The organism is Jiangella mangrovi (genome assembly GCF_014204975.1).
Taxonomy (GTDB): domain Bacteria; phylum Actinomycetota; class Actinomycetes; order Jiangellales; family Jiangellaceae; genus Jiangella; species Jiangella mangrovi.
Genome location: NZ_JACHMM010000001.1, coordinates 6955017 through 7162500, shown reverse-complemented (window position 1 = coordinate 7162500; position 207484 = coordinate 6955017). Strand labels below are relative to the sequence as shown.

Here is a 207484-nt window from a genome sequence, read left to right as displayed (position 1 = left end):
CTGGTCGTTGTTTGAGAACTGTATAGTGGACGCGAGCATCTTCATCTTTGTGGTCAAGTTAGTAAGGGCACATGGTGGATGCCTTGGCACCAGGAGCCGATGAAGGACGTGGGAGCCTGCGATAATCCCTGGCGAGCTGGCAACCGAGCTATGACCCGGGGGTGTCCGAATGGGGAAACCCGGCGGCAGTCATGTGCCGTCACCGTCACCTGAACACATAGGGTGGTCGGAGGGAACGTGGGGAAGTGAAACATCTCAGTACCCACAGGAAGAGAAAACAACATGTGATTCCGTGAGTAGTGGCGAGCGAAAGCGGATGAGGCTAAACCGTGCGCGTGTGATAGCCGGCAGGCGTTGCGTGTGCGGGGTTGTGGGGTTGCGTTGACTAGTGGCTGCCGCTGCTGGTCTGGAGTGATCAATCGCTTGTGAAGTCGAAGGACTTGAGAGGTCCGGCGTAGAGGGTGTTACCCCCGTAGACGTAAGTGAGCGACTCCAGTGGCGTGATTCCCGAGTAGCACGGGGCCCGAGAAATCCCGTGTGAATCTGGCGGGACCACCCGTTAAGCCTAAATACTCCCTGGTGACCGATAGCGGACAAGTACCGTGAGGGAATGGTGAAAAGTACCCCGGGAGGGGAGTGAAATAGTACCTGAAACCATGTGCCTACAAGCCGTCAGAGCCGTGTGCCCTTCGGGGTTGGTGATGGCGTGCCTTTTGAAGAATGAGCCTGCGAGTTAGTGGTATGTGGCGAGGTTAACCCGTGTGGGGGAGCCGTAGCGAAAGCGAGTCCGAATAGGGCGTATCAGTCGCATGCTCTAGACCCGAAGCGGAGTGATCTACCCATGGGCAGGGTGAAGCGGAGGTAAGACTTCGTGGAGGCCCGAACCGACCTACGTTGAAAAGTGGGCGGATGACCTGTGGGTAGGGGTGAAAGGCCAATCAAACTCCGTGATAGCTGGTTCTCCCCGAAATGCATTTAGGTGCAGCGTCGCGTGTTTCTTGCCGGAGGTAGAGCACTGGATGGCTGATGGGCCCTACAAGGTTACTGACGTCAGCCAAACTCCGAATGCCGGTAAGTGAGAGCGCGGCAGTGAGACTGCGGGCGATAAGGTTCGTAGTCGAGAGGGAAACAGCCCAGATCACCAGCTAAGGCCCCTAAGCGTGTGCTAAGTGGAAAAGGATGTGGAGTTGCGAAGACAACCAGGAGGTTGGCTTAGAAGCAGCCACCCTTGAAAGAGTGCGTAATAGCTCACTGGTCAAGTGATTCTGCGCCGACAATGTAGCGGGGCTCAAGCACACCGCCGAAGCTGTGGCAATCACACGTGTACTAAGCCTTTGTGGTTCAGGTGTGTGGTTGGGTAGGGGAGCGTCGTGTGGCGGTTGAAGCGGCGGGGTGACCCAGTCGTGGACGCTACACGAGTGAGAATGCAGGCATGAGTAGCGAAAGACGGGTGAGAAACCCGTCCGCCGAATGACCAAGGGTTCCAGGGCCAGGTTAATCCGCCCTGGGTAAGTCGGGACCTAAGGCGAGGCCGACAGGCGTAGTCGATGGACAACGGGTTGATATTCCCGTACCGGTTGTGGCGCGACCATGCTGAGCCCGGTGATGCTAACCACCCGAACTCATCTCTGCTCCTTCGGGAGTGTTGGTGGGGGAGCGTGGGACCCGAGCCGGTAGTAGGCAAGCGATGGGGTGACGCAGGAAGGTAGCCCAACCCGGGCGATGGTTGTCCCGGGGTAACAGTGCAGGGCCGTGGTAGGTAAATCCGCCACAGTAGCGCCCGAGGCTGGATGCCGAGCCGATTGCGGCGAAGTGGGTGATCCTATGCTGTCGAGAAAAGCCTCTAGCGAGTTCCATAGCCGCCCGTACCCCAAACCGACACAGGTGGTCAGGTAGAGAATACCAAGGCGATCGAGTGAACCGTGGTTAAGGAACTCGGCAAAATGCCCCCGTAACTTCGGGAGAAGGGGGGCCGGATGCGTGAACGGACTTGCTCCGGGAGCGTTGAAGGCCGCAGAGACCAGGGGAAAGCGACTGTTTATTAAAAACACAGGTCCGTGCGAAGTCGCAAGACGATGTATACGGACTGACGCCTGCCCGGTGCTGGAACGTTAAGGGGACGAGTTAGCCTCACGGCGAAGCTCAGAACTTAAGCGCCAGTAAACGGCGGTGGTAACTATAACCATCCTAAGGTAGCGAAATTCCTTGTCGGGTAAGTTCCGACCTGCACGAATGGCGTAACGACTTTCCCACTGTCTCAACCACGGACTCGGCGAAATTGCACTACGAGTAAAGATGCTCGTTACCCGCAGCAGGACGGAAAGACCCCGGGACCTTTACTATAGCTTGGTATTGGTGTTCGGTTCGGCTTGTGTAGGATAGGTGGGAGACTGTGAAGCCGGCACGCCAGTGTCGGTGGAGTCAACGTTGAAATACCACTCTGGTCGTACTGGATATCTAACCTCGGTCCGTGATCCGGATCAGGGACAGTGCCTGGTGGGTAGTTTAACTGGGGCGGTTGCCTCCCAAAAGGTAACGGAGGCGCCCAAAGGTTCCCTCAGCCTGGTTGGCAATCAGGTGTCGAGTGCAAGTGCACAAGGGAGCTTGACTGTGAGACCGACAGGTCGAGCAGGTGCGAAAGCAGGGACTAGTGATCCGGCAGTGGCTTGTGGAAGCGCTGTCGCTCAACGGATAAAAGGTACCCCGGGGATAACAGGCTGATCCTGCCCAAGAGTCCATATCGACGGCATGGTTTGGCACCTCGATGTCGGCTCGTCGCATCCTGGGGCCGTAGCAGGTCCCAAGGGTTGGGCTGTTCGCCCATTAAAGCGGTACGCGAGCTGGGTTTAGAACGTCGTGAGACAGTTCGGTCCCTATCCGCTGCGGGCGCAGGAGACTTGAGAAGGGCTGTCCCTAGTACGAGAGGACCGGGACGGACGAACCTCTGGTGTGCCAGTTGTTCCGCCAGGAGCACCGCTGGTTGGCTACGTTCGGAAGGGATAACCGCTGAAAGCATCTAAGCGGGAAGCCTGCTTCAAGATGAGGTCTCCCACACGGTTGACGTGGTAAGGCCCCCAGCTAGACGACTGGGTTGATAGGCCGGACGTGGAAGCCCAGCAATGGGTGAAGCTGACCGGTACTAATAGGCCGAGGACTTGACCACACACACACTCTTTCCCCACCACCCACACTCCGGTGTGCCTGGTGGGGGCTGCGAAGACAAAACGCGTCCACTATACGGTTCCCGACCAACGAACGGGCACCACCCCCACCGCACCCACCCCCACGCACCATCCCCGGGGCGTGTCGAGTGCGAACGGGCTGGTGACACAACTCCATAGATGTGCCGGCGGTCATAGCGGCGGGGAAACGCCCGGACCCATTCCGAACCCGGAAGCTAAGCCCACCAGCGCCGATGGTACTGCCCCCGAGAGGGGGTGGGAGAGTAGGACACCGCCGGACACTTACCCACCGTGAGGCCCCGACCCCTAGTGCGTCGGGGCCTCACGCATGTCCACACCCCGCCCCGCCGGCCGGAAATGATCACGTTCAGCACGAGAACTCGTGTCGCACTACGCCTGTAGGCGTGTCGAGGCTCGGGTAACCCTCATGACGTGCCGCGTCGCCGCGGATTCGGCCGCGGATCCGGGAACCGGGCGCACCTGCGGCGGCGTTCACCAGATGAAGGGCTTCCCCGCCGGGGGCAAGCCCTTCGCCACGTTCTGGGGCGCCACGGGCGAGCACCTCGGCGGTCGCACACGCTCGGACCATCAGGTCGAGGCCTATCTCCGGACTCGTGTTCTAGTTGGTCGGACCCAGCGCCTAGGCTGTACACATCGACGCCGAACCCGACACCCTCGTCGCCTGGCCCGGCGAGGACGACCAGTTCGCCCGGGCGCTGCCGGGCGGGCCGCTGCTGCATGTCGACGCCGACGCGTTCTTCGCCTCCGTCGAGCAGCGCGACGAGCCGTCGCTGCGCGGCATCCCCATGGCGGCCGGCGACGTCGTCATCGCGTGTGCCAGCTATGAGGCGCGCGAGTGGGGCGTCCAGGCCGGCATGCCGGTCGGCACCGCGCTCGCCGTCTGCCCGCAGCTGCGCGTCGTGCCGCTGCGCTCCGACGCCTACACCGAGGCCAGCGCCGCGCTGTTCGGCGTCTTCGGCCGGTTCGCCGCCCGTGTCGAGGCCGGCTCCATGGAAGAGGCGTTCCTCGACACCCGCGCCACCAGCTGGGCCAGCATCGACCAGCTTGCCACCACCATCCAGCGGGCGGTGCGGCACGAGACCGGCCTGCCCGTCACCCTCGGCGCCGGGCGGACCAAGCTCATGGCCAAGCTCGCCTCGCGGTCGGTGAAGCCGCGCGGCCTCCGCGTCATCCTGCCGGCCGAGGAACGCTACCTGCGCCCCGCCCTGCGCATCGACGAGCTCTGGGGCGTCGGCGACGTCACCCACCAGCGGCTGCGCCAGCACAACGTCCGCACGGTCGCCGACCTCGCGCTCGTCCATCCCGACCTGCTGCGAGACATCGCCGGCACGCTCATGGCCCGCCGGCTCACCGAGATCGCGGCCGGCACCGACGACGCCACCGTCCGGGCGCCGCGGCCGCGCAAGTCGTTCAGCGTGCAGCGCGTCGTCCCGCGGGGCAGCACCGTCGACGCCGCCGCCATCAGCGACGAGCTCAGTGGCCGCCTGCGCACGGCCGGCCTCACCGCCACCGTCGTCGCCCTGAAGGTGCTGTACGCCGGCCGCCTCGAGCACGGCGACCGCGCCCGGCTGCTCGAGCCCACCGACGACGCCGGCACACTGACGGCCGCGCTTCGCCCCATGCTCGGCGCCGCCACGGCCCGGCGCATCGAACGCGTCGGCGTCACCGTCACCGGCCTCCAGCCCGCCGACGCCGCGGTGCAGCTCACCCTCGACACCGGCTTCTGACCCGCGACCGGCACCGAACTACTTGAGCAGCGCCGCCACCACGATCAGCACCGGCAGCGACAGCGCCGTCGTCACCAGCACCGCCTCACGCACCAGCGTCTGCGCGTACCCGTAGCGCATCGCGAACGTCAGCGCGTTCTGCGCCGTCGGCAGCGCCGACAGCACGACCACGGCGAGCAGCTCCGGCGCCGACAGCCCCAGCGCCAGCCCGAGCAGGTACGCCACGGCCGGGTGCACGAACGTCTTCAGCGTGACGGCGAGCGCCAGCGGCCGCCGGTCCGGGCCGCGGCCGGGCCACGTGCTGCCGCGCAGCGAGATGCCGAACACCATGAGCACCGACGGGATCGAGATCGCGCCCACCAGGACGAACGGCTCCATGACCGGCGCCGGGACGGTGACCCCGGTCGCCGCGATGACCACCCCCGCGAGCGAGGCCACCGTGATGGGGCTCTGCAGCGGGGTGAGGAACCGCCGCCAGACCGGCGTCGACGCGCCCTGGCCGGCGAGGTCGAGCACCGTCAGCGCCACCGGCACGATCACCACCGTCTGCATGAGCAGGATCGGCGCCACCAGGGTCGCGTCGCCCAGCACGTACGCCGCGATCGGGATGCCCAGGTTGCCGGCGTTGACCAGGCACGAGCACAGCACGCCCAGCGTCGTGTACGACACCAGCCACCGTCGCCACAGCCCGGCCAGGGCGAACACCGCCGCCACGATGACGACGCTGCCGCCGGTCGCGATCAGCGGCTCGGCGACGATGACCCCGAGGTCGGCCTCGGCGACAGTGTGGAACATCAGCGCCGGGCTGGCCACCCAGAACGCGAGCCGGGTGAGCACCATGGGGCCGGCCGGGCCGAGCAGCTCGGTGCGGCCCAGGAGGTAGCCGACGGCGATGATGACGACGATGACGGCGAACCCCGTGACCACACTCGTCATGCCGTCCGCAGCTCCTCTCCCGGGCGCCGCGCGGGAACGTCGCCGCGCGCTCGAGGGGTGAGACGCCGTCGTCGAATGGTGAGAACCCCACGGTGAAGACTGCCAGCCGCACCCTGAACCGGTCCAATCGAACGGCTATCCGGGTGGATACGGACGTAACGGAACGAACTCGTGAGCTGCGGCCCCTTCTGCAAAACCGCGCGGCCGTCTAGTGTCTCGCTCATCGATCTTCCGGCCGTTCGCCGGAAGTACCGGAAACCTGTGTGCAGGAGGTTGCCCGAGATGACGAGTCGACACCGCCGTGCCGCGGCCGTCGCCGGAGCCGGCGTACTGGCCGCGACCTGTCTGATGACGGTCCCCGCGGAGGCCGCCAACGACACGGTCACGATCCGCCAGATGAACAAGCTCATCACGCTCGAGGCCGTCATGGGCCACCTGGAGGCGCTGCAGGAGATCAGCGACGACAACGGCGGCAACCGCGCCTCCGGGCTCCCCGGCTACGAGGCCTCCGTCGACTACGTCGTCGAGCAGCTCGAGGACGCCGGCTACACGCCGGAGGTCCAGGCGTTCGAGTTCGACTACTTCGACGAGCGGTCCGAGCTCGAGCGCATCTCGCCCGACCCCGTCACGTTCGACGAGGGCACCGAGTTCATCCGCAACCAGTTCGACACCGGCTCGCCCGAGGGCGAGGCCGTCGGCCCGCTGTTCCCGGCCGACGTCCGGCTCGACACGCCCGGCCCGCCGCCGCTGCCCGACAACACGTCCACCAGCGGCTGCGAGATGGCCGACTTCACCGGCATGGCCCCCGGCAGCATCGCGCTCGTCCAGCGCGGCACCTGCGGCTTCGCCGTCAAGGTGCTGAACGCGCAGGCGGCCGGCGCGGCCGGCGTCATCGTCATGAACGAGGGCCAGCCCGGCCGCGACACCGGCCTCGTCGGCATGATCGGCGACGCCACCGGCCTCACCATCCCGGCGGTCTTCGCGCAGTTCGGCGTCGGCGCGACCCTGGCTGAGACGCCGGGCGCCTCGGTCCGGGTGAAGGTCGACTTCGACGCCGACGTCCGCACCACGTGGAACGTCTTCGCCGAGACCCGCAAGGGCAACCCGGACAACGTCGTCATGGCCGGCGCGCACCTGGACGGCGTCATCGAGGGCGCCGGCATCAACGACAACGGCAGCGGCAGCGCGGCGCTGCTCGAGACCGCCATCCAGATCAACCGCCAGAACCTGAAGAACCAGGTCCGGTTCGCCTGGTGGGGTGCTGAGGAGTCCGGCCTGCTCGGCTCCAACCACTACGTCGAGACCCTCCCGCAGGCGGAGCAGGACAGGATCGCGCTGTACCTGAACTTCGACATGGTCGCCTCTCCCAACTACATGTTCGGCATCTACGACGGCGACAACTCCGGCGGCACCGCGCCGCCCGACTTCATCCCCGAGGGTTCGGCGCAGATCGAGGACGTCTTCGAGCGCATCTACACCCGTCGCAACCAGCCGTTCAACGACAGTGAGTTCTCCGGACGGTCCGACTACGGCGCGTTCATCGCCGTGGGCATCCCGGCGGGCGGCCTGTTCACCGGCGCAGAGGGCGCGAAGTCCGAGGCGCAGGCGGAGATGTACGGCGGCCTGGCCGGCGTCGCGTTCGACCCCTGCTACCACTCGTTCTGCGACAACCTCACCGGCGAGGGCCAGGACGAGGCCACCTACGACGCGCTCGCCGCGGAGTACGACCTCGTCGGCAACGTCAACACGAAGGCGATGGACATCAACGCCGACGTCATCGGCTCGGCCGTGCTGACCTTCGCCTACGACACCTCGACCGTCAACGGCGTCAAGCCGCGCCGCTGACCCGAGCCGGCGTCACCAGCGCAAGCAGGGCTGACCAGGTGGAGGGGCGGGAGGACGCGGAGCCGGCGTCAAGAGCGCACGCGGCATGCTTCACCGCCGCGAAGCGGAGCCGGCGCAGCGTCCTCCCGCCCCTCCACCGAACCCACCCTCACGCGTGAGGGGACTCGCGCCGGCTCCCGCGACCCACCAACCCACCAGAGCGTGAGCGCCAGCGTGACCACCACGAGCAGCAGCGTCACCGGCAGCAGGCCGTGGTGCCAGCGGGTGAGCGGGTCGGGCAGCGCGGTGAAGCACAGCCCCACGCTCAGCGCGATGAGCCAGCGGTGCCCGACGACGCCGGCGCACGCCGCCAGCAGCGCCAGTCCCCACGACAGGTACCAGGCGTGGATCACGGGCGCGGCCAGGGCCAGCACGACCAGCGCGCTGCCCACCAGCGTCCCGGCCCGGCGCACGGGCGTGTGCGGCTCGCTGCCGCGGAGGATCAGCCAGCCGATGACGACCGCTCCGGCCAGCGCACAGACCACGCGCGACCAGTCGAGCAGCTCGCGGAACGTCACGCCGCCCACCGTCAGGCTGATGAACCCGTACGCCACGCCCGCGATGGCCGCCGGGATCGTGTAGAGGATGTCCACCTTGCCCGGGGTGTCGAGGGTCGCGATCCAGCCCCATCCGTCGGGGACGGCGGCAGCTGCGGCCAGCGTGACGGCGGCCGTCACCGCCAGCACCGTGACCGTGCCGGCCCAGCGCGCCTCGCGGTCCCGGAACCTCGCCCACAGCACGTAGCCGACCAGGACGACGCCGGGCAGCTTGACAGCGAACGAGACCGCCGCCAGCAGCGCGGCCAGCCACCACCAGCGCTTGCGCACGGCCAGCAGCACCACGGGCGCGAGCGTGCCGACCAGCACGTCCAGGTGCACGCCGCCGACCAGGTGCAGCACGACGATCGGGTTGGCGGCGACCAGCGCCACCGCGGCGGCCTGCGTGCCGGGCCGGGCCAGCCGGGCCACCGCGACGGCGCCGGCCACCACCGTGCCGATCGTCAGCAGCCGCAGCAGCAGCACGAACGGCACGTGCGAGGCGCCGGTGAGGTCGGAGGACCAGCCCAGCAGGCTCAGCGACAGCGGCCCGTACGGCGCCGGCGTCATCCGCCAGACCGGCGCCACGGGGTCGAGCAGCGGACCGGCGCCGAACACGATGGGTCCGGTCAGGTAGGGGTCGATGCCGACGTTGAGCAGCTGCCCCTGCGCGACGTAGGAGTAGGCGTCGAGGCTGAGGATCGGCTGCGCCAGCAGCATCGGCAGTGTCCAGACGACCGCCGTGCGGACCACCCACCGCACGTCGACGACGTGGTCGCGGGCCAGTAGGTACAGCCGGACGAAGATCAGCGACAGCGCCGTGATGCCGACGACCGCCAGCATGCTCCACGCCGGGCGGCCGTGGTCGGCGGCCCGCCACAGTCCCAGCGGGCCGTCGGGCAGGATCACGCCGGGGATCGGGCCGGCCAGGGTGACGGTGACCGCGATGGCCGTCGACGCCACCGCCCCGCCCACCAGCGTGGCGCGGGGCGAGTCGCGCAGCCGTTCCGCGGCTGACGTGAGGGACATCGGGCTCCTGCCGGGTCACGAGAGAGACGTCACTCGACACGAAGCCAGATGCCGGCGTGGAGCGCGCTGCGGATCGATGAACGGCGCGGGGCCGTCGGATGAATGCTCGCGCGAGCCCGGCCGAACCGCTCGATCCGGACGCCTCAGCGCTCGCTGTCGAGGTGCGCGTACGCGTAGGCGGCGTACCGGTCGCCGGCGGCGGCGCCGGCCGGGACGGCCTGCTCGATGCGGGCGAGGTCGCCCTGGTCGAGCACCAGGCCGGCGGCGCCGAGCGACTCGGCCAGCCGCTCGCGGGTGCGCGCGCCGACCAGCGGGACGACGTCGGCCCCCTGAGCGGCGACCCAGGCGATGGCCACCTGCGCCACCGTCGCGCCCCGCTGCTCCGCCACGCCGCGCAGCGCCTCGACCAGCGCGAGGTTGCGCTCGAGGTTGCCGTCCTGGAACCGCGGGCTGGTGCTGCGGAAGTCGCCGGCGGTCAGCTCGCGGTCCGGCCGCCAGTGGCCGCTGAGCAGCCCGCGCGACAGGACGCCGTACGCCGTCACGCCGATGCCGAGCTCGCGAGCCGTGGGCAGGATCGTCTGCTCGATGCCGCGGGAGAGCAGCGAGTACTCGATCTGCAGGTCCGAGATCGGGTGGACGGCGGCGGCGCGGCGCAGGGTGTCGGCGCCGACCTCGGAGAGCCCGATGTGGCGCACGTAGCCGGCCTGCACGAGCTCGGCGATGGCGCCCACGGTGTCCTCGATCGGCACGTCCGGGTCGACGCGCGACGGCCGGTAGACGTCGATGTGGTCGGTGCCCAGCCGGCGCAGGCTGTAGGCGGCGAAGGTCTTGACCGCTGCCGGGCGGGCGTCGAAGCCGATCCACGCGCCGTCCGGGCCGCGCAGGCCGCCGAACTTCACACTGATGACGACGTCGTCGCGGTTGCGTCCGCGCAGCGCGTCGTTGAGCAGCAGCTCGTTGTCGCCCATGCCGTAGAAGTCGCCGGTGTCGAGCAGGGTGATGCCCGCGTCGAGGGCGGCGTGGACGGTGGCGACGGACTCGGCGCGGTCGGCCGGCCCGTAGAGGTCGGACATGCCCATGAGGCCGAGGCCGAGCGCGGAGACGGCGGGGCCGGTGCTGCCGAGGGTGGTGGTGCGCATGGAGTGCTCCTTCGTCGAGCGTGTTTTCAGTGCTAACGCTTGGACGTTAACACTGATTTGATAACGACGCTAACGACGAAGTGTTAGCATCGATTCCCATGAGCCCGGCCGACAGCGGCGACACCCGCGACCGCATCCTGCGCGCCGCCGCGGACCTGCTCGATCGCGAGGGCCGCGAGGCGGTGTCCACGCGCGCGGTGAGCGCCGCGGCCGGGGTGCAGGCGCCCACGCTGTACCGGCTCTTCGGCGACATGACCGGCCTGCTCGACGCCGTCACCGCGTACGCGTTCGAGGAGTACCTGAAGGACAAGCGCGCGCTCGCCGAGACCGACGACCCCGTCGCCGACCTGCGCCGCGGCTGGGACCAGCACGTCGAGTTCGGCCTCGCGCGGCCGGCGTTCTACGTGCTCATGTACGGCAACGGCCGGCCCGCGGGCGAGTCGCCGGCCGGTCGCGAGGCGGCCGCGAACCTGCGCCGGCTGCTCGGCCGGGTCGCCGCCACCGGCCGGCTCACCATGAGCGTCGAGCGGGCCGCCGAGCTCGCCCACGCCACCGGTGTCGGCGTCGTGCTCATGCTCATCGCGGCCCCTGAGGCCGAGCGCGACCTCGCGCTGTCGGAGCTGGCCCGCGACAGCGTGCTGCGCACCCTGGTCGCCGGCGCCGAGCCCGCCGCCGCACCGGCATCCGCCGATCCGGTGGCCGCCCGGGCGGCGGCACTGCGCGAGGCCCTGCGCACGACGAGCGACGGCACGGACGCCGAGGCCGGTGACGGGCTCACCAGCGCCGAGCGCGCCCTGCTCGAGCAGTGGCTGGACCGCCTCGCCGCCCGCTAAGCGAGCCGGGCGAGCCGGCCGAGCCAGTGGCCGACGAGGTCGCGGAAGACGCTCGGCTGCTCGAACGGCAGGTAGTGCCCGGCGTCCGGGACCACCGCGTACGCGCCGTCCGGGTAGCGCTCGAGCGCGGCGAACTGGTCGGCGTACCCGGCGACGAGGTCGGCCCGCCCGCACAGGAACGCCATCGGCCCGCCGTAGGTCGTCGGCGAGTCCTCGTCGGAGAGCCGGAAGCCGCCTGGGCGGAGCCGGTCGAGGAAGTCGTCGTCGCCGGTCAGCGCCGCGGCGACGACGGCGTCGACCTGCGCCGCCACCGCCGCGGTCCGGTGACCGAGTGCCGTCGCCAAGTGGTCGGCGAGGTCGGGGCGGACACCGTCGAGCCAGCCGGCCGGGGGCGGACCGGGCGGCGACGGCGGCAGCGTGCGGTCCTCCGGCGCTATCCGCACGCCCGAGCAAACCAGCAGCAGCCCGGCGACCCGGTCCGGCGCCCGGCGCGCCACCCCCGAGGCGATGTAGCCGCCGTACGAGCAGCCGGCCAGGGCGACCGGCGCACCGCCGGGCTCGGCCGATGCGATCAGGCGCAGCACCGCGTCGCACACCGCGTCGGACGTCGGCTCACCGCCGGGAGACTCGCCGGTCCCCGGCAGGTCGGCGTAGATGCGCCGCCACCCGGCTCGGCGGGTGAGCGTCGGCTCGAAGACCGGCTCGAACGCGGCGATCATCGCGCTGCGGTCCAGGCCGAACCACGGCAGCAGGACGAGCGGCCGGCCCGCCCCGTAGGTCTCGTACGCCAGCACCATGATGGCCGAGCCTACGGGGCGGAGGGGAGGGGCGGAGGCGCCGGCGCGGCCACCTCCGCCCCACCGCCTCAGCCGACCGGTTCGGCCAGGGCCAGGGTGCCGCCGTCGGTGACGAACGCGACCAGCGCGGTCAGCTCACCGCCGGACCCGTCGGTCACCGGCACGTCGACCGTCGTCCGGCCGGCCTCGACGTCGGCCGACACCGAGCCGGCCACGCTGTCGCCGTCCCACAGGAAGACGTTGGCCCGGCCGTCGGTGCGGGCACGCAGCCGCACTTCGACCTCGTCGCCCGAGCCCGACAGCCGTGCCGACGTGACCGACGCCGTCCGTGCGGGCAGCTCCGGCCCGCCACCGAGCCCGACGCCGTCCTCGGCGGACTGCGCGATGCTCTGCGGCGAGTCGATGCTCAGCGCGGCGGTGTCGGGCATGATCGGCGCGACCGGTGCCGGTGCGCTGTCCGGGTATCCGCCCAGCCGCAACCGCGCCCACCGGAACGGGTCGGCCTGAACGCCGTTGAACGTGGACCAGCCGATGCGCGTCTGGCCGGTCTTGTCCTGCGTGTCGGAGTCGTAGACCAGCACGTTGAAGCCCACGCGCTCCGGGTCGATGGTGTCGGGCAGCACGTCGAACGGGATCTTCGCCTCGATGGTGTACCCGTCGTACGGCTCGTTCACCACCGACGCGACCTCCATGCCGGGCGCCGTCTCGGCCCCCGGGCCCTGGTGGTTGTCGGCGTCGCGCTGGAAGCACGGCTCGCCCTCGACGGTCGTCGGGAAGATGCCGGTCTTGAACGTCGTCGACGTGTTCGACGACTGCCCGCGCGGGTCGATGGTGATCTCGACGGAGTCGGTGCGCCAGTGCCGCTTGCAGTCCTCGAGCGGCAGCACCGTGCCCAGCGCCTCGTCGGTGACCTCGACCAGCACGTACAGCGCGTCCTCGGTGAAGGCCAGCCGCGTCGTGGCCGACGCGTCGGCCGGCGGCACCGCCTGGCCCTCCCACATGGTCGAGGTGTCGATCGGGTCACCCGGGTACTCGCCCTCGCCGGCCACGCCGTCGAGCACCGGCGCCTCGGTCTGGATCTCGAGGTCGGCCGACGGCACCAGCTCGAGGGTCGCGTTCTGGGTGTCGGTGCCGGAGCCGAAGTCGGTGACGATCCGGAACGGGTAGCCGCCGCCCGGCGCCCGGTTCGACGTCGGCAGCGACGGGTCGGTGTTGGTGACGGAGAACGTGACCGTCGTGGTGGCTCCGGGCGCCAGGTCCGCGTACGGCAGTGTGGCGGACTGCGCCGAGAACCCGGCGGGGAGCTCCAGCGTCACCGACCCCGAGGCCGCGGTGTCGCCGTCGTTGGTGACCTCGACGACGACCGCCGTGCCGGCACCGGACGGGAGCGAGGCGATCGGCGCGATCAGGCTCTCGAGCTTCGGCAGGTCGACCTCGGCGGTCCAGTCGGCGAAGACCTCGGCCTCGGGCCGCTGCGCCAGCTCGCCGCGCACGTCGGTGGTGGTCTCGACGGCGGCCTCGTTGGAGCCGCTGCCGGTGCGGGTCGTCAGCGTCGCCGCCAGCGCCACCCGCTCGCCCGCGGCGGCGTCGGCCGGCGGGGTGACGACGACGTCGACGCTCACCTCGCGGCCGGGGCGCAGCGTCCGCGGCAGCGCTCCGTCCGGCACCTCGGCCGTCCACCCGGCCGGGCCGGACACCGTCAGCGACGGCGACACCAGCGGCTTGCGGGCCGGCGCGCGCACCGTCACCGTCGCCGCGAACGACTCACCCGGCAGCACGAGGAACGGCTCCGGGTCGATGGTCAGCTCGGTGCCCAGCGGCAGCCCGCCGTCCATCGGCAGCAGCGCGCCCTGCAGCGCCGCCGTCTGTCCGGTGCCGGGCATCGGGTACGGCGTCCGACTCGCGATCAGCGTGAAGAAGTCGCAGCCGTTCTGCTCGGGGTCGGTGGGCGGCGGCGGGAAGACCGCCCAGCCCTGGCTCACGTACTCCCATTGCGCCTTCCGCTCGCGCAGCGCCCACAGCTCGCCGGTCTCGGTCGAGGCCCGGCCCTGCCAGGCACCGAAGACGCGGTCGGTGGGGTCGGCCGGGGTGTACGGCGTGGTCTCGCAGGCCGAGCCGGCGGCCCCGGTGCCGGTGGCGCCGCTGCGCAGGATGCGCGAGACCCGCCAGGTCGACAGGCCCTCGTCGGACAGCTGCTCCGGGAACGCCTCGGGGTCGGCCGCGGCCTCGTAGGCCTCGACGGCCAGCCGCGCGGCCTGCTGGTGATGGCCGTGGTTGCCGGGGGTCGGCGACGGGTTCATCGTGACGATGACCTCGGGGCGGGTCGAGCGGACCACCCGCACGACCCGCTCGAGCGCGTCGTCGCCCCACACCTGGTCGGTCAGCGGCGCGCTGGCGTTGTAGAAGAAGTCGAGCTCGTCGAGGTTGTAGACGTTCTCGATGCTCGCGTTGGCGACCGCGCTGCGCTCCTCGGCCTCGCGCAGCATGCCGAGCTCCGGACCCTCCTCGAGCCCGACGGCGTTGCCGCCGCCCTCGCCCCGGGTGACGGTGATGACGCCGGCTTGCACATCGGCCGCCTCGTGCCACTGGCCCAGTGCGGCCAGTGCGCCGGCCTCGTCGTCGGGGTGGGCGCCGATGAACAGCACGTCCAGGTCGACGGCGTCGGCTCGCGGTGGCGCGCCCGAGGCGGCCGGTGCGGCGGCCACGGTTGGTGTCGCGGTGAGCGTCGCCGCGAGGAGGGCTGCGGTGGCGGCTGCAGCAGCGGATCTCACTGCTCGCATGGTGACTCCTCTCGAGTGGTGCATTACGGGCGCTACTTGACGGCGCCCTCGACCATCCCCCGGATGAAGTGACGCTGCAGGAACAGGTAGAGCACGACCACCGGCAGCGCGACCAGCGTCGCGCCGGCGGCCAGCAGGGCGGTGCCGGACGTGTACTGGCCCTGGAAGAAGGCCAGGCCCAGCGGCGCCGTGCGCAGGGACTCGTCGGTGGCCATGATCAGCGGGATGAGGAACTCGTTCCACGTCCACATGAAGACCAGCACGATCATGGTGGTGAGCGCGGGCCGGCCCATCGGCACGAGGATGCGCCAGAGCGTGGCCCAGTGCCCGGCGCCGTCGATGCGCGCGGCCTCGATCACCTCGCGCGAGCTGCCGCGGAAGTAGGCGCGCATCCAGAACGTGCCGAACGCCGTCGACTGCGCGACCTGTGGCATGACGATGGCGACCAGCGTGTTCGTCAGGCCGAGCTCGCGCAGGTCGAAGTAGAGCGCGATGACCAGCGCCTCGGCCGGCACCATGATGCCGAGCAGGATGAGGTAGAAGATCACCTCGGAGCCGCGGAAGCGCATGGTGCCGAACGCGTAGCCGGCCAGGATCGACAGCAGCGTCGACAGCCCGACCACCAGGACCGCCACGATGACGCTGGTGCGCAGGTAGGAGCCGAAGTGGCCCTGGTCCCAGGCGTCGGCGAAGTTCTCCCAGTGGAACGACCCGCCGCCGCCGATCTGGTCGTTCGACAGCGCCGTCTGCAGGATCAGCAGCACCGGGTACACCGCGATGACGGCGAACAGCGCCAGCACGGCGTAGTTGCCCAGCCGCTCGCCGCGCGAGATCATCGCTGCCCCCGCTCGCCGACGCGGTTGATGAGCACCGTCGCCACGAACACCACCAGCGTCAGCACGATGGCCAGCGCGGTCGCGGTGCCGACGCGGCCGAGCAGGAACGCGTTGTTGTAGACCTGGTACGACGGGACGGTGGTCTCGGTGCCCGGCCCGCCGCTGGTCATGACGTAGACGAGGTCGAAGGTCTTCAGCGCGGCGATGACCGTCAATGTCAGGGCGACCGCGAGCTCGCCGCGCAGCGACGGCAGCGTGATGGCCCGGAACTCGCGGAACGGGCCGGCGCCGTCGAGCCGCGCCGCCTCGTACAGCTCACGCGGGATGCGCGACATGCCGGCCAGGAACAGCACGAGACACAGGCCGGTGCCGACCCAGGTGCCGACGATGCCGACCGACGGCAGCGCCCACGTGTAGTCGCCCAGCCACGGCCGCGCCAGCGCGCCCAGCCCGACCGAGCGGAGCAGGTCGTTGAGCGGCCCGTTCGGCTCGTAGATCTGCCGCCAGGCGATGGCGACCACGACCATGGGGATCACCTGCGGCAGGAACAGCACCACTCGGAAGAAGCCGAGCCCGCGCAGGACCGCCCGGCTCATGGTCGCCGCGAGCAGCAGCCCCAGCAGCACCGGGACGACCGCGTAGAACACGACCAGCACCAGCGCGTGCACGAACGCCCCGCGCAGCTGCGGCTCGGTGAAGACGTCGCGGTAGTTCTGGAACCCCGCCCATGAGCTGGCCCCCAGCCCGTTCCACTCGTAGAGCGAGAACTGCGCCGTCCTGATCAGCGGAAAGAGGATGAACAGGCCGAAGACCAGGACGGCGGGCAGGATGTAGAGGTAGGCGACCCGGCGCGGCTCGCCGGGCCGCCTGCCGATGGCAGCGGCCATCAGCTGCCGGTGGCCGCGGCGTAGTCGGCCTCGAGGGTGTCGAGGAACTGCTGCGGGTCGCTCTGGCCGCCCATCAGGTTCTGCACGGCGACGGTGATGGTGTCGAAGAACGTCTCGGTCGCGTAGTCGAGGTACGGCACGATGAGGTCGTCCTGGCCGGCCTGCGCCCACGCCGCGAACACCTCGGACTGCAGGCCCGTGGTGGTCTGCTGCTCGGCCTCGATGACCGGCAGGTTGCCCGCCTCGGTGACGGCGGTCATGGCGTCGGAGCTGGTGATGAAGTCGATGTAGGCGGCCGCGGCCTCCTTGGCGTCGCTGTTGGCCGGGATCGCCCACGGGATGCTGATGCCGCCGGTGACGAGGTGCTCGCCGCTGGCGCCGGCCGGCGGGAGGACGAAGCCGACGTCGTCGCCCATGGCCGAGGTGAGGTCGGCGACCAGCCAGGTGCCGCCGACGAAGAACACGCCGGTGCCCTGGGCGAACGCCTGCCAGGCGGTGTCGTAGTCGACGCCGTTGAAGCCGTCGGCGAAGTAGCCGGCGTCGACCCAGTCGCTCATCGCCTGCGCCGCGGCGACGTTGTCGTCGGAGGTCCAGGACGAGCCGGGCCGGCCGAAGCCGAGGTTGCGGATGGTCTCGGCGTCGGAGAACTGGTTCTGGACGAACCCGAACTCGTGGATGCCGGCGAACGGGTCGGAGTTGCCGAACTGGATCGGCACCTCGCCGGCCGCCTGTGCCGCCTGCAGCGCCGCCACGAAGTCATCGGTGGTCTGCGGCGGCTCGAGGCCCAGCGCGGCCAGCTTCGACTTGCTGTAATACAGGCCGACGATCTCGCCCATCTGCGGCAGGCCGTACAGGTCGCCCTCGCCGTAGGTGGCGCCGTCCTCGCTGTAGGAGGCCAGCGCACGCACCGACTCCGGGAACCGGTCGAACCAGCCGTAGCCGTCGGCGTAGTCGTCGAGCGGGGTGAGCAGGCCGGCCGCGACGTACTGGCCCATTTCGGGGCGGCCGTTGTTGGCCTGGACGACGTCGGGCGCGTCGTCGCCGGACAGCGCCAGGCGCAGCGTGGTGCGCAGGTCGTCGGTGGAGCGCGACACCCGCTCGATGGTGATGTTGGGGTAGGCCTCTTGGAACGCGGTGTTGAGCGCCTCGATCTGCTCGGTCTGCCCCTCGCGGACCTCCTGGTCCCACACCGTCAGCGTGACGTCGCCCAACTCGGACGGATCGGTGGCGACATCACCCGCGGTGGGCTCGCCGCTGGCGCCGTCGCCGCCGTCGTCTCCGTCGTCGCCCGGTGCGCACGCCCCGATGAGCAGCGCGACGGCGGCAGCGGCGCACAGCCCGGTGGTCCTGCTGATCGACAACCTCATGACTTCGGCCCTTTCGGTTTCAGCGGCGCGGTGCGTGCCGCGGGAGAGCAGTGCCCTAACGTCCGGCGCGGAAACCCAGCGTCGCGATGGCCCGCGACACCTCCGGCACGGCCTCGTCGGGGAGGATGGTCTCGAGGAACTCGTAGTCGCCGGCCAGGCCCGGGTCCTTCGAGCCGGTCTCGCGGTACCACAGTGCGACGTCGCCCCAGCCGGGCGAGGCGAGCGCGCCGCCGAAGTGCCGCACCGACAGCGCGGCGCCCAGGTTGGCCAGCCGCAGCGTGTGCAGGAGCGGCCAGCCGGCCAGCGTGCCCACCAACAGCCCGGCCACGAACACGTCGCCGGCGCCGGTGGGGTCGAGGGCGTCGACGGGGACGGCGGCGGCCTTGACCGGGCGGCCGGTCGTCCTGTCGAACGCGACCGCGCCGTCGGCGCCGTTGGTGACGACGGCGAGCGGCACGAGTTCGGCCAGCTTCTCCGCCGCCGCCTCGGGGCTGTCGGTGCGGGTGTAGCTCATGGCCTCGACGGCGTTGGGCGAGAAAGCGTGGCAGCCGGCCAGGCCGTCGCGCAGCCGGCCGAGGTCCCAGCGGTCGTCGGGGTCCCAGCCGAGGTCGGCGAAGACCAGCCCGCCGGACTCGGCGACGGAGTCGACCCACGGCTGCCGCTCGGCGCCGAGGTCGACGAAGCAGGACCGTGCCTGGGGCGGGTGGCTGACCAGCCGGTCCAGCGCCTCGGGCCGGTGGCCGTGGGTGACCATGGCGCGGTCGCGCTGGTAGACCATGGACACGGTGACGGGGGAGTGCCAGCCCGTCACGTAGCGCGAGTAGGTGAGGTCGACGCCCTCTTGGACGCCGAGCGTCTGCCGGCAGTAGTCGCCGTAGAGGTCCTCGCCGAAGGTGGCGGCCAGGCCGGTGCGCAGGCCGAGGCGGGCGGCGGCGACGGCGAGGTTGGCCACGCCGCCGGGGCTGGAGCCCATGCCGCCGGCCCACACCTCGGTGCCCTGCTTCGGAGGGCCGTCCATGCCGATGAAGATGATGTCGAAGAAGACGGTGCCGGTGAGGAAGACGTCGAGCTCGGGACCGCCGCCGGCGCGCACGCCGGCCAGGGGGTCGTGCCGCGACGGCGCGCGGAACGGGTCGCGAGCGATGTTGGACACAGCCGTTCCCTCCCAGCCCTTGTGTTCAGGGTTGGGTGGAACCCTAGTTCCGCTGCGCGCAAATGACAAGATATGAGCGGTTCTGCGTCGAAGGCGCATGGCATCTGAGCGAAAATGACTGATATGGTTCAGCCGTGCTTGCACAGCGCCGGTATGAGCTCATCATGCAGACCCTCCGCTCCGAGGGTCCGGTGGCCGTCACCACGCTGGGCGCCAAGCTGGGGGTCAGCCAGGCCACCATCCGGCGCGACCTCGCCTGGCTCGAGGACCAGGGCCTGCTCACGCGGGTGCGCGGCGGCGCCGCGACCAGCCCGTCGCTCGAGCCGTCGTTCGCCGCCGTCGCCACCGAGGCGCACGAGGCCAAGGACGCCATCGCCCGCCGCGCGGCCGACATGGTCGAGGACGGAGACGTGCTGCTGCTCGACATCGGCACGACGGTGCACCGGCTGGCCATGCACCTGCACGGCCGCAAGATCACCGTCATGACCGCCAACATGGCCGTCTACGAGGAGCTGGTGCCCGACCCCGACATCGAGCTGATCCTGCTCGGCGGCGTGGTGCGGCGCAACTACAAGTCCCTGGTCGGCTTCCTCACCGAGGACGCCGTCCGCCAACTGCGGGCCGGCACGCTGTTCATGGGGACCAGCGGGGTGCGCGCCGACGGCACCGTCGTCGACACCACGGTGGTCGAGGTCCCGGTACGCCGCGCCATGATCGCGGCGGCCGACCGCGTCGTGCTGCTCGCCGACGCTGAGAAGTTCCCGGGGACGGGGTTCGCCACCGTGTGCGGACCCGACGCCCTGGACGTCGTGGTGACCAACGCCGTCGAGGGCACCGACGCCCTCGGCGCGCTGCGGGAGAACGGTGTGAAGGTGGTTCTCGTATGAGGTTGACGATCCTCGGGGGCGGCGGTTTCCGCGTCCCGCTGGTCTTCCGTGCCCTGGCCGGCGCCGACTCCGGCGTCGACACCGTCGTGCTGCACGACACCGACGCCGCACGGGTGCGGGCGGTGCGGGCGGTGCTCGACGAACGGGCCCGCTCCGGGCCGGGTGGGCGCGTCGGGCCCGAGCTGATCGTCGAGGAGGACCTCGCGTCCGCCGTGCGCGGCACCGACTTCGTGTTCTCGGCCATCCGGGTCGGCGGGCTGGCCGGGCGGTCCTGCGACGAGCGGACGGCGCTCGGCCAGGGCGTGCTGGGCCAGGAGACGACGGGCGCCGGCGGCGTCCTGTACGGGCTGCGGACGGTGCCGGTGGCCCTGCGGCTGGCCGAGGTCGTCGCCGCCGAGGCGCCCGACGCCTGGGTCATCAACTTCACCAACCCGGCCGGCATGGTCACTGAGGCCATGAGCTCGGTCCTCGGCGACCGCGTCATCGGCATCTGCGACTCCCCGGTCGGGCTGTTCCGGCGGGTCGCCCGGGCGCTGGGCGTGTCGATGGGCGATGCCTGGTTCGACTACGCGGGACTCAACCACCTGGGCTGGCTGCGCCGCGTGCTCGTCGGCGGGCGCGACGTGCTGCCGGAGCTGCTGTCGGCCGACGACGCGCTGGGCTCGTTCGAGGAGGGAAAGCTCTTCGGGGCACCCTGGCTGCGCACACTCGGCACCATCCCGAACGAGTACCTGTACTACTACTACTTCACCCGCGACGCCATCGCCTCCGCGCAGGCGGCGCCGGCCACCCGCGGCGAGTTCCTGCTCGAGCAGCAGTCGGCGTTCTACACGCCGTCGCCCGGTGACGAGGACGGGGGAGCGGCCTCGCGGTGGGACGCGGTCCGGCGCGAGCGCGAGGCGACCTACATGGCCGAGAGCCGCGAGGCCGCCGGGGTCGGCGACCGCGAGGCGGTGGACCTCGACGGCGGCGGCTACGACCGCGTGGCGCTCGCTCTCATGCGCGCCATCGCCGCCGACGAGCGGGCCACCCTGGTGCTCAACGTCCGCAACCGCTCCGCCCTGCCCGGGCTCGACGCCGACGCCGTCGTCGAGGTGCCGTGCATCGTCGGCCGCAACGGCGCGCACCCGCTGGCCGCCGGAGCGCTCGACCCCGCGGCGGCCGCCCTGGTGGCGTCGGTGAAGGCGACCGAGCGGGCCACGATCGCGGCGGCCCGGTCCGGCTCGCGACGGGCCGCGGTGGCCGCGCTGGCGAGCCACCCGCTGGTCGACTCCGTCACCACGGCCGAGCGGCTCGTCGAGGCCGAGCTCGCGGCTCTGCCCGAGCTGCGGTCGGTCGTTGTTCGCGACTGAGGGTTCTGCGGGTTTCTAGGTTCTGCGGTGGGGTGCTGACGTGGGTCGGGCCCACTGCTGTCTCGATTGTCGAGGGCGCGGCGGCGCGCCTCAAGTCTGCGCGCGTTGGGGTCGTTTGCCGCTGTGGTGGGGGCGCTGGACTTGACCCGCGCCGCCGCGCCCTCGCCTTTCACAGCACCAGGGCCCCCTCCCCGGAATGGACCCGGCCCTCAGACCCGCTGTTCTTTCTCTGCGCTGGCCGCTGACGGTTGCGCTGTGGTGTTCGGCCATTGGTCTCGGAGTGGTCCAGTTCCGCCGGCCGCTCACTGTTGATCATGGAGAAGGTCGGCTTCCGATCGCGTTTTGAGCCGCCCTTCTCCATGATCAACATGGTTGGGGCTGCTTAGGCGCGCACAGCAGCGCCGCCCCACCGGCGCTCGGGGGATCGCCGGTGGAGCGACGCTGGTCGGTGCCGGCCGTCTTGGATCAGCCGGCGGCCGCCGGGCGGATCAGGCCGCCGCGGCCGCGTTGTAGACCGACTGCGCGGTGCTGCCGAAGTACGGGCCGTACATGGTGTTGTTGTCGTTGGTGTACTTGTAGCTGTTCACCGAGTTCAGGCGCCCGCCGGTGATCCAGCCGCCGCCGGAGGAGCCGCCGGTCATGTCGCAGGTGATGCCCTGGGTGGTCTGCCCGGCGGGGTCGGGGCGGGCGTTGCCGGTGCAGGAGTAGAGCCGCTGGCCGTTGAAGGGCGGGCCGGCGGGGTAGCCGTAGGACGTGTAGTTCAGGCCGCGGGCCTGGTTGAACGCGATGGGGTAGGAGCCGACGACGCTCGTGAGGCTCTGGCCCGAGGAGTTCTCGTTCATGACCGCGAAGCCGACGTCGACGTTGAAGTCGCCGCTGTTGGCCCAGCCGCTGGACGTGAACAGGTCCGACGCCGACCACTGGCCGTAGGGCGCGGAGCCGTTGTTGTAGGCCGGGACGAAGGTGAACTGCGAGGCGAACGAGCCGCCGCCGCCCTCGTGCAGGCAGTGCCCGGCGGTGGTGACGACGTCGCCGTTGCCGCTGTTGGTGGCGGTGCCCGAACAGACGTAGTTGACGCCGCCGATGGTGAAGAAGACCTTGCCGAGCTGCGAACGCGGGTCCTCCGGAACCGCGGCACGCTCCATGCCCGGTGCCGCCGCCGTGCTGGCGTCGCCCTTGATCGTGGCGTCGGCCGGGATGGCCGAACGCATGCGCTCGGGGGTCCAGTACGTCTCGGCGGCGCGCTGCTGTGCCCGTGTCGTGGCCAGTTGCTGGTGCACGACCTCGGACGCCCGGACGCCGTCGGCGGTGGCCGGCGTGCTGTCCGTTCCGGCCACGGCCGGGGCGGCAGCGATGCCGGACACCACGAGCGCGGCGCCGGCAAGGAGAGATCGGATGACGGGTCTCCTCATTGCCCATTCCTCCCAGGATGAGACGGTTCGTCGGGTTCGACGAGATGCCTCAACATACAGTCATCATCCTGTCATGTACAGGTATGTCGGAATTGACTTTCTGAGAGTTCACTTAGGACAGATGAGAGGACCATCAGTCATGACGCGGTCAACGTATCGGCACGCGGACTCGTGAGACTCAGAGTGCGCTGAAGAACAGCACCGCCATGCCGGCACTTAGCACGACCTCGCTGGCGCAGGTGCCGGCCGGCGAGGCCAGCAGCCGGGCTACCGGCGCGCTGCGCGACGACGTGCGTGCGCGCGGGTGGGCCGTCGGGTGCGCCGACGGCGTCAGCGGTGCCGTCACGTGGTGCGTCACCCGGACCGCCGACTCGCCGACCCGGAAGCCCAGCGACGTCGCGGCGACCAGGAAGTACAGCCCGAACAGCCAGCACAGCGCGGCCAGCGCCGGCACGGCGGCGTGCGCGCCCAGGGCGGCGTGGCCGGCGTCCAGGCCGGTCGGCGCGGCCGCCTCGAGCCCGGGCGCCCCCGCATCCGTCGAGCCCGCCGAACCCGCAGCGCTCGCCGTCGGCCTGCCCGGGGCCAGGGCGCCGTGCCCCGTCACGTACATGAGCACCATCGCGGCGCAGCCGACGAGATGGTGCAGGTGGTAGCCGCCGTGACCGCTCCCGCCGTCTCGTTCCGCGAGAGCGCCGAGACGGCTCGGGCCGGCGGTGCGGCCCAGCAGGCCGTCGCGGCGGAGCCGGGCGGCGAACCAGGCCCCCAGGAGGACGAACACGGCGATGCCGAGCAGCTCCGGGACCTCCGGGCCGGCGGGGCCGACCATCAGGGCCATCGCGACGCCCATGAGTGCGTGCGAGAGGTCCGGAACACCGGCCGTCGTGCGGCCGGTCCGCGAGTGCGGCCGTCCGGGCCGTGTCACCGTCCACGTGAATCGGAGCGCGGAATACCCGGCCACCGCCAGGAACGCGACCGCCGCGGCGGTGCGAGCCATTTCGATCGGGGACACCGGCATCACATCCCGCTCGATTCTTCGCGGCGCCCGGTGTGTTCGGGAACGGGCGCGGCGGCGGTCCGGGCCGTGCTCCGGCGCAGGCAGCGCCGTGACTTCACGGTAATGGACGAATCCGTGGCGGAACAGTCTTGATCTTGGCGCAGACAACAGGTAATTGACGAGTCACCGCACCCGGTCCTGTGTTAGGGGTGCCAGTGCGATGTCTTTTCACCCGCAACGAATACCTTCCCGGCGACCCTTGTGGCGTTACGAAAATGAAATCATCAATTCCCCTTGAAACTCTGTGACAGCCGATGTCATAGTGGAGTCACAACAGAACACTGGAGTCCCGCTCGGGACGACCGGCTTCACACTGGTCTCCGAGCGGCTGTGTCAACGCTTCTCGGGGGTCATTCCAACCGACAAGGGAGGAACGATGAAGGGCAGGCACAGGCGGCGGCGTCCCACCAGGGTCGCGCAAGAGCTGGCCGCTCAGCTGGTTGAAGAGCGCCTCGCGCGGGCGTGGGGATGATCCGGATGCGGTGGTGGTCGCCAGGTGACGCCGCAACACTCCAGCGTCCTGGGGTGACTCGTCCCGTGACGGGGGTGGACGAGTAGCCACAGGACACGAAGGATCCGGCTCGATGCGAGCCGGATCCTTCGTGTTGTGGCGGGCTTCAGCCCTCTTGCAGGACGGAGAGCACGTTGCCCGCGGGGTCGGTGAACCAGGCGATCGGCGGGCCGTCGTTGCGGTGGACGCCTTTCTCGTCGGCCTGCATGCCCGGGTAGCGCTCGAACTCGACGCCACGGCCGGCCAGTTCGTCGACCGCCGCGTCGATGTCGTCGACGGGGAAGTTGAGGATGGTGAACGACGCCGGCGTGTGCGCGTCGCCCTTGGGGTAGACCAGCACCCCGTTGGTGCCGGCGATGTGCAGCGTCAGCATGCCGTTGGCCTCGCTGACCTCGAGGCCGAGCGTGTCGGCGTAGAACCGCTTGGCCGCCGGGATGTCGTCGACGGAGAAGCCGCTGTAGGCCTGAGTCTTCTCGAACATGGGGTTCCCCTCTCTCTTCACGTGTGACGTTACCCACGCCCGCCGACATTCGACGATGATGTCGAGACGCGGGCGGCGGCTCCGACGTCTCGCACGAGTGGCGCCCACCCGGGGCGCCGGACACCGAGGGATCCGACGTGAAGTACATGCTGCTCATCCACAACAACCCTGCGGCGATCGAGGCGCTGCCCGACGACGAGAAGGCGGCACTGTTCGGGCAGGTCGACGAGCTGATGAAGGAGCTCCAGGCGTCCGGCGAATGGGTCGGCGGACAGGCGCTCGTCGACGCGGCGCGGACGAAGACGGTGAAGGTGCGCGACGGCGGGACGATCGTCACCGATGGGCCGTACCTGGAGGCCAAGGAGCAGTTCGCCGGCTACCTCACCGTCGACGTGGCGTCGGAGGAGCGGGCGGTCGAGATCGCCGCCCGCTGGCCCGACGCCTGCCGCTGGGCCATGGAGGTCCGCCAGGTCATCGAGGGCTGACGCTACATCGCGCCGACCGGCTCCGCACGCAGGTCCGCGAGCAGCCGCTCGACCTCGGCCAGCTCGGCCGGGGTCAGCGGCCCGTGGTCGAGGGCGCCGGCGTTCTCCTCGATCTGGGCGACGGTGCGGCAGCCCGGGATCGGGACCGTCGCGCCGCTGCGGGCCCAGATCCAGGCCAGCGACCCCTGGGCCAACGTGCGCCCGCCGCTGCGCAGCACCTCGCGGACGGCGGCGACCCGGTCCAGCCACTCCGGCGCCGGCCGGCCGTCGCGGAAGTAGTGCAGCCAGTCCGGCGCGATGCCGCGCACGTCGTCGGGCCCGAGGGTCGACGACGGCGTGAACTTGCCGGTGAGCAGGCCCATGGCCAGCGGCGACCGGTTCAGGCTGGCCAGCCCGTGCGACTCGCACGCCGTCAGCACCTCGGCGGCGTCGTGCAGCACGTTGAACGCGTGCTGGACGGCGGTGCAGTGCGCGCCCGCCTCACCCCACGCGAAGGCGCGGTCGGCGTGGTCGGTGCTCCAGCCGTACCAGCGGATCTTGCCCTCGCCCACCAGCTCCTCCAGCGTCCCGAGCAGTTCGTTCGCCACCGCGATCGGGAGGTCGTTGAGATGCAGCTGGTAGAGGTCGAGGTGGTCCGTGCCCAGCCGCGCCAGCGACCCCTCGACGGCCCGGCGCAGGTACGCCGGCGACGGGTCTGTGCCCGTGAGCTGGCGGGTCGCCGGGTCGATGGTGTTGCCCCATTTGGTGGCGATGACGACGTCGTCCCGGCGCCCGGCCAGCGCGCGGCCCAGGATCGTCTCGCTGTGCCCCGTGCCGTACGCGTCGGAGGTGTCGAACAGGGTCACTCCCAGCTCGACCGCGCGGCGGACCGTCGCCACGGACTCGTCGTCGTCGACCTCGCCCCAGCCGCAGGGCTGGTCGCCGGCCCAGAACGGACCGCCGATGGCCCAGCAGCCCATGCCCAGGGCGCTGACCTCGAGCCCGCTCCTGCCCAGTGTGCGCGTCGTCGCAGTCATGCCCGACACGCTGCCAGTTCGAGCGCGCTCGAAGTCAAGACCTGGCGTAGCGGCCGGGGCTGACACCGAGGTAGCGGGTGAAGTGCCGGGTCAGGTGCGCCTGGTCGTAGAAGCCGGCGGCCGTCGCGACCTCAGCCGGCCGCTGCCCCGCCAGCAGCAGCCGCCGGGCCAGCTCCACGCGCCGGCCGGTGAGGTAACGGTGCGGCGGCAGCCCGAACGCCGCGGTGAACGAGCGGACCAGGTGCGTCGGGTGGGCGTGCAGCCGGGCCGCCGCGGACCGCAGGCTGACGCCGTCGGCGATCCGCTCGTCCAGCAGGTCCCGCAGCCGCCCGGCCAGCTCGGGTGACGACGGCGGCACCTGCGGTCCCGCGGTGGTTCCGCGCGCGGTCAGCCGGGCCACGATCCGGTCGCGGACGAACGCCAGCCGGCTCTCCGCCTCCAGCGCGTCGGCGGGGTGGTCCAGCGCCCGGTGCAGCTGGTGCACGCGCAGCCGCAGCTGCCGGTCGAGCAGTGTGGGGTGGTCGACCGCGGCGCCGATCAGCTCCTCGCCGAGGACGCCGGGCTCGAGGTAGAGCACCCGCTTGCGGAATCCGTCCGGCGTCGCGGCCCGGCCGTCGTGCGGCACGTGCGGCGGCAGCAGCGTGACGGCGGACCCGGCGGCGCCGTGGTGGTGCCGGTCGAGGTCGAACCGGATGGCGCCGTCGTCGACGATGAGCAGCGTCCAGGCCGTGTGGGTGTGCGCCGGGTAGGCGTGGTGGGTGAACCGGGCGTGGAAGACCTCGACCAGCCCGGGTACCTCGGGGCGCCAGGCGCGGACCCGCTCGCCCGCGGTGTGCGGCGGCACGCTAACACCGTACAAGACGAGTGGCCGCCGCCCGGCCCACGCTGGACCGGTGACCGACGAGATCCGCTTCGCCACCAAGATCGCCGTGCTGCTGGACGACGAGCTCGCCGTCTGGCAACGGCTGAACGTGACGGCGTTCCTGGTCAGCGGCCTGGCCGCGACCGACCCGGAGCTGACCGGCGAGCCGTACGAGGACGCCGAGGGGACGCTCTACCTGCCGATGTTCCGCCAGCCGGTGCTGGTCTTCGCCGGCGACGGCGCCACGTTGAAGGTCGCGCACGAACGGGCGCTGGGCCGCGGGCTGCGACCGGCCGTGTTCACGCGCGAGCTGTTCGGCACCGGCAACGACCGCGACAACCGGGCCGCCGTCCGCGCCGTGAAGCGGGCCGACCTCGACCTCGTGGGGCTGGCGCTGCACGGCCCGAGGAACGCCGTCGACAAGATCGTCAAGGGCGCGCGGCTGCACCCGTGAGCACGTCGACGCCGAGGCCGCCCTCGATGCGCGCCTCGGTGCCGGTGAACTCGCCGGTCAGCATCGGCATGGCCGCGGCGATGGCCGCCTTCGTCTCCGGCAGTCGCAGCGACGCGTCGTGGTGCTCCTTCGACGCCCACACCTCGCTGACGACGACGAGGTCGGGATCGGTCTCGGAGACGCCGACGGCGTAGAGGTGGCAGCCGGCCGCGCGCAGCCCGTCGGTGCCGGTCAGCAGGAGGGCGACGACCTCGTCGCGATGGCCCGGCCTGGTGCGCATGGTGCCCTGGTATGCGTACGTCACGTGGTCATCGTGTCAGCGGCGGTCGAGTCGCCGCTTGTACGGATCGGACCTACTCGACGGCGGCCAGGCCGGCGGCGAGCAGGATGGCCGAGGCGAGGCTGGCGACCGCCCGGATGTGGTTCCACGACGTCCACTCGGCGTCGTAGCGCTCCCAGCGCTCCTTCGCCTCGGGCGTGTCGGGGTCGACCAGCGCCAGCGCGTTGTTGCGCGGGATGTGGTAGCCGCCGGTCAGGACGAGGGAGCCGAAGATCAGCAGCAGGCCGCCGATGAGCAGGTAGATCGCCTCTTCCTCGCCCCAGCGGGCGAACGAGTAGACGACCGACACCAGCGACAGCAGCGCCGAGCCGACGAACGCGGTGAGGAACCACGGGTTGATGACGGCGACATTGATGGCGTTCATGGACCGCACGGCCTCGCCCGGCTGCAGGCGGCGCAGCCCCGGCATGACCATGCTCGAGAAGGCGAAGTAGACGCCGGCCATGAGCCCGGCGGAGACCGCCGAGGCGAGCGTCAGGGCGAAGAACACGCTGTCGGGCATCGCGGAGCCTCCAGACGACGGTTGGGTCGAGATCCTAGGGGCTCCCGCCGACAGCCGGCCGTTCCCGCGCCGGTGGGTCAACTGGTGCCCACCGGCGCGGGCCGCGACTACAGGCCGCTCGCCGTCATGACCGCCCGCTTGGTGAGGACGGAGGCCAGGTGGGTGCGGTACTCCGCCGACGCGACGCCGTCGGTGAGCGGCGACGCGCCCTCCATGGCCCGCGCCGCCGCGGCCTCGACCGCTTCCGCCGTCGCCGGGGCGCCCAGGAGGGCATCCTCGACGCCGCGGGCGCGGACGGGGGTGACGCCCATGTTGGTCAGGGCGACGCGGGCCTCGGCGATGCTGCCGTTGGACCGGCGCACCGCCGCCGCCACCGCGACGATCGACCACGACTGCGCCATGTGGTGGAACTTCTCGTAGTGCGTGCTCCACCCCGTCAGCTTCGGCACCCGCACCGACACCAGCACGTCGCCGGGGCCGAGCGCCGTCGTGAAGTAGTCGACGAAGAAGTCCGCCGCCGCGACGTCCCGCTGACCCGAGGGGCCGGCGATCGAGAACACCGCGTCCATGGCCATCGCGACGCCGGGCAGGTCGCCGGCCGGGTCGGCGTGCGCGAGCGATCCGCCGAACGTGCCGAGGTGGCGGACCTGCCGGTCGGCGACGGTCGCGGCCGCCTGCGCGACCAGCGGCACGTGCTCGCGCACCAGCGGGCTGGCCATGACCTCGTCGTGCGTGGTCATGGCCCCGATGACGAGCGCGTCGCCGTCGTCGCGGATGCCGCGCAGCTCGTCGATGCCGCCGAGGTCGACGAGCATCGCCGGCGCCGCCAGCCGCAGTCGCAGCATCGGGATCAGGCTCTGCCCGCCGGCCAGCACCTTGCCGTCGTCGCCGGCGCCGGTCAGCGCGGTGACGGCGTCCTCGACGGAGGCCGCCCTGGTGTAGTCGAACGCCGCGGGGATCATCGCGACTCACCTCCGTTCGCGACGGGGCCGTTCGCGGCGGCGCGGGCCGCCTGGATCGTCGACCACACCCGTTCCGGCGTGCACGGCATGCGCACGTCGTCGATACCCATCGGCCGCAGCGCGTCGACCACGGCGTTCACGACGGCGGGCGTCGAGGCGATGGTGCCGGCCTCGCCGACGCCCTTGGCCCCGAGCGGGTGGCCGGGCGCCGGCGTCTCGGTACGGTCGAGGACGAGCTCCGGCAGGTCCACCGCGCTCGGGATCGTGTACTCGACGAACGTGCCGCTCGTGAGGTTGCCGTCCTCGTCGTAGACGGCCTCCTCGAACAGCGCCTGCGCGATGCCCTGGGCGATGCCGCCGTGCACCTGCCCGTCCACGATCATCGGGTTGATGACCCGGCCGATGTCGTCGACGGCGACGTAGGAGCGGATCGTCACTCGGCCCGTCTCGGTGTCGACCTCGACGGCGCACAGGTGCGTGCCGTGCGGGTAGGAGAAGTTCTCCGGGTCGTAAGTGGCGTCGGCGTCCAGGTTCGACTCCACGCCGTCGGGCAGGTCGTGCGACTGGAACACCGCGAACGCACAGTCCGCCAGCGTCTTCGTCGCCGAGCCCGGCGAGCCTTTCACCCGGAACGCGCCCTCGACGAACTCGAGGTCGGCGGGGTCGGCCTCGAGCAGGTGCGCCGCCACTGGCATCGCCTTCTCGACCACCCGCCGGCAGGCGTTGACCAGCGCGATGCCGCCGACGGCCAGCGAGCGCGACCCGTAGGTGTCCATGCCCTTGTGGGACGTGCGGGTGTCGCCGTGCAGCACCTCGACGTCGTCGAACCCGACGCCGAGCTGGTCGGCGACGATCTGGCTCCACGCCGTCTCGTGCCCCTGGCCGTGCGGCGACGTGCCGGTGACGACCTCGACCTTGCCGGTGGGCAGCATCCGCACGGACGCCGACTCCCACCCGCCGGCCGCGTAGCGCAGCTGGCCCAGCACCCGCGACGGCGCCAGGCCGCACATCTCGGTGTAGGTGGAGACGCCGATGCCCAGCTGCACGGAGTCGGCCCGGTCGCGCCGTTCGCGCTGCTCCTGCCGCAGCGCGTCGTAGCCGAACAGCTCCAGCGCCCGGTCAGTGGCCTTCGCGTAGTCGCCGGAGTCGTAGGTGAGCCCGGCCGACGTCGTGAACGGGAACTCGTCGCTGTTGATCCAGTTGCGCCGGCGCAGCTCCAGCGGGTCCATGTCCAGCTCGACGGCGAGCTCGTCCATGATCCGCTCGAGCGCGAACGTCGCCTCGGGCCGGCCGGCGCCGCGGTAGGCGTCGGTCTTCGTGGTGTTCGTGAAGACACCCGTGCACTCGAACCGGTAGGCGGGGAACTTGTAGATGCCGCCGAACATGAACGCGCCGAGGATCGGGATGCCCGGCGTGATGATGCCGAGGTAGGCGCCCATGTTGGCGATCAGGTGCGCCGACATGCCGGTGACGGTGCCATCGCGGCGGGCGGTGACGGTGATGTCCTGGATCTGGTCGCGGCCGTGGTGCGCCGAGAGCATCGCCTCGGACCGCGACTCGGTGAACTTCACCGGCTTGTTCAGCCGCCGGGCCGCCGCGAACGCGATGAACTCCTCGGGCGTGACCTCGAGCTTGCCGCCGAAGCCGCCGCCGACGTCCGGCGCGATGACGCGGATCTTGTGCTCCGGCGTGCCGGTGCCCAGCGACAGCAGGATCCGCAGGATGTGCGGCACCTGGGTCGACGACCACATCGTGATCTGGTCGCCGGTGGGGTCGACGACGGTGCTGCGCGGCTCCATGAACGCGGGGATCAGCCGCTGCTGGATGAACCGCCGCTTGACGACGACCTCGGCCTCCGCCTCCATCTGCGCGACGTCGGCTCCGGTGCCGGCGGCCGCGGAGTCGAGGATCCACGTGTAGCACTTGTTGGTGCCGCTGGCCTCGTGCACCAGGGTGGCGCCGTCGGCCAGCGCCTCCTCCATGTCGAGCACGACCGGCAGTGGCTCGTAGTCGACCTCGATCAGCTCGAGCGCGTCGAGTGCGCTCTCGCGGCTGCGGGCGGCGACGACGGCGACCGGCTCGCCCGCGTGCCGGACCTCGTCCAGCGCCAGCGGGGGATAGGCCGGCAGCACCGTGTCCTCGGTGACCGGCCAGACGCACGGCATGCTGCCCTGCAGGTCGGCGACGTCCGGCCCGGTGAACACGTCGACCACCCCGGGAGCGCCACGGGCCGCCGTCGCGTCGATGCCGGTGATGCGCGCGTGCGCCATGGGGCTGCGCAGGATGGCCAGGTGCAGCATGCCGGGGAGGGTGAGATTCTCGGTCCAGGCGGTGCGGCCGGTGATCAGCCGGGCGTCCTCCTTGCGGCGGCGGTCGCGGCCGACCTCGCCGGACGGGCGCTGCTCGGTGACCGTCACGACGTCACCCCCTCGGTCGTGGCGGCGGTCTCCGGCGTGGTCGGCACGCTGGTGCGCATCGCGTCGGCGGCCGCGCGGACGGACTTGACGATGTTCTGGTAGCCCGTGCACCGGCACAGGTTGCCCTCGAGGCCGTGGCGGATCTCGTCGTCCGTGGGGTCGGCGTTCTCGGTGAGCAGGTCGACCGCGGCCATGATCATGCCGGGGGTGCAGTAGCCGCACTGGAGGCCGTGCTGCTCGTGGAACGCGGTCTGGACGGGGTGCAGCGTGCCGTCGGCGCCGGCCAGGCCCTCGACGGTGGTGACGTCGGCGCCGTCGGCCTGCACGGCGAGGACGGAGCAGCTCTTGACGCTCCGGCCGGACAGCAGGACGGTGCAGCTGCCGCAGTTGCTGGTGTCGCACCCGACGACGGTGCCGACCTTGCCGAGGTTGTCGCGCAGATGCTGGACGAGAAGAGTGCGTGGCTCGACGTCGTCGTCGTACCGGACGCCATCGACGGTCATGGTGATTCTGGTCATGCGGGCTCCCGCCTACGCCAGGGACCGGCGCGCAGGCTCCACCGGCCCGACCCGAGCGCAACGGGGACGACCGCGGGCGCGCTCACCTCCTCGTGCCGTGACCGGGTGCGCCGACGGCGTCCGGTCCCGATGCGCGCTTGCTGGGTCCAGCAAAGTCGGCGGAAGCTGACACCGCAAGGGTTTCCGCGGAACCCGTGTGACCGAGCGCACATGTGACCGCGCTCACGAGGATCTGGCGATCAAGCTGGGCGTTTGGGCAGGATTGCCTTACCTAAAGGCTCGCGGCGAGGACGGCGCGATCGCACGTCTCCTCGTCAGGAGTGGCCCCCGATGCTCGACGACACGCTGTACGACTGCCCCGAATGCGACCTGCCCGCGACCGTCAGCCCGCGCGGCACGCTGTCCGGCACCTCCGGCCCCGTCGAGCACGTCGCCGTTCTCTGCGTCGCCGGCCACCGCTTCCTCGGCCCGGCCGACACCCTGCGGGTGCTGCTGCCCCAGCGGTGAGAATGGGGGAGTGAGCGACCTCTACAGCGCCGCCGAGGCGCGCGCCGTGCTGGAACGGCTGCGGCCCGCCCTCGACGAGCTGATCGAGGTCCGTGCCGACCTCGCCGAGTTGGGCGCCGCCGTCCAGGGCGGCGTCCCGAGCCGGCTCGGCGGGCTGCCGGAGCTCAAGGCCGCCCAGGCCCGGCTGGACGAGCTGCTGTCGTCCCTCGTGGGCGCCGGCGTCGAGGTCAAGGGCATCGCGCCGCTCCTGCTCGACTTCCCCTCCGTGCTCGACGGCGAGCAGGTGCTGCTCTGCTGGCTCGAAGGCGACGCCGAGCTGGCCTGGTACCACCGCGCCGACCTCGGCTTCGCCGGCCGCCGCCCGCTCCCGTCCTGACGCCGCGCGCCGCCACGGGCGGTCCGGACCGGCACCTTCACAAGATCGCCTTCGCCCTGTACGGTCCCGAGCGGGCGGGCCCGGGGGGCGCCTGATCCGCAGTCAGCCCCGGCTCTCGAGTTCGTTCGGCACCCGTCGCCCGGCGGACGAAGGAGTCCACCATGCCCGCACGCCGTCATCCCTCCCGCCGTCTCCTCGCCGCCGCCGCAGCCCTCGGGCTCGGCGTCTCTCTGCTGGTCACCAGCGGTGCCGGCGCCCAGGACGGCAACGAGCTGGAGCAGTACACCGCCGACGTCACGGCCCAGGAGGCGGCCGAGATCAGCGCCGACGGCCTCGACGTCACCGTCGCGGAGCCGACGGCCGAAGGCGTCAGCCTGGACCTCGTCCTCAGCGACGAGGAGGCGCAGGCGCTGCGCGGCCGCGGCATCGACGTGCGGGTGAAGCGGAACGCCGACGGCCTCAGCGCGCGCGAGTCGGCCGCTCGCCAGGCGGCCGGCGGGTACACCGTCTGGCGGTCGTGGGACGAGGAGGGCGGCCTGAGCGACGAGCTCTACGCCATCGCCAGGGCCAACCCGCAGATCGCGAAGCTCGTCGTCCTCGGCGAGACGTACAACGGGCGCGAGATCATCGCGCTCAAGCTCACCCAGGGCGCGCGCGGCATCGCCGACGGCACCCGGCCGGCGGTGCTCTACAGCTCGACCCAGCACGCCCGCGAGTGGATCTCGACCGAGGTCAACCGCCGGCTGATGAACCACCTGGTCGACCGCTGGCGGGCCAACGACCGCGAGGTCCGCAGCATGCTCCGTCGCAACGAGTACTGGTTCCTGCTGGTCGCGAACCCGGACGGCTACCAGTACACGTTCGACACCGAGCGGCTGTGGCGGAAGAACCTGCGCGACAACGACGGCGACGGCGTCACCACGGCGCTCGACGGGGTCGACCCGAACCGCAACTATCCCGAGCACTTCGGCTACGACGAGGAGGGCTCGTCGTCGCTGATCTCCAGCGACACGTACCGCGGACCGGAGCCCGCGTCGGAGCCCGAGACGCAGGCCATGCTCGAGCTCTACGACCGCGTGAACTTCGCCTTCCACGTCAACTGGCACTCCGCCGGCGAGTGGCTGATCTATCCCGAGGGCTGGCAGATCGGCACGCCCAGCGCCGACGACCCCATCTACTTCGCGCTCTCCGGCAACTGGGACACCCCGGCGATCCCCGGCTGGGAGCCCGGCCTGTCCTCGGACGTGCTGTACGTGACCAACGGCGAGACCACCGACTTCGCGCACGCCCAGCGCGGCACGCTGGCCTGGACGCCGGAGCTCGGCGAGGGCGTCCCCGGCAGCGGGTTCGTCTTCCCCGACGACGAGGCGCTGATCGAGGCGGAGTTCCAGAAGGTGCTGCCGTTCGCCCTCGACGTGGCGAAGTCGGCGGCCGACCCGGACGACCCGGTGTCGCACCTCGGCCTCACGACGAAGCCGTTCTACCTGCAGAGCGACGACACCTACAAGGCCGGCCTGCCGCAGGCGGACTTCACCTTCGACTACTCCTACGGCGACCCGCAGGAGGTGCGGGTGCTCGCCAAGCGCGACCTCGGCGAGGTGTCCGTGAAGTACCGGATCGACGGCGGCCCCGTCGTCACGGCGCCCACGCAGGAATGGAAGGGCGGCGACCGCTACGGCGGCACGACGGCGGTGCACTACCGCGTGATGAGCGGCATGGTCACGGGCACCGACCCCGGCGACTCCGTCGAGGTCTGGTTCGAGGGCGGCGGCGAGACCAGCGACTCCTTCACCTACCAGGCGGTCGAGGAGTCGGCGAACGACGTGCTGATCCTGGCGGCCGAGGACTACACCGGCGCCTCGCCGGTCCAGCCGGCCGGCGGGCCGCACCACCTCGCCGCCTACGAGGAAGCGCTGGCGGCGAACGGCGTCGGCTACGACCTGTACGACGTCGACGCGCGCGGCCGGGTCGCCCCCGACGCCCTGGGCGTGCTGTCGCACTACGACGCCGTCGTCTGGTACACCGGCGACGACGTCGTGACCCGCGAGCCGGGCTGGGCGGCCGGCAACGCGTCGCGGCTGGCCATGGACCAGCTGCTCGAGGTCCGCGACTTCCTCAACGAGGGCGGCCGCGTCCTCTGGACCGGCAAGAACGCCGGCAGCCAGTACACCCAGAACGTCGGCAACCAGCTCTACGACCCCACGGCCGCGAACGCCCAGTGCACGTCGTCGCCGGCGGTCCAGAGCCGGTGCCGGCCGCTCGGCGGCTCCGGCGACCTCACCAACGACGTGCTGCAGTACTGGCTCGGCGCCTACCTCGTGGTCGACAACGGCGGCACCGGCGACGACGGCGAGCTGCTGGACGTCCTGGGCACCGACGACGGCCCGTTCAACGGTCTGACCTGGGGCTTCGACCCGGACGGCAACCAGGATCACAGCAACTCGCTGATCACCACCAGCGGCATCCTGCCCGCGGACCGGTACCCGCAGTTCGACAGCTGGGTGGCCGGCCGCTGGGATCGCGAGGGCGGGCCGTTCGAGCCGCACACCGGCGACTTCTACGTCTACTCACAGATCGGCGACGTCTCGTTCAAGCGGCTGGCCAACACGATCAGCGTGCCGGCCGGGGGCGCCACGCTCTCGTTCTGGACGTCGTACGACACTGAGCCCGACTGGGACCACCTGTTCGTCGAGGCGAGGCCGGTCGGCACGGACGACTGGACGACGCTGCCCGACCTCAACGGGCACACAACGCAGGACATCGCGGCCGAAGGCAGCTGCACGGCCGGCTGGAACGTCCTGCACCCGCAGCTCGAGCACTACCAGACGGTCGTCGACGGCGACACCTGCGAGCCGACCGGCACGACCGGCGAGTGGAACGCCGCGTCCGGCAACTCCGGCGGCTGGCAGCAGTGGGAGATCGACCTGTCCGCCTACGCCGGCGGCGACGTCGAGGTCTCGATCAGCTACGCCAGCGACTGGGCGGTCCAAGGGCTCGGCGTGTTCGTCGACGACGTCACCGTCAGCACCGGCGACGGCAGCACGTCCTTCGAGACCGACCTCGGCGGCTGGGAGGTGCCCGGCGCGCCCGACGGCAGCGCGCCGAACGCGAACGACTTCCTGCGGTCGACGGCGGCCGGTTTCCCGGAGGCGGCCGTCACGGCGACCCGGGGCTCGCTCTACGCCGGGTTCGGCCTCGAGGGCATCGAGACCGCGGCCGAGCGGGCCGCCGTCATGGACCGGGCGCTGGAGCACCTGCTGGACTGACCCGTTGCGCGGACCCCTGCCGCACGGGTCCCGGTCGCGGGTACTCCAGCGCCCACCCCGGCGCCGCCTACGCCCGCAACGCGCGGGCGTCGGCGGCGATCAGCTCCGCCAGCTCGGCCGGCAGCTGCTGGCCGCCGACGCCGTCCTCGGCGATGGCGGCGACGCGGATCCAGTCGGACCGGTCGATGGCGCGCAGCAGCTGGTCGCGCAGGCTCCGGACCACGTCGGGGCTCGTGGCCAGCCGCACCAGGCCCGCGGCCGACGGCGTGACCGTGACGGTCACCGACGCGGTCGCCGTCCCGTTCACCCCGGTCGCGGTCACCTCGAGCGTGTGCTCGCCGGCGGCCAGGGTGTCGACGGCGACGGCGGCACCCTCGGTGACCTCCTCGCCGTCGAGCGTGATGGCCAGTGACTCGGCCCGCTCCGACGTCACCGCGGGCACCAGAACGTCGCCGCGGGTGAGCTCGGCACCGTCGGCCGGCGCCGCGAACGCCACCGTGGGCTCGTCCGGCACCGTCTGCACGTGCCGCGCGTTCCAGCCGACCAGCTCGCCCGGCTTGTTGGTGATGACGCCGTCGACGCCGAGGTCGCGCAGGATCTGCCACTGGGCGGGGTCGTCGATGGTGTACGGCATGACGGCGATCTCGGCGGCGTGCAGGTCCTCGACGACGTCGGTGCGGCTCTGCAGCGCCGTCCACGCCGGGTTGTAGGCGACGACGCCGAGGTCCCGGGCGACGGCGACCGGGTCGGCGTCGAGGCTGGAGCGCAGCAGGCCGAGGCGCAGCTCCGGCTCGATGGCCCGGACGTCGCGCAGCACGTTGACGTCGAAGCTCTGCAGCAGGGTCTGCTCGACCAGCCCCTCGTCGCGCAGCTGCTGGACGATGAGCTCGAGCTCCGCGCGCGTCTCGGGGCCCTTGACCTCGAGCAGCAGCACCGGCGCGCGGCCCTTCATCAGCGCGAGCACGTCGAGCAGCGTCGGCACCGGCTGGCCCGCGAACGCCGTCGAGAACCAGGAGCCGGCGTCGAGCCCCTCGATGTAGTCCGACGTCACGGACGGCAGCGCGCCGGTGCCGTCGGTCGTCCGGTCCAGCGTGTTGTCGTGCAGGATGATCGGGACGCCGTCGGCGCTGCTGGCGACGTCGATCTCGACGTAGTCGGCGCCGGTGCGCAGCGCGGACTCCACGGCCGCCAGGGTGTTCTCGGGCGCGACGGACGAGTAGCCGCGGTGCGCGACGACGGCGGGCGTCGAGGCCGGGCCGACCGGACGGATCACCGGCTCCTCCTCGAGCTCCGTGACGACGACGTCGTCGAAGGATACGGTGCCGCCGTTCGCGAGCAGCCCCAGCACGCCCTGCTCGGAGCGCTGCAGCGCGCTGGTGCGCATGACCTCCTCGCCGTCGAAGATCCAGGTGGCCCGGCTGCCCCGCACCTCGACGGCGACGCGGACGTCGCGGCCGGTGCCGGCGGCGTGCGGCGCGGCGGCGGTGTTCGTGACGTTCCACGCGTCCGACGTCGTCCGCTGGGCGAACTCGAGGCCGTTGGACGCCGTCGAGCCGCTGCGCATGGTGGCGATCCACCACGGCGTGGCCCCGTTCGGCGCGATGTCGAGGCCGACGGCGGTCCAGCGGGCGGCGTTGATGACCTGCTCGAACCGGGCCGTCACCTCGACGCGGTAGTTGCGCAGGTGCGGGCCGAACGTGATGCGCGAGAGCTGGTTGGCCGACGTGCTGACGCCGACCAGGCGGCCGTTCGACACCGACCACTGGCCCTCGACGGCGTTCCAGCCGGCCGGGACCGCGCCGCCGGAGAAGTCCTCGGTGAGGACGACCTCGGGCTCATCGGCCGCGGGTTCGGCTTCGGCTGGTACGGCGAGGGCCGCGGTGAGCGCCGCCGCGGGCAGCGCCGCGGCGAGGAGCACGGACAGGCGGGGGAGTCGCACGGATCCTCCTGGGATGGTGGGGGGTTTCCGAGATGCTACGGATCGTCACTGAATGCCGGTTGAACTCCGGGTGAGAGAATCGGCGCTCGTGACGCGAGTACTCATCACCGGGGCCGCCGGCCTGATCGGCCGGACCACCTGCCGGCACTTCGCCGAAGCGGGGTACGCGACGACGGCGCTGGTGCTCGACGACCCAGGCGACCTCGCGGCCGACCGCGTCGTCGTGGGCAGTGCTGCCGACCGCGACACCGTCGTCGCCGCGCTCGAGGGAGCCGACGCCGTCGTGCACATGGCCGCGATCCCCGCGCCCGAGCTCGGCACGCCCGACGCCGTCTTCGCCGGCAACACCGCCGCCACGTTCGCCGTCCTCGACGCCGCGGGCGAGCGGGGCGTGCGCCACGCCGTCGTCGCCAGCAGCATCAACGCGCTCGGGTACCGCTACGGCCCACAGCAGCCGGCGCACCCCGAGTACCTGCCGCTGGACGAGAAGCTGCCCACCCGCGCCGCCGACCCGTACTCGCTGTCCAAGGTGGTCGACGAGCTGACGGCGCAGGCCATGCACCGCCGGCACGGCATGGACGTCGTGGCGCTGCGCTTCCCGATGGTCGGCGGCTTCGGCGACTCGGCCGTGGGAGACGACCGGCTGGTCGGGTACCTCGAGAAGATCGCCGCCGACCCCGGCCACGCCGCGCCCGACCTCTGGCTCTACCTCGAGACCCGCGACGCCGCTCGGGCCGCCGAGCTGGCGCTGCGGCCCAGCCGGCCCGGCGCGCACGCCGTCTTCGTCGCCGCGCCGGAGAACTCGACGCCGTACCCGACGGAGCAGCTGCTGGCCGCGTTCCACCCGGACGTGCCGCGGACGCAGACCTTCGCCGGGCGCGAGGCGCCGGTCGACCTCACGGCCGCCCGCGACCTGATCGGCTTCACCGCGACCCGGCTGGCCGAGGTGGTTCCGCGGGATCTTCCGCTTCACTGAGGGTTCCGTTTGGGTGCGTGTGGTTGCGCTGGGTTCCCCCGTCCCCCTGCTGCCCATTCTCTTGGCCGCGGGGACCCGCCTCAAGTCGGCGCCCTCTGTGGTCGGGTCGCTGCTGTGATTGGGGGGCTTCGACTTGACCCGGGTCCCCGCGGCCAAGAACGGGCAGCTATCAGGGGGGACGGGCCGCGATGTGGGATTTGCCGGCGATTCTTGGGCGGCCCACTACGTTTACCCGTGCATCACGAGGCCTGTAATCGTGTTGAGGCTCGGGTAATCCTGGTGATGTACGCGATCCTTGATGATCATCGCTGTCCACAGCCCGACGAAACGGGCAGGGAGCGGCGAGGCGTGCCCAGGGTCTCCCCGTCCCCCTGATAGGTGCCAGGTTCTTGGCCGCGGGACCGCGGGTCAAGTCCGCCCTCCGCGCGAAGCGCCAATCGTCGGACTTGAGGCGCGGTTACGCGGCTAAGAGACTGGGCACCAGGGGGACGGGGAGCCCACCGCACCACCCGGCGGAACCTCACAGCGCGGCGACGTCCCAGGTGCGCAGGCGCCCGCACATGCCGTACCGGTAGGTCTGCTCGCGCCGCTCGCCGACGTGCACCGACGCGGCGGCCAGGTGCGACGCGTCGCCGCGAGCCAGCGCCGTCAGCGACCGGTCGGTCTCCTCGACCCCCGCCCGGACGGCCTGCTCCCACGTCGCCCGCCAGCCCGCGGCCTTCGCGGCCACCAGCACGCCGGCACGTTGGTGCAGCCGCTCCAGCCCCGCCGGACCCTCGGCGCGCAGCTCGGCGTACCCCTCGAGTGCGAGGTCGCGACGGCGCCGGGCGGCGGTGGCGACGGCGTCCTCGTCGCCGTCGGGGAGGGCGGACGCGACGGCGTAGTGCCGCGGGTCGGCCAGGACCTCGTCGGGGAAGGTGAAGACGGCGTCGCCGGCCTCGGGCAGCCCGGCGTTCTGCATGACGACGACGATCTCGAGGCCGCCGTCGTTCACCAGCCGGTGCACCGTGCCCGGCGTGAACCACAGGACGGTGCCCGGCGCGAGCGGGTGCTCGCCCACGCCGGCGGCGCTGAGGGTCTGCAGCCGGCCCTGCCCGCCGACGACGACGTAGCCCTCGCCCGACGCCGTGTGCAGGTGCGGCGAGCCGCCGGCCAGTCCGTCGGGCGTCGGCCAGTCGTAGACGGTGAGGTGGCTGACCGCCGTCCCGCCGGGGAATCCCGGCCGCCCAGCACGCATCCGCAAGCTCCCGCCGTCGTCGATGGAAAGCGTTATCCCAGCCTACCCAGCCCGCCGGGAACGCGAAAGGGCCCCGGTGCCTGGCTGGCACCGGGACCCCCTCGCCTGCGGATGGTTCCTGCGGATCAGGTCGTGCTGGTGAGCGTCAGTCGCCGATGAACGGGCCGTTGCCCGGGCTCTTGCGCCAGACGGTGACGACCGACGGCCGCGGCTGGTCGCCGTAGGGGAACGTCGAGATCGGGTTCTCCGGCGAGGCGGTGCCGCCCTCGCCCGGGTGCTGCACCGCGATGGTGGCGGTGCGGCCGTCGGGCGTGATGAACGGGCCGCAGCACTCGGCGTTGCGCGGCACCGAGGCGAACCGGCGGACGTGGCCCTTGTCGGGGCCCTCGACCGGCACGACGAACAGGCCGTCGGCGATGCCGCTGGCGCTGGGCATGCCGTCGGTCGAGATCCACAGCCGGCCGGCCGGGTCGAAGGCCACGTTGTCCGGGCAGGACAGGTGGCTGACCTGGGTCTTGTCGAAGCCGCCGTAGTAGGTCGACGCGTCGTTGGGGTCACCCGCGAGCATGATGATGTTCCAGGTGAACGTCATCGCCGCCGCGTCGTTGCCGGTCTCGTCGATGCCGACGACGTGGCCCCACTTGTTGGCGAAGCGCGGGTTGGTCTCGTCCGCACCGGTCGTCGCGTTGCGCGAGGTGTTGTTCGTCAGCGCGATCACGATGGTGCCGGTGACGGGGTTGCGCTCGACGTCCTCGGGACGGTCCATCTTCGTGGCGCCGACGCGGTCGCCCGCGAGACGCGTGAAGGTGAGGACCTCGGCGACCGTCATGCCCTGGACCTTGCTCTGGCCGTTCACCACGAGCGGGATCCACTGGCCGGTGCCGTCGAAGGCGCCGTCCGACGGGACCTTGCCGGTGCCGTCGATCTCGGCGGCCGGGCTGTCACCGGTGAACTTGGCGACGTAGAGGTCGCCCTCCTCGAGCAGGCGCAGGTTCGAGTCGCGGTCGCGCTTGCTGTCGCCCGGGCGGAACTTGTTCTTCGAGATGAACTTGTACACGTAGTCGAAGCGCTCGTCGTCGCCCATGTAGGCCACGGCGCGGCCGTCCTCGGCGATCGAGATGGTGGCGCCCTCGTGCTTCATGCGGCCCAGCGCGGTGTGCTTGCGCGGGGTCGACTCCGGGTCGAACGGGTCGATCTCGACGATCCAGCCGAAGCGGTTCGGCTCGTTCGGCTCCTGCGCGAGGTCGAAGCGCTTGTCGCCCTTCTCCCAGTTGCGCTCGGTGCCGGCCGTGGTGCGCAGGCCGTAACGGGCATAGCGCGCCGCGACCGTGGGGTCGGTGATGGCCGCCGAGGAGCCGAAGTACTGGTTGAAGTTCTCCTCGCCCGAGAGGATGGTGCCCCACGGGGTGGTGCCGCCGGCGCAGTTGTTCAGCATGCCGAGGATCTTCTTGCCGGTCTTGTCGGCGCTGGTCTTCAGCAGGTCGCTGCCGGCCACCGGGCCCGTCACCAGGAACTCGGTCTTGGTGTGGATGCGGCGGTTGTAGCGGCGACGGCCGCCGACCGGCAGCCACTCGCCGGTCTCGGCGACGCGCTCGAGCTCGACGACCGAGCCACCGTGCGCGGCCTGGACGACCTTCAGCTGCTCCAGGGTGATACCGGCGGCGCCGGTCCAGCCGCGGAACATGAGCTCCTCGTTGGTGTACTCGTGGTTCACCCAGAGCAGGCCCTTGGTGAAGTCGCGGTCCAGCGGGAGGATCGCCACGAAGTCGCAGTTGTAGCCGAACTGGCCCAGCTGCGCGGCCTCGGTCTGGTTGTCGAAGTCGAACTCCGGCGCGCCCGGCAGGATCGGGTCGCCCCAGGCCACCGTCACCGACCAGTCGTAGCCGTTCGGCACCACGATGGTGTCGAGCGTGTTGTCGCCGACCGAGCGGAAGCCGACGGGACGGCCGCGCTCCGGCAGGTCCGGGAAGCTCGGGTTCGGCGGCTTCGGGCCCGAGGCGGTGACGTCCGGGCGAGCCGGCGCGGCCGCGGCGGCAAGGGCGCTGCCACCGACGCCCGAGCCCACGACCAGCGCGGCGACCGCGCCACTGCGCAGCAGACCACGACGCGACATCGCCTTCTCGACCATGTCGCCGAAGTACTCGTTGTCGCTCTCGTTCGGCACCGGGTGGAAGCAGGCGTCGGCGCAGCGGTACTTACACGTCATGGCGCTGCGGCCGCCGTGCACGCCGCCCAGCATGGGCAGCAGGCGGCGGCGCTGGCCACCTTCGGTTTCGGGCATGGGAGTCCCTTCGTCACTCTCCGGCACGTTCTCAGTAGGAACCTAGGAACCGGTGTCGGCGGGAGCCACCACCTGAGAACGAACAGAAGGTAAAGGGCGTATGAGTTAGGCAAGCCTTTGCTAAGCCTCTGACCAGCACGTTTGCCGAGAGTGATCGTCCATGACCGGCGCGTCGCGGCGTGCCCGCTTCGCGGGTTGATGGTTACCGCTGGGGCTGGGTTGGGGGACGGGGGGAGTCTGGCGACGGGTGGGCGGTCGGCGGGCCCGCACCATCCCACGATGTGAGATTTCGGGGTCGTTTTCTGGGCCGCCCACCACGCTTACCCGAGCCTCAACACGCCTGCAATCGTGTTGGGGCTCGGGTAATCGTGGTGATGTAGCGGATCGTTGATGATCATCGCTGTCCGCAACCTGCCAAAGCGGGACGAAACGGGCACAGAAGGAGGGCGAGGCGTGCCCAGGGTCTCCCCGTCCCCCTGATAGCGGCCAAGACACTGGGCAGCAGGGGGACGGGGAGCCTCTCCACCCCCCGGCGAACGGGACGGGCGGGACAGGGCCGGCGCCGCGGACGAGGGACGCCGGCCCCGCCCCTCCCACCCCGGGGCTCAGGTGGACGGATCAGTCGCCGATGAACGGTCCCCCTGTGGGACTCGTCCGCCAGATCGTGACGACGGACGGCCGCGGCTGGTCGCCGTAGGGGAAGGTCGAGGCGGGCGCGTCGGGGGAGGCGCCGTCCTCCTCGCCGGGGTGCTGGACGGCGATCAGTGCGGTCCGCCCGTCCTCCGTGATGCAGGGGCCGCAGCACTCGGCGCCCACCGGGACCGACGCGAAGCGGCGCAGGTGGCCGGCGTCGTCGCCGTCGAGGGGCAGGACGAACATGCCGTCGTTGACGCCGACGGAACCGGGCATGCCGTCGGTGGCGAGCCAGAGCCGGCCGGACGGGTCGAACGCGACGTTGTCGGGGCAGCTGATCATGCTGACCTGCGACTTGTCGAAGCCGGCGTAGTAGGTCGACGGGTCGTCGGGGTCGCCGGCGACCAGCACGAGCGACCAGGTGAACGTCACAGCCGCCGCGTCGCCGCCGGCCTCGTCCAGGGCGAGGACGTGGCCCCACCGGTTGGTGGCGCGGGGGTTGGCCTCCTCGGCCTGGGCGGGGGTGCGGCGGTCGTTGTTGGTCAGGGCCATGTACACGGTGCCGGTGACGGGGTGCGGCTCGACGTCCTCGGGGCGGTCCATCTTGGTGGCACCGGCGCGGTCGGCGGCCAGCCGGGTGAGCACCAGCACCTCCTCGACCGTCATGCCGTCGACCGCGCTCTCGCCGTCGACGACCAGCGGCAGCCACTGGCCGGTGCCGTCGAACAGGCCGTCCGACGGCAGCCGGCCGGAGCCGTCGATCTCAGCGGCCGGGCTGTCGCCGGTGAACCGCGCGACGTAGAGGTCGCCGTCCTCGAGCAGGGCCAGGTTGTGCCGCCGGTCGCGATCACCCCGGCCGGAGCGGAACCGCCCCGACGACACGAACTTGTACACGTACTCGAACCGCTCGTCGTCGCCCATGTAGACGGCGACCCGGCCGTCCGCCGTCAGCGCCGTCGTCGCGCCCTCGTGCTTGAACCGGCCGAGGGCTGTGAGCTTCTGCGGTGTCGAGCGCGGGTCGTACGGGTCGATCTGGCAGACCCAGCCGAAGCGGTTCGGCTCGTTCGGCTCGCGCGCGACGTCGAAGCGCGCGTCGGCCCGCTCCCAGGCGCGCTCGGTGCCGGCGGTGGTGCGGATGCCGTAGCGGGCGTAGCGGGCCGCGACGACCGGGTCGGTGACGTCGGCGGACGCGCCGAAGTACTGGTTGACGTTCTCCTCGCCGGTCAGGACGGTGCCCCACGGCGTGGTGCCGCCGGCGCAGTTGTTCAGCATGCCGAGCACCTCGGTGCCGGACGGGTCGGCCCCGGTGCGCAGCAGCGCACTGCCCGCCGCCGGGCCGGTGACCCGGAACCGGGTGCCGGCGTGAATGCGCCGGTTGTGCCGCCGCCCGCCGCCGGCCGGCCGCCACTCGCCGGTGTCGCCGACCCGCTCGATCTCGACGATCGACCCGCCGTGCGCGGCCATCGCGATGCGCAGCTGCTCGACGGTGGCGCCGGCCGCGCCGGTCCAGCCGCGGAACATCAGCTCCTCGTTGGTGTACTCGTGGTTCACCCAGAGCAGGGCGCGGCCGGACCGGCGGTCCAGCGGGTAGACGGCCACGAAGTCGCAGTTGTAGCCGAACTGCTCGCGCTGGGCGGCCGCGGTCTGGCCGTCGAAGTCGAACTCCGGCGCGCCGCGCAGCACCGGCTCGCCCCACGCGATGGTCACCGACCAGTCGTAGCCGTTGGGGACGACGACGGCGTCGATCGTGTTGTCGCCGACGGGGCGGAAGCCGACCGGGCGGCCGTACTCGGGGCCGTCCGGGTGGTCCGGCCTGGGCCCACTGGGCGGCCGGGCGCCGTCCTCGGACGCGGCGGCGAACGTGCCACCGGTCAGGGTGCTCGCGGCACCGCCTCCGACGACGACGGCGGCAGCCGCGGCCCCGCCGCGGAGCAGGCCCCGGCGGCTGACGGCGGCCTCGACCACGTCGCCGAAGTAGGCGTTGTCGCTGGTGTTGGGCGGCTCGTGGGCGCAGGCGTCGGCGCAGCGGTACCGGCACGTCATGGCGCTGCGACCGCCGCGATTCCCGTCGAGCAGCGGGAGCAGCCTCCGCCGGGCGGGGCCCTCGTCGTGGTCGGGCATCGGTGACTCCCTCCGCCGGAGGCGCGAACGTGGTGTCACAGCGTAGGTAAACATTCACCCGTTGGCTACCAAAAAGTCACGAAACGTGTGTCAAGGCTTTCTCGGGTGCCAGGCGGGGTCCCGAGGGTGCATGCTGGACCGACGGGGAGAGGGGGACCTGATGGTCGCGACGTCGCTGATCGAGCGGATCCGCAGCGGCATCATCGGCGAGGGCGAGGTCCTGCACGGGCCGTACGGCGCCCGCCGCATGACCTACGCCGACTACACCGCGTCGGGGCGGTCGCTGGACTTCATCGAGGACTTCGTCCGCGAGCAGGTGCTGCCGCTCTACGCCAACACCCACACCGAGAGCTCCGGCACCGGGCTGCAGACGACGCTGCTGCGCGAGGACGCCCGGCGCACCATCCGGTCGTCGGTGGGCGGCACCGACGACCACCTCGTCGTGTTCACCGGCTCCGGCGCCACGTCCGCCGTCAACAAGCTCATCGGCATCCTCGAGCTGCGCCTGCCCGCCGGTGCGGCCAAGCGGCACGGCGTCGTGTACGACGTCCCCGCCAACCGGCCGGTGGTGTTCGTCGGGCCGTACGAGCACCACTCCAATGAGTTGCCCTGGCGCGAGACCATCGCCGACGTCGTCGCCGTCGACACCGACGCCGACGGCCACATCGACCTCGCGCAGCTGGACCAGCTGCTGCGCGCCTACGCCGACCGGCCGGTGCGCATCGGCAGCTTCTCCGCCGCGTCCAACGTCACCGGCGTGCTGACCAACACCGACCGCATCGCGGCGCTGTTGCACGAGCACGGCGCGCTGTCGTTCTGGGACTACGCCGCCGCCGCGCCCTACGTCCCGATCCGCATGGCCGAGAGCGCGTCCGGCGCCGGTGACCACAAGGACGCGATCTTCGTGTCGCCGCACAAGTTCGTGGGCGGCCCGCAGACCCCCGGCGTCCTGGTCGTCGACCGCGCGCTGGTGCAGAACCAGGTCCCGACGGTTCCCGGCGGCGGCACCGTCGAGTTCGTCAGCCCCGACGAGCACCGCTACCTCGACGACCCCGTCGCCCGCGAAGAGGGCGGCACCCCGGCCATCGTCGAGTCGATCCGCGCCGGCCTGGTGTTCGGCCTCAAGGACGCCGTCGGCACCGACCTCATCCAGGAGCGCGAGGAGGCGCTCTGGCGGCACGCGCTGCAGCGGTGGAGCGAGGTCCCGCAGGTCGACGTGCTCGGCAACCCCGACGTCGCGCGGCTGTCCATCGTGTCGTTCCGCATCCGCCACGGCGACCGGTTCCTGCACCACAACTTCGTCGTCGCGCTGCTCAACGACCTCTTCGGCATCCAGGCCCGCGGCGGCTGCTCCTGCGCCGGCCCGTACGGCCACCGGCTGCTGTCCGTCGGCCCGGTCGAGTCCCGCGGTTTCCGCGACGTGGTGGGCGTCGGCTGCGAGGGCATCAAGCCCGGTTGGACCCGGCTGAACTTCAACTACTTCATCTCCGACACCGTCCGCGACTACCTGGTCGACGCGGTCTCGCTCATCGCCCGCGACGGGTACCGCCTGCTGCCCGACTACGGGTTCGACCCGCACACCGGGCTGTGGCGGCACCGCGAGGGCACGTCGCGCCCGCCGGTCCGGCTGACCGGGCTGCGTTACGACGACGCCGGCTCCCTTGTGGAGGCGGAGCGGCACGAGCGGATGGGCGAGGACGCGCTGGCGGCGCACCTGTCCGACGCGCGGGCCGTCCTGTCCGCCCGGCCGGACGTCGTCGAGGACGGCCCGACGGGGTTGTCGGCCGACTTCGAGGCGCTGCGCTGGTTCACCCTGCCGCCGTCCTGCGTCGTCGCCGCCGACCCGTCGGTCGAGGTCCTCGTCGACGACCGCTGCGCCCGCCCCTGACGGCCCAACCCAGACCGCTCAGGTGAGGGCCCAGGCGAGCAGGACGACCAGCTGACCGGCCGCCTGGGCGAGGATGAACCGTTCCAGCGATGGCCGTAGCGCGCCCCGTTCGACCGGCGCCCCGGCGGGCACGACGGCGGCCAAAGCGGCGGTGACGTGGGTGGCGTGCGCGCCCAGCACGGCGAGGCTCAGCCAGCCGGTGATCGCGCCGTCGGCGGCCAGGCCGCACAGCCCGCAGAGCGCCAGGAACGCCGTCGCCATGTGCGAGACCGGCAGCGCCACCGCCACGCCGCCGACGAGGACGGCCAGCGCCAGCGCGAACGGCGACACCGAGGTCCAGCCCGCCACGGCCAGCACGGTCACCAGCACCGACGCGCCCAGCGCCACCCGCAGCGTCCACCCGGGCAGCACCGCGCCCATGGCTCCGGCCGGCGCCGTCATCGGCGGACTCCGCGGGCGTGGCGGCGCAGCCGGGCGAGGCTGAGCGCCAGTGCTGCCGGGTCGGCCGCGCTGACCGGAACGCCGGCCGCCTCGAGGGCGCGGATCCGCTCCTGCCGCTCCGCCAGCACCAGCCGGGCGGCCAGCGCCGTCGCGGCGTCGACGCCGTCGACCGACAGCGGGGACGGCAGCACGTCCACCACGAGCACCGGGTGCCCGCGCCGCCGCCAGGTGACGGCGAGCGTGCCGGGCGCGTCGTCGAGGAAGACCGAGGTGACCACCACGATCGCGCCGGGCGGCAGCGGCGGCGCGTGCCGTGGCGCCGGCAGCGCGTCGCCGGAGCCGGGCCGCCGGGTGTGCCGGGCCAGGTGCGTGCGCAGCCGCAGCAGGTGCCGTCGGCCGCTGCCGAGGTGGACGGGGTCGAGGGGGCGGGCGAGGTCGAGGACGCCGACGCGGTCGCCGTGCTCGATGTAGGCGGCCGCGACCGACGCGACGGTGTCGACGGCGATGTCGATGCTGCTGCGGGCCGGCGCGTGGTCGCCCTCGTGCGTCGCGGCGACCTCGAGCCAGGTCGCGACGTCGGCACCCAGGTCGAACCGGTTGTCCAGGCAGCACACGACGTCGGCGTCGGCATCGACCAGCGTGTGCCGGGCGAAGAGCGTCTCGCGCGGGCCGGCCTGCCGCGCCGTCACCCGCCAGTCGATGCGCCGCAGCCGGTCGCCGGGCTGGAACGGCGACACGTCGTGCAGCTCGGTGCCCTCGCCGGGACGGCGGGTCCGGTGTGCGCCGACCATGCCGGCCGGCCGCGGCGGCAGTGCCCCGGGCGGCAACGCGGCGGCGACCCCGGGCAGCACTTGCGCCGTCGTCGCCGTCCCCGGCACCGGGCCGGCCACGAGCAGGCCGTCGGCGGCGGCCGCGAGGTGGTCCGGCCGGGCCAGCAGCTGGGAGCCCCACAGCGCCGACGTCACCTCGGTCACCAGCTGCCGCTCGGCGGATTCGGGGGCGGCGACGGTGACGGTGTGCGCCTCGGCCCCGGTCTCGGCCGCGGCGAGGACCGTCGTGACCAGCTGGGCGTCGGACGGCCCGACGACGACGGCGACCGCCGCCGGCAGCCCGACGTCCATGACCCGCGGGCCGGTGGCGCGCACGTCCGGCGGCGGGCGGCGGCCCCGGCGTCCGGCCGTCCCGCCCAGCGCCAGCGCGGTGCCGGCGACCAGCGGGACGCCCAGCAGCACCAGGTCGGCGCGGCCGAGCGTCACGCCCGTAGCGGCCAGCAGCGCCGGCAGCAGCAGCGACCGCGCCAGGGCCGGGCTGGCCCGCCAGCGGTACTCGCGGATCATCGGGCGTCCCCGGTCATCGGACCGAGGCCGGCCCGGGGACCTGGTCGAGCACGTCGGCGACGATGTCGGCGGTGCGCAGCCGAGTCGTCCACGCCTCCGGGGTCAGCGTCAGCCGGTGCGCCAGTGCGGGCACGGCGACCTCCTTGACGTCCTCGGGCAGCACGAAGTCGCGGCCGTCGAGCACGGCCAGGGCCCGCGACGCGAGCAGCAGGGCCAGCGACCCGCGGGGCGACGCGCCCACCTCGACCGCGCGGTGCCGCCGGGTCGCGGTGGCGAGGTCGACGCAGTAGGCGACGACGGAGGGGTCGGCGTCGACGGACTCGACCCCGGCCTGCAGGGCGCGCACCGTCTCGGCGTCGACCACGGGCTCGACGTCGGCCGCCTCCTGCCGCCGGGCCATGCGGCGCAGCAGCACCTCGGCCTCGTCCGGCGGCTCGAGGTACCCGGCCGACAGTCGCAGCATGAACCGGTCGAGCTGGGCCTCCGGCAGCGGGTAGGTGCCCTCGTACTCCACCGGGTTCGACGTCGCCAGCACGTGGAACGGCCGCGGCAGCGCGAACGTGCGCCCCTCGACCGTCGTCTGCCGCTCGGCCATGGCCTCGAGCAGCGCCGACTGCGTCTTCGGCGGCGTGCGGTTGATCTCGTCGGCCAGCAGCAGGCCGGCGAAGACCGGGCCCGGCCGGAAGCTGAACTCGCGGGTGCCCGGGTCCCACACGAACGAGCCGGTGACGTCGCCGGGGAGCAGGTCCGGCGTGCACTGCAGACGTCGGAACTCCAGCCCCAGCGCGGCGGCCAGGCTCCGCGCCGCCAGCGTCTTGCCCAGTCCCGGCACGTCCTCGAACAGCACGTGCCCGCCCGCGAGGATCGCCGCCAGCGCGAGCCGCAGCGTCCGGCGCATGCCGACGACCGCGGTGCCGACGCCGTCGAGGACGGCCGACCCGACCCGGGCGACCTCGGCGACAGGGAGGGCGGTGCTGCTGGCAGACGTCATGGGCGGGCTCCTTCGCCGGGCTGGTCGAGCGTGCGGTGCTGGTCGAGTCGTTCGATGGCGGTGACGACGGCGTCGGCGTCGCGCAGGCTCGGGCGCAGCGTCCCCTCCGACAGCGCCGCGTGCACGTCGGCGCCGAGTGCCCGGACCGCACGCGGGTCGTCCCACTCGGCGCCCAGGCGGCGCAGCCGGGTCGCGGCGAGCGAGCGCAGCCGGTGCTGCAGGGCGGGGTCGTAGTCGTTCTCGTAGCGGCGCAGCCGGTTCGCCAGCCGCCAGACCTGGGCGGAGCCGCCGCCCGACGGCGCGTGCGGGCGGTCCGGCCAGGTGCCGTACCAGCCGGCCGGGATGCCGAGCGTCGCCGCGACCCCGGCCGCGACGCAGAGGGCGATGACCGCGGGCCGCACGCCCTGGACGCCGAACGCCCAGGCCAACAGCCCGGCGGCCGCGCCGAGCAGCACGGCGCGGACGACCATCCCGCGGCTCACCCGGCGCCTCCCACCGTGCTCGCCGATCCGAGCGTCCCCACCAGCGTCTCCAGTGCGTGCCGGGCCGCCTCGACGTCCTGGGCGCCGAGATCGGGGCGGACGGCGAACCGGGCCCGGTGGTAGAGGCCCAGCAGGGTCGCGACGGCGTCCGGGTCGGCGTGGTGCCGGCGCAGCAGCGCGGCGGTGAACTCGGTGGGCGTCTGGGCCGGGCCGCGCGCCGCACCGCTGCCGGCCGCCGCCGACTCCAGCGCCAGCCAGGCGGCGATGACGGCGGCCGCGGCGTCCGGCGCCGGCCCGCTGAGGGCCGTCGCGGCCGAGCGGGCGCCGTCGCGCAGGTCCTCGACCGGATCGGGCAGCGCCTCGACGTGGCCGCCGAGCGGGGTCCGGCGGCGGGCGGCTCGCAGCCGGAGGTCCGGCACCACCCGGCGCACGATGCAGTAGACGAGGTAGACGGCGGCGGCGACGGCCGCCAGCACGACGACCTGCCAGGGCACGTCGATGCCGGGAGCGCCGTCGTCGAGCACCGGCTCCTCGGTCGGCGCGGCCGATGCGGTGGGCCCTGGCTCCAGCGGCACGACGTCGCCCGTGACCCCACCATCGCCGAGCCAGCCGGGCTCCTGCACGTCGACCGGGCCGGAGGCCAGCGCCAGCACCACCAGGAGCGCGGCCAGGGCGACGACGGCGGCCGCCAGCGGGCCGCCGGAGCGATGTCGCCCGGACCAGTGCATTGCCGCAATCCTCGCATATCACCGTGGTGCGGAACCGATTCGTGATCTGTCGTCGGGCACCCCAGGCGGGTAGCGTACGTTGATGGTCCGTCGGATACCTACGATCATCACTGGGTGACTCATGGCCGTGCAGGAGAAGGAACACCTCGAGGACGCCGAGTTCGAGCTGCCTGAGACGCGGGCCTCGATCAAGGTCCTCGGCTGGCTGCTCGCCATCGGCGGGGCCATCGGCACGGTCGCCTCGGCGATGCTCATCATCGAGCGCGTCTGGGTCCTCCAAGATCCGAACCACACCCCGTCGTGCAGCTTCAACCCCGTGCTCACCTGCGGTGCGGTCATGGACAGCTGGCAGGGGTCGCTGTTCGGCTTCCCCAACCCCGTCATCGGCGTCGCGGCGTTCCCCATCGTCGTCACGGCCGGGGTGGTCGCGCTGACGGGCGCCACACTGCCGCGCTGGTTCTGGCTCGGCCTCAACGCCGGCGCGCTGGGCGGCGCGGTCTTCGTCACCTGGCTGTTCACCCAGACCACGTACTACATCGGCGCACTGTGCCCGTACTGCATGGTCGTGTGGGTCGTCACCATCCCGATCTTCGTGTACACGACGGGCTACAACCTCTCCGAGGGTCACCTCAAGGCGCCCGCGTGGCTGCGCAAGGCCGTCGTCGAGAGCCGCGGCCTCATCGTCACCGTCTGGTTCCTCATCCTCGCGATCCTCATCACCATCGAGTTCTGGGACCGCTGGTACCTCGTCTTCTGAGTCAGTGGTGGTCGCCGGCGGGGGTCTCGCCGCGGGCGGCCGCCGCCTCGTGGCTGTCGTGCGCTCGCTCCACCAGGTCGAGCAGCCCCTCGGCGTCCCTGGCCATCTGCTTGTACTTCGGGCCGAGCTTCACGATCTCGACCTTCTCGTCGACGAGGCACTGGAAGATCCGCTCCCGCTCGGCGGGGTCGGCGGTGTACTCCGAGTCGAGGTAGGCCGTCGCGTGCCGCCGGGCGTTGGCGATCGCCGTCTGCGCCCGGCCCGTGCGGCTGACCAGCGACGCCACCACCGTCACCACGAGGACCACCACGATCACCGCCAGCGAGAGCCCGGTGCTGAGTTCGGCCACCTCGACCGGCTGCCCGTCGTTGACGAACGGCAGGTTGTTCTCGTGCAGCGCGTGCAGGATGAGCCGGACGCCGATGAATCCCAGGATCACGGCCAGCCCGTAGGACAGGTAGATCAGCCGGTCCAGCAGGCCGTCGATGAGGAAGTACAGCTGGCGCAGCCCGAGCAGCGAGAACGCGACGGCGGTGAAGACCAGGTAGACGTTCTGCGTGAGCCCGAAGATCGCCGGGATCGAGTCCAGCGCGAACAGCACGTCGGTGCCGGCCAGCGCCACCATGACCAGCAGCATCGGCGTCATCACGCGGCGCCCGCCGCGCTCGGTGAACAGCCGGCCGCCGTCGAAGGACGGGCTGGTGTGGAAGAACCGCCGGGCCGTGCGCACGGCGATGTTCTCGCCCTCGTCCGGCTCGCCGCCACTCGGCTTCAGCATGTTGCCCGCCGTCAGCAGCAGGGCGATCCCGAACAGGTAGAACACCCAGGCGAACGTGTTGATCAGCGCCGAACCGACGAAGATCAGGCCGGTCCGGGCGATCAGCGAGAACGTGATGCCGAACAGCAGCGCCTTCTGCTGGTACTCCCGCGGCACCCGGAAGCTGTGCAGCAGGATCAGGAACACGAACAGGTTGTCGACCGAGAGCGCCTTCTCGGTGATGTAGCCGGCGAAGTACTCCGCGCCCATGGTGGTGCCGCCGAGGATCAGCACGCCGACGCCGAACGCCACCGCGATGCCGACGTAGAGCGCCGACCACACCGCCGCCTCGCGCAGGGACGGAACGTGGGCCCGGCGCACGTGGAACACGTAGTCGAAGGCCAGCAGCGCGACGATCGCGGCCACCGTCGGGACCCACACCCAGCCCGGGACGTCCATGGCCACACACCCTAGGGGGACGAGTGCGCTATCCTGACAATGTGCGAGGCCTGCTGCTCCTTATCGGGCCGCGCTGACTGGTAGCGGACGCCCTCCAGCGGCGTCACGTCGGCGCGGCTGACCCCTCCTGCGTGAGGGGTCTTTCTTTTGTTCCAGGCCCCGACACCCACAGATGAGGGACGAATTCCGATGAGCCAGACGCAGACCGGCGCGACCACGCCGGCCGACGACGCGCCGTATCGCTACACCGCCGAGGTGGCCGGCCAGATCGAGCAGCGCTGGCAGGACCGCTGGGAGCACGAGGGCACCTTCGACGCCCCCAACCCCACCGGCCCGCTGGCCGAGCCCGGTACCGAGCTGCCGGCGAAGAAGTTCTTCGTCATGGACATGTTCCCGTACCCCTCCGGCAAGGGGCTGCACGTCGGGCACCCGCTGGGCTACATCGCCACCGACGTCTACGGCCGCTACCGCCGCATGCAGGGCGACAACGTGCTGCACGCGCTGGCCTACGACGCGTTCGGGCTGCCGGCCGAGCAGTACGCCGTGCAGACGGGACAGCACCCGCGCAAGACGACCGAAGAGAACATCGCGACCATGCGCCGGCAGCTGCGTCGGCTGGGGCTGGCGCACGACAACCGCCGCACGTTCGCGACCATCGACCCCGGCTACGTCCGGTGGACGCAGTGGATCTTCCTGCAGATCTTCGAGTCCTGGTACGACGACGTGGCCGGGAAGGCGCGCCCGATCTCCGAGCTGGTGGCCGCCTTCGAGTCCGGTGAGCGGCCAGTTCCGGGTGGCCGCGCGTGGTCCTCGCTGAGCCCGGTCGAGCAGCGGAGCATCGTCGACGACCACCGGCTGGCGTACGTGTCGGAGTCGCCGGTCAACTGGTGCCCCGGGCTGGGGACGGTGCTGGCCAACGAGGAGGTCACCGCCGACGGCCGCAGCGAGCGCGGCAACTTCCCGGTCTTCAAGCGCAACCTGCGGCAGTGGATGATGCGCATCACCGCGTACGCCGACCGCCTGATCGACGACCTCGAGCGCATCGACTGGCCCGAGAAGGTCAAGACGATGCAGCGCAACTGGATCGGCCGGTCCACGGGCGCCAACGTCCGGTTCGCCACCGACGCCGGCGACCTCGAGGTCTTCACCACCCGTCCCGACACCCTGTTCGGCGCGACCTTCATGGTGGTGGCGCCCGAGCACCCGCTGGTCGAGGCGCTGACGCCGTCGGCCTGGCCCGCCGAGGCCCGGCCCGCGTGGACCGGGGGGCACGCGACCCCCGCTGACGCCGTCGCCGCCTATCGTGCCGAGGCGAGCGCGAAGACCGAGGTCGAGCGCCAGACCGAGGGCCGCGAGAAGACCGGCGTGTTCACCGGGTCGTTCGCGGTCAACCCGGTCAACGGCGCCCGCATCCCGGTGTTCGTCGCCGACTACGTGCTGATGGGCTACGGCACCGGCGCCATCATGGCGGTGCCCGGCCAGGACGAGCGCGACTGGGAGTTCGCGACGCGGTTCGAGCTGCCGATCATCCGGACCGTGCAGCCGCCGGCGGACTTCGACGGCGAGGCGTTCGTGGGCGACGGGCCGGCCGTCAACTCCGCGAACGACGAGATCTCGCTGGACGGCCTGGGCGTCGCCGAGGCCAAGGCCTCGATCATCGCCTGGCTGGAGTCGATGGGCACCGGCGAGGGCACCATCACCTACCGGCTGCGTGACTGGCTGTTCAGCCGGCAGCGCTACTGGGGCGAGCCGTTCCCCGTCGTCTACGACGAGAACGACCAGCCCATCGCGATCCCCGACTCGCTGCTGCCCGTCGAGCTGCCCGAGGTGCCGGACTACTCGCCGCGCACCTATCCGCCGGACGCTGCCGACACCGAGCCCGAGCCGCCGCTGGCCCGCGTCCCCGAATGGGTCGACGTCGAGCTGGACCTGGGCGACGGCCCCAAGCGCTACCGCCGCGACACCAACACGATGCCCAACTGGGCCGGGTCGTGCTGGTACGAGCTGCGCTACCTGGACCCCACCAACACCGACCGCCTGGTCGACCCCGAGGTCGAGAAGTACTGGATGGGCCCGCACGGCGACGGCGACGCCGGCGGTGTCGACCTGTACATCGGCGGCGTCGAGCACGCCGTCCTGCACCTGCTGTACGCCCGGTTCTGGCACAAGGTGCTGTTCGACCTGGGCCACGTGTCCAGCGAGGAGCCGTTCCACAAGCTGTTCAACCAGGGCTACATCCAGGCCTACGCCTACGTCGACGAGCGCGGCCAGTACGTGCCGGCCGACCAGGTGGTGGAGTCCGGTGACGAGTTCCTGTTCGAGGGTTCGCCGGTCCAGCGCGAGTACGGCAAGATGGGCAAGAGCCTGAAGAACATGGTCACGCCCGACGACATGTACCGCGACTACGGCGCCGACACCTTCCGGGTGTACGAGATGTCCATGGGCCCGCTGGACCTGTCCCGGCCCTGGGAGACCCGCGCCGTCGTCGGGTCGCTGCGGTTCCTGCAGCGGGTCTGGCGCAACATCGTCTCCGAGCAGACCGGTTCGGTGGTCGTCGGCGCCGGCCCGGCCGACGAGGCGACCAAGCGGGTGCTGCACCGCACCATCGACGCCGTCCGGACCGAGATGGAGGCGATGCGGTTCAACACCGCCATCGCCCGCATGATCGAGCTGAACAACCACCTGACGAAGCTGGACGCCGTCCCGCGCGAGGCCGCCGAGGCGCTGGTGCTGATGATGGCGCCCGTCGCCCCGCACGTCGCCGAGGAGCTGTGGTCGCGGCTGGGCCACCCGGACTCCCTGGTGCGCGAGCCGTTCCCGGTCGCCGACCCGGTGTACCTGGTCGAGGACACCGTCACCTGCGTGGTGCAGGTCGCCGGCAAGGTCCGCGACCGGCTGGAGGTGCCGCCGTCGATCAGTGAGGCCGACCTGCGCGCGCTGGCGCTGGAGTCCGAGGCGGTGCGACGGTCACTGGACGGACGGCCGGTGCGCACGGTCGTCGTGCGGGCGCCCAAGCTGGTCAACGTCGTCCCGGGCTGACCCCTTGACGGGGCGGGTCGCGGTCGTCACGGACTCGACGGCACACCTGGCGGCCGGCGACGTGGAGTCGCACGGCCTCCGGGTGGTGCCGCTGCAGGTGGTGGTCGACGGTGTCGCCGTCGACGAGGACTCTGGTTTCGGTCCTCGGGAGGTCGCGGCGGCGTTGCGGTCGCATGTGCCGGTGACGACGTCGCGGCCGAGCCCGCGGGCGTTCCTGGACGTGTACGAGTCGCTCGCCGCTTCGGGCTCCACGGCCGTCGTGTCGGTGCACATCTCCGGCAGCCTGTCGGGGACGGCGGACGCGGCCCGGCTGGCGGCCCGCGACGCGCCGGTCCCCGTGCACGTCGTCGACTCGCGGTCGCTGGGCATGGGGCTCGGGTTCGCGGTGCTGGTGGCCGCTGACGCGGCTTCGCGCGGGCTGATGGCGGACGAAGTGGCGGCGCTGGCGCTGGACCGGGCGGTGCGGTCGTCGGCCTTCTTCTACGTGGACACGCTGGAGTACCTGCGCCGCGGCGGCCGCGTCGGCGCTGCTTCTGCCGTCGTGGGGACGGCGCTGGCGATCAAGCCGCTGCTCCACCTGCGCGACGGCTGGGTCGACCTGCTCGAGAAGGTCCGCACGTCGGCACGGGCGCGGGCGCGGCTCGAGGACCTCGCGGTCGCGCGGGCGGTGGCGGGTTCGGAGGCCGGGAAGGGTGGGCGGGTCGACGTGGCGGTGCACCACCTCGACAACGCCGGCCGCGCCGACGAGCTGGCCGCCCGCCTGGCCGACCGGCTTCCGTCGGTCGGGACCGTGGTGGTGACCGAGGTGGGTGCCGTCATCGGGGCGCACGTCGGGCCGGGCATGCTGGCCGCGGTGATCAGCCCGCGCTGAGTTCGTTGTCGGGCGTTCGGTTGTCGGTGCCGGGTGGCAGGCTGCGGTGCATGCCGCGTGCCTCCGAGATCTTCAACATCGCGTTCGACGCCGCAGACCCGCGCCGGCTGGCCGAGTTCTGGGCCGTCGCGCTCGGGTATCAGCTCGAGCCGCCGCCCGACGGGTTCGGAACCTGGGAGGAGGCGCTGGTCGCCTGGAACGTCCCCGAGGCCGACTGGGACAGCGCGAGCGCCATCATCGATCCCCGGGGCGTGCTGCCGCGGCTGCTCTTCCAGAAGGTGCCCGAGCCGAAGACCGCCAAGAACCGCGTCCACCTCGACGTCCGCGGCTGGCGGTACGGCGCCGGCGGCGAGGTGCCCCCCGAGGCCGAGCGCCTCGCCGCGGCCGCCGCCAAGGTCGCCGAACTGCTCGCCGCCGGCGCGACGGTGGTCGCAACGGTGGAGGAGTACGGCAACACCTGGACGGTCCTGCAAGACCCCGAGGGCAACGAGTTCTGCGTGACCTGAGCGGCCGGCGTCGTTGCTGAGTCGGCTGCTGGGGTGCGGTGCTGCCGCCGCCGTGCCGTCGTGCTCGGGAATCCGGCCGACGCTCGGGAATCAGGCGCGTGGGCGCCCGGAAAGCACGCCAAGCGCCGGAATCCCGAGCGTCCGCCTGGTTCCCGAGCGTCCGCTGCGTCGGCGGGCATCGGTGGCCACGGCCGGATGCTGCCGCCGCGACCGAGCCGGGCGCGAGCGCTTGTCCACAGCTCTGACCAGTTCTTTCAGCTGTCCACAGAAGCCGGTTCCGGCGGTCGCGGCGGTCGGTGCCGCGGCCTAGCGTCGCTGGCATGCGATCGCTGCGCTCCCGCCCCGCCGACGACCGGACGGCGGCGCTCGCGCGCGCCCGGGTGGCGCACTTGGCCGGTTCGACCCGCCGCGGCTTGGATGGGAACGCCGCGGTCGCAGCCGGGGTCGAGGACGGCGGGCCTTCGAGCGCCGCCCGCCACGAAGGGAGGACCGACGAACTCGCGAACGACGGTCGTCGTCCTCGTCACGCCACCTCCCGCCCGCGGCGGGCGGCCCGGCCGCCGGTAGACGCCGTCGACTCGGGCGGCCCGGCGGCGTGGTTCGACCCCGCACCTGCCGATCGGCTCGATCCCGATCCTCAGACCGAGCCGGGGCGCGGGCCGGAGCTCGGGCCAGAGCAGCACGGCCCGGCGGCGCCGTGGGACGAGCCGGCGTCGGCGCAGGCCATCGAGGACGACGCCGCGCGGTCGCCGGAGTGGCTGGACGGCCTGAAGGACCGGCTGCCGTTCGCCGTCCGGCCGCGGGCCGGGCTGGAGCGGACCCACCTGGCGGTCATCGTGCTCGTGGTGCTGGTCGGCCTGATCAGCGCGACAGTGCTGTTCCTGCTGGCCCGCCCCGAAGTCGTCCCCATCGAACCCGAGCTCGTCGCCACCGGAAGCCACACCGCCACCGAGACCCCGCCGCCGAGCGACCCGACGCCGGCCCCCACAGAGTCAGCCGCGCCGGGCCCGGCCGCGCCCGACGCGGCCATCGTCGTGCACGTGGCCGGGCTGGTCGCGCGGCCCGGGGTGCTCGAACTGCCGGCCGGCTCCCGCGTGGTCGACGCCATCGAGGCGGCCGGCGGCGCGACGCCCGAGGCCGACCTGACCCCGATCAACCTCGCGCGCGTCCTCACCGACGGCGAGCAGGTGCTCGTCACCGCCGACCCGCCGCCGCAGGCCGCTCCGCCCGCCGCCCCACCCGGCTCCACCGCACCCGCACCCACGGCGCCGGTCAACCTCAACACCGCCACCGGCACCGAGCTCGAGACGCTGCCCGGCATCGGCCCCGCCCTCGCCGGCCGGATCCTCGAGTGGCGGACCCAGAACGGCCGCTTCACGACCGTCGGCGAGCTGCGCGAGGTCTCGGGCATCGGCGAACAGCGCTTCGCCCAGCTCGAACCCCTGGTGACGGTATGACGACCACTCCGCCGGCCACCCCGACGACCACGCCGCCGGATGCCGCCCCCGCCGAGCCACTGGACCTGCGGCTCGTGCCGGCAGCGCTCGGACTCTGGATCGGCGCCCTCGCCGGCGTCCTCGTCCCGCTCCGCGACGGCCTCGCGGGGTGCGCCGTCGTCCTGCTCGTCGCCGCGGCGGTCCTGGTCCGCGCCCGCCTCGCCCCACCGGCTCGCCGCGCCGTCGTCGCCGCGAGCCTGTGCCTCCTCGCCGGCTTCGCCGTGGGCGCCGCCCGAGCCGCACCCGTCTGGACCGGCCCCGTCACCGCCCTCGCCGCCGCAGGCGCGCACGTCGAGGTCGACGGCACCATCGAACGCGACCCGGTCCTGCGCGGCAGCGGTCCCATGGGCGAGGAGGCAGCCGCCACCCAGTACGTCGTCGGGCGCATCCGGGTCGACCAGGTCACCGGCCGCGGCGACACCCACCGCGTCGACGTGCCGGTCCTGCTGGTCAGTGGCGACCGCGAGTGGGCCGATCTCCTGCCGGGCCAGCGCATCCGCGTCGAGGGACGCCTCGAGTCCACCGACCACCCGCGCGACGACGTCGCCGCGGTGTTCCGCCCCTATACCGGGCCCGACGAGCGGGCGACCGGCCCGCCCAGCGCCGCCAGCCGCGCCACGGAGCCGTTCCGAGCCGGGCTGCGCGAGGCCGTCGACGGCGTCCCGCCCGACCCGCGCGGTCTGGTGCCCGGCCTGGTCATCGGCGACGAGTCGCTGCTCTCCGACGACCTCCGCGACGCCATGACGGTCGCCGGGCTGACGCACCTCACCGCGGTGTCCGGCACCAACGTCGCGATCGTGCTGGTCGTGGCGCTCGGGCTGGCCCGCTGGCTGCGGGTCCGCGGCTACGCGCTGCCGGTCGTCGGCGTGTTGTGCGTGCTCGCGTTCGTCCTGCTCGCGCGGCCGGAGCCGAGCGTGCTGCGGGCCGCCGCCATGGGCCTGGTCGCCGTCGTGGGGCTGGCCCTCGCCGGGCGTCGGCGCGGGCTGCCGGCGCTGGCCGCCGCGGTCGTCGTGCTGGTGCTCGTCGATCCGTGGCTGGCCCGCAGCGCCGGGTTCGCGCTCTCGGTGCTGGCGACGGCGGGCATCCTGCTGCTGGTCCCGGCGTGGACGCGGTCGCTGACCTGGCTGCCGCGCCCGCTGGCCCTCGCGGTCGCCGTCCCGCTCGCGGCCCAGGTCGCCTGCACGCCGATCGTCCTCGGGCTGTCCGGGCAACTGAGCCTGGCCGCGCTGCCGGCGAACATGCTGGCCACTCCCGCGGTAGCGCCGGCGACGGTTTTCGGCGCGGCCGCCGCCGTGGTGAGCCCGGTCGCGGCGCCGGTCGCGACGGCGTTCGCCTGGCTGGCGGCCCTGCCGGCCTGGTGGATCGCCGCGGTCGCGCGCTGGTTCGCCGGCCAGCCCGGCGCCGTGCTCCCGTGGCCGCCGGGCGCGGGCGGTGTGGTGGTCGCCGTCGTCCTCGCGGTCCTGGCGCTGCTGGCCGTGCCGCTGGTGCTGCGCCGCCCGGTCGTCACGGTCGCGGCGGGGACGGTGCTGGTGATCGGTCTGCTGAAGGCGGTCCCGACGCCGGGCTGGCCGCCGCCCGGCTGGCTGGTCGTCGCGTGCGACGTCGGACAGGGCGACGCGCTCGTCCTGCGCGCCGGTGAGCGCTCCGCCGTCGTCGTCGACACCGGGCCGGAGCCGCGGCTCGTCCGCCGGTGCCTCGACGGGCTCGGGGTGCGGCAGGTGCCGCTGCTGGTCCTCACGCACTTCCACGCCGACCACGTCGGCGGGTTGGCCGGCGTGCTCGCCGGTCGCGAGGTCGGCCGGGTCCTGGTGTCGCCGCTCGACGATCCGCCCGCGGTCGCCGACGGGGTCAGGCGGCGGCTGGCGGCCGACGGCGTCCCGGTGACGGTGCCGCGGGCCGGTGACCTGCTGCGCGTGGGGGAGCGGCTGACGCTCGACGTACTCGGGCCCGTCCGACTCACCGAGACCGACGAGTCCGAGTCCAACAACGCCAGCCTGGTCATCGAGGCCGGGGTCGACGGCGTCAGCGTCCTACTGACCGGCGACATCGAGCCGTCGGCGCAACGGGCGCTGCTGCGCGCCGAGCCGGGGCTCGACACCGACGTGCTCAAGGTCGCCCACCACGGCTCGCCGCACCAGGAGGCCGAGCTGCTCACCGCCCTCGACGCCCGCGTGGCGCTGATCAGCGTCGGCGAGAACGGCTACGGACACCCGTCGCCTCGGGTGCTCGACGCCCTGCGCGCCGGCGGGGTGCGGGTCTACCGCACCGACGAGCACGGCAGCGTCGCGGTCGTCCGCACCGGCGACGGCGGGCTGGGGGTGACGACGGGCGGGCCGAGGTCGGGACCGGCGCCACGGCGATCGGTGAACGGGCGGCGACGGTGTCGGTGGGACGTGTCATGCTGTGACGCGACATGGCTGCGCTATCCACCGATCCCCTCGTCCCGGTCACCCTCGTCTTCGGTCCCGAGACGCTGCTCGCCGAGCGTGCCGCGGGCGCCGTCGTCCGGGCGGCGCGGGCCGCCGACGCCGACACCGACGTGTCCCAGGTCGCCGGCTCCGAGCTGACCCCCGGAGCCCTGGCCGAGCACGTCAGCCCGTCGCTGTTCGCGACCAGCCGGGTGCTGCTGGTCAACGACGTGCAGGACGTCACCGAGGCGGTCGGCGACATCCTCGTGGGCTATGTGCAGTCGCCCATCCAGGACATCCACGTCGTGCTGCTGCACCCGGGCGGCGTCAAGGGCAAGAAGCTGCTCACCGCGCTGCGCAAGGCCGGCGTGCACGAGGTCCCCGCCGAGCGCCTCACCCGCCCCGACGACCAGGTCGCGTTCGTGCGGGCCGAGGTCCGCCGGGCCGGGGGCCGCATCGACGAGCCCGCCGCCCGCCAGCTGGTCGAGTCGGTCGGCGGCGACCTTCGCGGCCTCGCCTCGGCGGCCGGCCAGCTCGCCGTCGACGCGCCGGACGGCCAGGTCACCGGCCACGTGGTCTCGATGTACTTCGAGGGCCGCGCCGAGGTCAAGGGCTGGGTGGTCGCCGACCGCGCCGTCGAGGGCCGCACCGGCGAGGCGGTCGAGCAGCTGCGCTGGGCGCTCGAGACCGGCACCGACCCCGTCCTGGTGACGGGTGCGCTCGCGACGTCGCTGCGGTCCCTGGCCCGGCTGGCCGGCGCGCCGCGCGGCATGCGCGACGCCGACGTCGCCCGCGACCTCGGCATCCCGCCGTGGAAGATCCGCGTGCTCCGCGGCCAGCTCCGCGGCTGGACGCCGAACGGCCTGTCCCAGGCCATCCGGGCGGTCGCCGAGGCCGACCTCGCGGTCAAGGGCGGCGGCAACGACTCCGCGCTCGCCCTCACGACGGCGCTGGTCGCCATCGGCACCGCCCGCGCGGCCTGACGAACTCCCGGCCGCCGACGGTGTGACGTCGCTGCGGAATCACTGTGAGATCGCTGCTGCTCTGACGACAGTTCCGCCACATCGTCACTGCAATGAACCCACATCGTTTGGCTGCGCTGTCGACGGGTGACGCCGCTGCGGCCGGGGGCGTGGGCCGTAGCTGTTGCCCGGGCGACAGCTACGCCACCCGGCGGCGACAGCTACGCCACACACCAGGCGACGCGGGCGCACGACGACGGCGCCGCCCTCCCAGAGGGGAGGCGGCGCCGTCGAGCCGAAGTGGGCCCGGCCTCAGAGCGAGGCGGCCCGCTTGGAGATCGAGGACTTGCGGTTGGCCGCCTGGTTCTTGTGGATGACGCCCTTGGAGACGGCCTTGTCGAGCTGCCGGTTGGCGGCGCGAGCGGCCTCGGTGGCCTTCTCGGTGTCGCCGGCGTCGGCGGCCTCGTGGAACTTGCGGATCGACGTCTTCAGCGACGACTTCACGGCCTTGTTGCGCAGCCGCGCCTTCTCGTTGGTGAGAATCCGCTTCTTCTGGGACTTGATGTTCGCCACGAACTGATGCCTTTGGTCGGTCCGGATAGGTCGTGAGGGCGTCGGTCTTCTCCGGGACACGCGTCGGCGGGGAAACCGTCGCGGCGGCAAGGAGTCGGCCGGGCGCGTCCGCGACCTGGGCCGACGCGCAGCCGCCAACAATACCAGCGCCCCGCCTCACCAGCCAATTCGGCGTCAGTTCCAGCCGTAGCGCGAGCGCAGTGCGTCGATGACGGCGTCGAACTGATGGCGGTCGAGGGCCGACGCCTCGCGGCGCATGCCGTCGGGGTGGACGCGCAGGACCCGGCTGACGTCGACCCACGAGGGCCGGTGCTCGCCGTCCCAGCGGCCGGAGCCGACGCCGACCCAGTCGCGCTCGCCGTCGTGATCCTTGCTGGTCAGCTGGACCGCCAGCAGGGTGCCGCCGGGCTCGCGCGCCACGATGAGGACGGGCCGGTCCTTGCCGCGGCCGTCGTTCTCCTCGTACGGCACCCAGGTCCAGACGATCTCGCCCGGGTCGGGGTCGCCGTCGGTGCTCGGGTTGTACGACGTGTGGACGGCGCCGACGGAGTGCGCCTCGGTGGTCGCGTTCGAGCCGAACTGCCCGGGCGACTCCTCGCCGTCGTGACCGCCCGAGCCGCCGCGGGGCGGGCGGGGGTCCGACGGGCGCGGGCGCCGGTCGTCGCGGCGGCGCTTGGGCGGGGTCAGCAGGGTCCGGACGAGGTCACGGAGGAGGCGGGCCACGTCGGCACTGTAGCGCCGCGACCCGCCGCCCGGCTCACTCTTCGGCGGACGACGACGAGGACGGCGGCGACGGGCCCGACGGCGGCCGGCCGCGGCGGGGGAGCGGTCCGGCGTTCCTCGGCTCGCGCCCTGCCGCCCGCAGCGCGTTCCGCAGCACCAGCTCGACCTGGGCGTTGACGCTGCGGAACTCGTCCTGCGCCCAGCGGGTGAGCGCCTCGTGGACGGCCGGGTCGAGGCGGAGCAGGACGGCGTGCCGCTCGCGCCGTCCGCCCGAGCGGCCCCCGTCAGCAGGCGAAGCCACCGCGATCAGGTGTAGAGGCTGCCGGCGTTGACGACCGGCGTGGCCCGCTGGTCGCCGCAGAGCACGACGAGCAGGTTGGAGACCATGGCCGCCTTGCGTTCCTCGTCGAGCGTGACGACGTTCTCGCGTTCCAGCCGCGACAGCGCGAGCTCGACCATGCTGACGGCGCCCTCGACGATCCGCTCGCGCGCCGCGACGATGGCGCTGGCCTGCTGGCGCTGGAGCATGGCCTGGGCGATCTCCTGCGCGTAGGCGAGGTTGCTGATGCGCACTTCGAGGATCTCGACGCCGGCGACGGCGACCCGGGCGGCGACCTCGTGGGCGAGCTCGCCGGACACGACGTCGGTGGAGCCGCGCAGCGACGTGCCCTGGTCGTTCGGGTCGTCGTACGGGTGGGTGGTGGCAACGTGGCGCAGCGCCGACTCGGACTGCACCTGGACGAAGTCGCGGTAGTCCTCGACGGCGAACGAGGCGCGCGCGGTGTCGGCGACCTGCCAGACGACGATGGCGGCGATGTTGACGGGGTTGCCGTCGGCGTCGTTGACCTTGAGCTCGGCGGTCTCGAAGTTGTTCACCCGCACCGACACCGGCCGCCGGGTGGTGAACGGGACGACCCAGACCAGCCCGGTGCGCCGGACGGTGCCGATGTAGCGCCCGAAGAACAGGATGACGCGCGTCTGGCCGGGCTGGATGACCACCAGCGGCGACGCCAGCAGCGCCGCCACCAGCAGCGCGAGCACCACCAGTCCGGCCCGGCCGCCGGACACCCCGGCCCAGTCCTCGTTCTCGAACGCGTCGCGCAGCGACGGCGCCAGCTGGACGATCTGCCAGACGGCGTAGACGACGGCTGCGAGCGCCAGGAACAGCGCGAAGAAGCCGCTCATGGCCCACGCGCGGTGCTCGTCGACGTCGATGCGGTGCCCCGCCCGGCCCACCGGCGCCGGACCGGGAGCGGCCCCGGGCGCGGAACCGGGCGCCGAGCCGGGAACGTCCACAGGGGTCTCGGTCATGTCTCCTCCAGGTGATCGCGGCCGAACCCCGGCAGCGCGATAGCTAAGTGATATCACTTTTCTGGCGAGCCCGCATCACCGACCATGGGATGATGTCTGCTGCGGGCAGGACGACGAACCCTGCCCGGAACCCACACCGAAGCCACACCCAAGCCCGAGGAAACCTGCGTGCCAGTCAGTGAGAACGCGCCGCTGCCGTCGGCGACGCCGCCGGAGCTGATCCGGAACTTCTGCATCATCGCCCACATCGACCACGGCAAGTCGACGCTGGCGGACCGGATGCTGCAGCTCACCGGCGTCGTGGACGATCGGTCCATGCGCGCGCAGTACCTCGACCGCATGGACATCGAGCGCGAGCGCGGCATCACCATCAAGAGCCAGGCGGTACGGCTCCCGTTCGCCTCGCAGGCGCCGGAGAACAACGGCACCACCTATGCGCTCAACCTCATCGACACCCCCGGGCACGTCGACTTCTCCTACGAGGTCAGCCGCAGCCTGGCGGCATGCGAGGGCGCGGTCCTGCTGGTCGACGCCGCGCAGGGCATCGAGGCGCAGACGCTGGCCAACCTGTACATGGCGCTCGAGAACGACCTCACGATCATCCCGGTGCTGAACAAGATCGACCTGCCGGCGGCGCAGCCGGAGAAGTACGCCGCGGAGCTCGCCCACCTCATCGGCGGCGACCCCGACGACGTCCTGCGCGTGAGCGGCAAGACCGGCGAGGGCGTGCTCGAGCTGCTCGAGCGCGTGGTCGCCGACGTGCCGGCGCCGGTGGGCGACCCCGACGCCCCGGCCCGGGCCATGATCTTCGACAGCGTCTACGACTCCTACCGCGGTGTCGTCACCTACGTCCGCGTCATCGACGGCAAGCTGACGCCGCGCGAGCGCATCCTCATGCTGTCGACCAAGGCCACCCACGAGCTGCTCGAGATCGGTGTCATCTCGCCCGAGATGCGCCCCGGCGCCGGGCTCGGCGTCGGCGAGGTCGGCTACCTCATCACCGGCGTCAAGGACGTCCGCCAGTCGAAGGTCGGCGACACCGTCACCGACGCCGCGAAGCCGGCCACCCAGGCGCTGGGCGGCTACCGCGACCCGAAGCCCATGGTGTTCTCGGGTCTCTACCCGCTCGACGGCTCCGACTACCCGGACCTGCGCGAGGCGCTGGACAAGCTCAAGCTCAACGACGCCGCGCTGGTCTACGAGCCCGAGACCTCGGTGGCGCTCGGCTTCGGATTCCGCTGCGGCTTCCTGGGCCTGCTGCACCTCGAGATCGTCCGCGAGCGGCTCGAGCGCGAGTTCGGCCTCGACCTCATCTCGACCGCGCCCAACGTCGTCTACCAGGTCACCATGGAGGACGGCGCCGAGCACATCGTCACCAACCCCAGCGAGTTCCCGTCGGGCAAGATCGCGTCGGTACGCGAGCCGGTCGTCCGGGCCACGCTGCTGGCGCCCAGCGAGTTCGTCGGCACCATCATGGAGCTGTGCCAGGCCCGCCGCGGCACGCTGCTCGGCATGGACTACCTGTCCGAGGACCGCGTCGAGCTGCGCTACACCCTGCCGCTGGCCGAGATCGTCTTCGACTTCTTCGACGCGCTGAAGTCGCGCACCCGCGGCTACGCCAGCCTCGACTACGAGCCCACCGGCGACCAGGAGGCCGACCTCGTCAAGGTCGACATCCTGCTACACGGCGACCCCGTCGACGCCTTCAGCGCCATCGTCCACAAGGACAAGGCCTACGCGTACGGCGTCGCCATGGCGGGCAAGCTCAAGGACCTCATCCCACGCCAGCAGTTCGAGGTGCCCATCCAGGCCGCCATCGGCGCCCGCGTCATCGCCCGAGAGAACATCCGCGCCATCCGCAAGGACGTCCTCGCCAAGTGCTACGGCGGCGACATCACGCGGAAGCGGAAGCTGCTCGAGAAGCAGAAAGAGGGCAAGAAGCGCATGAAGATGGTCGGCCGGGTCGAGGTGCCGCAAGAGGCGTTCATCGCGGCACTCTCGTCCGACAGCGGCGGCTCCTCGAGCTAGCCGACCGGCGGTCCTGGCGGGAAGCCGAGGTGGGCCAGCGCCTGCCGCAGCACGATGCCGTGGCCGCCGAGCATCTCCTTCTGCAGGCCGTCGTCGGCGGCCTCGGACGGCGACAGCCAGATGAGGTCCAGCGCGTCCTGACGCGGCGCGCAGTCGCCGGCCACGGGGATGACGAACGCCAGCGCCACGGCGTGCTGGCGCGGGTCGTGGTACGGGGTGACGCCCGGTGTGGGCAGGTACTCGGCGACGGTGAACGGCGACGGCGACACGGGGATCCGCGGCAGGGCGTGCGGTCCGAGGTCCTTCTCGATGTGCCGCACGAGAGCGTCGCGGATGCGCTCGTGGAACAGCACCCGGCCGGCCACCAGCTCGCGCCGGATCTCGCCCTCGGGGGTCGAGCGCAGCAGCAGGCCGACGGACGTCGCGACGCCGGTGTCGTCGACCCGTACGGGGACCGCGTTGACGTAGAGGATCGGGAGGCGCCGGCGCGCGGACGCGAGCTCGTCCGGGGTGAGCCAGTTCTCGTGGGAGTCGACCGCCGTCTGGTTCATGGGGTCAGTTCTACACGGGACGATCACGTCCGGTTGAGGAACCCGATCACCGTCGCCGTCCACCACGCCACTTGTGACGCCGTCGCCATGATCAGACCGGCTCGCAGCAGCCGCCGCGACGGCACCGTGCGGGCGGCCAGCCGCCGGCTCACGGCGAGCGCCAGCACGCCCACGACGCCCGCGACCCCGACCATCCCGATCTTGACGAGCGTGATGGTGGAGCCGAAGTCCGGCGACAACAGCATCCCCGACAGCATCAGCCCGCCGAGACCCAGCCAGATCGGCACCGCCAGCGCGGTCGCCGTCGTGACGACCTCGCGCAGCGTGCCCTTGCCGAACTGCCAGCGCAGCCCGAACCAGTCGACCGCGAGGACGCTGCCGAGCCCGAGGACCACGCAGGCCAGGTGCACGAACTGCGCCACCGCGTGCACGGCCGGGGGCGGCTCCACCAGCACGCTGCCCAGCACGACGGCGGCCAGGACGAACAGCGTCGAGAACGCGAGTGCCACCTCACCCCTGGTGACGATCGGCTCGCGCGCCGGCCGGGTGACGGTGACGGCCGATGGCGCGGACGACGGCGACAACGCACTGCCCGCGGCCGCACCGGCGACCGCGGGCAACGACGTCATCGGCGCCGCCGCGGTGGCGCTACCCGCAGGCCGGCGCCGCAGCCAGCTGGGCACGGGCATCGTTGTATGCGCCGATGTTGACGGGGGCGGCCTCCCAGGAGGCGACCCAGAGGTCCTGGGCGTGCTGGGCGGTCATCTCGCCGTCGGCGTGGGCGGCCATGTTGTTGAGGTGGTTGGCCCAGTCCTGCAGGCCTGCCGTGGCGGCGTCGACGGCGGCGGTCACTGCGGTCTCGCGCTCGACGCAGGCGGCGGCCTGCTCGGCGATGTTCTCGGGGAGGTCGGCGGCGGCGAGCTCCTCGCAGGTGGGGAGCGCCTGGTACTCCTCCAGGGCGGCGGTGGCCTGGGCGACGTCGTCGGGACCGGCGAGGCGGGTGCGCTTCCAGATGGCGCGCATCTCTTCCTGGCCGACGGTGCCGTTCAGCATGTCGGTGCGGGCCTGGACGTGCTCGCCCCAGTGCCCGATGCCGACGCCGGCCTTCTCGACGTAGGCGTCGCCGGCGGCGAGGCGGGTGGCACAGGCGCTGACGGAGTCACGTGCGGCCTGGGCGAGCTCGAAGGAGCCGGGGGTGGAGTCGCCACCCCGGGACGGAGCGTCGGCGCTGTCCACCCGGGACGCGTCGGCGGTGGCTGCTGATCCACCGCCGGGGTCGTCTCCGGTCAGCGCATTCACGGCGGCCCACCCGAGGAACGGGAGGCCGAGGACAACTACTGCGGCGATGACGATGCGGCCTCGACCGCGTCGCTGGCGTTTTCGTTGCCGTGGCAAAGTTTTACCCCCTTCAATCCTCGGGCATTTTGGCATAAATGCGTGATCAAATACACAGTGCGTTGTATCCACGGAGAATACGGACATTTCGATCTTGTGAGCTGGGGATTCTTCCGAGATCCGGGCGGTCGCGGCAGAGGATTTCTTGATCGTGATCAACAGCCTTCAGGCCTGTCCCGCCCATTGCGTCAATTCGTGAATGTGGATGTGACGAATCGTGAAGGAGGGGCGAAAGCGGACGCTGGAATTCACCCTCTGGTCACGTCGGCGTCGCCTCGGGTCCGATCCGGGGCGACAGAGTGACGGCCGTGCGCATCCTTCAGGCCGCCAATTTCGTCGCGCCGCACTCCGGTGGGATCCGGACGATGATGCGGCACCTCGCCGACGGTTACGCCGCTGCCGGACACGAGGTCGTGGCGGTGGTGCCGGGGGAGCGCAACGCCACCCGGGCCACGTCGTACGGCCGCATCATCGAGATCGCCGCGCCGACCATCCCGTCCACCGGCGGCTACCGGATGATCACCAAATGGCGCATCGTCGAGGACCTCCTCGCCGTCGTCGCGCCGGACCGCGTCGAGGTGTCCGACCGCCTCACGCTGGCCCGCATCGGGCAGTGGGCCGCGCGCCGCAAGGTGCCGTCCGCCGTCTTCTCCCACGAGCGCCTCGACGCGCTGCTGCAGTTCCACCTCGGCCGCGCGGTGCCGACCCGGCAGATCGCCGACCACTGGAACCGCAAGCTGGCCGCGTCGTTCGACACCGTCGTCTGCACCACCCAGTGGGCGGCCGAGGAGTTCGTCCGGCTGGGCGTCGACAACCTCGCGCACGTGCCGCTGGGCATCGACCTCGAGACCTTCCATCCACGACGGCGTGACCTGCGGCTGCGTGCCGAGCTGGCCCGTGGGGCCGACGTCCTGATCGTCACCGCCGTGCGGCTGTCGCCGGAGAAGCGCCCCGACCTCCTGGTCCCCATGGTCGAGGAGCTCGTGCGGCGCGGCACCAGCGTGCGCATGGTCGTGTGCGGCGACGGCTCGGTCCGCGACATGGTCGCCGAGCAGGCCGAGGGCAACCCCGTCACCATGGCCGGTTTCGTCACCGACCGCGCGCAGCTCGCCTCGGTGCTGGCCAGTGCCGACGTCGTCGTCGCGCCGGGGCCGTACGAGACGTTCGGGCTGGCCGCGCTCGAGGCCATGGCCTGCGGCACGCCGGTCGTCGCCAGCGACCGCGGCGCGCTGCCGGAACTCGTCGTCGGCGAGTCCGGGAGGACGGCGCCGTCGGACCCCGTGGCCATGGCCGAGGCCGTGCTCGAGGTGGCCGCGGCGGGCCCCGAGGCGAGGCTGGCCGCGCGCCGCCGAGCCCAGGATTTCTCCTGGTCGGATACCGTTGAGGGAATGCTTGCGGTGCACGGTCTGCAGACCGCACAACGGGCTGCCCGCCAAGGGCACGGAAAAGATGAGGCACGGCGGAGACTGTCGCTGGAAGCTACCAGGTCGTAACCTTCCTCCACCTGGCCGGTTCCGGCGGGTCCCGTCAAGGGCGATTGGGAGGAAGCGCATGGGTCTGGGCACCACTGACAAGGCTGACCTCGTCGCGGTGCGACCGGCGTCGATCGGCAGGATGTTCCTCGACCGCGTCGAGGCCACGCCGAGCCGTGAGGCCTACCGCTACCCCGAGGGCGCCGGCTGGTCGTCGCTCACGTGGGACGAGACCAAGGACCGCGTCTGGGTGCTCGCCGCGGGGCTGCTCGACCTCGGCATCGAGCACGAGCAGCGGGTGGCCATCGCGTCGTCGACCCGCATCGAGTGGATCCTCGCCGACCTCGCCATCAACGTCGTCGGCGCGGCCACCACCACCGTCTACCCGACCACCACGCCCGAGGACGTCGCGTACATCCTCGGCGACTCCGACACCCGCGTCGTCTTCGCCGAGAACGCCGAGCAGGTCGCGAAGGTCGTCGAGCACCGAGAGAAGCTCCCGCAGCTGAGCCGCATCGTCGTCTTCGACGGCCACGGCGTCGACCGTCATGACGGCTTCGTGCTGAGTCTGACCGAGCTCGAGCAGCTCGGCCGGGCCGCGCTCGAGGCGCGCCCCGACGCCGTCGACGACGCCCTCGCCGCCGTCGGCCCCGAGACGCTGGCCACCCTCATCTACACCTCCGGCACCACCGGGCGGCCCAAGGGCGTCCGGCTGGTCAACGACAACTGGGTGTACGAGGGCGTGGCCGTCGACGCGTTCAAGATCCTCTCCGTCGACGACGTCCAGTACCTCTGGCTGCCGCTGTCGCACTCGTTCGGCAAGGCGCTCGAGGCCATCCAGCTGCGCATCGGTTTCGCCACCGCCGTCGACGGCAACCTCGACAACATCGTCGAGGGCCTGGGCGCGGTGAAGCCCACGTTCATGGCCGGCGCGCCGCGCATCTTCGAGAAGGTGCGCGCCCGGGTCATCACCGGCGTCGAGAACGAGGGCGGCGCCAAGGCGAAGATCTTCGCGTGGGCGTTCGGTGTCGGCGCCAAGGTGTCGGCGCTGCGCCAGCAGGGCAAGGAGCCCACCGGCCTGCTGAAGTTCCAGTACGACCTCGCCGACCGGCTGGTGTTCCACAAGATCAAGGCGCGCCTCGGCGGCAACATCCGGTTCTTCGTCAGCGGCGCCGCGGCGCTGTCCCGCGACGTCGCCGAGTGGTTCCACGCCGCCGGCATGCTCATCCTCGAGGGCTACGGCCTCACCGAGACCAGCGCCGCGTCGTTCGTCAACATGCCCTACGACTGCCGCTTCGGCACCGTCGGCCCGCCGGCGCCCGGCACCCAGGTGAAGATCGCCGACGACGGCGAGATCCTGCTCAAGGGCCCGGGCGTCATGCGCGGTTACCACAAACTGCCCGACGTCACCGCCGAGGTGCTCGACGCCGACGGCTGGTTCAGCACCGGCGACATCGGCGAGGTCGCCGACGGCTACCTGCGCGTCACCGACCGCAAGAAGGACCTCATCAAGACCTCCGGCGGCAAGTATGTCGCGCCGCAGGAGATCGAGATCATCTTCAAGGCGGTCAGCCCGCACGCCAGCCAGATCGTCGTGCACGGCGACACCCGCAACTACTGCGTCGCGCTCATCACGCTCGACCCCGACGCCCTCACCGACTGGGCGCAGCACCACGAGCTGGGCGGCCGGTCGTACGAAGAGCTCACCCAGGCGCCCGAGGTCCGTGCGCTGGTCCAAGGCCAGATCGACCAGCTCAATGGGCGGCTCGAGCGCTGGGAGACCATCAAGAAGTTCGAGATCCTGTCGCATGACCTCACCATCGAGAGCGGCGACCTCACGCCCAGCCTCAAGGTGAAGCGCAAGGCGGTCGAGAAGAAGTACATGGACATCCTCGACGGCATGTACGCCTGACGGTCTCGCTCGCGGTTTCGTTCCGGGGCCGCCGGGCGGGGACAATGGGACGTGCCTTCCACCCTGCCCGACGGCTCGCCCGCGCCTACTGACGGCTCGCTGCCGGCGTCGTCGCTGGACGGCGTCGGGACGCGGCCGTTCGGCGTGTACCTGCACGTGCCGTTCTGCACCACGCGGTGCGGCTACTGCGACTTCAACACCTACACCGCGTCGGAGCTGGGCGAGGCGCCTGGCGCGTCGCGCTCGTCCTGGGCCGACGGCGCCATCGCGGAGCTGCGCCTGGCCCGGCAGGTGCTCGGCGACGCCGACGTCCCGGTCTCGACGGTGTTCGTCGGCGGCGGGACGCCCACGCTGCTGCCGCCGTCCGACCTCGGGCTGGTGCTGCGCTTCCTGGGCGACGAGTTCGGGCTGGCGCCGGGTGCCGAGGTGACGACGGAGGCCAACCCGGAGTCCGTCGACGCCCGGTCGCTCGGTGAGCTGCGCTCGGCCGGCTTCACGCGCGTCTCCGTCGGCATGCAGAGTGCCCGGCCGCACGTGCTCGCCGTCCTCGACCGCGTGCACACGCCCGGCCGGCCGGCGCAGGTGGTGGCAGAGGCGCGCGCGGCCGGGTTCGAGCACGTCAGCGTCGACCTCATCTACGGCACACCGGGGGAGTCGGCCGACGACTGGCGGGCCAGCGTCTCGGCCGCCGTCGACGCCGGGCCCGACCACGTCAGCGCCTACGCGCTCATCGTCGAGCCCGGCACCCGGCTGGCGGCCCGCATGTCGCGCGGCGAGCTGCCGCTCCCGGACGACGACGACCAGGCCGACAAGTACCTGCTCGTCGACTCGCTGCTGTCGTCGGCCGGGTTCTCCTGGTACGAGCTGTCCAACTGGTCCACGTCGGCGGCCGGGCGGTGCCGGCACAACGAGCTGTACTGGACCGGCGCCGACTGGTGGGGCGCCGGCCCGGGCGCGCACAGCCACGTCGGCGGCACCCGCTGGTGGAACGTCAAGCACCCGGCGGCGTGGGCGGCGCGGCTGGCGGCGGGTGAGAGTCCCGCGCACGCACGCGAGATCCTCGACGACGAGACGCGGCGGGTCGAGCGGGTGCTCCTCGAGGTCCGGCTGGCGGCCGGCCTCGACCTCTCCCTGCTCGACGACGGCGGCAGCGTAGCGGCCGTGCAGATGGTCGCCGACGGCCTGGCCTCGGCGACGGCGTTCGAGGCCGGCCGGCTGGTCCTCACCCGGCGCGGCCGGCTGCTCGCCGACGCCGTCGTCCGCGACCTCCTCCCCTGAATTCCGGGGTGGGCCGGCTCGGCCTCGGCGGGCGGGGGGACGGCATCCCTGACCCTCGGCCCTAAACCGAGCCGGGCTCCGTCACGAAGTCGATGAGCTCCTCGACGCGGCCGAGGAAGGCGGGCTCGAGGTCGGTGTAGGTGCTCACCTTGCCCAGGATGTGCGCCCAGGCTTCCCAGGTCTCGCCGCGCCAGCCCAGGCGCTGCAGCACGCCCTCCTTCCAGGGCTCGCCCTTGGGGACGTCGGGCCAGGCCTTCAGGCCGAGCACCGAGGGGCGGACCGCCTGCCAGACGTCGATGTAGGGGTGGCCGACGATCAGCACGTGGTCGGCGTGGGGGCCGGAGGTGACGGAGGCGGCCAGCCGGGTCTCCTTGCTGCCGGCGACCAGGTGGTCGAGCATGACGCCGAGGCGCCGCTCGGGGCCGGGCTCGAACTCCGCGACCACGGCGGCGAGGTCGTCGGCGCCGCCGAGCTCCTCGACGACGACACCCTCGACCCGCAGGTCGTGGCCCCAGACCTTCTCGACCAGCTCGGCGTCGTGCTTGCCCTCGACGTAGATGCGGCTCTCGCGCGCGGTGCGGGCCTTGTGGTCCAGGACGGCGACCGAGCCCGACGCCGACACCATGCGGCCGGCGGGCGCGGCCGGCGCCGTCGGGCGGACCAGCTCGACCGGCTTGCCGTCGATCCAGAAGCCGGGGCCCAGCGGGAAGCCGCGGCGCTTGCCGTGCCGGTCCTCGAGGATGACGCCGTGCTTGTCGACCTCGACGACGGCGCCGACGAACCCCGTCTGCACGTCCTCGACGACGAGCCCCGGCTCGGCCGGCTCCTGGGTGCTGACCGGGCGCTTCGGGTGCGGCGAGTTCGTGAGGACGTCGCGGCCGTAGCGGTCGTTGTAGGGGCTCACGCCAGCCGACGCTAGCGGCTCGCCGCGGGCGTACCCGGCAGCGACACGAATCGGACATGGCAGGGGCCCCGTCGCCGGACGACGGGGCCCCAGTCTTGCGGTCGGCGTGGGTGCGCCGGTCAGTGGATCATGACCGGAGCGGCCTCACCCTCGCCGTCGAGCTCGTCGAACGCGGCCTCCTCGCTCTCCGGGGTCGCGTTCACGGAGAAGAACGCGATGGCCGCGGAGACGACCAGGATGCCCACGGCCCACCAGATGGCGGTGGTGTAGCCGTCGACCATGCCCTGCAGCTGCACCACCTCGGGCGGGGTGGTCCCGCCGGCGTGCGCGGTGATGTAGGACGTGGTGGCGGTGGCCGCGATGGTGTTCAGCAGCGCCGTGCCGATGGCGCCGCCGACCTGCTGCGACGTGTTGATCATGGCCGAGGCGATGCCGGAGTCGCGCGGCTCGACGCCGTAGGTGGCCAGGCTCATGGCCGGCATGAACGTGGTGCCCAGGCCGAGGCCGAGCAGGATCATGGCCGGCAGCAGCAGGGTCACGTACGAGCTGTCGACGGTCATCTGCGTGAGCAGCAGCATGCCGACGGCGGCGACCAGCAGGCCCGGCGTCATGAGGTAGCGCGCCGGGACGCGGGTCATCAGCCGGGCGCCCAGCTGGGTCGAGCCGATGACCATGCCCGCGACCATGGGCAGGAACGCCACGCCGGAGCGGATCGGGCTGTAACCCTTGACCACCTGCAGGTAGTAGGTGAGGAAGAGGAACAGGCCGAACATCGCGATGACCGCGAGGCCGAGCGCGAGGTACACGCCGCCGCGGTTGCGCTCGAGGATGACGCGCAGCGGCAGCAGCGGCGCCTTGGCCTTCCGCTCCACCAGCACGAATGTGGCCAGCAGGACGACGGTCAGGACGAACATCGAGATGGTGCCGGTGTCGCTCCAGCCCTCGGTCTCGGCGCGGGTGAAGCCGTAGACCAGCGCCACGAGGCCCAGCGTGCCGAGCACGGTGCCGGGGAGGTCCAGCGGCGAGCGGTTGCGGGTGCCGTCGGGCTCGTGTACCGAGGTGACGGCGCCGACGAACGCGAACGCGGCGATCGGGATGTTGACGAAGAACACCCAGCGCCAGTCGAGGTACTCGGTGAGGATGCCGCCGAGGATCAGGCCGAGCGCCGCGCCGCCACCGGCGATGGCGCCGAAGATGCCGAACGCGCGAGCCCGCTCCTTGCCGTCGGTGAACATGACGGCGAGCAGCGACAGTGCCGCCGGGGCCAGCAGCGCGCCGAAGGCACCCTGCAGCGCGCGGGAGGCGAACATCATGGCCTCGTTCGCGGCGGCGCCACCCAGGGCGGACGCGCCGGCGAAGCCGATCAGGCCGGTGAGGAAGGTGTTCTTGCGGCCCCACATGTCGGCGACCCGGCCGCCGAGCAGCAGCAGGCTGCCGAAGGCCAGCGCGTAGGCCGTGATGACCCACTGCCGGTTGGCGTCGGAGATGCCGAGGTCGGCCTGTGCCGACGGGAGCGCGATGTTCACGATGGTGGCGTCGAGCACCACCATCAGCTGGGCGATGGCGATGAACGCCAGAGCCCGCCAGCGCCTGGGATCAGGCTGGTGTGTTTCAGGCATGACGAGGGTCCAATCGAAAAGTATGAAGGCGTGGTTCAGTGAGGTCGGGTCGGAAATCGACGGCCGGCCGGGACTGGCGAGAACGACGACCGGTTACGTCGTCTCGAAGTCCTCGAACGTCACCGCCGTGCCGCTCAGCTCCGAGCGGGCAGGGGCGCGCAGGCCGTCGAGGAAGAGCTGGAGGTGCCGGTGCATGAAGCGCTCGACCTGGGCGCACGCGGTGCCGGCGACGGGGCGGGTCAGCTGGGTGATCGCGACCATGAGATCACCGAGGCCGACGTCGGGCCGGAGCTCTCCCGACTCGCGCGCGTTGTCCATCAGCCGGGTGACCGCCGCCTCGAGCCGGAGCCGGGCGTCGACCACGTGCGGGTCGTTCTTGTCGAACCCTTCGAACAGCAGCGAACAGAGCGCGCCGACCCGCTCGTCGGCGGCGCGGTGGACGAAACGTCGCAGCGCCTCGAAGGCGTCGGGCTCCTCGTCGAGGGCGGCCTCGGCCTGCTCGGTGATGCGTGCCATGGAGTAGGACGCGACGACGTGGATGAGTTCCTGCCGGTCGGCGAAGTGCCGGTACAGCGTGGCGTTGCCCACGCCGGCGCGGTGGGCGATGGCGTCGAGGGGCACGGTGGGACCGTGCTCGACGAACGCCTCGCGCGCCGCGGCGATGATGCGCTCACGGTTGCGGGTGGCGTCGACGCGAGCCGACTGTGCCTTGCGCTCGGCTGTCGCCATGCCGCCCATGATTCCCCCTTCGGAGTCGTGCGGTGAAACGGGGACTGGATCCCCGTTTCGTGAACCGGGGAGTGCGTCCCCACTTCACACTGTCCTGAGCTGAAACGGGGAGGGCATCCCCGGATATTTCCGGCCATCGATGTGACCTGCGTCACATCGGTGTGACTGGCTCGCTATGGAACCTACGCGGCGGCACTGACAAGGTCGGCGTTCTGCGGGTCCCGTGGTCTGCCGTCACGTGCTGGTCTGGCGTCACGCGAAACGGTCGAATTCGGCCCGAACGCGTGACTGGGGACCAGGATGTGACATCAGACCAGGACAGTGCCGCAGCGGACGTGCGAGGCGAGCCCACCTCACCACCCCCGGGCAACTGGCAAGAGACGGACGCGGCCGGAACCACGTAGAATTGGCACTTGGAAGGTCCGAGTGCCAGTGCGCGACGGGAGGTGTGCCCGGTTGTCCGTCGATGACCGCAAGCTCGACGTCCTGCGGGCGATCGTCGAGGACTACGTCGCCACTCAGGAGCCGGTGGGGTCGAAGGCCCTGGTCGACCGGCATCACCTCGGCGTGTCCCCGGCCACGATCCGCAACGACATGGCCGCGCTCGAGGACGAGGGCTACATCGCGCAGCCGCACACCAGCGCCGGCCGGGTGCCCACCGACAAGGGGTACCGGCTGTTCGTCGACCGCCTGTCGAACGTGAAGCCGCTCTCGGCGCCCGAGAAGCGGGCCATCCAGACGTTCCTCGACGGCGCGGTCGACCTCGACGACGTCGTGTCGCGGACGGTGCGGCTGCTGGCGCAGCTGACCCGGCAGGCCGCCGTCGTGCAGTACCCGTCGCTCAGCCGGTCCACGGTGCGCCACGTCGAGCTGGTCATGCTCGCGCCGTCGCGGGTGCTGGTGGTGCTCATCACCGACACCGGCCGGGTCGAGCAGCGCGTCGTCGACCTTCCTTCCGACGCCGACGACGCCCTGGTGGGCGAGTTGCGCGCCCGCATCAACGCGCTCGCCGTCGGGCAGGACTTCGCCGCCGTCGAGGCCCGGGTCACCGAGCTCACCGAGCGGTTCGGTCCCGAGGACCGCGCCACCGTCGCCGCCGTCACGGCCACCCTGCTCAGCACGCTCATCGAGCGGCACGAGGAGCGGGTCGCCGTCGCCGGCACCGGCAACCTCGCCCGCTACGGGCAGGAGTTCGACCACGAGCTCGAGCCGCTGCTGTCCGCGCTCGAGGAGCAGGTCGTCCTGCTCCGGCTGCTCGGCGAGGCCACCAGCCCCACCCCCGTCCGGGTCCGCATCGGCAGCGAGAACGTCGGCACGGGGCTGCTGGCCACGTCCGTCGTCACCTCGGGCTACGGGCCGGGCGAACTGGCGCTGGCTAGCATGGGGGTCGTCGGGCCGACGCGCATGGACTACCCCGGCACCATCGCGGCCGTCGGCGCCGTTGCACGTTATGTCAGCAAGATCCTCAAGGCTCACTAGGGAAGACACAGGGTGCCCACCACCGACTACTACGAAGTTCTCGGCGTGCCGAAGAACGCCTCCAGCGAGGAGATCAAGAAGGCGTACCGCCGGCTGGCCAGGCAACTGCACCCCGACGTCAACCCCGATCCCGCCACGCAGGAGCGGTTCAAAGAGGTCGTGACGGCCTACGAGGTCCTCAACGACCCCCGCAAGCGCGAGATGTACGACCTCGGCGGCGACCCGCTCTCCAGCGGCGGCGGCGCGGGCGGCAACTTCGGCGGCGCGTTCTCGTTCACCGACATCATGGACGCGTTCTTCGGCGGTAGCGGCGCCCGCGGCCCGCGCAGCCGGGTCCGCCGCGGCCAGGACGCCCTGGTGCAGCTGAAGATCGAGCTGGCCGACGCCGTCTTCGGCGCGACCCGCGAGCTGCAGGTCGACACCGCCGTCGTGTGCGAGGTCTGCCACGGCGAGGGCACCGCCAAGGGCACCACCCGCGTCACCTGCCCCACCTGTCAGGGGCAGGGCGAGGTCAGCCAGGTGCAGCGCTCGTTCCTCGGCCAGGTCATGACGACGCGGCCGTGCCCGGCCTGCCAGGGCTTCGGCACCGTCAACCCGAACCCGTGCGTCGAGTGCTCCGGTGACGGCCGGGTCCGCACCCGCCGCTCGCTCACGATCAAGATCCCGGCGGGCGTCGACAACGGCACCCGCATCCAGCTGACCGGCCAGGGCGAGGTCGGCCCCGGCGGCGGCCCGGCCGGCGACCTCTACGTCGAGCTGGCGGTCACGCCGCACCCGGTGTTCAGCCGCAACGGCGACAACCTGCAGTGCACGCTGCAGCTGCCCATGACGGCGGCCGCGCTCGGCACGACGGTCGAGCTCGAGACGTTCGACGGGCCCACGACGGTCGAGGTGCGCTCCGGCGTCCAGCACGGCGAGGTCATCAAACTGGCCGCCCGTGGCGTCCCGAAGCTGCGCGGCACCGGCCGCGGCGACCTCCTCATCCACGTCGAGGTCCAGACGCCCACCAAGCTCGACGCCCGTCAGGAAGAGCTGCTGCGCGAGCTCGCCGGGCTGCGGGGCGAAGAGCGGGTGCAGGGCCCGGGCGGCGCCAGCGGCCACGGCAACTTCTTCACCCGCATCCGCGACGCCTTCAAGGAAGGCCTCAACTGACCGCACCGGTGTTCCTCGCCGACGCCGCGGCACTGCGCGGGTCGGACCTCGTCGTGCTCGACGGCGACGAGGGCCGGCACGCCGCCGTCGTGCGCCGCATCGCGCCCGGCGAGGCGGTCGAGCTCACCGACGGCGCCGGGCAGCTGGCCCGCTGCGTCGTCGTCGCGGCCTCGAAGCAGGGCCTGACCTGCGAGGTCAGCGAACGCCTCGAGGTGCCGGAGCCACGGCCGCGGGTCGTCGTCGCCCAGGCCGTCCCCAAGGGCGACCGCGGCGAGACCGCCGTCGAGACCCTCACCGAGGTGGGCGCCGACGAGATCCTGCCCTGGTCGGCGCAGCGGTGCATGGTCCGCTGGACGGGGGAACGCGGCGACAAGGCGCTGCGCCGCTGGCGGTCGACGGCGCGCGAGGCCGGCAAGCAGGCCCGCCGCGCCTGGCTGCCCGTGGTCGGCGACGTGGTGTCGACGGCGGAGCTGGCCGCCCGCGCGGGGGCCGCAAGCGCCGCCGTCGTCCTGCACGAGGAGGCGACGGCACCGCTCGGCGCCCTGGAGCTCCCGGCCGACGGCGACATCCTGCTGATCGTGGGCCCCGAGGGCGGGGTGGCGCCCGACGAGCTGGACCAGCTGACCGCCGCCGGAGCCGTCGCCGGCCGCCTCGGCCCGACGGTCCTGCGCACCTCGACCGCCGGCACCGTCGCCGCCGGCATCGTGCTCGCGCGGACCGCCCGCTGGGCCTAGGGGTCGTCCGAAAACCGTTCGTCACGCCCGGACCCCGTGGGTACGGTGTGCCGATGATCGGGTCGAGCCAGTGGTGAGCAGCGACGTCGTGGTCGTCGGCGCCGGCATCGTCGGCGCTTCCGTGGCCTACCACGCCGCCCGGGCCGGTGCCGCCGTGACCCTCGTCGACGCCGGGCGGCCGGGCGCCGGTGTGACGGCGGACTCCTTCGCCTGGATCGGATCGTCCGGGGTCCACGCCGGGCCGGCCGGCGCGCTGCGGGCGAGCGCGACGGACGAGTACCACCGGCTGGAGGCCGAGCTTCCGGGGCTCCCGATCACCTGGTCCGGCTCGCTGTCCTGGGGAACGACGGAGGAGGTGCCGGAGGCGGGGCCCGGGCAGGAGATCGTCGACGCCGCCACCGTCGCGGCGCTCGAGCCCACCCTGCTCGAGCCGCCCGAATGGGCCGTCTGGGCACCCGGCGACGGCGCCATCGATCCGGTGGGCGTGACCGAGCGGCTGGTCGAGGGCGCCCGCGCCCACGGCGCCCGGATCCGCCCGGACACCCCGATCATCGCGGTCCGCCGGGACACCCAAGGCCGTGTCGCCGGGGTCGAGACAGCCGCGGAACTCCTCTCCGGTGCGACGGTGGTGCTCGCGGCGGGGGTGGCCACGGCCGAGCTGGGCACGTCGGCCGGCGTCCGCGTCCCGGTCGGCCCGTCGCCGGCCACGCTCTTCCGGTTCCGCGCTCCGGCCGGTCTGATCCGCGGCGTGGTCAACAACCAGCACTTCGACCTCCGGCAGGTCGCGGCCGACCGGCTCATCGCCGCCGCGGACTCGCCCGAGCGGACGCTCGCCGCCGTCCGGTCCACCTTCCGCGGCGCCGCGGACGTCGAGCTGCTCAGCACCTCGGTCCGCGGTCGCCCCATGCCGGCCGACGGCGTGCCGATCGTCGGGCCGGCCGCCGAGCTGCCCGGCCTCTACGTGGCGGTGATGCACCCCGCGGTGACGCTCGCCGCGGCCGTCGGCCGCCTGGTCGCGCGCGAGGTGGTCGACGGCGCCGTCGAGCCGATGCTGGCGGGCTGCCGGCTCGACCGGTTCCAGGCGCCTACTCGACGGTGAACGTCCGGCTGTCGCTCATGGGCGCCCGGCCCTCGCCGCCGGACGGGTCGTCCTCGCTCATGACGATCTCGTAGCTGCCCGGCTCGAGGTCGTCCAGCTCGAGACTGAACTCGGCGAACGTGCAGCACTCCGTCGTGGACGTGTTGCCGGAGTCGACCACCTCGCCGTCGCGGCGCAGCTCCCACAACAGATTGGCCTCGAACACCGCCGCCTCGCCCGTGACGGTCACCGGGCCGGACACCGTCGCGCCCTCGCCCGGCTCGTTGATCTGCACCAGCTGCCGGACCTCGAGCGGGTCGGCCCGCCCGACCGGCTCGGCGGCGTCCACCGAGTCGAACAGCCGCTCCACCGGTGCGCCGTCCACGGTCACCCGCACCGGCAGCGAGCCGTCCAGCCCGGCGTTCGCGGCCGCGGCCGTCGCCGTGTAGACGAGCTGCTGCAGCGCCAGCTCGGCGTCGTCCGCGGCGTCGAGCGCCGGTGTCCCCGTCAGGTCGACACCGATGAACCCGTCGCCGACCTCGGCCGCCACCACCTCGGTGCCCGGCGCCCACAGCGTCGCGTAGTCGGGGTCGGCGGCCGGCGCGGCCAGCATCTCGTGCACCGCGGCGGCGATGGGGGAGAGCGACGTCTCGACGGTGTGGAACTCGCGCGTGAGCCGCAGCCCGTCGCCGGAGTCGGCCGCGTAGTAGGCCGGCACGGTCAGCGTCTGTGCGGGCGGCGTCGTCTCGGCGGGCGGCGTCGTCTCCGCCGGCGGCGTCGTCGGCGTCTCGCTCGGCGTAGTCGTCGTCGACTCGGACGCCACCGGGGTGTCGTCGTCGCTGCTGTTGAGGGCTATCACACCGCCCACGAGCACGGCCGCTGCCAGGGCCGTCGCCCCCGCGAGGCCGATCACCACCGGTCGTCGCCACATCGGGACCACCGCCGCCCTCCTTCTGATCCGGGCCAGGCCGTCGGGGCCGGGCTCCACTCGTTCGGCGGCGCGCTCGAGGGCGTCGTGCAGCCGCCGCTCCTCGGGCGTCCAGTTCTCGGGCGTGTTCACGGCTGCCTCCTCACGACCACTCCGCCATGGCGTCGCGCAGGCCGGCGAGGCCCCGCGACGCATGACTCTTGACGGCGCCGTTGCTGATCTTCATCGCGCCGGCGATCTCCGACTCCGACAGCCCGCCGTAGTAGCGCAGCACCAGCGCCTCGCGCTGCCGGTCGGGCAGCCCGCGCAGGGCCTCGACGACGGCGTCCGCTGCGGCGCCGCCGACCGCGACCTGCTCGGCGCTGGGCGCATGGGCGGGCGGGTCCTCGGGGTGGCGGGCCGCGACGCCGCGACGGCGGTGCACGCTGCGGCAGCCGTGCACGACCGACGTGCGCAGGTAGGCGACGGCGGCGGCGGGATCGCGCAGCCGCCGCCAGCGCCGGTGCAGAGCGACGAACGCGTCCTGGACGACCTCTTCGGCGACGGCCTCGCTGACCTGCAGCAGCGTCGCCATGCGGACGAGCCGGACATAGTGGGCCGCGTACAGGTCGGTGATCGCCTCGTCGGCGTCGGACCCGGTCCTGTCTTGCACCACATACCCCTACAGACGCGTTGCCCCCGGCGCTGGTTTACCGGATCGCGGGCCCACCGTAGGGGATCAGGCCGCCGATCTTCAGGAGAACGCGGTCACAGCACCGCTACTGGACGTCCGCGCCGGTGACGAGGTCGGGGTTGGCGGCGAGGAAGGCGTCGACGTCGTCGTCCTTGAGCGCCGTCCACAGCTCGTCCGCGCGTGCCTCGTCGTAGACGACGATGCTCTGCGCGCCCGCCATGCCGGTGCCGTCGGTGGGCACCGTCAGGAAGGTCATGTCGTCGGCGCGCAGGCCGTTCATGGACAGCGCGAGGTCAACCATGCCGAACGCGCTGAGGTCCTCGTCGACCCGGGCGGCCTCACCGATGGCGCCGGCGACGCCGTTGACCTTGCCGGGGTCGGTGAGGGTGCCCGACGACACCAGCTCGTTCATGAGGGCGCGGAGGAAGTTCTGCTGGCGCTTGACGCGGTCGAAGTCGCCGCCGGGGAGGTCCTTGCGGTCGCGGACGTACTGCAGCGCCTGCTCGCCGGTGAGGGTGTGCGTGCCGGCCGGCAGCGTGGTGTCGTCGGCGAGCTGGGTCTCCTCGTCGAACGTGAGTGTGACGCCGCCCAGCTCGTCGGTGAGCGCCTGGAAGCCGTTCCAGTCGATGAGCGCCAGGTGGTCGACGCGGATGCCGGTGAGCTCCTCGACGGTCTGCACGAACAGCGCTGGCCCGCCGAAGGAGTACGCGGCGTTGATCTTGTTCTCGCCGTGACCGGGGATCGGGACGTAGGTGTCGCGCGGGATGGAGACCAGGTAGCCGCGGTCGCGGCCCTCGGGGAAGTGCGCCAGCATGATCGTGTCGGTGCGCGCCGCGCCGGGCTCGTAGACGTCGACCTTGTCCTCGCCGTCCAGGCCGCCCAGCAGGAACGTGATGCTGTCGCCCGGCAACTCGGTGGGGCGCGCGGTCTCGGGGATGTCGAACGCGTCGGGGATCCGCTCGATGTTCGACGACAGCCGGTTCACGAAGTAGAACGCACCGCCGGCCACCGCGACCAGCAGGACCACGAGGGTGATCAGCACCCCGACGAGGATGCGGCGGTTGCGGCGGCGCCGGCGCGGACGATCGGCCGGCGCGGGCTGGGAGGGGTCGGACGGCTGCTCGTCGGGCGGGTTCGGCATGGCTCCAGAGGGTACGGTCGGGCGGCGAGGGCGCCGGTCAGGACACCCCGCCCGCGGTGGTCGTTCATGGTGATGACGCGCGGCGGGCGGGTCCGGTTGCATCGACGACGGCGACGGCGTCACCTCCGCGCCACCCGGGTGCCCTACGATCCCTGCTACCCGAACCACCGGAGGCACCGTGAGCGCAGACGCCGACTGCCTGTTCTGCAAGATCGCCGGCGGGCAGATCCCGGCCGACGTCGTGCGCGAGTCGGAGCGGACCCTCGCGTTCCGCGACATCTCGCCGCAGGCGCCGACGCACGTCCTCGTGATCCCGCGCGAGCACCACCGCGACGTCGCGTCGCTGGCCGCCGAATCGCCCGACACGCTGGCCGAACTGGTCCGCGAGGCCGCCGCCGTCGCGGCGGCCGAGGGAATCGAGGCGTACCGGCTGGTGTTCAATACGGGGTCCGAGGCCGGTCAGTCGGTGTTCCACGTGCACGTGCACGTCCTCGGCGGGCGGGCCATGACCTGGCCGCCCGGCTGACGGAGCCGGTTTATTCGGAATGACTTGTCAGCCCTCGCGGGTAGCATTCAAGACAACCATTGAACAGCGTGATCGAGACGGGAAGTAGGCGTGAGAGGCCCAGCGGGGGCCGCCCATGACGAAGACAGATCAGGCCGACCAGCAGGCCGCCCAGCACACCATCGTCATCCCGACGAGCATCTCCATGGTGAGTCTGCTCGGCTCCGGTGACGAGCTCATCAAGGTCGTCGAGTCGTCGTTCCCCGGCGTCGACATCCACGTGCGCGGCAACCAGATCACGATGACCGGCCGGCCGGGCGACATGGCCGAGGCCGAGGGCGTCATCGACGAGATGGTGGCGGTGCTGCGCACCGGTCAGGGCATGACCCCCGAGGCGGTCGAGCGCACCGTGTCCATGCTGCGCTCCCGCACCGGCGAGCGCCCGGCCGAGGTGCTCACGGCCAACATCCTCTCCAACCGCGGCCGCACCATCCGGCCCAAGACGCTGAACCAGAAGCGCTACGTCGACGCCATCGACAAGCACACCGTCATCTTCGGCATCGGCCCGGCCGGTACGGGCAAGACGTACCTCGCGGTCGCCAAGGCCGTGCAGGCGCTGCAGGCCAAGCAGGTCAGCCGCATCCTGCTCACCCGCCCGGCCATCGAGGCGGGCGAGCGGCTGGGCTTCCTGCCCGGCACGCTGTCGGAGAAGATCGACCCCTACCTGCGGCCGCTGTACGACGCGCTGCACGACATGATGGACCCGGCCTCGATCCCGCGGCTCATGACCGAGGGCACCATCGAGGTCGCGCCGCTCGCGTACATGCGCGGGCGCACCCTCAACGACGCCTTCGTCATCCTCGACGAGGCGCAGAACACCTCCGCCGAGCAGATGAAGATGTTCCTCACCCGGCTGGGGTTCGGCTCCAAGATGGTCATCACCGGCGACGTCACCCAGGTCGACCTCCCGGCCGGCACCACCAGCGGGCTGCGCGTGGTCGAGGGCATCCTGGACGGCATCGACGACGTCCATTTCTGCCGTCTGACCAGCCGCGACGTCGTCCGGCACCGGTTGGTGGGCGAGATCGTCGAGGCGTACACCCGCTACGACGCCGCGCAGGAGGCGGCAGGGGGCAACGGGCGGTCGCGCGTTCCCGGCCGGCGCCCGTGACCATCGAGGTCAACAACGAGTCCGGCGCCGAGGTCGACGAGAAGACGCTGTCCGACCTCGCCCGGTTCGTCCTCGACCACCAGCGCATCCACCCGCTCGCCGAGCTGGCGATCCTGCTGGTCGACACCGACACCATGGAACAGCTGCACGTGCAGTGGATGGACGAGCCCGGCCCCACCGACGTGCTGTCGTTCCCCATGGACGAGCTGCGGCCCACCCCTGACGACGCCGAGCCCGAGCCCGGGCTGCTCGGCGACGTCGTCCTGTGCCCCGACGTCGCGGCCACCCAGGCCAAGGCCGCCGGCCACAGCACCGAGGACGAGCTGCAGCTGCTGACCGCGCACGGCATCCTGCACCTGCTCGGCTACGATCACGCCGAGCCGGAAGAGGAGAAAGAGATGTTCGGGCTGCAGAAACAGCTGCTGAGCGACTGGCGGGACGCCCGAGGGGGCGGCCGCTGATGTTCGCCTCACCGCTGCCCGCCGCACCGGTGCTCGCCGCGGAGACCGCCACCACCGCCGGTGGCGCGTCCACCGTCTGGCTGCTGGTGTCGGCGGCGGTGCTGGTGATCGTCGCGATGCTGTTCGCGATGTCCGAGGCGGCGCTGTCCAGCATCTCGCGCACCCGCGCCGAAGAGCTGCACCGCGCCGGCCGTCGTGGCTCGGCCGCGCTGGTCCGGGCCGCCTCCGACCCCGTCCCCGCGCTCAACACCGCCCTGCTGGTGCGCATGGCCTGCGAGGTCGCCGCCGTCGTCATGGTCGCGGTGGTGTGCGAGGAGTACTTCGACCCCTGGTGGCAGACGCTGCTCGTCGCCGCCGGCAGCATGGTCGTGGTCTCGTTCGTCGTCATCGGCGTCGCGCCGCGCACGCTGGGCCGTCAGCACGCCGAGGGCATCGCGCTGGCCTTCGCCGGCCTGCTGCTGGGCATCACCCGGGTCCTCGGGCCCATCCCGCGGCTGCTCATCCTGCTGGGCAACGCGCTCACGCCGGGCAAGGGCTTCCGCGAGGGACCGTTCGCCACCGAGGCCGAGCTCCGCGAGCTGGTCGACCTCGCCGAGGCCGGCCGCATCATCGAGTCCGGCGAACGCCAGATGATCCACTCCGTCTTCGAGCTCGGCGACACCGTCGTCCGCGAGGTCATGGTGCCGCGCACCGACGTCGTGTTCATCGAGGCCGGCAAGACGCTGCGGCAGTTCCAGTCGCTGGCGCTGCGCAGCGGGTTCAGCCGCATCCCCGCAGTGGGGCCGGGCGGGCTCGACGACATCGTCGGCATCGCCTACCTCAAGGACGTCGCCCGCCGGCTCTACGACAACCGCGACGCCGAGTCCGTCGAGCGCATCGATTCCGTGCTCCGGCCGGCGTTCTTCGTGCCCGACTCCAAGCCGGCCGACGACCTCCTGCGCGAGATGCAGGCCCAGCGCATCCATGTCGCCGTCGTCGTCGACGAGTACGGCGGCACCGCCGGCCTGGTGACCATCGAGGACATCCTCGAAGAGATCGTCGGCGAGATCACCGACGAGTACGACTCCGACGAGGACGGCGTCGAGACCCTCGAGGACGGCGACGTCCGGGTCAGCTCGCGGCTGCACATCGACGACCTCGGCGAGCTGTTCGGGCTCGAGCTCTCCGACGACGACGTCGACACCGTCGGCGGGCTCATGGCCAAGCAGCTGGGCCGGGTGCCCATCGCCGGGGCCGAGGTCGACGTCGCCGGGTTGCGCCTCGTGGCCGAGGGCCCGTCGGGCCGGCGCAACCGCATCGGAACCGTCCGGGTGAGCCGGCTCGTTCAGGTCACCGACACCGAGCCGCACGAGGAGCATGCCCAGTGAGGGACACACTCGACCCCGAGGACGCGAAGATCCTGACCCTGGCCCGGTCCGCGCGCGCCCGCACCGGCGTGGCCGCGGGGGCCGCCGTCCGCGACACCGACGGGCGTACCTACGCGGCCGCCGACGTCGCGCTCCCGTCGCTGCGCCTCAGCGCGCTGCAGCTGGCCGTGGCCTCGGCCGTGTCCAGCGGCGCGACGGGGCTCGAGGCGGCCGCCGTCGTCACGACCGGCGTCCCCGGCCAGGTGGACGTCGTCGTGGTGTCGGATCTGGGCGGACCGGGTATACCCGTGTACGTCGCCGGCCCCGACGGCACGCCGCTCACGGCGCTGCGTTCGTAGCCATCGGCACCCGAGTGCGCTAACGTGCGGCCGTTCGAGTCCGGGGCACACCTGGCGCATACGGAGTCCGGCGCTGCCCGCGCGTGACCTCCGAGGCGACCGACCGAGACGGAGAGACGAATGAACTACTGCAGTAACTGCGGGGCGCCGGCCACCGGTTCGGCCTTCTGCGGCAACTGCGGCTCGCCCATGACGGCGACCGCGGAGGCCACAGCGGGCCGGACCCAGGCCGGACAGCCGCCGGCAGGGCAGCCGGGCACACGCCAGAGCGGCCCCATCGGCGGCACGCTCGGCACCGGCACGCCCGGCGCCGCGGGGCGCGGCAACCCGTTCGCGGACATCCCGGCACTCGACTACGTCCGCGACATCGTCGCCCTCGTGCTCCTCCTGGTCTCGTTCGGCATGCCGTGGGACCTCACCGACACGGTGACGGGCAAGGTCTACGTCATCCTCGTGACGCTGCTGTCCGTCATCTCCCTGGCGCTGCCCTACCTGCAGCGTGGCGGCGTGCTGCCGGGGTCGTGGGGCACCGCGGAGCTGCGGCTGGCCCGGCTCGCGGCCAACGCGCCCTACGTCGTCGTCGTGCTCATCACGCTGGTCCTCGGCTACGTGGGCGAGAACGGCGGCGACGGCGTCGGAGTCGGCATCATGTTCGGCCTGGCCGGCGCGCTGCTGGCCGCGCAGGGCCGCGAGGCCGAGCAGACCCCGTCCGACGGCGGCGACGGTGCCCTGTGGCGCTGGATCACGCTGGGCATCGGCGGGCTCTTCGCTCTGCTGACCGTCATCAGCCTCGTCACGTTCCTCACCGACGACGCCGACGTGCTCGAGTGGGAGCAGATCACCTACCTCGTCGTCGCCATGGTGTTCTTCCTCGCGCTGGCCGCCCTGCCGCTGTGGGGCGTGTTCCGCGGCGACGCCGCCTGGCGCGACGTGCTCCTGCTGCTGGGCGTGACGGCGCTGTTCGTGGGCGTGTGGCAGCTCGGCGCCGACGGCACCATGGCCGACGCGTGGAGCCTCAGCACGTTCGGGCCGCAGCTCATCCTCGTCCCGGCCATCGCGGTCGCGGCGGCCGCGCCGGGCCTGCGGCCGCGGTACACGCACACCGCCGGCGCCGGCTACTGGTCCGCGGTGGGTGTCCGGGCGCTCGAGCTGGTCATGCTCACCGCCGTCGCGGGCGTCGTGTTCTTCGTGCTGAACATCATCGGCGCCGACGTCGGCCGCGGCATCGCCATCGTCGTCCTGGTGCTCATGCTGATCCTGGTGCTGGCCGCACTGGTCGGCCGCAACGCGCTGGTCCGCGACGCCAACGCGGGCCGGGCCATCGCCGTCGTGGCCGGTGGGGTGTTCCTGCTGCTGGGCATCGTCGTCGTCGCCATCCTCGGCGCCTCCGACGAGACCATCGTCGACATCGTCACCGCCACGATCGTCAGCGTGCTCTGGGTGTTCGGGCTCGCCCTGTTCGTGGTGCTGACGGCGCCGTCGTCGGTGCGGTCGGAGTACGGGCCCATCGGCGCCAACCAGCTCAGCCTCAGCAGCGTGCTGCCCGGCAACGGGTCCGGCTCCGGTGAGGGCGAGTCCGCGACGGCGTCTCGTCCGGCGGGGGCGGGCGTGGCCACCGGTGCGACTGCGGCCGCCTCGGGCGCCGCCGCCGCGCGGGCCGCGGAGTCGAAGGCCGCGGAGTCGAAGGCCGAGGCGAAGGCGAAGGCCGACGCCGCGAAGGCCGAGGCGGACGCCCAGGCGCGGGTCACGGAGTCGAAGGCCGCGGCCGACGCCCGCGCCGCCGAGGCGAAGGCCCAGGGCGACGCCGACGGCGAGGTGCCGGCCAGCCCCGCGGTCCCGGCCGACGAGGCCAAAACGGTCACCGACGCTCCGGCCGGCGAGTCCGGCACGGGCAACGGCACCGCCGCCACCCCGTCCGGTCGCATCGGCGGCGACGGCCCCGGCCCGGTCAGTGGGCTCGCCGCCGGTGAGGCCGCGGCCGGGAGCGCGGCCGACGACACCGCCACGCGCGTCAACCAGCCCCTGGTCGAGCCCGCCACCCGGGTCGACCAGCCGCCGGTCACCGACGACGTCGCGGGCTCGTCGGGCTTCGACGCCCGCACCGCGCTCGACCCGAACACGCCGCTGCAGGTCCTGGCCGACATCGCCGCCCAGGAGCCGGGGCTGCGCAAGTACGTCGCCGCCAACCCGTCGACCTACCCGGAGCTGCTGACCTGGCTGAGCCAGCTCGGCGACCCCGAGGTCGACGAGGCGCTGCGCCGCCGCAGCAGCCGCTGATCGCAGCAGCACCGACGCCGGCCGGGGGTTCACGCCCCGGCCGGCGTCGCGCTGTCTGCTGCGGTCCCGCCTCCGATGCCGCCCGCCGTCCTCGATGCCGTGAGCCGACTTCAATAGCGGGAGCCGACTTCAATAGGGCGAGCCGTCTTCTGAGCGGCCCACGCGGACGCAGAAGACGGTCTGCGCTATTGAAGTCGGCCGGCGCTATCGAGGACGGGCCGCGCTATCGAGGACGGCTGGCGCTGTCGAGGACGACGGTGAGGGCGTCGGCGGCGGCTGAGCGGACCCCCGTCAGGCCGGCACCGTCGGCCAGGGCGCCGAGGACCGCGCCGTCGACCACCGCCAGGATCACCTGCGGCGGCAGCCCGGCCCCCACGCCGGAACGCGAGAGCACCGTCGCGACCGCGTCGCGGGCGGCGGCGTTGGTGCGCCGGGCGGCCGCCGCGAACAGCGGCTCGCGGGCCGCCAGCACGTACCGCTCGTACCAGGCGACCAGGGCGCCGTACTCGTCCGGCGTCAGCAGTGTCGCGATCATGCGGGCGACGGCGGCACCACCGCGGCGCCGGGCCGGCAGCGCGTCGACGGCGGCGGCCATGCGGGCGACGTCGGCGTCGGCGAGGGCGTCGACGGCGGCCCGGCGCAGCTCGACGAGGTCGGCGAAGTAGTAGGTCGTCGCCCCGAGCGGCACGCCGGCCCGTCCGGCCACCGCCCGGTGCGCCACCGCCTCGAGCCCGCCGGACTGCAGCAGCTCGGTGGCGGCCCGCACCAGGGCGGCGCGGCGTTGTTCGCCCTTGGCGGTGGTCATCAGTGCGCCCCTCCGCCGGCGAGGTTCAGCAGGATCACCCCGCACACGATCAACCCGATGGCGGCGATGCGCAAGAACGTCGCCGGGTCCTCGAAGAACAGCATGCCGACGATCGCCGTACCGGCGGCGCCGATGCCGGTCCAGACCGCGTAGGCCGTGCCGACCGGCAGCTCGCGCAGGCCGAGGCCCAGCAGCAGCATGCTCACCGTCACCGAGACGGCGAAGCTCAGCGTCGGCCAGAGCCGGGTGAAGCCGTGCGACTCCTTGAGCGAGACCGCGAAGGCCGTCTCGAACAGCCCGCCGACGATCACGTAGAGCCACGCCATGATGTCCTCCAACATAGAACCAATTCCTGTACGACCGTACCAAAAGAATGGGACACTCGTACAACTCGGCATCGTAAGAACGCCCGAGATGGGAGACTCGACTCCGTGATCGGTGACTACGAAGGCTTCCGCTCGGGCTTCGGCTGCTTCGTCGGGCGGCCCAACGCGGGCAAGTCGACCCTGACCAACGCGATGGTCGGCGAGAAGATCGCGATCACCTCGAACCGGCCGCAGACCACCCGGCACGCCATCCGCGGCATCGTGCACCGCCCCGACGGCCAGCTGGTCATCGTCGACACCCCGGGCCTGCACCGGCCGCGGACGCTGCTGGGTCAGCGGCTCAACGACCTCGTCCGCGCCACGTGGTCCGAGGTCGACGTCGTCGGGGTGTGCATCCCGGCCAACGAGGACATCGGCGCCGGCGACCGGTTCATCGCCGGCGAGATGGCCGCCATCCGGCGCACCCCGAAGATCGCCGTCGTCACGAAGAGCGACCTCGTCCGGCCCGACCGCCTCGCCCATCAGCTGGCCGCCGTCGCCGCGCTGGGCGAGGAGACCGGCATCGCCTGGGCCGACGTCGTCCCGGTGTCGGCGACGTCGGGCGACCGCGTCGAGCTGCTCACCGAGCTGTTCCTGGCGCAGATGCCCGAGGGGCCACCGCTGTACCCGGACGGCGAGCTCACCGACGAGCCCGAGGAGACGCTGGTCGCCGAGCTGGTCCGCGAGGCCGCGCTCGAGGGCGTCCGTGACGAGCTGCCGCACTCCATCGCCGTCGTCGTCGAGGAGATGATCCCGCGCGAGGACCGCCCCGAGGACCGGCCGCTGCTCGACATCCACGCCAGCCTCTACGTCGAGCGCGACAGCCAGAAGGCCATCGTCATCGGCAAGAAGGGGGCCCGGCTGCGCGAGGTCGGCACCAACGCCCGGTTGCAGATCGAGCGGCTGCTCGGCACCCCCGTCTACCTGGACCTTCACGTCAAGGTGGCCAAGGACTGGCAGCGCGATCCGAAGCAGCTCGGCAAGCTCGGCTTCTGAGCGGGTGCTAGAGTCTCGTCTCGTGCGGCGTTTCAGCCTCCTGCTTAGCTGCCGCGATGGGGTCCGCTAGACCGGCTCCCTCATCGCGGTGAGTTCGCGCTGCCGGTCGCGCTGTGTTCGACCTTCCCGAGCAGGAGCCTTTCCGCCATGAGCTCTACCGCCATGAGCAATGCCAACGTCTGGCCGCCCGCGCAACAGCCGTCCGGCATGCCCGCCGAGCGGTACCGGCCGTTCCACGAGCAGATCGCCGTCGAGCTGCCCGACCGCACCTGGCCCACGAAGCGCATCACCGCGGCCCCTCAGTGGTGCGCCGTCGACCTGCGCGACGGCAACCAGGCGCTCATCGACCCGATGAACGCCGAGCGCAAGATGCGCATGTTCCAGCTGCTGGTCCGCATGGGCTACAAGGAGATCGAGGTCGGCTTCCCGGCCGCGAGCCAGACCGACTTCGACTTCGTCCGCCAGCTCATCGAGGGCGAGCTGATCCCCGACGACGTCGTCATCCAGGTGCTGACGCAGTGCCGCGACCACCTCATCGAGCGGACGTTCCAGTCGCTGGTCGGCGCCAAGCAGGCCATCGTCCACCTCTACAACTCGACGTCGATCCTGCAGCGGCGCGTCGTGTTCGGGCTCGACCGCGACGGCATCACCGACATCGCGACGTCGGGGGCGCGGGCGGCGCAGAAGTACGCCGAGGCGATCACCCCGGACACCGAGATCTACTGGGAGTACTCGCCGGAGTCCTACACCGGCACCGAGCTCGACTATGCCGCGGAGATCTGCGGCGCCGTCGCCGACGTGCTGCAGCCGACGCCGGACCGCCGCATGATCGTCAACCTGCCGGCGACGGTCGAGATGGCGACGCCGAACGTGTACGCCGACTCCATCGAATGGATGAACCGGAACCTGCCGCACCGCGAGTCGATGATCCTGTCGCTGCACCCGCACAACGACCGCGGGACGGCGGTGGCGGCGGCCGAGCTGGGCCTGCTGGCCGGGGCCGACCGCGTCGAGGGGTGCCTGTTCGGCAACGGCGAGCGCACCGGCAACGTCGACCTGGTGACGCTGGGCATGAACCTGTTCACGCAGGGCATCGACCCGCAGATCGACTTCGGCGACATCGACGAGATCCGGCGCACCGTCGAGTACTGCAACCAGCTGCCGGTCCCCGAGCGGCACCCGTGGGGCGGCGACCTCGTCTACACGGCGTTCTCGGGCAGCCACCAGGACGCCATCAAGAAGGGCTTCGAGGCGCTCGAGCGCGACGCCAAGGACGCCGGCGTCGCCATCGAGGACCACACCTGGGAGGTCCCGTACCTGCCGGTGGACCCCAAGGACGTCGGCCGCACGTACGAGGCGGTCATCCGGGTGAACTCCCAGTCCGGCAAGGGCGGCGTCGCGTACATCATGAAGAGCGAGCACCAGCTCGACCTGCCGCGCCGGCTGCAGATCGAGTTCTCCGGCGTCGTGCAGGGGCTGACCGACGGCGAGGGCGGCGAGATCGAGCCCGCGCGCATGGGCGAGGTGTTCCGCGCCGAGTACCTCGAGCGCGAGACGCCGCTGGCGCTGAACTCGGTGCACACCTCGTCGGCGGCGGGGGAGCGCGACGCCCTGCAGGTCGGCGTCTACGTCGACGGCGAGCGGCAGGTGCTGCACGGCAGCGGCGACGGCCCCATCGACGCGTTCACCGACGCGCTGCGCGGCATCGGCTACGACGTCCGCGTCCTCGACTACGCCGAGCACGCGCTGACCTCCGGCGCCGACGCGAAGGCGGCCGCGTACCTCGAGTGCTCGGTCGGCGGCGAGGTGTTCTGGGGCGTGGGCATCGACCCGAACATCGTCACCGCGTCGCTCAAGGCGATCGTCAGCGCCGTCAACCGCTCGGCGGCGCGCTCCGGATCTTGACAGTCCCAATGGTATAGACCATCGTGTCGGCTCCCGACCAAGAGGAGCCCCACGATGGCCACCTGGACCCGCACCCTGGCCGTCTCGGCCGGCGCCACCGCGCTGGTCGTGACGGGGAACGTCGCCTCCCACCTGCTGGCGGCGGAGCCGGCTGCGGACCCGGCCGCGGTCGCGGCCGACGACGCCCTGACCGCCGACCTCGACGCGCTCCTCGCGAACCCGCGGCTGGACGGCGGTCAGGCGTCCGTCGTCGTGCGCGACGCCGCGACCGGCGAGACGCTCTACGAGCACGACGGCGACCAGCGGCTGATGCCGGCCTCGAACGAGAAGCTGCTGACCTCGGCCGTCGCGCTGGACGTGCTGGGCCCGGACCACACGTTCGCGACCACCGTCGCGACGACGGCCGGGCGCACCGGCCCGGTGCTGCGCGGCGACCTCTACCTGCACGGCACCGGCGACCCGACCCTGCTGGCGGCGGACTACGCCGAGCTGGCGACGCAGCTGGCCGACGACGGCGTCCGCGTGGTCTCCGGGCGGGTGCTGGCCGACGACACCTGGTTCGACGACCAGCGCCTCGGCAACGACTGGGCCTGGGACGACGAGCCGTACTACTACGCCGCGCCGGTGTCGGCGCTCACCGTCGCGCCGGACACCGACTACGACGCGGGCACCGTCATCGTGAACGTCGATCCGAGCGCCTCGGCCGGGGCTGACGCCGTCGTCACCCTCACCCCGGACACCGACGCCGTCACCATCGTGAACGAGGCGACCACGGGCACCGCCACCGACGTCTCCGTCGAGCGCGAGCACGGCAGCGACCGCATCGTCGTCTCCGGCACCGTCGCGGCCGGCGGCAGCGGTGCGAGCGAGTGGGCCAGCGTCGAGGAGCCCACCGACTACGCCGCCGACGTGTTCGTCAAGGCGCTGGCCGCCGCGGGCGTGCGGGTCACCGGCGGGACCGGCCGCGGCGTCACCCCGTCCGGCGCCACCGTCGTCGCCGAGCACGAGTCGATGCCGCTGAGCGAGCTGCTGGTCCCGTTCCTCAAGCTCAGCAACAACGGCCACGCCGAGGTGCTGATCAAGGCGATGGGCCGTGAGGTCTCCGGCGCCGGCACCTGGGCGGCCGGGCTGGCGGTCCTGCGCGCCGAGCTGCCCGGCTACGGCGTCGACACCGCCACCGTCGCGAACCGGGACGGCTCCGGGCTGTCGCGGCGCAACCTCGTCCCCGCGGCCGAGCTGGCCGACCTGCTGGTCGCCGCGCAGGACCGGCCCTGGTTCGACTTCTGGCACGAGGCGCTGCCGATCGCCGGCGTCTCGGACCGCATGGTCGGCGGCACGCTGCGCTCGCGGATGGCCGGCACCCCGGCCGCCGGCAACGTGCACGCCAAGACCGGCTCGCTGACCGGCGCCTCGTCGCTGTCGGGCTATGTCGACGACGCCGACGGCCGGCGGCTGGTCTTCTCGGTGGTCCTCAACGACTACCTGAGCGGCAAGCCGAGCGATCTGGAGGACGCGATCGCCGTCCGCCTCGCGACCCACACCGAGGACGGCGCGGCGGCCGCCACCCGCACCCGCATCCCCGCCGTCGACCTCCCCGACGACGTCGAGTGCTCTTGGGTCAAGGCCTGCTGACATGACGATCCTGGCGCGAGTGACCCACACGGCGACGCGCATGGCGCCGGCGTGTCGGGGTTTGGCGTCGATGTCCCTGCCCGACGTGTAGACGCTGAGGCCAACTGCTTGTTCTCAGCGTCTACACGGGCGCGGGGTCCAGAACCGCGCCGGTCGGCCGGCGGAATCGACGACGGCGGCCCGGGCGGCCGGTGTGGCGCTGCTGTCAGCGGGCGCCGCGCCGAGGTCCCCGGCGTGAACCCGTGCGTCGGGAGCAGGGGAGTCGCCACGCTACGGCTACCCTGGACAGGTGAGCCTCTACCGTGACGAAGGGGTCGTGCTGCGCACCCAGAAGCTGGGCGAGGCCGACCGCATCGTCACGCTGCTCACCAGGAACAACGGCCGCGTCCGGGCCGTCGGCAAGGGGGTGCGGCGCACCACCAGCCGGTTCGGTGCGCGGCTCGAGCCGTTCATGCACGTCGACTGCCAGTTCGCCACGGGCCGCACGCTCGACATCGTCACGCAGGCCGAGACCATCGCGCCGTACGGCATGAGCATCACCGACGACTACGGGCGCTACACCGCCGGCACCGCCATGCTCGAGACCGCCGAGCGGCTCACCGCCGAGGAACGCGAGCCGGCCGTCCAGCAGTACCTGCTGCTCGTGGGTGCGCTGCGCACGCTCGCCGGCGCCGCGCACGACCCCGGCCTGGTCCTCGACGCCTACCTGCTGCGGGGGCTGTCGGTCGCCGGGTTCGCGCCGAGCTTCGCCGACTGCGCTCGCTGCGACGCGCACGGGCCGCACCGGCTGTTCTCGGTCCAGGCCGGCGGCATGGTGTGCGGGTCGTGCCGCCCGTCCGGCACGGTGGCGCCGTCGGCCGACACCGTCGCCCTGCTGGCGGCGCTGCTCAGCGGCGACTGGCCCGCGGCCGACTCCAGCCAGCCGCGCACCCGCCGCGAGGCCAGCGGCATCACCGCGGCGTTCCTGCAGTGGCACCTCGAACGCGGGCTCCGCTCGCTCGGCCTGGTGGAACGGTGACGCCCGAACGGTGAAGACGAAGCGCACGTACACGCCCCCGACGCCGCACCCCTCGGGAGCCGTCCCGCCGCCCATTCCGCCGGACCTCGTGCCGGCGCACGTCGCGCTGGTCATGGACGGCAACGGCCGCTGGGCCAACTCCCGCGGGCTGCCGCGCACCAAGGGCCACGAGGCCGGCGAGGCCGTGCTGCTCGACGTCATCCACGGTGCCATCGAGATCGGCGTGCGCTGCCTGTCGGTGTACGCGTTCTCGACGGAGAACTGGCGCCGCTCGCCCGAGGAGGTGCGCTTCCTCATGGGCTTCAACCGCACCGTCATCCACCGCCGCCGCGACGAGCTCGACGCGCTCGGCGTGCGCATCCGCTGGGCCGGCCGCCGCCCGCGGCTCTGGAAGAGCGTGATCAGCGAGCTCCAGGACGCCGAGCGGCGCACCAGCGACAACGACGTCATCACGCTGCAGTTCTGCGTCAACTACGGCGGCCGGGCCGAGCTCGGCGACGCCGCGGCGGCGCTGGCCGCCGACGTCGCCGCCGGCCGCGTCAAGCCTGACAAGGTGAACGAGCGGACCCTCGGGCGCTACCTCTACAACCCCGACCTCCCCGACGTCGACCTGTTCGTCCGGCCGTCGGGGGAGCAGCGCACCTCGAACTTCATGCTCTGGCAGTCGGCGTACGCAGAAATGGTCTTCCTCGACACCCTCTGGCCCGACTTCGACCGGCGCCGGCTCTGGGAAGCCATCGAGATCTACGCCCGGCGCGACCGCCGCTATGGGGGCGCCGACCCCACCGCGCCGGCTGTGTGATGGTGGGCGGGGACGGCATCCCCTGAATCCCGCCCCAAGGCGGGTCAGACCGGGCCCATGTCGCGCTCTTCGCGCCAGCCGAGATTCGTCGCCATGCGGGCGAGCACCTCGACGGTGGCGCGGTACTCGTCCTCGGTGATGCCCTCGGTGACCCGCTGCCGGTCGGCAGCGACCCGCGCCTGGATGTCGTTCAGCGCCTTGACGCCGGTCTCGGTGAGCGCCACGCGGTCGGGCCCGATGGGTGCGGCCCAGCCGCGGCTGCAGAGGTCGTCGACGACGGGGCGGACGGTGGGCATGTGCGGCGCGAGGTACAGCGCGGCTTCGTCGTCGATCTGCGCGTAGCTGGCCGGGCCGTCCTCGAGCAGGTTGAGGATCTGCCAGTGGCGGGGCGTGACGGCGGCGCTGCCCAGGACGGCGTCGAACGACTGGTCGATCAGCCGATCGACCAGCTTGAGCCAGTACCCGATCGGGTGCCGGTCCGCGGCCCCCCTCGACCCGTTCATGACAGCTCCTCTGAGCACCGACGACTCATGCCTGCGGGCGCACCGGAGAATGACTCACTCGCCACGATTGAACGCGCCATGATAGCGCTTCAGCGGGCACATTCTCGCCGGCAACCGCGGCATTCCTCTGACCAGATTATGTGGACTCGGCGCGCTCTGTATCGCGTTGTCGACGTTGTTGACGAAGCAATGGCCGAGTGGCGGCCCAGGCCGGCCGACCGGCCCAACGGCGACGACGGGAGGTTCGCGCGGTTGTTGGGCGCATTCGTCATGGGCTGGGATGAATCGTTCGAAGTGAGTGATCATCGCAATTCCTAGATCATGACCAGGTGCACAGTCGACAGTGATCATTCCGCGGAGGTGAGCCGGGCCGCCTTGCCCTCGAGGTAGCGCTGTTCCGGAAGGCTCGTGGTGCGCTGTGCGGCGAGGCGGTACGCGTCGCGCGCGGCGGACGTGTCGCCGGCCATCTCGAGCAGGTGTGCGCGCACGGCCTCGAGCCGGTGGTGCTCGGCCAGGCGGGTGTCGTCGGCCAGCGTCGCGAGGAGGTCGAGCCCGGCCCGCGGCCCGTGGACCATGGCGACGGCGACGGCGTGGTTGAGCGTGACCATGGGGTTGGGCGCGATGCGCTCGAGCACCTCGTACAGCGCCAGGATCTGCGGCCAGTCGGTGTCGTCGGCCGTGGGCGCCTCGTCGTGCACCGCGGCGATGGCGGCCTGCACCTGGTACGGCCCGACGTCGCCGGTCTGGAGGGCGGCGGTGACCAGCGCCACGCCCTCGTCGACGGCCTTGGCCGACCAGAGACCGCGGTCCTGCTCGGCCAGCGGCACCAGGCTGCCGTCGGGGCGGGTGCGGGCCGGCCGGCGCGCGTCGGTGAGCAGCATGAGCGCCAGCAGCCCGGTGACCTCGCCGTCGTCGGGCAGCAGCCGGTGCACCTGGCGGGTCAGCCGGATCGCCTCGGCGGCGAGCTCGACGTGCTGCAGGTCGGCGCCGGACGTGGCGGTGTAGCCCTCGTTGAAGATCAGGTACAGCACGTGCAGGACGGTGCGCAGGCGGTCGGCGCGGTCCTCTTCGGGCGGGAGGTCGAACCGGGCGCCGGCGGTCTTGATGCTCTGCTTGGCCCGGCTGATGCGCTGACCCATGGTCGCCTCGGGCACCATGAACGCCCGCGCGATCTGCGTGGTGGTGAGGCCGCCGACGGCGCGCAGCGTGAGCGCCACCTGCGACGGCGCCGACAACGACGGATGGCAGCACATGAACAGCAGCGTCAGGGTGTCGTCGGAGTCGGCCGGCGCCTCGTCGGCGGGCGGCGCGGTGAACTGGTCGGCCGACGGCGTGAGCGCGGCCGCCGACTCCTCGCGCCGGCGCCTTGCGGACTCGCTGCGCAGCTGGTCGGTGAGCCGCCGCGACGCGACGGTGATGAGCCACGCGCGTGGGTTGTCGGGGACGCCGGCGTCGGGCCACTGGACGGCGGCGGCGAGCAGAGCGTCCTGGACGGCGTCCTCGGCGGCGTCGAAATGCCCGTACCGCCGCACCAGCGCACCCAGCACCTGTGGCGCCTGCTCGCGCAGGAGGTCTTCGACGCCTGCCGTACTCACCCCGTTCACTCGGCCCATTCTGCGGCATGGCACCGACAATGACGGGTCAGTGCTCGTCGTAGTGGCGTCCGTGCGCGGCGTGGAGGTGGCCGTCGTGCAGGTAGTCGGAGTGGTCGCCGTGCTCGACCTTGGGGTGGCCGCACTCGTCGTCGTGCTGGTGCGGGTGCTGCTCGGTGGGCACGTGCGCCCCGGTGACCCGCGGGTCCTCGCCGTTGACGGAACGGGCGTTGCGCCGTCGCCGCAGCAGCGAGCCCAGCGGCCAGGCCAGCACGAACCCGCACAGCGACGCGACCACGATGCTCGCGCCCGGCGCGACGTCGACGTAGTACGAGAAGACCACGCCGCCCAGCGACGGCACCACGCCGAGCGCCATGGCCAGCGCGAACGTGGTCCGGAAGCTGCGGGTGAGCTGCTGCGCCGTCGCGACCGGCACCACCATGAGCGCGCTGACCAGCAGCAGCCCGACCGTGCGCATGGCGACGGTGACCGTCACCGCGGCCATGACGGCGATCAGCATGCTGTACAGCCGCACCGGCAGGCCGCTGACCCGGGCGAACTCCTCGTCCTGGCAGACGGCGAAGAGCTGCGGCGCCAGGCCCACGCCCAGCGCGATGACCACGACCGCCAGGACGGCGACCACCCACAGGTCGTCAGAGGACACCGTCGTGATGGAGCCGAACAGGTACGTGTTGAGCGTTGCCGCCGTGCTGCCGGCCAGCCCGGTGATCAGCACGCCGCCCGCGATGCCGCCGTAGAACAGCATGGCCAGCGCGACGTCGGCCGACGCCCGGCCCTTGGCGCGGACGGCGTCGATGGCCAGCGCGCCGAGCACGGCGACCGCCACCGACGTCCACACCGGCGCCCAGCCGGTCAGCAGGCCGACGGCGACACCGGTCAGCGCGACGTGCCCGAGCCCGTCGCCCATGAGCGCCAGCCGCCGCTGCACCAGGTAGGTGCCGACGGCGGGCGCGGCCAGCCCGGTGAGGACGGCGGCGATCAGCGCCCGCTGCATGAAGTCGTAGTCGAGGAAGCTCATCCGAACAGGCCCGCCCCGTAGTCCTCGCGATGGTCGTCGTGGTGGTCCGGCGCCCCGGTCAGCGTCATCGACGGCGTCGGCAGCGGGCCGTCGTGGACGACGCGGCCGGACTCGAGGGCGACGCCGCGGTCGACCAGCGGCGCGAGCGGCCCCATCTCGTGCAGCACCAGCAGCACCGTGCGGCCCGACGCGACGAACGTGCGTAGCGCCCGGGCGAACGCCTCCTGGCTGCGCCGGTCGACGCCGGCGTTGGGCTCGTCGAGCACCAGCAGGTCAGGCTCGGAAGCGGCGGCGCGGGCGATGAGGACCCGCTGCTGCTGCCCGCCGGACAGGCTGGCGACGCTGCGCCCGGCGTGCTCGGCCAGCCCGACCAGCTCGATGGCGTGGTCGACGGCGTCGCGGTCGGCCTTGCGGGCCGGCCGGAACAGCGTGCGCCGGGCCAACCGGCCGGCGGCGACCACCTCGCGCACCGTCGCCGGAACCCCGGCGGCCGCCGTCGTGCGCTGGGGCACGTAGCCGACCCGCCACCAGTCGTGGAAGGACTTGAGCGGGGTCCCGAACAGCTGGATCTCGCCGGCGGCCACCGGCACCAGGCCGACCGTCGAGCGCACCAGCGTGGACTTGCCCGATCCGTTGGGGCCCAGGAGTGTGACGACCTCGCCCTCGACGACGCGGAGGTCGACGCCGTGCAGCACCGGGCGATCGTCGAGCTCGACCCGCAGCCCGCGGACGTCGACGACGGCGGCTCTCATGAGGTCACCGTACTCACGAACACCCGTTGGCGGATCGCAGTGCCTCCAGGTTGGCCCGCATCAGGCTGAAGTAGTCCTGGTCGGAGGTGTCGTCGGTGAGTCCCTCGATGGGGTCGAGGACGGCCGCCTCGACGCCGAGGTCGTTCGCCAGCGTCTCGGCGACGTCCGGGCTGACCAGGCGCTCGTAGAGGATCGTGGTGACGCCCTCGGCCCGGACGACGTCGTGCACCTCGGCCAGTCGCTCCGGCGACGGCTCGGCCTCGGGGTCGATGCCGGAGATGCCCACCTGCTCGAGGTCGTAGCGGTGCGCGAGGTAGCCGAACGCCTCGTGCGCCACGACGAACACCCGCTGCGTGCACTGGGCCAGGCCGGCCTCGAACTCCTGGTCGAGGGCCTCGAGCTCGGTGGTCAGCGCGTCGGCGTTGGCGTGGTAGTCGTCGGCGTGGTCCGGGTCGGCCTCGGCCAGCCGGTCGGCGACGGCGGCAGCGATCGGCTCGAGGTTGGTCGGGTCGAGCCAGATGTGCGGGTCGCCGGCGAGGTCGCCGTGGTCGTGACCCTCGTGGTCCTCGTCCTCGGCGTGCTCCTCCTCGGCATGCTCGTCGCCGTGGTCCTCGGGGTTGTCGAGCAGCTCGACCAGGCCCGCGACGTCGACGGCGCGATCCTCGGCGTTCTGCTCGATCGCCTCGTCGACCGACGGCTGGAAGCCGGCCAGATACACGACCAGGTCGGCGTCGGCGATCTCGCCGACCTGCCGGCCCGTCAGTTCGAGGTCGTGCGGCTCGCCGCCGGCCTGGGTGAGGTTCTCGACCGTGGCGTGGTCGCCCGCGACCTGCTGGGTCACGAACGCCAGCGGATAGAAGGCCGCGGCGACGGTGGGGCCGTCGCCGCCGCTCGCGGTGGCGTCGCCGCCATCGCCGCAGGAGGTGAGGAGGAGGCCCGCCAGGGCGGCGGTGCTCAGCGCGGCCGCAGCCGCACGACGGTTCTTCATGGGAGACATTCTCATCAAGAGTGACAACCATTGTCAAAAGGGCCTGTTCGGAACGTCCTGGGGCGTTCGCCCGTTGAGGATCTTCGGGGCCGAAGCGGCGCGGACGCTCGTCTCCGAAGCACCTTCGGAGATAGACTGTGTTGGGAATGAGAATCGACAGGCGCGAGCAGGGGGAGCGGGCGACTCACGTGACGGTACGCCAACAGCCGGCCAAGGAGCACCGCCGCACGCGACAGCGCGCCGCGGTCGACGAGGTCCTCGACGAGACCGAGGACTTCATCAGCGCCCAGGAGCTGCACTCGCTGCTGCGGGCTCGCGGCGCCGGGGTCGGGCTGGCCACCGTCTATCGCACCCTGCAGACCCTCGCCGACGACGGCCGGGTCGACGTGCTGCGCTCCGACGCCGGCGAGGCCGTGTACCGCCGCTGCGTCCGCGAGGAGCACCACCACCACCTGGTCTGCCGGTCCTGCGGCGCGACGGTCGAGATCGCCGGCCCCACGGTCGAGCGCTGGGCCAAGTCGGTCGCCGACCAGCACGGCTACGCCGACGTGTCGCACACGCTCGAGATCTTCGGCACCTGCCCCCGCTGCGCCGCCGCCTGACGGCCGCGGCGCGGTTCACGCGTCCGCTCGCTCGGGGTGCGGTCCCCGCCCGGTTGGGAGGGAGTCCCACCCTACGGGCGGGTGCCGACAGTGACGTTCGCACTCCGCCGACCCCGGCTGCCCGCCGGCCAGAAGTCGATCTTGGAGTAACCGCGGGGTTGGCGAGCGGAATGTCCCGGTTGATCCCACGGTTACTCCAAGATCAACGTGGGCTGGGATGGCGAATCGGGTCACGGGCGGACGGTGATCGCTGGTCTGCGTGCCGGGCGGCGGTGCGCGGGGGAGCCATTGTCCGCGCTCGAAATGTCCCGGTAACGTCGTGGCCATCCACTCTAATACGTATTAGGGAGCTGGCATGCGACGGCGGATCTGGCGGGCGGCGGCGACGGTGCTGGCCGCGGCCCTCACCCTGACGACGGTGCCGCCGGCCGCGGCGACCCCTGCGGCGACCCCCGCGGTGACCACAGCGGAACCGGCAGCTGACCCCGTCGCCGATACCGCGCCGGGGGAGTTCGACGAGACCGTCCTCTGGGACTCCGCCGAGGGCCCGCACGAGAGCTACCACGTGCAGGGTCTCGCGGTGACGCCGTCGGACACGACCCTGGCGTTCACCGAGGGCCGGCACGAAGTCTGCGACGCCGGGCCGCGCGACATCGTCCTGCGCCGCAGCACCGACGGCGGCGACTCGTGGGAGCCGAGCCGCATCGTCGTCCCGTCCGTCGACGGGCAGTCGTGGGGCAACCCGACGCCCGTGGTCGACGGCGAGACCGGCGAGGTCTTCCTGTTCTTCGGCCTCTCGATCCTCGACCCGGCCAACACCGGCTGCTCGGGCGACTACCAGGAGATCTACCTGAGCCGCAGCAGCGACGACGGCGTCACCTGGAGCGCGCCGGAGGAGCTGGACGAGCTGTTCGCCGGCAACCCGTACGACTGGACGCTGCACGGTCCCGGCCCGGGCCACGGCCTGCAGCTCCAGGACGGCCGGCTGGTCATGCAGGTGCTGCACCGCCGCGAGGTCGTCGGCCACACCACGCCCGAGCGGCTCTACGGTGTCTCGGCGATCTACAGCGACGACCACGGCGCCACCTGGCACGCGGGCGAGCCGGTCCCCGTCGACGTCAACTACCCGATCAACGAGAGCCGCATCTACGAGCGCGGTGACGGCGCCCTGGTCGTCAACGGGCGGTCGGCGGCCGGCGGGCACCGGCAGCGGATCAGCTCGGTCAGCGCCGACGGCGGCGAGACCTGGTCCGACCCCGTGCTCGAGCCCGCGACCGGCCGCTACACCGCCGTCGACGCCGGGTTCCTGCACTACGAGGGTGCCGACGGCGTGGGCCGCCTGCTGCACGCGCGGCCCGACTCCGCCCGCCGCGAGGCGCTCACCGTGTCGGTCAGCTACGACGACGGCGCCACCTACCGCTACGACACGATCGTCAACCCGGGCCCGTCGTACTACTCCGACCTCGCGGTGCTGTCCGACGGGACGCTGCTGCTGTTCTACGGCCGCGACGGCGAGATCCTCGGCTCGCCGGCGCGGCTGGTCATGGCGCGGTTCGACCTCGCCTGGCTGACCGACGGCCGCGACACCGGCTCCGGCGACGGGCCGGGCATCACGGAGCACGCGTTCGAGCTGGGCGACGCGGCGGGCGCCGTGACGCGGCCGCCGGCCGGGGCGCCCGCCACCCGCACCGTGACGCCGGACGCCGCGGGCGGCAACGACGCGCTGGTGGGCGGGGCGCCGTCGTTCGCCGACGGCGCCGCGATCCTCGACGGCGACGACCACCTCGAGATCCCCGCCACCGACGCCGTCCGCGCCGCCGGCGACACGTTCACCGCCACGGCCTGGTTCCGCACCGGCGCCACGGCCAGCCAGGCGATCCTCTGGGCGTACGGCTGGGGGTCGGCCACGCCGCAGTGGTGGCTGCGCGCCGAGCCGGGCAGCAACCGGATCCAGGCGCTCGTCGACACCGGCCTGGCCACCGCCACGCTCACCGCGCCCGGCGCCTACGCCGACGACGCCTGGCACCATGTCGCGCTGACCCGCGGCGGCGGCGACCTCGCGCTGTACGTCGACGGGGTCCGGGTCGCCCAGGCGGCGTCCCCGACCGGCGACCTCGCGTTCAGCGCCCGTGACGGCATCTACGTCGGGCAGCGGCCGGACGGCGCGAACCGGCTGGTGGGCGGCGTCGACGAGGTGCGCCTGTACGGCCGGGCGCTGACGGCGGACGAGGTGGCGGCGCTGGCGGCCTCTCGGGACAGCGCGGCCGCGGCGGACGCCGTCGTGCACCTGCCGCTGGACGAGACCGAACGGGCACGAGTGCCGCAGCCCCGACCCGAGCCCGTCGCCGACGAGAACGCCCGTGGCGGCGCTGCGCTCACGTACGAGGCGACCGGTCCCGGCGACTACCTGGAGCTGCCGTTCCGGCTGCCGCGCGACGAGGGCGCGTTCGAGGTCGCCGTGCGCTACGCCCGCGGTCAGGACGCCGGCCGGATCCAGATGAGCATCGACGGGCAGCTGCTGCCGGACGGCGTGCTGGACCCGAGCCTGGACAGCGGCGCGGCGTACCAGACCTACCAGCACGGCGACGTCGCGCTCGATCGTGGACTGCACCGGATCCGGTTCACGCTGCTGGAGCCGGGCCGGCTCGGCGGCACCACGATCGCGCCGGACGAGCTGACGCTGATCGCCGCCGAGCACCCGTCCGACGAGACCAAGCGCGACGTCGTCGTCGACGACGAGTCTGTCGGCGCGTTCCGCATGACCGGCACCTGGGGCCGCGCGACGGGCCAGGCGGGGCACCCGTACTACGGCGTCAGCTACCGGTCCGCGGCGGCCGGCACCGGCGCCCGGTCGGTCAGCTGGCAGGTCGACGTGCCGGTCACGGGGGAGTACCACGTGCTGGCGTGGGCGGTCGCGCACGCCAACCGCGCCTCCGACGCGCCGTTCACCGTCCACCACGCCGACGGCGCGACGACGGCCCGGATCGACCAGCGCGGCCAGGCCAGGGTCGTCGGCGACTCGCGGCCGGGCGTCTGGGTGGACCTCGGGGCGTACCGGTTCGAGGCGGGCGCGGCCGGGCGGGTCGAGCTGTCCGACGATGCCGACGGGTTCGTCATCGCCGACGCGGTGCTGGTCACCCGCGACCCGGTTCCCGGCGCCGTGGCGGGAGTCGCGGGAAGCGCGCTGTCGCCGTCGTCGGCCCGGGTCTCGTGGACCGGGACGGACGGGGCCGACGGCTACGACGTCGAGCGGCGGGTCGCCGGGACCGAGCTGTGGGAGCTGGCCGGGCGCGTGGGCGCGGCCGCGACGTCGCTCGACGTCACCGGGCTGGCGCCGTCGACGAGCTACGAGTTCCGCGTCTACGCGTTCACCGAGCCCGACCCCGGCCGGCCCGCCTTCGCCGGTCCCGCGTCCGCGCCGGTCACCGTCACGACCTCGGAGGCCGGCGACGAGGAGGGGGACGGGACGCTCGCGCTGAGCGTCCTGTCCAGCCGGCCCGACGCGGTGAGCGGCGGCGACGCGCTGGTGCGGGTCTCCGTGAACGACGACGGCGTTCCGCTCGACGCCGTCGCGGTCACCGTCAACGACGTCGACGTCTCCGCGTCCTTCGCCCCCGACCCGGCCGGTCGTAGCCTGACCGGCCTGGTCACCGGGTTGCACGACGGCGCCAACGTGCTGGCCGCGCGCGCCGGGTCCGAGGCCTCGCGGACCGCGGTCCGGCTCACCGGCCACCCGATCGAGGGTCCGGTCTTCTCCGGCCCGCACCAGCAGCCGTTCCGCTGCGAGACGGCGCAGTTCACGGTGCCGGTAATCGGCGGCACGCTGGGTGCGCCACTGGACGAGGACTGCGGCATCGCCGAGCGCGTCGACCACTTCTACCGCACGACGGGCGACACGTTCGCGCCATGGCCGGACGGGGCCACCGAGTACCCGGCCGACCTGGTGACCACGACCACCAGCGACGGCGCGCGGGTGCCGTTCGTCGTGCGGATGGAGACCGGCACCGTCAACCGCGCCGTCTACCAGACCACCGTGCTGCACGACCCGCTCGCGGATCCGGCGCCCGCGCCGTCGGAGCACGCGCGCCCGCCGGGGTGGAACGGCGCGACGGTGTTCACGTTCGGCGGCGGCTGCACCAACGGCTGGTACCGGCAGGGCCGCAACACCGGCGGCGTCGTCGACCCGTACCTGCTGGGCCAGGGATACGGGCTGATGTCGTCGTCGCTGAACGTCTTCGGGTCGAACTGCAGCGACCTCACCGCCGCCGAGACCGCCTCGATGGTGAAGGAGCGGTTTGTCGAGCGGTACGGCCCGGTCGACCACGTCATCGGGTTCGGCTGCTCCGGAGGGTCGTACCAGGCGTACCAGATCGCCGACAACTACCCGGGGCTCCTCGACGGCATCATCGTCGGCTGCTCGTTCCCCGACGTCGGCTTCGCGACCGTGAACATGATCACCGACGCCTGGCTCCTGGACTCCTACTTCACCAGGCGGGGGTCTTCCTGGACCGAGGACGAGCGGCTGGCCGTCACCGGGTTCGCGACCGATGCCACCGCTGCCGCCGTCGCCGGGGGCGCCCGCCGCATCGACCCGCGCTCCTACTGCGCCATGGTGCCGGCGGCGCAGCGCTACGACCCGTCGGCCAACCCGGACGGCGTCCGCTGCGGCGTCTACGACCACGCCGTCAACGTCTACGGCCGCGACCCGGCGACGGGGTTCGCGCGCCGCCCGCTGGACAACGTGGGCGTGCAGTACGGGCTGGCTGCGCTGTCGTCCGGGGCCATCAGCGCCGACCAGTTCCTCGACCTCAACGAGCACGTCGGCGGCTTCGACGACGACGCGAACCTGGTGCCGGAGCGGACGACGGGGGACCCGGCGGCCATCGCGGCGGCGTACCGGACCGGCCGGCTGACCAGCGGTGGCGGCGGGCTGGCGAGCGTCCCGATCATCGACTACCGCACGTATCGCGACGACAACCCGAACGGCGAGCTGCACCTGCGCTACCACTCGTTCTCGATGCGCGAGCGGCTGGAGAAGGCGAACGGCTCGTCCGCGAACCTCGTCGGGCTGGTCGAGGACATGCGCTACACCGGGTTCAGCACCGAGAGCCCGCTGCTGCGGCACGCCGTCGCGAGCATGGACACCTGGCTGCGGAACCTGGCGGCGTCGCCGTCGCCCGATGTGGCCGCGGCGCGGCCGGCCACGCTGGTCGAGGGCTGCATGACCCGCGACGCCGAGCCGGTCTTCGTGGCAGAGACCCTCACCCGCGACCCGTCCAGCACCTGCGAGACCCTGTACCCGACGGCGTCCTTCCCGCGCGAGGTGGCCGGCGAGTCCGTCGCGGCCGACGTCGTCAAGTGCCGGCTGCGCTCGCCGCAACGGTCCGACTACGCCGTCGAGTTCAGCGACGCGCAGTGGGAACGGTTGCTGGGCGTGTTCGACGGCGGCGTCTGCGACTACTCCGTGCCGGGGGCCGAGCAGCAGCCACTGGCCGGGACCTGGCTACGCTTCTGACCGTGGCGCGCGCTGGTGAGGGATGCCTTGCCTCACTGGGTTGAATGTCTGGCTCGCGACATTTAAGGTAAGCCTCGCCTTAAAAGTCGCCGAGCCTCGAGCACGGCTCCGTGCGAAACGGTGCGTGAGAAGTCATGACGTTGGCCTTGCCGCAGTCCGTGCCCGCGGCGGGTGCGCCTGTGGCCGTGCCGTTCGCGCGCGACCTCGCCCGGCACGGGGACCGGCTCGCCGTCGTCGCCGGAGATCAGCGCTGGACCTACCGCGAGCTGGCCCAGCAGGTCGACGCGACGGCGGCCCGGCTCGGCGGCGGACGGCGGCTGGTGCTCGTCAGTGGTGCGAACGACGCCGCCCAGCTGGTCACCTACCTCGCGGCGCTGGTCGGCGGGCACGTCGCGCTACTGGTGCCGCCCGCGCACGCCGGCACCGTCGCGGCCGCCTACGACCCCGACGCCGTGCTGCCGCCCGGCGGCGAGCTGGAGGTCCGGCGGCGCCCGCCCGCGCACGACCTGCACCCCGAGTTGGCACTGCTGATGTCGACGTCCGGCTCGACCGGCTCGCCGAAGCTGGCCCGGCTGTCGCACCGGAACGTCCAGGCCAACGCGGAGTCGATCGCGCAGTTCCTCGGTGTGCGCGACACCGACCGCGCCGTGACCACCCTCCCGCTGCACTACGTGTACGGGCTGTCGGTGGTGCACACGCACCTGCTGCGGGGCGCGACCGTCGTGCTCAGCGACCTGTCCGTCGCCGACTCCTGCTTCTGGGACCTGTTCGAGGCCGAGGGCGGCACCACACTCGCCGGCGTCCCGCACACGTTCGACCTGCTGGACCGTGTCGGATTCGACCGGATGCGGCTGCCGCGGCTGCGCTACGTCACGCAGGCCGGCGGGCGGCTCGACCCCGGCCGGGTGCGCCGCTACGCCGAGCTCGGGCGGCGCGGCGGGTGGGACTTCGTCGTCATGTACGGGCAGACCGAGGCGACGGCGCGGATGGCGTACCTGCCGCCGGAGCTGGCCGCCGCGCACCCGTCGGCGGTGGGGGTGCCGATCCCGGGCGGCTCGTTCGTCATCGAGCCGGCGCCCGAGGTCACCACGCCCGGCGTCGGCGAGCTCGTCTACCACGGCCCCAACGTGATGCTGGGGTACGCGTCGGAGCCGGCCGACCTCGCCCTCGGCCGGACCGTGACGGCGCTGCGCACCGGCGACCTCGCCCGGCGCACGCCCGAGGGCCTGGTCGAGATCGTCGGGCGGCGCAGCCGGTTCGTGAAGATCGCCGGGCTGCGGGTCGACCTCGACCACCTCGAGACCGCCCTGTCCCGCCCCGGCGTCGCCGTCCGCTGCACCGGCGCCGACGGCGAGCTGCTCGTCGCCGTCGACGGAGCCGAGCCGGACGCCGTCCGCCGGGAGATCGCCGACCGGTTCGGGCTGCCGGTTCGCGCGGTCACCGTCGCCGCTGTCGCCCCGTTGCCGAGACTGGCCAACGGGAAGGTCGACTACCCGGAGCTGGCGCGGCTGGTGACGTCGGCCGCGCCGGCCGCGCCGGTCGCCTCGGCCGCGGTGGGGTCTTCGTCGCCGGGCGACCTGCCGGAGCGGCTGCGCGCGCTGTATGCCGAGCTGCTGGGCCGGCCCGACGCGACACTGGACAGCACCTTCGTCGACCTCGGCGGGGACTCGCTCTCGTACGTCGAGATGTCGATCCGGCTCGAGGACGAGCTCGGCGTCGTCCCGCCGAACTGGCACGTGACGCCGCTGCGCGAGCTGGCGGCCGGCGCGTCGTCCTTGGTCGCCGTGGAGGCGCGCGGCTGGCGGCGGGTGCTGCGGCTGCGGCGGCTCGAGACGAGCGCGGCGCTCCGGGCGCTGGCGATCGTGTGCGTCATCAGCACCCACGCCGGGCTGTTCACGCTGCTCGGCGGGGCGCACGTGCTGGTGGCCGTGGCCGGGTTCAACTTCGCCCGGTTCCGGCTCACGAGCGCCGGCCGGGTGACGCGGCTGCGGCAGCAGGCCGTCAGCATCGCCCGCATCGCCGTCCCCAGCGTCATCTGGATCGCCGGCGTCGTGCTGCTGACGAACCAGTACGGCCCGCTCAACATCGTGCTGATGAACGGCCTGTTCGGGCCGTCGTCGTGGACGTCGGAGTGGCACTTCTGGTTCGTCGAGGTGCTCGTCTACATCCTCGTCGTCCTGGCGGCGCTGTTGGCGATCCCGTCCGTCGACCGGCTGGAGCGGCGGTTCCCGCTCGTCTTCCCCGCCGTGCTGCTGGGGTTCGGGCTGCTCGGGCGGTACGGGATCGTCGACCTCGGGGTGCCGCACACCATGCCGGTGTTCTGGCTGTTCGCCTTCGGCTGGGCGGCGGCCCGGTCGACGACGTGGTGGCAGCGGCTGGCCCTGACGGCGGTGCTGGCGGCGACCGTGCCAGGCTTCTTCGGCCAGTCCGCGCGCGAGCTGGCGATCGTCGCCGGGATCGCGTCGCTGCTGTGGCTGACCACCGTGCCGGTGCCGTCGGCGCTGAGCCGGGTGGTGAGCGTGCTGGCCAGCAGTTCGCTGTACGTCTACCTGACGCACTGGCAGGTCTACCCGCGGCTGAACGACATCCACCCCGGCCTCGCCGTGGCCGGCTCCCTCGCCGTCGGCGTCGCGGCCTGGTGGCTGGCCGGCCGCCTGACGGGCGGGCTGACAATGGTGGGGTGGACCGCGGTGAGGCAGCTTCGGAGCCCCTCGACCTGGGCGTCGTCGGGCCGGCGGAGCCGGGCGACCAGACGCTGACTCCGGACCGGACGGCGCGTCGGCGCCCGCCCGCCTGGCTCGTGCTGACGGCGGTGTTCCTCCTCGGCGCGATCGTCGGCGGCGTCGTGGTCCAGGCCCGCGGCGATGCGGCCGACTACGCCGAGGCCCGCGTGGTCGGCGGCCCGGTGGTGCCGCTGCTGACCCAGCCCGGCGCGCGGCTGACGGGGATGGTGGAGCTGAACCTGCTCAACGCGGGCGAACACCGCATCGAGATCCTCCACATCGAGGCCGACGGCATCACCCCTACCGCCGGCAACGCGCCCGATCCGGTGACCGTCGAGCCGGGCGACTGGGGCCGGTTCGTCCAGGACGGCTTCGCCGCCGACTGCGACGGCCCGCCGCCGGGCGGCCTGCGCGCCCTCGTCCGCACCGCCGACGGCGCCGAACGCCTCGTCGACGTCGCCACGCCGCCCGGCTCGGGCGCCGCCGATCTGTGGGTCTGGGCCTGCCGGGCCGCCCTCGACCACGGCGACCTCGGCTGACCTCGACTCAGCGGGCCGGGTGCCAGAAAGGTAGGTGCTCGGGATCGCGCGGGTAGAGCTCCTGATCGCGCCGCAGCAGCTCGGCGTCGCCCGGACCCCAGTACGCGAACGGCGGCTGCTCGTCGAGGACGATGAAGTTGATGGCACCGTTCTGCCGGAGCATGATCGTGATGTTGAACCAGGCGCCGCGACCGTCGTCCTGGTACATCGACCGGCGCAGCTCCGCGCAGGCCGCGGCGACGTCGGGCAGGTAGTGCAGGTGCCGTAACGTCAGCGGACCCTCGCCGGCGAGCTTGACCGTCGCGGCCATCCGCAGGTCGTCGGCCGCCGCCGAGGCGTGCAGGGTGGCGTACTCCCACCCTTCCTGCAGGTGGCCGAGCAGCGCGTACCCGACCAGCAGCAGCGGGTCGCCGGTCTCGGGGCGCGGCCCCTCGAGGATCAGGCGAGGCAGCGGTTCGCCGTCGTCGTCAGTGGTCTCCTCGGCCCGCTCGCGGGCGTGCTTGTCGAGGGAGGCGCGCAGGGCCTGCACCAGCTCGACGTCGACCGGGTCCGAGGCTTCCGCCTCCATGGCGTCGAGCGGGTCGACCGGTCTGCTGTCGTCGCTCATCTCACCACCGTACCGGGCCTCTTGCATTGCGACGAGCTATCGTTCGGGTGTCTCAGTCGCCGGGGTAGAGGACGCCGCCGCCGGTGACGATGACCGAGACCTTCATGCCGGTCTGGTAGGCGGGACCCTCGTGGGCCGGCACCCGCAGCGGGATCAGCGCCGCACCGCCGCCGCCCGCCGCGGGACGCAGGAGGAGCTCGGCGTGCGACCCACGCGCCCGGACGTCCTCGACGACGGCGTTGTGGGTGCCGTTGGCGGCGCTCACCTCGAGCTGGGCCGGCCGCAGCAGCAGCCGCGCATCCGCCCGCCCGACCCCGTCGCGGCGGTCGTGGCGGACGGCGACCCGTCCCAGCGCGCAGTCGACGTCGCCGCTGGAGCCGACGACCTCGGCGGGCAGCACGATCGCGGCGCCCAGGAAAGCGGCGATCTCGGTGCTGACGGGGTTGTCGAAGACCGCCGACGGCGCGCCGGACTGCACCAGGTGCCCGTCGGCGATGACCGCGATCTGCCGGCCGAACGACAGCGCCTCGTCGTGGTCGTGGGTGACGAGGACGGTGGTGACGACGCTGTGCTCGAGGGCGTCGATGACGGCCTGGCGGGTCTGTTCGCGCAGGCCGGTGTCGAGGGCGCTGAACGGCTCGTCCAGCAGGACGACCTCGGGGCGGGGCGCCAGCGCGCGGGCCAGCGCCACCCGCTGCTGCTGGCCGCCGGAGAGCTGGTGCGGGTAGCGGCGCGCGAGGGCGGCGTCGAGGGAGGCGAGCTCCATCACCTCGCGCACCCGGGCCGGGAGGTCCTCGCGGGCTCGCGAGCGGCGCGGCAGCCCGAACCGGATGTTCTGCTCGACGGTCAGGTGCGGGAACAGGGCGCCGTCCTGGGCGACGTAGCCGATGCCGCGCCGGTGCGCCGGCACGAACCGGCCCGGGGCCGCCAGCGTCGTGGCACCCAGCGTGATGCTGCCGGCGTCGGCGCGCTCGAACCCGGCGATCAGCCGCAGCAGGGTGCTCTTGCCGCTGCCGGACGCCCCGACGACGGCGGTGCGGGTGCCCGCGGCCACCGTCAGCGACACGTCATGGAGGACCGGGACCCGGCCGAACGACTTCGAGACGCCGGCCAGCGAAAGCGTGGTCATCGGGCACCCCACTTCCGGGACTGGGCGAACATCATCGCCACGGCGGGCACGGACAACAGGATCAGCAGCAGCCCGTACGGCGCCGCCGCCGGGTAGTCGATGGCCGACGCCTGGGACCAGAACTGGGTCGCGAGCGTCCGGGTGCCGTTCGGCGCGAGCAGTAGCGTCGCCGTCAGCTCGTTGGCCGCGCCGAGGGCGACCAGCGCCGCCCCCGCCGCGATCGACGGCACCAGCAGCGGCAGCGTGACCCGCAGCCGCGCCAGCAGCGGCGGGTGGCCCAGCGACCGGGCCATCTCCTCGAGCGCCACCGGCGCCTGGGCGATCCCGGAGCGCAGGGGTACCAGCGCCCGCGGCAGGAAGATCATGACGTAGGCCAGCACGACGGTGAACGCCGTCTGGTAGAGCCCCGGCAGCACCCGCAGTGTCACCGTCACAAGGGCCAGCGCGACGATGATGGCGGGCAGGCTGGCGGCGACGTACGACGTGCCCTCCAGCAGGCGGGCCAGCGGGCCGGGGTGGCGGGAGGTCAGCCAGGCCAGCGGCAGCGCCACCAGCACGGCCGCTAGCGCCCCGCCGCAGGCCAGCACCACCGTCTGCCCGAAGGCGGGCCAGAGCTCCGGCTGCGCCCAGCCGTCGCCGCGCGCGAGCCAGCGCACCACGCTCGCCAGCGGCACTGCGACGGCGGCCACGCCGAGCGCCGTCAGCGCCAGCAGCACCAGGGGGGTCGACGCGCCCAGCCGCTGCGGCACCGCGGGCCGCGCCGCGCCGGACCCCACCCGCGCGTACCGGGCCCGGCCGCGCGCCGCCGCCTCGCCGACCAGCAGCGTCAGGCACAGGGCCGACAGCACGACGCCCAGGGCGCCAGCCGCGGGGCCGGCGAACGTCGACTGGTACTGCACGACGATCGCCGTGGTGAACGTGTCGAAGCGGATGAACGCGAACGCACCGTACTCGGCCAGCAGGTGCAGGGCGACGATCAGCCCGCCGCCCAGGATCGCCAGCCGCAGCTGCGGCAGCACGACCCGCCCGAACACCGCCCACGAGCCCAGCCCCAGCGAGCGCGCGGACTCCTCGAGCGCCGGGTCGAGGCCGCGGATCGCCGCCATGGCCGGCAGGTACACCAGCGGGTAGTAGGCCAGCACCGACACCAGCAGCCCGCCGCTCAGCCCGTGGATCGACGGCACCGCGCTGGCCCACCCGTAGCTGGCGACGAACGCCGGGATGGCCAGCGGCGCCACCAGCACGACCGCCCAGAACCGCCGTCCCGGCAGCGTCGTCCGCTCGACCAGCCAGGCCCCGCCGACGCCCAGGAGCACCGTCGCCGGCACCCCGAGGACCACCAGCAGGACGGTGTTGACCAGCAGCTCGCCGACGCGCGGGCGGAAGATCAGCGGCTCGAGCGTGCCCCAGCCGACGTCGACGACCACCGAGACGACGTAGCCCAGCGGCACCAGCATGACGGCGGCCAGCAGCGTGGCCGCGACCACGAGCAGGAAGGACGGCCGCGGCCCGCGGTCGGCGCCGGTGGTGGGCGGCGGCGGGAGGGTGTCGGGGATGACGGTCACGAGCGGGACACCCTCTAGAGCAACCCCGCGTCCGTCATCAGATCGGTGACCTCGACGCTGTTGAGGGTGGACGGGTCGACGGCGGGCGCCTGCAGCGAGTCGAGCGTCGGCAGCGCCGGGTTGGCCGCGACGCCGCTGGCGACGGGGTACTCCATGCTGTAGCCGGTGCCGAGGATCTCCTGGCCGGTCTCGCCGGTGACGAACGCGAGGAACTGCTGCGCCTCGTCTTGGTTCGCGCTGGACGCGAGCACGCCGCCGCCGGAGACGCTGACGAACGCGCCCGGGTCCTGGTTGCGGAAGTAGTGCAGCTCGGTGTTGCCGCTGTTCTCCTGGGTGCCGTCCTGGTCGCGGAACCAGTAGTAGTGGTAGATGACGCCGCCGGGCACCTCGCCGGCGTTGACGGCCTTCATGGTCGCGATGTTGTTCTGGTAGGCGGTGGCGTTGTCCTTCATCGCCTCCAGCCACTGGCCGGTCGCGTCGGCGCCCTCGAGCTCGAGCATGGCCGAGATGATGGCCTGGAAGTCGGCGCCACCCGGCGCCGCGCCCCAGCGGCCCTTCCAGGCGGGGTCGGCGAGGTCCATGATCGACGCGGGCAGCTCGGCCTCGGTGAGCTCGTCCGGGTTGTACACGAACACCGTCGAGCGGGCCGCGATGCCGGTCCAGTCGCCGGTCGCGGGCCGGTACTGCTCGGGCACCTGGTCCAGGGTGGCCTGGTCGACGGGGGCCAGCAGGCCGGCGTTCTCGACCAGCGAGATCGCGGGGGAGTTCTCGGTGAGGAAGACGTCGGCGCGCGACTCGTCACCCTCTTGGACCAGCTGGTTGCCCAGCTCGGCGTCGCCGCCGTTGCGCAGGACGACCTCGATGCCGGTCTCCTCGGTGAACGCGTCGGCCCACTCCTGGGTCAGCTGCTCGTGCTGCGCGTTGTAGACGACCAGGGTGTCGTCCGAGGCCGACGCGACGGGGTCCTCGTCGCTGTTGTCGGAGCAGGCGGTGAGCCCGAGAGCGGCGGCGGCGAGGCCGGCGGCGAACGCGGTCATGGAGCGTCGGCGGGTCATGGTGTCCTCGGTGGGTGCGATCCGGTTGTCGAGGCGAGAATAGCCTAACCTAACCTACGCAGAACGACACGGATCGGATGGCGGCGAGGGCGACATGGTTCAGGCCAGCCAGCCGCCGGCGCGGGCCACCACGAGCGCGCCGAGCGCCAGCACGATGAAGCCGCGGCTCATGCGCTGGCCGGCCGAGAGCCGCGGCCAGGCCAGCACCAGCAGCCAGGCGAGGAACAGCACGACCAGGCCGAGCAGCGCCGGGCCGATGGGCGACGGCGCGAGCAGGCCGCCGAGCAGCACGGCCGCCGTGACGACGCCGAGCAGCCACTTGGGCGCCGCGGTGAGCTTCACCAGGACGGGGTAGCTGGCCGCCTCGATGCGTGCGCGCAGGCTCGACCTGGGCGGCGGGCCGGCCGGGGCGGGACGGCGGCTGCCCCCGGACCGCGGAGCGCGCGACCCGGCGCCCGGCGCGGTGGGCCGGCGGTTCGGGTTGCGGCGCGGCTGGCGGTTCTGCGGCACTGGAGATCCTTCGGGACGGGCTGATCACCGAGCATCGTACGGTGGTTGGTCGACATACTGCTCCATGGCTCCGACAGAGTCGAGCCGGCTCCTGGCCTCGAAAGGATCACGATGCTCGTCGTCACCCGGTACCGGGTCCCGCCCGCGGACGCCGTGACGTTCCGCGACCGCGCCCGCCGGGCCCTCGAGGTGCTCGCCACCAAGCCGGGCTGGCGCGGCGGCCACGTGGGCCGCGCGGCCGACGATCCCGAGCTGTGGGTGGTCAGCAGCGAGTGGGAGAATGTCGGCTCCTACCGGCGCGCGCTCTCGTCGTACGAGTCCAAGCTCGAGGCCGTCCCGCTGCTGTCCCTGGCCATCGACGAGCCGACGGCGTTCGAGATCGTCGCGACGGTCGAGAGCAGCGGCGCCAGCGTCCGGGCCTCCGACGCCGACCAGGTGGGCCTGGGCGAGGCCGCCGCACCCGTCGTCCCCACGGATTTCGACCGGTGAGCGCCGTCCACCTGCACAGCACCGAACCCGCGCCGCCCGCCGGCCCGCACGTGCGCAACCTCGTGCTCGCGGTGCTGATCCCGCTGATCCTCGCCACCATCGCCGGGCTGGTCGTGCTGTGGCCGTCCGGCGAGACGCCGAGCATCGAGGCCGGGGTGCGCACCGACGGCACCATCCTCGCCGTCGAGCCGTGCGAGGACGTCGTCGACACCCCGCCGACGCCGGAGGGCGAGGACACCGCCGGCGAGTGCCTGCAGGCGCGGGTCCGCGTCGACGCCGGCCCGGACGAGGGCATCGAGACGATCGTCCCGCTGCCGTTCGGCCTCGGTGCACCGGAGTTCCACGAGGGCGACGAGGTCGTGCTCAGCGCGCTGCCCGACGCACCGCTCGAGAGCCGCTACGAAGTGCTCGACTTCCAGCGCAGCGTGCCGCTGCTGTGGCTGGCCGGGCTGTTCGCCGTCGCCGTCGTCGTGCTGTCCGGCTGGAAGGGGCTGGCCGCGCTCGGCGGGCTGGGCGTGACCATGGTGGTGCTGCTGGTGTTCGTGCTGCCGGCGCTGCTGACGGGGGAGTCGCCGCTGCCGGTCGCCGTCGTCGGGGCGTCGCTCATCATGATCGTGACGCTGTACCTCGCGCACGGGCTGTCGATCCGCACGTCGGTGGCGCTCATCGGGACGCTGGTGAGCCTGGCGCTGACGGGGCTCCTGGGGTCGCTGTTCACGTCCGTGGCGCACTTCACCGGGCTGGCCGGCGAGGCGGCGTCCTACCTCGGCACCGTCAACACCGAGATCGACCTGCGCGGGCTGCTGCTCGCGGGGCTGGTCATCGGCGCGCTGGGCGTGCTCGACGACGTCACCGTCACCCAGAGCGCGGCGGTGTGGGAGCTGGCCGCCGCCGACCCGTCGTCGTCGCGGCGGTCGCTGCTGGCCGCGGGGCTGCGCATCGGCCGCGAGCACGTCGCCGCCACGGTGAACACGCTGGTCCTGGCCTACGTCGGCGCCGCCCTGCCGCTGCTCATGCTGTTCAGCGTCGCGGGCCAGGGGGTCACCGACGTCCTGACCACCGAGGCGGTGGCGCAAGAGATCGTGCGGGCGCTCGTCGGCGGGCTCGGCATCATCGCGGCGGTCCCGGTGACGACGGCGCTCGCGGTTCTGGCCGTCCGGGGACGATCGGCCCGCCCGGCTGGCCGACGCCGCAAGCCCACGTCGTCTACCCTCGAAGCTTGACCCGGACGCCGAGACCCCGAATGGAGTGACCACCGTGCCTGCGCCCGTCGACGCCATCGTCTCCCTCGCCAAGCGCCGTGGTTTCGTCTTCCCGACGGGTGAGATCTACGGCGGTACGCGCTCGGCCTGGGACTACGGGCCGCTCGGGGTCGAGCTGAAAGAGAACGTGCGCCGGCAGTGGTGGCGCGCCATGGTGCAGCAGCGCGACGACGTCGTCGGCCTCGACTCCGCGGTCATCCTGCCGCGCGAGGTCTGGGTCGCGTCGGGCCACGTCGAGGAGTTCGTCGACCCCCTCGTCGAGTGCCAGGCCTGCCACCGCCGTTACCGCGCCGACCAGCTCGAGGACGAGTTCGCCGAGATCTCCGGGCGCCCCGTCGTCGGCGGCATGGCCGAGGTGCCCTGCCCCACGTGCGGCGCCAAGGACTCCTGGACCGAGCCGCGCATGTTCAACGGCCTGCTCACCACCCACCTCGGCCCGGTCGAGTCCGACGAGGGCCTGCACTACCTGCGGCCCGAGACCGCCCAGGGCATCTTCGCCAACGTGGTCAACGTCATGAACGCCTCGCGCAAGAAGCCACCGTTCGGCATCGCGCAGGTCGGCAAGTCGTTCCGCAACGAGATCACGCCCGGCAACTTCATCTTCCGCACCCGCGAGTTCGAGCAGATGGAGATGGAGTTCTTCGTCGAGCCCGGCACCGACGAGCAGTGGCACGAGTACTGGCTGCAGGAGCGGTGGAATTGGTACACCGGGCTGGGGCTGTCCGAGGGCAACCTGAGGCTCTACGAGCACCCCAAGGAGAAGCTCTCGCACTACGCGAAGCGCACCGTCGACATCGAGTACCGCTTCGGCTTCGGGACAACGGAGTTCGCCGAGCTCGAGGGCGTGGCCAACCGCGCCGACTTCGACCTCACCACGCACGCCAAGCACTCCGGCCAGGACCTCAGCTACTTCGACCAGGAGAAGGGCGAGCGCTGGACGCCGTACGTCATCGAGCCGGCCGCCGGGCTGACCCGCTCGGTGCTCGCGTTCCTGCTCGACGCCTACGACGTCGACGAGGCGCCCAACGCCAAGGGCGGCGTCGACACCCGGCACGTGCTGCGCTTCGACCCGCGGCTCGCGCCGGTCAAGGTCGCGGTGCTGCCGCTCTCGCGCAACGCCGACCTCTCGCCCAAGGCGCGCGACCTCGCCACCCGGCTGCGGGCGCGGTGGAACGTCGAGTTCGACGACGCCGGCGCCATCGGCCGCCGCTACCGCCGTCAGGACGAGATCGGCACGCCGTTCTGCGTCACGGTCGACTTCGCCACCCTCGAGGACGACGCCGTCACCGTCCGCGACCGCGACACCATGCACCAGGAGCGCATCGGTCTCGACCGCGTCGAGGGCTACCTCCTGGAGCGACTCCCCACATGCTGACCACGTTGCCGGAGGTGGCCCCGCTGCAGCTGGGGTCGTTGCGGGTCGACCCGCCCGTCGTCCTGGCGCCCATGGCGGGCGTCACCAACGCCGCGTTCCGCCGGCTCTGCGCCGAGCAGGGCGCCGGGCTGTACGTGTGCGAGATGATCACCTCGCGCGGCGTCGTCGAGCGCGACGAGAAGACGCTGAACATGCTGGTCTTCGCCGACGTCGAGGACGTCCGCTCGGTCCAGCTCTACGGCGTCGACCCCCACTACGTCGGCGAGGCGGTCAAGGTCCTCGCCGGCGACTACGGCGTCGCCCACGTCGACCTCAACTTCGGCTGCCCGGTGCCCAAGGTCACCCGCAAGGGCGGCGGCGCGGCGCTGCCGTACAAGCGAGGGCTGCTGGAGCGGATCCTGCGCTCGGCGGTGGCCGCGGCGGAGCCGTACGGCATTCCGGTGACCATGAAGACCCGCAAGGGCATCGACGACCACCTGCTGACCTACCTCGACGCCGGGCGCATCGCCGAGGACTCTGGCGCGGCCGCCATCGCGCTGCACGGCCGCACCGCCGCCCAGCACTACTCCGGCTCGGCCGACTGGGGCTCCATCGCGCGGCTCAAGGAGCACGTGTCCATCCCGGTGCTCGGCAACGGCGACATCTGGGAGGCGTCCGACGCCGTCCGCATGCTCGAGACCACGGGGGCCGACGGCGTCGTCATCGGCCGCGGCTGCCTGGGCCGGCCGTGGCTGTTCCGCGACCTGGCCGCGGTGCTGCGCGGTCAGCCGGTGCCGTCGCTGCCGACGCTCGGCGAGGTAGCCGCGATGATGCGCCGGCACGCCGAGCTGCTCGCCGAGCTCATGGGCGAGGACCGCGGCCTGCGCGACATGCGCAAGCACATGGCCTGGTACCTCAAGGGCTTCATCGCGGGTTCGCAGGTCCGGGCGTCGCTGGGAATGGTCAGTTCTTTGGCTGAGCTCGACGTCCTGCTGGGCGAGCTCGACCCGTCGCAGCCCTATCCCGTCGCGGAGCTGGGGACGCCCCGCGGCCGCCAGGGGAGTCCGCGCAAGGTCGCGCTCCCGGCCGGCTGGCTCGACGACACCTGCGACGCGGGCGACCTCGCCGATGCCGAGATCGGCATCTCCGGCGGCTGATCTTTGGGCTCGTGGGGTTGGGTTGGGTTCCCCGTCCCCCTGCTGCCCATTCTCTTAGCCGCGGGAACCCGCCTCAAGTCGGCGCCCTCTGGGGTTGCTTGACCGTGTGGTTGGGGGGCTTCGACTTGACCCGGGTCCCCGCGGTCTAAGAACGGGCAGCTATCAGGGGGACGGGGGGAGTCTGGCGACGGGTGCGGGGTTGCGGCGGCCGCTGCGGTTGTCGGGTGGGACTTTTCCTCGCTATAGCGGGGATAACCCCCTCCCGACGACCGGTGGTGTCCACGTGGTGGGATTCCCGGTGTTCCTGGGCCGCCCACCATGATTACCCGACCTTCACTAGGGCGTGTCTGGCGGATCTTGTCGTTGGTGGTCGCGGAGCCAGATTCTGATGCTGGCGACGTCGATGGTTCCGCGGTAGACGAAGTCGCGTTTGTCGGTGCGCATGGCCACGGCGCGGTAGCCGCGCAGCTTGTTGATCGTGCGCTCGACGGTGTTGCGGTCGCGGTAGGCGGCGGGGTCGAAGTTCGGGGGCCGGCCGCCGTTGCGGCCGCGGTTGCGGCGTCCACGCTGCTGGCTGCTGGGGGTCGGGATGACCGCGGTGATGTGGTGTTTGCGCAGCCACGCGCGGATGGGCCCGGTGGAGTAGGCCTTGTCGGCCAGCAGCTGGCTGGGCCGGGTGCGTGCCCGCCCGCCGCCGCGGCGGCGGATCGACAATCGGGTGATGAGCGGTTCGAAGGCCAGCGAATCGTTGCGGTTCCCGGCGGTGGTCACCCGCGCCAACGGACGGCAGCGGCGATCAGCGATCAGGTGAAGCTTCGTGGTCAATCCGCCGCGAGAACGACCCAACCCTTCCCGCAGCGGCGGCTTCTTGTCATTCGATGCCGCCCCCCCGTCCGGGCCGGCTGGTCGCCCAGGGCGACCCCCAGCCGCTCGGCAGGCACATCCTTGGGCGGTTCATGCCGCGCGCCCGCGGCATGCTGGTGGGCGCGGACCACCGTCGAGTCCATCGCCACCACCCACCGCCCGGCGTCGTCGGTGTCGCTCCCGGCCTGCAACCCAGCGACGATCCGTTCCCACGTACCATCGGCTGACCAGCGGCGATGCCGCGCATACACGGTCTGCCACGTCCCGTAGTCCGGCGGCAGATCGCGCCACGGGGCGCCGGTCCGGGTCCGCCACAGCACCCCGTTGATCACCATGCGGTGATCCACCCAACGACCGCCCCGGCGCGGACTCCGATCCGGCAACAACGGCTCCAGACCAGCCCACTCCACATCGGTCAGGTCATGTCGATCAAGCACAAACCCGTTCTACCGAGACCAACCAACAAGATCCACTAGACACGCCCTAGGCATGTAGGCGTGGTGGGGCGCGAGAACGCGTAGTGGCGTACGCGATCCTTGATGATCATCGCTGTCCACAGCTCCAGTGAGCACCACAAGGACGGGAGCCTGGGCACCGCCTCTTGACACCGGACATTTGGTACGGAAATCTCTTCGTAACCGGTTACTGATACCGGTTACATTCGGCGGGCGGCCAGCCGAATCCAGGGGCCGGGCACCGGGGGGCAGGGGGACTCGATGGAGAGGAACCGCTCATGGCTCAGCCCGGACCGCGCCGGCGACGACTCAGGCGCACGTCACGCACATCGGCGGTGTGGGGAGCGATCCTCACGCTGCTCGCCGCCCTGCTGACCGCGGCCGGAGCCCAGACCGCCGTGGCTCATCCGGGCCACGGCGGCTACTCGATCCTCGTCTTCAGCAAGACCGCCGCGTTCCGGCACGACTCGATCCCGGCCGGCATCGCGGCGATCCGGCAGCTGGCCACCCAGCACGAGTTCACCGTCACGGCCACCGAGGACGCCGGCGCGTTCACCGACGAGAACCTCGCCCAGTACGACGCCGTCGTCTGGCTGTCGACCACGGGCGACGTGCTGAACGACGAGCAGCAGGCGGCGTTCGAGCGCTACATCCAGGCCGGCGGCGGTTATGCCGGCGTCCACGCGGCCAGCGACACGGAGTACGACTGGCCGTGGTACGGCGAGCTGGTCGGGGCCTACTTCCAGGGCCATCCGCGCAACCAGGACGCCACCATCACCGTCGCCGACCGCGCCCACCCGTCCACGCAGCACCTCCCGACGGACTGGCAGCGCTTCGACGAGTGGTACTCCTTCCGCACCAACCCGCGTGGCGACGTGCACGTGCTGGCCAGCCTCGACGAGTCGACGTACGACCCCGAGGCGAACCCGATGGGCCTCGACCACCCGATCGCCTGGTGCCAGGCCTACGACGGCGGCCGCTCCTGGTACACCGCGGGCGGGCACACCACCGAGAGCTACTCCGAGCCGGAGTTCCTGCAGCACCTGCTCGGCGGCATCGAGACCGCGGCCGGCGCGACGGCGGCCGACTGCGGCGGGACGGTGTGGGACACATTCGACAAGGTCCCGCTGGACACCGGCACGGCGAACCCGATGGAGCTAGACGTCGCGGCGGACGGCCGGGTGCTCTACGTCGAGCGGGCCGGCGAGGTCCGCATGATCGACCCCGAGACCAGCCAGACCACCGTCGTCGGCACCCTCGACGTCTACACGCAGCGCGAGGACGGCCTGCTCGGCATCGCGCTCGACCCGGCCTTCGCCGAGAACGGCTGGGTCTTCCTCTACTACTCGCCGGACGGGACGGAGGCCGAGCAGCGCCTGTCGCGGTTCACGCTCACGGGCACGACGCTGGACCTCGCCAGTGAGGTGCAGCTGCTCGAGGTGCCGGTCGACCGGGCGGTCTCGGGCCACGCCGGCGGGAGCCTGAGCTTCGACGCCGCCGGCAACCTCTACCTCGCCACCGGCGACGACACCAACCCGTTCGAGTCGCAGGGCTACGCGCCCATCGACGAGCGGCCGGGCCGGGCGCCGTACGACGCCCAGCGCAGCTCGGCCAACACCAACGACCTGCGCGGCAAGGTGCTGCGCATCCACCCCGAGCCCGACGGCAGCTACACCGTCCCCGACGGCAACCTGTTCGCTCCCGGCACGGCGCAGACGCGGCCAGAGATCTACGCCATGGGCTTCCGCAACCCGTTCCGCATCGAGGTCGACGGCGCGACGGGCGCGCTGCTCGTCGGCGACTACGGGCCGGACGCGCCGCAGGCGGACCCCGACCGCGGCACCGAGGGCCAGGTCGAGTGGAACCGCATCACCGCGGCCGGCAACTTCGGCTGGCCGTACTGCCACGGCGCCGGCCCGTTCCGCGACTGGGACTTCGCCACCAGCACCGCCGGCCCGGCGTTCGACTGCGCCGCCCCCGTCAACGACTCGCCGAACAACACCGGCCTGACCGAGCTGCCCCCCGTCACAGCACCCGACATCTACTACGGCCGCTCCGAGTCCGGCACCAACGCGCCCGAGATGGGCACCGGCGGAGGCGCCATGGCCGGCCCGGTCTACCGCTACGACGACGCGCTGGACTCCGACGTCAAGTGGCCGCAGTACTACGACGGCGCCGCGCTGTTCTACGAGTGGACGAACACCGAGGACGGCTACGTGCGGCCGTTCGACAACGACGTCTGGGAGATCCGGCCCGACGGCGACGACGACGCCCACGACATCAACCCGCTGCTCACCAGCATGCAGTTCCTGCGCCCCATGGACATGACGTTCGGGCCCGACGGCGCGCTGTACGTCATCGAGTGGGGGACGGGGTTCGGCGGCAACAACGCCGACTCCGGCATCTACCGCATCGAGTACGCCGGCAGCGGCACCCGGCCCGTCGCCCAGGCCGGCGCCGACCCTACGTCCGGCGCGCTGCCGCTCGAGGTGCAGTTCAGCAGCGAGGGCTCCGGCCACCCGAGCGGACTGCCCGTCACCTACCACTGGGCGTTCGGCGACGGCGCCGAGTCCACCGACCCGAACCCGACGCACACGTACACCGTCGCCGGCCAGTACTCCGCCCGGCTGACGGTGATGGCCGAGGACGGCGCGACCCGCTCGCAGACCGTCCAGATCACCGCCGGCAACACCGCGCCGGAGGTGACCCTCGACCCACCCGTCGAGGGCGGCTTCTTCGACTTCGGCGACGACATCGCGTTCGACATCGACGTCACCGACGCCGAGGACGGCTCCACCGGCGACGGCACCATCAGCTGCGACGGCGTCGACCTGCAGGTGCTCTTCGGGCACGCGGGCCACGCGCACCCCGTCGAGGTGCTGCCCGGCTGCGAGGGCACCGTCGCGACCAACACCGACGAAGGACACCCCGCCGGCGAGGACCTGTTCTGGGTGCTCGAGGCGCGTTACACCGACCAGGGCGGCGACGGCGTCGGCGCGCTGACCGGGCGCGACCTGCACGTCCTGCAGCCCAAGCTCAAGGAGGCCGAGCACTTCCAGACGATGAGCGGCATCCAGCTCGAGGCGACCAGCGACCCGCGCGGCGGCCGGCAGAACATCGGCTTCATCGACGACGGCGACTACATCTCCTACGACCCGATGAACCTCGCCGGGATCGACGCGATCACCTACCGGTTCGCGTCGGGCGGCAGCGGCGGGCGCATCGAGATCCGCTCCGGCGCGCCCGACGGCCCCCTGGTCGGCGACAGCGGGTTCATCGAGCCGACCGGCGGCTGGCAGTCCTGGAAGGACGTCACCGTCCCGGTCGAGGACCCCGGCGGCACCCACGAGCTGTTCTTCGTGTTCCGCCACGAGCCCGGGTCGACCGGCCTGTTCAACCTCAACTACCTGAAGTTCCGCGGCAAGGGCGTGTCGGTCGACGCGCGGCCGGAGATCTGGTCGGTCGAGGCGACGCCGCCGTCCGGCGAGCTGCCCTACGAGGTCACGCTCAGCGCCGAGGCCACCGACCCCGAGGGCCAGGAGCTCACCTACGCCTGGGACCTCGGTGACGGCACGACGGCCACGGGCGCGGAGGTGACCCACACCTACGAGCTCTCCGGCGTCTACCGGCCGACGGTCACGGTCACCGACACGGCCGGCTCGGTGGCGCACGACTCCGTCCGGGTCGAGGCGGTGCCCGAGGCGTCGCCGCCCATCGAGTGCGCCGACCCGGGCAGCGACCCCGCCCCGGACGACGAGTTCGACGGCGACCGGCTCGACGGCTGCCGCTGGGACCAGGTGGTCCGGCCTGACCTCAACCGGTTCCGGGTCGAGGGCGGCCAACTGAAGATCGACACCACGCCGACCAACCTGTTCGACCAGCACAACAACGCGCCGAACCTCATGCTGCAGTCCATGCCCGCCGGCGACTGGGTGGTCGAGACGAAGGTGTCCGGCCCGGTATGCGAGCGCTGGCAGCAGGGCGGCCTGCTGGTCTACGAGAGCGACCAGACCTTCCTCAAGCTGGACTACGTCGGCACCTCGCCGGTCGGAGAGCCGTGCGAGCGCAAGATCGAGATGCGCCACGAGATCGACGACATCTTCCAGCCGGCGTTCCCCGAGGTCACGCTGCCCGCCGACGTCACCACCTGGTGGCTGCGGCTGGAGAAGTCCGGCACGACGTACACCGGCTGGTACAGCGCCGACGGCGTGAACTTCGAGCAGGTGGGCGTCATCGAGAACGACCGGCTGGCCACGGCCGACGTCGGGCTCTACGCGTTCGGCCAGGAGCAGACGCAGGCGACCACCGTCGCGTTCGACTGGTTCCACGTGCTCGAGTCCGGGCCGCCGGACGCCTGCCCCGACTCCGACGAGAGCCCGACCGTCGTCATCCGCGACGTCGACTCCGGCGTCACCAACCACGAGCGCGAGGACGGCTGCACCGTCGAGGACCTCATCGAGGACGAGGCCGAGTGGCCGAGCGAGGGCCGGTTCCTCATGCACGTCCGCAGCGTGACCCAGCACCTCGTGCACGACGGCGTGCTGACGCGCACCGAGCGCAACGAGATCATCGCCGCCGCCGGCCGCAGCCGGCCCGCCGGCAGCTGACCCCGTCCACCCCGGAAAGGACTGTTCATGCACCTACGACGAAGCGCGAAGGCCGTCGCCGCGGGGGCCGCCCTGGCCCTGGCGGCCGGCCTGGCCCTGCCCACCCAGGCCACACCGACCGTCGCGGCCCGGCCCGCCGACGGCCTGTCCGCCGCCGACCGCGCCACGCTGCAGCGCTACGCCGAGGACACCTGGGCGTCGTTCGTCGCGATGACGGACGAGGCCAGCGGGATGCCCGCGGACAAGCTCAAGCACGACGGCACCACCAGCGTGCAGACGTCGACCACCAACATCGGCGCCTACATGTGGAGCGCCGTCGTCGCCGAGGAGCTCGGCATCATCGAGCGCGCCGAGCTGGTCGACCGGCTCGCCGTCACCCTCGGCACGCTGGAGGGGCTGGAGCGGCACGAGGAGAGCGGCCAGTTCTACAACTGGTACGACCACCACACCGGCGAGGTCATCACCACCTGGCCCGACGACGGCAGCACCGTCGTCCCGCACCTGTCGTCGGTCGACAACGGCTGGCTGGCGACCGGCCTGCAGGTCGTCACCGAGGCCGTCCCGGAGCTCGCGGAACCGGCCCGCGCGCTCTACGACAGCATGGACTTCGGGTTCTACTACCGGCCCGAGGTGAACCGGATCCTGTTCCACTACGCGCCCAGCACCGGCGCCGCGCCCTGCTGCTACGACACGCTGGTCAGCGAGAGCCGCATCGCCACCTACATCGGCATCGCGAAGGGCGAGCTGCCGCGCAAGACCTACTTCGGCACCTGGCGCAGCTTCCCGAACACCTGCGACTGGAGCTGGACGGAGCAGAAGTCCGAGGGCGAGCACCGCACCTACCTGCGCCAGCAGGTCTGGGAGGGCGCCTACCAGTACCGCGGCATCGAGGTGGTCCCCGGCTGGGGCGGCAGCATGTTCGAGGCGCTCATGCCGTCGCTGTTCGTGCCCGAGGAGTCCTGGGGCCGGCGCAGCTGGGCCGTCAACCACCCCAACACCGTCCAGGCGCACATCGAGCACGGAATGGAGGAGGCCCAGTACGGCTACTGGGGCTTCTCGCCGTCGAACAACACCAACGGCGGCTACAACGTCTACGGCGTGGACGCGATCGGGATGGACCCGAACGGCTACCCGTCGAACAACGACGCCACCCTCGTCGACCCCGGCTGGGAGGGCTGCGACAAGCCGGCCCAGCCGGCGCCCGAGCCCGAGGACTACACCAACGGCGTCGTCACGCCGCACGCCTCGTTCCTGGCGCTGCGCTACGCCCCCGAGCAGGCGATGGAGAACCTCGCGAACCTGGAGGACGACTTCGACATCTACTCCGAGTGGGGCTTCCGCGACGCCGTCAACGTCGGCACCGGCACCGTCGACGAGTGGTTCCTCTCACTGGACCAGGGCATGGTGATGGGCGCGATCGGCAACGCCCTCGCCGACGACCTGCTGCGCGACGCCTTCGTCACGCCCGACGTGCAGGCGCGGGTGAAGCCCGTCATCGCCATGGAGGAGTTCACCAACTACCGCTGACCGGCCGGCACCGGCGCTGCCCCTCGTCCGCGAATTGGGCGAGGGGCAGCGGGCCGGCGGGGTTCATCCGTATCTTGGCGGTATGCAGGCAGGACTCCTCGACTGGGCTTCGACCACCGCCGTGGACCTGCAGCCGGTGCTGCGGACCGTCGCCGTCACCGTCGCCATCGTGTTCGTCATCTACAAGGCCGTGCAGTCCAAGTTCTCGCTCGGCACCATCGTGGTGTCCGCGCTCGCGGCCGGCATCTTCGTCTGGCTGGTGTTCAACGTGAACCAGCTCAGCGACACCATCGGCGAGGACCTTCCCGGCGGCTCGTCGGCTCCCGGCTGAGCTCCCGCCACTGGTAGGGAGAGGTCCGTACCAGCGCGTGTGCCGTGCATCACGCGCCGCCCACCATGGGATCGGGGCCGGACGCGGGGAACGGGGGCACGGGTGGCCGGGACGGTCGCTCGCGCCGGAATTGGTCCGGATGTGGTCCAGGCGGGCGCTCCGTCCGCGTCGTTAGGCTCCGCGAAACTCGCTCGTTGGATGCCGTACGCGACACGGAGGGCCGGCCTGTGCAGTACGTTTTCGACTTCACCGAGGGCAGCAAGGACCAACGCGACCTGCTCGGCGGCAAGGGTGCCAACCTCGCCGAGATGACGTCCCTGGGGCTCCCCGTCCCGCCGGGGTTCACCATCAGCACCAAGGCGTGCCGCACCTACCTGGCCACGGGCCGCGAGCCCGACGGCCTCGCCGACGAGATCGAGTGGCATCTCAGCGGCCTCGAGTCGGGCATGGGCAAGCGGCTCGGCGACGCCACCGACCCGCTGCTGGTGTCGGTGCGCTCCGGGGCCAAGTTCTCGATGCCCGGCATGATGGACACCGTCCTCAACGTCGGCCTCACCGACACCTCCGTCGAGGGGCTGGCCGCGGTCGCCGGCGACGAGCGGTTCGCGTGGGACTCCTACCGCCGGCTCATCCAGATGTTCGGCAAGACGGTGCTGGGCGTCGACGGCGAGCACTTCGACAAGGCGCTCGAGGCGCGCAAGCACGCGCGCGGCGCCTCGTCGGACGTGGATCTCGACGTCGCGGACCTGCATGAGCTGGTCGCGGAGTTCAAGGAGATCGTCCGCCGCGAGAGCGACGTCGACTTCCCGCAGGATCCGCGCGAGCAGCTCGACCGCGCCATCCACGCCGTCTTCGAGTCCTGGAACACCGAGCGGGCCCGCATCTACCGCCGTCAGGAGCGCATCCCCGACGACCTCGGCACCGCCGTGAACGTCGTCGCCATGGTCTTCGGCAACCTCGGACCCGACTCCGGCACCGGCGTGGCGTTCACCCGCGACCCCGCCACCGGCGAGCAGGGCGTCTACGGCGACTACCTGCCCAACGCACAGGGCGAGGACGTCGTCGCCGGCATCCGCAACACGCTGGCGCTGGCCGAGCTGGAGCGGCTGGACAAGGCCTCGTACGACCAGCTCCTCGACATCATGGAGACGCTGGAGAAGCACTACCGCGACCTCTGCGACATCGAGTTCACCATCGAGCGCGGAAAGCTGTGGATGCTGCAGACCCGGGTCGGCAAGCGGACGGCGGCAGCGGCGTTCCGCATCGCCGGCCAGCTGGTCGACGAGGGCCTCATCGACGCCGACGAGGCGCTGTCGCGGGTCACCGGGGCGCAGCTCGCGCAGCTGATGTTCCCGCAGTTCGACCCCGCCGCGGCACGGACGGCGATCGCCCGCGGCATGGCGGCCAGCCCCGGCGCCGCCGTCGGCAGGGCCGCGTTCGACTCCGCCACCGCCGTCGAGTGGGCCCAGCGCGGCGACGACGTCATCCTCGTCCGGCGCGAGACCAACCCCGACGACCTGCGCGGCATGGTCGCCTCGCGCGGCGTCCTCACCTCACGCGGCGGCAAGACGTCGCACGCCGCCGTCGTCGCCCGCGGCATGGGCCGCACCTGCGTCGTCGGCGTCGAGGCGCTGCGGGTCGATCCGCGAGCGCGCGAGTTCACCACGCCCGACGGCGCCCGGGTCGCCGAGGGCGACGTCATCTCGATCGACGGCGGCACCGGCGAGGTGTTCCTCGGCGAGGTACCGGTGGTGCCGTCGGCCGTCGTCGACGCGCTGTACGGCGACGCGGCCCCGTCGGCCCCGACGGGGCCGTCGACCGCGGCGGATGGTGCCCGGCAGGAGGTCGTCGACGCCGTCCTGCGGCTCATGCGCCACGCCGACGACCGCCGCCGCATGGAGGTGCGCGCCAACGCCGACACCGGCGAGGACGCCCGCCGGGCCCGCGACCTCGGCGCCGCCGGCATCGGGCTGTGCCGGACGGAGCACATGTTCCTCGGCGCGCGGCGCAAGATCGTCGAGCACGTGATCCTCGCCCGCACGCCGGAGCAGCGCGACGCCGGCCTCGACGAGCTGCGCCCGCTGCAGCGCGCCGACTTCACCGAGATCCTCGAGGCGATGGACGGCCACCCGGTGACGATCCGGCTGCTCGACCCGCCGCTGCACGAGTTCCTGCCCGACATCACCGACCTGTCCGTGCGGGTGGCCGTCGGCGACGCGACCGGCTCGCCGGATCAGGAGGCGGCCGCGTTGCTCGCCGAGGTGCAGCGGCTGCACGAGCAGAACCCGATGCTCGGCATGCGCGGCGTCCGGCTCGGGCTGGTCGTGCCGGGGCTGTTCCAGCTGCAGGTGCGGGCCATCGCCGAGGCCGCCGCGTCGCTGCTGGCGCGCGGGCTGGACCCGCGGCCGCAGATCATGGTGCCGCTGGTGGCTGCCGTCCAGGAGCTCGAGGCGATCCGCGACATGGCCGAGGCGACGGTGGCCGAGGTCGCGGCCGAGACCGGGACGGAGCTGCGGTTCCCCATCGGCACGATGATCGAGCTGCCGCGCGCGGCGATGACGGCGCACGAGATCGCCGAGGCGGCCGAGTTCTTCTCCTTCGGCACCAACGACCTCACCCAGACGACGTGGGGCTTTTCGCGCGACGACGTCGAGGCGACGTTCTTCCCGGCCTACCTCGAGCGCGGCATCTTCGGCGTGAGCCCGTTCGAGTCCCTCGACGCCGACGGGGTCGGGCGGCTGGTGTCCATCGCCGCCTGGGAGGGCAAGGAGACGCGCGGGGACCTCGAGCTCGGCGTCTGCGGCGAGCACGGCGGCGATCCGGACTCGATCCACTTCTTCGAGTCGATCAAGCTGGACTACGTGTCGTGCTCGCCGTTCCGGGTTCCGGTGGCCCGGCTGGAGGCCGGCCGTGCGGCGCTGGCGACGGAGGGCAGCGACAGTCGCTGAAAACGGACAGGCGGGGCACATTGCGACCAAGCGTGCGGATTCGATACTCTCCGTCCGCTTAATGTCGAAATGAGAGCGTTTTCATACTCAAGGGGCACCACCATGCGCCGATCCGCATTCCTTGCTGCCGTTTTGCCGGCAGCCCTCATCGGTGCCGCAGCCGTCGGCACCCTGTCCGCATCCGCCGCCGAGCCCGACGAGGTCCTCGTTGGCAACATCACCTCCTGCAAAAACGACGTCGTTGACGGTGAGATCTACTGGGAGGGCAACACCACCCCTGGGACCTCGCTGAACCACCCGTGGTTCACCGACACGGTCTCCGATGACGACCTGTCGCTCGACATCACCGACATCAGCGATGGCATCGACCTCGCCGCGCTGGTGAGCAATGGTGAGCAGACGAACCTCTACCTCTGGACCAACGATCTCACTGACCTGACCGCCCCGGACATCGACGGTCAGTCCGCTGAGATCGCGAACTACACGGTCTGCAAGGTCCACCCGTACCCGCCCACCGAGCCCCCGACGGAGCCCCCGACCGAGGAGCCCACGGAGCCTCCCACGGAGGAGCCGACCGAGCCGCCGACCGAGGAGCCCACCGAGACTCCGTCGGAGACGCCGAGCGAGACCCCGTCCGAGACGCCGTCGGAGACCCCCAGCGAGTCGCCGTCGCAGACCCCGACTCCCTCGGAGACGCCCGAGGAGCCGGCCCTGCCCGACACCGGTAGCTCGCCGACGGTTCTCATCGCGGCCGCCGCGATCCTGCTGGCCGCCGGTGCGGCCGCGCTGCGTCACCGCTTCGTCAAGCCGTAGTTCGCACCGATGCCCGCCGGGCGCGTGACCACCTGGTCACGCGCCCGGCGTGTCGTTTGTGGACGCTCGTTGCCTTGCACGCCCGGTGTCCGATATGTTCCCCCTGCCTCCGCAGGGGCGCTTCTGTGTGTGCACCTACTTCTGACATCTGAGGGGCAATAGTGCGTACCACTGTCATTGCTGCTGCCTGCGTGGCGGTCGCCCTGGGGGCCGCGCTGCCGGCCGCCGCCGGCGAGGAGCCGGACGACCCGCAGTTCTTCGATCACGACAACGTCACCACCTGCGAGGCCGCTATCGCCGCCGGTGCGAACTTCACCGGCGACACCGAGCTCGGCGAGGACATCGTCGAGGGCACCGTCACCGACGGGAAGATCCTGGAGATCGAGCAGGTCGACGACTCATGGACCATCACCGCCGTCATCGTCAAGGGTGGTGACGGCTACCACGTCTACACCCAGCCGCCGTTCGAGGGCCGCGAGTTCGTCTCGCCGCTGAACAACGGCGGTCAGCTCCCGAACATCAGCCACTGGTTCGTGTGCGGCGAGGAGAACGGCGAGGAGCCCACCACGCCGCCGACCGAGCCTCCCACGGAGGAGCCCACCGAGCCGCCGACCGAGGAGCCCACGGAGCCTCCCACCGAGGAGCCGACGGAGACCCCGTCGGAGTCTCCCTCCGAGTCGCCGAGCGAGTCCCCCAGCGGGTCTCCGTCGGAGTCGCCCAGCGGGTCCCCGAGCGACACCCCATCGCCGTCGCCCTCCGAGGGTGACGACGATGGCGGCGAGCTGCCGGACACCGGTGGCTCTCCCGCGGTGCTGCTCGGCTCCGCGCTGGTGCTGCTCGCGGCCGGTGCGCTCGCGCTGCGGCACCGGTTCGTGAAGCCGTAGCCACCCGGCTCGACCAGCACGCCGATCGAGCGCTCGGTCCTTCGGGGCCGGGCGCTCGTTCGCGTCAGTCGCCGAGGAGCTCGCCGACGACGTCGTCGGCGATGGCCAGGCACGCCGTCGCGGCCGGCGAGGGGGCGTTGCGGATGCACATGATGTTGCCGCGCCGGCTGGAGCGGAAGTCGTCGACAAGGGTGCCGTCGGCGGCCATGGCCTGGGCGCGGATGCCGGCCGGCGCGGGCACGAGGTCGGCGACGGTCAGCTCGGGCAGGTACTCGCGGGCGGCCGCGGCGAACCGTCGCCGGCTGTACGACCCGCGCAGCTCCTGGACGGCGGTGCGCCGGTTGGACCAGGCGAACCGGCGGAACCCGCCCCAGCGGGCCAGCCGGAAGAGTTCGGCGGGGTCGACGTCGCGCTTGCGGTAGCCCTCGCGGGCCAGCGCCAGCACGGCGTTCGGCCCGACCATGACCTCGCCGTCGACCCGCTTGGTGAGGTGCACGCCGAGGAACGGGTAGCGCGGGTCCGGCACCGGGTAGACCAGGCCGTTGACGAGGTGCCGGCGCTCGGGCCGGAGCAGCGCGAACTCGCCGCGGAAGGGGACGATGCGCGGGTACGGGTCGTCGCCGGCGAGGCGGGCCAGCCGGTCGGACTGCAGGCCCGCGCACACGACGACGCGGTCGAAGGCCAGGGTCTCGCCGGACGCGCCGGTGACCCGGACCTCGTCGTCCGACTGGTGGAAGTTCGTCACCTCGAAGCCGGTGCGCACCGTCCCGCCGGCGTCGACGGCGTCGGCCAGCAGCGCCGCGGCGATGGCGGCGAAGTCGACGATCGCGGTGGAGGGGGAGTGCAGGCCGGCGACGCCGCGGACGTGCGGCTCGAGTTCGGCCAGCTCGTCGGGGTCGAGCGTGCGCACGCCGGGCACGTCGTTGGCGATGGCGCGCTTGTGCAGGTCGTCGAGGCGGCCGCGCTGGGCCTCGTCGAGGGCGACGATGACCTTGCCGCACTCGTCGTACGTCAGGCCCTTCTCGTCGCAGTAGGCGCGCAGCAGGCCGACGCCGCGGCGCGAGAACCGGGCCTTCGCCGAGCCGGGCGTGTAGTAGATGCCGGCGTGGACGACGCCGCTGTTGCGCCGCGTCTGGTGCAGCGCCGGCTCGGGCTCCTTCTCGAGCACGGTGACCGTGGCGCCGTCGGCCGAGCGGGCCAGGGCGCGCGCGATGGCGGAGCCGACGATGCCCCCGCCGACGACCGCGTAGTTGGACGGTTCACTCATGCGCCGCGCCTCCCCCTGGACGGACCCTGGCGCCAGGGTACTGGGCGCGGCGGCGCGCCGGGCAGCGTAACCTCTGGCCGTGATGAGCGGCTACGACGACGCCGACCGCGAGCGGTGGGCGGCCGAGCCCCCGAAGCGGGCGGTGCGCACGGCGTTCGAGCGCGACCGGGCACGCGTCGTCCACTCGGCGTCGCTGCGTCGGCTGGCGGCCAAGACGCAGGTGGTGGCGCCCGGCAGCGACGACTTCGTCCGCAACCGGCTCACCCACTCCCTCGAGGTGGCGCAGGTCGGCCGCGAGCTCGGCAAGGAGCTCGGCTGCGACCCCGACGTCGTCGACGCCGCCTGCCTCGCGCACGACCTCGGGCATCCGCCGTTCGGGCACAACGGCGAGCAGGTGCTCGACGAGATCGCGGCCGGTATCGGCGGGTTCGAGGGCAACGCGCAGACGCTGCGGCTGCTCACCCGGCTCGAGGCGAAGGCCGCACACCCCGACGGCCGGTCGGCCGGGCTGAACCTCACCCGGGCCAGCCTCGACGCCTCGACCAAGTACCCGTGGCGCCGCGGCGAACGCGAGGGCCGCAAGTTCGGCGTCTACGACGACGACGCCGAGGTGTTCGGCTGGCTGCGTGACGGCGCCGCCGGCGATCGCCGCTGCCTCGAGGCGCAGGTCATGGACTTCTCCGACGACGTCGCCTACTGCGTCCACGACGTCGAGGACGCCATCGTGGGCGGCCGGCTGCAGGTGGGCGGGCGCCTCGACGACGCAGATGAGCGCACGCGGGTGGCCGGGCTGACCCGCGAGTGGTACCTGCCCGACGCCGAGGCCGAGGAGATCACCGAGGCACTGGACCGGCTGCGCGCGCTGCCGTACTGGGTCGCGTCGTACGACGGCCGGCTGCGGTCGCTGGCGGCGCTGAAGGACATGACGAGCCAGCTGATCGGCCGCTTCTGCGACGACGCCGAGCGGGCGACGCACGCTTCGTACGGCGGTGGGAGCCTGACCCGCTACGCGGCCGACCTCGTGGTGCCGCGGGCGACCCGGGTCGAGGTGGCGGTGCTCAAGGGCCTGGCCGCCGTCTACGTCATGACGGCGTCGGACCGGGCGCCCATCTACGCCCGGCAGCGGGAGCTGATCGAGGAGCTCGTGTCGGCGCTGCGGCTGCGCGCCCCGGGGTCGCTGGAGCCGGCGTTCCAGGAGGCCTGGTCCACCGCCGCCGACGACGCCGCCCGGCTCCGGGTCATCGTCGACCAGGTCGCCTCCCTGACCGACGACTCCGCCGTCGCCCTGCACACTCAGCTCACCCGCTGACCGGCCGGCAGGGCCGGTCGCCGTCGTCACTCCGACTGGCAGCGCGGGCACCAGACCGTCGTGCGGCCGCCGAGCCGCGTGCGCCGCAGCGGCGTCCCGCACCGCGGGCAGACGCCGTCACGGTCGTCGCGGTGGCCGGTGAGCCAGTCGTCCCTGCCGGGCACCCGTCCCACCCGCGTCGAGCGGTCCAGAACGGTGGTCATGGTGCGGTGCAGACGGCGCCGGTCGGCGTCGGTGAGGTCCAGGGTGCCTCGGCGAGGATGGATGCGGGCCTGCCACAGGATCTCGTCGGCCAGCAGGTTCCCCAGCCCCGCGACGACGGCCTGGTCCGTCAGCGCGGGCTTGAGGGTGCGCTGCCGGCGGGCGAGGCGCCGGCCGAGCTCGGCGGCACCGATCCGCGCGGCGTCCGGGCCGAGGCCGGCGAGCAGCGAGCCGACGCCGTCGTCGTCGGGGACGAGCCGGATGCCCTGCAGCTTGCGCAGGTCGCGGTAGCGCAGCTCGCGGGAGCCGGCGCTGATGATGACACGGTCGAGACGGTGCCGATCGGCGTCGGCGTCGATCCAGGTCAGAGAGCCGGTCATGCCGAAGTGGAAGACCACGCTCGGCTCGTCGAGGCGGTGCCGCGGGCCGGCTCGGAGCGGTCCGATCAGCCACTTGCCGTGCCGGCGCGGACCGGCGAAGGCGGCTCCCACCAGCGCGTCGCGCAGCTCGCCGCCGTCGACGCCCCGGAGCACGCCCGCATCGAGCACGTCGACGCCGTCGATCCGTCGTCCGGCCGCTCTGCTCAGCACCCGGCGGAAGCCCTCGACGTCCGGAAGCTCCGGCATGCCCGGATCCGTACCCCGGACGGCCGGTCACATAGGCCGCGCGAGGCCGGCGGTCGTAGACTCTGCGCGTGGCAGGTCGAATCCGGGACGAGGACATCGCGGCCATTCGCGAGCGCGCCCGCATCGACGTCATCGTCGGCGAGTACGTCGCGCTGCGCAACGCGGGCGGCGGGTCGCTCAAGGGCCTCTGCCCCTTCCACGACGAGAAGTCGCCGTCTTTCCACGTCACGCCCGCGCGCGGATTCTTCCATTGCCTCGCGGGTGAGACAGAGGTCCTCACCTGGGACGGTCCGCGACCCATACGTGAGCTGGCAGGTGGAACGCATCGCATCCTGAACCGCCATGCTGACTGGGTCGAGGCTCCGTTCAAGTCCTACGGCGTCCAACCTCTGCTGAAGATCACGCTCACGAGGAATCGTCAGGTCAAAGAGATCTACGCGACCGATGAGCATCGGTGGTTCGTGCGCTCTGGTGCGACTTTGAGGTCCACACGCGAAGTACTGACCAAGGAACTGCGGCCAGGCTCGAAGCTAGCGTTCACATATCCGCGATCACGCATCGCGCGTACGACTCCCTCGCCATTCGGCATAGCCCATGGCATCACCTTCGGCGACGGCACGCGCAACGGCACTGGCACCATGGCTCTGCTGTGTCCGCCAAAAGACACTGCACTGCTGAAGTGGTTCCCCCACAGTCACACCAGCGCCTCGGGCCCGAACATGTTGGTCCATCATCTGCCGCGCTTCTTCAAGGACCTTCCGGACCTGGACGAGTCGACTCCGTACCTCTACGGCTGGCTTGCAGGCTATTTCGCCGCCGACGGCTGTGTGGCGGCCGACGGGACGGTCATCCTCAACTCAGCGCGGCGGGAGCACCTCGAGTTCGTACGCACGCTCTGCATGCGGCTGGGGATCGGCACATTCGGGATCACCAAGCAGACTCGCCAAGGCTTCGAAGGCCGGGAGCCGAGCGACATCTTCCGGATCCATCTAGTCAATGACGATCTCACCGACGAGTTCTTCCTCATCCCTGAGCACAGGCAGCGTTTCGTCTCAGCGCACAAGAAATACACCCGCCGGGGTTGGGTGGTGCGGTCGGTGGAGACGACGGATCGCGTCGAGGAGGTCTTCTGCGCCGAGGTCGGGGACGGACATGCCTTCGTGCTGGCGGACAACATCCTGACCGGCAACTGTTTCGGCTGTTCTGAGGGCGGCGACGTCATCAGCTTCGTGCAGAAGATCGACCAGCTCTCGTTCACCGAGGCGATCGAGCGGCTGGCCGACAAGGTCGGCATGCAGCTGCGCTACGAGGAGACGGGGTCCGGGCCGGCGCCGCGGCAGAACCGCGAGCAGCGCACCCGGCTGGTCGAGGCGCACCGTGTGGCCGCCGAGTACTACGCCGAGCAGCTGGCCGGGTCGCCGGAGTCGACGATCGGCCGGCGGTTCCTCGACGAGCGCGGGTTCGACCAGGAGGCGGCGCAGCGCTTCGGCGTCGGCTACGCCCCGCAGGGCGGCGACGTGCTGCGCAAGCACCTGCGGCAGAAGGGGTTCAGCGACCACGAGATCATCACCGCGGGGCTGGTCGCGCAGGGTCGCAACGCGCCCTACGACCGGTTCCGCGGCCGGCTGGTCTGGCCCATCCACGACCTGCTGGGCGACGTCGTCGGGTTCGGGGCGCGCCGCCTGTACGACGACGACCGCATCGAGGCCAAGTACCTCAACACCCCTGAGACGCCCATCTACAAGAAGAGCCACGTCCTCTACGGCGTCGACCTCGCCAAGAAGGACATCGCCCGCACCTCGCAGGCGGTCGTCGTCGAGGGGTACACCGACGTCATGGCCTGCCACCTGGCCGGCGTCACCACCGCCGTCGCCACCTGCGGGACGGCGTTCGGCGAGGACCACGCGCGGATCCTGCGCCGGCTGCTGCGCGACCAGGACGAGTACCGCGGCCAGGTCATCTTCACCTTCGACGGCGACGCCGCCGGGCAGAAGGCGGCGCTGCGGGCGTTCGAGGGCGACCAGCGCTTCGTCGGGCAGACCTACGTCGCCATCGACCCCGACGGCCTCGACCCGTGCGAGCGGCGGCAGACCTCGGGCGACCCCGGCGTGCGCGAGCTGATCGCCCGGCACCGGCCGCTGTTCGAGTTCGCGGTGCGCACCATGATCGACGAGTACGACCTCGAGAACGCCGAGGGCCGGGCCCGTGCACTGGACAAGGCGATCCCCTTTATCGCCCGCATCCGCGATCGCTCCGTCCGCGACCAGTACGCCGTCCGGTTGTCCGGCTGGGTCGGACCGCCGTCGGGCCATTCGGAGAACTGGGAACGCGACGTCGTGTCGCGCGTGCGCGCCGCGGCCGGCGTTCCGGACCGTCGCGCCGCCGGGGGTGGGCGTGGCCGCGCCGCCCCGCCACCGGCGGCCGGGCAACAGGCCCTCGGCGTGCCCGTTCACGGCAACGTCGACCCGCAGGCACTCGAGCTCGAGCGGGCGGCGCTGCGCATCGCCGTCCAGCGGCCCGCCCTGGCCGGCCCCACGTTCGACGACCTCGGGGCCGAGGCGTTCCTGTCGCCGGCCTACCGCGCGGTGCGCGAGACCGTCGCCAAGGCCGGCGGCTGCGCCACCCAGGCCGGTGGGCACGAGTGGGTCGAGGCGCTGCTGGCCGCGGCCTCCGACGAGTCGGCCCGGCACATCGTCACCCAGCTCGCCGTCGAGGCCATGCCCGTCGACGAAGGCTCCGTCCAGCGCTACGCCGACTCCGTGGTGCTGCGGCTGCACGAGGTGTGGGTGTCGCGCCAGCTGGTCGCGCTGAAGGCCAAGCTGCAGCGCACCGACCCGTCGGCGCAGGTCGAGATCTACAACCGGCTCTTCGGCGAGCTGATGGCGCTCGAGAAGCACCGCCGCGACCTCCGCGAGCGGGGCATCGGCACCAGCGCCTGAGGATCCGCCGGCTCAGGACATGACGTCGATGGTCACGACGGCGCCCGACGGCAGTGTCCGCGTGGTGCCGTCCAGACCCGGCGCCACCTCGGGGCCGTCGACCAGGATCGTGAGCAGGCCCTCGACCGGCATGCTGATGATCTCTTGAACCCCGGCCGGATCGCTCGCCCACTCCGACGTGGTGTCCATGAACTCGTCGGCGAGGGCCTGCAGCTCCGCCTCCGGTGCGACAGCGGACCGGAACCACAGCTTCGACGCGGCCTCGTCGGCGGCCAAGGCCTGCTTCAGCTCGTTCTGGAACGCCTGGGCCGCGGCCGGGTCGACGGAGTCGACGATGCCCACGATCACCGCCGCGCCCTGCCGGCTCCACTGCCGGAAGCCCGCGTCGAACTCCGGACGTGCGGCCAGCATCGGCTCGATGATCGACAGGGTGACGTCCCGGCCACCCGGGCCGGGATCGGTGCCGGGAGTCAGCGAGATGCCGGGATTGGCGGACCACACGTGGTCGGCGGCGCACGGGTGCTCCGGATCGATCGAGCCGCCCACGCCGCCGCCCAAGGAGATGCCCTGACCCTCGCGCGCGACGACGGCGCCGTTGTGGTCGTACAGCACGGCGCGGCCCTCGGCGTCGCGCGCCGCGGTGGAACCGGCAGGCCACACGACCGCCAGGAGCTCCCCGACGCTCGACTCGAGCACCAGGCAGTTCCGGTCGTCCACGGCGAGCGTGCCCTCCTGCAGCCCCATGAGGCGGGCCACGTTGAGGCCCGGACCCAGGGAGTCCGGCACACCGGGCGGTGCCATGAGCAGGACCTCGTTCTCGGGCTGCGAGACGACGCCGTCGGCCGTGTCGCCGGGCGGGTCGGCCCACAGCAGCAGTCCGCCGGCGACGACGGCCAGCCCGCCGGTCACCCCGGCGGCCGTGGCGATGCGGCGGCGGAGCACCCGCCGCCGTCCGTGCCGCACCGCGACCCCCACCACGGCGGCGTCGACGTCGACCTGTGTCACCTCGGCGTGCAGGCGCTCGGCCAGCTCGCGTTCGTCGTTCACCGTCATCGCGGACCTCCCCGGTCGTCGTCGGTCATCGCAACTCGCCTTCCACGGCGCCGGCGCGCAGGTGGGCAAGCGCCCGGGCGGCCTGGCTGCGCACGGTGCCCTCGCTGCACCCGAGCAGCGCGGCGATCTGGGGGTCCGGCAGGTCGCAGTAGTAGCGCAGCACCACGACCGCGCGCTGCCGCGCCCCCAGCTCGGCCAGCGCGGCCGACAGCGCCGAGCGGTCGACCACGTCCGGAACGGTGTCGATGCCCTCCGGGCTCGCCGCGAGCCGGTCGCGCTGCGTTCGCCGTGCCCGGGATCGAGCGGCGGAGATGTGCGTGTTCACCAGCATGGCCCGCACGTAGGCGTCCGGATCGTCGGCCCGGCTGACCTTGCGCCAGCCCACGTAGGCCTTGGTCAGCGTCTCCTGCAGCAGGTCGTCGGCGTCGGCGTGATTCCCGGCCAGCAGGACGGCGATGCGTTTGAGCCGCACCAGCCTGCTGCCGGCCCACTCCTCGAACGTCTCCACGGCGCCTCCCCGGCCTCACCCCTGGGACGCCGCCGGATCACCGTCCGTTGCACGCTAGACGTGGCCGAAGCGGGCGAGCGCCTCGACCAGGGTGAGTCCCTCCTGCAGCGCCGCCCGGATCGAGACCTCCGTCGCCGTCAGCCGCTCCGCGGCCTCCAGCACCTGCGAGACCAGCGAGGACGGCACCACGATGGCGCCGTCCTCGTCGGCGAGCACGAAGTCGCCGGGCTCGACCGACACCCACGCCGTCGTCGCGCCGCGTAGGTAGACCGGCTCCTGCCAGCCGGTGACCGCCCACCGCCCGATCGACTGCACCGGCGTCCGGTAGCGGGCGAACACCGGGAAGTCGTGCCGGCGCAGCCAGCGCAGGTCGCGCACCCCGCCGTCGACGAGGGCGCCGACGCAGCCGCGCTCGCGCAGTCCCAGCGCGATCAGCTCGCCGAAGTAGCAGACGCCGTGCCCGTCGCCGGCCCAGACGGCGACCTCGTCGGGGCCGATGCCCTGACAGGCCTCCATCTTGGCCGCGTCGCCGCCACCCGAGTACGGGCGCATCTGGCCGCGGATCGTGTACGCCCAGCCGGCCACCCGCTCGCCCGACACCGCCGCCAGCGACGGCGCCAGCCCCTGGTCGGGCCGGCCGAATCCGTCCAGGACGTCGGCGACGTTCGACGTGTCGACGGCGGCGAAGCGCCGGCGGATCTCTGCTCGCTGCTCTGGCGTGTGCACGCCGCATTCTCGCGCACATCACGGCGGCGACGGGAATGCGCCCGTACCCGTTGACGCTTCAACCATCATGAGCGAACCGCGGGACCTGACGGCCACGACCGACATCGGCGACACGCCGGCGCCACCCGCGCTCATCGTGCTCGGCACCCCCGACGGCGCCACCGACGCCGGCGAGTGCGCCGACGGCTTCTGCGCCGTCTGAGCGATCCCCCAACGAAGAGGAGAACACGACAGTGCTGGTCGAGGTGTGGTCGGACTTCGTCTGCCCGTGGTGCTACATCGGCAAGCGGCGGCTCGAGACCGCGCTGGGCCGGTTCGAGCACGCCGGCGACATCGAGATCGTGTGGCGCAGCTTCCAGCTGGACCCGTCCACCCCGCCCGGCGCCGACGGCCCGGTGTCGGAGAGCCTGCGGACGAAGTACGGCGTCAGCGCCGAGCAAGTCGTGCAGATGAACGAGCGGGTCACCACGCTCGCCGCCGCCGAGGGCCTCGACTACCACCTCGACACCGCCCGGGTCGCCAACACGTTCGACGCGCACCGGGTCGCGCACCTGGCCCGCGAGCACGGCGTCGGCCCGGAGCTGCACGAGCGGCTCATGCACGCGCACCTCATCGAGTCCGTGCATCTGGGCACTCCGGAGAACGTGGTCCGCCTGGCGGCCGAGGTGGGCGTGCCCGAGGACGAGACCCGCAAGGTGCTCGACGGCGACGCCTACGCCGACGACGTCCGCGCCGAGATCGACCTGGCCCGCCAGTTCGGCGCGAGCGGCGTCCCGTTCTTCGTCATGGGCCGCACCCACGGCGTCTCGGGCGCGCAGCCGGTCGAGGTGTTCGACGGCGCCCTCGCCGAGGCCTACCGCCGCGCCAGCGCCCCCGCCGCCCAGTAGTCAGCCCCGCGCTCGCGCGCACGACCGGCTGCCGGGCATGATGCGGGGCATGACCCTCGTCGCTGGCGTCGACTCGTCCACCCAGTCCTGCAAGATCGTCCTCGTCGACAGCGACGACGGCACCGTCGTCGAGTCCGGGCGGGCGGACCACCCCGACGGGACCGAGGTCGACCCCCGCGCCTGGTGGGACGCCCTGGGCAAGGCCGGCGACGGCCTGCTCGACCGGGCCGCGGCGGTCGCCGTCGGCGGGCAGCAGCACGGCATGGTGGTGCTCGACGACGACGGCGACGTCGTGCGTCCCGCGCTGCTCTGGAACGACACCCGCTCGGCCGGCGCCGCCCGCGACCTGACGGCGGAGCTCGGCGGCCCCGCGGCCTGGGCCGAGGCCGTCGGGCTGGTCCCGGTCGCCAGCTTCACGGTCACCAAGCTGCGCTGGCTTGCCGAGCACGAGAAGGACAACGCCGCCCGGGTCCGCCAGGTCATGCTCCCGCACGACTACCTGACCTGGCAGCTGGCCGGCCGCCCGGCCGAGCCCACGACCGACCGCGGCGACGCCTCCGGCACCGGTTACTGGTCGGCCGCGACCGGCGAGTACCGCCCCGACCTGTTGGAGCTCGGCTTCGGCCGGGCGATCGGCGTCCCGCGCGTGGCTGCGCCGTCGGAGTCCGTCGGGACGACGGCGTCAGGCGCGGCCATCGCCCCCGGCACCGGCGACAACATGGGCGCCGCGCTGGGCCTGACGCTCGAGCCCGGCGACGTCGTCGTCTCGCTCGGCACCAGCGGCACCGCGTTCGCCGTCGCCGAGGCGCCGGTCGCCGACGCCACCGGCACGGTCGCCGGATTCGCCGACGCCACCGGCCGGCACCTGCCGCTCGTCGCCACTCTCAACGCCGCCCGGGTGCTCACCGCTGCCGCGACGCTGCTCGGCACCGACCTCGCCGGCCTCGACCGGCTCGCCCTCGAGGCGGAGTCCGGCGCCGGCGGCCTGGTGCTGCTGCCGTACCTCGACGGCGAGCGCACCCCCGACCTGCCGGACGCGACCGGCTCGCTGGTCAACCTCACCCGCGTCGCCATGACCCCGTCGAACCTGGCCCGCGCCGCCGTCGAGGGCATGCTCTGCGGCCTGGCCGACGGCGTCGACGCGCTCGCCGCGCAGGGCGTCACCGTGCGCCGGGTGCTGCTCATCGGCGGCGCCGCCAAGTCCGCCGCCGTCCGCGCCGTCGCCCCCGAGGTGTTCGGCGTCCCCGTCGTCGTGCCCGCGCCGGGGGAGTACGTCGCGCTCGGCGCCGCCCGGCAGGCCGCCTGGGCGCTCTCGGGCGCCGCGACCCCGCCCGCCTGGCCGCTCGACACCGAGACGACCCTCGAGCCCAGCGGCGACGGCGGCAGCCGGGTCCGTGACACCTACGCCGAGGCGCGCACACGACTGCACGGGTGAACCGAAGCGTGTCACCCTGGAATACGAGCACGCACCTTCCGGTTGTGGCGGGTACATTTGGTTGACACGTCAACATCCGGCGAGAGGGAGTGACGGAAGATGCAGTTCGGGATCTTCACGGTGGGCGACGTGACCACCGATCCCACCACGGGGCGAACCCCGACGGAGCACGAGCGGATCAAGGCGACGGTCGCGATCGCCAAGAAGGCGGAAGAGGTCGGCCTCGACGTCTTCGCGACCGGCGAGCACCACAACCCGCCGTTCATCGCCTCGGGGCCCACCACGACGCTGGCCTACATCGGCGCGCAGACCGAGCGGATCATCCTCTCGACGGCGACGACGCTGATCACGACCACCGACCCGGTGCTGATCGCGGAGAACTACGCCAAGCTGCAGCACCTCACCGACGGCCGCGTCGACCTCATGATGGGCCGCGGCAACACCGGCCCGGTCTACCCGTGGTTCGGCAAGGACATCCGCGACGGCATCGCGCTGGCTGTGGAGAACTACGCGTTGCTGCACCGGCTGTGGAGGGAGGACGTCGTCGACTGGCAGGGCCGGTTCCGCACCCCGCTGCAGGGCTTCACGTCGGTGCCGCGCCCGCTCGACGGTGTGCCGCCGTTCGTCTGGCACGGCTCGATCCGCAGCCCCGAGATCGCGGAGCAGGCCGCCTACTACGGTGACGGCTTCTTCCACAACAACATCTTCTGGCCGATGTCGCACACGAAGCAGATGGTCGCGCTCTACCGCCGCCGCTTCGAGCACTACGGCCACGGCGCGGCCGACACCGCCATCGTCGGGCTCGGCGGCCAGGTGTTCATGCGGCCCAACTCGCAGGACGCGGTGCGCGAGTTCCGGCCCTACTTCGACGTGGCGCCGGTCTACGGCCACGGCCCCTCGCTCGAGGAGTTCACCGAGCAGACGCCGCTGACGGTCGGCAGCCCGCAGCAGGTCATCGACCGGTACGCGGCCATGCGCGACGACGTCGGCCACTACCAGCGCCAGCTGTTCCTCATGGACCATGCCGGGCTCCCGCTCGACATCGTCCTCGAGCAGATCGAGATCCTCGGCACCGAGGTCGTGCCGGTGCTGCGCCGCGAGATGGCCACCGGCCGGCCGGCGCACATCCCCGACGCACCGACCCACGCGTCGCTGGTCGAGGCGGCCGGCGGCGGGCGCGACACGACGGTGCACGCCGTCGACGACGTCACCGGCCGGGTCGCGGACGCCGCGGAGGCCTCGCGATGACGACATCGACGACGCGCCGGGTGGCGGTCGTGTCGGCGGGGCTGCGCCAGCCGTCGTCGACGCGGCTGCTGGCCGACCGGCTCGCCGAGGCGGCGGGCCGGCAGTTCGCCGCGCGCGACGTCGATGTCGACCTGCGGGTCATAGAACTGCGCGAGTACGCGCACGACCTCACGAACCACCTGCTCAGCGGCTTCCCGAGCCCGACGCTCGGCGCGGCCATCGAGGCGGTGACGACGTCCGACGGGCTCATCGCCGTGTCGCCGATCTTCACCGCCTCCTACAGCGGCCTGTTCAAGACTTTCTTCGACGTGGTCGAGGCCGACGCGCTCGAGGGCATGCCGGTGCTGCTCGGCGCCACCGGCGGGACGGAGCGGCACTCTCTCGCGCTCGAGCACGCCATGCGGCCGCTGTTCACCTACCTGCACGCGATCGTCGTGCCGACGGCGGTCTACGCGGCCACCGCCGACTGGGGCGCGGAGACCGGCGGCGACGGTGACGGCGCCGGCGCACCCACGGGGCTGACGCGGCGCATCGAGCGGGGCGTGCGCGAGTTCGCCGACCTCGTGGCCGTCCGCCCACCCCGTCAGGCCGCCGACCCGTTCGCCGTCCCGACCCCCTTCGAGCAGCTCCTCGCCGAGAACTGACACACAACCGCCCGCCCGGGCCGCGCGTCTATCCTGCGACGGCCGAGAGAGGCGGAGACGGATGCGGGCGGAGCTCGAGGACTCGTTCCTCGCGGTGACCGGGGCGGAGCTGCCGCGGCTGCGGCGGCTGGCCTACGCGATGTGCGGTGACTGGCACCGGGCAGACGACCTCGTGCAGGACGCGCTGGAGCGGGTCTATGCCGCCTGGCCGCGGGCGCACGCCGCCAGCGACCCGGGCGCCTACTTGCGCACGACATTGGTGCGCCGCGCCATCAGCGAGACGCGGCGGCCCTGGTGGCGGCGGGAGTACACGCGTGAGGAGCTCCCGGAGGTGCCGTCCGGCGACCACGCCGACGGTATCGCCGCTCGTCTCGACCTCGCCGGCGCGCTCGCCGGGCTGACGGTCAAGCAGCGAGCGGTCGTGGTGCTGCGGTTCCTGGAGGACCGCTCGGTCGACGAGGTCGCGGCCATTCTGGGCGTCGGCCAGGGCACGGTGAAGCGGCAGACCCACGACGCGCTCGCCCGGCTGCGCCGCGATCTCACCGGGCAGTACGTGACGGAGAACGGCGGAGGTGCGTGATGACCGACGAGACGATCACCCGGGTACGCCGTGCGGCGGCCGCGACCGAGCCACCCGCTCCGTTCGACCTCGACGCGGTGGTGCGCGGCGGCCGGGCCCGGGTCCGCCGCCGCCGCATCGGCGCCGGCGCGGCCGTCGCCGCTCTTGCCGTCGTCGCCGTCGGCCTCGCCCTGCCGTCGTCGCCGATGTCGGTCGTCGACGGCGAGGTGGCGCGGCGGCCGCTCACGGAGGACGTCCCGCAGCCGGTGGTGGCCCCGGTCGTGGCGCCGGTCGTGGCCGACGACCCGATGAGGTCGGCGGTGTGGCGGGCCGTGGAGGACGCGTTGCCCGCCGACGTGTCACTCGCGGCCGACGTCAGCGGCGATCCGGTCGAGCCCACGCTGTCCTTGCAGCTCCAGCGCGGCGACGAGCGGTTCGCGGCCACCGTCATCGTGCACGAGGACCACGCCGACGCCTTCCGGCCGTGCAGCGAGCCGACGCCCGAGCTGGCCGTCACCGTGGCTCCGCGGCCTTGTGTCGAGGGTCAGGACGACGCGGGTCGCTGGCGGGTGGTGGCCGACGTGCTGGGCGGCGGCACCGGGCTGGTGTCGCTCCTGGACGGCACGCACGGCGTCCTGATGACCTGGGACGTCCGCGACGGTGTGACGCTGACCCGGGACGAGGCGACCGCGCTGGCCGAGGCCGCGCTCTCGGTCGCCGCCGAGGGCGGGATCGCCTGGTCGACCGGCGTGGACCTGGAGTCGGCCGCGGCCCGCTGGGAGGACGTCCGGGCGGGCGTCGAGGCCGAGCTGGGCCTGGGCCCGCTGACGGAACGAAGTCCGTTGGACGTCGACGTGGATCGCAACGGTCCCGGCTCCCTGGTCGGCCGATACGTGTTACCTGACGGCGTCGAGGTCGACGTCGAAGTGTGGCAACGCGCGGCGCCGTACGACGCGGTGTGCCCGGTGACTCAGGCGTGCAGCCCGTTCCCAGGCGCGAACGTCGAGACCGGGCCGGGCGGCACCGAGTACCAGGCCGTCAGCTCATCGATCGGCTCGCGCGTCGGCGTCGTGCTGCGCATCGCGAGCCGGCGTCAGGCGCCGGACGGCATGGTCGCCGCGGTGGAACGGGTGGTCGAGCTGCTGCCGCGCTGGGAGAACTGAGCGGACGTGGTCAGCTCATGGCGGCGGGCGCCGCCGCGGCCGACATGAGGACGTCGACCTGGGCCGGCGCGAGGGCGTGGTCGATGACCATGACCGCGGCGCCGATGATGCCGGCGCGGTCGCCGGTGCTGGACTGCACGATGCGCAGGTCCTGGGTGGCCAGCGGGAGCGAGCGCCGGTAGACGATCTCGCGCACGCCCGCGATCAGGTGCTCGCCGGCCTGCGAGAGCGAGCCGCCGATGACGATGACCGACGGGTTGAACAGGCTGACCGCGGCGGCCAGTACCTCGCCGATGTCGCGGCCGGCCTGCCGCAGCAGCTGCAGCGCCTCGATGTTGCCGCCGCGGGCCAGCCCCACGACGTCGAAGCTGGTGGAGGCCTCGATGCCGCGGGCGGCCAGCTTGGCGGCGATGGCGGCGCCGCTGGCGACGGCCTCGAGGCAGCCGGTGTTGCCGCAGCGGCAGACGATGTCGGCGCCGTGCGGCAGCTGCAGGTGGCCCATGTCGCCGGCCGCGCCCTGCGCGCCGCGGTGCAGCCGGCCGTCGCTGATGAGGCCGCTGCCGATGCCGGTGGCGACCTTGACGAACATCATGTGCGGCGCGTCGCTCCAGGCGACGTCGTGCTCGCCGAGCGCCATGATGTTGACGTCGTTGTCGACCAGCACGACGACGCCGCCGAAGCGGTCCTGCAGGTAGCCCTGCACGTCGAAGCCGTCCCAGCCGGGCATGATCGGCGGGCTGACAGGGCGGCCGGTGGAGTGCTCGACCGGGCCGGGCAGCCCGATGCCAACGCCCAGGAGGTCGGCGGGGTCGCGGCCGGCCTCGCGGATCAGTTCGTGGCCCACGCGGTCGACCCAGTCGAGGACGGTCTCGGGCCCGGCGGCGACCAGCAGGTCGTCGGCGGACTGGGCGAGCACCTGGGCGGCGAGGTCGGTGAGGGCGAGGCGGGCGTGCGTGGCGCCGATGTCGGCGGCCAGCACGTAGCGCGCGTTGGGGTTGAAGGCGAAGCGCGTGGGCGGCCGGCCGCCGGTGGAGGCGGCCTTGTCGGCCGGGCCGATGAGGTTGCTCGCGAGCAGCGCGTCGACGCGCTGGGTGACCGTCGAGCGGGCCAGCCCGGTCTCGGTGGCCAGTTCGGCACGCGTACGCGGCCGGCCGTCGCGCAGCAACTGGAAGAGGGACCCCGCCGAGTACATCGAGGTGCCGTCTGGCAGCACGTTTGCCGGCCGTGACGTCGTGACGCCTCCGCCTTCGAGCATGGCACTAGTGAAACACACCAGACTTCTTTCCGTGCAACATCCGGAGATGCGGTAATCGCCACGCAACTTTTGCTTGACGTGCGTGCAAAAGTGCCTCTAAGTTCCTCTGCCATGGCAGTGACTCCGATCACAGACCGCGAGGCCGGCGACGACCCCGTCTCGATGACGGGATACCGAGCAGCGATCGTCGGGACGGGCTTCATGGGCCGGGTGCACGCACGGGCGGTCCAGGTCGCCGGCGGCCGGGTGGTCGGGGCCGTCGGCTCCACCCCGGAGCGCGCCGCCGCGGCCCAGGGCGACCTGCAGGCCGACGCGGTCTTCGCCTCCCTCGACGAGCTGCTCGACACCGCCGACGTCGACGTCGTCCACGTCTGCACCCCCAACCACCTGCACGAACCGGTGGTGCTGGCCGCGCTCGCCGCCGGCAAGCACGTCGTATGCGAGAAGCCGCTGGCCATCTCCAGCACGGCCGCCGCGGCGATGACCGACGCCGCGCGCGAGGCGGGCCGGGTCGCCGCCGTCCCGTTCGTCTACCGCTTCCACCCGATGGTCCGCGAGGCCCGCGAGCGGGTCCGCTCCGGCGAGGTCGGCACCGTCTTCCTGGCCCACGGCAGCTACCTGCAGGACTGGCTGCTGCACCCCACCGACGACAACTGGCGGGTCGACCCCCACCTCGGCGGACCCACACGCGCGTTCGGCGACATCGGCTCGCACTGGTGCGACCTGCTCGAGTTCGTGACGGGGGAGCGGATCACCCGGATCGCGGCCCAGTCGTCGACGGTGAACAAGCTGCGCGGCGTCGACACCCTGCGCAACGTCACCACCGAGGACGTCGTCGTGGTCCAGTTCGCCACGGCGAGCGGCGCCATCGGCTCCGTCGTCGTCAGCCAGGTCTCGGCCGGGCGCAAGAACCGGCTGCTGCTCGAGGTGTCCGGGTCGCGCGGGTCGTTCTCGTTCGACCAGGAGAACCCCGAGCAGCTGTGGTGGGGCGGCCGCGAGCGCAGCAGCCAGCTGGTCCGCGACCCCGAGACGCTCAGCGCCCAGGCCGCCCGGTACGCCCGCGTTCCCGCCGGCCACGCCCAGGGCTACCAGGACTGCTTCGACGCGTTCGTCGCCGACACCCAGGCCGCGATCGTCGGCGCGACGCCCGACGGCCTGCCCACTTTCGACGACGGCCTGCGCGCGGCCCGGCTGGCCGAGGCCGTCATGACGTCGGCCGCCGAGGGCGAGTGGGTGGAGGTGCCCGCATGAGCTCTGACGTGGTGAGTCCCGCCACGACGCTGCTGCGGATGAGCGGCATCGAGAAGTCGTTCCTCGGGGTCCAGGTGCTGCACGGCGTCGACCTCGATCTGCGCGCGGGCGAGGTGCACGCGCTCATCGGCGAGAACGGCGCCGGCAAGTCGACGCTGATGAAGATCCTCGCCGGCGTCTACCAGGCGGACGGCGGCACCGTCGAGCTCGACGGGCAGAGCGTCCGGTTCGAGCACCCGCTGCAGGCGCAGCAGGCCGGTGTGTCGACGGTGTTCCAGGAGTTCAACCTGCTGCCGGAGCGCACCGTCGCCGAGAACGTGTTCCTCGGCCGCGAGCCGCGCCGCAACCGGCTGGTCGACGCGGGGCGGATGAACGCCGACACCCAGGCGCTACTGACCGACCTTGGGCTCACCTGGCTGCGACCGGAGACGCGGGTGCGTTCGCTGTCGGTGGCCGGCCAGCAGATCGTCGAGATCGTCAAGGCGCTGTCCTACGACGCGCGGATCATCTCGATGGACGAGCCGACCGCCGCGCTGGCCGACGAGGAGGTGGAACTGCTCTACCGCCTCATCGCGACGCTGAAGCAGCGCGGCGTCGCCATCCTCTACGTGTCGCACCGGCTCAAGGAGATCTTCGACCTGTCCGACCGCGTCACGATCCTCAAGGACGGCGCGCTGGTCGATACCGTCGCGACCGCCGACATCACCTCCGACGAGCTGGTCCGCAAGATGGTCGGCCGGCCGATCTCCAGCTTCTTCCCGGACAAGGTGCCGGGAACCGAACCCGGCGACGTCCGGCTCGAGATCCGCCAGGGCGGCAACGAGCAGGTCGACGGCATCGACCTGACGGTCCGCGGCGGCGAGATCGTGGCGCTGGCCGGGCTGCAGGGCAGCGGGCGGACCGAGATCGCGCACGCGCTGTTCGGGGTCGACCGGTTCACCCGCGGCGAGGTGCTGCTCGACGGCCGCCCGGTGACGCTGCGCTCGCCGCGGCAGGCCGTCCGGTCCGGGCTGGCGCTGGTCACCGAGGACCGCAAGGGCGAGGGCCTGGTGCTCAACCAGTCCGTCGCGGCCAACGCGCGGCTGGTGCTCGACGCCGTCCTGCCCCGCCGTGCGGCGCAGGGCGCCCGGCGCATTCCCGGCATCCTCAACTCGCTCGAGCTTGTCTCGCGCGGCAGCAGCCAGGAGGTGCGGTTCCTCTCCGGCGGCAACCAGCAGAAGGTCGTGCTGGCCAAGTGGCTGGCCACTGAGCCGAAGGTGATCGTGCTCGACGAGCCCACCCGCGGCATCGACGTCGGCGCGAAGGAACGCGTCTACACGCTCATGCGCGAGCTGTCGGCGCAGGGCGTGGCGATTCTCATGATCTCGTCCGAGCTGCCCGAGGTCATCGGCATGGCCGACCGCGTCGTCGTCCTGCGCGACGGCCGCATCGCGGGTCAGCTGACCGGCGGCCCCGGAGACATCGGCGAGGAGACCGTCATGGCCCTGGCGACGGGGCACGACGCCGCAACCAACGGGGAGCAGTCATGAGCCGCGCGGTCGCCGTCGCCGGGAGCACCCGCACCGCCCGCCGCCGTCTGGGCGCCACCGAGCTGGTGTGGCTGGCGCTCGCCGGGGTCGTGGTCATCGGCGCCATCCTGGTCGCCGTCGACGGACACAACCTGTTCAGCACCGCGAACACCCGCGACATGCTGACCCGGTCGAGCCTGCTCGGGTTCGTCGCCATCGGCCAGACGCTGGTGATCCTCTGCCGGTCGCTCGACCTGTCGGTCGGCTACGTCATGGCGCTGTGCAGCCTGATCGCCGCGACGACGATGAACGGCGACCCCGCCCGGGTGCCGCTGGCCATCGGCGCCGTCCTGGTGGTGGCCGCCCTGATCGGCCTGACCAACGGCCTGATCATCTCGGTGCTCAAGGTGAACCCGTTCATCGCGACGCTGGGCGTCGGGCTGATCATCAAGGGCTATCTCGACACCGAGTACCAGGGTCCGGCCGGCGACGTGCCGAGCTCGTTCCAGCAGTTCGGCTACAGCCGCATCGGCCCGGTCCCGCTGTCGACGATCGTCATGCTGGCCGTCGCCGTCGCCGGGATCCTGTTCCTGCGCAAGACCCGCACCGGCTACCACATGTTCGCCGTGGGCGGCAGCGAGGACGTCTCGCGGCTCTCGGGCATCCGCACCGGCCGGGTGATCGTGACGGCGCACGTGCTGTGCGCGGTCGCCGCGGGCCTGGCCGGCCTGCTGCTCGCGGCCCGGTTCGGCACCGGCAGCGCGCTGGTCTACGACTCCGGCTACGACCTCGACTCCATCGCCGCCGTCGTGCTCGGCGGGACGCTGCTCATGGGCGGGCGCGGCGGCATCGGCGGCACCATCGCCGGCGTGCTGATCCTGGCCGTGCTCGACACCGTCTTCAACATCCTCGAGGTCGACCCGTTCTTCAAGGACGTGCTGCGCGGCGTGATCATCGTCGCCGCCGTCGCCATCTACGCCCGCCGGCAGATCGACCGGAAGGCCAGCCGGGTCCGCTTCGGGGGTGACGGCGGCAGCGGCGGCTCCGCGCCACCCGGCCCGCCGCCACCGGACTCAGCACCCGGCGACCCCGTCCCGGCCGGCAGCACGGGAGGCACCAAGTGAGCGCCACGACCCAGCAGCCCTCCCGGCGCCCGAGCGTCGGCGACCTGCTCGCGCGTCTCTTCGGCGGCGGCAGCGGCACGGTGTTCGCGCTGCTCATCGTCGTGTTCGCGTGGATCTTCATCGTGAACCCGAGCTTCGCCGAGCCGCCGTCGCTGATGGCGTTCCTCAAGCAGGCCGCTCCGCTGATGATCCTCGCGATCGGCCAGTACTTCGTCATCGTGTCCGGCGAGTTCGACCTGTCGGTCGGGTCGCTGGTGGGCGCCCAGGTGGTCATCGCCGCGGCGCTGATCGACGGCGAGGAGGGCCGCACCGTCCCCGTCATCCTGCTGATGCTCGGGTTCGGCATCCTGGTCGGCCTGGTCAACGGGCTGGTCACGACGCTGCTGAAGGTGCAGTCGTTCATCACGACCCTCGGCATGATGCTGGTGCTCTACGGCGCCATCCGGTTGTGGACCGGCGGCGCACCCACCGGCGCCCTGTCCGAGGCGTTCCGCCAGCCCGGGCGCGGCGGCATCGACATGGCGGTCGTACGGCAACTGCCGTGGGCGCTGATGATCCTGCTCGGGATCGTCATCGTCGCCGTGGCGGTCATGCGCAGCTCGTACGGCCGCACGTTGATGGCCACCGGCGACAACGAGCGGGCGGCCGGGTTCGCCGGCGTCCGGGTCTGGCGGGTCCGCACCCTGGCGTTCGTCGCCTCCAGCGTCATGGCGACCCTCGCCGCGATCCTCATCGGCGGGTACGCGGGCGTCACGGCGCAGGTCGGCCAGGGCCTGGAGTTCACCGCGATCACCGCCGTGGTGCTGGGCGGTGTCGTGCTCGGCGGCGGCAAGGGCTCCGTCATCGCCGCCATGGCCGGTGCGCTCACGCTCGAGGCGCTGTTCGTCCTGTTCAACCAGCTGAGCTTGCCGTCGACCATCAGGCCGGCGGTCCAAGGCGTGATCATCATCGCGGCTGTCGCCTATGCGGCCCGTGAGAGGGCGCGTCCCCGGCACCACCAGGAAGTCCCGACCCAACCCCAACCCGCAACGCAGTCCTGACCCATTTGTGATCGTCACCCAAGGAGGGGGAACGATGCGCACTACGCGCGCTCTACTGGCGGCAGCGGCTGCCGCGGCCCTGATGCTCGCGGCCTGCACCACCGACGAGCCGGCCGACACCGCGGCACCCGACGAGTCCGCGGCCGCCGAGGACCCGGGCGCCGAGGGCGAGGAGGAGCCGGAGCAGGAGACGGCGGACGGCGAGTTCTTCGTCCGCGCCGACTTCGAGCGCCAGCTCGCCCAGCGTGACATCGAGCCCGAAGGTGACCCGGCCACGCCGTGGCTGCAGGCGATCGAGCCCGAGTACGTCGACACCGCGGAGTTCGCGCAGGACGGCAACACGCTCTGCTTCTCCAACGCCTCGGTCAGCAACCCGTGGCGCGTCACCGGCTGGATCACCATGCAGCAGCAGGTCGAGGTGCTGCAGCAGCAGGGCCTGATCGGCGAGTTCCGGGTGTCCGACGCCGCCGACGACGACAACCAGCAGATCTCCGACATCCAGGCGTTCATCGACGCCGGCGACTGCAACGCGATCATCATCTCGCCGTCGACGACGGCGACGCTCACTCCGGCCGTCGAGGCGGCCTGCGCGAGCGGCGTGCCGGTCATCGTGTTCGACCGCGGCGTCAACACCGACTGCATGGTGACGTTCATCCACCCGATCGGCGGCTACGCGTACGGCGCCGACGCGGCGGAGTTCCTGGTCGACAACCTCGAGCCGGGCTCGACGGTGCTGGCGCTGCGCATCCTGCCGGGTGTCGACGTGCTGGAGAATCGCTGGGCGGCGGCGCAGGAGATCTTCGCCGACAGCGAGCTGGAGGTGCTCGGCGACGAGTTCACCGGCGGCGACGGCGCGGAGATCAAGAACATCGTCACGCAGTACCTGCAGCGCGGCGAGGTCGACGGCATCTGGATGGACGCCGGTGACGGCGCCGTCGCGGCCATCGAGGCGTTCGAGGACACCGGCAACGACTACCCGGTCATGGCCGGCGAGGACGAGCTGAGCTTCATGCGCAAGTGGCAGGAGACCGGCATGACCGCCGTCGCTCCGGTCTACTCGAACTTCCAGTGGCGCACCCCGATCCTCGCCGCGACCATGATCTGGGCCGGCGAGCAGGTGCCCTCGGAGTGGGTGCTCCCGCAGGACGAGATCACCGAGGCCGAGCGCGACGACTACCTCGAGCGCAACGCCGACATGCCCGCCCTGCACTACGCCAAGTTCGGCGGCGAGGACCTGCCGGGCTTCCCGGCGGCCTGGCAGGACCGCTGACCCGCTGACCGCACCCGGTCACCCGCCGATCACCGGTACGCCGCAGCGTGCCGGTGATCGGCGGGGCTCGGGGGAGAGGAGACCCGACCGATGACCCGACGCTTCGGGGTCAACACCTGGGTGTGGACGTCGCCGCTCACCGACGCCACCCTCGCCGAGCTGGCGCCGCGGATCCGCGACTGGGGGTTCGACGTCGTCGAGCTGCCGGTCGAGAACCCCGGCGACTGGGATCCCGCCCGGGCGGCGAAGGTCCTGGGCGACCACGGCCTCTCGGCGGCGGTCGCGCTGGTCATGGGCGACGGCCGCGAGCTGGTCGCCACTGACGCGGACACCGTCGCCCGGACCCGCGACTACCTGCGCCACGTCGTCGACGTCGCCGCGACCGTGGGCGCGCCGGCCATCGCCGGGCCGGCCTACGCGTCGGTCGGGCGGACCTGGCGGATGACGCCGGCCGAGCGGGCGGACCGGTACGCCGAGCTGCGCGAGGGCCTGGCCCCGGTCGTCGAGCACGCGCGCGCCACTGGCGTCACCGTCGCCGTAGAGCCGCTGAATCGTTACGAGACCAGCCTGATCAACACCGTCGACCAGGCGCTCGAGGCGATCGACGGGCTCCCGGCCGAAGGCATCGGCCTGGCGCTGGACGTCTACCACATGAACATCGAGGAGCAGTCCGTCACCGGCGCGATCGCGCGGGCGGCCGGCCGCATCGCGCACGTGCAGGTGTGCGCCAACGACCGCGGCGCGCCGGGCGCGGACCACCTCGACTGGCCGGCGATCGTCGCCGCGCTCGATGCCGCGGGCTACACCGGCCCGCTCGTCATCGAGTCCTTCACCGCCGACAACGCGACGATCGCGACGGCGGCCTCCATCTGGCGGCCGCTCGCCGCGAGTCAGGACGCGATCGCCGTTGACGGCCTGTCCTTCCTGAGAGGAGTGGTGCCGCAGCCCGCCTGATCAGCAGTCGTTGGACCGACCGCAGGCGCCGGCACGCCGCGGGGTTTCGAGAAGCAATGTCGCTCATTCCCTGGAGGAACCCCTCATGCACGTGGCACTACGCCAGCGATGGGCCCGGCTCCTGGCCGTGGCACTCGCCGCCGTGTTAGCGATACCACTCCTGACCGCACTCCCGTCGTCGGCTCACGAAGGCGAGCACGGCGACGAGGCACACGTCCTCATCTTCACCAAGACCACCCAGTTCCGGCACACCGAGGCGATCACGCAGGGCGTGCCCGTGCTGCAGGCGGCCTTCGAGGCGGCCGGCATCACCTCGGAGCACACCGAGGACTCCTCGATCTTCAATGACGAGGACCTCTCCCACTTCGACGCGCTGATCATGTTCCAGGCGTCGGGCGACCCGTGGACGGCGGCAGAGAAGGCCGCCATGGAGCGCTACCAGCAGGCCGGCGGCGGCATCGTCGCCATCCACAACGCCGCGGACATGCGCGGCAACTACGCCTGGTGGGACACCCTGATCGGCTCGCTGATGCCCGGCCACGCGGCCACCGGCACCAGCCCGGGCCTGCCCGGCACCGTCCGCATCGAGGATGGCACCCACCCGTCGACGACGCACCTGCCGCAGCGCTGGAACCGCGCCGACGAGTGGTACAACTTCTCGACCAACGTCCGCGGCACGGCGCACGTGCTCGCGACCATGGACGAGACGACGTACGACGCGGGCGGCAACGCCCAGGGCTACGACCACCCGATCTCGTGGTGCAAGCCGTACGACGGCGGCCGCGCCTGGGTGACGGCCATGGGCCACTTCGGCGCGCACTACACACAGGAGCCGGACTTCGTCCAGCACATCGTCGGCGGCGTGCAGTGGGCCGCGGGCGTCACCGAGGGCGACTGCGGCGGCACCGTGTGGGACCAGTACGAGAAGGTGCCGCTGGACCAGAACACCAGCGCGCCGTTCGCCATCGACGTCGCCCCCGACGGCCGGGTCTTCTTCACCGAGCTGGTGCGCGGGCAGATCCGCGTCTACGACCCGGCGACCCAGACCACGTCGACGGCCATCACCATTCCGGTGTACTCCGGCGGTGAGGACGGCCTGCTCGGCATCGCGCTGGACCCGGACTTCGAGACCAACGGCCATCTGTTCGTCTACCACTCCAAGGCCAGCGCGAACGAGTCCGATCCGGCGAACTTCTTCAGCACGCTGTCGCGGTACACGGTCGGCCCGAACTCGCAGATCGACCCCGCGTCCGAGGTCGTCGTCCTCGAGGTGCCGGCCCGCCGGCTCCCGGACGAGCCCGGCCACACCGGCGGCGGCCTGGCGTTCGGCCCCGACGGCAACCTGTTCCTGTCCGTCGGTGACGACGTCAACCCGCACTCGGAGCCGTCGGGCGGCTACGCCCCGCTGTCCGAGCGCGACGGCACCTTCCACGACGCGCGCGAGACGTCGTCCAACACCAACGACCTGCGCGGCAAGCTGCTGCGCATCACCCCGCAGCCGGACGGCACCTACACGATCCCCGAGGGCAACCTGTTCCCGCCGGGGACCGAGAAGACCCGCCCGGAGATCTACGCCATGGGCTTCCGCAACCCGTTCCGGTTCTCCGTCGACCCGGAGACCGGCTGGGTGGGCCTGGCCGACTACGGCCCCGACAACGGCAGCGCCAACGCCAACCGCGGCCCGGCCGGCATCGTCGAGTGGAACCTCATCAAGGAGCCCGGCAACTACGGCTGGCCGCTGTGCATCGGGCCGAACGAGCCGTACCGCGACGTCGACTACCGGACCAACCCGGTCACCGTCGGCGACTACTTCGACTGCGACAACCCCGTCAACGACTCCGTCCGCAACACCGGCCTGACCGAGCTGCCGCCGGTGCAGGAGCCGCAGATGTACTACGGCTACCAGACCTCGTCGGTGCCGGGCGTCATCCCGGCCGGCGGCGGCCTGGCCCCCATGGGCGGCCCGTTCTACCAGTACGACCCGGAGCTGGAGTCCGACACCAAGTTCCCCGAGTCCTACGACGGCAAGCCGTTCTTCTACGAGTGGGCGAAGAACCGGCTCTACTCGATCGACCTGAACGAGGAGACCGGCGACGTCGAGAAGGTGAACCCGTTCCTGCCGCCGCCGAGCGAGCAGTGGATGGCGCCCATCGACTCGAAGTTCGGCCCCGAGGGCTCGATGTACGTCCTCGACTGGGGCGGCGGCTTCGGCCGCGACAACCCGAACTCGGGCCTGTACCGCGTCGACTACGTGTCCGGATCGCGCTCGCCGGTGGCGCACGCGACGGCCACGCCGGACTCCGGTACGGCGCCGCTGACCGTCCAGTTCGACGGCTCCGGCAGCACCGACCCGGAGAACGAGACGCTCACGTACGCGTGGGACTTCACCAACGACGGCACCGTCGACGCGACATCGGCCACGGCGGAGTTCACCTACACGGAGGACGGGGTCTACGACGCCCGCCTCACGGTGACCGACCCGGCAGGCAAGACCGGCACCACCACGGTGCCGATCACCGTCGGCAACACCCGCCCGGAGGTCGAGTTCGACCTGCCGCCGGACGGCGCGTTCTTCGACTTCGGCGACACCGTGGCGTGGGACGTCTCCGTCACCGACGCCGAGGACGCCGAGATCGCCGACGAGGACGTCATCATCCAGCCGGCGCTGGGCCACGACGAGCACCCGCACCCCGCCGACCCGCTCAGCGGGCGGACCGGCCAGGTGCAGACGGCGCTCGGCGGCGGTCACAGCGAGGACATGAACGTCTTCTACATCCTCAACGCCCGCTACACCGACAGCGGTGGCGCCGGCGGCATCCCCGCGCTGGCCGGGGAGGACACGTCGCTGCTGTTCCCGCGGCAGCGCGAGGCGGAGTTCCACGACGACGCCGAGGGCGTGACGACCGGTCCCGGCCGTGACGTCGAGGGGCACGGCACCGCGATCGCCGGCCAGGACGGCGCGTGGGCGTCGTACGACCCGGTCAACCTGCTGAACGTCGACGCGCTCGTGCTGCGGGCATCGTCGGCGGCCGGCGGGCCGATCGAGCTGCGCCGCGACGCCCCGGACGGCCCGCTGCTGGGCACCGGCCAGGTCCCGGCGACGGGCACGGGGTCGTACGCCGACGTGGCGGTCGAGGTCGACGACCCGGGCGAGAGCTTCACGCTCTACGTGGTCTTCCCGGGCGCCGGCGAGCGGCGGCTCAACTTCATCGAGGCCGACGGCAAGGGCGCGGCCACGACGACGAAGCCGAAGGTCGCCATCACCACCCCGACGCCGGCCGACGAGCTGGAGCCGGGCGAGATCGCGGTGGCGGCGACGGCGAGCGACGCGGAGAACACGATCACGCAGGTCGAGTTCTTCGCCGGCGACGAGTCCATCGGCGTCGACACGTCGGCTCCGTACGAGGCCACCTGGACCGTGACCGAGGAGCAGCGATACCAGCTGACCGCGGTCGCCACCAACGACCTCGGCGTCAGCTCGACGTCGCGGATCGTGCAGGTGGAGGTCGGCGACCTGTTCGGCGACTGGCTGACGTTCTCGCACGCGAACGCGAACGGCACGTTCGACCGTCCGGACAACAACACGTGGTCGATCGAGTCCGGCGGCGGCAACATGTGGCAGGGGACGGACGAGTACAGCGCCGTGTACCTGCCGGGCGCCGCCTCGGGCGAGCAGTGGACCGCGACCGCCCGGGTGGTCAGCCAGACCAACTCGAACAACTCCGCCAAGGCGGGGCTGATCGTGCGCAACGACGTCACGCAGCCGGGCGTCTCGCCGGGCTACGCGGCGATGACGATGCGCGCGGGCAGCAGCTTCGAGTGGCTCCGCGACAGCGACGGGAACGGCCAGCTCGACGCCAGCACCGGCGCGGGCCAGCACGGGTACCCGGCGTGGGTGCGGATCGTCCGCGACGGCGACCAGTACACGTCGTACTGGAGCCGCGACGGCGAGACGTTCACCGCGGTAGGCCCGCCGGTGACGCTGAGCGGCGCGGCCGACGTCCAGGACATCGGCCTGGCCGTCACCGCGCACAGCAGCAGCGCCCGCACGACGGCGGTGTTCTCGGACTTCGTCTTCGAGGACGGGCTGCCCGGCCCGGACCCGGAGCCGGAGGAGCCCCCGGTCTGCCTCATCACCGGGTCCGATCCCTTCGACGGCGACGCTCTGAACGAGCAGCGGTGGACGACGGTGCGCAGCGCCGACGGCCTGCCGGTCTCGGTCGCCGACGGCGGACTGGTGCTGCCGGTCACCAACGGCGACATCAACGAGGACGTCGAGGGCGCCATCAGCTACGTCGGCCAGCCCGCCCGTGACGGGGAGTGGACCGTCGAGACCGAGGTCTCGCTGGCGCACACCCGCGAGTGGCAGCACGCCGGCCTGCTGATGCACGGCACCGACGACGACTACGTCAAGCTGGCGTTCACCCGCACCAACTCCGGCAGCCGGATCCTCGAGTTCCAGACCGAGGCCGGCGGCACCCGCACCTGGCACGCCAACGTCACGCTGCCGACGGACTTCCCGTCGACGGCGCACCTGCGGCTGATCAGCGACGGGGAGCAGGTGACGGCGGCGTACTCGGCCGACGGGTCGGCGTGGACCGCGCTGAGCGGTGCGGCGGAGGTCGTCGAGGACGCGACGATCGGCCTGGTGGCGGCCGGTGACACCGGGGCGCACGCGGTGAACGCCGTGTTCGACCACTTCACCATCACGCCGGACGTCGAGGACGACGGCCAGCGTGAGCCGTCCGACGAGTTCGACGGCAGCGCGATCGACGGCTGCCGGTGGAACTCGGTGGTGCGCTACGACTCGACGAAGGTCTCCGTGGCCGACGGGCAGTTGCGCATCCAGACCCAGCCGGGCGACATCAACGGCGACGCCAACGAGGACCCGCGCAACTTCATCCTCCAGGACGTGCCCGAAGGGGACTGGACGATCGAGACGCGGCTGACGCCGTCGATGCTGCACCAGTGGCAGCTGGCCGGGTTCATCGTCTACGGCGGCGACGACGACTACGTCAAGTTCGACGTCGTGGCCCAGAACACCCCGGGCGCGGCGAAGAACCTGCACGCCGAGCTCGTGTCGGAGAAGGGCGGCCAGTTCGGCAACGGCGGCAACCGCAACATCGACATCGCGGAGACCAGCGAGAGCGGCTGGTTCTACCTCCGGCTGACGAGGAGCGGTGACACCTACGCGGCCGAGATCAGCGACGGCGGGGTCAACTGGACCTCGCTGGGCGACCCGGTGACCAACGACGCCGAGCTCACCTCGTTCGGCCTCATGGCCATCGGCCCCCAGCAGAGCCAGCCGGTCACCGTGGCGTTCGACTACTTCCGGGTCACGACGGAGCAGCCGGACACCACGCCGCCGGTCATCACGGTCGACGGGGTCGCCGACGGCGCCGGCGTGGACCTGGCGACGGCGCTGGAGCTGAGCGCGACGGCCACGGACGACGTGTCCGGCGACGTCGCGGTGGCGCTCACCCTCGACGGCGAGGCGGTGGCAAACCCTGTCACCGTCACCCCGGAGCTGGGCGAGCACACCCTGGTCGCGACGGCCACCGACGAGGCGGGCAACGCCGCCGAGACGACCGTCGCCTTCGAGGTCGTCGCCACGTTCGACGGCGCCCAGGCTCTGGTGCAGCGGTACCGGGCCGACGGGACCGTGCAGCGGTCCGTGGCGGTCCAGATGGACACCCACCTGGCCAACGCCGAGCGGCTGGCCGGGCAGGGCACATCCGGTGCGGCCACGTCGCTGGACCGGTACGAGGCGCTGGCCGAGGGGGTGACGGACGAGACCGCGCGCGGCTGGCTGCTGGCGTACGCCGACGCGCTGCGGGCTCAGCTGTAGCACTCAGCAGTGAGGACGTGCCGGGCGGCGGTGGTCATCGTCACCGCCGCCCGGCACCCAGCACCACACTCGCGGCCGAGGCGGGTGACGGGGGTTGCAAAGGGCGCACGTTCCACGTTGCGAGGAGGCACCGTGCCACGCCATACGAGAAGCCCACGACCCCTGCTCAGATCCGCCGCGCTCGCCGCGGCCGGCGCCCTGCTGGCCCCGCTCGCGGTGACCACGGCCCCGGCCGCAGCCGACCCCGTCGTCGACTCCGCTGCCGCCGCTCAGGGCGAGTTCGAGATCATGCACGAGGGCGCGCACGTCCTCGTGTTCAGCAAGACGGCCGGGTTCCGGCACGACTCCATCCCCACCGGCATCGCGACCATCCAGGAGCTCGGCACCGAGAACGGCTGGGAGGTCACCGCCACCGAGGACGCGACCGCGTTCACCGCGGAGAACCTCGCCCAGTACGACGTCGTCGTCTGGCTGTCGACCACGGGTGACGTCCTCAACGACGAGCAGCAGGCCGCGTTCGAGGCCTACATCGCCGACGGCGGCGGCTACGCCGGCGTGCACGCGGCGGCCGACACCGAGTACGACTGGGCCTGGTACGGCGGGCTGGTCGGGGCGTACTTCCAGTCGCACCCGCAGATCCAGCCGGCCACCGTCGTCGTCGAGGACCGCGTCCACCCCTCGACTCAGGGGCTGCCGGACCGGTGGGAGCGCACCGACGAGTGGTACGACTACCGCGCCAGCCCGCGCGGCGACGTGCACGTGCTGGCCTCGCTCGACGCCGACAGCTACACCGGCGACGTCATGGGCGCGGACCACCCGATCGCCTGGTGCCACGACTACGCCGGCGGCCGGTCCTGGTACACCGGCGGCGGGCACACCCAGGAGTCCTACGACGAGCCGGAGTTCCGCGCGCACCTGGCCGGCGGCATCGAGACCGCCGCGGGCGTCGCCGACGCCGACTGCGGCGCCACCGTCGAGGAGAACTTCGACCAGGTGACGCTCGCGCGCGGCCCGCAGGAGATGGGCGAGCCGATGGGCGTCGCCGTCCTGCCCGACGGCAGCGCGCTGCACACGTCGCGCGACGGCCGGGTCTTCTACACCGCCGCGGCCGGCCAGACGTCGCTGGCGGCGGACGTGCCGGTGTACGACTTCCGCGAGGACGGCATGCAGGGCATCGCCCTCGACCCGGACTTCGCGACCAACGGCTGGGTGTACCTCTACTACTCGCCGCCGCTCTCGACGCCGCCCGGGGAGGTCGCGCACTCGAGCCTGGACCCGTCGACCTGGGAGGCCTACGAGGGCCACAACAACCTGTCCCGGTTCCGCTTCGCCGACGGCGTGCTGGACCTGGAGTCCGAGCAGGTGGTGCTCGAGGTGCCGCAGGACCGCGGCAACTGCTGCCACCACGGCGGCGAGATCGACTTCGACGCCGAGGGCAACCTCTACCTGTCGACGGGTGACGACACCGACCCGTTCGAGTCCAACGGGTACGCGCCGATCGACGACCGCACGACGCGGGCGCCGCAGTTCGACGCCCGCCGCACGTCCGGCAACACCAACGACCTGCGCGGCAAGATCCTGCGGATCACCGTCCAGGACGACGGGTCGTACACGATCCCGTCCGGTAACCTGTTCCCGCCCGAGACCTCGGACCCGGAGCTGACCCGGCCGGAGATCTACGCCATGGGCTTCCGCAACCCGTTCCGCATCAGCGTCGACCAGGAGACCGGTGACGTGTGGGTCGGCGACTACGGCCCGGACTCCGGCGGGCCGAACCAGTACGGCCCCGGCGGCCAGGTCGAGTTCAACCGCGTCACCGAGCCGGGCAACTTCGGCTGGCCGTACTGCACAGGCCTGAACACGGCGGCGGAGACCTACGCGGACCGTTCGTTCACCTCCTACTACGGCATCGACCCGAACACCGGCCAGCCGGACCCGAACACCGGCGACAACGACCCGGTGGGGGCGAAGTTCGACTGCGCCGGCGGGGCGGCGAACGACTCGGCGCTGAACACCGGCCTGCCGACGGTGCCGCCCGCGGTCGCCGCCTGGCTGCCGTACGACGGCGGCTCGGTGCCGGAGCTGGGCAGCGGCAGCGAGTCGCCGATGGCCGGCCCCGTGTACCGCTACGACCCGGCGCTGGAGTCGGAGACGAAGTTCCCCGAGTACTACGACGGGCAGTTCTTCGCCTACGAGTTCGGCCGCCGCTGGATCAAGAACATGTCGGTCGACGGCGACGGCGGGCTGCTGCACATCGGCCCGTTCTCGGACTTCATGCAGAACACCCAGCTGATGGACCTGGAGTTCGGCCCGGAGGGCTCGCTCTACGTGCTCGACTACGGCACCGGGTTCTTCAACGGCGACGAGAACTCCGCGCTCTACCGCATCGACTACGTCGCCGGCACCCGCTCGCCGTCGGCCGTCGCCACCGCGACCCCGACGTCGGGCCTGGCGCCGCTGGAGGTGGCGTTCTCGTCCGAGGGATCCACGGACCCGGACCCGGGTGACGTGCTGACCTACGCGTGGGACTTCCAGTCCGACGGCGTCGTGGACTCGACCGAGCCTTCGGCGTCGTTCACCTACACGACCAACGGCGAGTACACCGCGACGCTCACCGTCACCGACTCGGCCGGGAACGAGGGCGTGGCGACGGCGCACGTCGTCGTGGGCAACACCGCGCCGGTCATCGAGTTCGTGTCGCCGCCCAACGGTGGCCTGTTCACGTTCGGCGAGGAGGTCGCGTTCGAGGTCAGCGTCACCGACCCCGACGGCCAGCCGGTCGACTGCGAGGACGTCGAGGTGACGTTCGCGCTCGGCCACGACCAGCACACCCACGGCGGCGAGTCGGTCACCGGCTGCTCCGGCACGATCGGCACCGGCACCGACGGCTCGCACGGCACCGACGACAACATCTTCGGGCTGCTGCTCGCCGAGTACACCGACACGCCGCCGTCGCCGGACACCGTCCCGGTGACGGGGTCCGCCGAGCTCGTGCTGCAGCCGCGGCACCGTCAGGCCGAGCACTTCTCGGCGCAGAGCGGCGTCCAGGTGGTCAGCCACGGCGGGGCCGAGGGCGGTGCCCGGGTCGGCTACATCGACCCCGGCGACTGGATCTCGTTCTCGCCGTACGATCTCGCCGGCGCGAAGTCGGTGCAGTTGCGGGTGTCGGCCGGCGGCAACGGCGGCACCGTCGAGGTCCGCACGGGCGCTCCCGACGGCCCGCTCGCGGCGACGGTGGAGGTGCCGCACACCGGCAGCCCGGACAACTACGTCGACCTCGACCCGGTCCCGGTCGTCGACACGGGCGCCGGAACCGGTGAGCTGTTCCTGGTGTTCCAGGGCAACGGCGGCGGGCTGATGGACATCGACGCGTTCACATTCAGCAGTGACGCGGCGGCCTGCGAGGACCCGGGCGCTCCGGTGGAGCCGAGCGACTCGTTCGACGGTTCGTCGCTGGACCGCTGCCGGTGGACGACGATCCTGCGGCCGAACCCGTCGGGCGTCGGCGTGGCCGATGGCAAGCTGCGGATCGACGCCGTCGAGGGCGACATGTTCGGCGGCAACACCACCGCCGCCAACGTCGTCCTGCAGCCGATCGCCGACCCCGCGGCCGGCTTCGAGGCGTCGACCCAGCTGGCGCTGCCGGCCGGCGGCGACTTCGAGCAGGCGGGTCTGCTGGTGCACGCCGGCGACCGGAACTTCGCCAAGGCCGTCCTCATCAACATCCCCGGTGAGGGCTGGCGGTTCGAGTTCGGCCTCAACCAGGGCGGGCAGGCGGTCTTCGACCCGGCGCTGGACAGGTCCGGGCCGCTGCCGGCAGGCATCGAGTCCAACGCCCACGTGAAGATCGTGAGCAACGGCGCCACGCTGACGGCGTTCTGGTCGGCCGACGGCGAGGAGTGGACCGCGTTCGGGCGCCCGCGTCCGACGTCGGACCTCCCGTCGCCGCGGGTGGGCCTGGCAGCCTACAACGGGGTGGGGCAGCCCGCGACGTTCGAGCACTTCACGTTCGGTCCGGCACCGGTCGAGCAGTGCGACCCGACCGACCCGGGGGCGGGCTACCAGAGCCTGTTCGACGGGACGGCGGCCAGCCTGGACGGTTGGCGCATGGCCGGGCCCGGCGGGTTCCTGCACGCCGGCTGCGAGCTGGTCTCGTACGGCGGGCTGGGGCTCTACTGGTACGACCGGGCCCTCACCGACTACTCGCTGAAGCTGGACTGGATGATGCCCGGCGACGACAACTCCGGCGTCTTCGTCGGGTTCCCCGACCCCGGCACCGACCCCTGGCTGGCCGTGAACCAGGGCCACGAGATCCAGATCGACGCGACGGACGCGCCGGACCGCACCACGGGTGCGATCTATGCGTTCCAGAGCGCCGACGTCGAGGCTCGGGACGCTGCTTTGAGGCCGCCCGGCGAGTGGAACCAGTACGAGATCGTGGTGCAAGGGGACCGGATCCGGGTGTACCTGAACGGTGAGCTGATCAACGACTACACCGACACCGACCCGAACCGGATGAACCAGCCGAGCTTCGTCGGCATCCAGAACCACGGCAACGGCGACGACGTGTACTTCCGCAACGTCCGCGTCCAGGAGTTCACGTTCTCGTCGGCGACGACGCTCGTCGAGGACCACTACGCGGCCGGGGCCCTCAACCGGCAGCAGGAGCGGCTGCTGTTGCAGCACCTGTCCATGGCCTCGCGACTGGCCGACGACGGTCAGACGGCGCAGGCGGAGCGGTCGCTGGACCGTTATGGTGCCGTGGCATCGGATGTCCAGGACGAGGCGGTTCGCGCCGAGTTGCTCCGCATGGGCGATGCCCTGCGGGCTCGGCTGTGACCACGCTGCCGTAACCACCCAGAGGTAAGGAGACGTCACCGTGCAAGCTCAACGTCCTGCGAACGTGGCGAACCGACGCGACGAGTCACGGAGACCGAGTGCGCGCGGCGGACGGGGGACCGGTGCCGGCCGGTCCTCGTCCCCGGCGCCGGGGCAGCAGAACCCGCCCCGGCGCCGGGGCTTCTGGATCGCCGTCGCGGTGATCCTCGCCGCCGTCAACATCGTGCTGGCCACCCTGATCCTCAGCGGTGGCGACGACGGCGACCCGGTGGCCGGCCGCGTGGCCGACCTGGAGGCGCAGGAGGAGGCCCGCCAGGTCGAGCTCGTGGCCGAGCTGACCCAGCAGACTACGGCCGCCCACAGCGGGCTGCTCCCCGTCATCGAGGGGCTGCACACCGTGGTCCCGTCCGGCGGCCAGGCGGTGGTGTCGCCGGCCGCCACCCCGGCCTCCTGGCACAGCGCCGTCGGCGCCGCCATCGGCACCTTCGGCGACCCGCCCTCGGGATCGACGGAGTTCAACACCGCCCGCAACGGCCTCCTGCTGGCCATCGACCTCCTGGGCTCCGCGACGACGGCCTACGAATCCGCCGTCGCCGCCCCGGCCGGCCCCCAACAGGACGAGCTGCTCGAGCTGGCCGGACGGCTGCGCGACCAGGCGGTGGCCGCCTGGTCCGTGGCCGCCACCCAGCTCGACGTCCTCAACATCGACGCCGGCTACGGCCACGCCCACATCACCCTGCCCGCCCGCCCCGGCGAAGAGGTCGACCCCCACGGCGGCGTCGGCTTCGAACCCAAACCGGAGGACCACACGAACCACAACTGACGGGGGGAGTCTGGCGACGGGCAGGTGGTCGCGGCGGCCCTTGCGTCATCGGGAGGGACTTTTCCTCGCTATAGCGGGGAGAACTCCCTCCTGGCGGGCGCCCTCGACGACTGTTCGCGTCCGCGATGTGGGATTTCGGCGAGTCTCTGGGCCGCCCACCACGATTACCCGAGCCTCAACACGCCTGCAATCGTGTCGAGGCTCGGGTAATCCTCGTGATGTGCGCGATCCTTGATGATCTTCGCTGTCCACAACCCCGGCGGGCCGCAAGAACGCGGCGAGGCGTGCCCAGGGTCTCCCCGTCCCCCTGATAGCTGCCAGAGTTCTTGGCCGCGGGACCGCGGGTCAAGCGGTCCCCTCCGGCGCGGAGCGCCCCGATCGGTCCGCTCGAGGCGCGGTTCCGCGGCTAAGAGAATGGGCAGCAGGGGGACGGGGAGCCCACCTCTTCACCCGGCAGAACTGGCGACATCTTGAGACGATCGTGTTCGACATGGGAGACACTTTCGCGGTGCGGCGGCGAAAGCGTGGCACGATAGATCCATGGCGCACACGCTCGCCGGTCGTCCGGAAACCGCGACCCAGGCGAAAGTCCTGAAGCTGCTGCGCGACGAGGGCCCGCTGTCGCGGGTGGAGCTCGCCGACCGGCTGGGTGTCTCGCGTACCACCATGGCCAGCGAGGTCAGCCGGCTCACCGAGCTCGGGCTCGCCGAAGGAGCAGGTCCCGCGGCCAGCAGGGGCGGCCGGCGTTCGACCCTCGTCGACCTGTCGTCGGACGTGCGGTTCGTCGGGGTGGCCATCGGGGCGACGACGGTGTCCGTGGCGCTGACCGACGGGCGGCTGACGGTGCTCGGCCAGCGCTCGGTCGACATGGACGTGCGCCTGGGCCCGGAGCCGGTGCTGGCCCGCGCCCTCGAACTGACCCACAAGGTGCTCGCCGAGCACGGCGTCACCCGCCCGGCCGGCGTCGGTGTGGGCGTGCCGGGCCCGGTCGACTTCCACGGCGGCATGCCGGTCTCGCCGCCGATCATGCCGGGCTGGGACGGCTACCCGGTCCGCGACGCCCTGGCGCGCGAGCTGGGCTGCCCCGTGCTGCTCGACAACGACGTCAACGTCATGGCGCTGGGCGAGCAGCACTCGGGCGTCGCGAAGGCGGCCCGCGACTTCCTGTTCGTGAAGATCGGGACGGGCATCGGCTGCGGCATCGTCGTCGACGGGCAGTTGTACCGGGGCGTCGACGGGTGCGCGGGCGACATCGGGCACATCCGGGTCGAGGAGTTCGGCCCCACGTGCGCGTGCGGCAACACCGGCTGCCTCGAGGCGTTCTTCGGCGGCGCGGCGCTGGCCCGCGACGCCCTGGCGGCGGCCCGCGGCGGCCGGTCGCCGGCGCTGGCGTCGTTGCTGGCCGAGAAGGGCGAGCTCACCGGCGCCGACGTCGCGTCGGCGGTCGCCATGGGCGACCCGTACACCGTCCAGATGATCCGCGACGGCGGCCACCGCGTCGGCTGGGTGCTGGCGAGCCTGGTCTCGTTCTTCAACCCCGGCCTGATCGTCATCGGCGGACGTGTGGCCCGGCTCGGGCATCCGCTGCTCGCCGAGATCCGCGGCGTCGTCTACCGCCGCTCGCTGCCGCTGGCCACCGGCAACCTGCCCGTCGTCCTCAGCGAGATGGGCGACGACGCCGGCGTGGTCGGCGCCGCGGCCCTCATCAGCGACGCGATCTTCGCCGCTCCCTGAGGGTGACCCTGAAACGCGCCTGAAGGCGCAGCTCACGCCGTATTCGATGAGAACTTCGTTACTTAGCGCGTCAAGTTTCGAAAGTACGGCGTGAACGGTTGACCGCGGTTTCCCGAGACGTCTAGTTTTGCGTGATCAACGGCCGGTTCCGGTCGTTGTCTGCGCGTTCGTACGGGTGGGTGCCGGGAGGGAGGGGGCCTCGCCACGTCGCGCGCGCCCATCCCGTCACGGTCCCCGCCACCCCGCGGGTCGACCGGCTCAACGAGGAGAACGAGATGGCACGTCCCGAGATCGACCGGCGCCGGTTCCTCGGCGCCGTAGCCGGCACCACCATGGCGGTGGCCGCGGCCGGTCTGGCCGCCCCGTCCGCCGCCGGCGCCGCGAAGGGCATGCTGGTGCCGCCCGGCAAGATCGGCATCCAGCTGTTCACGATCCGCAACCTGGTCTCCTCGCTCGGCTTCCGGGTGGTCTTCGAGGAACTGGCCCGCATCGGCTACAAGAACGTCGAGTTCGCCGGGTACACCTCGCCGGCGGAGCCGGGCATCACGGTGCAGCAGATCAAGCAGCTGCTCGACGACAACGGGCTCACCGGCATCGGCAGCCACGTCGGCCTGAACGCCTTCCGCACCAACCTGCAGCTCGAGCTCGACCGGGCCGAGATCCTGGGCCTGCCGTTCGTCGGCACCGCGAACGAGCCGGTGACGGCGGCCAACCGCACGGTCGCCGGCTACCAGGCCGCCGCGGCGGAGTTCAACGCCTTCGGCGCCGCGGCGCAGGCCCGCGGGCTGCGCTGGTACCAGCACAACCACCAGAACGAGTTCCGCATGGCCGCCGACGACCCGTCCGTGCGCCTCTACGACGTGCTCCTCGCCGAGACCGACCCGAAGCTCGTCTACCTCGAGATGGACATCTACTGGGCCTACGTCGGGCAGCACATCGCGCCCGGGTTCGACCCCATCGACTACGTCGTCGGCAACCGGCTGCGCTACCCGCTGTTCCACGCCAAGGACGGCCGCCGGTCCACGTCGGCGAACGGCTACGACATCGTCGAGTTCGGCGCCGGCGACATCGACTTCCAGCGCTTCTACAGCGCCATCGGCTCGCGCGGCCGGCACTGGTCGCTGTACGAGCAGGACAACGCGCCGAACACGCCACCGGCCCAGGGCGGTGCCGCGGGCGCCGCCGAGCGCAGCTACGACGCCATCTACGAGCTGCGCGGCTGACCGCGGCCTACGAAAGGACCCACATGCGTCGCATCCGCAGCACGCTGACCACCGTCCTCGCCGCCGCTCTGCTGCCCGTCGCCGCCCTCGCGGTCACGGGCAGCAGCGCGGTCGCGCACGAGGGCGACCACGAGGCCGACGACCCCGCACTCGACTGGGACAACTACGAAAAGATCCTGCTCAGCAAGGAGACCGGCGAGCCGATCGACCTCGCGGTCCTGCCCGACTCGCGGGTCCTGCACACCGCCCGCAACGGCGCCGTGCGGCTCACCGACCCCGCCACCGGCATCACCCGCACCGTCAACACCATCGACGTCTACTCGAACTCCGAGGACGGCCTGCAGACCATCGCGATCGACCCGGACTTCGCGACCAACCAGTGGGTGTACCTGCTCTACGCGCCGCGCGTCATGGAGGCGCCGTACCCGGAGACGACGCCGTCGGGCAGCGCGCCGAACTCGCTGCCGGCTGGCGAGACCGCGTCCTACTGGGAGCGCTGGAAGGGCTACAACGTCCTGTCCCGGTTCAAGTGGGACGAGGCCACCGACTCCCTCGACCTGTCCACGGAGCAGCAGATCATCAAGGTCGAGGCGCAGCGCGGCCAGTGCTGCCACGTCGCCGGCGACATGGCCTGGGACGCGGACGGCAACCTCTACCTGTCCACCGGCGACAACACCCCGGCCAGCACGCCGGGCGCCAACGGGATGGCGCCGAACAACGACGCCCCGGGCATGAACCCGGGCCTCGACGCGCGCCGCGGCGCGGGCAACACCAACGACCTGCGCGGCAAGATCCTGCGGATCACCGTCCAGGAGGACGGGTCGTACACGATCCCCGAGGGCAACCTGTTCGCGCCCGGCACCGCGCAGACCCGGCCCGAGATCTACGTCATGGGCGTGCGCAACCCGTTCCGCATCGACTACGACGTGCAGGCCGGCGCGCTGGTCTGGGGCGACTACGGGCCCGACGCCGGCGCCCCGAACCCGGACCGCGGTCCCATGGGCTACGTCGAGTGGCAGAGCACCCGCGCGCCGATCAACGGCGGCTGGCCCTACTGCCACGGCCCGAACGCGAACTACAACGAGTGGGACTACGCGACGGCGACGCCCGGCGTCTGGTTCGACTGCGAGGCGGGCGCGGAGAACAACTCGCGCTGGAACACCGGCCTCGACGTCGTGCCGCCGGCCACCGCGCCGCACCTGTACTACGGCGACAACGCCAGTCACCAGCCGTGGCCGGAGCTGACCGACCTCGGCGGCGGCGGCCAGGGCCCCATGGGCGGGCCGGTGTACCGCTACGACGCGGACAACCCGTCGCCGGCGAAGTTCCCGCAGCTCTGGGACGGCCACCCGTTCTTCGCCGAGTTCTCCCAGGACTACGTCGTCGCGCTGACCATGGACCTCGCCACCAGCGGCCCCGTCACGGCGATCACGGACTTCCTGCCCAACGCGCACCTGAGCCACGTCGGCCAGCCCATCTGGGACAACGTCATGGACATGGAGTTCGGCCCGGACGGCTCGCTGTACGTGCTCGAGTACGGTGACGGCTTCTTCCGGCAGAACCCCGACGCCGGGCTGTACCGCGTCGACTACGCCGAGGGCAACAAGTCGCCGCAGGCGCGGTTCAGCGCCGACCCGATCTCCAGCAGCGAGGCGCCGCTGACGGTGTCGTTCGACGCCTCGGAGTCGGCCGACCCCGAGGGTGCCGCGCTGACCTACGAGTGGGACTTCGACGGCGACGGCACCTTCGACGCCACCGGCGTCACCGCGTCGCACACCTACACCGAGCTCGGCCAGTACGACGCCGCGCTGCGCGTGACCGACCCGTCGGGCAAGTTCGGCGCGCGGGCGACGCAGATCACCGTCGGCAACGTCGCGCCGGCCGTCTCGCTGGACACGCCGGACGGCGGGTTCTTCGACTGGGGCCAGGCGGTCGCCGTCTCGGTCTCCGTCGACGATCCCGAGGACGGCACCACACCGGTCTGCTCGCGCGCGACCTGGGCGTTCGGGCTGGGCCACGACCTGCACGCCCACCCGCTCAGCCAGGGCACCGGCTGCACGTTCGGCATCCCGACGCCGGCCGACGCACCAGAGCACGGCGAGACCGAGAACATCTACGGCGCGCTGGTCGTCGGCTACACCGACGGCGGCCACCTGGGCGTCCCGCCGGCCCGCGGCGAGGCGTCGCTGCTGCTCAACCCGAAGACGCAACAGGGGGAGTGGTTCGACGACAGCAAGGGCGTCGAGATCACCGACGACGCGACGGCGCGCGGCCTGCGCAAGGTGACGTCGTTCGACGCGGCCGACTGGATCGCCTTCGACCCGGTCAGCCTCGCGAACATCGACAGCGTCGTCGCCCGCGCCTGGGGCCGGGGCACGCTGCACCTGCGCTGGAACGACCCGAAGGCGCCGCCGTTCGCGCAGCTCTCGTTCCGCAACCGCACCGGCTGGTTCGAGGTCGAGCAGGCCCTGACCAACGCGCCGACGGGGACGGGGCGGCTCTACGTCACGTCGACCAGCGGGTTCGACCTCGACGAGCTGCGCTTCGTCGGCGACGGCGTGGCCGACGTGACCCCGCCGACGGTGTCGCACACGCTCAACCCGGCGGCGCCGACCGGCCAGAACGGCTGGTACACCGGCGACGTCTCGCTGACCGTCAATGCGACCGACAACGGCACGGTCGCGAGCCGGCAGCGCTCGCTGGACGGCGGGGCGACCTGGTCGAACGCCAACAACCCGCTGACCATCACCGCCGAGGGCGCCACCACGGTGCACTACCGGGCCACCGACAACGGCGGCAACGTGTCCGCCGTCGGCTCGGTGACCGTGCGGATCGACAAGACCCCTCCGGTCGCGTCGATCGGCGGGGTGGCCGACGGGTCCAGCCATGCGGCCAGCGGCACGCTCACGCCGTCGTTCACCGGCTCCGACGCCGTCTCCGGACTGGCCTCGGTGACGGGGACGCTCGACGGGGCGGCGCTGGCGTCGGGATCGACGGTGCAGCTGTGGACGCTGCCGGTCGGGTCGCACACGCTGGTCGCGACGGCGACCGACGTGGCCGGGCGGCAGGGCACGGCGACCGTGTCGTTCACGGTGACGACGTCGCTGGCCGACCTCGCCGCGATCGTCGACCACTACGACGCCGCGGGGGCGCTGACCTCGGCCGGTGAGAGCCGGCTGCGGCTGCACCTCGAGGCTGCCATCCGCCACGCCGACGCCGGGCGCGACGACAGCGCCGCCCGGTCGCTCGGCCAGTTCCTCACGGCCGCGCGCAGCTCGACGTTCGTCACCGACGCCGGTGCGCGAGCCGCCCTCACCCACCACGGGGAGGTCCTGGTCGCCCAGCTGAGCAGCTGAGGCAGGGAGAAAGGCAGCCGGTGGGCCGGCGCGGACCGGCCCACCGGCACTTCACTGTGTCCCGAGGTTTTGCGGGTTTCGAGGTTCGGCGGTGGGGTGCTGACGTGGGTCGGGCCCTGCTGTCTTTCATTGTCGAGGGCGCGGCGGCGCGCCTCAAGCGGACCGATGGCGCTTCGCGCGAAGAGGACCGCTTGACCCGCGCCGCCGCGCCCTCGCCTTCAACAGCACCAGGGCCCCCTCCCCGGAATGGACCCGGCCCTCGGACCCGCTGTGTCTTGGGTTGCGCTGGCCGCTGGCGGCTTCGCTGTGGGGTTCGGCCATTGGTCTCGCTGTGGTCCAGTTCCGCCGGCCGGTCGCTGTTGATCATGGAGAAGAGCGGCTTTCCGGCCGCTCCGAAGGCGACCTTCTCCATGATCAACTTGGGTGGGGTGGGCGGTGGGCGACCGCTCGGCGTCCACTTTCGCCAACTCGGCGCTGAGATTGCACGCTTTCCGACGAAACGGTTTCAAACGTCTTGACATAGTGGAAACAGGACGTTTATCTGAGGCCTTCCGAACCGTGATCGGAGGGCAGCATGCGCAAAGCCGTACTCATGGCGGCGGGGACGCTCGTCGCGTCCACGCTCGTCGCGGCACCGGGGATGGCGGCGTCCGGAGCACCCGCCGCGGCCCCAGAAGTGGCACCGCCGGATTCGGCGTTCGACAAGGTCACACTGAACGACACGCCCGGTGAGCCGATGGACCTCGTGGTCCTGCCGGACGGCCGGGTGCTGCACACCACGCGCGCCGGCGAGGTCTGGCTGCACGATCCCGACACGCGGCTGAACACGCTGGCCGCGGAGCTCGACGTCTATGAGCACGACGAGGAGGGGTTGCAGAGCATCGCGGTCGACCCCGGGTTCGGGAAGACCAATGACTGGATCTACCTGTACTACTCGCCGCCGCTGGACACCCCGCTCGACGACCCCGACACGCCCACGGTCAACGAGGGCGACGCCCTGTTCGACGGCGAGCCCGCGGACTGGGAGCCGTTCGAGGGGCACATCACGCTGGCGCGGTTCGAGCTGGTCGGTGACCAGATCGACCTGTCGACCGAGCAGCACATCATGGACGTCCCGGTCGACCGCGGCATCTGCTGCCACGTCGGCGGCGACATCGCCTTCGACGACGCCGGCCACCTGTACCTGGGCACCGGCGACGACACCAACCCGTTCGAGTCCGACGGGTTCGCGCCGATCGACGAGCGGACGACCCGCAACCCGGCGTTCGACGCGCAGCGCACGTCGGCGAACACCAACGACCTGCGCGGCAAGGTCCTGCGCATCACGGTCGGCGAGGACGGCGGCTACACCGTCCCCGAGGGCAACCTGTTCCCGCCCGGCACCGAGGGCACCCGGCCCGAGATCTACGCCATGGGCCTGCGCAACCCGTTCCGCATCGAGGTGCAGCCCGAGACCGGCGAGGTCTACGTCGGCGACTACTCGCCCGACGCGGGTGAGCCCGACCCGGCACGTGGCCCGGCCGGCCAGGGCAAGTGGACGGTCGTGCGCGAGCCGGCCAACTACGGCTGGCCGTACTGCGCGACGGCGGAGCTGCCCTACGTCGACTACGACTTCGGCACCGAGGCCTCCGGCGAGCCGTTCGACTGCGCGGCACCGGTGAACGAGTCGCCGCACAACACCGGCCTGACGGAGCTGCCGCCGGTGACGCAGCCGGACATCTGGTACGGCTACGACGAGTCGGCGGAGTTCCCCGAACTGGGCACCGGCGGCATCGGCCCGATGGGCGGCCCGGCCTACGACTTCGACCCCCGCACTACCCGTGGCCGCGCCCCGATCGCCTGGCCGGAGCACTACGACGGCATCCCGCTCGCGTACGAGTGGACCCGCGACTGGATCAAGGGCATCCACCTGGGCGACGACGGCACCGTCGAGGCGATCGAGGACGTCATCCCGTCGATCGTCGTCGACAACCCGATGGACATGGAGTTCGGCCCCGACGGCGCGCTCTACGTCCTCGAGTACGGCGACGGCTACTTCGCCGAGAACCCCGACGCGCAGCTGTCGCGCATCGACTACATCGGCGTGGGTGGCAACCACTCGCCGGTCCCGAAGGTGACGGCCGACGTCACCGAGGGCCTCGCGCCGCTGGCGGTGCAGTTCTCCAGCGACGGCACGGCCGACCCCGACGGCGACCGGCTGCGCTACGAGTGGGACTTCGACGGCGACGGCAAGGTCGACTCGCGGGTGCGCAACCCCTCGTTCACCTACGAGGAGAACGGCCTGTACCACGCGACGCTCCGGGTCACCGACCTCGGCGGCAAGCACCGGCACAAGACGGCGTCGGCCGAGGTCGACGTGATCGTCGGCAACACGACGCCGCAGGTCGAGTTCGTGACGCCGCAGACGGGCGACACGTTCGCGTTCGGCGACCAGGTGCCGTTCGAGGTGCAGGTGACCGACGACCAGCCGGTCGACTGCTCGCGGGTCCGCGTGACCTACATCCTGGGTCACGACGAGCACGGCCACCCGCAGACGACGGCGCTCGGCTGCAGCGGCACGCTGCTCACCACGCTGCCGGGCGGCCACGACCCCGGTGACGGCCTGACCGGCGTCTTCAACGTCACGTACACCGACGATCCCGGCGAGGGCGTTCCCGCGCTGAGCGACAGCGCGGAGGTGGTGCTCACCCCGGAGGGCTGATGCCCTCATCATCCGCACGCACACGCCGGCCGGGTTCCCGTCCACGGGGCGGGAACCCGGCCGGTCCGCGTCTGCGGAACCGTCCGTCGCGGCCCTTGAAACGGTTCTACTTTGTCCAGTGAAAATCGGAAGTTCGCAACTGCGATGCGTGAAACCCGGATTTGCTGCTGACCCTTCTGTCGCCCGGCCGCCGGATGTTGCCGAACCGTGACCTCCCGGATGTGAGCGTTCCCGCCCGATCCGGAGTTCGTTGCCCTGCCTGGACAAACTGCAGCTCAGTGGGCATTTCTCCTGGTATGAACCGGATCGTCGGACCGTCCGGCCCTGCCTGCGGCCCGACGGCGGCACCGTCCCGTCATCGGCTGGTCACCCGAAGAAACTCGTTCGTAACTCTTGACCTTGGCTGGCCGCGCTTCCTAGTTTGTTGTCCCAACCGACGAACGCTCGTGACCCAGGTCACGCCACGAGAGGGGGCGCCCGTGAGCGACACGTCCGCGCCCGCCGATCAGGTGTTCCTCCGCCGCCACAACCTCGCCATGGTGCTGCGTGACCTGCGCGACGCGGGCCCGCGCTCGCGCGCGCGCATCGCGGCCGACACCGGGCTCAACAAGGCCACCGTCTCCAGCCTGGTCGCCGAGCTGGCCGAGCTGGGCCTCGTGCGCGACGGCGTCGTCGAGCGCGGCGGCGGGGTCGGCCGGCCCGGGCAGACCGTCGAGATCGACGGGCGCATCTGCGGCCTGGGCGCCGAGGTCAACGTCGACTACGTCGCGGTCCTCGTGCTCGACCTGCGCGGCGAGGAGGTCCGCTACGTCCGCACCCCGCTGGACGTCCCGCGCCTGGGTGTGGAGAAGACCCTGGACGAGCTGGCGGCGGCCATCGCCTCCGCCGTCGACGAGGCCGCGGCCGGGGGCCACGACGTCGCCGGCATCACCGTCGGCATCCCGGGCATGGTCGAGACCGCGCCGGGCGTCCTGCGCCACGCCCCCAACGTCGGCTGGCGCGAGGTGCGCATCGCCGACGAGCTCGCCACGCGTCTCGCCGGCCCGGCCGCGACCATCCGGGTCGACAACGACGCCAACCTGAGCGCGCTGGCCGAGTACGCCATGGGCACGTCGGCCGGCACCCCCGACCTCGTCTACGTCACCGGCGAGACCGGCGTCGGCGGCGGCGTCATCTCCGACGGCGTGCTGCTGCGCGGCACCGAGGGCTACGGCGGCGAGATCGGGCACATGCCCATCGGCGACCCCGCCCACCGCTGCGGCTGCGGCAAGGTCGGCTGCTGGGAGACGTCCGTCGGGCTGGCGGCGCTGCTGCGCGAGGTCGCCGACCCCGACGACCCCGTCACCGACCCGTCCGTCGACCTCGAGGTGCGGCTGGCCGAGATCCGCCGCCGCGCCGCGCTGGGCGACGGCCGCACGCTGCGCGGCATCGAGGCGGTCGGCACCGGCCTCGGGCTCGGCGCGGCCATCCTGGTCAACCTGTTCAACCCGCGGGTCATCGTGCTCGGCGGCTACTTCGCCGAGCTGGGCGAGTTCTTCCTGCCGGCCATGGAGACCGAGCTGGACAAGCGTGTCGTCGCCCCGGCCCGCGGCGGCTGCCGCATCGAGCTGTCGGCGCTGGGTTTCACGGCCGCCTGCCGCGGCGGCGCGCACGTCGCGCTCGAGGCGGTCTTCACCGACCCGGCGTCAGTGGCCGCCGACCCCGTCCCCGCCCCACTACCCGGAGGTATGGCGTGAGCGACCCGCTGCTCCAGATGACCGGCATCGTCAAGGTCTTCCCCGGCGTGCGAGCCCTCGACGGCGTCGACCTCGAGGTGCGCGCGGGCGAGGTGCACTGCCTGCTCGGCCAGAACGGCGCCGGCAAGTCGACGCTCATCAAGGTCCTGGCCGGCGCGCACCAGCCCGACGAGGGCGAGATCCGCTGGCAGGGCGAGGAGATCCGGCTCACGACGCCGATGGCGGCCATGAAGAACGGCATCGCGACCATCTACCAGGAGCTCGACCTCGTCGACGGTCTCTCCGTCGCCGAGAACATCTACCTCGGCCACGAGCTGGCCTCGGCCGGGTTCGCCCACCGCGGCGAGACGCAGAAGCAGGCCGCGGCCCTGCTGACTCGGCTCGGCCACCCCGAGATCTCGCCGAAGCGCGAGCTCGGCACCCTGTCCGCCGCGGGCAAGCAGATCGTCAGCATGGCGCGGGCCCTCTCGCACGACGTCAAGCTGATCATCATGGACGAGCCGTCGGCGGTCCTCGACCAGGAGGAGGTCGCCCGGCTGTTCAAGGTCATCCGGGACCTGCAGTCCGAGGGCGTCGCCGTCGTCTACATCTCGCACCGGCTCGAAGAGATCCGCCAGATCGGCGACCGCGTCACCGTCCTCAAGGACGGCCGCACCGTCGCCACCGGCCTGCCGGCCCGCGACACCCCGACCCGCGAGCTCACCCGGCTGATGACCGGCCGCGACATCGAGTACGTCTTCCCGCCGAGGACCTCGCGCGACGGCGACGGCGCGGTCGTGCTGGCGGTCAGCGAGCTGGCGTCCGGCCGCGCGTTCAGCGGCGTCGACTTCGAGGTCCGGGCCGGCGAGATCGTCGGGCTGGCGGGCCTCGTCGGCTCCGGCCGGTCCGAGATCCTCGAGACCATCTACGGCGCCCGCAAGGCGAGCTCCGGCACGGTCACCGTCGACGGCAAGCAGCTGCGCAACGGGCACGTGCGGGCGGCGGTCGGCGCCGGCGTCGGGCTCTGCCCCGAGGAGCGCAAGAGCCAGGGGCTGCTGCTCGACGAGGCGGTCTACCGCAACGTCAGCCTGGCCTCCATCGGGCGGTTCGCCCGCGGCGGCTTCCTCGACCGCGGCGGCGAGAAGCGCGCCGCCGGTGAACACGTGAAGTCGCTCGACGTGCGCCCCACGGGCATCGAGCGGGCCGTCCGCACGCTGTCGGGCGGCAACCAGCAGAAGGTCGTCCTCGCCAGGTGGCTGCTCCGGGAGTGCCGGGTGCTGCTGCTCGACGAGCCGACCCGAGGGGTCGACGTGGGGGCGCGCAGCGAGATCTACGCGCTCGTCCGCCGGCTCGCGGACGAGGGCGTCGCCGTCGTCCTGGTCAGCAGCGAGATTCCCGAGGTACTCGGCCTCGCCGACCGGGTGCTGGTCCTGCGGGAGGGCGTCGTCGTGCACACCGGGCCGGCCGACGACATCGACGAGCACCGGGTCCTCGACCTGGTGATGGAAGGGAGCGCAGCGTGAGCGACCAGACGCCGGCGTCGCCGCCGACGGGCGCGACAGCCACCACACCACCCGCCGACGAGCACCGCCGCATCGAGGCGGCCGCGGCGGGCGAGGGCGAGACCCAGTCCGGCTTCGTCCGGTTCATGAGCAGCCCGTTCGGCCGGAACCTCGGCCTCGTCGTCGCGCTGCTCGTGCTGTGCGTCGTCGGCGCCATCACCGCCGGCGACCGCTTCGTCGATGCCGACAACATGGTGACGATCCTGCGATTCGCCTCCATCATCGGCGTGGTCAGCATCGGCATGACCTTCGTGATCATCGGCGGCGGCATCGACCTGTCGGTCGGCGCCATCGTCGCGCTCTCGTCGGTCTGGGCCACCACGCTGGCCACGCAGACCATGGCCGAGGACACCCACTGGCTGCTCATGGTGTTCGTCGCCTGCGCCGTCGGTGTCGGCTGCGGGCTGGTCAACGGCGTTCTCGTGGCGTACGGGCGCATGGCGCCGTTCATCGCCACGCTGGCGATGTTCGCCGCCGCCCGGGGTCTGGCCGAGATCATCTCCGAGAAGCGCACGCAGCTCGTGGACGTCCGCGGGCTGGTCGACACCATCAACGGCGAGTTCCTCGGCATCTCGGTGCTGATCTGGATCTTCGCCGTGGTCAGCGCCATCGGCTGGGTGCTGCTCAACCGCACCACGTTCGGCCGGCGCACCATCGCCGTCGGCGGCAACGCGACGGCGGCCCGCCTCGCCGGCATCGCGGTCAAGCGGCACACCGTTCTGCTGTACGTGGTGCTGGGCCTGGCCTGCGGCATCGCCGGGATCATGCTGACCGCCCGCACCGGCACCGGCAGCGCGACCCACGGCCAGCTGTACGAGCTGGACGCCATCGCCGCGGTGGTCATCGGCGGGACGCTGCTCACCGGCGGCCGCGGCACCATCGTCGGCACGATCATCGGCGTCCTGATCTTCACCACGCTGACCAACGTGTTCACCCTCAACAACCTCGACAGCTCCACCCAGGCCGTCGCCAAGGGCGCGATCATCGTCATCGCCGTCCTGCTGCAGCAGCGGGTGTCGGTCCGGAGCGCAGACTCGAGCTGACGTGCGGGGGCCGCCGCCCGCGCGGCCCCCGTCATCCCCGATCCCACCCCCAGAGAGCGCACCCGCCGGACGGGCAGTCCGGGAACCGAACCGATGACGAGGAGAGACCCATGTCCGTACGCACGAATCGGCCGCGACGCCGGTTGCTGACCTCCATGGCCGCCGTGTTCGCGGCCGGGGCCTTCGTAGTGGGCTGCACCAGCAACGAGCCGGAAGAGGAGGAGGCGCCTGCGGCCGAGACCGGGGGCGGCGACGACGCCGGCGCAGGCAGCGGCAACGACGAGCCGGGCGAGACCGTCGTCATCGGCTTCTCCGGCCCGGAGGCCGACCACGGCTGGCTGGCCGCCGTCAACGACTCCGCCATCGCCGAGGCCGAGAGCTACGAGGACGTCGAGCTGCGCACCGCCGAGGGCACCAACGACGCCAACCTGCAGATCAGCCAGATCGAGACGTTCATCAACGAGGGCGTCGACGCGATCGTGCTGCTGCCGACCGACGGCGCCCAGCTCACCGAGGTGGCCATCCGCGCCATGGAGGCCGGGATCCCGGTCGTCAACGTCGACCGCGAGTTCTCCAGCCCGTTCGCCGCCCGCGCCACGATCCTCGGCGACAACCACGGCATGGGCATCTCGGCCGGCACCTACGCCTGCCAGCTCATCGAGGACAACGACATCCAGGACCCGGTCATCGCCGAGATCGCCGGCATCGACGCGCTGCCGCTGACGCAGGACCGCTCCGCGGGCTTCGCCGAGGCGCTCGAGGCCTGCGGCCAGACGGTCGACAACCGCGTCGCCGCCGAGTTCACCGTCGAGTCCGGTGAGGAGCAGGCCGCGAACCTGCTGCAGGCCGCGCCGCAGATCGACATCATCTGGAACCACGACGACGACCAGGGCGTCGGCGTGAAGCAGGCGTTCGACAACGCCGGCCGTGACGAGTTCTTCTTCATCGGCGGCGCCGGCTCCTCGAACGCGATGCAGTGGATCCAGGACGGCGAGATGGAGGCGACCATCCTCTACCCGCCGACCCAGGCGGCCGACGGCATCCGCCTCGCCCGGCTGATCGCGCAGAACAAGGGCATGTCCGACCTGGTCCAGGTCGAGGTGCCGCGGCGCATCGTGCTGAACGCCCCGGTGGTCAACGCCGACAATGTCGAGGACTACCTGCACCTGGGCTTCGACTCCTGACGGGGACGGGGACAGGCTCGGGTACGGATCCAGGACGGAACGAGGAGTAGGTGGTGGCGGGGTCGGCGCCGACCCCGCCACACCTCCTCGCCGTCACCAACGGGGGCACTGACAGGAAAGGCAACGCACATGACGGTTGACGACACGCCGGCACTCGGCATCGGCATGGTGGGCTACGCGTTCATGGGGGCGGCCCACTCCCAGGCCTGGCGCAACGCCTACAGCTTCTTCGACGTTCCGCTCGTCCCGCGCCTCGTCGCGCTGGGCGGCCGGAACGCCGAAGCGGCCGGCGACGTCGCCAGACGCTTCGGCTGGGAGAGTGTCGAGACCGACTGGCGGCAGCTCGTCGCGCGCGACGACGTGGGACTCGTCGACGTCTGCACGCCCGGCGACACCCACGCCGAGATCGCGATCGCGGCCCTCGAGGCCGGCAAACACGTGCTCTGCGAGAAGCCGCTGGCCAACACCGTCGCCGAGGCCGAGGCCATGGTGGCGGCCGCGGAGAAGGCGGCGGAGTCGGGCGTGCGCAGCCTGGTCGGCTTCACCTACCGGCGGGTCCCGGCCATCGCGCTGGCCCGGCAGCTGGTGGCCGAGGGCCGCGTCGGCCAGATCCGCCACGTCCGCGCCCAGTACCTGCAGGACTGGATCGCCGACCCCGACGCGCCGCTGTCGTGGCGGCTGCAGAAGGACAAGGCCGGCTCCGGCGCGCTGGGCGACATCGGGGCGCACATCATCGACCTGACGCAGTACATCACCGGCGAGCGCATCACCGGTGTCAGCGCGATCCTCGAGACGTTCGTCAAGGAGCGCCCGGTGCCCGAGTCGTTCACCGGCCTCGCCGGCAGTGCGCCGGTCGCGGCCGAGCTGGGGCCTGTCACCGTCGACGACACCGCGGTCTTCCTGGCCCGGTTCACCGGGGGAGCGGTGGCGACGTACGAGGCGACCCGGTTCGCGACGGGGCGCAAGAACGCCATCCGCATCGAGATCAACGGGTCGAACGGCAGCCTGGCGTTCGACTTCGAGGACATGAACGTCCTGAACGTCTACGACCACACCGAGGACGCTCGGGTGGCCGGCTTCAAGCGGGTGCTGGTCACCGAGCCCAGCCACCCGTACGTGAGCGCCTGGTGGCCCGCGGGTCACGGCCTCGGCTACGAGCACGCCTTCACGCACCAGGCGGTCGACCTGCTGACGGCGATCGCCGAGCGCCGCGACCCGGAGCCGTCGTTCGCCGACGGCCTGAACGTGCAGCGCATCCTGGCCGCCGTCGAGGACAGCGCCGCAGCCGGGAGCGCCTGGACGGAGGTGCCCGCACCCGCCTGAGCGCCGCCGAACGTCACCGAGCACCACTGAGCACCGCCGCACGACACGCACCACCCGCAGCTTTGCGAGGGCCGAGTACCACGGGGGATTCCCCGGCACGGAGCGCACATCCCGTTCCCGACAGTCAGAGGAGACTGTGGTGAGTCATCCCGCGCAACGCGCCCGCAGATGGGCGCGGCGATTATTGGCTGCAGGTGTCGCCGTCGTGACGGCGGTGCCGCTGGCGGTCGCCGCGATGGCGCCCCCGGCGGCGGCCCACCCGGGCCACGGCGGCTACTCGGTCCTGGTGTTCTCGAAGACGGCGGGGTTCCGGCACGACTCGATCCCCGCGGGCATCGCGGCGATCCAGCAGCTCGGCACCCAGCACGAGTTCGACGTCACCGCGACCGAGGACTCCGCGGCGTTCACGGACGAGAACCTCGCCCAGTACGACGCCGTCATCTGGTTGTCGACCACCGGTGACGTCCTCAACGCCGACCAGCAGGCGGCGTTCGAGCGCTACATCCAGAACGGCGGCGGCTACGCGGGCATCCACTCCGCGTCCGACACCGAGTACAGCTGGCCGTGGTACGGCGGGCTGGTCGGCGCCTACTTCGCCAGCCACCCGCAGAACCAGACCGCGACGGTCAAGGTGGAGGACCCGGCGCACCCGTCGACCCAGCACCTCGACCCACTCTGGTCGCGCTTCGACGAGTGGTACAACTACCAGGACAACCCGCGCGGCGACGTGCACGTGCTGACGTCGCTGGACGAGAAGTCCTACTCGCCGGGCAACGGCGCCATGGGGGCCGACCACCCGATCACCTGGTGCCAGGACTACGACGGCGGGCGCTCCTGGTACACCGGCCTCGGCCACACCCAGGAGTCCTACTCCGAGCCGGCGTTCCTGCAGATGCTGCTCGGCGGCATCGAGACCGCCGCGGGCGTCACCCCGGCCGACTGCGCGGCGAGCAAGCCGGACAGCTTCGAGAAGGTCACCCTCGACGACACCACCAGCAACCCGATGGAGCTGGCGGTCGCCGACGACGGCCGGGTCTTCTACATCGACCGCAACGGCGCCGTGCGCCTGGTCCGGCCGGACGGCTCGGCCACCACCGTCGGCACGCTGAGCGTGTACACCGGCCAGGAGTTCGGCCTCATGGGCATCGCCCTCGATCCGGACTTCACCACGAACGGCTGGATCTACCTCACCTACGCCCCGACGGGGAGCGCCGCGATCGACCGGGTGGCGAGGTTCACCCTCACCGGCGAGACGCTGGACCTGGCGAGCGAGACCGTCATCCTCGAGTACCCGACCAACCGGGTCGAGTGCTGCCACGCGGGCGGCGCGCTGGAGTTCGACACCGACGGCAACCTGTACCTCACCACCGGCGACAACACGAACCCGTTCGCCTCCAGCGGCTACGCGCCCATCGACGAGCGGCCCGGCCGCGAGCTCTGGGACGCCCAGCGCACCTCGGCCAACACCAACAGCCTGAGCGGCAAGGTGCTGCGCATCACCCCGCTGGACGCGGGCGGGTACTCGATCCCCGCGGGCAACCTGTTCCCGCCGGGCACCGCGCAGACCCGGCCCGAGATCTTCGCGATGGGCTTCCGCAACCCGTTCCGCATCGGCCTGGACCCGGCGACGAACAAGCTCATGGTCGCCGACTACGGTCCCGACGCCGGCAGCGCCAACCCCAGCCGCGGCCCCGACGGCCGGGTCGAGTGGAACATCGTCGACCAGCCCGGCTTCTACGGGTGGCCGTACTGCGTCGGCAACAACACGCCGTACATCGACTTCGACTTCGCCACCAACGCCTCCGGCGCGGCGTTCGACTGTGGCGCCCCGGTGAACAACTCGCCGAACAACACCGGCCTGACCCAGCTGCCGGCCGCCATCGAGGCGGAGGTCTGGTACGGCTACCAGACCAACCCGCTGTACCCGGAGATCGGCGGCGGCGGCGCGCCCATGGCGGGCGGCGTCTACCGCTACGACCCGGACCTGGTGTCGGAGCGCAAGTGGCCGGCGTACTGGGACGGCAAGGCGATCTTCGGTGAGTGGAACCAGGGCAACCTGTACTCGTTCCAGCTCAACGACGCCGGGACGAACGTCACCGACATCAACGCGGTCTTCCCGGACTGGGCGATCCTGCGGCCGCACGCGCTGCAGTGGGGTCCCGACGGCGCCCTCTACATGATCGAGTGGGGTGGCGGCTTCGGCGGCAACAACACCGACTCCGGCGTCTACCGCATCGACTACGTCCAGGGCACCCGCGCGCCGGTGGCCCGCATCGACGCCAGCGCGACCTCCGGTCCGCTGCCGCTCGAGGTCGACTTCGACGGCACCGCGTCGATCGACCCCGAGGGCGGTCCGATCACCTACGCCTGGGACTTCGACGGCGACGGCACCGTCGACTCCACGGAGCCCGAGGCGTCGTACACCTACACGACGGCCGGCGACTACACCGTCGCGCTCACCGTCACCGACGGCGACGGCCTGCAGGACGTCGCGAACGTCGAGATCGCGGCCGGCAACACCGCGCCCGACGTCCAGGTCGCGTGGCCGCCGAACGGCGGGTTCTTCGACTTCGGCGACACCATCCGCTACGAGGTGGGCGCCACCGACGCCGAGGACGGCCAGGCCGAGTGCCCGCGCATCGTCACCCAGCCGGCGCTCGGGCACGACGAGCACTCGCACGAGTACGCCGAGTACTTCGGCTGCGAGGGCGTGTTCCCGCTGCCCGGCGACGAGGGCCACGTCGGCGCGAACATCTTCGGCACCGTCACCGTCACGTACACCGACGACGGCGCGCCGAACGTCAGCCCGCTGACCGGCCAGGAGGTCCTGATCCTGCAGCCGAAGCGGCGCGAGGCCGAGCACTTCGACCTCACCGGCCGGCTGTCCGGGTCCACGTCGGGCGGCGACCCGGGCGTCCAGCGCGAGACCACTGGCGACGTCCTGGGCGGCAGTCAGAACATCGGCTTCATCGAGCCGGGCGACTGGTGGGCCTGGGACCCGATGAACCTCACCAACATCGACAGCATCACGCTGCGGGCGGCGACGCCGACGGGCGCGTCGACGGTCGAGGTGCGCACGGGCTCGCCGGACGGCCCGACGGTGGCCACCATCACCGTCCAGCCCACGGGCGACTGGCAGGTGTACGACTACTTCAGTGCCGACGTCAGCGGCGAGACCGCCGACGACAGCGGCCCGCTGTACTTCGTCAACATCTCCGGGCAGCTCAACGTCAACTGGATCGACTTCAACGGCCAGGGTGTCACCGACAACCAGCGGCCCGACGTCGAGGTCACCGCGACCCCGACCAGCGGCACCGTACCGCTCGAGGTCGACTTCGAGACCAGCGCCACCGACCCCGAGGGCGACGACCCGCTCACGTACGCGTGGGTCTTCGGCGACGGCGGCTCGGCGACCACCGCGAACGCGACGCACATCTACACCGAGGCGGGCACCTACGACGCCTCCGTGACGGTGACCGACGCTCGCGGCGCCGCGGCGACCGAGCACGTCACCATCGAGGTCGAGCCGGACGTCTCGGAGCCGCCGGTCTGCCTGAACGGGCGCTCCGACGGGTTCGACGGCACGTCGCTGAACCGCGACCGCTGGACGACGGTGGTCCGTGAGAACCAGGACCTCGTGATCGAGGACGGTCACCTGGTGCTGCCGACCACGAGCACCGACATCTACGGCACCAACAACACCGACACGCCGAACATCGTCCTGCAGGACCTGCCGGACGGGCCGTTCACGGCGACCGCGAAGCTGACCATGCAGGCCTACCGGGCCTACCAGCAGGCCGGCCTGATCATCTACGGCGACGACGACAACTACGCCAAGATGGTGCTCGAGGGCCGCGACACCGGCACCACCAACCCGGCCGCGCGCATCTTCCAGTTCATCCGCGAGGAGAACGGGGCGCCCAACGAGGTCGGCGAAAGCAACACCGCCAACCTGGGCGCGGCCTACCCCGACACTGTCTGGGTGCGCTACATCAGCGACGGCAGCAACCTGCGCGCCGCGTACAGCGCCGACGGCGTGAACTTCACCGAGATGCCGCAGACGAAGAGCCTGGCCGGCATCGAGAACCCGAAGATCGGCCTGGTCGCTCTGGCCGGCACCGGTCAGCCGGTCACCGAGGTGCAGTTCGACTCGTTCCACATCACGCCCGACGACACCGCCACCGCACCGGAGCCGAACGACGAGTTCGCCGGCAGCGTCCTGGACGGCTGCCGCTGGACCGTGCTGCGGCCCGACGAAGCGGGCTACCGGCTCGCGAACGGCAAGCTCGAGATCGACACGCCGAACGGCGACATCTACACCGGCAACACCAACCCGCTGCCGGGGAACTTCATGCTCCAGCCGGCGCCCGCGGGCGACGAGTGGACGATCGAGACGCAGGTCGACGCGTCCGCGCTGGTCGAGCAGTACCAGCAGGGCGGCCTGATCGTCCACGGCGACGACGACAACTACGTCAAGTTCGACTTCGTGGTCGACAACCCCGCCGGTCAGCCGGTGGCGCGCCGCATCGAGCTGCGCAGCGAGGTCGACGCCGTCATCCAGGACCCGCAGCCCCAGGTCACGGGGCTCACCCAGGGCGTGTGGCACCTGCGGCTGTCCCGGTCTGGCGACACCTACACCGGCGCCTACAGCGCCGACGGCCAGACCTGGACCGAGCTGGGCGAGGCGGTCACCAACACGGCGCTGTCGTCCGGCGACGTGAAGGTCGGCCTGTTCGCCATCGGCACCTCGCAGTCGCAGCCGCAGACCGTGACGTACGAGTACTTCCGCGTCACCGGCGGCCAGGAGGTGTGCGAGCCGACGGCGCCCGAGGAGGGCTACACCAGCCTCTTCGACGGCACCGAGGGCAGCCTCGACGGCTGGGAGATGGCCGGTCCCGGCGGGTTCACGCTGACCGAGGACTGCACGCTGCTGTCCGAGGGTGGCATGGGCCTGTACTGGTACTCGGCCGACGCCTACGAGGACTACAGCCTCAAGCTGGACTGGATGATGCCGGGCGACGACAACTCCGGCGTCTTCGTCGGGTTCCCGGACCCGGGCGACGACCCGTGGGTCGCCGTCAACCAGGGCCACGAGATCCAGATCGACGCCACGGACGCTGCCGACCGCACCACCGGTGCGATCTACGCGTTCCAGGGCGCCGACCAGGCCGCTCGCGACGCGGCGCTGAACCCGCCGGGCGAGTGGAACGAGTACGAGATCGTGGTCCAGGGCGACCGGATCCGGGTGTACCTCAACGGTGAGCTGATCAACGACTACACCGACACCGACCCGAACCGGATGAGCCAGCCCAGCTACATCGGCATCCAGAACCACGGTGCGGCGGACCAGAACTACTTCCGCAACATCCGCATCCAGGAGCTCGTCGACGAGACGGCGCCGACGGTCGAGGTCACCCTCGACCCGGCCGAGCCGACCGGCCAGAACGGCTGGTGGACCGGCCCGGTCTCGGTTGCGGCGGTCGGGACCGACGACGGCGGCGGCGAGGTGGCGCTCGAGTACCGCATCGGCGGCGGCGACTGGACGCCGTACACCGGCGCGGTCGTGGTCGACGCCGACGGCGAGCACGCCCTGGAGTTCCGCGGCACCGACGGGGACGGCAACGTCTCCGAGCCCGTCGCGGCCACCGTGAAGAAGGACGCCACCCCGCCGGTCACCACCGCCACCCTCGGCGACGGCGCCGGCAGCTCCGTGGACGTCACGCTCGCGGCCACCGACGCCACCTCCGGCGTCGAGGTCACCGAGTGGGCGCTCGACGGCGGCGACTGGACCGCGTACGACGGGCCGGTCACGGTCAGCGGCGACGGCGAGCACGAGCTGCTGTACCGCTCGACCGACGCCGCGGGCAACGTCGAGGATACCAAGGCGGTCACCGTGACCGTCGACGGGTCCGCGCCGGTCCTGGTGGTCAGCGGCATCGCGCACGGCCAGCTCTACGGCGACAGCCAGAACCTGACCGTCACCTGGACGGCGACCGACAACGGACCGGTGACCGTCACCGGGACGCTCGACGGCGCGGCCATCCAGTCCGGTGCCGTGGTCCGGCTGCACGCCATCCCGCTGGGCCTGCACGAGCTGGTCGTCGAGGCGACCGACTCGGCCGGCAACAGCACCGTCCAGGAAGTGGTGTTCTTCTCCACCACGTCGTTCGCCGACATGGAGAGCCTGATCACCCAGTTCCAGACGGCCGGCACGATCACGTCGCAGGTGGCCAAGGACCTGCAGAAGTCGCTGGCCACCGCCCGCCGCCAGGAGGGCATGGGCCGCGAGGACCGGGCCGTGATCGCGCTGGAGTCGTTCAAGAGCACCGTCAACGCCAAGGTGACCGACGCGGGGGTCAAGAACACCCTGCTGCGCGACGCCGACGCGATGATCATCCGGCTCGGCGGCACCCCACGGCAGGCGGCCGCGGGCGTCCGGGCCAATGGCGGTGAAGATCTGGCCGGAACGGGACGTCTCGACGGCGATCCCGTCCGTACAGAGGGCAAGGAGTTGCCCGCCACCGAGTAGTCACCGTCCTCCCCACCCCCTGAAAGAGGAGACGTCACCATGAGAGTTCACCTGCCGCCCGGCGCACCGCGCCGGAACGGAACCCGCGACCAGGGCACCTCGGCCCTGCCCCGGATCGTCGGGCCGGGCTCTCGTGGTCGACGGGGAGCCGGCAGCAGCCGGTTCCCGGCCCCGGTGCCGGAGCGACGCGCTCCGCGCCGGCACCGGGGCGCCACCCCTGCGGCTTCGGCCGCTCGGGTCGAGGGGGTCCTGGCATGAGCGGGGTCGGCATCTGGTTCGTCGGGGCCCGTGGCTCCGTGGCCACCACGACCACCGTGGGGCTGCTGGCCATCCGGTCCCGGCTGGCCGGGCACACCGGCATGGTGTCGGAGCTGCCGGAGGTCGCGGCGGCCGGGCTCGCGTCGCTCGACGGCGTCGTCATCGGCGGCCACGAGGTCGCCGAGGGCACGCTGGGCAAGCGGGCCGAGGAGCTGAGCGCGGGCGGGGTCTTCCCGCCCGCGCTGGCCACCGTCCTGGCCGGCGACCTCGCCGCGGCCGACGAGCGGATCCGGCCGGGCGTCGTCGCCGGGCACGGCACACAGCGCGCGGCGGCGGACCGGGTCGAGGCCGAGCTGCGGGCGTTCCGTGACGAGCACGGCCTGGACCGCGTGGTCGTCGTCGACGTCTCCAGCACCGAGCCGCCGGTCGGCGGCGACGAGCCGGCGCTGGCGACGCTCGAGGCGCTGGAAGCCGCCCTGGACGCGGGCGAGGCGCCGCTGCCCGGCAGCTCGCTCTACGCGTACGCGGCGTTCAGGGCCGGCTGCCCGTACGTCGCGTTCACCCCGAGCCCGGGGCCACGCGTCCCGGCGCTGCTCGCGCTGGCGCTGGACAACGGTGTGCCGTGGGCCGGGTCCGACGCCAAGACCGGCGAGACGCTGGTCAAGACCGTGCTCGGGCCGATGTTCGCGATGCGCGCCCTGAAGGTGCGCTCGTGGTCGTCGGTCAACCTGCTGGGCGGCGGCGACGGGCAGACGCTCGCCGACCCGACCAACGCGGCCAGCAAGATCGCCACGAAGGCCAACGGCCTCGAGTCGATCCTCGGCCACCCGGTCGACGGGCCGCTGCACATCGACTACGTGCCCGACCTGGGCGACTGGAAGACCGCCTGGGACCTGGTGTCCTTCGAGGGCTTCCTCGGCACCCGCATGACCATGCAGTTCACCTGGTCCGGCTGCGACTCCTCGCTGGCCGCGCCGCTGGTCCTGGATCTCGTCCGGCTGGTCGCGCGGGCGCACGAGCTGGGCGCCGCCGGGCCGGTCGAGGAGTTCGGGTTCTTCTTCAAGGACCCCGCCGGCAGCGACGTGCACGCGCTGAGCGCGCAGTGGGCGGCGCTGGCGGACTGGTGCGCTCGGGCGGGCCAGGGCTCCCTATGAGGTTCCGCGACGTCGTCGAACTGGTACGGGCGCCCGCGGCGCTCACCGTGCCGGGCGACTCGCTGGCCGGCGCGGCCGCGGCCGGGTTCCCGTACGGGGCCCGGACCGCGGTCGCGCCGCTCGCCTCGGCCTGCCTCTACTGGGCCGGCATGGCCCTCAACGACTACGCCGACCGCGACCTGGACAAGCAGGAGCGGCCGGAGCGGCCCATCCCGTCCGGCCGGGTCACGCCGTCCGAGGCGCTGGGTCTCGCGGCCGGGCTGACGGCGGCCGGCCTCGGGCTGGCGGCGGTCGCCGGCGGACGGCGGGCGCTGCGGGTCGCGGTCCCACTGGCGGCGACGGTGTGGACATACGACCTGCTGGCCAAGCCGACGCCCGCGGGCCCCGTCGTCATGGCGGCCGCGCGCGGGCTGGACGTGCTGCTCGGCGCCGGCGGCCGCGAACGGGCGGCCGCACTGCCGGCGCTGGCGGTAGCCACCCACACCGCCGGCGTCACCGTCCTGAGCCGTGGCGAGGTCCACGGCGGGTCCGCGTCGTCGGCGCGGGTCGCGTTGGGAGCGACGGCGACCGCCGCGGCCGCCGCCCTGCCCGCGGTTCGCCCAGCCCTGTCCGCCCCTCTGGACCGTTCCGCGCGCTGGAGCTCTGCTGTCACTTCCGACAGCAAAGCTCCAACGCGCGTTCGAGGTCTGCTGTCACTTCCGACAGCAGACCTCCAGCGGGGCAACCGACGTCGCCTACCTGCGGGTTTGCCCGCCCGCGGGCTGGCCGCCACCGGATTCGCGGCCGTCTACGCGGCGACCGTGGGGCGGGCGCAGCTGGGCGCGGCTCAGAACCCCGACGCCGCCACCGTGCGCTCGGCGACCGGGGTGGGGGTGCGCGGCGTCATCCCGCTGCAGTCGGCGCTGCTGGCCAGGTCCGGCGCGGTCGCGCTCGCTGCCGCCGTCGTCGGGATCGGGCCGGCGGTCCGGGCGCTGTCGAAGGTGGTGTCGCCGACATGACTCTCCGATTCGGCTATGGAACCAACGGGTTCGGCAGCCACCGGCTGGACGACGCGCTCGCCGTCATCGCGGGACTGGGGTACGACGGCGTCGCCCTCACCGTCGACCACCCGCACCTCGACCCGTACGCGCCGAACCTGTCCGCCCGCACGGTCGCCGTCGGGCAGCGCCTCGCCGAGCTGGACCTCGCCGTCGTCATCGAGACCGGCGCGCGGTACGTGCTCGACCCGTGGCGCAAGCACGAGCCGAACCTGGTGTCCGACGCCGGGCGGGAGCGCCGGGTCGACCTGCTCTGCCGGGCGGTGCGCATCGGCGCCGAGCTGGGTGCCGAGGCGGTGTCGTTCTGGTCCGGCACCCTGCCCGACGGCGTCAGTGCCGACGAGGGCTGGCGGCGCGTGACGTCCGGGGTCGCGGCGGTGCTGGAAGAGGCGGACAAGCGGGGCATGCTCTGCGCGTTCGAGCCGGAGCCGGGGATGTTCATCGACACCGTCGGCGGCGTGCTCGAGCTGCGCAAACGGCTCGGCGACCCCGAAGGGCTGCGGGTGACGCTGGACATCGGGCACGTCGTCGCGAACGAGGCGGGCACCGTCGCCGACTGCGCCCACCAGGCCGGGGACCTGCTGGCGAACGTGCAGGTCGACGACATGGTCGAGGGCGTGCACGAGCACCTCGAGTTCGGTGAGGGCGAGGTCGACCTGCCTGCGGCGCTGGGGGCGCTGCTCGACGTCGGCTACGGCGGGCTGGCCGCCGTCGAGCTGCCGCGGCACGGGCACGCAGCGCCCGCCGTCGCACGGAGATCGCTGGACGCGCTGCGCGCCGCCGAGGCGCAGGCGCTGGCTGCACGGGGGACCGCACACGGGGGAGTGGAGGAGGGAACCTCATGAGCGCGACGATCGAACGCACGGCGCCACACCTCGACGACGACGCCCGGGCCCGGCTGGCCGCGCTGGTCGCCGAGGTCGAGGCGGACCCGGCCCGCATCTCGGTCCTGTTTCCCGCCGTCGGCCGCACGGTGGCCCGGGGGCCGTCGAACCCGGCCGACCCCGACGGGCTGCGCAGCCCGCGGCTCGAGGACGAGGCCCGGGCGACGCTGCTGGTCGCGGCCGCGACCGGCTGGAGCGACGAGCCCGGGAAGCTGATCGACGAGGTCGGCCAGCTCTACCGGTTCGGCGACGCCGACGAGAAGCGGGCCGTACTGCGGGCGCTGCCGCAGCTCGACCTCGCCGACGCGGGGCTGCCGCTGGTGGCCGACGCGCTGCGCACCAACGACGTCCGGCTGGTCGCCGCGGCGCTCGGGCCGTACGCCGCCCGTCACCTCGACGCCGCGGCCTGGCGGCAGGGCGTCCTGAAGTGCCTGTTCGTCGGGGTGCCGTTGGACGCCGTCGCCGACCTCGACGCCCGCACCGACGAGGAGCTGGCCCGCATGGTCGCCGACTACGGCAACGAGCGGGTCGCGGCCGGGCGGTCCGTCCCCACCGATGCGTGGCGCATCCTCGGCCGCCACCCCGAGGCCGTGGCCGGCCGCTTCCCCGTCCCGTCCGAATCCGGTGCCGAGGAGGCCTGACGATGCGCATCTTCGACCCCCACATCCACATGACCTCGCGCACCACCGACGACTACCAGCGCATGTACGCCGCCGGCGTGCGGGCGATCACTGAGCCGGCGTTCTGGCTGGGCCAGCCGCGCACCAACGTCGGCTCGTTCGTCGACTACTTCGACGCGCTGGTCGGCTGGGAGCGGTTCCGGGCCGCGCAGTTCGGCATCCGGCACCACTGCACCATCGCGCTGAACCCCAAGGAGGCCAACGACCCGCGCTGCCACGGCGTGCTCGAGGTGCTGCCGCGCTACCTCGCCAAGGACGGCGTCGTCGCGGTCGGGGAGCTGGGCTTCGACTCGATGACCGACGACGAGGAGAAGGTGTTCGTCCGCCAGCTCGAGCTGGCCGGCGAGCACGACCTGCCCGTGCTCGTGCACACGCCGCACCGCGACAAGGCCGCCGGCACCAAGCGGACGCTGGAGCTGGTCGCCGCGAGCGGGCTGCCGCCGGAGCGGGTGCTCGTCGACCACCTCAACGAGACCACCGTCGGCATGGTCGCCGACTCCGGCTGCTGGATGGGCTTCTCGATCTACCCGGACACCAAGATGGACGAGCACCGCATGGTGCGCATCCTGGCCGACCGCGGGCTGGACCGGATGATCGTCAACTCCGCCGCCGACTGGGGGCACAGCGACCCGCTGAAGACGGTCAAGACCGGCCGGGCCATGCTCGCCGAGGAGTTCAGCGCCGAGGACGTCGACAAGGTCCTCTGGCAGAACCCGGTCGAGTTCTACGGCCAGAGCGGCCGGCTGCTGCTCGACGAGGTCGACCTCGCCGGGACGGGCGGGCGGACGGCGACCTACGAGGGCAATTCCATCCTGCGCGGCCAGCGCCCGGAGGCGTGATGCGGTTCCGCCACGCCGACGGCACCGTCGTCCACCTCGCGTACTGCACGAACGTCCACCCGACCGAGAACGTCGAGGCGCTGCTGGACCAGGTCGGCCGGTACGGCGCCGGCGCCCGGGCGCGGCTGGGCGTGTCCCGGCTGGGGCTGGGCCTCTGGCTACCGGCGCCGGTGGTCGCACGGCTTGCGTCGGAGTCCGGCCGCGCCGACCTCGACCGGCTGCGCACGGCGCTGGCGGCCGGCGGCCTCGAGGTCGTGACCCTCAACGCCTTCCCGTACCAGGGCTTCCACGACCCGCGGGTCAAGCTGGCCGTCTACCACCCCGACTGGCTGACGGCGGAGCGGCTCGCCTACACGCTCGACTGCGCCCGCGTGCTGGCGGCGCTGCTGCCCGACGACGCCGTCCGCGGCAGCGTGTCGAGCCTGCCGCTGGCCTGGCGCACGCCGTGGGACGACGCACGGCGCGGGCTCGCGGCCGACCGGCTGGCCCGGCTGGCCGAGGGGCTGGCCAAGCTCGAGGCCGAGACCGGGCGGACGGTCCGGGTCGCGCTGGAACCGGAGCCGGGCTGCGTCGTCGAGACCATCGAGGGCGCGGCGGCCCAGCTGAGCGCCGTCGACACCGACCGCATCGGCGTCTGCCTCGACGCCTGCCATCTGGCGACGCAGTTCGAGGAGCCCGAGCAGGCACTGGCCACCCTCGCAGCCGCAGGGCTCCCCGTCGTCAAGACCCAGGCGTCGGCGGCCCTGGAGGTGCGCGACCCGGCCGACCCCGCGGCCCGCCGGGCGCTCGCGGCGTACGCCGAGGACCGGTTCCTGCACCAGACCCGGGCGTTCTCGGGCGGCCGCGTCGTCAGCGCCGACGACCTGCCCGCCGCGCTGTCGTCGGCCGCGTTCCCCGACGACGGGCCGTGGCGGGTGCACTTCCACGTCCCGGTGCACGAGCAGCCCGAGCCGCCGCTGGCCGCCACCCAGGACCACCTGACGGCGACGCTGCGCGGGCTGTTCGGCGGTGCGCGGGCCGTGACGGACCACGTCGAGGTCGAGACGTACACGTGGTCGGTGCTCCCCGCGGGGCGCCGGCCGGACGGCCCGGACGGGCTGGTGGCCGGGCTGGCGGCGGAGCTGCGCTGGGTCGCCGACCGGATGGCCGAGATCGGTATGGAGGAGATTTCGTGAACAAGCTGCTCGTGCTCGACGTCGTCGGCCTGACGCCGCGGCTGCTGGAGCACACCCCGAACCTGCGGGCGATCGCCGGGGAGGGCTGGCAGGCCTCGCTGGGCACCGTCCTGCCGGCGGTGACCTGCTCGGTGCAGTCGACGTTCCTCACCGGCGCCATGCCGCGCGACCACGGCATCGTCGGCAACGGCTGGTACTTCCGCGACCTCGGCGAGGTCTTCCTGTGGCGCCAGCACAACCGGCTGGTCCAGGGCGAGAAGGTCTGGGACACCGCCCGCCGCGCGCAGCCCGGGTACACCGTGGCGAACGTGTGCTGGTGGTACGCCATGGGCGCCGACACCGACTGGACCGTGACGCCGCGGCCGATCTACCACGCCGACGGGCGCAAGTCGCCGGACTGCTACACCCGCCCGCCGGCGCTGCACGACGAGCTGACCGGCGCGCTGGGCGACTTCCCGCTGTTCCAGTACTGGGGCCCGACGGCGTCGATCAGGTCCAGCGAGTGGATCGTGCAGGCCACCCGCAAGCTGATGCCGGCCGCCGACCTCACGCTCGCCTACGTCCCGCACCTCGACTACGACCTGCAGCGCTTCGGCCCGCACAGCCCGCAGGCCGTCACCGCCGCCCGCGACGTCGACCGCGTGCTCGGGCCGCTGCTCACCGACGCGCGGAACCAGGGCGTCACCGTCGTCGCCCTCAGCGAGTACGGCATCGGCCCGGCCAGCCGCCCCGTGCACGTCAACCGGATGCTGCGCCAGGCCGGGCTGCTCGACGTCTACACCCAGGCCGGTATGGAGTACCTCGACCCGTGGGCGTCGCGCGCGTTCGCCGTCGCCGACCACCAGGTGGCACACGTCTACGTGCGTGACCCCGCCGACCTCGAGGCCGTCCGCGAGCGGTGCGAGGCGCTGCCGGGCGTCGACCTCGTCCTCGACAAGGAGGCGCAACGCGAGTTCGGCCTGGACCACGAGCGCTGCGGCGAGCTGGTGCTGGTGGCCGACCTCGGCGCCTGGTTCACCTACTACTACTGGCTGCACGACGAGCGCGCACCCGACTTCGCCCGCGGCGTCGAGATCCACCGCAAGCCCGGCTATGACCCCGCCGAACTGTTCCTCGACCCCGCCGACCCGCGGGTCAAGCTGCGCGCGGGCGCGAACCTGGCGAAGAAGAAGCTCGGGCTGCGCTACGCGATGAACGTCGTGCCGCTGGACGGCCAGTGGGTCCGCGGCACCCACGGACGGCTCCCCGACGACCCCGCCGACGGGCCCGTGCTGCTGTGCAGCGACCCGTCGGCCTCCCGCGACCAGCTGGCCGCCACCGACGTCCGCGACCTCATGCTCGAGCTCGCCGGCATCGGCACCCCCGCACGGAACTGACCGAGCGCGCACCGCACCGACGCACGAAGGAGACACACGATGGCACGACCGATCACCCTCTTCACCGGGCAGTGGGCCGACCTGCCGTTCGAGGAGGTGGCCCGGCTGGCCGGCGAGTGGGGCTACGACGGCCTCGAGATCGCCTGCTGGGGCGACCACCTCGACGTCTGGCGCGCCGCCGAGGACGACGCGTATGTGAAGTCGCGGCAGGACATCCTCGAGAAGAACGGTCTGAAGGTCTGGACGATCTCCAACCACCTCAAGGGGCAGGCCGTCTGCGACGACCCCATCGACCAGCGGCACCGGGCGATCCTGCCGGACCGCATCTGGGGCGACGGTGAGCCCGAGGGCGTGCGCCAGCGCGCCGCCGAGGAGATGAAGGTGACGGCGCGCGCGGCCGCCCGGCTCGGCGTGAACACCGTCGTCGGCTTCACCGGCTCGGCCATCTGGAAGTACGTCGCCATGTTCCCGCCGGCGTCGGACGACATGATCGAGGCCGGGTACCGCGACTTCGCCGACCGCTGGAACCCGATCCTCGACGTGTACGACGAGGTCGGCGTGCGGTTCGCCCACGAGGTCCACCCGTCGGAGATCGCCTACGACTACTGGACGACGGTGAAGACGCTCGAGGCCATCGGGCACCGCGAGGCGTTCGGCCTCAACTGGGACCCCAGCCACATGGTGTGGCAGGACCTCGACCCCGTCGCGTTCCTGTGGGACTTCCGCGACCGCATCTACCACGTCGACTGCAAGGACACGAAGAAGCAGCTCGGCAACGGCCGCAACGGCCGGCTCAGCTCGCACCTGCCGTGGGCGGACCCGCGGCGCGGCTGGGACTTCGTCTCCACCGGCCACGGCGACGTTCCGTGGGAGCAGTCGTTCCGGATGCTCAACGCCATCGGCTACGACGGCCCCATCTCCGTCGAGTGGGAGGACGCGGGCATGGACCGGCTCCGGGGCGCCCCCGAGGCCCTCGAGTTCGTGAAGTCCCGCCTGTTCGACGCCCCCGAGGCGGCGTTCGACGCGGCCTTCAGCTCCACGGACTAGACCTCCGCAGCAGTACCGCACCATCCCCCCGGAAAGGAGCACGACGATGTGTTACGGATACGACGGCGACCGGGCCCTGGACGACTCGCTGGCCCGGCGCGGTCTGGGCCGGCGCCGCTTCCTGCTCGGCGCCGCCGCCGCGGCCGGCGGTGTGCTGGCCGGCGGTCTCGCCGGCGCGGTGCCCGCCTCGGCCGACGCCAGGCCCACGGGCCGCAAGATCGTGCCGCGCGGCGCGATCAGCATCCAGCTGTGGACGGTGCGTGACGCGCTGGCCCCCGGTGCGCTGTTCGACTCCACGCTGCGCTCCATCGCCGACTACGGCTACACCAAGGTCGAGCAGGCGCTCGGCTACTTCGGCCGCACCGCCGAGCAGCTGCGCGACTTCTACGACGAGATCGGCATCTCGTGCTCGTCGAGCCACGACGGCATCAGCCCCGACCGCGCGTCGCTGGAGACGAAGCTCGAGAACGCCGCCACGCTGGGGCAGCGGTTCATCGTCGTCCCGTTCCTGCAGTCGGACAGCCTGTCCGACTGGCAGCTGTGGGCCGAGCAGATGAACGAGGAGGCGGCGCTGGCGCGGCGGTACGGCCTGCGCTACGGCTACCACAACCACGCCCACGAGTTCACGACCGACCTCGGCGGCGGCGTGACCCCGTGGGAGGTGCTGACGTCGGAGCTGGACCCGAAGCTGGTCCACCTCGAGGTCGACCTCTACTGGGCGGTGACCGGCGGCATCAACAGCGGCGTCCCGGTCGCGCAGTCCGAGCAGTTCGCCATCGACGTCATCGACGAGGCACGGCAGCGCACGCTGCAGTACCACGTCAAGGACCGGCACCTGAACGGCGGCGACATGGCCGACCTCGGCACCGGGCACATCGACTTCGCGAAGATCTTCCGCGCGCACCGCGTGCTGGAGTACATCGTCGAGAACGACACCCCGGACGTCACCCCGCTGCAGACGGCGGAGGTCGGCTACCGGTACCTCAGCGAGCTGCGCATGCGCTGAGGCGGCAGACGCCCTGCGATCGACGGGGAGTGGCGGTCCGGTCCGGGATCGTCACTCCCCGTTGATCATTCGTCTCGGCGAAAGGGTAGCTGCGGGCCGTGTCGGCAGGGCACACTTGGTGGACCGAGGTGGTGCCGGTGGTCCGATCGAGGGCGGAGGGTCGCGCACTGCCGTCCCAGCGTGGGCGGCCGGACGGCGATCTTCCTGAGACCAGCAGACCGGGCGATGCTGCGCCCGCAGCCGTCGTCGACGACGACGAGCCACCCGTCCCGCCGCTGCGGCGGACCTCGTACGACGACGGTGGCGGCACCGACCTCACCCGCCGCTACCTCCGCGAGATCGGCCGCATCCCGCTGCTCAGCGCCACCGACGAGGTCCGGCTCGCGCGGGCCGTCGAGGCCGGGCTGCTGGCCGAGGACCGGCTCACGTCCGGCCCAGGCCCCGGTCCCGGGCCTGCGCCTGGGCCCGACCACGAGGCCCTGGTCGAGCTCGTGCGGCTCGGCCGGCAGGCCAAGGGCGCCCTCATCGAGGCCAACCTGCGCCTCGTCGTCTCGATCGCCCGCCGCTACACCCGGCGCGGACTGCCGCTGCTCGACCTCATCCAGGAGGGCAACGTCGGCCTCATTCGCGCCGTAGAACGGTTCGACCACGCACGCGGCTTCAAGTTCTCCACGTACGCCACCTGGTGGATCCGCCAGGCCATCAGCCGGGCGCTGGCCGAGCAGGGCCGCACCATCCGCCTCCCCGTCCACGTCGTCGACGAGCTCAACCGGGTGCTGCGGGTGCTGCGGGCCATGTCGCAGTCACAGGCTCGCGACCCGTCCGTCGAGGAGCTGGCCGCCGCCACCTCGCTGACCGCCGACCGCGTCGTCGAGCTGCTCTCGTACGCCGAGGAGCCGGTCAGCCTGCAGCTCCCGGTCGGCGAGTCGGCCGAGAACGTGTTCGGCGACTTCGTCGAGGACACCGACGAGCTGAGCCCCGAGGAGCTGGTCGCCCAGCTCCTCCTGCGCGACCAGGTCGAGCAGGTCCTCGACGGTCTCAGCGAGCGCGAGAAGATGGTGGTGCGGCTCCGCTACGGCCTGCACGACGGCCGCACCCGCACCCTCGAAGAGGTCGGCCGCGAGTTCGGTGTCACCCGCGAGCGGGTCCGGCAGATCGAGCACCGCACCCTCACCAAGCTGCGGCGCAACGAGTGGGCCAGCGAGCTGCGCGACTACCTCGGCTGACTAGGCTTGGGGGCGTGAAGCTGCGGCGGCGTGGACCCGGTCAGATCGACGGCCTCGAGAAGGGCGAGCGCGTGCTCGCCGCGGCCGCCGGCCCCGACGGCGAGGTCGTCGCGACGACGCACCGGTTGCGGCTGCGCGACACTGCGGTCGAGTGGAGCCGCGTCGAGACCGCCTCCTGGGACGGCGACGCCGAACTGCTCGTCGTCACCGAGGTCCCCGACGCGCGCGGGCGTCGTGCGCGGCACCGGGTGGCGCTCGAGTCCCCGCAACGCCTCGTCGACGTCGTGCGCGAACAGGTCACCCAGAGCGTCATCATCAGCCGCCACATCGCCGTCGACGGCCGCCGCGGTGTCCGGGTGACGGGCCGCCGCACCGCGGCCGACGAGATCGTCTGGACCGCCGCCGTCGACTCCGGCCTCGACCTGCGCGACCCCGAGACCAAGGCCCGCGTCGACGCCGCCGTCGCCCTGGTCCGCAACGAGGTCGAGTAGCCGCTTCGCCGGGCGGCTCGTTCCCCGCCCCGCACCACGCCTACGCCCAAGTTGATCTTGGAGTTTCGGGGCAATTGCGGGCCGGCGAATTGTCCGATAGATAACCCGAAAACTCCGAGATCAACTTGGGGGCCGGGTCGCGCCGGGGAGCCGGTCAGTCGAGGGCGTAGGCGCGGATCGTCGTCTGCTTCAGCGTCGCGCCGTCGGCGTCGGTCACCTCCGCTCGCAGGGAGACCCAACCGCTGGTCCGGGTGGCCGCCGGGTGCACGAGGATCGCCGTGTAGTGGTCGCCGCGGCGGGGAAGGAGCGGCACCCGCTTCCAGGTGGCGCCGTCGTCGTAGGAGACGGAGACGCGGACGTCCTCGATCGGGGCCGCGGGGAGGTCGCGCACGTGCCGGGCGTGCAGCTCCACCGTGAACCTCGAGCCTCCGGGCGCCACGTTCTGCGCGTCCGTCGGCACCGTCCAGTTGACGTCCAGCAGCGGGATGCCGGCCGGCGGCCACTCGCCCGCCGGAGAGTGAGCGGAGCGAAACGTCCAGTCCGACTCGCTGTACGCGGAGCTGGTCCACGTCGGGCCGGTGCGCGCGACGCTGTGCACGAGCCGGTACGTCGCCGGCTCCGGTGACAGGCCGCTCACGGTCAGGCTGCCGCGCGGCTCGTCGGCGAGCAGGACGCCGTCGGCGTAGAGGCGGCTGCGGACCGACGCCAGCCCGTCCTCGTTGAGGTACGAGTCGCCCCAGTGGTCGGCCTCGCCGTCCTGGTAGTCGCGCAGCAGCACGTTGAGCTCGTCGCCGCTGCGGTAGGCATCGGTGATGGAGAAGACCGAGTCGGTGCCGGCCGAGTACGGCGCGCCCCACCAGCGGGTGTCGTGCCGGCTCCCGGGCGCGTACGTGCGGTGGTTGTCGAACATGACGGGGACCTCGAGGCCGCCGTCGTGCGGCAGCGTCACCATCGACTGCCAGGCGGTCCCGTTGGCGGAGACCCAGTCGGTGCGCGGCCCGGCCGCATGGACCATGTTCACGCCCTTGACCCGGCTGGTCGCCAGCGCCGAGAAGCCCTCGCGGACCTCGTACGACGCACGCCCCTCGGAGCCGACGCCGACGAACGTCGTGTCGATGCGCGCCAGGTCGCCGGAGTCCACCGTGAACGTCCCGGACGCCGGCAGTCGGTCCTGGGTCGGCAGCAGCAGGTCGTACAGGTAGGGCGTCCGCTCGACCGGCGTGCCCGGGGCGGTCAGCCGCCCGCCGGCCACGAACTCGAACCGGCCCTCGGTCACCGGCTCGCTGGAAGCGATCGCCAGCTTCGGCACGCCGTTGTCGTAGTGCGCCCAGCCGTCCATGCTCGCGCCGCTCTCGTACCAGCGGGTCCAGCCCAGCTGCACCTGCGCGGGCGTCGACGGGCGCGGCGTGTCGAACACGAGCGGGTCGCCGTCGCGGGCGTCGAACGTGAGCGTGGTGTCCGCGGTCAGCGACAGCTCGGGATCGCCGCCGAGCGTCTCCTCGACCACCCGGTAGCCGTCCTCGTACACCGTCGACGCACCGATGACCATGTAGTCGTCGGCGGGCAGCCGCACCTGCTCGGGCCCGGTCCCGTCGAGCGAGACGCCGTAGTAGTAGAAGCCCATCGCCTCGCTCCACAGCATCGCCCAGCCGGCCGAGCGCTCGCCGTCGCGGCCGGTGGCGTCGAGGGTGAGCGTGTAGTGCTCGCTCTCCTCGCCGTACGACCACGGGGTGCGGACGGTGTCGCCGTCGCCCATCGTGGCGAGGAGCAGGCCGCCGAGGTCGCCGGGTCCGACCAGCTCGGGATCGACGGTGACGACGGCGGATGCGGTGCCGCCAGGCGGGACGGTGAGCGCTTCCGGCTCGACGGTGACCGCTGCGGCGCCGCCGTCGACGGCGAGGTCGAGCGTCGCCGCCGCACTGCCCTCGTTGCGGTAGGTGACGGTGCGCACGATCGGCGCCGCGCCCTCGTTCGGCCAGGATAGGAACCCGAACGCCAGCGTGCTCGGCTCGGCGGTGACGGTGGCCTCCAGCGCGGCCGCGACGTCGAGCCGCCCGGCGCCGCGGTCGAACACCGTCCCGCCCGGCAGCGGATGGGCGTGGCCGACGAGCGCCGCCTTCAGCCGGGCGGGCGTCCAGTCCGGGTGCCGCTGGGCCACGATGGCGGCCGCGCCGGCGACGTGCGGCGTGGCCATCGAGGTCCCCGTGACCGAGGTGTAGTGCTCGTCGACGGGGGCGCCCAGTGAGGTGCCGGCCGCCCGCGCCGCGACGATGTCGGTGCCCGGCGCGGCCAGCTCCGGCTTCACGGCGTGGTCGCCGAGGCGTGGGCCGCGGCTCGAGCCCTCGTTCACGACGTCGTCGAGCGTCGTGTTGCCGACGGTGAGCGCGGCGTCGGCGGCTCCCGGGGTGTCGACGGTGCCGGCCGACGGCCCCGAGTTGCCGGCGGCGACGACGAACAGCGCGCCGGTCTCGGCGGTGAGGTCGTTCACGGCCTGGCTGAGCGGGTCGCTGCCGTCGCTCGGACCGCCGCCGAGGCTCATGTTCACGATGTCGGCACCGCTGCGCGCGGCCCACTGCATGCCGGCCAGCAGCCACGACTCCTGGCCCTGGCCGGAGTCGTCGAGCACCTTGCCGACCAGCAGCCGGGCGCCAGGCGCGACGCCGCGGCGGGTGCCGTCCGAGGCCGCGCCGCTGCCCGCGACGGTGGCCGCCACGTGGGTGCCGTGCCCGTGCCCGTCGACCGCCGAGCCCGTCTCGTCGAAGCTCCGCGCCTCGGCGACCAGTCCGGCGAGGTCGGGGTGTGCGGGGTCGTACCCGGTGTCGAGCACCGCGACGGTGACGCCGTCGCCGTCGTACCCCTGGGCCCACGCCTCGGGCGCGCGCACCAGTGGGACGCTGCGGTCCAGCCGCGCCCGCACGGGACCGTCGAGCCAGATCTTCCCGCCCGCGGCCAGCGTGGCGGGGCCATCGATGGCCGCCTGCCAGAACGCCGCGGCCTCGTCCTTGCCGACGGTCAGGGCCGTGACGCCGGCGCTGTCGAAGACCTGGACGCCGCTGACGCCGGCGGTCGCCCGGGCGGTCGCCGCGGTGGCCGCGGTGGCCGAGGTGGCCGTGTTCGAGCCGCCGACCAGCAGCGGGATGCCGTCACGATCGGCGTCGGTGTACCCGTCGGCGACCAGGTCCGTGACGTTGAACAGCCGGCCGTCCAGCCGGTCGGCGTGCAGCAGCGGCAGCGCCTCGCGGGGAACGACGTGCAGGTCGCTGTCGTCGGTGAAGGTCAGCACGTTCCCGTCCGCGCCCTCGGGGACACTCAGTACCGTCGCGGACTGCTGGCCGTCCGGCGCCCGGCCGACCCGGATCACGTGGCCGGTGAGCAGCGTGAGGTCGGCGGTCGTGGTGCGGGCGACGGGCGCGCTCGCGAGTACCGGCGGGGCGACGGGCGCGGGGGAGGCGGCCGGCGTCGCCGCGGCCGGCGACAGCGCCAGCACCCCGGGCAGTGCGACGGCGAGGAGTGCGGCGGTGGGCGGGCGGCGGCGCATCACGGACTCCCGGGGGTGCTCGCGGTGTCGGGTGGTCCGGATCAGTGTCGGGCCCGCCCCCGCGCGCGGTCACCGTCCGGGAGGTGGCGAGAACCGGACGTGACGGGAATACGTCACGGCCGAGGGTGCGCCTCCGCCTGTGCGGTGGCGTGGGCGGCCAGGCCGTCTACGCACTGCCGGATGAAGGACGTGAGGGAGCGGCGGTAGACCCCGCCGAGGCCGGGAACCTTGGCGCGGAACGACGAGTGCCAGCGCACCGTCGTGCCGCCGGGGCCCTCGGTGAGGTCGATGTCGGCGCGGTAGTCCTTGGTGGCGAGGCCCGACACCAGCGTGTAGCTGAACCGCCGGTCCGGGACCACCTCGGCGATCCGCTCGCGGCTGGTGACCCGGCCGGTGCGGAACACTCGGACCGCTCCGACCGACTCGCCGCCGTCGGGGCCGGGCGACTCGAGCTCGAAGGAGCCGATGGGGGACCACGTGGGCCAGCTGGCACCGTCGCGCAGCAGGGCGTGGACGAGGGCGGCCGGAGCCGTCGTGGTAGCGGAGACGTCAATGCGTTGGACACCCATGTACCAAATGGTACAGCTAGGATCGGAGCATGGCGGAGGCGGGTGGCGGCAAGGAGCGGCTGCTGCGGGCGGCGGTCGACTACGTGGCGGCGAACGGGGTCGGCGAGCGGAGCCTGCGCGAGATCGCGGCGGCGCTCGGCACCAGCCACCGCATGCTGATCTACCACTTCGGCTCGAAGGAGGGGCTGTTCGTCGAGGTCGTCCGCACCATGGAGGACCGGCAGCGCGACCTTCTGGCCGAGCTGACGGCGGTCGAGGGCGACCCCATCGAGGCGGCGCGCCGGTTCTGGGCCCGGCTCGCCGACCCCGAGCTGTGGCCGCACGAGCGGCTCTTCTTCGAGCTCTACGGCCGCGCACTGCAGGGTGACCCGGCCGCGCTGCCGCTGCTCGACGGCATCGTCGACACCTGGGTGACGGCGCTCGCTCAGCCGCTGGAGCAGCTCGGGTTCGCGCCCGAGGCCGCCCGGTCGCAGGCGCGGCTGGGCCTGGCCGTCGCCCGCGGGCTGCTGCTCGACCTGCTCGCCACCGGCGACCGCGCCGGCGTGGACGCCGCGATGGAGCGGTTCACCCAGATGTACGCGGCGACGCTGCCCCGGGGCCGACGGTGACGGCTGCCGGATCCGCACGGCCGACGGCGATCTCGGCCGGCCCGGGCTCGGCATCGGCCGGGATGGTGACGTCGACCTCGATCGAGGCGTCTGTGCCGGTGTCGACGACGGCCAGCTCGACGTCCGTGCCGCCCTGGGTGAACCGCACCACTTGTGCGGTGAGCGGCGTGGGCTCGGGGTCGGAGTAGACGACGGGACCGTCCTCGGCGCTCGCGCCGTGGTCGCGACAGCTGGACCAGAGACCCTCGGCAGTGACCTCGACGGTCTGGCCGGGTGCGACCGTGGGCTCGTCGACCGTGGTGAACGGTGCGGCGCAGGCGGCCTCGCCGTCGCTGGTGGACGGCCCGGTGGCGCTGGCGCCGCAGCCGGTGGCCGCAGCCGTCGAAGCGAGCAGGACGACCAGTGCGCGCACCCGCATGGTGGCCTCCCCCGAGTGGATTGTCCCAATCCTAGAGCGGCCGAGCGCCGGGCGCGACGGTGCGCGCCCGGCGATCGGTCAGGCCGGCTCGGCGAAGACCACCACGTTGTCGCGGTAGCGGCCGAGCCCGCGGTCGTACTCGCCCCCGCAGGTGATCAGGCGCAGCAGCGGACGATCGTCGGGTCCGCCGTACACCGCCTCCGTCGGGAACTCGTCCTGCGAGTACTGACCGACGTCGACCACCCGGAACGCCGACGTGCCGCCGTCGGCCAGGGTCACGACGATCTCGTCGCCCGGCGCGACCTCGCCGAGCCGGTAGAACACGTCCGGCCCGTCGCGGCTGTCGAGATGACCGGCGATCACCGCGGCGCCGAGCTCGCC

156 protein-coding genes, 2 rRNA genes and 3 pseudogenes (1 of these 161 running past the window's edge) are annotated in these 207484 nt (G+C 72.2%); 95 read left to right on the top strand and 66 right to left on the bottom strand.

Going from position 1 to position 207484, the window contains the following annotated elements:
- The first annotated feature begins 51 nt into the window (after nucleotides 1-51).
- The 3 genes from HD601_RS32910 to HD601_RS32900 all read left to right on the top strand — a co-directional run bounded on the left by HD601_RS32910 (nucleotide 52) and on the right by HD601_RS32900 (nucleotide 4930).
- A 23S ribosomal RNA gene (locus HD601_RS32910) occupies nucleotides 52-3163 on the top strand.
- Between the two features lie 182 nt (nucleotides 3164-3345).
- Nucleotides 3346-3462 (top strand): 5S ribosomal RNA (gene rrf, locus HD601_RS32905).
- A 373-nt stretch (nucleotides 3463-3835) separates the two neighbouring features.
- Entirely contained in the window at nucleotides 3836-4930 is a 1095-nt protein-coding gene (locus tag HD601_RS32900; RefSeq protein ID WP_343076534.1) for a Y-family DNA polymerase, read from the top strand.
- Nucleotides 4931-4948: 18 nt separating this feature from the next.
- Here the strand turns inward: HD601_RS32900 and HD601_RS32895 are convergent, their stop codons facing one another.
- A complete protein-coding gene (locus HD601_RS32895) occupies nucleotides 4949-5866 on the bottom strand; it encodes an AEC family transporter (protein ID WP_184829277.1) in 918 nt (305 codons plus the stop codon).
- 282 nt (nucleotides 5867-6148) lie between these two features.
- On the opposite strand from HD601_RS32895, the gene HD601_RS32890 reads away from it, so the two are divergent.
- A complete protein-coding gene (locus tag HD601_RS32890; RefSeq protein WP_184829275.1) occupies nucleotides 6149-7711 on the top strand; it encodes a M28 family metallopeptidase in 1563 nt (520 codons plus the stop codon).
- A gap of 68 nt (nucleotides 7712-7779) precedes the next feature.
- Here HD601_RS32890 and mptB read toward each other — a convergent pair whose 3' ends face one another.
- Together mptB and HD601_RS32880 are read right to left on the bottom strand one after the other, a co-directional pair.
- Nucleotides 7780-9315 carry a polyprenol phosphomannose-dependent alpha 1,6 mannosyltransferase MptB gene (gene mptB, locus HD601_RS32885; protein WP_184829273.1) on the bottom strand — a complete coding sequence of 512 codons (1536 nt, stop codon included), beginning with the start codon at nucleotides 9313-9315 and terminating at the stop codon, nucleotides 7780-7782.
- 143 nt (nucleotides 9316-9458) lie between these two features.
- Nucleotides 9459-10454 carry an aldo/keto reductase gene (locus tag HD601_RS32880; protein ID WP_184829270.1) on the bottom strand — a complete coding sequence of 332 codons (996 nt, stop codon included), beginning with the start codon at nucleotides 10452-10454 and terminating at the stop codon, nucleotides 9459-9461.
- Between the two features lie 98 nt (nucleotides 10455-10552).
- Between HD601_RS32880 and HD601_RS32875 the strand changes: the two genes are divergently transcribed.
- On the top strand, nucleotides 10553-11287 hold the full coding sequence (locus HD601_RS32875; RefSeq protein ID WP_184829268.1) for a TetR/AcrR family transcriptional regulator: 735 nt from the start codon (nucleotides 10553-10555) through the stop codon (nucleotides 11285-11287).
- On the opposite strand, the gene HD601_RS32870 is transcribed toward HD601_RS32875, so the two are convergent.
- The 6 genes from HD601_RS32870 to HD601_RS32845 form a co-directional block, all read right to left on the bottom strand.
- Nucleotides 11284-12084 carry an alpha/beta fold hydrolase gene (locus tag HD601_RS32870; RefSeq protein ID WP_184829266.1) on the bottom strand — a complete coding sequence of 267 codons (801 nt, stop codon included), beginning with the start codon at nucleotides 12082-12084 and terminating at the stop codon, nucleotides 11284-11286. The two genes, HD601_RS32875 and HD601_RS32870, sit on opposite strands and share 4 nt — an antisense overlap.
- Nucleotides 12085-12152: 68 nt before the next feature.
- A complete protein-coding gene (locus HD601_RS32865) occupies nucleotides 12153-14864 on the bottom strand; it encodes a sugar-binding protein (protein WP_184829264.1) in 2712 nt (903 codons plus the stop codon).
- A 32-nt stretch (nucleotides 14865-14896) separates the two neighbouring features.
- Nucleotides 14897-15700 (bottom strand): carbohydrate ABC transporter permease, encoded by an 804-nt coding sequence (locus HD601_RS32860; protein ID WP_184829262.1) that lies wholly within the window; start codon nucleotides 15698-15700, stop codon nucleotides 14897-14899.
- Entirely contained in the window at nucleotides 15697-16587 is an 891-nt protein-coding gene (locus tag HD601_RS32855) for a carbohydrate ABC transporter permease (protein WP_184829260.1), read from the bottom strand. Before HD601_RS32855 ends, HD601_RS32860 begins: the two co-directional genes overlap by 4 nt.
- Entirely contained in the window at nucleotides 16587-17954 is a 1368-nt protein-coding gene (locus tag HD601_RS32850; protein WP_184829258.1) for an extracellular solute-binding protein, read from the bottom strand. Before HD601_RS32850 ends, HD601_RS32855 begins: the two co-directional genes overlap by 1 nt.
- Nucleotides 17955-18009: 55 nt before the next feature.
- Nucleotides 18010-19107, bottom strand: a complete 1098-nt coding sequence (locus HD601_RS32845) for a PfkB family carbohydrate kinase (protein ID WP_221441506.1) — start codon at nucleotides 19105-19107, stop codon at nucleotides 18010-18012.
- 134 nt (nucleotides 19108-19241) lie between these two features.
- On the opposite strand from HD601_RS32845, the gene HD601_RS32840 reads away from it, so the two are divergent.
- Together HD601_RS32840 and HD601_RS32835 are read left to right on the top strand one after the other, a co-directional pair.
- Nucleotides 19242-19994: a DeoR family transcriptional regulator gene (locus HD601_RS32840; protein WP_184829256.1), complete on the top strand. Its 753-nt coding sequence runs from the start codon at nucleotides 19242-19244 to the stop codon at nucleotides 19992-19994.
- Nucleotides 19991-21346, top strand: a complete 1356-nt coding sequence (locus HD601_RS32835; protein ID WP_184829253.1) for a family 4 glycosyl hydrolase — start codon at nucleotides 19991-19993, stop codon at nucleotides 21344-21346. The genes HD601_RS32840 and HD601_RS32835 overlap by 4 nt, the downstream gene beginning before the upstream one ends.
- Before the next feature lie 169 nt (nucleotides 21347-21515).
- Here the strand turns inward: HD601_RS32835 and HD601_RS32830 are convergent, their stop codons facing one another.
- The 4 genes from HD601_RS32830 to HD601_RS32815 form a co-directional block, all read right to left on the bottom strand.
- Nucleotides 21516-21716, bottom strand: coding sequence for a hypothetical protein (locus HD601_RS32830; RefSeq protein ID WP_184829250.1), 201 nt, complete (start codon nucleotides 21714-21716; stop codon nucleotides 21516-21518).
- A 118-nt stretch (nucleotides 21717-21834) separates the two neighbouring features.
- Nucleotides 21835-22758, bottom strand: coding sequence for a trypsin-like serine peptidase (locus tag HD601_RS32825; protein ID WP_184829248.1), 924 nt, complete (start codon nucleotides 22756-22758; stop codon nucleotides 21835-21837).
- A 178-nt stretch (nucleotides 22759-22936) separates the two neighbouring features.
- Nucleotides 22937-23767: a DUF5134 domain-containing protein gene (locus HD601_RS32820; protein ID WP_184829246.1), complete on the bottom strand. Its 831-nt coding sequence runs from the start codon at nucleotides 23765-23767 to the stop codon at nucleotides 22937-22939.
- Nucleotides 23768-24429: 662 nt separating this feature from the next.
- The gene (locus HD601_RS32815; protein WP_184829244.1) at nucleotides 24430-24804 is read right to left on the bottom strand and encodes a VOC family protein; all 375 of its coding nucleotides are present in this window, start codon (nucleotides 24802-24804) and stop codon (nucleotides 24430-24432) included.
- Nucleotides 24805-24950: 146 nt separating this feature from the next.
- Here HD601_RS32815 and HD601_RS32810 point away from each other — a divergent pair, with 146 nt between their 5' ends.
- Nucleotides 24951-25289 (top strand): YciI family protein, encoded by a 339-nt coding sequence (locus HD601_RS32810; protein ID WP_246402478.1) that lies wholly within the window; start codon nucleotides 24951-24953, stop codon nucleotides 25287-25289.
- 2 nt (nucleotides 25290-25291) lie between these two features.
- Here the strand turns inward: HD601_RS32810 and HD601_RS32805 are convergent, their stop codons facing one another.
- Both HD601_RS32805 and HD601_RS32800 read right to left on the bottom strand, forming a co-directional pair.
- A complete protein-coding gene (locus HD601_RS32805) occupies nucleotides 25292-26305 on the bottom strand; it encodes an aldo/keto reductase (RefSeq protein ID WP_184829240.1) in 1014 nt (337 codons plus the stop codon).
- A gap of 34 nt (nucleotides 26306-26339) precedes the next feature.
- The gene (locus tag HD601_RS32800) at nucleotides 26340-27149 is read right to left on the bottom strand and encodes an AraC family ligand binding domain-containing protein (RefSeq protein ID WP_184829238.1); all 810 of its coding nucleotides are present in this window, start codon (nucleotides 27147-27149) and stop codon (nucleotides 26340-26342) included.
- A 49-nt stretch (nucleotides 27150-27198) separates the two neighbouring features.
- On the opposite strand from HD601_RS32800, the gene HD601_RS32795 reads away from it, so the two are divergent.
- Nucleotides 27199-27621 carry a DUF2000 family protein gene (locus HD601_RS32795; protein WP_221441504.1) on the top strand — a complete coding sequence of 141 codons (423 nt, stop codon included), beginning with the start codon at nucleotides 27199-27201 and terminating at the stop codon, nucleotides 27619-27621.
- Here the strand turns inward: HD601_RS32795 and HD601_RS32790 are convergent.
- The 5 genes from HD601_RS32790 to HD601_RS32770 all read right to left on the bottom strand — a co-directional run bounded on the left by HD601_RS32790 (nucleotide 27596) and on the right by HD601_RS32770 (nucleotide 32360).
- Nucleotides 27596-27925, bottom strand: coding sequence for an antibiotic biosynthesis monooxygenase (locus HD601_RS32790; RefSeq protein ID WP_221441503.1), 330 nt, complete (start codon nucleotides 27923-27925; stop codon nucleotides 27596-27598). The genes HD601_RS32795 and HD601_RS32790 overlap by 26 nt on opposite strands.
- A gap of 49 nt (nucleotides 27926-27974) precedes the next feature.
- Complete coding sequence (locus HD601_RS32785) at nucleotides 27975-28463, bottom strand: anthrone oxygenase family protein (RefSeq protein WP_184829234.1); 489 nt, start codon at nucleotides 28461-28463, stop codon at nucleotides 27975-27977.
- A 107-nt stretch (nucleotides 28464-28570) separates the two neighbouring features.
- Nucleotides 28571-29425 (bottom strand): FAD binding domain-containing protein, encoded by an 855-nt coding sequence (locus HD601_RS32780; protein WP_184829232.1) that lies wholly within the window; start codon nucleotides 29423-29425, stop codon nucleotides 28571-28573.
- The gene (locus HD601_RS32775) at nucleotides 29422-31842 is read right to left on the bottom strand and encodes a molybdopterin cofactor-binding domain-containing protein (protein WP_184829230.1); all 2421 of its coding nucleotides are present in this window, start codon (nucleotides 31840-31842) and stop codon (nucleotides 29422-29424) included. The genes HD601_RS32780 and HD601_RS32775 overlap by 4 nt, the downstream gene beginning before the upstream one ends.
- On the bottom strand, nucleotides 31839-32360 hold the full coding sequence (locus HD601_RS32770; RefSeq protein WP_184829228.1) for a (2Fe-2S)-binding protein: 522 nt from the start codon (nucleotides 32358-32360) through the stop codon (nucleotides 31839-31841). Before HD601_RS32770 ends, HD601_RS32775 begins: the two co-directional genes overlap by 4 nt.
- Nucleotides 32361-32690: 330 nt before the next feature.
- On the opposite strand from HD601_RS32770, the gene HD601_RS32765 reads away from it, so the two are divergent.
- The 3 genes from HD601_RS32765 to HD601_RS32755 all read left to right on the top strand — a co-directional run bounded on the left by HD601_RS32765 (nucleotide 32691) and on the right by HD601_RS32755 (nucleotide 36509).
- On the top strand, nucleotides 32691-32867 hold the full coding sequence (locus HD601_RS32765; protein ID WP_184829226.1) for a hypothetical protein: 177 nt from the start codon (nucleotides 32691-32693) through the stop codon (nucleotides 32865-32867).
- A 10-nt stretch (nucleotides 32868-32877) separates the two neighbouring features.
- Entirely contained in the window at nucleotides 32878-33243 is a 366-nt protein-coding gene (locus tag HD601_RS32760) for a DUF2203 family protein (RefSeq protein WP_184829224.1), read from the top strand.
- A 161-nt stretch (nucleotides 33244-33404) separates the two neighbouring features.
- Nucleotides 33405-36509 (top strand): M14 family metallopeptidase, encoded by a 3105-nt coding sequence (locus HD601_RS32755; RefSeq protein WP_184829222.1) that lies wholly within the window; start codon nucleotides 33405-33407, stop codon nucleotides 36507-36509.
- Between the two features lie 67 nt (nucleotides 36510-36576).
- Here the strand turns inward: HD601_RS32755 and HD601_RS32750 are convergent, their stop codons facing one another.
- Nucleotides 36577-38448, bottom strand: a complete 1872-nt coding sequence (locus HD601_RS32750; protein ID WP_221441502.1) for a glycerophosphodiester phosphodiesterase family protein — start codon at nucleotides 38446-38448, stop codon at nucleotides 36577-36579.
- Between the two features lie 88 nt (nucleotides 38449-38536).
- Here HD601_RS32750 and HD601_RS32745 point away from each other — a divergent pair, with 88 nt between their 5' ends.
- Entirely contained in the window at nucleotides 38537-39424 is an 888-nt protein-coding gene (locus HD601_RS32745) for an NAD-dependent epimerase/dehydratase family protein (RefSeq protein ID WP_221441501.1), read from the top strand.
- A 520-nt stretch (nucleotides 39425-39944) separates the two neighbouring features.
- Here HD601_RS32745 and HD601_RS32740 read toward each other — a convergent pair.
- From HD601_RS32740 to HD601_RS32730, 3 genes are all read right to left on the bottom strand, one after another.
- On the bottom strand, nucleotides 39945-40661 hold the full coding sequence (locus HD601_RS32740) for a cupin domain-containing protein (protein WP_184829217.1): 717 nt from the start codon (nucleotides 40659-40661) through the stop codon (nucleotides 39945-39947).
- 145 nt (nucleotides 40662-40806) lie between these two features.
- The gene (locus HD601_RS32735) at nucleotides 40807-42942 is read right to left on the bottom strand and encodes a PhoX family protein (RefSeq protein WP_184829215.1); all 2136 of its coding nucleotides are present in this window, start codon (nucleotides 42940-42942) and stop codon (nucleotides 40807-40809) included.
- Between the two features lie 618 nt (nucleotides 42943-43560).
- On the bottom strand, nucleotides 43561-45696 hold the full coding sequence (locus HD601_RS32730; RefSeq protein ID WP_184829213.1) for a PhoX family protein: 2136 nt from the start codon (nucleotides 45694-45696) through the stop codon (nucleotides 43561-43563).
- A gap of 160 nt (nucleotides 45697-45856) precedes the next feature.
- On the opposite strand from HD601_RS32730, the gene HD601_RS32725 reads away from it, so the two are divergent.
- Nucleotides 45857-47584, top strand: a complete 1728-nt coding sequence (locus tag HD601_RS32725; protein ID WP_184829211.1) for an aminotransferase class V-fold PLP-dependent enzyme — start codon at nucleotides 45857-45859, stop codon at nucleotides 47582-47584.
- Nucleotides 47585-47602: 18 nt separating this feature from the next.
- Here HD601_RS32725 and HD601_RS32720 read toward each other — a convergent pair whose 3' ends face one another.
- Genes HD601_RS32720 through HD601_RS32700 form a run of 5 tightly spaced genes read right to left on the bottom strand, consistent with a single transcriptional unit; the run spans nucleotide 47603 to nucleotide 51563 of the window.
- Nucleotides 47603-48025 carry a hypothetical protein gene (locus tag HD601_RS32720; RefSeq protein WP_184829209.1) on the bottom strand — a complete coding sequence of 141 codons (423 nt, stop codon included), beginning with the start codon at nucleotides 48023-48025 and terminating at the stop codon, nucleotides 47603-47605.
- Nucleotides 48022-49362: a DUF58 domain-containing protein gene (locus tag HD601_RS32715; RefSeq protein ID WP_184829207.1), complete on the bottom strand. Its 1341-nt coding sequence runs from the start codon at nucleotides 49360-49362 to the stop codon at nucleotides 48022-48024. The genes HD601_RS32720 and HD601_RS32715 overlap by 4 nt, the downstream gene beginning before the upstream one ends.
- A gap of 13 nt (nucleotides 49363-49375) precedes the next feature.
- Nucleotides 49376-50353, bottom strand: coding sequence for an AAA family ATPase (locus HD601_RS32710; protein ID WP_184829205.1), 978 nt, complete (start codon nucleotides 50351-50353; stop codon nucleotides 49376-49378).
- Nucleotides 50350-50835: a hypothetical protein gene (locus HD601_RS32705; protein WP_184829203.1), complete on the bottom strand. Its 486-nt coding sequence runs from the start codon at nucleotides 50833-50835 to the stop codon at nucleotides 50350-50352. The genes HD601_RS32710 and HD601_RS32705 overlap by 4 nt, the downstream gene beginning before the upstream one ends.
- Nucleotides 50832-51563, bottom strand: coding sequence for a DUF4129 domain-containing protein (locus HD601_RS32700; protein ID WP_184829201.1), 732 nt, complete (start codon nucleotides 51561-51563; stop codon nucleotides 50832-50834). Before HD601_RS32700 ends, HD601_RS32705 begins: the two co-directional genes overlap by 4 nt.
- A 121-nt stretch (nucleotides 51564-51684) precedes the next feature.
- Here HD601_RS32700 and HD601_RS32695 point away from each other — a divergent pair, with 121 nt between their 5' ends.
- Complete coding sequence (locus tag HD601_RS32695) at nucleotides 51685-52320, top strand: vitamin K epoxide reductase family protein (RefSeq protein WP_184829199.1); 636 nt, start codon at nucleotides 51685-51687, stop codon at nucleotides 52318-52320.
- 1 nt (nucleotide 52321) lies between these two features.
- On the opposite strand, the gene HD601_RS32690 is transcribed toward HD601_RS32695, so the two are convergent.
- Entirely contained in the window at nucleotides 52322-53536 is a 1215-nt protein-coding gene (locus HD601_RS32690) for a TerC family protein (protein ID WP_184829197.1), read from the bottom strand.
- 189 nt (nucleotides 53537-53725) lie between these two features.
- Between HD601_RS32690 and leuS the strand changes: the two genes are divergently transcribed.
- From leuS to holA, 6 genes are all read left to right on the top strand, one after another.
- Nucleotides 53726-56575, top strand: coding sequence for a leucine--tRNA ligase (leuS, locus tag HD601_RS32685; RefSeq protein ID WP_184829195.1), 2850 nt, complete (start codon nucleotides 53726-53728; stop codon nucleotides 56573-56575).
- A gap of 4 nt (nucleotides 56576-56579) precedes the next feature.
- Nucleotides 56580-57446 (top strand): DegV family protein, encoded by an 867-nt coding sequence (locus tag HD601_RS32680; protein WP_184829193.1) that lies wholly within the window; start codon nucleotides 56580-56582, stop codon nucleotides 57444-57446.
- A 50-nt stretch (nucleotides 57447-57496) separates the two neighbouring features.
- Entirely contained in the window at nucleotides 57497-57952 is a 456-nt protein-coding gene (locus tag HD601_RS32675; protein ID WP_184829191.1) for a VOC family protein, read from the top strand.
- A 320-nt stretch (nucleotides 57953-58272) separates the two neighbouring features.
- The gene (locus tag HD601_RS32670; protein ID WP_184829189.1) at nucleotides 58273-59409 is read left to right on the top strand and encodes a ComEA family DNA-binding protein; all 1137 of its coding nucleotides are present in this window, start codon (nucleotides 58273-58275) and stop codon (nucleotides 59407-59409) included.
- Nucleotides 59406-62015 carry a DNA internalization-related competence protein ComEC/Rec2 gene (locus tag HD601_RS32665; protein ID WP_184829187.1) on the top strand — a complete coding sequence of 870 codons (2610 nt, stop codon included), beginning with the start codon at nucleotides 59406-59408 and terminating at the stop codon, nucleotides 62013-62015. Before HD601_RS32670 ends, HD601_RS32665 begins: the two co-directional genes overlap by 4 nt.
- Nucleotides 61922-62839, top strand: coding sequence for a DNA polymerase III subunit delta (gene holA / locus HD601_RS34440; protein WP_246402465.1), 918 nt, complete (start codon nucleotides 61922-61924; stop codon nucleotides 62837-62839). Before HD601_RS32665 ends, holA begins: the two co-directional genes overlap by 94 nt.
- A 291-nt stretch (nucleotides 62840-63130) precedes the next feature.
- On the opposite strand, the gene rpsT is transcribed toward holA, so the two are convergent.
- From rpsT to HD601_RS32645, 4 genes are all read right to left on the bottom strand, one after another.
- Nucleotides 63131-63391 carry a 30S ribosomal protein S20 gene (gene rpsT, locus HD601_RS35275; RefSeq protein WP_184829185.1) on the bottom strand — a complete coding sequence of 87 codons (261 nt, stop codon included), beginning with the start codon at nucleotides 63389-63391 and terminating at the stop codon, nucleotides 63131-63133.
- A gap of 174 nt (nucleotides 63392-63565) precedes the next feature.
- On the bottom strand, nucleotides 63566-64114 hold the full coding sequence (locus HD601_RS32655; RefSeq protein ID WP_221441500.1) for a type II toxin-antitoxin system PemK/MazF family toxin: 549 nt from the start codon (nucleotides 64112-64114) through the stop codon (nucleotides 63566-63568).
- A 34-nt stretch (nucleotides 64115-64148) separates the two neighbouring features.
- Nucleotides 64149-64415: a type II toxin-antitoxin system antitoxin gene (locus HD601_RS32650; protein ID WP_184829183.1), complete on the bottom strand. Its 267-nt coding sequence runs from the start codon at nucleotides 64413-64415 to the stop codon at nucleotides 64149-64151.
- 5 nt (nucleotides 64416-64420) lie between these two features.
- Nucleotides 64421-65425 carry an SPFH domain-containing protein gene (locus HD601_RS32645; RefSeq protein WP_184829181.1) on the bottom strand — a complete coding sequence of 335 codons (1005 nt, stop codon included), beginning with the start codon at nucleotides 65423-65425 and terminating at the stop codon, nucleotides 64421-64423.
- Between the two features lie 168 nt (nucleotides 65426-65593).
- Here HD601_RS32645 and lepA point away from each other — a divergent pair, with 168 nt between their 5' ends.
- Complete coding sequence (lepA, locus tag HD601_RS32640; RefSeq protein ID WP_343076470.1) at nucleotides 65594-67453, top strand: translation elongation factor 4; 1860 nt, start codon at nucleotides 65594-65596, stop codon at nucleotides 67451-67453.
- Here lepA and HD601_RS32635 read toward each other — a convergent pair.
- The 3 genes from HD601_RS32635 to HD601_RS32625 are packed head-to-tail and all read right to left on the bottom strand — an operon-like array spanning nucleotide 67450 to nucleotide 69303.
- Nucleotides 67450-68004, bottom strand: coding sequence for an NUDIX hydrolase family protein (locus HD601_RS32635; RefSeq protein ID WP_184829179.1), 555 nt, complete (start codon nucleotides 68002-68004; stop codon nucleotides 67450-67452). The two genes, lepA and HD601_RS32635, sit on opposite strands and share 4 nt — an antisense overlap.
- Before the next feature lie 23 nt (nucleotides 68005-68027).
- On the bottom strand, nucleotides 68028-68687 hold the full coding sequence (locus HD601_RS32630; protein WP_184829177.1) for a hypothetical protein: 660 nt from the start codon (nucleotides 68685-68687) through the stop codon (nucleotides 68028-68030).
- Nucleotides 68653-69303 carry a hypothetical protein gene (locus HD601_RS32625; RefSeq protein WP_184829175.1) on the bottom strand — a complete coding sequence of 217 codons (651 nt, stop codon included), beginning with the start codon at nucleotides 69301-69303 and terminating at the stop codon, nucleotides 68653-68655. Before HD601_RS32625 ends, HD601_RS32630 begins: the two co-directional genes overlap by 35 nt.
- Before the next feature lie 404 nt (nucleotides 69304-69707).
- Here HD601_RS32625 and HD601_RS36185 point away from each other — a divergent pair, with 404 nt between their 5' ends.
- From HD601_RS36185 to hemW, 3 genes are read left to right on the top strand one after another with little or no spacing between them, the layout of a single operon-like run.
- Nucleotides 69708-70892, top strand: coding sequence for a glycosyltransferase (locus tag HD601_RS36185; protein WP_184829173.1), 1185 nt, complete (start codon nucleotides 69708-69710; stop codon nucleotides 70890-70892).
- A 58-nt stretch (nucleotides 70893-70950) separates the two neighbouring features.
- Nucleotides 70951-72783 (top strand): AMP-dependent synthetase/ligase, encoded by a 1833-nt coding sequence (locus tag HD601_RS32615; protein ID WP_184829171.1) that lies wholly within the window; start codon nucleotides 70951-70953, stop codon nucleotides 72781-72783.
- Nucleotides 72784-72834: 51 nt separating this feature from the next.
- Nucleotides 72835-74061: a radical SAM family heme chaperone HemW gene (gene hemW, locus HD601_RS32610; protein ID WP_184829169.1), complete on the top strand. Its 1227-nt coding sequence runs from the start codon at nucleotides 72835-72837 to the stop codon at nucleotides 74059-74061.
- Between the two features lie 61 nt (nucleotides 74062-74122).
- Here the strand turns inward: hemW and HD601_RS32605 are convergent, their stop codons facing one another.
- The 3 genes from HD601_RS32605 to HD601_RS32595 form a co-directional block, all read right to left on the bottom strand.
- Nucleotides 74123-74965 carry a DUF3097 family protein gene (locus HD601_RS32605; protein ID WP_184829167.1) on the bottom strand — a complete coding sequence of 281 codons (843 nt, stop codon included), beginning with the start codon at nucleotides 74963-74965 and terminating at the stop codon, nucleotides 74123-74125.
- 119 nt (nucleotides 74966-75084) lie between these two features.
- Nucleotides 75085-76584: an MFS transporter gene (locus HD601_RS32600; protein ID WP_184829165.1), complete on the bottom strand. Its 1500-nt coding sequence runs from the start codon at nucleotides 76582-76584 to the stop codon at nucleotides 75085-75087.
- Between the two features lie 93 nt (nucleotides 76585-76677).
- Complete coding sequence (locus tag HD601_RS32595; RefSeq protein ID WP_184829163.1) at nucleotides 76678-77322, bottom strand: TetR family transcriptional regulator; 645 nt, start codon at nucleotides 77320-77322, stop codon at nucleotides 76678-76680.
- Between the two features lie 447 nt (nucleotides 77323-77769).
- Between HD601_RS32595 and hrcA the strand changes: the two genes are divergently transcribed.
- From hrcA to HD601_RS32575, 4 genes are all read left to right on the top strand, one after another.
- Nucleotides 77770-78792 (top strand): heat-inducible transcriptional repressor HrcA, encoded by a 1023-nt coding sequence (gene hrcA / locus HD601_RS32590; protein WP_184829161.1) that lies wholly within the window; start codon nucleotides 77770-77772, stop codon nucleotides 78790-78792.
- A 12-nt stretch (nucleotides 78793-78804) separates the two neighbouring features.
- Nucleotides 78805-79944: a molecular chaperone DnaJ gene (gene dnaJ, locus HD601_RS32585; RefSeq protein WP_184829159.1), complete on the top strand. Its 1140-nt coding sequence runs from the start codon at nucleotides 78805-78807 to the stop codon at nucleotides 79942-79944.
- Nucleotides 79941-80678, top strand: coding sequence for a 16S rRNA (uracil(1498)-N(3))-methyltransferase (locus HD601_RS32580; protein WP_184830325.1), 738 nt, complete (start codon nucleotides 79941-79943; stop codon nucleotides 80676-80678). The genes dnaJ and HD601_RS32580 overlap by 4 nt, the downstream gene beginning before the upstream one ends.
- 73 nt (nucleotides 80679-80751) lie before the next feature.
- On the top strand, nucleotides 80752-81777 hold the full coding sequence (locus HD601_RS32575; protein ID WP_184829158.1) for an FAD-dependent oxidoreductase: 1026 nt from the start codon (nucleotides 80752-80754) through the stop codon (nucleotides 81775-81777).
- Here the strand turns inward: HD601_RS32575 and HD601_RS32570 are convergent.
- The 3 genes from HD601_RS32570 to HD601_RS32560 form a co-directional block, all read right to left on the bottom strand.
- Complete coding sequence (locus tag HD601_RS32570; RefSeq protein WP_184829156.1) at nucleotides 81764-82816, bottom strand: Gmad2 immunoglobulin-like domain-containing protein; 1053 nt, start codon at nucleotides 82814-82816, stop codon at nucleotides 81764-81766. The two genes, HD601_RS32575 and HD601_RS32570, sit on opposite strands and share 14 nt — an antisense overlap.
- Nucleotides 82817-82826: 10 nt before the next feature.
- Nucleotides 82827-83339, bottom strand: a complete 513-nt coding sequence (locus HD601_RS32565) for a SigE family RNA polymerase sigma factor (RefSeq protein WP_184829154.1) — start codon at nucleotides 83337-83339, stop codon at nucleotides 82827-82829.
- Between the two features lie 103 nt (nucleotides 83340-83442).
- Nucleotides 83443-84498, bottom strand: coding sequence for an LCP family protein (locus HD601_RS32560; RefSeq protein ID WP_184829152.1), 1056 nt, complete (start codon nucleotides 84496-84498; stop codon nucleotides 83443-83445).
- A gap of 178 nt (nucleotides 84499-84676) precedes the next feature.
- Between HD601_RS32560 and HD601_RS32555 the strand changes: the two genes are divergently transcribed.
- The 6 genes from HD601_RS32555 (at nucleotide 84677) to HD601_RS32530 (ending at nucleotide 90617) form a co-directional block, all read left to right on the top strand.
- Nucleotides 84677-85024, top strand: a complete 348-nt coding sequence (locus HD601_RS32555) for an HIT domain-containing protein (RefSeq protein ID WP_184829149.1) — start codon at nucleotides 84677-84679, stop codon at nucleotides 85022-85024.
- A 115-nt stretch (nucleotides 85025-85139) separates the two neighbouring features.
- Complete coding sequence (locus tag HD601_RS32550; RefSeq protein WP_184829148.1) at nucleotides 85140-86174, top strand: PhoH family protein; 1035 nt, start codon at nucleotides 85140-85142, stop codon at nucleotides 86172-86174.
- Entirely contained in the window at nucleotides 86171-86635 is a 465-nt protein-coding gene (gene ybeY / locus HD601_RS32545) for an rRNA maturation RNase YbeY (RefSeq protein ID WP_069113707.1), read from the top strand. The genes HD601_RS32550 and ybeY overlap by 4 nt, the downstream gene beginning before the upstream one ends.
- On the top strand, nucleotides 86635-88002 hold the full coding sequence (locus HD601_RS32540; protein WP_184829146.1) for a hemolysin family protein: 1368 nt from the start codon (nucleotides 86635-86637) through the stop codon (nucleotides 88000-88002). The genes ybeY and HD601_RS32540 overlap by 1 nt, the downstream gene beginning before the upstream one ends.
- Nucleotides 87999-88340, top strand: a complete 342-nt coding sequence (locus tag HD601_RS32535; RefSeq protein ID WP_184829144.1) for a cytidine/deoxycytidylate deaminase family protein — start codon at nucleotides 87999-88001, stop codon at nucleotides 88338-88340. Before HD601_RS32540 ends, HD601_RS32535 begins: the two co-directional genes overlap by 4 nt.
- Before the next feature lie 120 nt (nucleotides 88341-88460).
- Nucleotides 88461-90617 carry a zinc ribbon domain-containing protein gene (locus tag HD601_RS32530; RefSeq protein WP_184829142.1) on the top strand — a complete coding sequence of 719 codons (2157 nt, stop codon included), beginning with the start codon at nucleotides 88461-88463 and terminating at the stop codon, nucleotides 90615-90617.
- Between the two features lie 223 nt (nucleotides 90618-90840).
- Here the strand turns inward: HD601_RS32530 and HD601_RS32525 are convergent, their stop codons facing one another.
- Both HD601_RS32525 and HD601_RS32520 read right to left on the bottom strand, forming a co-directional pair.
- The gene (locus HD601_RS32525) at nucleotides 90841-91422 is read right to left on the bottom strand and encodes a TetR/AcrR family transcriptional regulator (RefSeq protein WP_184829140.1); all 582 of its coding nucleotides are present in this window, start codon (nucleotides 91420-91422) and stop codon (nucleotides 90841-90843) included.
- Complete coding sequence (locus tag HD601_RS32520; protein WP_184830324.1) at nucleotides 91422-91748, bottom strand: SMR family transporter; 327 nt, start codon at nucleotides 91746-91748, stop codon at nucleotides 91422-91424. The genes HD601_RS32525 and HD601_RS32520 overlap by 1 nt, the downstream gene beginning before the upstream one ends.
- A 105-nt stretch (nucleotides 91749-91853) precedes the next feature.
- Here HD601_RS32520 and era point away from each other — a divergent pair, with 105 nt between their 5' ends.
- The 5 genes from era to HD601_RS32495 all read left to right on the top strand — a co-directional run bounded on the left by era (nucleotide 91854) and on the right by HD601_RS32495 (nucleotide 98140).
- The gene (gene era, locus HD601_RS32515; RefSeq protein ID WP_184829138.1) at nucleotides 91854-92783 is read left to right on the top strand and encodes a GTPase Era; all 930 of its coding nucleotides are present in this window, start codon (nucleotides 91854-91856) and stop codon (nucleotides 92781-92783) included.
- 147 nt (nucleotides 92784-92930) lie between these two features.
- Complete coding sequence (leuA, locus tag HD601_RS32510; RefSeq protein WP_184829134.1) at nucleotides 92931-94688, top strand: 2-isopropylmalate synthase; 1758 nt, start codon at nucleotides 92931-92933, stop codon at nucleotides 94686-94688.
- A 54-nt stretch (nucleotides 94689-94742) separates the two neighbouring features.
- A complete protein-coding gene (gene dacB / locus HD601_RS32505; RefSeq protein WP_184829132.1) occupies nucleotides 94743-96320 on the top strand; it encodes a D-alanyl-D-alanine carboxypeptidase/D-alanyl-D-alanine endopeptidase in 1578 nt (525 codons plus the stop codon).
- Between the two features lie 289 nt (nucleotides 96321-96609).
- Nucleotides 96610-97338, top strand: a complete 729-nt coding sequence (recO, locus tag HD601_RS32500; RefSeq protein WP_184829130.1) for a DNA repair protein RecO — start codon at nucleotides 96610-96612, stop codon at nucleotides 97336-97338.
- Nucleotides 97339-97348: 10 nt separating this feature from the next.
- Entirely contained in the window at nucleotides 97349-98140 is a 792-nt protein-coding gene (locus HD601_RS32495) for an isoprenyl transferase (RefSeq protein WP_184829128.1), read from the top strand.
- A 44-nt stretch (nucleotides 98141-98184) separates the two neighbouring features.
- On the opposite strand, the gene HD601_RS32490 is transcribed toward HD601_RS32495, so the two are convergent.
- The 5 genes from HD601_RS32490 to HD601_RS32470 all read right to left on the bottom strand — a co-directional run bounded on the left by HD601_RS32490 (nucleotide 98185) and on the right by HD601_RS32470 (nucleotide 103014).
- Nucleotides 98185-98643: a MarR family winged helix-turn-helix transcriptional regulator gene (locus tag HD601_RS32490; protein WP_184829125.1), complete on the bottom strand. Its 459-nt coding sequence runs from the start codon at nucleotides 98641-98643 to the stop codon at nucleotides 98185-98187.
- Nucleotides 98644-98990: 347 nt separating this feature from the next.
- Complete coding sequence (locus HD601_RS32485; RefSeq protein ID WP_184829123.1) at nucleotides 98991-100256, bottom strand: RNA polymerase sigma factor; 1266 nt, start codon at nucleotides 100254-100256, stop codon at nucleotides 98991-98993.
- Between the two features lie 28 nt (nucleotides 100257-100284).
- A complete protein-coding gene (locus tag HD601_RS32480) occupies nucleotides 100285-101274 on the bottom strand; it encodes a metal ABC transporter permease (RefSeq protein ID WP_184829121.1) in 990 nt (329 codons plus the stop codon).
- Nucleotides 101271-102026: a metal ABC transporter ATP-binding protein gene (locus HD601_RS32475; protein WP_184829119.1), complete on the bottom strand. Its 756-nt coding sequence runs from the start codon at nucleotides 102024-102026 to the stop codon at nucleotides 101271-101273. Before HD601_RS32475 ends, HD601_RS32480 begins: the two co-directional genes overlap by 4 nt.
- A gap of 13 nt (nucleotides 102027-102039) precedes the next feature.
- Nucleotides 102040-103014: a metal ABC transporter substrate-binding protein gene (locus HD601_RS32470; RefSeq protein ID WP_184829117.1), complete on the bottom strand. Its 975-nt coding sequence runs from the start codon at nucleotides 103012-103014 to the stop codon at nucleotides 102040-102042.
- A 188-nt stretch (nucleotides 103015-103202) separates the two neighbouring features.
- Between HD601_RS32470 and HD601_RS32465 the strand changes: the two genes are divergently transcribed.
- The 5 genes and pseudogenes from HD601_RS32465 to HD601_RS32450 all read left to right on the top strand — a co-directional run bounded on the left by HD601_RS32465 (nucleotide 103203) and on the right by HD601_RS32450 (nucleotide 112393).
- A complete protein-coding gene (locus HD601_RS32465) occupies nucleotides 103203-103616 on the top strand; it encodes a Fur family transcriptional regulator (protein ID WP_343076469.1) in 414 nt (137 codons plus the stop codon).
- A gap of 355 nt (nucleotides 103617-103971) precedes the next feature.
- Nucleotides 103972-106743, top strand: a pseudogene (locus HD601_RS36335) (exo-alpha-sialidase); the annotation flags it as partial.
- A complete protein-coding gene (locus HD601_RS36175; RefSeq protein WP_484496891.1) occupies nucleotides 106744-109131 on the top strand; it encodes a DUF6351 family protein in 2388 nt (795 codons plus the stop codon).
- 134 nt (nucleotides 109132-109265) lie between these two features.
- Entirely contained in the window at nucleotides 109266-111890 is a 2625-nt protein-coding gene (locus HD601_RS32455; RefSeq protein ID WP_184829111.1) for an AMP-binding protein, read from the top strand.
- The gene (locus tag HD601_RS32450) at nucleotides 111812-112393 is read left to right on the top strand and encodes a hypothetical protein (protein WP_184829109.1); all 582 of its coding nucleotides are present in this window, start codon (nucleotides 111812-111814) and stop codon (nucleotides 112391-112393) included. Before HD601_RS32455 ends, HD601_RS32450 begins: the two co-directional genes overlap by 79 nt.
- Before the next feature lie 7 nt (nucleotides 112394-112400).
- Here the strand turns inward: HD601_RS32450 and HD601_RS32445 are convergent, their stop codons facing one another.
- From HD601_RS32445 to HD601_RS32425, 5 genes are all read right to left on the bottom strand, one after another.
- The gene (locus tag HD601_RS32445) at nucleotides 112401-113000 is read right to left on the bottom strand and encodes a hypothetical protein (RefSeq protein WP_184829107.1); all 600 of its coding nucleotides are present in this window, start codon (nucleotides 112998-113000) and stop codon (nucleotides 112401-112403) included.
- 52 nt (nucleotides 113001-113052) lie between these two features.
- The gene (locus HD601_RS32440; protein WP_184829105.1) at nucleotides 113053-114129 is read right to left on the bottom strand and encodes an ABC transporter ATP-binding protein; all 1077 of its coding nucleotides are present in this window, start codon (nucleotides 114127-114129) and stop codon (nucleotides 113053-113055) included.
- Nucleotides 114126-115586, bottom strand: coding sequence for an ABC transporter permease (locus tag HD601_RS32435; protein ID WP_184830323.1), 1461 nt, complete (start codon nucleotides 115584-115586; stop codon nucleotides 114126-114128). The genes HD601_RS32440 and HD601_RS32435 overlap by 4 nt, the downstream gene beginning before the upstream one ends.
- 122 nt (nucleotides 115587-115708) lie before the next feature.
- Nucleotides 115709-116749: an iron ABC transporter substrate-binding protein gene (locus HD601_RS32430; protein ID WP_184829103.1), complete on the bottom strand. Its 1041-nt coding sequence runs from the start codon at nucleotides 116747-116749 to the stop codon at nucleotides 115709-115711.
- A gap of 99 nt (nucleotides 116750-116848) precedes the next feature.
- Nucleotides 116849-117259 (bottom strand): DUF6703 family protein, encoded by a 411-nt coding sequence (locus tag HD601_RS32425; protein ID WP_184829101.1) that lies wholly within the window; start codon nucleotides 117257-117259, stop codon nucleotides 116849-116851.
- A gap of 111 nt (nucleotides 117260-117370) precedes the next feature.
- Between HD601_RS32425 and HD601_RS32420 the strand changes: the two are divergent.
- The 4 genes and pseudogenes from HD601_RS32420 to dusB form a co-directional block, all read left to right on the top strand.
- Nucleotides 117371-117643 (top strand): annotated as a pseudogene (locus HD601_RS32420) (antibiotic biosynthesis monooxygenase family protein); the annotation flags it as partial.
- A 101-nt stretch (nucleotides 117644-117744) separates the two neighbouring features.
- On the top strand, nucleotides 117745-118971 hold the full coding sequence (locus HD601_RS36170) for a YibE/F family protein (RefSeq protein WP_184829097.1): 1227 nt from the start codon (nucleotides 117745-117747) through the stop codon (nucleotides 118969-118971).
- Nucleotides 118972-119005: 34 nt separating this feature from the next.
- The gene (locus HD601_RS32410) at nucleotides 119006-120385 is read left to right on the top strand and encodes a glycine--tRNA ligase (RefSeq protein WP_184829095.1); all 1380 of its coding nucleotides are present in this window, start codon (nucleotides 119006-119008) and stop codon (nucleotides 120383-120385) included.
- Nucleotides 120379-121521: a tRNA dihydrouridine synthase DusB gene (dusB, locus tag HD601_RS32405; protein WP_184829093.1), complete on the top strand. Its 1143-nt coding sequence runs from the start codon at nucleotides 120379-120381 to the stop codon at nucleotides 121519-121521. The genes HD601_RS32410 and dusB overlap by 7 nt, the downstream gene beginning before the upstream one ends.
- A gap of 336 nt (nucleotides 121522-121857) precedes the next feature.
- Here the strand turns inward: dusB and HD601_RS32400 are convergent.
- Nucleotides 121858-122822, bottom strand: a protein-coding gene (locus tag HD601_RS32400; protein WP_425503412.1) for an IS5 family transposase whose coding sequence is annotated in 2 segments (ribosomal slippage) — nucleotides 121858-122418 and nucleotides 122421-122822 — 963 coding nt in all. Because the reading frame shifts where the segments join, the coding sequence is not laid out codon by codon here.
- Between the two features lie 353 nt (nucleotides 122823-123175).
- Here HD601_RS32400 and HD601_RS32395 point away from each other — a divergent pair.
- From HD601_RS32395 to HD601_RS32370, 6 genes are all read left to right on the top strand, one after another.
- Nucleotides 123176-127447, top strand: a complete 4272-nt coding sequence (locus tag HD601_RS32395; protein WP_184829091.1) for a ThuA domain-containing protein — start codon at nucleotides 123176-123178, stop codon at nucleotides 127445-127447.
- Nucleotides 127448-127474: 27 nt separating this feature from the next.
- Entirely contained in the window at nucleotides 127475-128974 is a 1500-nt protein-coding gene (locus HD601_RS32390) for a glucoamylase family protein (RefSeq protein ID WP_184829088.1), read from the top strand.
- A gap of 82 nt (nucleotides 128975-129056) precedes the next feature.
- On the top strand, nucleotides 129057-129305 hold the full coding sequence (locus HD601_RS32385) for a hypothetical protein (RefSeq protein ID WP_184829086.1): 249 nt from the start codon (nucleotides 129057-129059) through the stop codon (nucleotides 129303-129305).
- 227 nt (nucleotides 129306-129532) lie between these two features.
- Complete coding sequence (gene ppdK, locus HD601_RS32380; RefSeq protein WP_343076468.1) at nucleotides 129533-132253, top strand: pyruvate, phosphate dikinase; 2721 nt, start codon at nucleotides 129533-129535, stop codon at nucleotides 132251-132253.
- Nucleotides 132254-132355: 102 nt separating this feature from the next.
- Nucleotides 132356-133066, top strand: coding sequence for an LPXTG cell wall anchor domain-containing protein (locus HD601_RS32375; protein WP_184829084.1), 711 nt, complete (start codon nucleotides 132356-132358; stop codon nucleotides 133064-133066).
- 191 nt (nucleotides 133067-133257) lie between these two features.
- Nucleotides 133258-133950, top strand: coding sequence for a hypothetical protein (locus tag HD601_RS32370; RefSeq protein ID WP_184829082.1), 693 nt, complete (start codon nucleotides 133258-133260; stop codon nucleotides 133948-133950).
- A gap of 64 nt (nucleotides 133951-134014) precedes the next feature.
- Here the strand turns inward: HD601_RS32370 and lhgO are convergent, their stop codons facing one another.
- On the bottom strand, nucleotides 134015-135217 hold the full coding sequence (gene lhgO / locus HD601_RS32365) for an L-2-hydroxyglutarate oxidase (RefSeq protein ID WP_184829080.1): 1203 nt from the start codon (nucleotides 135215-135217) through the stop codon (nucleotides 134015-134017).
- Nucleotides 135218-135299: 82 nt separating this feature from the next.
- Here lhgO and HD601_RS32360 point away from each other — a divergent pair, with 82 nt between their 5' ends.
- The gene (locus tag HD601_RS32360; protein ID WP_184829078.1) at nucleotides 135300-136526 is read left to right on the top strand and encodes a deoxyguanosinetriphosphate triphosphohydrolase; all 1227 of its coding nucleotides are present in this window, start codon (nucleotides 135300-135302) and stop codon (nucleotides 136524-136526) included.
- A 26-nt stretch (nucleotides 136527-136552) separates the two neighbouring features.
- Here HD601_RS32360 and HD601_RS32355 read toward each other — a convergent pair whose 3' ends face one another.
- On the bottom strand, nucleotides 136553-137353 hold the full coding sequence (locus tag HD601_RS32355) for an Fpg/Nei family DNA glycosylase (RefSeq protein WP_184829076.1): 801 nt from the start codon (nucleotides 137351-137353) through the stop codon (nucleotides 136553-136555).
- 68 nt (nucleotides 137354-137421) lie between these two features.
- Here HD601_RS32355 and dnaG point away from each other — a divergent pair.
- Nucleotides 137422-140292, top strand: a pseudogene (dnaG, locus tag HD601_RS32350) (DNA primase); the annotation flags it as partial.
- 12 nt (nucleotides 140293-140304) lie between these two features.
- Here the strand turns inward: dnaG and HD601_RS32345 are convergent.
- The 3 genes from HD601_RS32345 to HD601_RS32335 are packed head-to-tail and all read right to left on the bottom strand — an operon-like array spanning nucleotide 140305 to nucleotide 142579.
- Nucleotides 140305-141345, bottom strand: a complete 1041-nt coding sequence (locus HD601_RS32345; protein WP_184829072.1) for a hypothetical protein — start codon at nucleotides 141343-141345, stop codon at nucleotides 140305-140307.
- Nucleotides 141346-141370: 25 nt separating this feature from the next.
- Entirely contained in the window at nucleotides 141371-141853 is a 483-nt protein-coding gene (locus tag HD601_RS32340) for a SigE family RNA polymerase sigma factor (RefSeq protein ID WP_184829070.1), read from the bottom strand.
- 54 nt (nucleotides 141854-141907) lie between these two features.
- Nucleotides 141908-142579, bottom strand: coding sequence for an RraA family protein (locus tag HD601_RS32335; protein WP_184829068.1), 672 nt, complete (start codon nucleotides 142577-142579; stop codon nucleotides 141908-141910).
- A 67-nt stretch (nucleotides 142580-142646) separates the two neighbouring features.
- Here HD601_RS32335 and HD601_RS35260 point away from each other — a divergent pair, with 67 nt between their 5' ends.
- The 7 genes from HD601_RS35260 to HD601_RS32305 all read left to right on the top strand — a co-directional run bounded on the left by HD601_RS35260 (nucleotide 142647) and on the right by HD601_RS32305 (nucleotide 148515).
- Nucleotides 142647-142781 (top strand): hypothetical protein, encoded by a 135-nt coding sequence (locus HD601_RS35260; RefSeq protein WP_281386385.1) that lies wholly within the window; start codon nucleotides 142647-142649, stop codon nucleotides 142779-142781.
- Between the two features lie 31 nt (nucleotides 142782-142812).
- Nucleotides 142813-143466, top strand: coding sequence for a DsbA family protein (locus tag HD601_RS32330; protein WP_184829065.1), 654 nt, complete (start codon nucleotides 142813-142815; stop codon nucleotides 143464-143466).
- Nucleotides 143467-143515: 49 nt separating this feature from the next.
- Nucleotides 143516-144901 carry a xylulokinase gene (gene xylB / locus HD601_RS32325; RefSeq protein WP_184829063.1) on the top strand — a complete coding sequence of 462 codons (1386 nt, stop codon included), beginning with the start codon at nucleotides 143516-143518 and terminating at the stop codon, nucleotides 144899-144901.
- A gap of 99 nt (nucleotides 144902-145000) precedes the next feature.
- The gene (locus HD601_RS32320; protein WP_184829061.1) at nucleotides 145001-146149 is read left to right on the top strand and encodes an LLM class flavin-dependent oxidoreductase; all 1149 of its coding nucleotides are present in this window, start codon (nucleotides 145001-145003) and stop codon (nucleotides 146147-146149) included.
- Nucleotides 146146-146793, top strand: coding sequence for an FMN reductase (locus tag HD601_RS32315; RefSeq protein WP_184829059.1), 648 nt, complete (start codon nucleotides 146146-146148; stop codon nucleotides 146791-146793). The genes HD601_RS32320 and HD601_RS32315 overlap by 4 nt, the downstream gene beginning before the upstream one ends.
- A gap of 61 nt (nucleotides 146794-146854) precedes the next feature.
- A complete protein-coding gene (locus tag HD601_RS32310; RefSeq protein ID WP_184829057.1) occupies nucleotides 146855-147373 on the top strand; it encodes a SigE family RNA polymerase sigma factor in 519 nt (172 codons plus the stop codon).
- Nucleotides 147373-148515, top strand: coding sequence for a hypothetical protein (locus tag HD601_RS32305; protein WP_184829055.1), 1143 nt, complete (start codon nucleotides 147373-147375; stop codon nucleotides 148513-148515). The genes HD601_RS32310 and HD601_RS32305 overlap by 1 nt, the downstream gene beginning before the upstream one ends.
- 10 nt (nucleotides 148516-148525) lie before the next feature.
- On the opposite strand, the gene HD601_RS32300 is transcribed toward HD601_RS32305, so the two are convergent.
- Nucleotides 148526-149770 carry an ROK family transcriptional regulator gene (locus tag HD601_RS32300; RefSeq protein ID WP_221441493.1) on the bottom strand — a complete coding sequence of 415 codons (1245 nt, stop codon included), beginning with the start codon at nucleotides 149768-149770 and terminating at the stop codon, nucleotides 148526-148528.
- A 111-nt stretch (nucleotides 149771-149881) separates the two neighbouring features.
- On the opposite strand from HD601_RS32300, the gene HD601_RS32295 reads away from it, so the two are divergent.
- The 30 genes from HD601_RS32295 (at nucleotide 149882) to HD601_RS32145 (ending at nucleotide 201970) form a co-directional block, all read left to right on the top strand.
- The gene (locus tag HD601_RS32295; protein ID WP_184829054.1) at nucleotides 149882-151021 is read left to right on the top strand and encodes a Gfo/Idh/MocA family protein; all 1140 of its coding nucleotides are present in this window, start codon (nucleotides 149882-149884) and stop codon (nucleotides 151019-151021) included.
- Entirely contained in the window at nucleotides 151018-152550 is a 1533-nt protein-coding gene (locus tag HD601_RS32290; protein WP_184829052.1) for a sugar ABC transporter ATP-binding protein, read from the top strand. The genes HD601_RS32295 and HD601_RS32290 overlap by 4 nt, the downstream gene beginning before the upstream one ends.
- Entirely contained in the window at nucleotides 152547-153653 is a 1107-nt protein-coding gene (locus HD601_RS32285; protein WP_184829050.1) for an ABC transporter permease, read from the top strand. Before HD601_RS32290 ends, HD601_RS32285 begins: the two co-directional genes overlap by 4 nt.
- The gene (locus tag HD601_RS32280; protein ID WP_184829048.1) at nucleotides 153650-154693 is read left to right on the top strand and encodes an ABC transporter permease; all 1044 of its coding nucleotides are present in this window, start codon (nucleotides 153650-153652) and stop codon (nucleotides 154691-154693) included. The genes HD601_RS32285 and HD601_RS32280 overlap by 4 nt, the downstream gene beginning before the upstream one ends.
- A gap of 34 nt (nucleotides 154694-154727) precedes the next feature.
- Nucleotides 154728-155963 carry a substrate-binding domain-containing protein gene (locus HD601_RS32275; protein ID WP_184829046.1) on the top strand — a complete coding sequence of 412 codons (1236 nt, stop codon included), beginning with the start codon at nucleotides 154728-154730 and terminating at the stop codon, nucleotides 155961-155963.
- A 90-nt stretch (nucleotides 155964-156053) separates the two neighbouring features.
- Nucleotides 156054-156917 (top strand): sugar phosphate isomerase/epimerase family protein, encoded by an 864-nt coding sequence (locus HD601_RS32270; protein ID WP_184829043.1) that lies wholly within the window; start codon nucleotides 156054-156056, stop codon nucleotides 156915-156917.
- Between the two features lie 142 nt (nucleotides 156918-157059).
- Nucleotides 157060-162765: a ThuA domain-containing protein gene (locus HD601_RS32265; RefSeq protein WP_184829041.1), complete on the top strand. Its 5706-nt coding sequence runs from the start codon at nucleotides 157060-157062 to the stop codon at nucleotides 162763-162765.
- Between the two features lie 132 nt (nucleotides 162766-162897).
- The gene (locus tag HD601_RS32260) at nucleotides 162898-167604 is read left to right on the top strand and encodes a ThuA domain-containing protein (RefSeq protein WP_221441492.1); all 4707 of its coding nucleotides are present in this window, start codon (nucleotides 162898-162900) and stop codon (nucleotides 167602-167604) included.
- Between the two features lie 64 nt (nucleotides 167605-167668).
- Nucleotides 167669-168427: a hypothetical protein gene (locus HD601_RS32250; RefSeq protein WP_184829039.1), complete on the top strand. Its 759-nt coding sequence runs from the start codon at nucleotides 167669-167671 to the stop codon at nucleotides 168425-168427.
- A gap of 540 nt (nucleotides 168428-168967) precedes the next feature.
- On the top strand, nucleotides 168968-170161 hold the full coding sequence (locus tag HD601_RS32245) for an ROK family transcriptional regulator (RefSeq protein ID WP_184829037.1): 1194 nt from the start codon (nucleotides 168968-168970) through the stop codon (nucleotides 170159-170161).
- Nucleotides 170162-170436: 275 nt separating this feature from the next.
- On the top strand, nucleotides 170437-171384 hold the full coding sequence (locus HD601_RS32240; protein WP_184829035.1) for a sugar phosphate isomerase/epimerase family protein: 948 nt from the start codon (nucleotides 170437-170439) through the stop codon (nucleotides 171382-171384).
- 23 nt (nucleotides 171385-171407) lie between these two features.
- Nucleotides 171408-174740: a PQQ-dependent sugar dehydrogenase gene (locus HD601_RS32235; RefSeq protein WP_184829033.1), complete on the top strand. Its 3333-nt coding sequence runs from the start codon at nucleotides 171408-171410 to the stop codon at nucleotides 174738-174740.
- A gap of 574 nt (nucleotides 174741-175314) precedes the next feature.
- Nucleotides 175315-177441 carry a PQQ-dependent sugar dehydrogenase gene (locus HD601_RS32230; RefSeq protein ID WP_184829031.1) on the top strand — a complete coding sequence of 709 codons (2127 nt, stop codon included), beginning with the start codon at nucleotides 175315-175317 and terminating at the stop codon, nucleotides 177439-177441.
- 479 nt (nucleotides 177442-177920) lie between these two features.
- Nucleotides 177921-179177, top strand: a complete 1257-nt coding sequence (locus tag HD601_RS32225) for an ROK family protein (protein WP_221441491.1) — start codon at nucleotides 177921-177923, stop codon at nucleotides 179175-179177.
- 17 nt (nucleotides 179178-179194) lie between these two features.
- Entirely contained in the window at nucleotides 179195-180679 is a 1485-nt protein-coding gene (locus HD601_RS32220; RefSeq protein WP_184830318.1) for a sugar ABC transporter ATP-binding protein, read from the top strand.
- The gene (locus HD601_RS32215; protein WP_221441489.1) at nucleotides 180676-181761 is read left to right on the top strand and encodes an ABC transporter permease subunit; all 1086 of its coding nucleotides are present in this window, start codon (nucleotides 180676-180678) and stop codon (nucleotides 181759-181761) included. The genes HD601_RS32220 and HD601_RS32215 overlap by 4 nt, the downstream gene beginning before the upstream one ends.
- A 110-nt stretch (nucleotides 181762-181871) precedes the next feature.
- Nucleotides 181872-182945: a substrate-binding domain-containing protein gene (locus tag HD601_RS32210; protein ID WP_184829029.1), complete on the top strand. Its 1074-nt coding sequence runs from the start codon at nucleotides 181872-181874 to the stop codon at nucleotides 182943-182945.
- A 129-nt stretch (nucleotides 182946-183074) separates the two neighbouring features.
- On the top strand, nucleotides 183075-184268 hold the full coding sequence (locus tag HD601_RS32205) for a Gfo/Idh/MocA family protein (RefSeq protein ID WP_184829027.1): 1194 nt from the start codon (nucleotides 183075-183077) through the stop codon (nucleotides 184266-184268).
- A 235-nt stretch (nucleotides 184269-184503) separates the two neighbouring features.
- Nucleotides 184504-190797, top strand: a complete 6294-nt coding sequence (locus HD601_RS32200; protein ID WP_246402435.1) for a ThuA domain-containing protein — start codon at nucleotides 184504-184506, stop codon at nucleotides 190795-190797.
- A 254-nt stretch (nucleotides 190798-191051) separates the two neighbouring features.
- Complete coding sequence (locus HD601_RS32195) at nucleotides 191052-192209, top strand: inositol-3-phosphate synthase (RefSeq protein ID WP_184829025.1); 1158 nt, start codon at nucleotides 191052-191054, stop codon at nucleotides 192207-192209.
- Nucleotides 192206-193207 (top strand): SCO3242 family prenyltransferase, encoded by a 1002-nt coding sequence (locus HD601_RS32190; protein WP_184829023.1) that lies wholly within the window; start codon nucleotides 192206-192208, stop codon nucleotides 193205-193207. Before HD601_RS32195 ends, HD601_RS32190 begins: the two co-directional genes overlap by 4 nt.
- A complete protein-coding gene (locus HD601_RS32185) occupies nucleotides 193204-194091 on the top strand; it encodes a sugar phosphate isomerase/epimerase family protein (RefSeq protein ID WP_184829021.1) in 888 nt (295 codons plus the stop codon). Before HD601_RS32190 ends, HD601_RS32185 begins: the two co-directional genes overlap by 4 nt.
- Complete coding sequence (locus HD601_RS32180) at nucleotides 194088-194771, top strand: EboA domain-containing protein (protein WP_184829019.1); 684 nt, start codon at nucleotides 194088-194090, stop codon at nucleotides 194769-194771. The genes HD601_RS32185 and HD601_RS32180 overlap by 4 nt, the downstream gene beginning before the upstream one ends.
- A 2-nt stretch (nucleotides 194772-194773) precedes the next feature.
- A complete protein-coding gene (locus HD601_RS32175) occupies nucleotides 194774-195649 on the top strand; it encodes a TatD family hydrolase (RefSeq protein ID WP_184829017.1) in 876 nt (291 codons plus the stop codon).
- The gene (gene eboE, locus HD601_RS32170) at nucleotides 195649-196824 is read left to right on the top strand and encodes a metabolite traffic protein EboE (protein WP_184829014.1); all 1176 of its coding nucleotides are present in this window, start codon (nucleotides 195649-195651) and stop codon (nucleotides 196822-196824) included. The genes HD601_RS32175 and eboE overlap by 1 nt, the downstream gene beginning before the upstream one ends.
- The gene (locus HD601_RS32165; RefSeq protein WP_184829012.1) at nucleotides 196821-198200 is read left to right on the top strand and encodes an alkaline phosphatase family protein; all 1380 of its coding nucleotides are present in this window, start codon (nucleotides 196821-196823) and stop codon (nucleotides 198198-198200) included. The genes eboE and HD601_RS32165 overlap by 4 nt, the downstream gene beginning before the upstream one ends.
- 39 nt (nucleotides 198201-198239) lie before the next feature.
- Complete coding sequence (locus HD601_RS32160) at nucleotides 198240-199247, top strand: sugar phosphate isomerase/epimerase family protein (RefSeq protein WP_184829010.1); 1008 nt, start codon at nucleotides 198240-198242, stop codon at nucleotides 199245-199247.
- A gap of 46 nt (nucleotides 199248-199293) precedes the next feature.
- Nucleotides 199294-200253 carry a sugar phosphate isomerase/epimerase family protein gene (locus HD601_RS32155; RefSeq protein ID WP_184829008.1) on the top strand — a complete coding sequence of 320 codons (960 nt, stop codon included), beginning with the start codon at nucleotides 199294-199296 and terminating at the stop codon, nucleotides 200251-200253.
- 167 nt (nucleotides 200254-200420) lie between these two features.
- The gene (locus HD601_RS32150) at nucleotides 200421-201479 is read left to right on the top strand and encodes a sigma-70 family RNA polymerase sigma factor (protein ID WP_246402432.1); all 1059 of its coding nucleotides are present in this window, start codon (nucleotides 200421-200423) and stop codon (nucleotides 201477-201479) included.
- A 14-nt stretch (nucleotides 201480-201493) separates the two neighbouring features.
- Nucleotides 201494-201970, top strand: a complete 477-nt coding sequence (locus HD601_RS32145; RefSeq protein WP_184829006.1) for a hypothetical protein — start codon at nucleotides 201494-201496, stop codon at nucleotides 201968-201970.
- Between the two features lie 154 nt (nucleotides 201971-202124).
- On the opposite strand, the gene HD601_RS32140 is transcribed toward HD601_RS32145, so the two are convergent.
- Nucleotides 202125-205508 (bottom strand): S8 family peptidase, encoded by a 3384-nt coding sequence (locus tag HD601_RS32140; protein ID WP_184829004.1) that lies wholly within the window; start codon nucleotides 205506-205508, stop codon nucleotides 202125-202127.
- Between the two features lie 113 nt (nucleotides 205509-205621).
- A complete protein-coding gene (locus HD601_RS32135) occupies nucleotides 205622-206077 on the bottom strand; it encodes an SRPBCC family protein (protein ID WP_184829002.1) in 456 nt (151 codons plus the stop codon).
- A gap of 29 nt (nucleotides 206078-206106) precedes the next feature.
- Here HD601_RS32135 and HD601_RS32130 point away from each other — a divergent pair, with 29 nt between their 5' ends.
- Nucleotides 206107-206685 (top strand): TetR/AcrR family transcriptional regulator, encoded by a 579-nt coding sequence (locus HD601_RS32130; RefSeq protein WP_184829000.1) that lies wholly within the window; start codon nucleotides 206107-206109, stop codon nucleotides 206683-206685.
- Here HD601_RS32130 and HD601_RS32125 read toward each other — a convergent pair.
- Together HD601_RS32125 and HD601_RS36165 are read right to left on the bottom strand one after the other, a co-directional pair.
- Nucleotides 206642-207103, bottom strand: coding sequence for a hypothetical protein (locus tag HD601_RS32125; protein ID WP_184828998.1), 462 nt, complete (start codon nucleotides 207101-207103; stop codon nucleotides 206642-206644). The genes HD601_RS32130 and HD601_RS32125 overlap by 44 nt on opposite strands.
- Nucleotides 207104-207181: 78 nt before the next feature.
- Nucleotides 207182-207484: the 3' portion of a sortase domain-containing protein gene (locus HD601_RS36165; RefSeq protein ID WP_184828996.1), read on the bottom strand. 417 nt of this gene lie beyond the right edge of the window; the window shows 303 of its 720 coding nt (coding positions 418-720); the start codon falls outside the window, past its right edge; the stop codon is at nucleotides 207182-207184.

Coding starts and splice junctions, on each gene's coding strand:
- HD601_RS32645 (WP_184829181.1), bottom strand. CDS start 65,425: ATGACCGAGACCCCTGTGGACGTTCCCGGCTCGGCGCCCGGTTCCGCG.
- HD601_RS32135 (WP_184829002.1), bottom strand. CDS start 206,077: ATGGGTGTCCAACGCATTGACGTCTCCGCTACCACGACGGCTCCGGCC.
- HD601_RS32190 (WP_184829023.1), top strand. CDS start 192,206: ATGAGGTTCCGCGACGTCGTCGAACTGGTACGGGCGCCCGCGGCGCTC.
- HD601_RS32270 (WP_184829043.1), top strand. CDS start 156,054: ATGACCCGACGCTTCGGGGTCAACACCTGGGTGTGGACGTCGCCGCTC.
- HD601_RS32825 (WP_184829248.1), bottom strand. CDS start 22,758: ATGAGGAGACCCGTCATCCGATCTCTCCTTGCCGGCGCCGCGCTCGTG.
- HD601_RS32835 (WP_184829253.1), top strand. CDS start 19,991: ATGAGGTTGACGATCCTCGGGGGCGGCGGTTTCCGCGTCCCGCTGGTC.
- leuA (WP_184829134.1), top strand. CDS start 92,931: ATGAGCTCTACCGCCATGAGCAATGCCAACGTCTGGCCGCCCGCGCAA.
- HD601_RS32310 (WP_184829057.1), top strand. CDS start 146,855: ATGCGGGCGGAGCTCGAGGACTCGTTCCTCGCGGTGACCGGGGCGGAG.
- HD601_RS32180 (WP_184829019.1), top strand. CDS start 194,088: ATGAGCGCGACGATCGAACGCACGGCGCCACACCTCGACGACGACGCC.
- HD601_RS32665 (WP_184829187.1), top strand. CDS start 59,406: ATGACGACCACTCCGCCGGCCACCCCGACGACCACGCCGCCGGATGCC.
- HD601_RS32430 (WP_184829103.1), bottom strand. CDS start 116,749: ATGACCCGCCGACGCTCCATGACCGCGTTCGCCGCCGGCCTCGCCGCC.
- HD601_RS32560 (WP_184829152.1), bottom strand. CDS start 84,498: ATGCCGAACCCGCCCGACGAGCAGCCGTCCGACCCCTCCCAGCCCGCG.
- HD601_RS32345 (WP_184829072.1), bottom strand. CDS start 141,345: ATGACGGTGAACGACGAACGCGAGCTGGCCGAGCGCCTGCACGCCGAG.
- HD601_RS32200 (WP_246402435.1), top strand. CDS start 184,504: ATGGCGCCCCCGGCGGCGGCCCACCCGGGCCACGGCGGCTACTCGGTC.
- lhgO (WP_184829080.1), bottom strand. CDS start 135,217: ATGAGTGAACCGTCCAACTACGCGGTCGTCGGCGGGGGCATCGTCGGC.
- HD601_RS32740 (WP_184829217.1), bottom strand. CDS start 40,661: ATGCGTGCTGGGCGGCCGGGATTCCCCGGCGGGACGGCGGTCAGCCAC.
- HD601_RS32440 (WP_184829105.1), bottom strand. CDS start 114,129: ATGACCACGCTTTCGCTGGCCGGCGTCTCGAAGTCGTTCGGCCGGGTC.
- HD601_RS32855 (WP_184829260.1), bottom strand. CDS start 16,587: ATGGCCGCTGCCATCGGCAGGCGGCCCGGCGAGCCGCGCCGGGTCGCC.
- HD601_RS32490 (WP_184829125.1), bottom strand. CDS start 98,643: ATGAACGGGTCGAGGGGGGCCGCGGACCGGCACCCGATCGGGTACTGG.
- HD601_RS32595 (WP_184829163.1), bottom strand. CDS start 77,322: ATGGGCGGCATGGCGACAGCCGAGCGCAAGGCACAGTCGGCTCGCGTC.
- HD601_RS32880 (WP_184829270.1), bottom strand. CDS start 10,454: ATGCGCACCACCACCCTCGGCAGCACCGGCCCCGCCGTCTCCGCGCTC.
- dacB (WP_184829132.1), top strand. CDS start 94,743: ATGGCCACCTGGACCCGCACCCTGGCCGTCTCGGCCGGCGCCACCGCG.
- HD601_RS32860 (WP_184829262.1), bottom strand. CDS start 15,700: ATGATCTCGCGCGGCGAGCGGCTGGGCAACTACGCCGTGCTGGCGCTG.
- HD601_RS32315 (WP_184829059.1), top strand. CDS start 146,146: ATGACGACATCGACGACGCGCCGGGTGGCGGTCGTGTCGGCGGGGCTG.
- HD601_RS32715 (WP_184829207.1), bottom strand. CDS start 49,362: ATGATCCGCGAGTACCGCTGGCGGGCCAGCCCGGCCCTGGCGCGGTCG.
- HD601_RS32600 (WP_184829165.1), bottom strand. CDS start 76,584: ATGCCTGAAACACACCAGCCTGATCCCAGGCGCTGGCGGGCTCTGGCG.
- HD601_RS32455 (WP_184829111.1), top strand. CDS start 109,266: ATGACGTTGGCCTTGCCGCAGTCCGTGCCCGCGGCGGGTGCGCCTGTG.
- HD601_RS32130 (WP_184829000.1), top strand. CDS start 206,107: ATGGCGGAGGCGGGTGGCGGCAAGGAGCGGCTGCTGCGGGCGGCGGTC.
- HD601_RS32700 (WP_184829201.1), bottom strand. CDS start 51,563: ATGCACTGGTCCGGGCGACATCGCTCCGGCGGCCCGCTGGCGGCCGCC.
- HD601_RS32210 (WP_184829029.1), top strand. CDS start 181,872: ATGTCCGTACGCACGAATCGGCCGCGACGCCGGTTGCTGACCTCCATG.
- HD601_RS32525 (WP_184829140.1), bottom strand. CDS start 91,422: ATGACCACCGCCAAGGGCGAACAACGCCGCGCCGCCCTGGTGCGGGCC.
- HD601_RS32695 (WP_184829199.1), top strand. CDS start 51,685: ATGGCCGTGCAGGAGAAGGAACACCTCGAGGACGCCGAGTTCGAGCTG.
- HD601_RS32520 (WP_184830324.1), bottom strand. CDS start 91,748: ATGGCGTGGCTCTACGTGATCGTCGGCGGGCTGTTCGAGACGGCCTTC.
- HD601_RS32290 (WP_184829052.1), top strand. CDS start 151,018: ATGAGCTCTGACGTGGTGAGTCCCGCCACGACGCTGCTGCGGATGAGC.
- HD601_RS32185 (WP_184829021.1), top strand. CDS start 193,204: ATGACTCTCCGATTCGGCTATGGAACCAACGGGTTCGGCAGCCACCGG.
- HD601_RS32375 (WP_184829084.1), top strand. CDS start 132,356: ATGCGCCGATCCGCATTCCTTGCTGCCGTTTTGCCGGCAGCCCTCATC.
- HD601_RS32195 (WP_184829025.1), top strand. CDS start 191,052: ATGAGCGGGGTCGGCATCTGGTTCGTCGGGGCCCGTGGCTCCGTGGCC.
- HD601_RS32725 (WP_184829211.1), top strand. CDS start 45,857: ATGGTCGCGACGTCGCTGATCGAGCGGATCCGCAGCGGCATCATCGGC.
- HD601_RS32235 (WP_184829033.1), top strand. CDS start 171,408: ATGCGTCGCATCCGCAGCACGCTGACCACCGTCCTCGCCGCCGCTCTG.
- HD601_RS32160 (WP_184829010.1), top strand. CDS start 198,240: ATGGCACGACCGATCACCCTCTTCACCGGGCAGTGGGCCGACCTGCCG.
- HD601_RS32480 (WP_184829121.1), bottom strand. CDS start 101,274: ATGAGCTTCCTCGACTACGACTTCATGCAGCGGGCGCTGATCGCCGCC.
- HD601_RS32360 (WP_184829078.1), top strand. CDS start 135,300: ATGAGCGGCTACGACGACGCCGACCGCGAGCGGTGGGCGGCCGAGCCC.
- HD601_RS32285 (WP_184829050.1), top strand. CDS start 152,547: ATGAGCCGCGCGGTCGCCGTCGCCGGGAGCACCCGCACCGCCCGCCGC.
- HD601_RS32710 (WP_184829205.1), bottom strand. CDS start 50,353: ATGACGTCTGCCAGCAGCACCGCCCTCCCTGTCGCCGAGGTCGCCCGG.
- HD601_RS32140 (WP_184829004.1), bottom strand. CDS start 205,508: ATGCGCCGCCGCCCGCCCACCGCCGCACTCCTCGCCGTCGCACTGCCC.
- HD601_RS32615 (WP_184829171.1), top strand. CDS start 70,951: ATGGGTCTGGGCACCACTGACAAGGCTGACCTCGTCGCGGTGCGACCG.
- HD601_RS32895 (WP_184829277.1), bottom strand. CDS start 5,866: ATGACGAGTGTGGTCACGGGGTTCGCCGTCATCGTCGTCATCATCGCC.
- HD601_RS32470 (WP_184829117.1), bottom strand. CDS start 103,014: ATGAAGAACCGTCGTGCGGCTGCGGCCGCGCTGAGCACCGCCGCCCTG.
- HD601_RS32435 (WP_184830323.1), bottom strand. CDS start 115,586: ATGCTGGTGCCGCTGGGCTACGTCGTCTCGGTGGTCGTCGACGTCGGC.
- HD601_RS32550 (WP_184829148.1), top strand. CDS start 85,140: ATGACGAAGACAGATCAGGCCGACCAGCAGGCCGCCCAGCACACCATC.
- HD601_RS32675 (WP_184829191.1), top strand. CDS start 57,497: ATGCCGCGTGCCTCCGAGATCTTCAACATCGCGTTCGACGCCGCAGAC.
- HD601_RS32230 (WP_184829031.1), top strand. CDS start 175,315: ATGCGCAAAGCCGTACTCATGGCGGCGGGGACGCTCGTCGCGTCCACG.
- HD601_RS32295 (WP_184829054.1), top strand. CDS start 149,882: ATGGCAGTGACTCCGATCACAGACCGCGAGGCCGGCGACGACCCCGTC.
- HD601_RS32155 (WP_184829008.1), top strand. CDS start 199,294: ATGTGTTACGGATACGACGGCGACCGGGCCCTGGACGACTCGCTGGCC.
- HD601_RS32540 (WP_184829146.1), top strand. CDS start 86,635: ATGTTCGCCTCACCGCTGCCCGCCGCACCGGTGCTCGCCGCGGAGACC.
- eboE (WP_184829014.1), top strand. CDS start 195,649: ATGCGGTTCCGCCACGCCGACGGCACCGTCGTCCACCTCGCGTACTGC.
- HD601_RS32785 (WP_184829234.1), bottom strand. CDS start 28,463: ATGCCCGACAGCGTGTTCTTCGCCCTGACGCTCGCCTCGGCGGTCTCC.
- HD601_RS32300 (WP_221441493.1), bottom strand. CDS start 149,770: ATGCTCGAAGGCGGAGGCGTCACGACGTCACGGCCGGCAAACGTGCTG.
- HD601_RS32385 (WP_184829086.1), top strand. CDS start 129,057: ATGCAGGCAGGACTCCTCGACTGGGCTTCGACCACCGCCGTGGACCTG.
- HD601_RS32320 (WP_184829061.1), top strand. CDS start 145,001: ATGCAGTTCGGGATCTTCACGGTGGGCGACGTGACCACCGATCCCACC.
- HD601_RS32305 (WP_184829055.1), top strand. CDS start 147,373: ATGACCGACGAGACGATCACCCGGGTACGCCGTGCGGCGGCCGCGACC.
- HD601_RS32245 (WP_184829037.1), top strand. CDS start 168,968: ATGGCGCACACGCTCGCCGGTCGTCCGGAAACCGCGACCCAGGCGAAA.
- HD601_RS32690 (WP_184829197.1), bottom strand. CDS start 53,536: ATGGACGTCCCGGGCTGGGTGTGGGTCCCGACGGTGGCCGCGATCGTC.
- HD601_RS35260 (WP_281386385.1), top strand. CDS start 142,647: ATGAGCGAACCGCGGGACCTGACGGCCACGACCGACATCGGCGACACG.
- leuS (WP_184829195.1), top strand. CDS start 53,726: ATGAGCCAGACGCAGACCGGCGCGACCACGCCGGCCGACGACGCGCCG.
- HD601_RS32475 (WP_184829119.1), bottom strand. CDS start 102,026: ATGAGAGCCGCCGTCGTCGACGTCCGCGGGCTGCGGGTCGAGCTCGAC.
- xylB (WP_184829063.1), top strand. CDS start 143,516: ATGACCCTCGTCGCTGGCGTCGACTCGTCCACCCAGTCCTGCAAGATC.
- HD601_RS32485 (WP_184829123.1), bottom strand. CDS start 100,256: ATGGGCCGAGTGAACGGGGTGAGTACGGCAGGCGTCGAAGACCTCCTG.
- HD601_RS32810 (WP_246402478.1), top strand. CDS start 24,951: ATGCTGCTCATCCACAACAACCCTGCGGCGATCGAGGCGCTGCCCGAC.
- HD601_RS32720 (WP_184829209.1), bottom strand. CDS start 48,025: ATGACGGCGCCGGCCGGAGCCATGGGCGCGGTGCTGCCCGGGTGGACG.
- HD601_RS32815 (WP_184829244.1), bottom strand. CDS start 24,804: ATGTTCGAGAAGACTCAGGCCTACAGCGGCTTCTCCGTCGACGACATC.
- HD601_RS32670 (WP_184829189.1), top strand. CDS start 58,273: ATGCGATCGCTGCGCTCCCGCCCCGCCGACGACCGGACGGCGGCGCTC.
- HD601_RS32755 (WP_184829222.1), top strand. CDS start 33,405: ATGCCCGCACGCCGTCATCCCTCCCGCCGTCTCCTCGCCGCCGCCGCA.
- HD601_RS32735 (WP_184829215.1), bottom strand. CDS start 42,942: ATGCCCGAAACCGAAGGTGGCCAGCGCCGCCGCCTGCTGCCCATGCTG.
- HD601_RS32805 (WP_184829240.1), bottom strand. CDS start 26,305: ATGACTGCGACGACGCGCACACTGGGCAGGAGCGGGCTCGAGGTCAGC.
- HD601_RS32730 (WP_184829213.1), bottom strand. CDS start 45,696: ATGCCCGACCACGACGAGGGCCCCGCCCGGCGGAGGCTGCTCCCGCTG.
- HD601_RS32240 (WP_184829035.1), top strand. CDS start 170,437: ATGGCACGTCCCGAGATCGACCGGCGCCGGTTCCTCGGCGCCGTAGCC.
- HD601_RS32220 (WP_184830318.1), top strand. CDS start 179,195: ATGACCGGCATCGTCAAGGTCTTCCCCGGCGTGCGAGCCCTCGACGGC.
- HD601_RS32530 (WP_184829142.1), top strand. CDS start 88,461: ATGAACTACTGCAGTAACTGCGGGGCGCCGGCCACCGGTTCGGCCTTC.
- mptB (WP_184829273.1), bottom strand. CDS start 9,315: ATGTCCCTCACGTCAGCCGCGGAACGGCTGCGCGACTCGCCCCGCGCC.
- HD601_RS32870 (WP_184829266.1), bottom strand. CDS start 12,084: ATGGTGCTGGCGTACGAGACCTACGGGGCGGGCCGGCCGCTCGTCCTG.
- HD601_RS32205 (WP_184829027.1), top strand. CDS start 183,075: ATGACGGTTGACGACACGCCGGCACTCGGCATCGGCATGGTGGGCTAC.
- HD601_RS32275 (WP_184829046.1), top strand. CDS start 154,728: ATGCGCACTACGCGCGCTCTACTGGCGGCAGCGGCTGCCGCGGCCCTG.
- HD601_RS32890 (WP_184829275.1), top strand. CDS start 6,149: ATGACGAGTCGACACCGCCGTGCCGCGGCCGTCGCCGGAGCCGGCGTA.
- HD601_RS32125 (WP_184828998.1), bottom strand. CDS start 207,103: ATGCGGGTGCGCGCACTGGTCGTCCTGCTCGCTTCGACGGCTGCGGCC.
- HD601_RS32865 (WP_184829264.1), bottom strand. CDS start 14,864: ATGCGAGCAGTGAGATCCGCTGCTGCAGCCGCCACCGCAGCCCTCCTC.
- HD601_RS32765 (WP_184829226.1), top strand. CDS start 32,691: ATGCTCGACGACACGCTGTACGACTGCCCCGAATGCGACCTGCCCGCG.
- HD601_RS32850 (WP_184829258.1), bottom strand. CDS start 17,954: ATGAGGTTGTCGATCAGCAGGACCACCGGGCTGTGCGCCGCTGCCGCC.
- HD601_RS32875 (WP_184829268.1), top strand. CDS start 10,553: ATGAGCCCGGCCGACAGCGGCGACACCCGCGACCGCATCCTGCGCGCC.
- HD601_RS32770 (WP_184829228.1), bottom strand. CDS start 32,360: ATGACCAGAATCACCATGACCGTCGATGGCGTCCGGTACGACGACGAC.
- HD601_RS32355 (WP_184829076.1), bottom strand. CDS start 137,353: ATGCCGGAGCTTCCGGACGTCGAGGGCTTCCGCCGGGTGCTGAGCAGA.
- HD601_RS32830 (WP_184829250.1), bottom strand. CDS start 21,716: ATGTTGATCATGGAGAAGGGCGGCTCAAAACGCGATCGGAAGCCGACC.
- HD601_RS32780 (WP_184829232.1), bottom strand. CDS start 29,425: ATGATCCCCGCGGCGTTCGACTACACCAGGGCGGCCTCCGTCGAGGAC.
- HD601_RS32175 (WP_184829017.1), top strand. CDS start 194,774: ATGCGCATCTTCGACCCCCACATCCACATGACCTCGCGCACCACCGAC.
- dusB (WP_184829093.1), top strand. CDS start 120,379: ATGCTGACCACGTTGCCGGAGGTGGCCCCGCTGCAGCTGGGGTCGTTG.
- HD601_RS32635 (WP_184829179.1), bottom strand. CDS start 68,004: ATGAACCAGACGGCGGTCGACTCCCACGAGAACTGGCTCACCCCGGAC.
- HD601_RS32390 (WP_184829088.1), top strand. CDS start 127,475: ATGCACCTACGACGAAGCGCGAAGGCCGTCGCCGCGGGGGCCGCCCTG.
- HD601_RS32445 (WP_184829107.1), bottom strand. CDS start 113,000: ATGAGCGACGACAGCAGACCGGTCGACCCGCTCGACGCCATGGAGGCG.